General features: G+C 53.0%; 153 protein-coding genes and 1 tRNA gene. 89 read left to right on the top strand and 65 right to left on the bottom strand.

The features are described from left to right. The 3 genes from JF44_RS0107525 to phbB all read left to right on the top strand — a co-directional run. Positions 1 to 284, top strand: a 284-nt coding sequence (locus JF44_RS0107525) for an Lrp/AsnC family transcriptional regulator (protein WP_033068350.1), incomplete at its 5' end; no start/stop codon positions are given. A 212-nt stretch (positions 285 to 496) separates the two neighbouring features. Then, positions 497 to 1,669: an acetyl-CoA C-acetyltransferase gene (locus tag JF44_RS0107520; RefSeq protein ID WP_033068349.1), complete on the top strand. Its 1,173-nt coding sequence runs from the start codon at positions 497 to 499 to the stop codon at positions 1,667 to 1,669. Positions 1,670 to 1,920: 251 nt separating this feature from the next. Next, positions 1,921 to 2,643: an acetoacetyl-CoA reductase gene (gene phbB / locus JF44_RS0107515; RefSeq protein WP_033068348.1), complete on the top strand. Its 723-nt coding sequence runs from the start codon at positions 1,921 to 1,923 to the stop codon at positions 2,641 to 2,643. 82 nt (positions 2,644 to 2,725) lie between these two features. Here phbB and JF44_RS0107510 read toward each other — a convergent pair whose 3' ends face one another. After that, positions 2,726 to 3,319: a cysteine hydrolase family protein gene (locus JF44_RS0107510; protein WP_033068347.1), complete on the bottom strand. Its 594-nt coding sequence runs from the start codon at positions 3,317 to 3,319 to the stop codon at positions 2,726 to 2,728. Positions 3,320 to 3,433: 114 nt separating this feature from the next. Here JF44_RS0107510 and JF44_RS0107505 point away from each other — a divergent pair, with 114 nt between their 5' ends. Continuing rightward, complete coding sequence (locus JF44_RS0107505; RefSeq protein WP_033068346.1) at positions 3,434 to 4,318, top strand: LysR family transcriptional regulator; 885 nt, start codon at positions 3,434 to 3,436, stop codon at positions 4,316 to 4,318. Here the strand turns inward: JF44_RS0107505 and JF44_RS0107500 are convergent. From JF44_RS0107500 to JF44_RS0107485, 4 genes are all read right to left on the bottom strand, one after another. Then, positions 4,305 to 4,934: a nucleoside/nucleotide kinase family protein gene (locus JF44_RS0107500; RefSeq protein WP_033068345.1), complete on the bottom strand. Its 630-nt coding sequence runs from the start codon at positions 4,932 to 4,934 to the stop codon at positions 4,305 to 4,307. The genes JF44_RS0107505 and JF44_RS0107500 overlap by 14 nt on opposite strands. A gap of 46 nt (positions 4,935 to 4,980) precedes the next feature. Beyond that, entirely contained in the window at positions 4,981 to 5,769 is a 789-nt protein-coding gene (locus tag JF44_RS0107495) for an ATP-binding cassette domain-containing protein (RefSeq protein WP_033068344.1), read from the bottom strand. After that, positions 5,766 to 6,848, bottom strand: coding sequence for an ABC transporter permease (locus JF44_RS0107490; protein WP_033068343.1), 1,083 nt, complete (start codon positions 6,846 to 6,848; stop codon positions 5,766 to 5,768). Before JF44_RS0107490 ends, JF44_RS0107495 begins: the two co-directional genes overlap by 4 nt. A gap of 173 nt (positions 6,849 to 7,021) precedes the next feature. Further along, complete coding sequence (locus JF44_RS0107485) at positions 7,022 to 8,050, bottom strand: sugar ABC transporter substrate-binding protein (protein WP_033068342.1); 1,029 nt, start codon at positions 8,048 to 8,050, stop codon at positions 7,022 to 7,024. A 226-nt stretch (positions 8,051 to 8,276) separates the two neighbouring features. Between JF44_RS0107485 and JF44_RS0107480 the strand changes: the two genes are divergently transcribed. Continuing rightward, positions 8,277 to 9,524, top strand: coding sequence for an ROK family transcriptional regulator (locus JF44_RS0107480; RefSeq protein WP_156111626.1), 1,248 nt, complete (start codon positions 8,277 to 8,279; stop codon positions 9,522 to 9,524). A 15-nt stretch (positions 9,525 to 9,539) separates the two neighbouring features. Here the strand turns inward: JF44_RS0107480 and gloB are convergent, their stop codons facing one another. After that, positions 9,540 to 10,310, bottom strand: coding sequence for a hydroxyacylglutathione hydrolase (gloB, locus tag JF44_RS0107475; protein WP_033068340.1), 771 nt, complete (start codon positions 10,308 to 10,310; stop codon positions 9,540 to 9,542). Positions 10,311 to 10,446: 136 nt separating this feature from the next. On the opposite strand from gloB, the gene JF44_RS0107470 reads away from it, so the two are divergent. Together JF44_RS0107470 and JF44_RS0107465 are read left to right on the top strand one after the other, a co-directional pair. Further along, positions 10,447 to 11,286 (top strand): methyltransferase domain-containing protein, encoded by an 840-nt coding sequence (locus tag JF44_RS0107470; protein WP_033068339.1) that lies wholly within the window; start codon positions 10,447 to 10,449, stop codon positions 11,284 to 11,286. Positions 11,287 to 11,351: 65 nt separating this feature from the next. Then, positions 11,352 to 12,191, top strand: a complete 840-nt coding sequence (locus JF44_RS0107465; protein WP_081944365.1) for a substrate-binding periplasmic protein — start codon at positions 11,352 to 11,354, stop codon at positions 12,189 to 12,191. Between the two features lie 69 nt (positions 12,192 to 12,260). Here the strand turns inward: JF44_RS0107465 and JF44_RS0107460 are convergent, their stop codons facing one another. Genes JF44_RS0107460 through petA form a run of 3 tightly spaced genes read right to left on the bottom strand, consistent with a single transcriptional unit; the run spans position 12,261 to position 14,861 of the window. Next, entirely contained in the window at positions 12,261 to 13,037 is a 777-nt protein-coding gene (locus tag JF44_RS0107460; RefSeq protein WP_033068337.1) for a cytochrome c1, read from the bottom strand. After that, positions 13,030 to 14,298, bottom strand: coding sequence for a cytochrome b (locus tag JF44_RS0107455; protein WP_033068336.1), 1,269 nt, complete (start codon positions 14,296 to 14,298; stop codon positions 13,030 to 13,032). The genes JF44_RS0107460 and JF44_RS0107455 overlap by 8 nt, the downstream gene beginning before the upstream one ends. 11 nt (positions 14,299 to 14,309) lie before the next feature. Continuing rightward, complete coding sequence (gene petA, locus JF44_RS0107450; protein WP_033068335.1) at positions 14,310 to 14,861, bottom strand: ubiquinol-cytochrome c reductase iron-sulfur subunit; 552 nt, start codon at positions 14,859 to 14,861, stop codon at positions 14,310 to 14,312. Positions 14,862 to 15,436: 575 nt separating this feature from the next. Here petA and JF44_RS0107445 point away from each other — a divergent pair. Continuing rightward, positions 15,437 to 15,937 (top strand): tRNA (cytidine(34)-2'-O)-methyltransferase, encoded by a 501-nt coding sequence (locus tag JF44_RS0107445; RefSeq protein ID WP_033068334.1) that lies wholly within the window; start codon positions 15,437 to 15,439, stop codon positions 15,935 to 15,937. Between the two features lie 54 nt (positions 15,938 to 15,991). Next, positions 15,992 to 16,870, top strand: coding sequence for an oxygen-dependent coproporphyrinogen oxidase (gene hemF, locus JF44_RS0107440; RefSeq protein WP_033068379.1), 879 nt, complete (start codon positions 15,992 to 15,994; stop codon positions 16,868 to 16,870). A gap of 63 nt (positions 16,871 to 16,933) precedes the next feature. Here hemF and speB read toward each other — a convergent pair whose 3' ends face one another. Next, the gene (gene speB / locus JF44_RS0107435) at positions 16,934 to 17,884 is read right to left on the bottom strand and encodes an agmatinase (RefSeq protein ID WP_033068333.1); all 951 of its coding nucleotides are present in this window, start codon (positions 17,882 to 17,884) and stop codon (positions 16,934 to 16,936) included. Between the two features lie 103 nt (positions 17,885 to 17,987). After that, positions 17,988 to 18,872: a choline sulfate utilization transcriptional regulator gene (locus JF44_RS0107430; protein ID WP_156111625.1), complete on the bottom strand. Its 885-nt coding sequence runs from the start codon at positions 18,870 to 18,872 to the stop codon at positions 17,988 to 17,990. A 243-nt stretch (positions 18,873 to 19,115) separates the two neighbouring features. Here JF44_RS0107430 and betC point away from each other — a divergent pair, with 243 nt between their 5' ends. After that, positions 19,116 to 20,630 (top strand): choline-sulfatase, encoded by a 1,515-nt coding sequence (gene betC, locus JF44_RS0107425; RefSeq protein ID WP_033068331.1) that lies wholly within the window; start codon positions 19,116 to 19,118, stop codon positions 20,628 to 20,630. Between the two features lie 187 nt (positions 20,631 to 20,817). Here betC and JF44_RS0107420 read toward each other — a convergent pair whose 3' ends face one another. Further along, positions 20,818 to 21,777 carry a hypothetical protein gene (locus JF44_RS0107420; RefSeq protein ID WP_156111624.1) on the bottom strand — a complete coding sequence of 320 codons (960 nt, stop codon included), beginning with the start codon at positions 21,775 to 21,777 and terminating at the stop codon, positions 20,818 to 20,820. Positions 21,778 to 21,970: 193 nt separating this feature from the next. Continuing rightward, the gene (locus tag JF44_RS0107415; RefSeq protein ID WP_033068329.1) at positions 21,971 to 22,867 is read right to left on the bottom strand and encodes a branched-chain amino acid aminotransferase; all 897 of its coding nucleotides are present in this window, start codon (positions 22,865 to 22,867) and stop codon (positions 21,971 to 21,973) included. A 113-nt stretch (positions 22,868 to 22,980) separates the two neighbouring features. On the opposite strand from JF44_RS0107415, the gene JF44_RS0107410 reads away from it, so the two are divergent. The 3 genes from JF44_RS0107410 to JF44_RS0107400 all read left to right on the top strand — a co-directional run bounded on the left by JF44_RS0107410 (position 22,981) and on the right by JF44_RS0107400 (position 25,757). Beyond that, positions 22,981 to 23,496: a MarR family winged helix-turn-helix transcriptional regulator gene (locus JF44_RS0107410; protein WP_033068328.1), complete on the top strand. Its 516-nt coding sequence runs from the start codon at positions 22,981 to 22,983 to the stop codon at positions 23,494 to 23,496. A 146-nt stretch (positions 23,497 to 23,642) separates the two neighbouring features. Then, positions 23,643 to 24,371 carry a response regulator gene (locus JF44_RS0107405; RefSeq protein ID WP_033068327.1) on the top strand — a complete coding sequence of 243 codons (729 nt, stop codon included), beginning with the start codon at positions 23,643 to 23,645 and terminating at the stop codon, positions 24,369 to 24,371. A 51-nt stretch (positions 24,372 to 24,422) separates the two neighbouring features. Next, positions 24,423 to 25,757: an ATP-binding protein gene (locus JF44_RS0107400; protein ID WP_033068326.1), complete on the top strand. Its 1,335-nt coding sequence runs from the start codon at positions 24,423 to 24,425 to the stop codon at positions 25,755 to 25,757. Between the two features lie 79 nt (positions 25,758 to 25,836). On the opposite strand, the gene JF44_RS0107395 is transcribed toward JF44_RS0107400, so the two are convergent. Continuing rightward, a complete protein-coding gene (locus JF44_RS0107395; RefSeq protein ID WP_052065568.1) occupies positions 25,837 to 26,532 on the bottom strand; it encodes a nitroreductase family protein in 696 nt (231 codons plus the stop codon). A 434-nt stretch (positions 26,533 to 26,966) separates the two neighbouring features. On the opposite strand from JF44_RS0107395, the gene JF44_RS0107390 reads away from it, so the two are divergent. Then, the gene (locus JF44_RS0107390; protein ID WP_033068325.1) at positions 26,967 to 27,743 is read left to right on the top strand and encodes a ferredoxin--NADP reductase; all 777 of its coding nucleotides are present in this window, start codon (positions 26,967 to 26,969) and stop codon (positions 27,741 to 27,743) included. A 75-nt stretch (positions 27,744 to 27,818) separates the two neighbouring features. Here the strand turns inward: JF44_RS0107390 and JF44_RS0107385 are convergent, their stop codons facing one another. The 6 genes from JF44_RS0107385 to JF44_RS0107360 all read right to left on the bottom strand — a co-directional run bounded on the left by JF44_RS0107385 (position 27,819) and on the right by JF44_RS0107360 (position 32,053). Then, positions 27,819 to 28,166 carry a tRNA-binding protein gene (locus tag JF44_RS0107385; RefSeq protein WP_033068324.1) on the bottom strand — a complete coding sequence of 116 codons (348 nt, stop codon included), beginning with the start codon at positions 28,164 to 28,166 and terminating at the stop codon, positions 27,819 to 27,821. A 193-nt stretch (positions 28,167 to 28,359) separates the two neighbouring features. Continuing rightward, complete coding sequence (locus JF44_RS0107380; RefSeq protein ID WP_033068323.1) at positions 28,360 to 28,812, bottom strand: phasin family protein; 453 nt, start codon at positions 28,810 to 28,812, stop codon at positions 28,360 to 28,362. Between the two features lie 209 nt (positions 28,813 to 29,021). After that, positions 29,022 to 29,738, bottom strand: coding sequence for a TetR family transcriptional regulator (locus JF44_RS0107375; protein WP_033068322.1), 717 nt, complete (start codon positions 29,736 to 29,738; stop codon positions 29,022 to 29,024). Between the two features lie 37 nt (positions 29,739 to 29,775). Further along, entirely contained in the window at positions 29,776 to 30,591 is an 816-nt protein-coding gene (gene proC / locus JF44_RS0107370) for a pyrroline-5-carboxylate reductase (RefSeq protein ID WP_033068321.1), read from the bottom strand. Positions 30,592 to 31,039: 448 nt separating this feature from the next. Continuing rightward, positions 31,040 to 31,546: a type III secretion system chaperone family protein gene (locus JF44_RS0107365; RefSeq protein ID WP_052065566.1), complete on the bottom strand. Its 507-nt coding sequence runs from the start codon at positions 31,544 to 31,546 to the stop codon at positions 31,040 to 31,042. A 168-nt stretch (positions 31,547 to 31,714) separates the two neighbouring features. Further along, complete coding sequence (locus JF44_RS0107360; protein ID WP_033068320.1) at positions 31,715 to 32,053, bottom strand: accessory factor UbiK family protein; 339 nt, start codon at positions 32,051 to 32,053, stop codon at positions 31,715 to 31,717. 203 nt (positions 32,054 to 32,256) lie between these two features. Between JF44_RS0107360 and rfaD the strand changes: the two genes are divergently transcribed. From rfaD to JF44_RS0107310, 10 genes are all read left to right on the top strand, one after another. Then, positions 32,257 to 33,243: an ADP-glyceromanno-heptose 6-epimerase gene (gene rfaD / locus JF44_RS0107355; protein ID WP_033068319.1), complete on the top strand. Its 987-nt coding sequence runs from the start codon at positions 32,257 to 32,259 to the stop codon at positions 33,241 to 33,243. Between the two features lie 147 nt (positions 33,244 to 33,390). After that, positions 33,391 to 34,224, top strand: a complete 834-nt coding sequence (lgt, locus tag JF44_RS0107350) for a prolipoprotein diacylglyceryl transferase (protein ID WP_033068318.1) — start codon at positions 33,391 to 33,393, stop codon at positions 34,222 to 34,224. Beyond that, entirely contained in the window at positions 34,221 to 35,354 is a 1,134-nt protein-coding gene (locus JF44_RS0107345) for a class I SAM-dependent methyltransferase (RefSeq protein WP_052065564.1), read from the top strand. The genes lgt and JF44_RS0107345 overlap by 4 nt, the downstream gene beginning before the upstream one ends. A gap of 65 nt (positions 35,355 to 35,419) precedes the next feature. After that, positions 35,420 to 36,268, top strand: a complete 849-nt coding sequence (gene pgeF / locus JF44_RS0107340; RefSeq protein WP_081944364.1) for a peptidoglycan editing factor PgeF — start codon at positions 35,420 to 35,422, stop codon at positions 36,266 to 36,268. A 97-nt stretch (positions 36,269 to 36,365) separates the two neighbouring features. Continuing rightward, a complete protein-coding gene (locus JF44_RS0107335; protein WP_033068317.1) occupies positions 36,366 to 37,379 on the top strand; it encodes a hypothetical protein in 1,014 nt (337 codons plus the stop codon). 317 nt (positions 37,380 to 37,696) lie between these two features. Further along, positions 37,697 to 38,629, top strand: coding sequence for a ribose-phosphate pyrophosphokinase (locus JF44_RS0107330; RefSeq protein ID WP_033068316.1), 933 nt, complete (start codon positions 37,697 to 37,699; stop codon positions 38,627 to 38,629). A gap of 122 nt (positions 38,630 to 38,751) precedes the next feature. Continuing rightward, positions 38,752 to 39,384 carry a 50S ribosomal protein L25/general stress protein Ctc gene (locus tag JF44_RS0107325; protein WP_033068315.1) on the top strand — a complete coding sequence of 211 codons (633 nt, stop codon included), beginning with the start codon at positions 38,752 to 38,754 and terminating at the stop codon, positions 39,382 to 39,384. 15 nt (positions 39,385 to 39,399) lie between these two features. Continuing rightward, entirely contained in the window at positions 39,400 to 40,185 is a 786-nt protein-coding gene (pth, locus tag JF44_RS0107320; protein WP_033068314.1) for an aminoacyl-tRNA hydrolase, read from the top strand. Between the two features lie 64 nt (positions 40,186 to 40,249). Then, the gene (ychF, locus tag JF44_RS0107315) at positions 40,250 to 41,353 is read left to right on the top strand and encodes a redox-regulated ATPase YchF (RefSeq protein ID WP_033068313.1); all 1,104 of its coding nucleotides are present in this window, start codon (positions 40,250 to 40,252) and stop codon (positions 41,351 to 41,353) included. A gap of 143 nt (positions 41,354 to 41,496) precedes the next feature. Beyond that, positions 41,497 to 42,228 carry a glutamine amidotransferase-related protein gene (locus JF44_RS0107310; RefSeq protein WP_033068312.1) on the top strand — a complete coding sequence of 244 codons (732 nt, stop codon included), beginning with the start codon at positions 41,497 to 41,499 and terminating at the stop codon, positions 42,226 to 42,228. Positions 42,229 to 42,291: 63 nt separating this feature from the next. Here the strand turns inward: JF44_RS0107310 and JF44_RS0107305 are convergent, their stop codons facing one another. The 5 genes from JF44_RS0107305 to JF44_RS0107285 all read right to left on the bottom strand — a co-directional run bounded on the left by JF44_RS0107305 (position 42,292) and on the right by JF44_RS0107285 (position 46,968). Next, the gene (locus tag JF44_RS0107305) at positions 42,292 to 43,299 is read right to left on the bottom strand and encodes a Vgb family protein (protein WP_156111623.1); all 1,008 of its coding nucleotides are present in this window, start codon (positions 43,297 to 43,299) and stop codon (positions 42,292 to 42,294) included. Positions 43,300 to 43,389: 90 nt separating this feature from the next. Beyond that, positions 43,390 to 43,932 (bottom strand): DUF2478 domain-containing protein, encoded by a 543-nt coding sequence (locus JF44_RS0107300; RefSeq protein ID WP_052065562.1) that lies wholly within the window; start codon positions 43,930 to 43,932, stop codon positions 43,390 to 43,392. Between the two features lie 3 nt (positions 43,933 to 43,935). After that, complete coding sequence (locus JF44_RS0107295; RefSeq protein WP_033068311.1) at positions 43,936 to 44,976, bottom strand: zinc-dependent alcohol dehydrogenase family protein; 1,041 nt, start codon at positions 44,974 to 44,976, stop codon at positions 43,936 to 43,938. Positions 44,977 to 45,010: 34 nt separating this feature from the next. Continuing rightward, positions 45,011 to 45,988, bottom strand: coding sequence for a rhomboid family intramembrane serine protease (locus JF44_RS0107290; protein WP_033068310.1), 978 nt, complete (start codon positions 45,986 to 45,988; stop codon positions 45,011 to 45,013). A gap of 56 nt (positions 45,989 to 46,044) precedes the next feature. Next, complete coding sequence (locus tag JF44_RS0107285; RefSeq protein ID WP_033068309.1) at positions 46,045 to 46,968, bottom strand: LysR substrate-binding domain-containing protein; 924 nt, start codon at positions 46,966 to 46,968, stop codon at positions 46,045 to 46,047. A gap of 167 nt (positions 46,969 to 47,135) precedes the next feature. On the opposite strand from JF44_RS0107285, the gene JF44_RS0107280 reads away from it, so the two are divergent. Together JF44_RS0107280 and ahpD are read left to right on the top strand one after the other, a co-directional pair. Continuing rightward, positions 47,136 to 47,663: a peroxiredoxin gene (locus JF44_RS0107280; protein WP_033068308.1), complete on the top strand. Its 528-nt coding sequence runs from the start codon at positions 47,136 to 47,138 to the stop codon at positions 47,661 to 47,663. Positions 47,664 to 47,867: 204 nt separating this feature from the next. Further along, positions 47,868 to 48,404, top strand: coding sequence for an alkylhydroperoxidase, AhpD family (ahpD, locus tag JF44_RS0107275; RefSeq protein WP_033068307.1), 537 nt, complete (start codon positions 47,868 to 47,870; stop codon positions 48,402 to 48,404). A gap of 70 nt (positions 48,405 to 48,474) precedes the next feature. Here the strand turns inward: ahpD and JF44_RS0107270 are convergent, their stop codons facing one another. The 3 genes from JF44_RS0107270 to JF44_RS0107260 form a co-directional block, all read right to left on the bottom strand. Further along, positions 48,475 to 49,281, bottom strand: a complete 807-nt coding sequence (locus JF44_RS0107270) for an alpha/beta fold hydrolase (protein ID WP_033068306.1) — start codon at positions 49,279 to 49,281, stop codon at positions 48,475 to 48,477. Positions 49,282 to 49,434: 153 nt separating this feature from the next. Continuing rightward, positions 49,435 to 50,637 (bottom strand): aspartate transaminase, encoded by a 1,203-nt coding sequence (locus JF44_RS0107265; protein WP_033068305.1) that lies wholly within the window; start codon positions 50,635 to 50,637, stop codon positions 49,435 to 49,437. Between the two features lie 438 nt (positions 50,638 to 51,075). After that, complete coding sequence (locus JF44_RS0107260) at positions 51,076 to 51,795, bottom strand: SDR family NAD(P)-dependent oxidoreductase (RefSeq protein ID WP_033068304.1); 720 nt, start codon at positions 51,793 to 51,795, stop codon at positions 51,076 to 51,078. A 108-nt stretch (positions 51,796 to 51,903) separates the two neighbouring features. On the opposite strand from JF44_RS0107260, the gene JF44_RS0107255 reads away from it, so the two are divergent. Together JF44_RS0107255 and uvrB are read left to right on the top strand one after the other, a co-directional pair. After that, positions 51,904 to 52,806 carry a LysR family transcriptional regulator gene (locus tag JF44_RS0107255; RefSeq protein ID WP_033068303.1) on the top strand — a complete coding sequence of 301 codons (903 nt, stop codon included), beginning with the start codon at positions 51,904 to 51,906 and terminating at the stop codon, positions 52,804 to 52,806. A 100-nt stretch (positions 52,807 to 52,906) separates the two neighbouring features. Further along, positions 52,907 to 55,054: an excinuclease ABC subunit UvrB gene (gene uvrB / locus JF44_RS0107250; protein ID WP_033068302.1), complete on the top strand. Its 2,148-nt coding sequence runs from the start codon at positions 52,907 to 52,909 to the stop codon at positions 55,052 to 55,054. 89 nt (positions 55,055 to 55,143) lie between these two features. On the opposite strand, the gene msrP is transcribed toward uvrB, so the two are convergent. Further along, positions 55,144 to 56,112 (bottom strand): protein-methionine-sulfoxide reductase catalytic subunit MsrP, encoded by a 969-nt coding sequence (msrP, locus tag JF44_RS0107245; RefSeq protein ID WP_033068301.1) that lies wholly within the window; start codon positions 56,110 to 56,112, stop codon positions 55,144 to 55,146. A gap of 242 nt (positions 56,113 to 56,354) precedes the next feature. On the opposite strand from msrP, the gene JF44_RS0107235 reads away from it, so the two are divergent. Then, complete coding sequence (locus JF44_RS0107235) at positions 56,355 to 57,629, top strand: amidase (protein WP_033068299.1); 1,275 nt, start codon at positions 56,355 to 56,357, stop codon at positions 57,627 to 57,629. Positions 57,630 to 57,705: 76 nt separating this feature from the next. On the opposite strand, the gene JF44_RS0107230 is transcribed toward JF44_RS0107235, so the two are convergent. The 5 genes from JF44_RS0107230 to trxB all read right to left on the bottom strand — a co-directional run bounded on the left by JF44_RS0107230 (position 57,706) and on the right by trxB (position 66,054). Next, the gene (locus JF44_RS0107230; RefSeq protein ID WP_202901489.1) at positions 57,706 to 58,176 is read right to left on the bottom strand and encodes a Dps family protein; all 471 of its coding nucleotides are present in this window, start codon (positions 58,174 to 58,176) and stop codon (positions 57,706 to 57,708) included. 155 nt (positions 58,177 to 58,331) lie between these two features. Beyond that, entirely contained in the window at positions 58,332 to 60,395 is a 2,064-nt protein-coding gene (locus tag JF44_RS0107225) for an elongation factor G (protein ID WP_052065577.1), read from the bottom strand. An 852-nt stretch (positions 60,396 to 61,247) separates the two neighbouring features. Next, a complete protein-coding gene (locus JF44_RS0107220) occupies positions 61,248 to 62,615 on the bottom strand; it encodes an adenylate/guanylate cyclase domain-containing protein (RefSeq protein WP_052065561.1) in 1,368 nt (455 codons plus the stop codon). Positions 62,616 to 63,854: 1,239 nt separating this feature from the next. Next, positions 63,855 to 64,781, bottom strand: a complete 927-nt coding sequence (locus JF44_RS0107215) for a LysR family transcriptional regulator (protein ID WP_033068298.1) — start codon at positions 64,779 to 64,781, stop codon at positions 63,855 to 63,857. 322 nt (positions 64,782 to 65,103) lie between these two features. Beyond that, on the bottom strand, positions 65,104 to 66,054 hold the full coding sequence (trxB, locus tag JF44_RS0107210) for a thioredoxin-disulfide reductase (RefSeq protein ID WP_033068297.1): 951 nt from the start codon (positions 66,052 to 66,054) through the stop codon (positions 65,104 to 65,106). A 344-nt stretch (positions 66,055 to 66,398) separates the two neighbouring features. Between trxB and JF44_RS0107205 the strand changes: the two genes are divergently transcribed. The 3 genes from JF44_RS0107205 (at position 66,399) to JF44_RS0107195 (ending at position 69,078) form a co-directional block, all read left to right on the top strand. Continuing rightward, positions 66,399 to 66,884, top strand: coding sequence for an Lrp/AsnC family transcriptional regulator (locus JF44_RS0107205; RefSeq protein WP_033068296.1), 486 nt, complete (start codon positions 66,399 to 66,401; stop codon positions 66,882 to 66,884). Positions 66,885 to 67,300: 416 nt separating this feature from the next. Beyond that, a complete protein-coding gene (locus JF44_RS0107200) occupies positions 67,301 to 67,597 on the top strand; it encodes a hypothetical protein (RefSeq protein ID WP_033068295.1) in 297 nt (98 codons plus the stop codon). Positions 67,598 to 67,614: 17 nt separating this feature from the next. After that, complete coding sequence (locus JF44_RS0107195; protein ID WP_052065560.1) at positions 67,615 to 69,078, top strand: methyl-accepting chemotaxis protein; 1,464 nt, start codon at positions 67,615 to 67,617, stop codon at positions 69,076 to 69,078. Positions 69,079 to 69,206: 128 nt separating this feature from the next. On the opposite strand, the gene greA is transcribed toward JF44_RS0107195, so the two are convergent. The 3 genes from greA to carA all read right to left on the bottom strand — a co-directional run bounded on the left by greA (position 69,207) and on the right by carA (position 74,288). After that, positions 69,207 to 69,680 (bottom strand): transcription elongation factor GreA, encoded by a 474-nt coding sequence (gene greA, locus JF44_RS0107190; protein WP_033068294.1) that lies wholly within the window; start codon positions 69,678 to 69,680, stop codon positions 69,207 to 69,209. A 102-nt stretch (positions 69,681 to 69,782) separates the two neighbouring features. After that, a complete protein-coding gene (gene carB / locus JF44_RS0107185) occupies positions 69,783 to 73,025 on the bottom strand; it encodes a carbamoyl-phosphate synthase large subunit (RefSeq protein WP_033068368.1) in 3,243 nt (1,080 codons plus the stop codon). A gap of 96 nt (positions 73,026 to 73,121) precedes the next feature. Beyond that, entirely contained in the window at positions 73,122 to 74,288 is a 1,167-nt protein-coding gene (gene carA / locus JF44_RS0107180) for a glutamine-hydrolyzing carbamoyl-phosphate synthase small subunit (protein ID WP_033068293.1), read from the bottom strand. 368 nt (positions 74,289 to 74,656) lie between these two features. On the opposite strand from carA, the gene JF44_RS0107175 reads away from it, so the two are divergent. The 5 genes from JF44_RS0107175 (at position 74,657) to JF44_RS0107155 (ending at position 82,043) form a co-directional block, all read left to right on the top strand. Next, a complete protein-coding gene (locus JF44_RS0107175; RefSeq protein WP_033068292.1) occupies positions 74,657 to 75,112 on the top strand; it encodes a GatB/YqeY domain-containing protein in 456 nt (151 codons plus the stop codon). Between the two features lie 159 nt (positions 75,113 to 75,271). Beyond that, complete coding sequence (dnaG, locus tag JF44_RS0107170; RefSeq protein ID WP_033068291.1) at positions 75,272 to 77,161, top strand: DNA primase; 1,890 nt, start codon at positions 75,272 to 75,274, stop codon at positions 77,159 to 77,161. Between the two features lie 116 nt (positions 77,162 to 77,277). Beyond that, the gene (gene rpoD, locus JF44_RS0107165) at positions 77,278 to 79,350 is read left to right on the top strand and encodes an RNA polymerase sigma factor RpoD (RefSeq protein WP_033068290.1); all 2,073 of its coding nucleotides are present in this window, start codon (positions 77,278 to 77,280) and stop codon (positions 79,348 to 79,350) included. A gap of 106 nt (positions 79,351 to 79,456) precedes the next feature. Further along, positions 79,457 to 79,530, top strand: a tRNA-Ile gene (locus JF44_RS0107160). 323 nt (positions 79,531 to 79,853) lie between these two features. Further along, positions 79,854 to 82,043 carry a FepA family TonB-dependent siderophore receptor gene (locus JF44_RS0107155; protein WP_033068367.1) on the top strand — a complete coding sequence of 730 codons (2,190 nt, stop codon included), beginning with the start codon at positions 79,854 to 79,856 and terminating at the stop codon, positions 82,041 to 82,043. Between the two features lie 111 nt (positions 82,044 to 82,154). Here JF44_RS0107155 and JF44_RS0107150 read toward each other — a convergent pair whose 3' ends face one another. After that, positions 82,155 to 83,174, bottom strand: a complete 1,020-nt coding sequence (locus tag JF44_RS0107150) for an MBL fold metallo-hydrolase (protein WP_033068289.1) — start codon at positions 83,172 to 83,174, stop codon at positions 82,155 to 82,157. Positions 83,175 to 83,282: 108 nt separating this feature from the next. Here JF44_RS0107150 and JF44_RS0107145 point away from each other — a divergent pair, with 108 nt between their 5' ends. After that, positions 83,283 to 84,173 carry a LysR family transcriptional regulator gene (locus tag JF44_RS0107145; protein ID WP_033068288.1) on the top strand — a complete coding sequence of 297 codons (891 nt, stop codon included), beginning with the start codon at positions 83,283 to 83,285 and terminating at the stop codon, positions 84,171 to 84,173. A 6-nt stretch (positions 84,174 to 84,179) separates the two neighbouring features. On the opposite strand, the gene JF44_RS0107140 is transcribed toward JF44_RS0107145, so the two are convergent. Continuing rightward, on the bottom strand, positions 84,180 to 85,598 hold the full coding sequence (locus tag JF44_RS0107140) for a glycosyl transferase family protein (RefSeq protein ID WP_052065558.1): 1,419 nt from the start codon (positions 85,596 to 85,598) through the stop codon (positions 84,180 to 84,182). A 225-nt stretch (positions 85,599 to 85,823) separates the two neighbouring features. On the opposite strand from JF44_RS0107140, the gene JF44_RS0107135 reads away from it, so the two are divergent. From JF44_RS0107135 to JF44_RS0107120, 4 genes are all read left to right on the top strand, one after another. Then, positions 85,824 to 86,756, top strand: a complete 933-nt coding sequence (locus JF44_RS0107135; protein WP_033068287.1) for a siderophore ABC transporter substrate-binding protein — start codon at positions 85,824 to 85,826, stop codon at positions 86,754 to 86,756. A gap of 66 nt (positions 86,757 to 86,822) precedes the next feature. Further along, a complete protein-coding gene (locus tag JF44_RS0107130; RefSeq protein WP_238318391.1) occupies positions 86,823 to 87,755 on the top strand; it encodes an ABC transporter permease in 933 nt (310 codons plus the stop codon). 55 nt (positions 87,756 to 87,810) lie between these two features. Beyond that, positions 87,811 to 88,737, top strand: coding sequence for an iron chelate uptake ABC transporter family permease subunit (locus JF44_RS0107125; RefSeq protein ID WP_202901488.1), 927 nt, complete (start codon positions 87,811 to 87,813; stop codon positions 88,735 to 88,737). Beyond that, entirely contained in the window at positions 88,734 to 89,495 is a 762-nt protein-coding gene (locus JF44_RS0107120; RefSeq protein ID WP_033068286.1) for an iron ABC transporter ATP-binding protein, read from the top strand. Before JF44_RS0107125 ends, JF44_RS0107120 begins: the two co-directional genes overlap by 4 nt. A gap of 245 nt (positions 89,496 to 89,740) precedes the next feature. Here JF44_RS0107120 and JF44_RS0107115 read toward each other — a convergent pair whose 3' ends face one another. Then, on the bottom strand, positions 89,741 to 91,090 hold the full coding sequence (locus tag JF44_RS0107115) for a four-carbon acid sugar kinase family protein (RefSeq protein ID WP_033068285.1): 1,350 nt from the start codon (positions 91,088 to 91,090) through the stop codon (positions 89,741 to 89,743). 2 nt (positions 91,091 to 91,092) lie between these two features. Next, positions 91,093 to 92,340 carry a ribulose-bisphosphate carboxylase large subunit family protein gene (locus JF44_RS0107110; RefSeq protein WP_033068284.1) on the bottom strand — a complete coding sequence of 416 codons (1,248 nt, stop codon included), beginning with the start codon at positions 92,338 to 92,340 and terminating at the stop codon, positions 91,093 to 91,095. Between the two features lie 131 nt (positions 92,341 to 92,471). Here JF44_RS0107110 and JF44_RS0107105 point away from each other — a divergent pair, with 131 nt between their 5' ends. The 8 genes from JF44_RS0107105 to JF44_RS0107070 all read left to right on the top strand — a co-directional run bounded on the left by JF44_RS0107105 (position 92,472) and on the right by JF44_RS0107070 (position 101,452). Continuing rightward, entirely contained in the window at positions 92,472 to 93,296 is an 825-nt protein-coding gene (locus JF44_RS0107105; RefSeq protein WP_033068283.1) for a phosphogluconate dehydrogenase C-terminal domain-containing protein, read from the top strand. 78 nt (positions 93,297 to 93,374) lie between these two features. Further along, positions 93,375 to 94,319, top strand: coding sequence for a D-ribose ABC transporter substrate-binding protein (locus tag JF44_RS0107100; protein ID WP_033068282.1), 945 nt, complete (start codon positions 93,375 to 93,377; stop codon positions 94,317 to 94,319). Positions 94,320 to 94,368: 49 nt separating this feature from the next. Beyond that, positions 94,369 to 95,109: a DUF2291 family protein gene (locus JF44_RS0107095; protein ID WP_052065557.1), complete on the top strand. Its 741-nt coding sequence runs from the start codon at positions 94,369 to 94,371 to the stop codon at positions 95,107 to 95,109. After that, positions 95,102 to 96,676 carry a sugar ABC transporter ATP-binding protein gene (locus JF44_RS0107090; RefSeq protein ID WP_033068281.1) on the top strand — a complete coding sequence of 525 codons (1,575 nt, stop codon included), beginning with the start codon at positions 95,102 to 95,104 and terminating at the stop codon, positions 96,674 to 96,676. The genes JF44_RS0107095 and JF44_RS0107090 overlap by 8 nt, the downstream gene beginning before the upstream one ends. After that, entirely contained in the window at positions 96,673 to 97,749 is a 1,077-nt protein-coding gene (locus JF44_RS0107085; protein ID WP_033068280.1) for an ABC transporter permease, read from the top strand. The genes JF44_RS0107090 and JF44_RS0107085 overlap by 4 nt, the downstream gene beginning before the upstream one ends. Positions 97,750 to 97,755: 6 nt before the next feature. After that, positions 97,756 to 98,781: a Gfo/Idh/MocA family protein gene (locus tag JF44_RS0107080; protein ID WP_033068279.1), complete on the top strand. Its 1,026-nt coding sequence runs from the start codon at positions 97,756 to 97,758 to the stop codon at positions 98,779 to 98,781. Positions 98,782 to 98,817: 36 nt separating this feature from the next. Beyond that, on the top strand, positions 98,818 to 100,659 hold the full coding sequence (apnL, locus tag JF44_RS0107075; protein ID WP_033068278.1) for a D-apionate lactonase: 1,842 nt from the start codon (positions 98,818 to 98,820) through the stop codon (positions 100,657 to 100,659). A gap of 64 nt (positions 100,660 to 100,723) precedes the next feature. Next, entirely contained in the window at positions 100,724 to 101,452 is a 729-nt protein-coding gene (locus JF44_RS0107070) for a transcriptional regulator NanR (protein ID WP_052065555.1), read from the top strand. A gap of 345 nt (positions 101,453 to 101,797) precedes the next feature. Here the strand turns inward: JF44_RS0107070 and larB are convergent, their stop codons facing one another. From larB to aldA, 13 genes are all read right to left on the bottom strand, one after another. Beyond that, positions 101,798 to 102,454 carry a nickel pincer cofactor biosynthesis protein LarB gene (gene larB / locus JF44_RS0107065; protein ID WP_033068277.1) on the bottom strand — a complete coding sequence of 219 codons (657 nt, stop codon included), beginning with the start codon at positions 102,452 to 102,454 and terminating at the stop codon, positions 101,798 to 101,800. Continuing rightward, positions 102,451 to 103,236 carry an ATP-dependent sacrificial sulfur transferase LarE gene (gene larE, locus JF44_RS0107060; protein ID WP_033068276.1) on the bottom strand — a complete coding sequence of 262 codons (786 nt, stop codon included), beginning with the start codon at positions 103,234 to 103,236 and terminating at the stop codon, positions 102,451 to 102,453. Before larE ends, larB begins: the two co-directional genes overlap by 4 nt. Positions 103,237 to 103,238: 2 nt before the next feature. Further along, positions 103,239 to 104,462 carry a nickel pincer cofactor biosynthesis protein LarC gene (gene larC / locus JF44_RS0107055; protein WP_081944363.1) on the bottom strand — a complete coding sequence of 408 codons (1,224 nt, stop codon included), beginning with the start codon at positions 104,460 to 104,462 and terminating at the stop codon, positions 103,239 to 103,241. After that, on the bottom strand, positions 104,459 to 105,757 hold the full coding sequence (locus tag JF44_RS0107050; protein ID WP_033068275.1) for a nickel-dependent lactate racemase family protein: 1,299 nt from the start codon (positions 105,755 to 105,757) through the stop codon (positions 104,459 to 104,461). Before JF44_RS0107050 ends, larC begins: the two co-directional genes overlap by 4 nt. 10 nt (positions 105,758 to 105,767) lie before the next feature. Then, the gene (locus tag JF44_RS0107045) at positions 105,768 to 107,006 is read right to left on the bottom strand and encodes a glycerate kinase type-2 family protein (RefSeq protein WP_033068274.1); all 1,239 of its coding nucleotides are present in this window, start codon (positions 107,004 to 107,006) and stop codon (positions 105,768 to 105,770) included. A 16-nt stretch (positions 107,007 to 107,022) separates the two neighbouring features. Beyond that, on the bottom strand, positions 107,023 to 107,865 hold the full coding sequence (locus tag JF44_RS0107040) for a fumarylacetoacetate hydrolase family protein (protein ID WP_033068273.1): 843 nt from the start codon (positions 107,863 to 107,865) through the stop codon (positions 107,023 to 107,025). A gap of 35 nt (positions 107,866 to 107,900) precedes the next feature. Further along, positions 107,901 to 108,653: an SDR family oxidoreductase gene (locus JF44_RS0107035; protein ID WP_033068272.1), complete on the bottom strand. Its 753-nt coding sequence runs from the start codon at positions 108,651 to 108,653 to the stop codon at positions 107,901 to 107,903. A gap of 92 nt (positions 108,654 to 108,745) precedes the next feature. Then, a complete protein-coding gene (locus JF44_RS0107030) occupies positions 108,746 to 109,849 on the bottom strand; it encodes a mandelate racemase/muconate lactonizing enzyme family protein (protein ID WP_033068271.1) in 1,104 nt (367 codons plus the stop codon). A gap of 56 nt (positions 109,850 to 109,905) precedes the next feature. Continuing rightward, the gene (locus JF44_RS0107025; RefSeq protein ID WP_033068270.1) at positions 109,906 to 110,916 is read right to left on the bottom strand and encodes an ABC transporter permease; all 1,011 of its coding nucleotides are present in this window, start codon (positions 110,914 to 110,916) and stop codon (positions 109,906 to 109,908) included. Positions 110,917 to 110,920: 4 nt separating this feature from the next. Continuing rightward, positions 110,921 to 111,922: an ABC transporter permease gene (locus tag JF44_RS0107020; protein ID WP_033068269.1), complete on the bottom strand. Its 1,002-nt coding sequence runs from the start codon at positions 111,920 to 111,922 to the stop codon at positions 110,921 to 110,923. Continuing rightward, positions 111,915 to 113,471 carry a sugar ABC transporter ATP-binding protein gene (locus tag JF44_RS0107015; RefSeq protein WP_033068268.1) on the bottom strand — a complete coding sequence of 519 codons (1,557 nt, stop codon included), beginning with the start codon at positions 113,469 to 113,471 and terminating at the stop codon, positions 111,915 to 111,917. The genes JF44_RS0107020 and JF44_RS0107015 overlap by 8 nt, the downstream gene beginning before the upstream one ends. 114 nt (positions 113,472 to 113,585) lie before the next feature. After that, positions 113,586 to 114,572, bottom strand: a complete 987-nt coding sequence (locus tag JF44_RS0107010) for an ABC transporter substrate-binding protein (RefSeq protein ID WP_052065553.1) — start codon at positions 114,570 to 114,572, stop codon at positions 113,586 to 113,588. A gap of 57 nt (positions 114,573 to 114,629) precedes the next feature. Next, the gene (gene aldA, locus JF44_RS0107005; RefSeq protein WP_033068267.1) at positions 114,630 to 116,099 is read right to left on the bottom strand and encodes an aldehyde dehydrogenase; all 1,470 of its coding nucleotides are present in this window, start codon (positions 116,097 to 116,099) and stop codon (positions 114,630 to 114,632) included. A gap of 168 nt (positions 116,100 to 116,267) precedes the next feature. Here aldA and JF44_RS0107000 point away from each other — a divergent pair, with 168 nt between their 5' ends. Continuing rightward, positions 116,268 to 117,011, top strand: a complete 744-nt coding sequence (locus JF44_RS0107000) for an FCD domain-containing protein (protein ID WP_033068266.1) — start codon at positions 116,268 to 116,270, stop codon at positions 117,009 to 117,011. Positions 117,012 to 117,098: 87 nt separating this feature from the next. Next, positions 117,099 to 118,721: a GMC family oxidoreductase gene (locus JF44_RS0106995; RefSeq protein WP_033068265.1), complete on the top strand. Its 1,623-nt coding sequence runs from the start codon at positions 117,099 to 117,101 to the stop codon at positions 118,719 to 118,721. 50 nt (positions 118,722 to 118,771) lie between these two features. Here the strand turns inward: JF44_RS0106995 and JF44_RS0106990 are convergent, their stop codons facing one another. Further along, positions 118,772 to 119,545: an FCD domain-containing protein gene (locus tag JF44_RS0106990; RefSeq protein WP_081944362.1), complete on the bottom strand. Its 774-nt coding sequence runs from the start codon at positions 119,543 to 119,545 to the stop codon at positions 118,772 to 118,774. A 357-nt stretch (positions 119,546 to 119,902) separates the two neighbouring features. Between JF44_RS0106990 and JF44_RS0106985 the strand changes: the two genes are divergently transcribed. From JF44_RS0106985 to JF44_RS0106975, 3 genes are all read left to right on the top strand, one after another. Next, on the top strand, positions 119,903 to 120,892 hold the full coding sequence (locus tag JF44_RS0106985) for a sialic acid TRAP transporter substrate-binding protein SiaP (RefSeq protein ID WP_033068264.1): 990 nt from the start codon (positions 119,903 to 119,905) through the stop codon (positions 120,890 to 120,892). Between the two features lie 77 nt (positions 120,893 to 120,969). Next, positions 120,970 to 121,557: a TRAP transporter small permease gene (locus JF44_RS0106980; protein ID WP_238318390.1), complete on the top strand. Its 588-nt coding sequence runs from the start codon at positions 120,970 to 120,972 to the stop codon at positions 121,555 to 121,557. Position 121,558: 1 nt separating this feature from the next. Next, entirely contained in the window at positions 121,559 to 122,836 is a 1,278-nt protein-coding gene (locus JF44_RS0106975; RefSeq protein WP_033068263.1) for a TRAP transporter large permease, read from the top strand. 226 nt (positions 122,837 to 123,062) lie between these two features. Here the strand turns inward: JF44_RS0106975 and JF44_RS0106970 are convergent, their stop codons facing one another. Genes JF44_RS0106970 through JF44_RS0106955 form a run of 4 tightly spaced genes read right to left on the bottom strand, consistent with a single transcriptional unit; the run spans position 123,063 to position 126,990 of the window. Beyond that, a complete protein-coding gene (locus JF44_RS0106970; RefSeq protein WP_033068262.1) occupies positions 123,063 to 123,767 on the bottom strand; it encodes a GntR family transcriptional regulator in 705 nt (234 codons plus the stop codon). A 10-nt stretch (positions 123,768 to 123,777) separates the two neighbouring features. Next, positions 123,778 to 124,821 (bottom strand): Gfo/Idh/MocA family protein, encoded by a 1,044-nt coding sequence (locus tag JF44_RS0106965; protein WP_033068261.1) that lies wholly within the window; start codon positions 124,819 to 124,821, stop codon positions 123,778 to 123,780. Positions 124,822 to 124,836: 15 nt separating this feature from the next. Then, positions 124,837 to 125,958 (bottom strand): isocitrate/isopropylmalate dehydrogenase family protein, encoded by a 1,122-nt coding sequence (locus JF44_RS0106960; RefSeq protein WP_033068260.1) that lies wholly within the window; start codon positions 125,956 to 125,958, stop codon positions 124,837 to 124,839. 24 nt (positions 125,959 to 125,982) lie between these two features. Next, positions 125,983 to 126,990, bottom strand: coding sequence for an SMP-30/gluconolactonase/LRE family protein (locus JF44_RS0106955; RefSeq protein WP_033068259.1), 1,008 nt, complete (start codon positions 126,988 to 126,990; stop codon positions 125,983 to 125,985). 171 nt (positions 126,991 to 127,161) lie between these two features. Between JF44_RS0106955 and JF44_RS0106950 the strand changes: the two genes are divergently transcribed. The 18 genes from JF44_RS0106950 (at position 127,162) to JF44_RS0106865 (ending at position 145,920) form a co-directional block, all read left to right on the top strand. Continuing rightward, a complete protein-coding gene (locus tag JF44_RS0106950; protein WP_033068258.1) occupies positions 127,162 to 128,166 on the top strand; it encodes a Bug family tripartite tricarboxylate transporter substrate binding protein in 1,005 nt (334 codons plus the stop codon). A gap of 139 nt (positions 128,167 to 128,305) precedes the next feature. Beyond that, positions 128,306 to 129,052, top strand: a complete 747-nt coding sequence (locus tag JF44_RS0106945) for a tripartite tricarboxylate transporter TctB family protein (protein WP_033068257.1) — start codon at positions 128,306 to 128,308, stop codon at positions 129,050 to 129,052. Between the two features lie 7 nt (positions 129,053 to 129,059). Next, the gene (locus JF44_RS0106940; protein ID WP_033068357.1) at positions 129,060 to 130,613 is read left to right on the top strand and encodes a tripartite tricarboxylate transporter permease; all 1,554 of its coding nucleotides are present in this window, start codon (positions 129,060 to 129,062) and stop codon (positions 130,611 to 130,613) included. Next, on the top strand, positions 130,610 to 131,887 hold the full coding sequence (gene otnK / locus JF44_RS0106935) for a 3-oxo-tetronate kinase (protein ID WP_033068256.1): 1,278 nt from the start codon (positions 130,610 to 130,612) through the stop codon (positions 131,885 to 131,887). Before JF44_RS0106940 ends, otnK begins: the two co-directional genes overlap by 4 nt. Continuing rightward, entirely contained in the window at positions 131,884 to 132,522 is a 639-nt protein-coding gene (otnC, locus tag JF44_RS0106930; RefSeq protein WP_033068356.1) for a 3-oxo-tetronate 4-phosphate decarboxylase, read from the top strand. Before otnK ends, otnC begins: the two co-directional genes overlap by 4 nt. After that, positions 132,522 to 132,821: a putative quinol monooxygenase gene (locus tag JF44_RS0106925; protein WP_033068255.1), complete on the top strand. Its 300-nt coding sequence runs from the start codon at positions 132,522 to 132,524 to the stop codon at positions 132,819 to 132,821. Before otnC ends, JF44_RS0106925 begins: the two co-directional genes overlap by 1 nt. 28 nt (positions 132,822 to 132,849) lie before the next feature. Next, positions 132,850 to 135,192 (top strand): methyl-accepting chemotaxis protein, encoded by a 2,343-nt coding sequence (locus tag JF44_RS0106920; protein ID WP_033068254.1) that lies wholly within the window; start codon positions 132,850 to 132,852, stop codon positions 135,190 to 135,192. 530 nt (positions 135,193 to 135,722) lie between these two features. After that, positions 135,723 to 136,538: a flagellin gene (locus JF44_RS0106915; protein ID WP_033068253.1), complete on the top strand. Its 816-nt coding sequence runs from the start codon at positions 135,723 to 135,725 to the stop codon at positions 136,536 to 136,538. Positions 136,539 to 136,617: 79 nt separating this feature from the next. Continuing rightward, entirely contained in the window at positions 136,618 to 138,306 is a 1,689-nt protein-coding gene (gene fliD, locus JF44_RS0106910) for a flagellar filament capping protein FliD (RefSeq protein ID WP_052065548.1), read from the top strand. After that, positions 138,299 to 138,763, top strand: coding sequence for a flagellar protein FliS (locus tag JF44_RS0106905; RefSeq protein WP_033068251.1), 465 nt, complete (start codon positions 138,299 to 138,301; stop codon positions 138,761 to 138,763). The genes fliD and JF44_RS0106905 overlap by 8 nt, the downstream gene beginning before the upstream one ends. A gap of 31 nt (positions 138,764 to 138,794) precedes the next feature. Then, the gene (locus JF44_RS0106900; RefSeq protein WP_162181392.1) at positions 138,795 to 139,382 is read left to right on the top strand and encodes a sigma-70 family RNA polymerase sigma factor; all 588 of its coding nucleotides are present in this window, start codon (positions 138,795 to 138,797) and stop codon (positions 139,380 to 139,382) included. A gap of 63 nt (positions 139,383 to 139,445) precedes the next feature. Further along, positions 139,446 to 140,129 (top strand): hypothetical protein, encoded by a 684-nt coding sequence (locus JF44_RS0106895; RefSeq protein WP_033068250.1) that lies wholly within the window; start codon positions 139,446 to 139,448, stop codon positions 140,127 to 140,129. After that, positions 140,126 to 140,620, top strand: a complete 495-nt coding sequence (locus JF44_RS0106890; RefSeq protein ID WP_033068249.1) for a hypothetical protein — start codon at positions 140,126 to 140,128, stop codon at positions 140,618 to 140,620. Before JF44_RS0106895 ends, JF44_RS0106890 begins: the two co-directional genes overlap by 4 nt. Before the next feature lie 135 nt (positions 140,621 to 140,755). Next, positions 140,756 to 141,457 (top strand): flagellar hook assembly protein FlgD, encoded by a 702-nt coding sequence (locus JF44_RS0106885; RefSeq protein ID WP_033068248.1) that lies wholly within the window; start codon positions 140,756 to 140,758, stop codon positions 141,455 to 141,457. A gap of 17 nt (positions 141,458 to 141,474) precedes the next feature. Beyond that, positions 141,475 to 142,770, top strand: coding sequence for a flagellar hook protein FlgE (gene flgE / locus JF44_RS0106880; protein ID WP_033068247.1), 1,296 nt, complete (start codon positions 141,475 to 141,477; stop codon positions 142,768 to 142,770). Positions 142,771 to 142,782: 12 nt separating this feature from the next. Then, the gene (locus tag JF44_RS0106875) at positions 142,783 to 143,205 is read left to right on the top strand and encodes a hypothetical protein (protein ID WP_033068246.1); all 423 of its coding nucleotides are present in this window, start codon (positions 142,783 to 142,785) and stop codon (positions 143,203 to 143,205) included. A 70-nt stretch (positions 143,206 to 143,275) separates the two neighbouring features. Further along, positions 143,276 to 144,997 carry a flagellar hook-associated protein FlgK gene (gene flgK, locus JF44_RS0106870; RefSeq protein WP_033068245.1) on the top strand — a complete coding sequence of 574 codons (1,722 nt, stop codon included), beginning with the start codon at positions 143,276 to 143,278 and terminating at the stop codon, positions 144,995 to 144,997. A gap of 11 nt (positions 144,998 to 145,008) precedes the next feature. Then, a complete protein-coding gene (locus tag JF44_RS0106865) occupies positions 145,009 to 145,920 on the top strand; it encodes a flagellin (RefSeq protein ID WP_081944360.1) in 912 nt (303 codons plus the stop codon). A 241-nt stretch (positions 145,921 to 146,161) separates the two neighbouring features. Here JF44_RS0106865 and JF44_RS0106860 read toward each other — a convergent pair whose 3' ends face one another. After that, the gene (locus JF44_RS0106860; protein ID WP_033068243.1) at positions 146,162 to 146,995 is read right to left on the bottom strand and encodes an amidohydrolase family protein; all 834 of its coding nucleotides are present in this window, start codon (positions 146,993 to 146,995) and stop codon (positions 146,162 to 146,164) included. A gap of 229 nt (positions 146,996 to 147,224) precedes the next feature. On the opposite strand from JF44_RS0106860, the gene JF44_RS0106855 reads away from it, so the two are divergent. The 12 genes from JF44_RS0106855 (at position 147,225) to JF44_RS0106800 (ending at position 157,591) form a co-directional block, all read left to right on the top strand. Beyond that, entirely contained in the window at positions 147,225 to 148,553 is a 1,329-nt protein-coding gene (locus JF44_RS0106855) for an ABC transporter substrate-binding protein (RefSeq protein ID WP_033068242.1), read from the top strand. A gap of 110 nt (positions 148,554 to 148,663) precedes the next feature. Further along, the gene (locus JF44_RS0106850) at positions 148,664 to 149,560 is read left to right on the top strand and encodes a carbohydrate ABC transporter permease (RefSeq protein ID WP_156111620.1); all 897 of its coding nucleotides are present in this window, start codon (positions 148,664 to 148,666) and stop codon (positions 149,558 to 149,560) included. 3 nt (positions 149,561 to 149,563) lie between these two features. Next, positions 149,564 to 150,430, top strand: a complete 867-nt coding sequence (locus tag JF44_RS0106845; protein WP_033068241.1) for a carbohydrate ABC transporter permease — start codon at positions 149,564 to 149,566, stop codon at positions 150,428 to 150,430. 4 nt (positions 150,431 to 150,434) lie between these two features. Beyond that, positions 150,435 to 151,520, top strand: a complete 1,086-nt coding sequence (locus JF44_RS0106840) for an ABC transporter ATP-binding protein (protein WP_033068240.1) — start codon at positions 150,435 to 150,437, stop codon at positions 151,518 to 151,520. Between the two features lie 9 nt (positions 151,521 to 151,529). Next, positions 151,530 to 152,648 carry a mandelate racemase/muconate lactonizing enzyme family protein gene (locus tag JF44_RS0106835; protein WP_033068239.1) on the top strand — a complete coding sequence of 373 codons (1,119 nt, stop codon included), beginning with the start codon at positions 151,530 to 151,532 and terminating at the stop codon, positions 152,646 to 152,648. Further along, entirely contained in the window at positions 152,645 to 152,974 is a 330-nt protein-coding gene (locus JF44_RS0106830) for an L-rhamnose mutarotase (protein ID WP_033068238.1), read from the top strand. Before JF44_RS0106835 ends, JF44_RS0106830 begins: the two co-directional genes overlap by 4 nt. Then, on the top strand, positions 152,967 to 154,022 hold the full coding sequence (locus tag JF44_RS0106825) for a Gfo/Idh/MocA family protein (protein WP_033068237.1): 1,056 nt from the start codon (positions 152,967 to 152,969) through the stop codon (positions 154,020 to 154,022). The genes JF44_RS0106830 and JF44_RS0106825 overlap by 8 nt, the downstream gene beginning before the upstream one ends. Beyond that, positions 154,015 to 154,461, top strand: a complete 447-nt coding sequence (locus tag JF44_RS0106820; protein ID WP_033068236.1) for a MaoC family dehydratase — start codon at positions 154,015 to 154,017, stop codon at positions 154,459 to 154,461. Before JF44_RS0106825 ends, JF44_RS0106820 begins: the two co-directional genes overlap by 8 nt. Continuing rightward, positions 154,458 to 154,775 carry a UxaA family hydrolase gene (locus tag JF44_RS0106815; protein ID WP_033068235.1) on the top strand — a complete coding sequence of 106 codons (318 nt, stop codon included), beginning with the start codon at positions 154,458 to 154,460 and terminating at the stop codon, positions 154,773 to 154,775. Before JF44_RS0106820 ends, JF44_RS0106815 begins: the two co-directional genes overlap by 4 nt. Further along, positions 154,772 to 155,974, top strand: a complete 1,203-nt coding sequence (locus tag JF44_RS0106810) for a UxaA family hydrolase (RefSeq protein ID WP_033068234.1) — start codon at positions 154,772 to 154,774, stop codon at positions 155,972 to 155,974. Before JF44_RS0106815 ends, JF44_RS0106810 begins: the two co-directional genes overlap by 4 nt. Before the next feature lie 9 nt (positions 155,975 to 155,983). Next, positions 155,984 to 156,721: an SDR family oxidoreductase gene (locus tag JF44_RS0106805; RefSeq protein ID WP_033068233.1), complete on the top strand. Its 738-nt coding sequence runs from the start codon at positions 155,984 to 155,986 to the stop codon at positions 156,719 to 156,721. A 30-nt stretch (positions 156,722 to 156,751) separates the two neighbouring features. Continuing rightward, on the top strand, positions 156,752 to 157,591 hold the full coding sequence (locus JF44_RS0106800) for a fumarylacetoacetate hydrolase family protein (protein WP_033068232.1): 840 nt from the start codon (positions 156,752 to 156,754) through the stop codon (positions 157,589 to 157,591). 123 nt (positions 157,592 to 157,714) lie between these two features. On the opposite strand, the gene JF44_RS0106795 is transcribed toward JF44_RS0106800, so the two are convergent. Continuing rightward, on the bottom strand, positions 157,715 to 158,848 hold the full coding sequence (locus JF44_RS0106795) for a CaiB/BaiF CoA transferase family protein (RefSeq protein ID WP_033068231.1): 1,134 nt from the start codon (positions 158,846 to 158,848) through the stop codon (positions 157,715 to 157,717). Continuing rightward, positions 158,841 to 159,983, bottom strand: coding sequence for an extracellular solute-binding protein (locus JF44_RS0106790; protein WP_033068230.1), 1,143 nt, complete (start codon positions 159,981 to 159,983; stop codon positions 158,841 to 158,843). The genes JF44_RS0106795 and JF44_RS0106790 overlap by 8 nt, the downstream gene beginning before the upstream one ends. A gap of 157 nt (positions 159,984 to 160,140) precedes the next feature. Between JF44_RS0106790 and JF44_RS0106785 the strand changes: the two genes are divergently transcribed. The 4 genes from JF44_RS0106785 (at position 160,141) to JF44_RS0106770 (ending at position 166,998) form a co-directional block, all read left to right on the top strand. Further along, entirely contained in the window at positions 160,141 to 160,944 is an 804-nt protein-coding gene (locus tag JF44_RS0106785) for an IclR family transcriptional regulator (protein WP_202901487.1), read from the top strand. Positions 160,945 to 161,368: 424 nt separating this feature from the next. Beyond that, positions 161,369 to 162,148: an ImuA family protein gene (locus JF44_RS0106780; protein WP_033068353.1), complete on the top strand. Its 780-nt coding sequence runs from the start codon at positions 161,369 to 161,371 to the stop codon at positions 162,146 to 162,148. A 34-nt stretch (positions 162,149 to 162,182) separates the two neighbouring features. Further along, a complete protein-coding gene (locus JF44_RS0106775; protein WP_033068228.1) occupies positions 162,183 to 163,688 on the top strand; it encodes a Y-family DNA polymerase in 1,506 nt (501 codons plus the stop codon). A 4-nt stretch (positions 163,689 to 163,692) separates the two neighbouring features. Next, positions 163,693 to 166,998, top strand: a complete 3,306-nt coding sequence (locus JF44_RS0106770) for an error-prone DNA polymerase (protein ID WP_033068352.1) — start codon at positions 163,693 to 163,695, stop codon at positions 166,996 to 166,998. Between the two features lie 74 nt (positions 166,999 to 167,072). On the opposite strand, the gene JF44_RS0106765 is transcribed toward JF44_RS0106770, so the two are convergent. The 3 genes from JF44_RS0106765 to JF44_RS20455 form a co-directional block, all read right to left on the bottom strand. Further along, positions 167,073 to 167,405: an Hpt domain-containing protein gene (locus JF44_RS0106765; protein WP_033068227.1), complete on the bottom strand. Its 333-nt coding sequence runs from the start codon at positions 167,403 to 167,405 to the stop codon at positions 167,073 to 167,075. Further along, a complete protein-coding gene (locus JF44_RS19890; RefSeq protein WP_162181391.1) occupies positions 167,402 to 168,481 on the bottom strand; it encodes a response regulator in 1,080 nt (359 codons plus the stop codon). The genes JF44_RS0106765 and JF44_RS19890 overlap by 4 nt, the downstream gene beginning before the upstream one ends. A gap of 27 nt (positions 168,482 to 168,508) precedes the next feature. Then, positions 168,509 to 168,957 (bottom strand): hypothetical protein (locus JF44_RS20455; protein WP_033068226.1); only part of this gene is annotated, 449 nt, incomplete at its 5' end.

Below are 168,957 nucleotides of genomic sequence, written 5' to 3'. Positions count from 1 at the left end.
CATACATCGGACGGCCACTAGTTGCCGTCATCAATCTCGAATTTCACCGTCACGGCAACCAGTATCGTCAGGACTTTATTCGCAAGGTCCACAAACTTGCTGTGGTTCAGCAATGCTATATCGTCACCGGCGAAGTCAGCGGGGTACTGGTTCTGCACATGCGCGATATGGCGGAATATACCGAACTTTGTGAGACGCTATTTGATGTAGATGACAACATCGTCTGGTATCGCACTTATATTGTGACAGAAGTTCTAAAAGATGAACCAGGGCTTGCGATCTAGGGTTTTAAGGCACACACTCATGGTGTGACCTGTTAAATGACATGGATGTTGTTCCCGTTTCAGTTAGCAAAGTGAGACTGACCGAAAGTGGTAAGGATCAGTGCTTGGAAATTTGCTGCAGTGCGATAAAATCAGCATTGGATCAGAGCAAGGCCCGAAACAGACTTTGCCCGATCCGGGGAAAACGTAATCAGGATTAATCGGAGGATCTCATGACCGACGTCGTAATTGTAGGTGCCGCACGGACACCAATCGGCGCATTCAGTGGTACGCTGGCGAACACGCCGGCCCACGATCTGGGTGCTGTTGCCATCAAGGCCGCTCTGGAACGCGCAGGTGTCGAAGGCGACGCTGTTGACGAAGTGATCCTCGGTCAGGTTCTGACAGGTGGTCAGGGCCAGAACCCGGCACGTCAGGCCGCCATGGGGGCAGGAATTTCTGATCGCGCAACCGCATTTTTGATCAATCAGGTCTGTGGTTCGGGGCTGCGCACCGTTGCCCTTGCCGCCCAACAGATCATGACCGGTGATGCCAATATCGTTGTTGCTGGTGGTCAGGAAAACATGTCGCTTTCCGGGCATACAGCGCATCTGCGCGCGGGGCACAAGATGGGCGATGTCAAATTCATCGATACCATGATCAAGGATGGCCTGTGGTGCGCTTTTAACGGCTATCACATGGGCAACACCGCTGAAAACATTGCCAACAAATGGGGCATTTCACGCGAAGAACAGGATGCCTTCGCAGCAAGTTCCCAGAACAAGGCCGAAGCGGCCCAGAAATCAGGTCGCTTTGACGATGAAATCGCTGCTGTCACCATTGCGAACCGCAAGGGCGACATCGTCTTTGATACCGATGAATATCCGCGTCACGGCGCATCGGTTGAAGGCATGGGCAAGCTGCGCCCGGCGTTCGATAAGGAAGGCACAGTTACCGCAGGCAATGCATCGGGCATCAATGACGGTGCAGCAGCCCTTGTTGTCATGTCCGCTGATGAAGCTGCCAAACGCGGCCTGACCCCGCTTGCGACGATCAAAAGCTGGGCAACGGCCGGTGTTGATCCGGCGATCATGGGCTCTGGCCCGATCCCGGCATCGAAAAAGGCGCTTGAAAAGGCCGGCTGGTCGGCATCTGATCTTGACCTGATCGAAGCCAACGAAGCCTTTGCTGCCCAGGCAATTGCGGTAAACCGCGATATGGGCTGGGATACTGACAAGGTCAATGTGAATGGTGGTGCGATTGCGCTTGGCCATCCGATTGGCGCATCAGGTGCCCGTGTCTTTACCACGCTGCTCTATGAAATGCAGAAACGCGATGCCAAAAAAGGTCTGGCGACGCTCTGCATCGGTGGTGGCATGGGGGTTGCGCTGTGCGTCGAACGCTAATCAGCAACTTTCGTCTGAATTTCTAGGCTTGCGGGGCGTCCTCCTGATGGGGGATGCCCTGTTTGCATTGTGGCAGAGCATATTGCGCTGCGACGAAAGACTAAACCACTGAACTGACATAGATCATGGAGGTGAAATAAAATTACCTATATGATGGGATTTATGGATTAAAGTTACGTTAGTCGTAGAAGGGCAAACTACGAAAATCGTCACGAAGATATGCTTGATGAACGAAGTTTAGGGAGGCGACCATGACAAAAACAGCACTGGTAACCGGTGGCACACGCGGTATCGGCAAGGCAATCAGCCTGTCGCTCAAGGACGCGGGATACACCGTTGTTGCAAACTATGCTGGCAATGATGAGGCGGCCAAAGCCTTCACCGATGAAACAGGTATCGCAGCTTATAAATGGAGTGTCGCCGACCCGGACGCCTGTGCTGCCGGTCTTGCCAAGGTCGAGTCCGAAGTTGGCCCGATTGATATCCTGATCAACAATGCGGGGATTACCCGCGACGGCTTCATGCACAAGATGGAGACCGATCAGTGGAATGCGGTGATCGACACCAATCTGAGCTCGCTCTTTTACATGACCAAACCGGTTCTTGAAGGCATGCGTGCGCGTGGCTTTGGCCGGGTTGTGAACATTTCCTCGATCAACGGGCAGGCCGGTCAGTTCGGCCAGACCAACTATTCCGCCGCCAAGGCCGGTGTGCATGGCTTTACCAAGGCCCTTGCCCAGGAAGTCGCGCGCAAGGGCGTCACGGTGAACACCATTGCACCTGGCTACATCAACACCGACATGGTGGCCGCTGTTCCGGAAAAGGTGCTTGAAGGCATCGTTGCGAAAATCCCGGTCGGCCGATTGGGCGAAGCCGATGAAATCGCCCAAGCGATCCTCTATCTGTGCGGCCCCAATTCCGGCTTCATCACCGGTTCCTGCCTGTCAATCAATGGCGGTCAGCATATGTTCTGATTGCGTTCAGCACGCAGAACCCGGACCAAAACGCCCCGCCAGACATGCGGGGCGTTTTTTATTTGGCGGGGAATTGGGCGGGTTATGCGGCAAGAACGTCTTTGGTCGTTACGATCTTGGCAAAGGTATCGCCCAGCATGGTCAGTTCATGTTGATGAAGATCGGCTGCCGGAACGGTTTTACCGCTAATGGCATCGGGCAGGTCGCGTGTTGCGGTGGCGTCTGAAACGACAGTCACCCCGTATCCTTTTTCGTTGGCGACCCGGGCAGTGGTTGAAACACAGACATGGGTCATAAAGCCGGTCAGCACGACATGTTTGAAATCACCGTCCTCAAGCCGTTTTTCAAGTTCAGTTCCGCCAAATGAACTGGGGACCGATTTGGTCAGAACGGCTTCGCTGCCTTGCGGTGCAACTTCGGGCATAATGGCGGCATAGGGGCCGGTTGGATCAAACAGACCCGTGGCATGATGCTGCACATGAATGACCGTGCCGTCATTTTCCCGCCAATGGGCCAAAAGATCCTGAATATTGGCAAGGGCGGGCGCCAGGCCGGACAATTTCAATTTACCGTCGCGATATTCTTCCTGGGCATCAATGATGATAAGCGGTGCATTTTTTGGGGTTCCCGTCGTAAGCGACGCGGCGGCAAGGTCAAAAATGGTTTTCGCAGTCATATCGGGCTTCCTTGGTTTGTCTGAAGTGATGTCCCATTATCAATCTGCGAATTTGCATTTTCCATCGGCAGTAATTCGACTATCCTCTGCGTAAATGCAGAGAAAGGATCGTTGATGTCGCTGGATTGGGAAGGGTTGCGGACGTTGGTCCATGTTTGCCAATCCGGGAACATGAGTGCAGCTGCCCGCGAACTTGGCGTTAATCAGACCACAGTGGCACGGCGGATTGCCCGGTTGGAAGACAGGGTCGGATATGCGGTGTTACGCCGCGATGGCCCGGGGATTGTCGCAACGCCGCGCGCCCAAACCCTGTTGCAGACAGCCCTTCAGATGCAAAGCAACGTTTTGGATTTCTTGGCGCAAGAGCCGGTCGCAGATCCGAATGCCTTATCGGTTGGTGGCGTTGTTCGGTTGACCGGGGTGGGGGCGATTTTGCAAAATTGCGTCGCGCCGCATATGGCGTCGTTACATCATCGCTATCCCGAAATTGCGCTTGAGCTGATTGGCGCCAACCGCAATCTTAACTTGCCCCAACGTGAAGCCGATATTGCCATTCGCCTTGCGCGGCCCGATGGCGGCGCCTTTCATATTCGCCGGATCGGCAATCTTGAATCTGGTATTTATTGTAATCTTGATGGCATGTCTGCTGATGCCGTTGATCCGGCAACGCTGCCCTGGATTGATCTTGATGATTCCCTTGCGGACAAACCCGAACAGCAATGGCTTGCCCGGCATTTTCCACATCGAACAACAATCGGTTATGCCAATCAGGCATCGATCATGGTTGCCATGATGGCCGGCCATGCCTGTTGTGCCGTGTTGCCGTTATGTGTGGGCGAAAGGGCTGAATTCCTGCGCCGCCTTGATGGTTATCGTCCTGATGGGCGCGAAGTCTGGTTGCTGATCCATCAGGACAAGCGTCATCTGCCCCATGTGCGTGCCGTCGTCGACTGGTTGGCAACCACCCTTGTGGATGGGGATTTCATCACCCGTTTTTAAATGTGATATCGCTTTGGCGGCTTTTGTGAATGACGGTCGCGGCATTGGGCAGGTCATTGGCTGCTGCCTTTTGGGTGGCGGTGGCATCATCGAAACCAAAGCTGCGCCAACGGTTGATCAGGCGCACCCGCAGAACGTCTTCTGGCACGGCAAGAAAGACCGACAGATCAAACAGATCACGAAGCTGATCCCACGGGGCCTGATCCAGAAGAAGGTAATTGCCTTCGACCAAGATGATCTTGTGACGGGGCGCAATCATTCGCGCCGAGCCGCGCGAAATTTCCAGTTCCCGGTCAAACAGCGGGACATAGATATCTTCCCCGCCGTCTTCGCGAAGCGCCATCAGCGTGCGTTTCAACCCGCCGACATCAAAGGTGTTTGGCGCACCCTTGAGCGGCAAAAGATCGCGTTCCTTAAGGATGCCATCGTCAAAGTGAAAACCGTCCATTGGCACAACAGCAGCACCGGCTTTATCACCCCCCAGATGATGATAAAGCCGGTCGGACAAGGTTGACTTGCCCGATGCTGGTGCCCCGACGATCGCTACAAGAATGCGTTGATCGTCAGTTTGTCTGGCACGAATGCGGCTCGCCAGTGCGTCAATGTCAGGTGTCATAAATATAGGGTGTCCGTCTGGCGTGGATCAGCGGTTCGGCGTTCCATTACGCCACTGCGTCCTGTCCGGGAGGTTGCTTTGCACCGGTCATGAAGGCAACCGCATCCGACATGCTGTAATCATCGGGTTTGATCGTGCAAAGCCGTTTGCCCAACCGATGCACATGAATACGGTCCGCCACCTCGAACACATGGGGCATGTTATGTGAAATCAGCACAATCGGCATGCCGCGCGCCTTCACATCGGCTATCAGATCCAGTACGCGACGGCTTTCCTTAACCCCAAGGGCTGCTGTTGGCTCGTCCATAATCACCACGCGTGATCCAAAGGCCGCCGCCCTTGCAACGGCAACGCCTTGGCGCTGTCCACCTGACAGTGTTTCAACCGCCTGATTGATGTTCTGAATGGTCATCAGGCCAAGTTCGGTCAGTTTTTCCCGCGCCTGTCGTTGCATTTCCTTGTGATCAAGGGCACCGAAGTATTTGCCCAAGAAACCTTTCTTGCGCAACTCGCGGCCCATGAACATGTTGTCAGCAATCGAAAGTGCCGGCGATAGCGCCAGGTTTTGATAAACGGTTTCAATACCGGCTTCGCGGGCTTCCATCGGTGATGTGAAGCCAATCGGTTCACCGTCAAGCTCGATGCTGCCTTCATCAATGGAGACCGCCCCCGATAGTGCCTTGATCAGGGATGATTTTCCTGCACCGTTGTCACCGATCACCGCCAAAACCTCGCCGGGATAAAGGTCAAAATCAGCATGATCAAGAGCCGTCACCCGGCCGTAGCGTTTGACGATCCCACGCGCTTTGAGAACAGGTTGTTGTGTGTTGCTCATGACGACACCTTTCTGATCCACTGGTCAATGGCGACGGCGATAATGGTCAGCCAGCCAATCGCAAAGACCTGCCACAGGACATCCACACCCGCCAGGCGAAGACCGGAGTTAAACACGCCAACGATCAATGCCCCGATCAATGGACCGATGATCGAACCACGCCCCCCAAACAGCGAAATGCCTCCAATCACAACAGCCGTAATCGACTGCAAATTGGCTTCCTGGAAACTTTGCGGCGAGACAGATCCAACCCGCCCGATGGATGCCCATGCACCAATGGCACAGACAAGTCCGGCAAGACCATAGACCGTGATGAGAGTGCGGTTGGTCCGAATGCCGGACAGCTCGGCGGCTTCCTTGTCATCGCCGATTGCATAAACATGCCGCCCCCAACCGGTGTGATTAAGGATGTACCAAAGCGCTCCGAAAATCACTAACATCAGGATCGAACCATAGGTGATCCTTGCTCCGCCAATGGCAATGCTCTCGCCGAAAAACTTCAAAAGCGGTGCGACTTCATCAAGCGTCTGGCTGCGGATTGATTGTGCGCCCGAAAGCCAAAGGTTGAGCGCAAAGAAAATGTTCCACGTGCCCAGTGTCACGATAAAAGGTGGCAGCTTGATCCGGGTAACCAAAAACCCGTTTAGAGCCCCGGCACAGATCCCGCCGATAAACCCGACAAATATGGCAAGCGGGGCGGGAATGCCGATGGTTACGGCAAGCTGGCCCATTATGACCGACATCAGAACCATGATTGCGCCCACCGAAAGGTCGATGCCTGCGGTCAGGATCACAAGGCTTTGCGCTGCTGCTAGAATACCGATGATCGACACCTGTTGCATGATCAGCGACAGGTTAAAGGGTGAAAAGAATTTACTGCCGGCAACAAAGCCAAAAATGATGATGGACACTATCAGCACAATCACCGGAACCATGGTCGGGTTTCCGTGCAAGAAGTGCTGCACATTGTCAAAAAGACTACGGTGTTTGTGTTCGAACGTGGCGACGTTGCTGTCGCTGGACTCAAGCGTTTGCTCGAATTCCTGTTTCTGGCGCGACGATTTTTGTGTCTCGCTCATGGTTTCCTCCGGGCCTGGTCGAAAACAGGATCAGGTATTGCTGACCCGTTTACCGCCATCTGCCCGGCTCTGATGGCAGGTTCAGATGACATACCAAGTATAAAGCAAAGTGGGACAAGGAGGGCAGGGAATAAAACTGCCCTCCTTCGAAGCAGGTCGGGATCAGTTAAGCATTAGCCCCAGCAGCGATCCATGCCCTCGGCAACATCGATGGAAGGCACACCATCTACCGGTTGGTCGGTCACAAGGTTTACACCGGTGTTGTAGAAATTAAGGCCTTCGGTGTTCTGCGGCTTTTCACCACTATCGGCCCATGCTTTGATCGCCTCAATGCCTTTGGCCGCCATCAGCAACGGATATTGCTGCGAAGTCGCACCAATGACGCCGTCCTTGACGTTGGCGACACCCGGGCAACCACCGTCAACCGATACGATCAGAACGCCTTCTTCCATGCCAAAGGATTTAAGGGCTTCATAGGCACCTGCCGCGGCAGGTTCGTTGATCGTATAGACGACATTGATGTCTGGATCGCGCTGCATCAGGTTTTCCATCGCGGTACGGCCGCCTTCTTCGTTTCCGCTGGTTACGTCATGGCCAACGATCCGGGGGTCATCCTCGTCCCCGATCTTGTTGGGGTCCTTGATATCGATGCCAAATCCTTTCATGAAGCCCTGATCTCGCAGCACGTCAACAGACGGTGCACTCGGCGACAGATCCAGCAAGGCAATTTTGGCGTTCGCGGCCTCGTCACCAAGCTTGGCAGCGGCCCACTGGCCAATCAATTCACCGGCCTTGAAGTTGTCCGTGGCAAAGGTTGCGTCTGCCGCATCAATCGGCTCAAGCGGGGTATCAAGGGCAATGACGATCAAGCCTGCGTCACGAGCCTTTTTGACGACGGGCACGATGGCCTTGGTGTCGGACGGGGTCAGAAGGATGCCCTTGGCACCCGATGCGATGCACGATTCGATGGCCTGAACCTGTGTTTCATGATCGCCGTCAATTTTACCTGCAAAGGTCGAAAGATCGATGCCAAGTTCTTCGGCCTTGGCAGATGCCCCTTCCTTCATTTTCACAAAGAACGGGTTGATGTCGGTTTTGGTGATCAGACATGCACCAATTTCATCGGCTTTCGCCGTATTCGGTGCGACAGAAAGGCTTAGAGCAAGCGCACCAAGGGTGGCGCCAAGAAGTGACTTTTTCATGTGTTTCCTCCCAGGATTTAACCTGAATAGTCGGCATTGGTAGCCGACGATGTTTGTTTTCCAACAGGCGGTGGCGCGCATTTTTTTGTTGGGCCTTTAACCTGTCTGGGTCACAGGACACACCAAATACGGGATACTGTCAATTAATAAATCCGATTGATTTATTAATTATTCCTGTCACAGTTAATGGTAATCGGGCAATAAAGATCCCGAATGGGAGGACGAAATGATGGACACCATATCGACTGGCCCGGAGCCAACCGGGGTGGAAGATCAGGGCAACCGCCCGTTACATCCGGGCGGCGGGGCAAATCAGTTGCGCGTGCGTGCCTATAACGAACGTCTTGTACTGTCGCTGGTGCGCCGGAATGCCGGACTTTCAAAGGCTGATATCGCAAGACTTTCCGGGCTGTCTGCGCAAACAGTGTCGGTGATTATGCGCGCCCTTGAAAAAGACGGGCTCTTGATGCGCGGAGATCCAGTGCGCGGCAAGGTCGGTAAACCAAAAGTGCCAATGGCGCTTAATCCTGATGGGGTTTACTCCTTTGGTCTGAAGATCGGGCGACGCACTGCCGAACTGATCCTGCTTGATTTTGTCGGGACGGTCCGGGCTTCGGTCAAAGAGGCCTATAAATATCCCACCCCCGATCATATTTGTCGGTTCGTGACAGACTCAGTCAAACAGATCACTGCCGGGCTGAACCGTGATCAACGTGATCGAATTGCCGGGATCGGGATCGCGGCCCCGTTTGAACTTTGGAACTGGGTCGATGAAGTCGGTGCCCCGGTTGAAGACATGAATGCCTGGCGCGAAGTTGATTTGATTGAAACCATCGGCGCCATTGTACCGTTTCCGGTGTTTCAGCAAAACGACGCGACGGCGGCCTGTGGGGCGGAGCTCGTCTTTGGTTTGGGGCCGACCTACACTGATTTTGCCTATTTCTTTGTCGGGTCTTTTATCGGCGGTGGCGTTGTTCTTAATCAGGCGCTGTACGCCGGACGCACGGGAAATGCCGGGGCATTTGGTTCCATGCCGGTATCATCGCGCAGCGGGCATCCCAGTCAGTTGATTGATCAGGCATCGATTTTTGTTCTGGAAGAAATGCTGACCCGTGAAGGACACGATCCAGCCAATCTGTGGCGCGATCCCGACTATTGGGGCGAGCTGGGCGATATGCTTGATATTTGGGTCAATCACACGGCGCGCAGTTTGGCGTTTGCGATTACCTCGGTGTGTTCGGTCATCGATTTTGAAGCAGTCATCGTTGATGGTGGTTTCCCGGCCGATGTATGTGCGCGAATTGTTGAGGCAACCCGGGCGGCGACAAACGAACTCGACCTGCAGGGCATTGATCGCCCGCATATAGAACAGGGCCGGGTCGGCAGTGCCGCACGCGCAATTGGTGCGGCAAGTCTACCACTGTTTTCGCGCTATCTGCTTGATCAGAACGTATTGTTCAAACAGATGGCCTGATCCGCCGATTGTTTCCTAGAAACTGTCCTTGCGCTTGCGAATCTCGGTGAAGACCTCAACCGGGCTTTTGCCACTCATGCCAAGGGCCGCAGCGACCGACGGCTCATCGGCGCGCATGAACGGATTGGTTGCCAGTTCGACATCAATGCGCGATGGGATGGTTGGAATGTTACGTGCGCGAAGCCCGTCAATGTCCTGACAGCGCGCGGTCAAAATCGGGTTGTCCGGTTCGATCGTCTTGGCAAATTTCGCATTGGCCTGGGTATATTCATGGCCGCAATAAACCTGCGTGCTGGGCGGCAGGTTGCGAAATTTCTGCAAGGAATGCCACATCTGTTCCGGTGTGCCCTCAAACAACCGGCCACAACCCAGCGCAAACAAGCTGTCCCCGGAAAACAATGCAGTGATCGCCGGAAAATAAAACGCGATATGTCCGCTGGTATGGCCCGGCACATCAAACACCCGGCCTTCCAGTTCCCCGATCAGGACCTGATCACCCTCCCCACAGGTTTCATCCATGTCAGGAATGCGCGCGGTTTCGGCGCCAGGGCCCAGAAGCTTTGCACCATATTCCTTAATCAGCTCTGCATTGCCGCCAATATGGTCATGGTGGTGATGGGTGTTGATCAGCAGATCAAGCGACCAGTCGCGTTCTTCCAGCTCGGCGATTACAGGTGCCGCTTCACCCGGATCGATGATAGCGGTCATCTCGCTGCGGTGGCAGCGCACAAGATAGGTGTAATTGTCTGAAAGACACGGAATGACGATCACTTCGCCCGCAGCCATGGCGTACCTCAAAATGCAATGAATTGTTGCCGAGCAGACTATCAGCATCCCCTGTCTTGAAACAATCATGCAAAACAGGGCAGGCAACCTGCGCAAAAATATTCCCGTCCCGCAATCGGAATGTTAGGCTGGTGCCATGCGTCAGGATGTCGTTGATCTTCACCGTTTTTATGCCAGCAGCCTCGGGCAAGCCGCCCGCCGACTGATCCGCAGGCGTTTGCGCGTCATGTGGTCGGATGTACGGGGCATGCGTGTGCTGGGCTTTGGCTATGCCACGCCTTATCTGCGCCCGTTTATTGGCGAGGCAGAGCGCGTCATGGCATTCATGCCCGCGCGCCAGGGCTGCGTGCATTGGCCCGCGGGCGAAACCAACCATGTCGCCCTGACCGAAGAAACCATGCTGCCGCTGCCCGATAGTTCGGTGGACCGCATTCTTCTGGTGCATCTGGTGGAACATTCCGATTCCATGCGGCGACTGATGCGCGAATGCTGGCGGGTGCTAACCCCCAATGGCCGGATTGTCGTGGTAACGCCAAACCGAAGCTCGCTTTGGTCCTGGTCGGAAAAAACGCCATTTGGCTTTGGCCATCCCTATAGCGTGTCACAGTTGCAAAACCTGATGCGCGAAAACATGTTCCTGCCTGTTCAGCACAGCCGCGCACTTTTCATGCCGCCCACCCGCAGGCGGCTGCTTTTGCGCTGGTCGCAGGTGTTCGAAAACATCGGATCGCGCCTGTTCAAGGCCTTTGCCGGTGTCTCGATTGTCGAGGCCGGCAAGCAGCTTTATGCCAGTTCCGGCACCCCGTCGCGCAAAAGACGCCTTGTCCATATTCCGGTAACGGTCCCCCCCTTGCGCCCGGCAGAGGGCAACCGCCCCCATTCAAGCAAACATGCCTGCACGGCCCATCAGCAGGCCCGGCAATCCGGGGATCTGGAGTCCCCATCATGTGATAGGTCGTCTGAACGGCCCGACTGAGCTGACATCAATTGTTACGCCAAGCCATTTGACAGACCCCCTGCGATTGCCTGCATAATAAGGCCATGAACCTCAAATCCACGTTGCGCAATACTGTCAGGTTTATGGGCTGCATGCTGGTCGGGCATGTCATCGGCGGGGCGTTTGACGTGGCCGCACAATCTTTGCAGGGCAGCAACACACCCGTCACCATCACGCTTTATGCCGAAGACAGCAACGCACCCTATGCGTTTCTCGATGGTGATACGCCTGACGGTATCTATGTCCGCATCCTGCAAGAAGCGTTTGACAGGATGCCCGGCTATCGTCTGGATCTGGTCAATGTGCCGTTCCGGCGCGGGATGGACCTGCTTGAAGATGGCAAGGTGATGGGATTTTTCCCGCCCTATAAGCGCAAGGATCGTGAATGGGTTGAACGTTATTCCATCCCAATCTTGCGCGAAACGGTGGTGGTGATGTGCAGCAAGGATTATGCACAAAGCAACCTGCTGAATGTCTTCCCCGATGATTTCAAAGGGGCGCGCTTTACCAATAATGCGGGCTACCTTCTGGCCGGGGATGAATTTTTTGCCATGGTTGATGCGGGGGACATTTCCCTTGAAGAAGCCAACACCACAGCCAGCAATCTGCGTCTGCTGATGGCGGGCAGGGTGGATTGCTATGTCAATGAACGCATGGCGATACTCGCAGGCATGCGTGAACTGGCTGTTGATAAAGACACCGCACGCCTGTTTAACGAGGTCGCGATCATCGGCCATGAATTCGGTTACGTCGCCTTTGGCCCCGACCCGGATGGCAATTGGCCCTATCGCGATCAATTTGCCGATGCGCTTGATGATGTATTGCGCGACATGCGCAACAGCGGCGAGATCGACCGTCTGGTCGTTTCCTATTTCTCCTACTGAAAACCGTGCATAAAAAACAGGCCACCCGAAGGCGGCCTGTTTTCCAAATCGTGGTCTGAGCGTGAAGTCCTAGTGTTCGACGTCGCGCCAGATTTTGCGTTTCACCGCATAAAGCATGGCGGTTAGAACGATCAGGAACAGGATCACTTTCATGCCCAGTGCCTTGCGTTCTTCAAGTTCCGGCTGTGCCGTCCAGTTCAGGAATGCGGTGATGTCACGCGCATGCTGCTCGACGGTTGCCGGCGTGCCATCGGTGTATTCGACCGCTTCATCATAAAGCGGCGGTGCCATGGCAATCTGATGACCCGGGAAATAGTGGTTGTAGTATTTCCCGTCCGCAAGGTCGAAACCTTCCGGTGCTTCGTCCTCATAGCCGGTCAACAGGCCGAAGACATAATCCGGGCCATTCACGCGGGCCTTGTTCATCAAGGACAGATCCGGCGGAATCGCGCCACCGTTCGAAGCAGCCGCAGCTTTTTCGTTCGGGAACGGGGACGGGAAGTAATCAGCCGCAATACCCGGACGGTCGAACATGTCACCATCGTCATTCGGGCCATCTTCGATGTCATACTCGGCCGCGATCGCCTTGATCTGGTCTTCGTTAAACCCAATGCCTTCAAGGTTACGGAAGGCAATGAAGCGCAGGCTGTGACAGCCGGCACAAACGTTTTTGAAGACCTGGAAGCCACGCTGCAGCTGGGCACGATCATAGGTGCCAAACAGGCCCTGCCAGCTCCATTCTTGTGCCGGCGGCACCGGGGAGTCCCCGGCTGCCTTGGCAGTTCCACCAGTGAATGCGGTTACCGCGAAGGCGGTCGCAATTGCGGTCAGTGCGAACTTACGCATTTGCACCCTCCTTCAAAACAGATTCGCTGATGCTTGCAGGAAGCGGTTTGGTTCGTTCCATTTTTCCAACCAAAGGCATGACCACAAGGAAGTGCGCGAAATAATACAGCGTTGAAAGCTGCCCCATCACGATGACTTTCAGACCCGGAATACCCAGGAAGTAGTCATCAGGTGCCTTCGCCCCGCAATAGCCGAGGATGAAGGTATCGATGACAAACAGCCAGAAGAACCATTTGTACACCGGACGGAATTTCGAGCTGCGCACCTTGGAGGTATCAAGCCACGGAATGACGAACAGGATCACGATCGATGCAAACATCGCCAGGACACCAAGCAGCTTTGCCGGAATTCCAAACAGAGAGAAATCGATCGAACGCAGGATCGCATAGAACGGCAGGAAGTACCATTCCGGCACGATGTGCGGCGGTGTGACCAGCGGGTTCGCCGGGATGTAGTTGTCCGGGTGCCCCAGATAATCCGGTGCAAAGAACACAAACGCCGAGAAGAAGATCAGGAACACGCCCAGACCGTACAAATCCTTGATGGTGTAATAAGGATGGAACGGAATGCTGTCTTGCGGCGATTTGATTTCCACACCGGTCGGGTTGTTCGAACGTACACTATGCAGCGCCCAGACATGCAGGACAACAAGGCCCAGAATGACGAACGGCATCAGATAGTGCAGCGAGAAGAACCGGTTCAGCGTCGGATTATCAACCGAGAAACCACCCCAAAGCCAGGTCACCAGAGGATCACCAATGATCGGGAAGGCGGAAAACAGGTTGGTAATAACCGTCGCCCCCCAGAATGACATCTGGCCCCACGGCAGGACATAGCCCATGAATGCGGTGGCCATCATCGCAAGCAAGATCAGGATACCGATCCACCACAGCATTTCGCGCGGTGCCTTGTATGACCCGTAATACAGGCCACGGAACATATGAAGGAAGACAACGATGAAGAACATCGAAGCGCCGTTCATATGGATATAGCGGATCAACCAGCCATAGTTCACATCACGCATGATGCGTTCAACGGATTCGAACGCCATGCTGGTGTGCGGGGTGTAGTTCATCACCAGGAAAATCCCGGAGAGGATCATCGTCACCAGAACAAACCCGGCCAGGGAACCGAAGTTCCACATATAGGACAGGTTTTTCGGGGTCGGATATTCATATGCAGAGTGGTGCAACATGGAGATGACCGGAAGACGGTCATCGACCCATTTTACCACTTTATTATTCCACTGAGGTGCGCTCATCTACCTGCTCCTTACCCGATCCGGACCGAAGTGTCGGTGAGGAACTCATATTCCGGCACGACAAGGTTCAACGGCGCGGGGCCGCGGCGGATACGGCCCGACGTATCATAGTGCGAGCCATGGCATGGACAGTACCAGCCATCAAAATCACCACGGGTTTCGCCTGTGGCCGTGCCCGTCGGGATGCAGCCCAGATGGGTGCAGACGCCGACAACAATCAGCCATTCTTTTTTCGTGACACGCGCGTCATCCGATTGCGGATCGACGAGTTCGTTCAATGCGACCTCGTTGGCCTCATTGATTTCGCGTTCGGTACGATGGCGGATGAAGACAGGTTTGCCTCGCCACATAACTTTAACTGCCTGTCCAACCGGGATGTTGGACAGATTAACCTCAACCGAGGCAAGTGCGAGAACGTCCTTGGACGGGTTCATGCTGTCCACGAACGGCAACAACGCACAACCAACGCCAACTGCGCCGACTGCTGTGGTCGCCATGGTCAGGAAATCCCTGCGGTTCTCGTCCGGCTGGTGTTCGCCGGAAGAATGCACCGTTTGCGACATAATTAATCCCTCTTTCTGCCCCCAAAACAGGCATGCGGAATGCCCAAACCAAAGCTTAGGCCAACCATGTTTAATTTCCCTTGAAGAAAATCAAACAATCTTGCTGCCAAAAGCCTTTAGGCCTGTTTGACGCTCCGTATACTAACAAAAATTCGGTTTGTTAAGGAGAACTTGGAGTTGCAATTTGTTTGCATTCAATAAGATTAACCGGTTTCGCACTGCACAATTCGGTAAAACCTAGTGTATTTGCCGGTATTCGGCCCTTTATCAACCAACGGGTTGCGGCTTTCGCTTTTGATATTCCAAAAAAGTCTAATAGGGGTATTAACGGGTAATTATCTGTCTGTGCCGATATGATTCGACATTGCATTCCCAACGATTCTAGGGGCAGTTGATAATCAGGGTGCCGTCGTGGTTGTCGCCCAAGGGTGCGAAATTAGGATTGAGGACGTAGGACATGCTCGGCATATTCAAGGACGAGGGACGCGAGTTCGCGCCCTTGGGCGGCAATCCCTTTGGAAAAATACGATCCCGCCGCAGCGACATCCTGATTATCAACAGCCCCTAAAGAACTCATGCGAATTTGTTTGTTTGAACCCGATATCCCGCAAAACACCGGCACCATCCTGCGCATGGCCGCCTGCTTTGGCCTGCCTGTCGATATCATCGAGCCGTGCGGATTTCTGCTGACCTCAGCAGCACTGAAACGCGCCGGTATGGATTATCTGGGCAAAGCCGATTATATACGCCATGCCGATTGGCGGGCCTTTGTCGAGGCGCGTGAAAACGCAACGCTTCCAGGCAGGCTTGTGCTGCTGACAACAAAGGGGGCCGAACCGTATTGTGATTTCGAATTCCGCGCAGATGACATTCTGATGCTGGGATCGGAAAGCAAGGGTGTCCCCGATCAGGTGCATGACTATGTCGATGCGCGTGTGGTCATCCCCATGCAGCCGGAAATGCGTTCGCTTAACGTGGCAATGGCAACGGCAATGACACTGGGCGAAGCGCTCAGACAGACGAACGGCTTTCCTTCAGGCCCGGAAACGAAGCTTGAAACCAAGCCAACCGAGTAAATGAACCAGATGAGTGACGCAATGACGGACGCAAAGACTGCTGCCAAAAAGGCAATGAAAACGGGCCCGGACCATAAGGTCGACGATGCCGTGATTGCCCGGCGCAAACAAACCGCCCGGGACTGGTTCCGTCAATTGCGTGATGACATCTGTGCCAGTTACGAGGCCCTCGAAGACAGTTACGAAGGCCCGCTGGCCGATCGCCCTGCCGGGCGGTTTGAACGCACCACATGGGAACGCGGCACCGATGAAGGGGGCGGCGAAATGTCGGTCATGAAGGGCCGGGTGTTCGAAAAGGTCGGGGTGAATATTTCCACCGTACACGGCGAATTTTCCGAAAAATTCCGCAAGGAAATCCCCGGTGCCGATGAAAACCCCAACTTCTGGGCTGCGGGAATTTCACTGGTCGCCCATCCATGCTCGCCCCATGTTCCGGCCGTCCACATGAACACCCGCCATATCGTCACCACCAAGGCATGGTTTGGCGGTGGGGCAGATCTGACCCCGGTTTTCCCCAAGGATCAAGACACCGCTGATTTCCATGGGGCTCTCAAGGCCACCTGTGATGCCCATAATGATGACTATTACGACCGGTTCAAAAAATGGTGCGATGAATATTTCTGGCTACCGCACCGGGGTGAGCCGCGCGGTGTTGGCGGGATTTTCTATGATTATCTTGATGCAGACTGGGATGCGGACTTTGCCTTTACCCAGGATGTCGGCCGCGCCTTTCGCGATATTTATCCCGAACTGGTCAAGCGCCACTACAACAAGGATTGGTCTGATGACGACCGCCGCGCCCAACTGATCAAGCGCGGCCGCTATGTCGAGTTCAACCTGCTCCATGATCGCGGTACGCGCTTTGGCCTCATGACCGGCGGCAATACCGAAGCCATCCTGATGTCACTTCCACCCGAAGCCAACTGGCCGTAACGCCTTACACCGTCATCCCCGCGAAGGCGGGGATCTCGCCCAGCGGGCTCTTCGGGCTAACCTCTACTTCCGCGCCACAAAAATTCGCCCGATGGTGTTAAGCAATATCTGGGCGGCCAGAATGGCGGTCGATCCGGTCTGGTCATAGTCGGGTGCGACCTCCACCAGATCAATGCCAACAATATCGCCGCGCTTGGCAAGGCCTGCGATGATTTCCAGCACGTCATAATACAGAAATCCGCCGTGGCTTGGCGTGCCCGTACCCGGCGCAATCGACGGATCAAACCCGTCAATATCAATCGTCAGGTAATATCGCTTTCCGGCCGGAATACGGTCAAGCACGCCCTCGACACCAAGAGCACGCACTTGTCGCACGGATAAAATGTCGGAACCTTGTTCACGGGCATAGTCATAGCCCTCCTTGGCGGTCGAGGACACATTGCGAATGCCAAGTTGGGTCATGCCCGTGACCCACGGCTTTTCAATGGCCCTGCGCATCGGGTTGCCATGGCCATTGCGCACCCCGTGGCGTTCATCAACGAAATCCAGATGGGCATCAATTTGCACCACATGTACCGGTTCTTCGTCGGAAAACGCATTGATGCAGGGAATGTTGATCGAATGATCACCGCCCAGCACCACGGGCAGGGCGCCGGCTGCCAAAATCTTGCGCACGCCAAATTCGATATTGGCGTGGCTGTTGATCGTGTCGGTATGAATGATATCGGCATCCCCAATATCGACCATCCGGACCCCTTCAAGATAGGTCACATCATCTTCATGGTCATAGGCCCCGGCATGGCCAAAGGCAAACAACGTCGATGCCTCACGAATGCCACGCGGCCCAAACCGCGCACCCGCCCGCCACTGGGTGCCGAAATCAAACGGTGCGCCCATGACGGCGACATCAGCATCAATCGCATCCCAGTTTTCGACATAGGGGCTTTTTGAAAAGGTTGATATGCCAACAAACGGCAAGTTCAGCCGACCACTGTTATAGCCATGTTCAGACATCAGAATTCCCCCATGCGATTGAAATCGTGTGTAATGGTCAGTGTAAAAGACCTTTGCGCCTTGATGCAGCAAAAGAATTATGGTGCCGTTGGCCCCAAGGTGCTCAGGTCTCGTTGATCAACCAGTTCAAAAGCGTCGTGGTTGTCGTGCTGACTGCCGGGCTGGGAACAACCCAGTATCCCCGATCCCTGCGCGAGACTTCCGGTCCAATTGCCACGAGCGATCCTTGTTCAAGGTGATGGTCGACCAACCCCCGCCAGCCTAACGCAACCCCCTGTTCGGCAAGGGCCGCCTGAATGACAAAGCCATATGTATTCAGGCCAAGGTCGCCTTGGGCCGGTTTGCGGTCAATCCCGTGATCGGCAAGCCAGTTTTCCCATGTCAGCCAGCGTGATTTTCCGTCCACTTCAAGATGCAGTAACGGCGCGCGTGCAAAGTCTTCCGGGTTGTCAAATGGCCCGAACCGTTCCAGAAAACCCGGCGTGCAGACCGGCACGACGCGCTCTGGGATCAGAAGCTTTGCAGTCTCGGGGAAATCGTCGGCCGCCCCGAACAGCATGGCCGCATCGGTTTCGCGTGCCATCGCATCATCAAGGCTTTGCGATGCGATGATATGGACTTCCGCCTCGGGATGAAGCCGCCTGAAGCCCGTAACACGGGGCATCAGCCAGAATGCGGCAAACCCGAAATCGGTAAAAATCCGAACGGCATGATCCTGTGTGGTGCGTCGGGTATCGCGCACGGCTTTGTCGATACCCTCGACACTGGCCTGAACCGCTTCAAACAAAATCTCACCGGCGTCACTTAATCGACTGCCACTTTGCGAGCGATGTAACAGCGATACCCCCAACTGATCTTCGACCCGCTTGATCTGATAGGTCACGGCAGGTTGGCTCAGGCCAAGTTCATTGGCCGCCCGCGTCAAACTGCCAAGCCGTCCGACCGCTTCAAAAATTCTCAGCCAACCAATGTCCAGCGGTCTTTGCATCATAAAAATTCTTTATGGAGTTGATTAAAAAACACCGGGTTTCTTTGGAGTTTGATTTATGAATTTAATGTATGCCACGCGTTCAACGTCAAGCGGAATAACAATACGTCCCTAATAAAAACACCAAAAAGGGGCGGGCCGCACTTGAGTTGATCCGCGCAAAAAGACCACGGGATGTTCCTTTGCTGATGCTGCAACGGCGGTGACGGGTGGGGTGCATCCTTTGAAGGAGTGCATGACCAAATGACGTCCCCCAATATCCTCATCCTGATGGCAGATCAGCTTAATGGTACGCTGTTTCCGGATGGTCCCGCCGATTTCTTGCATACGCCGCATTTGCGCAAGCTCGCCGAACGTTCTGCGCGTTTCCGCAATTGCTATACAGGCTCACCACTTTGCGCGCCGGGACGGGCGTCTTTTATGGCGGGGCAACTGCCCAACCGCACGCGGGTTTATGACAACGCGGCCGAGTTTAGTTCTGACATCCCGACCTATGCGCATCATCTGCGTCGTGCGGGGTATTACACTTGTCTGTCGGGCAAGATGCATTTTGTCGGGCCTGACCAGTTGCACGGGTTTGAAGAACGCCTGACCACCGATATTTATCCCGCTGATTTCGGCTGGACCCCGGATTATCGCAAACCGGGCGAACGCATTGACTGGTGGTATCACAATCTGGGGTCTGTCACCGGGGCCGGGGTGGCCGAGATTTCCAATCAGATGGAATATGACGACGAGGTTGCCTATAACGCGACCCACAAGCTTTATGACCTGTCACGCGGCCATGATGACCGTCCGTGGTGTTTGACGGTCAGCTTTACCCATCCGCACGATCCATATGTGGCGCGCAAGAAATTCTGGGATCTGTATGAAGACTGCCCTGAACTTGCCCCCAGGGTCGCACCGTTTGAGTTTGATGATCAGGACCCGCATTCAAAACGCCTGATGGAAGCAAGCGACCATACGGCCTTTGACATCACCGATGAAAATGTCCGTCGTTCGCGTCAGGCCTATTTTGCCAATATTTCCTATATTGATGAAAAGGTCGGTCAGATTCTTGAGGTGCTTGAAACCACCCGGCAGCTTGATAACACCATCATTATCTTTGTTTCCGACCATGGCGATATGCTGGGTGAACGCGGCCTGTGGTTTAAAATGAGCTTCTTCGAAGGTTCGGCCCGCGTGCCCTTGATGATGGCCGGGCCGGGGATTGCGCCGGGCCTTTATACCGATCCGGTTTCAAGCCTTGATGTCACCCCGACCGTGGCCGATCTCGCTGGCATTTCCATGGACGAGGTGCAGCCATGGACCGATGGCGTGTCGCTCTGTTCGATGCTGGATGGCAAGCCACGTTCTGAGCCGGTCCTGATGGAATATGCCGCCGAGGGATCCTATGCCCCGCTGGTTTGCATTCGCGAAGGCAAGTGGAAATACACCTATTGCACGCTTGATCCCGAACAGCTTTTTGATCTGGACGCGGACCCGGATGAACTGACCAATCTGGCAACCGATCCGGCCTGTGCCGATCAGCTTGAAGCCTTTCGCACGCAGCGTGCTGCGCGCTGGGACTTGGACGCGTTTGATGCTGCCATTCGTGAAAGTCAGGCGCGGCGCTGGATTGTCTATGAATCACTGCGCAACGGGTCGTACTTCCCATGGGATTACCAGCCGCTGCAAAAGGCGTCTGAGCGCTATATGCGCAATCACATGGATCTCAACGAGGTTGAAGAAAAACAGCGCTTCCCGCGAGGGGAGTAAGAAGCCGCGTCGGTCAGCCATGTGGGACGGCTGGCCGGCGCAGCTTCAACTCATCCGACGACATGAACGGCCTGCGAAAGGCGCGTTTCAATCCTCATACTATTTAGATAAGGCCCTGCAAAGGCGTGTGGGTTTTCCCGAAACCGCGTCTGTGCTTGTGGCTGTTGCTGCGCCAGTGACGCGGCGATTATTGGGTCGCGTTTACGCCTTCCCCGTCGATTGACGCCGCAAGCGGATTAAGAGCCGTCCAGTCCTTGACCTGTTCATTGATGACGCCGCTATTGACCAGGCATTGGTAAATAAAGCCGTTGGTATGCAGCTTTTCTATGCCGGTATTTAGCGCGGCGATGACCTTTTGCACATCAGGGATATCGCGCGAAATCATGAAATGCTGGCTGGCTGGCAGGATCACCTTGACGCCTGGCATTGGGAAAAGCCGGATGTCGCGATAGTTACGCACCATATCGGGCCCGTTGGCCGAAAACTCAAGCAAGGTGAAGTCTGCCCGGCCTGCATTGATCAAGGCATAGATTTGTTCGATGGTTGCTGCACTGGTCAGGCTTCTTGGGGCAAGTTTTTCAAGCACTTCCCAATCCAGCCGCCAGTTTCGGATGGATACTGCACGCATCTGATGGACATTGGTAATGGGGGTATCGCTGCTGCGCGCGAATGTGTCACGACTGACATAGATGCCTTTCTCGACTTTTCCTCTGCGCAGGAACGGTGCGGATTTCAGTACCGAAGGATTTGCGTCGATATTGAAGTCCCAGTCCGATTTGATGTCGGCAAGGCCATTGCTGACCAGCATGCGACTGCGTTCGGAGTTGGGCGACCGCACGACCTGCACATTGGCGGCAAGCCCCCCGACCGTCAGGGATTTCTGCAGGATGGAATACAGTGCAAGTGAAATGTTGCTGCCTTGGTTGGCAAGGCAGGATCGGCAATCCGGATTGCTGTCATTCTGGCAGGACAAAACCGCGTCCAGTTCGCTTTCGCGTACAGGGAAGCGAATGTCGATCGGGTCTGCTGCATTTGCGGCCCCCGCGCCCAAAGCAACAAGCACAAACAACAGGGTCATTGTCAGAACAGTATGGGGGCTGGTTCTGCTGATGGTAACGGTAACGTAGGAACCCATCCTATGGTTCATGTGGCGTTCCGGTTTGGGTTGTTTTTTGTGCTGCTACCATGATGTGAGGATGCATGCGCCAGATTTCATCCTTGGCGGGTGAAAAAAGTGCCCCAAGACAAAATCAAAGAAAAACACCCCGGCCTGATCTGGCCGGGGTGTTTTTAATGAAATTGAATAATCGCACGGATTATTCAAAAAAATTGTCAAATAGCTACTCTGCCGCGACAGCCGCTTTTTCGCCGCGCACCAGCGCCATGTAATCTTCCATCATGGCCTTGCAGACCTCGCCAGGCGCGAAGGTATATGGACCAATTTCAGCCACCGGGGTAACTTCCGCAGCTGTGCCGGTCAGGAAGCATTCTTCGAAATCGGCCATTTCTTCGGGCATGATCGCACGTTCGATCACGTCATAGCCGCGCGCCTTGGCAAGGCCAATCACCGTGCGGCGCGTGATGCCATCGAGGAAACAGTCCGGGGTCGGTGTGTGGATCTGACCATCCTTGATAAAGAACACGTTCGCACCGGTCGCCTCGGCAACCTGGCCGCGGTAATCAAGCATCAGCGCATCGGCGTAACCTTTGCGTTCGGCTTCGTGCTTGGACAGGGTGCAGATCATGTAAAGACCGGATGCCTTGGCATTGGTCGGGGCCGTGTTCGGTGCCGGGCGGGCCCATTTCGACAGATCAAGACGAATGCCCTTGAGGCGTTCTTCCGGTGCGAAATAGCTTGGCCATTCCCAGCAGGCAATTGCGACATTGATGCGCGTGGTCTGGGCGGAAACACCCATCATTTCACTGCCGCGCCAGGCAATGCGGCGAACATAGCCTTCGTTGATGTTGTTGGCTGCAAGCGTTTCGATGACGGCATCGTCAAGTTCGGCAGCACTATAGGGAATTTCCATATCAAGGATCTCGCCGGACTTGATCAGGCGTTCACCATGTTCGGCCAGCTTGAAAACCTTGCCGTTATAGGAACGTTCGCCTTCAAACACCGCGCTACCATAATGGACAGCATGGCTCAGCACATGCAAAGTGCTTTCACGCCATGGTTTAAGTTCACCATTATACCAGATATAACCATCGCGGTTATCAAAGGTTGGAGTCGTCATTTGCCAAATTCCATTTCAAGAACGTTCCGGGACGTAACTTTATGTCCTTATTTGTCTGGTCGGGGTAACATTCATAGATTAATGTGTCAACAAAACTGACATAACGGATAAGCATGGCAGATATCTCTACACGCAAGGTCAATCCGCTTTTCCTGCGGGAAGAAGAGCTTAGACAAGGCATTGAATTGCTGTTCTATGCCTACCGCGATTTCACCGAGGTCGCGGACCAGATGCTTGCGCAATATAATTTCGGTCGCGCCCACCATCGGGTCATTTATTTCGTAAGCCGAAACCCCGGCATTACGGTCAGTGACCTGTTGTCGATTCTCAAGATCACCAAACAGTCCCTGTCACGTGTTCTGGGCCAATTGGTGCGCGAAGGCTTTATCGAGCAGAAAACCGGTGTGCAGGACCGGCGTCAGCGGTTGCTGACCCTGACCGAAAAGGGCGAGGCGCTTGAACGGGAACTGACCGAAAAGCAACGTGCGCTGATTGCGGCGGCCTACCGCGAGGCCGGGGCGGAATCGGTCGAAGGTTTCCGCAAGGTCATGATGGGCATGATGGAAGAAAAAGACCGCAAACGGTTCGAAGACGACGGTCCGGGCGGGCAACGCCGGCGTGCGGGCTAGGACGTGGCGATTGGTGGGGGCGGGCTTGGAACGCAACCGCTTGCGATGCCATAATTTTGCCGCCCGTGTCCTTACGCTTTTGAAAGATTTTGGGCCCAGATTATTGGCTTGGGTCCAAATTGAGTTCGGTGGTTTAGGAAATTTCAATGGCCGGTGCTGATCAGCCACATGTGCTTGTGGTCGATGATGACGACCGATTGCGTGATCTGCTGACCCGCTATCTCGGTGAGAACGGTTTTAGCGTGTCTGCGGCGTGTAATGCGCTTGAAGCCCGTTCAAGTCTTGCCGGATTGCAGTTTGATTTGATCGTGCTTGATGTTTTGATGCCCGGTGAAAAGGGCGTCGATCTTGCGCGTGACCTGCGCGAAAACGGATCAAGGGTCCCGATCCTGCTGCTCACAGCACTTACGGAAACCGAAGACCGCATCGCCGGACTCGAAGCAGGCGTTGATGATTATCTGGCAAAGCCGTTTGAACCCCGCGAACTGGTGCTTCGGATTGAAGCCATCCTGCGCCGGTATGGGGAGCTGCCCGATGTGGAAGAGACCCCGTCATCTGATGATACCGACAGCAATGTAACCTTTGGGCAGTACAGCTTTGATACCGCAAGAATGATCTTGCAGCGCGGAGATGAGCATATCTATTTGACTACCGCCGAACAGGCCCTGTTATCTGCGTTGGTGAAGCGCACGGGACAGACAACGTCGCGCGAAGATCTTCAGGCGATGATGGGGGGCAATGCCGTTGATGGCACCACGTCACGCAGCATTGATGTGCAGGTCACCCGTCTGCGCCGAAAATTTGAAGATGATCCCAAGCAACCAAGATACTTGCAGACAGTGCGTGGTCGGGGCTATGTCCTGTATACGGACTGAACGTGACGACCATCAGTAACCGGCGATGACAACGGACAGGGATTAAGCAACGTGGGTAGCGAACAAAACGGATGGTTCAAGAAACTGATGCCGACGGGGCTTTTGGGCCGGTCGCTTCTGATTCTGATGACGCCGATGCTGCTGTTGCAGATCGTCACTGTCCTGATCTTCTTTGAACGTCACTGGGATACGGTGGCCCGGCAACTCAGCCGCGGACTGGCAGGGGATGTGGCCTTTGTCATCGATTATCTTGAGCAATATCCCAACGAAACAGATTATAGCTGGCTGCAGAATTCGGCACGGACCCGACTGCAGCTTGATATCGTTTATGAACCGGATGCCATTCTTGAGCGTCAGATCACCGAACCCCCGTTTGGTCTGGTGTCCGAAGAACTGTTTGTCGCGCTTGATGAACGCCTGGAGCGCCCGTTCTTCTTTGATCTGGGGCTTGATGATCGTCAGCTTGAAATTCGCGTGCAGCTCAAACAGGGCGTGATTTCCATGATCGCGCCGCGCAAGCGTCTTTATAATTCGACGACATACATCTTCTTTATGTGGATCGCCGGGTCGGCCCTGATTCTGTATGGCGTTGCCGTGATCTTTATGCGCAATCAGGTGCGCCCGATCAGGCGTCTTGCCAAGGCAGCCGATCAGTTCGGACGCGGAGTGGATGTTGAAAGCTTTAAGCCCGAAGGGGCTGCTGAGGTGCGCATGGCGGCCACATCGTTCCTGTCGATGCGTGATCGCATCGGGCGGCATCTTTCGCAACGTACTGCATTGCTGGCCGGGGTATCGCACGATTTGCGAACACCTTTGACGCGCATGAAGCTTGAATTGGCGATGCAGCAATCATCGCCGGGCGTCGATGCCTTAAAGCAGGATGTGATTGATATGGAACGCATGGTGGATGCCTATCTGGCATTCGCACGCGGTGAAGAAGGCGAAAAAGCCGTTCCGACCGACATCGGCAAGCTGCTGACCGATCAGGTCGGCGAAGCCTTGCGCGACGGCCAGCAGATTGATCTTCATATTGAAGACAGTCTTGAAATGGAACTGCGCGCCCAATCGTTGCGGCGCTGCATTTCAAACATCATGTCCAACGCCGGGCGCTATGCCAATAATCTGTCGGTGCGTGCAGGGCGTCGGGAACAGGATTACGAGATCGTCTTTGATGATGATGGGCCGGGCATTCCTGCCGACAAACGCGAAGAAGTCTTCAAGCCGTTTTTCCGCCTTGAAGAGTCACGCAATCAGGCGACCGGCGGTGTCGGGCTTGGCATGACGATTGCGCGTGACTCAGCGCGCGGTCATGGTGGGGATGTCTTGCTTGAAGATGCGCCGGGCGGTGGGCTTCGTGTGCGTCTGGTTTTGCCGATCGGGCATTAAGCCAAGCCAACCTGATCCGAAAAATGAAAAGGCCCCGCAATTTGCAGGGCCTTTTTCGATAGAGCAAAGTGATCTTGGCTTAGAAAAACGTCGCGATTTCTGACAGGTCCTTTTTCTCGGTCGCGTGGGCCGGGATGGTGGCATCCGGGGCCGGGTAGCCGGTCACCAGCAGGATATAGGGCTTGTTATGATCCGGGCGGCCACACAGGTCGGTCAGGAAGCTCATGGGGTTTGGTGTATGGGTCAGGGTTGCCAGACCGGCACGGTGCAGGGCGGCTATCAGAAAGCCCGTCGCGATCGAGACGGATTCGGGCACGTAATAGTTCTTGCGCAGCTTGCCGTCGGCCGATGTGCTTTTGCGTTCGCCAAAAATACAGATTAGCCAAGGTGCTGTTTCGAGAAACGGTTTGCTGTCATCAGTACCAAGCGGTTTTAAGGCTTCGAGCCATTCTTCACCGGCCCGGCCTTCGTAAAAGGCGCGTTCTTCTTCTTCTGCTGCCTGACGGATTTTGGTTTTCATCGCCGGGTCGCTGATTGCAGAAAAATGCCATGGTTGATGGTTTGCGCCGTTCGGGGCCGTGCCAGCCGCGCGAATGCAGGTTTCGATGATGTCGCGTGGCACCGGACGGTCAGAGAAATCACGGACGGTATGACGTGTTTTGATGTCATCGTAAAAGGCCTGTGCGCGGGCGCGCATTTCCGCCACGGGATGTTCCTGATAGTGGGGCAGAGGAATGGGCTGGAAATCGGTGGTCAGTTGTTTGGGCGAGGACATGGCGTTTCCTGATGTCTGGTTTTTTGTCGTTGTCCGGCGATCTTAAGAGGCAGGCAGATGTCCAGCAAGGAAGAAAGCCCGATAAAAGCACGCCACATCAAACGCTTTGCTGGAGTGCAACCTGCTGCATATCAGCGCATTGAGATGTGTCATTGTTTGAATGTGGTCTGGGCTGTATCAAGGGTGTGGCCCGGTTCGATCAGCTGTGAGTATTGCGTTTGGCGATTTTGGCATATGCTTTATTTCACACAAAAATTACATAAAATTATGTAATTAACACAAATTGACAATAAATTTTGATTGTTTCCTTGCGATATACGTCAGGTTGATGTTAAATCGCGACAACTTGGCATGGAATGCGTGCCGGGATATATACTCCGTGTTTCCCGCCACGGTTCCACACACAGACAGACGAAACGGATTGATGTAGCGTTATGGCCAGCAATTTAAATGAAGAAACCGTCACCTATGTTCATCATTGGACTGACACCCTCTTCACGTTCAAAACCACCCGTGATCCGGGCTTCCGATTCATCAATGGTCAGTTTGCGATGATCGGCCTCGAAGTTGAAGGCAAGCCGCTTTTGCGCGCCTATTCGATGGTCAGTGCAAACTATGACGAAGAACTTGAATTCTTCTCGATCAAGGTGCCGAACGGTCCGCTGACATCACGTTTGCAGCACATCGAAGTTGGTGACAAGATTTTGGTCGGGCGCAAGCCGACAGGTACGCTGATCCATGACAACCTGCTGCCGGGCAAGAACCTGTGGCTGCTGTCGACCGGTACCGGCCTTGCCCCGTTCATGAGCGTGATTCGCGATTACGAGACCTATGAGCGTTATGACAAGGTCATTCTTGTTCATGGCTGCCGCGAAGTGCGTGAGTTGGCCTATCAGGAATTCATTCACAGCGAATTGCCCAACAACGAATTCTTTGGCGAGGATGTGCAGAACAAGCTTCTGTATTATCCGACCGTGACCCGTGAGGAATTCAAAAATCAGGGCCGCATCACGGAGCTGATGAAGTCGGGCAAGCTGTATTCCGATCTTGGTTTGCCTGAACCCAGTCTTGAGAATGACCGGTTCATGCTGTGCGGCAACCCGGAGATGATTGCCGATACCCGCCAGTTCCTGATCGACTGGGGTGGCAAGGAAGGCAATATGAACGAGCCGGGTCACTTCGTGATCGAAAAGGCGTTCGTCGAGAAATAATCACCGACGTAAAGACATCCGAAAGGGGCGCAGTTCACCGACTGCGCCCCTTTTTTGTTTCGGGCAGCAGGCTGATCAGAACAGGCGCGACCCGTTGGGGACGTCCTGATCGGGTTTGATCAGAACGATGCCCTTGTCGTCATCTGCATCGGGAAAACCAAGGCACAGGAATTCGGACATAAACGGGCCGACCTGTTTTTTGGGGAAATTCACGACACCGGCGACCTGACGACCGATCAGTTTTTCAGGTGTGTAATGCTTGGTGATCTGGGCCGAGGTTTTCCGGGTGCCGATATCCGGTCCGAAATCGACCCAGAGTTTGAGCGCAGGGCGCCGGGCTTCGGGGAATTCCCGGGCATCAATCACGGTGCCGACGCGGATATCGACCTTTAGAAAATCATCAAAACTGATTTCGTCACTCATGAAGCTGTCTCCTTGTTATGAGCGCAGCTTAGTAAGATCACATCCCCCTGATAAGCCCAAAGCAACCTGGGTATGTGAATTTCGGAGTTTGAGCAAAATCAGGGACAGGCCACAGGGAAATACGCAAAAGAAAATGGCAGGACCAAAAGGCCCTGCCATCAAGTAGATCACGGGAATTTAACAGCCAAAGCTGTTACTTCGCGGCTGCGCTCTTTTCGATCACAGCTTTGAATTCGTCGAGCGATTCGGTAAAGCGAGTCTGCAGAAGCGAAAGTGCTTCTTCCTGGGACTTGCTTACCAGACCTGACAGTTCCTTGGCGTTTGCAAGAGCTTCTTCATAAGCAGCTTTTGCAGCTTCGGTCTGTTTTGCAGCCGAAGCCATCGGGTCGTCAGCAGAAGTAGCAGTGAAATCTTTGCCCTGGGTCTGAACTTTATCCAGCAGCGTTTTGAAGATTTCACTCTGGCGCTGAGCGACAGCCTGGAAACCGTCGAAGGCAACCTTGTTGGCTTTGGTGAGGGCTTCCACGTTTTTACGCTGGAAGGCCATCATTTCGTTCACGTCAACACCCGGAATTTTGAAGTCCGCAGTGTACTTGGTGAAGTCGAGATCAAAGAACGGGTTGGTTGTCTTTTTTGCGGCGGTCATGGTTTGCACTCCATTGATTGCAACAGATATGGAATGAGGCGCTATTGTGCGCCGCACAAATTCAACTGCAATATGCCGGAATGAATGCCTGTCGTCAAGTATTATTTTGCACTGCACAAAAACTTCTGGGTTAATGTTTTGTGTCGAAAACATAACCTTGGGTGTGCAAGGCAATTTTGTCGGTTAGATCAGTGTAATAGGTCCTGAGCCTAGCGATCAGCCGCACCCGTGGCCCCATGTTCGGCTGTGTTATCCATGGGGGTATCGTGATCGTGTTTTGGCGATTTTTTCATCGAAAAATCGCGGCACCGATCCGTTATTTTCCCGCAAATGCGCGATGCCCGGCCAAATCCCTTTTCAACCTGACGGTCCCAATTGGCGGCCTGTGACAATTCGCGGTCCAGATAGGCCATGGTTGGGGCAAAGTCGCTGCTGTCGTCATCCAGCCAATGACGGAAGGTTTTGGCATAGATCGCTGTCATCCCGGCAACCCGCATGCTGCCATGCAGGCCCGAGGTGCGAAAACCGGCCGCCTCAAGCATCCAGCGCATCGCCCCGAAATAGCTTTTGATCGCGCGCAGGGAATCGGTTGGTCCCATATCCCCCCGTGCGGCAATGATCGAACGAAGCGCAGGGCGATATTCCAAAAGCATGTCGAACCGGGCCATGATCACGGCAATCAGGCGATCATGGCCGGGTTCGTTGAAGTCTTCGGTATCAAGATCATCCAGAACTGCGCGGTCGACCCGTTTGACGAACTGGCGCAGAAGGTCTGCCTTGCCATTGCAATGATCATAGCAATCGGCAACCGAGACACCGGCAGCCTGGGCGATATCGATCATGGTGACGTCAGGCCAATTCCGTTCTGCGGCCAGTTTCAGGGCAGCATCAATCAGAAGATTGGAAATATCCTTTTTGGTTGGCATGACGTCCTCCTTGAGATGTTGGTACGTTTGTTCCGGCCTAGCCTGCCAGTTCCCTGGAGCGATTTCGTGCGGCTTCGACCGCGCGGGTCATGAGTTCGGGCAGACCATTTTTCTGATCCATCAGAACATCAAGGGCGGCTGCGGTTGTGCCGCCCGGACTTGTGACATTTTCACGCAGGGTGGCGGCGGTTTCTTCGCTGGCATCAAGCAGGAAGCCTGCACCAACAACGGTCTGGCGTGCAAGGATCATTGCCTGATCGGCAGGAAGACCGGCGGCTTCACCCGCCTGGGCCATGGCCTCGACCAGATGGAAGATATAGGCAGGACCGCTGCCAGACAGGCCGGTGACAGCATCCATCAGGCTTTCGTCTTCGACCCAGGACACCATGCCGACGGTCTTAAGCAGGGTTTCGCACATTTCGCGCTGGGCGATGCTGACATTTTCGGTCGGGCACATCACGGTCATGCCGCGTGAGACGGCGGCTGGTGTATTTGGCATGGACCGCACAATGCGCGCCGTGTCGCCAAGGTGGCTTGTGAAGAAGTCGATGGTTTTGCCCGCAGCAACTGACAGGAACACGGTTTCGGCGCGCACCATCGGTTTATAGGCGTCAATCAGGTCGGGCAGGACCTGTGGCTTGACGGCAAACAGGACAACCTGCGGAATGAAGTCTTCGCGTATGTGATCAATATCGGGAACGCCATTGATACCGTATTTCGCTTCAAGCTTTTCAGCGGTTTCGGCTTGTTCGACGATAAAGACGTTCGATGCTTCAAGCCCACGGGCCAGCCACCCTTCGAGCATGGCACTGCCCATCTTGCCACAGCCAACCAGCAAAAGACGCGTATTCATAAAATCTGCTCCGCTTTAACCATCGGGTTTTGTTGATCATGGGGTGATCAACATTCTTGATGCAATGCCGTAGCGATCTTCTCAAGGTGGGTCAAGTCAGCTCAGAGGGCAAGGGGGCGCTGCGTGCCCCGCGCCATGCCGGCCGATTTCGGTGCGTAAGGAAGCTTTGCCTGAGAAGGGCGGGGTTTGCCGGATTTTGTTTTGTTCACGCATCGACCACGCCCCGATTTGAGGCGTTTGTTTGGTTTTACCCTGCTGCAGGGAATGGCGAAAAAAAGTGTCCAGATACATCAAGGCCAAACACATCAAGGCCAGATACGACAAGGCCAGATACGACGAGGGACGGCAATCAAGCCGTCCTATGTCCTGAGCCTAAGAAGGTATTTGTGGCTTTTGCGCCCCAGCGTGACATTTGGCGTGAAGCCGGGCCTGTCTTTATGTTTGTTTTCTATGCTTGTCCGGCGGGTTCAAGCATAGAATGCATCAGGGCTTCGTCCGGGGATTTCCCCTGCCCAAGGACAAAGTTAAAGGCCGGGAAGAAGCGTTCACATTCCGAAAGCGCGATTTCGATCAGTTCTTCGAACTGTTCGACCATGGGCGGGACATCGCCACCAAACAAAAGCGTATGGCGAAACAGCGGCATGTTTTCTTCAAGCCACAGGCCAAAGTGCCCGATCCAGAGTTGCTCGTTGCATTTGGCAACCAGCTCGTAGATGCGCGGGCGGATGGGTTCGGGAACGAACAGGTCAAAGCAGCAGGCGATGTGCAGTGCTTCTGCATCGTCACGCCAGGTGAAATAGACCAGATACGTGCACCAGTGGGCCGGAATTTCTACCACCACCTCGTCAGAGCTGCGGCGTTCCAGATGCCATTGGTTGGTGCGGGCGATATCTTCAACAAGCAGCAACGGATTTTCGTCGCCGATGTCGCCGATATCTTCCAATTGGTCGTTCATTTATACCTAGCCTGTTCAAGCATATGCGAAAGGGCGCGCACTATATGCCGGTGCACGCATTGTTTCAACCGTTCGGGGGCGCAGGGCAGCAATGAATTTCACATTGCCAGCCCAATGCCGGTCCAATGCCCTTGGTCTATTTTTATTATGTGGGGATTAATCCACCGATCAGGTGTCTTTTTTTGCCGCCGTTTTCTCAGCCGTTTTCGGGGCTGCTTTGGCCGTGCTGCGTTTTGCAGCCGGTTTTTTCGGTGCTTCGGCGGCGGCAACGCGTTTTTCAAGATCGGCGATCTTGGCTTCGAGCGCGTCAATGCGTTCAGCGGCACTGATCGCAACATCATGGACGACGTCGTATTCTTCGCGGGTCACCAGATCCATATTCATCAGAATTTTTTCAAATTGCTGGCGGATCATGGCATCCACCTCGCCTTTGACGCCGGTCATGGTGCCCAATGCGGAATTGGTGACACGGGTCAGGTCGTCGAGAATGCGGTTGTTGATCTGCATATAATGGTCTCCGGCTTTCTGGAATCTATTGTTGGCCATAATATGGGCGTTTATCGTTATAGAGCAAGCGGTGCGTCACATGGCGGGATGACGATATCGTTATTTTGGTTTGCTTTTCTTGCCCCGGATCAGGGGCGGCCCTATAAAGTCATCAGAACAGAAGATCAGGGGCCCAGGACAATCGGGGCCCGTCAGGAGAATGCATGCTTATCGTCACCGGTGGTGCCGGATTTATCGGTTCCAATATTGTCGCCGCCCTTGAAGAGCGCGGCGAAACCGACATTGTTGTCGTCGATCGCCTGCGCGATGGCATCAAGTGGAAAAACATTGCCAAGCGGAACCTGCGCGACATTGTTCATCCCGATGAGCTGCCTGCATTCCTTGAGCAGCATTCCGGTGATGTCGAGGCGATTTTCCACATGGGCGCAATTTCTGCGACCACGGAAACCGATGCCGACAAGATTGTTGCCAATAACCTGAAACTGACCACATGGCTTTGGGAATGGTGTTCGCGCCATTCGGCACGTTTGATTTATGCATCCTCGGCGGCGACATACGGGGATGGCAAACAGGGCTTTGATGACAGTTTCAATGAAGCTGACATGGCAAAGCTTGCGCCGCTAAATGCTTATGGCTGGTCTAAGCATGCCACAGATCGCCGGTTCCGCCGTATTCTTGATCAGAACGGGTTCCGTCCGAAACAATATGCGGGATTGAAGTTCTTTAACGTCTATGGCCCGAATGAATATCACAAGGGCGGCATGCGTTCGGTGGTCTCCCAGCTTTTTGACAAGCTTTCAGCCGGGGAAACCGCAACGCTGTTTAAATCGCATCACCCTGATTACGAAGATGGCGGCCAGTTACGTGATTTTGTCTGGGTTGGCGATGTGGTCGATATCATCATGTGGCTCTATGACAACCCGGACGTCAGCGACCTGTTTAACATTGGCACGGGCAAGGCGCGCAGCTTCAAGGACCTTGCGCTTGCCGTGTTCGAGGCGATGGGCAAGACGCCCGATATCAAGTTTGTGCCGACCCCGGAAGCCATCCGCGACAAATATCAGTATTTCACCGAAGCGAACATGAGCAAGCTGCGCGCAGCAGGTTATGGGGCAGAGATGACGTCGCTTGAAGAAGGGGTGCGGCGCTATGTTCAGGATTACCTCGCGACCGAGGATGCGTTTCGCTAAGGGCATTGCATGTGGGCAGGTTGCCATGATGCTGCCGCGATCCTTTGCGAATTGGTCCTCTGCGAATTTGGCCTGTGCCGACTGAACCTTTCAGAACTGTATTTGGTCCAACCATTTAAACCGTCCAGGTGAACCGGAGTTTCCCCGATGCTGAGCATTGCCTTCCCGGCGATAGACCCGATTGCGATTTCCATCGGCCCGATTGCCATCCGCTGGTATGCGCTGGCCTATATCGCAGGCTTGCTACTGGGGTGGAAATACGTCGTCTATTACTGCACCAAAACGCCCAACATCATGAGCAAACGTGATGTCGATGATTTGCTGTTTTGGGCAACATTGGGGGTGATCCTTGGCGGGCGGCTTGGCTATATCCTGTTTTACAATCTGGATTACTACCTCGATAACCCGGTCAATATCCTTAAGGTCTGGCAGGGGGGCATGGCGTTCCATGGCGGGTTCATGGGGGTTATTCTGGCAATTATCCTGTTTGCCAGAAAACGCGGAATTTCAGCCATGGCAGTCCTGGATGCGGTGGCGGTGGCCGCCCCGATCGGCTTGTTCTTTGGCCGGATTGCCAATTTCATCAATGGCGAACTTTACGGGCGCGCGACCGATGTGGCATGGGGTGTTGTCTTCCCCAACGGCGGACCGGTGCCGCGCCATCCAAGCCAGCTTTATGAAGCGGTTCTTGAAGGGCTGATCCTGTTTGTTGTGCTGTTTGTTCTGTCGCGCAAGGCGTTCGTGCGCCATCACCCGGGGATCCTTGGTGGTATCTTTGTCGGCGGATATGGCATTTCGCGGATCATTGTTGAATTCTTCCGCGAGCCCGATCAACAGCTTGGCTTCCTTGTCGGCGGTGCGACGATGGGGCAGCTTTTGTCCATTCCGATGGTGCTGGTCGGGGTTGGCTGCATTGTCTATGCGGTTAAATCCAAACCGATTGAAACCCGTGTTCACCCCAAAGAAACCGAGGCCGCGTGACTACGACGCCTGAAACCGATAGCCCCTTGCTTGCCCATATCAAGCGCCGGATCGCCGTTTCCGGGCCGATCAGTATTGCCGATTTCATGACCGAGGCGCTGGCCCATCCCGAACACGGCTATTACCGCAAGCAGGACCCGTTTGGTCGGGCCGGTGATTTCATCACGGCCCCGGAAGTCAGCCAGATGTTTGGCGAACTGATCGGACTTTGGGCCGCCGTCACCTGGCAGCAAATGGGCAGTCCGCCCAAAATCGATCTGATCGAATTGGGTCCGGGGCGCGGCACCTTGATGTCTGATGCCTTGCGCGCGGTGCGCAATGTGCCGGGCATTGGCGATGCCCTGACGGTGCGCTTTGTTGAAACCAGCCCGGTTTTGCGCACCCATCAGCAAACGTCGATCATGGCCTATGGCATTCCGGCCACCTGGCACGAAGCCTTTGACGACATTCCGACGCGCAGCGGTGTTCCGGCAATTGTTATTGGTAACGAGTTCTTTGACGCCCTGCCGATCCGCCAGTTCGAACGCGGTGAGAAAGGCTGGGCAGAGCGACTTGTTGGTGTTGATGCCAACAGCGGCGAACTTGGGTTTGTCCGTGGGCGCGAAACACCGGTGACCGATGCGCTGATCCCGGCAACCTTGCGCGCGACAGCGAAAAAAGGTGACATCTTTGAAAGCTGTGCGCCGGCGATTGCCATTGCCGATCAGATTGCACGACGTTTGAATGAAACCGGCGGCGGCGCCCTGTTTATTGATTACGGCCATCCGGGCAGTGCCTTTGGCGATACGTTACAAGCGCTTAAAGGCCATCAATATCATCCTGTATTGTCAGAACCGGGGGATGCCGATTTGACCGCCCATGTCGATTTCGCCGCCCTGTCGCGGACGATGATCGAGGCCGGGGCACGCACCGGGGCGGTGCTGACGCAAGGTACTTTCCTGCGAATGTTGGGGATTGAACAACGTGCAGAGCTTTTGAAAACCAGTGCGGATGACGATCAGAAAACCGCGATTGATCAGGCGCTGTCGCGGTTGATTGATGCCGATCAGATGGGAACGCTTTTTAAAGTTCTGATCGGCTATGGTCGCGATACCACACCGCCGCCTTGCGTCAGTGGTGTGGCAGGTTAGGGTGGTTTTGCCCCTGAAATGATCGCACCTGAAATCAAAGCGCCCTTGGGTTGGAGCACAGCAGCATGACACAGCCGACTACCCAAACGACCCCGGATGCCCCCGTTACCAGCGGGATCGAGCGCCGTAAAAACGGTCTGACATGGTTTGAAGCTGAAAGCCTGTCAGACGCGCAAGGCGTGCGTCACGGTTTCTTGAGCCGCAAGGGCGGGGTCAGTGATGGTATCCATGGCGGGCTGAACGTCGGTTTCGGGTCTGATGATGACGCGGACCGGGTTGCGGAAAACCGCGCACGCGCCGCATCAGCTTTTGACACCAGTGCCGATCGCCTGACCACGGTTTATCAGGTGCACGGGATTGATGTTGCGGTGCTTGATAAACCGCTATCGCGTGATGAGGCCCCCAAAGCCGATGCCATGGTGACGGACAGGCCAAACGTCATGTTGGGAATTCTGACGGCGGATTGCACGCCGGTTCTGTTTCATGATCCGGTGGCAGGCGTCATCGGGGCCTGCCATTCCGGATGGCGAGGATCATACGCCGGGATTTCAGCAAGCACCGTCGATGCGATGGTGCAACTTGGGGCCAGACGCGAAAATATTTGCGGGGCTGTTGGGCCGTGCATCGCACGGGCGTCTTATGAAGTGGATGGCACGTTTCGCGACACGATCCTGAAGGGTCCGGAAGGGGCAGAGGACCTGTTTGATCCATCCGCCCGTGACGGGCATTTTATGTTTGATCTGCCGGAATATGTCCGACGCCGGACCATTGCGACCGGAATTGCATCGGTCGAGTTGGTGGCGCGTGATACGCTGGCCGAGGAAGATTTGTTTTATAGTTACCGTCGCACCACGCTTCGCAAGGAGCCGGATTACGGACGGCAACTTTCCGCGATCATGCTGACAGAGGCGTAAGGGGGAAACGCCATGCCGCATTTGATTATGCTTTTTTTCTTTATGATCATCGCAACCATGGTGGGTTGCGTTTTGATGTGACGATGTAAGTACCCTGATGACGTCTTTCCTGCGTTCGATTGTTTTCTTGATTTTGCTGGTCGCCCCCCTTGCTGCCTGCGGCGACTTGCCGCGCCCGTTTGAGGGGGCCGGTCGTGCGGGTGATCCGTCCTTGTTGGAGTTGCGCGATACCGGCACGGTGCGTGTAGAGGGGACGGAAGATTTGCCCGACGGGGCGTCGACCCATTTGGCGCGGGCGATGGCACGTGCGCTTCGGCTGCGTGACATTGCGGCCTATAGCGATAGCGACATCGGCGGGAATTACATCCTCAGACCCAATGTGGAGGCCAATCTGTCCGATGGTGGTGCGGCACTTGATATAACCTGGGTTCTGATGCGCCCCGACGGGCTTGCGATTGATACCGCACGTTCGCAGGGTGAACTTGCCGCCGATCACTGGTTTGCCGATGCCCCCAACGGGCCAGAGGAAGACAATCTCGCCATTCCGCAAGAACTGGTCGAAAAGGTGCGCAAGCTTGACGGCACCGCCGACGATCCGCTGGCGCAGACCTATGAAGGGTTGGTAGCAGAACCGGCCGACGAAATTGCCTTTATTATTACCGGGGACCGGTCGGCATTGCGTGCGGCACCGGTGATGAAAATCGCGCTGATTGATTTTGCCGGGGCACCGGGCGATGGCAATACCGCGCTTTCGCGATCTGCTGGTGCGCTGCTGCGATCAAAGGGTATTGCCGTTGATAATCGTGATATCGACGAAAACAGTGTGATCCTGTCGGCGACAATTGATGTCAGCCCGGTGACAGAGGAAACCACCACGCCGCTTGATCGCGTTGCCGTTGAGTGGATCATCATGGAAGTTGACGGCACGGAGCTTGGGCGGATGAACCAGAACAATGTCGTGCCGCGTGGTCAGCTTGATGAACGATGGGGGGCGGTCGCATCCCTTGCAGCCCAGGCAGCAGTGGAAACCCTTGAAGGGGTTCTTGGGCAAATTGCCACAAGCAAGAAGCTGCAATTGCGTGCCGACAAAAAAACGGCTGCGGCGCGCTAGAATTTCTTCTAATGCCCGCTCGACGGGCCGGATCGGCGGATCATGCATGACTGCCTTGTCGTTATTCGCCATTGGCCCCATTTACAGACTGTTAACGGCTGGTTATAAAGCCGCCGCGATCTGCCGTTATGCAGAGTCGCCGAAATTTGGTCTTTGAGTGTCGTGAACATGTCGTCGAACCGGTGGGAATTTCCCAATTTCCGGGCCGTTTGGGGGCAAGGGCAAGCGGGGGCTGATTGCGGCTGGTCTGCGATAGGTGGAGTCGCGAAAATTATTTAGTTTTCGCTTTCCCGGCACCCATTAACCGAGGCCCCGCTATGAAGATCCTCGCTGGTAACAGTAACCGCCCGTTGGCTGAGGCAATTGCTGACCATCTTAATCTGCCGCTTACCCGTGCAGACGTTAAGCGTTTCTCTGATGAGGAAATCTGGTGCGAAATTCAGGAAAACGTCCGCGGTGAGGACGTTTTTGTCATTCAGAGCACCTCTTATCCCGCCAACGACAACCTGATGGAACTTCTGGTGATGCTTGATGCGTTGCGCCGTGGTTCAGCACGCCGCATCACCGCAGTGATGCCGTACTTCGGGTATGCCCGTCAGGATCGTAAATCCGGTCCCCGTACCCCGATCTCGGCCAAGCTGGTCGCCAACCTGATTACGGTTGCCGGTGCGGACCGCGTTCTGACCATGGACCTTCACGCCGGTCAGATTCAGGGCTTCTTCGACATTCCGCTTGATAACCTGTTTGCATCGCCGGTCCTGACCAGCGACATCCGCAACAAGTTTGAAGGCCAGAAACTGGTGATCGTCAGCCCGGATGTTGGCGGCGTGGCCCGTGCGCGTTCGGTTGCAAAACGTCTGGACGCCGAACTGGCGATCATTGACAAACGCCGACCGCAAGCCGGTGTGTCCGAAGTCATGAACGTGATTGGTGACGTCAAGGATGCGGCCTGCATTCTGGTTGATGACATCGTTGATTCAGCAGGCACGCTTTGCAATGCGGCCGGTGCGTTGAAAGAACGTGGTGCATCGTCGGTTGCGGCCTATGTTTCGCATGGTGTTCTGTCGGGTCCGGCGGTTGAACGTATTGCCGGTTCGCCAATGACCGAGGTCGTTACCAGTGACTCGATCAAGGCATCCGATGCCGTGCGTGACTGCAAGAAAATCAGACAGCTTCCGATTGCGCCGCTGATGGCAGAAGCCATTCGTCGTATCTCGGAAGAAAAATCTGTTTCCGTTCTTTTCGATTGAGGGTATAAGGCCCTCGCCGTGGTGGCACCCCTGGAGGCCACCACGCTTGTTTTCGTAGGCTTTCAGCGGTGATTTACACCAACCTGCGGAAGCAACTTTTTTTAGTTCAAGGAGATTTTCCGATGGCAAATTCTGTTATCACTGCGGAAATCCGTGAACGGGCCGGAAAGGGGGCCGCCCGTGCCGTGCGTCGTGCCGGTATGGTCCCTGGTGTCATCTATGGTGCAAAACAAGAACCTGTTTTGTTCCAGATTGACCCGCGTCCGCTTTGGAAACTTCTGCATGCGCCTGGCTTCTATTCCCACGTTCTGACCGTTGAAGTCGGAAAAGAGAAATACGAAGTTCTGCCGCGCGACGTACAGTTCGACAAGGTTTCTGACGAAATCCTGCATGTTGATCTTCTGCGCTTCTCCAAAGGCCAGACCATCAACGTTGAAGTTCCGGTTCGCTTCGAAAACGAAGAGAAATCCCCGGGCCTCAAAAAAGGTGGCGTGCTTAACGTTGTTCGTCACGACGTTGAAGTTATCTGTGCTCCGTCCGCTATTCCGGAAGAGCTGGTCTTCGACCTTAGCGGTGTCGAAGTTGGTGACTCGATCCACATCTCGGCAATTAAACTGCCGAAAGGTGTTGAGCTTACCATTACCGATCGTGACTTCACTGTTGCGACCGTTGCTGCTCCGTCCGCTCTGAAATCGGAAGAAAATGCCGAAGACGGAGAAGAGGGCGCCGAAGAAGCAGAATCGACCGAAGAATAAGATCGAGGTCTTACGATGTTTTTGGTGGTTGGATTGGGAAACCCGGGATCGGGATATGCCGCCAATCGCCACAACATTGGCTTCATGGCGGCGGACGAACTCGTCCGCCGCTATTCTTTTGGTCCCTGGCGCAAAAAGTTTCAGGGCCAGATTTCCGAAGGTGAATTGAACGGTGAAAAAGTTCTGGTTTTGAAACCGGAAACCTTCATGAACCTGTCGGGGCAAAGTGTTGGCGAAGTGCTGCGCTTTTACAAGATTCCAATCGAAGACGTTATTGTCCTGCATGATGAGCTGGACCTGCCACCGGGCAAGCTGCGCGTTAAACGCGGCGGCGGCCATGGGGGCCATAACGGTTTGCGATCCATTGATGCCCATTGTGGCAAGGAATATCGCCGCGTTCGTTTGGGGATTGGTCATCCCGGGGATAAATCCCGCGTGCATGGCCATGTTCTTGGAGATTTTTCCAAGGCCGAACAGAATGGCTGGCTGATGACGCTTCTGGACGCGGTCGCCGCAGAATTTGCGCGCCTGACCAAGGGCGATGACGGCGGGTTTATGAGCAAGGTTTCCGCCATCGTAACCCCGCCCAAGCCCAAAGCGCCGAAAAAAGACAAACCGGCGGCCAATAAGGCCAAAGGCGAGAAGAAGACCAATGCCCCGGATGAACCGGAAACGGACGCGGGCATGGATGATCTTTCGGGGGCGGCCAAAGTGCGCCTTGAGCGCGCAGACACCCCGGTCAGTAATGCTGCCTCTGCCATGGCAGAGGCCCTTGCCAAGGCATTTGGCAAAAAGAAATAGGTTGGTTTGTGACGGCACAAATCGATCCACATAAACAGAAATTCAAGTTACGGAGCCCGGAAAGATGGGATTCAAATGCGGTATCGTCGGTATGCCGAACGTTGGTAAATCGACCCTTTTTAACGCCCTGACCCAGACGGCCGCTGCCGAGGCAGCGAACTTCCCGTTCTGTACGATTGAACCCAATACCGGTCGTGTCGGTGTTCCTGACGAGCGTCTGGACAAGATTGCCGCAATCGGCAAATCGGCAACCATCATTCCGACCCAACTGGAATTTGTCGATATTGCCGGTCTGGTCCGTGGGGCGTCCAAGGGCGAAGGTCTTGGCAACCAGTTCTTGGCCAACATTCGTGAAACCGATGCCATCGTGCATGTTCTGCGCTGCTTTGAAGATGGTGACATCACCCACGTCGATGGATCGGTTGATCCGGTCCGTGATGCGGAAACGATCGAGACTGAGTTGATGCTGGCCGATATGGAAAGCCTGGAAAAGCGTATTCCGGCTTTGCAGAAAAAGGCGCGTTCAAATGACAAGGACGCCAAGCTGACCATGGATCTGATCGAACGTTCGCTGGAAGCGCTGCGTGAAGGCAAACCGGCCCGTGTGGTTGAAGTTGACGGCGAAGACGAAGAAAAAGCGTTTCGTATGCTGCAGCTTCTGACCAGCAAGCCGATCCTTTATGTCTGCAATGTGGATGAAGACAACGCAGCAGAGGGCAACGAACTCTCGGCCAAGGTTGCAGAAATGGCCGAAGCACAGGGGGCGCGTTCGGTGGTGATTTCGGCGGCCATCGAAGCCGAGGTTGCCTTGCTTGAAAGTGCTGATGACAAGGCCGAATTCCTTGAGGGGCTTGGCCTGTCGGAAACCGGTTTGGCGCGCATCATTCGCGAAGGTTACAAGCTTTTGAACCTTTTGACGTTCTTTACGGTGGGGCCGAAAGAAGCACGCGCATGGACCGTTCATCAGGGTGCAAGTGCGCCGAATGCAGCAGGCGTCATTCACACCGACTTTGAGCGCGGCTTCATTAAGGCCGAAACCATCGCCTATGATGATTTCATCGAATTTAACGGTGAATCCGGGGCGCGCGATGCCGGTAAGCTGCGTCAGGAAGGCAAGACCTATATCGTCAAGGATGGCGATATCTTCCACTTTAAATTCAACGTTTAAGACATCGCTTAAGCGTCATGATTTCAAGGCCGTCGCACCTGTGCGGCGGCCTTTTTACATTTGCAGGGTCGATGATGATCAGCCGGGGCTTGTAAAATTCTCTGCAAAAGGTCAGTCTTCGCTCATGCAATTATGAGGACCAAATGAACGAACTGAGCCCCGCCAACCGCATTTTGATGGTTTTCAATTCGGCCACCGGACATCCGGGACGGGTGGGAGCTGTACTGCGCCGGTATGGGTATGAGTTCGATATTCGCCGCCCCGGAGAGGGCGACGTCCTGCCCGATGATCTTGGTGGCTATCACCTTGTTGTCGTGTTTGGTGGTCCGATGAGTGCCAATGATGATCATCTTGGCAATGTCGATGCGATCATGAACTGGTTGCCCAATGTGGTTGCCAGCGATGCGATGTATCTGGGCATTTGCCTTGGGGCGCAGATGATGGCGCGCCATCTTGGTGCAAGCGTGACACCGCATACCGATGGCATGACCGAGATCGGCTATTACCCGGTTCAGGCGACCGAGGCGGGGCGGGAATTGTTCCCCGATGAAATGATGGTTTACCATTGGCATAGCGAAGGGTTCGGTTTGCCCGAGGGTGCCGAACTTATGGCGACCGGGCCGACATTTCCCCATCAGGCCTATCATATTGATCAGCGTATCTGGGGCATTCAGTTCCACCCGGAAGTTGACGATGAAAGCCATGAACGCTGGCTGTCAAATGCCGGTGACAAGACCGACCGCCCCAACGGCCAGTGCCCCGACACCCAGCGGGCAGGCCGGGCGAAATATGATGCGCAATTCGGGGCATGGTTTGAACGGTTTGCCGCCAAGGTTCTTGTCGGGGAGCGCGTCTGTTCAGATATCGGCGACTGATTGTTTGCGTAGCCCAGCCCAGCCTAAACGGGAGTTGCATTAAGCCCCGTCCGAGGATCGTTGCTATTGCCCGACATGTGCCTGACCAATGGTGCCGGCATCACTTCCAAACCAGACGGATTTGGTTTCAAGATTGAAATCCATGTGCCGAACAGTTACGCCGCCCGAACCGATGGGGGTGTTTGAAATGTATTTTTCCTGTTCCGGGTCAAAACCAACAAACATTGCCGGGCGTCCGCCTTCGACCGCCCAGACGCGGTTTTCATGATCAACGGCCATGCCATAGGGACGTGAGTTTTTACCACCGGGCATCGGCCATTCATCAATTTGACCGTTTGCCGGATTGATGCGCCCCAGCACACCACGGGCATATCCGGTATAAAACACATGCCCCTGATCTGTGACGCCAATCCGCCGTGGGCGTGCCCCGTCGGGCAGCAGATGTTCGCGCAATTCGAAAGTTTCAGGATCAATCGATGCCAGCTTGTTGGTGCCAAGCAAGGCGACCCACAATGTGCCATCCGGGGCCTGTTTGATGCCATAGGGGCGGGCGCGCGAGGTTGGCACCGCGATCAGGCGGACATCACGTGTTTCGGGATCAAGCCGCCCTACAAAGTTACCGTTCTGCACGGTAAACCAGATAAAGCGGTTCTGTGCGTCGAAGATCAGGGTGTGGGGATCACGTGCGGCGGCGTCGGGCATGTTGATGCGTTCGATCTGGTCGGTATCGGGATCATAACGCCCGATATAACCATCCAGATTACCGGCATACCAGACAATGCCATCCGCCCCGACAATCAGGTTGTGGGGGCCAGGTTCATCATCAAGGTCGCGTTTGAAAAATGCGCCGGTTTGCGGATCAAGCCGCCCGATATAGTCGCCAACCTGTCCGACAAACCAGATTTCATCGGCAGATACAGCATCGGGATCACGCGGCAGGCCACCATAATCGACAGTCCATTCGCGAATTTCAATCTGGCCAAACGGATCTGCGGCCTGTGCGGCAGGTACATTCACCACAAAAATCAGGGCAAGGAAAATCAGACCGGCAACAAGAAATCGCATCCACATGATGATATCCCCGCAATCAGGGTTGTAGATATCGTCGCCATGCAAGTATGCCCAAACGGGTGCATTACCCCAAGGGTTGGATGATCACAATCATGTGCTTGCCCCTGTGGGATCAAGTGCGAGATCGTGTGTAGTCTTTGGGGCCAAGTCGGCCAGCCATGCAAGGAGGGCCTTTTCGTTGAGCGGGAGGCTATCGGCGATGCCGCCATGAAAATCATCCCAGGCGGGCAGATATTCATCACGCACGCCGACCAGTACCGGTATTTCAAGTTCCATTGCACGCGAAATGACATCGCGCAGCCCGCGCCCGTCTGCTTCGCTGCGGCCAAAGCGCGCAACGATCAGCAGATCGGCCCCGGTTTCAACATCCTGCGAAAGCTGTTCCGACAGGGTGGACAGCGCATCGCCATCAAGCTTGCAGCCCTTGGCCATCGCGCCGCGGTTTTTGGTGATCGGCATTTCATCGCCGGATCGCAGATTGCGGACATAGACAAGTGTTCCGCAATCGGCATCCCTGCGGCGTTTTTGCACATAACCCGCGACCGACTTGCCATTTGCCAGCATCCCCTCGGCAATGGCGGTCAGAAGATCGTCAATCGGGTCTTTTGGGTGAAAGGCAATAGCAGCCAGCATGGATCAGAACCGATCAATCACGGTGACGCCGGTGCCAATGAAACTGTCCATATTCATCAATGCGGTTGCGCCTTCGGCCAGGGTGACGCGGTCGCCGATCAGTTTTTGCGGGGCGAGCTTCCCGCTTGTGATCATGTCGATCATGGCGTCATAGCGAAATGCCTGCATGCCGTGGCTGCCCAGAATTTCAAGTTCATGGGCAACCACCCGGTCCATGGGAACTTTGGCGTGGGCGTGATCGCCGGTCATCAGGCCGATTTGAATGTGTTTGCCGCGTTTGCGAAGCGATGCGACGGAGTTAAAGCAGGTCTGGCTGCTTCCCAGTGCATCGACAGAAACATTCACCCCGCCGCGCGTGATGTCCTTGATCGCGGTTGGGATGTCATCCACATCCCTGGCATTGAGAACCGCATTTGCCCCCAGCTCGCGGGCGAAATCAAGTTTGCTGTCGTCAATATCAATGGCAATGACATATGCACCTGCGGCTGCGGCAATCATGATGGCAGACAGCCCGACACCGCCCGCCCCGTGAACGGCGACCGTCTGGCCGGCAGTGACCTTTCCCTGATCAATCACGCCGCGGAAACTTGTGGCAAAGCGGCAGCCGAGGCTGGCGGCGGTGGCGAAATCCATCTCTTCGGGCAGGCGGACAAGATTGGTGTCAGCGTAATCAATCGCGACATATTCGGCAAAGCTGCCCCAATGGGTGAAGCCCGGCTGGAATTGCTGATCGCAGACCTGATGATTGCCGCTGTGGCATTCCGGGCAGTGCCCGCAGCCCGACACGAAGGGCACGGTGACGCGGTCGCCTTCTTTCCAGCGTTTGATATCCTTGCCGACGGCGACAATCGTCCCGGCAAATTCATGGCCCGGAACATGCGGGAGTTGCACATCGGAATCATGGCCCATCCAGCCATGCCAGTCACTGCGACACAGCCCGGTGGCCGCGACCTTGATCACAACACCGCCGTTTTCAGGGGTGGGGTCATCGACTTTCTGAACTTCGATCGGACCCTGATATTCGGTGAAGTAGGCTGCGCGCATTCCATGTCTCCCGGGTGTTCTTTTGGGGCGTCACTTAAGTATCGTCTTTGTCGCGGTCCGGATGCAAGCGGACAACTTTGGGCACGCCGACTGACGGTTTGGTTTTTTTTCCGGGCTTTGGTTCTGGTTTGACCTGATAGCGCCCCCAGGGCGAAGGATCACGTTCTTCGTCTTCCTTACCCCACGGGCCGCGCTGATCACGGCGCATGTTGGCGCGTTTTGCCGCGCGTTCGGCCTCGTAGGCTGCGGCCCAGGGCGGGATGTTTGAACTGCCTGCGGGGCCGCGTGTTTTGCGACCCGGGCGATAGATGCCAAAGGCCGGGGCCGCCGATCCATCATGCCAAAGCGGCACGTTGCGGTGCTTGAACAGGGGAATAAGCGCAAGCCCGGCGATAAAGCCGGCAATATGGGCCACCCAGGCAATGTTGCCCCCGGCCCCGCTGCCGAAATTGATCACCTGACTGACAAACCAGAAACCCAGCACCACGACGGCGGGTACATAAAAGATAAACACCCAGAAGAACCAGACCAGCACGCGCGCCTTGGGATACAGCAGGAAGTACGCCCCCAGCACACCGGCAAGCGCACCGGATGCGCCGATCATGGGGATTTCTGACTGGGTATCAAGCAGGCCGTGCCCAAGGGCGGCAGCAACACCACAGGCAAGATAGAAGACCAGAAAACGGAAATGGCCCATGGAGTCTTCGACGTTATTGCCGAAAATCCACAGGTACAGCATGTTGCCGCCAAGATGCATCCAGCCGCCATGCATGAACATGGACGAAAAAATCGACAGGAATGCAAATCCGGCCGGGAAGGGGGAAAAGTCCGGTGGTAGCTCTGCATGACCAAACAGGACGGCAGGGATCGCCCCGTATTGCAGGTTCATCAACACCATTGCGCGGGGATCAAGTGTTACCGTCGCCAAAAAGACCACGACATTGATCGCAATGATGGCATAGGTGACCCAGGGCGTTATGGTCGTCGGGTTGTTGTCCTTGATCGGCAGCATTGCTTATGCCCGTCCCGTGTGTCTGCAATAACATACGTCGACCGTGCAGGGGCCGATCAGGCGACGACCGCTTCCTTGCGCGGGGCAAGACGATCACGCAGATAGCTTGCCAACTGACGGTATTCGCGTTTGCGCGCCGAACTGCGCCGCCAGACCATGCCGATGCGACGGACCGGGACCGGGTTTTCAAACGGAATAATCTTCAGCATGTCAGGCCGACGTGCTTCGACTTCTAGTGACATTTCAGGCAACAGTGTGGCACCGATGCCTGCGCCCACCATCTGAACAAGGGTGGACAGGCTGTTGGCCTGAAAATCGGCCGATTTGCTCCAGCCCGCCTTTTGGCAGACTTCCAGCGCCTGATCGCGCAGGCAGTGACCGTCTTCAAGCAGCAGCAGCTTTTCATTCTTGATGTCGCTGATGTCCAAATGGTGCTTGTGGGTCAGGGGATTGTCCGGGGTGCAGGCGAAAACAAACCGGTCTTCGAACAGTTCGAATTCTTCGAGCCAGTTTTCATCAATCGGAAGTGCAATCAGGGCCAGGTCAAGTTTCCCGGCCATCAGAAGTTCGATCAGAACAGATGTCTGGTCTTCGCGCAGCAGCGGCTGAAGTTTGGGGAACCCTGTGCGCAGGGACGCCATCACATCAGGCAAAAGATACGGGCCAATCGTTGGAATGACACCAATGTGAATCGGACCGGAAAGCGGATCAGAGGCGGCCTGTGCCATTGTCGTCAGTTCATTGACTTCCTGAAGGATACTTCGCGCCCGCGAAACGACCTCTTCGCCAAGGGCTGTCATCAGCACCTGACGCTTGTTGCGTTCAACCAGCTGCGCACCAAGAAGGTTTTCAAGTTCGCTAATCGCGGCTGAGAGGCTGGGTTGTGTGATGAAACAACTCTCAGCCGCACGGCCAAAATGGCCACATTCAGCAAGGGCAACCAGGTATTTGAGCTGCTTGATGCTTGGTTGGGCGACCATAAGTTTTTCCTATCAAGAACTGAGATTTTATCTATTGGTCTTAGTTAGTCGATTTAACTACAAATCGCCAGCAGCGAGTGAATTTTTTGCACTTGCACACAAGTTGATGCGGCCTGTCGGGGGCTGCTAATCGGGATTTTTAACTGGATTACGGAGTAACCGAACTTATGCTTACCGTTGGTGATACGCTTCCTGAATTTAATCTGACTGGTGTTTCGGGTAAATCCCCGGACAGCTTCGCACCGGTGACCGACAAATCCTATGAAGGCAAATGGAAGATCCTGTTCTTCTGGCCGAAAGATTTTACCTTTGTTTGCCCGACGGAAATCGTTGGCTACGGCGAACTGAACGGTGATTTCGAAGACCGTGATGCGGTTCTTCTGGGCTGCTCGACCGACACCGACTTCGTGCATGCTGCATGGCGTACCCACCACGAAGATCTGGGCGACAGCCCGTTCGTATGGCTGGCTGACGAGAAAAAAGAACTCTCGGCTGCCCTTGGTGTTCTGGCAAAAGACGCCGGTGTTGCCCTGCGCGCGACCTTCATCGTTGATCCGGACAACATCATCCGTCACGTACAGGTCAACGACCTTAACGTTGGTCGTAATCCGCATGAGGCGCTTCGTATTCTTGATGCGCTGCAGACCGACGAACTTTGCCCGTGCAACTGGACCCAGGGTGACGAAACCCTCTAATCGGGTTCGTTTTCCTGCCAGTGGTCTGGCAAGACGATTTTGGGATCGGGCGTGCGCCCGGTCCCGTTTTCAGTCCATCGAAATTTGCGATCCACAATCCTGTTGCTCCTCAATCCGACCAAAACGGCGGCAAGCGGGATATTCGGGCTGATTTGTTTTTCGATATTTGCCGAGAAGGCATCACGGAATTAAGGGGATTAATCAATGACGTCGATCGTCGATATCAAAGACGCAATGCCAGCCTATGCCAAGGACCTTAAGCTGAACCTGTCGAGCATGGCCAACAATCCGGGCATGACCGACCAGCAGGTTTACGGTACTGCGCTTGCTTGTGCATTCGCATCGCGCAACGCCAAACTGATCAAGGCAGTTGCCGCAGAAGCCAAAGCCAAGCTGAGCGAAGAAGCGATTGAAGCGGCCAAAGGGGCTGCTGCGATCATGGGCATGAACAACATCTATTATCGTTTCGTGCATCTGGTGTCGGATGAAGAATACGGCTCCATGCCAGCGCGTCTGCGCATGAACATCATCGGCAAGCCGGGCATTGATAAAGCTGATTTTGAACTGTTTTCAATCGCGGTATCGGCGATCAACGGTTGCGGCATGTGCATCGATTCCCACGACAAGGTTTTGAAAAACGCCGGTGTTAAAAAAGAAAGCATCCAGAACGCGATCCGCATCGCATCTGTGATCCATGCTGTCGCGGTGGTCATTGACGCCGAAGACGCATTGGCTGAGTAAGCCAGACAGATTGCCCACCAAAGAAGCCCCGGCGCTTTATGCAGCCGGGGCTTCTTTGTTTTAGCGGGCATTAGCTGGCGACCAATTGGCTTAAAACGAGGTGTTGAAGCGCTGCTGCGATCACCTGATCAGGTTGATCAAAATGTGGTATATGGCCGCAATCCTTGATCAGCATTTTGGTTGCCGGTCCACCGGTATTGGCACAGATGGTATGGACCTGTTCGTCGCTGCCGAACTGATCATCATCGCCCTGGATGACCAGAAGCGGGCAGGTGATGCTGGCAAGTTCATCGACCATGTTCCAGTCGCGAAATGCCGGTTGGCGCCATGTATCGACCCAGGCGTGGAACACAGCATCGGTCTGGGCAAAGTGATGACGTTCAAGCTTGGTTTTCCAGTCGGTCTCGGCATAGGTTTTGGCAGCCTGGGTAATGCCGGCAATCGTGACGTCCTCGACGAAAACATGGGCTGCTTCGGAGATGACAGCGCTAACATTGTCGGGGAAGCGTGCGGCATATTTGAGCGCGATGGTGGCCCCGTCGCTATGGCCAAACAGGATTGGTTTTGTCAGGCCAAGCGCATTCATCAGACCATTTAGATAAACATCGCTTTCGGTGTTGTGAAAATCAATCGCGCGTGGAATGTCGCCAGCAGCATGGGGATCGGATTTTCCATGACCGCGCCGTTCATAGACAATCACCGGATGGCGGGTGGCCGTGGCAAGCTTGGCGGGGAAGTCACGCCACATGCGAATGGTGCCCAATGCTTCGTGCAGAAGGATGATGGCGGGGGCATCTTCGCGCACATCGGCAGGGTTAATCCGTTGGCAAGACAGGCTGATGTCATGCACGGTGGCATAGAAATTTTCGATCTTCATTGAACAGACAATCTTTGTTGGGGCGTTGATCGGAATATTTATCGGTAATTTCGTGCGCAATTATTGAATTGAATAATGGACAAAAAAACAGGGCCCGGCAAGTGCCGGACCCCGCATGATCATTTTTGATCCCGACGGGCGGGACAGCAGACCTTATTTCAGGGCTGCGCAGGCACGTTTGATACGGGCGCAAGCTTCGGTCAGTGCCGCATCGGAGGTCGCATAGGAAATGCGGAAATACGGTGCCAGGCCGAATGCCGAACCCTGAACCGCGGCAACGCCTTCTGCTTCGAGCAGATAGGTGACGAAGTCGGTGTCGGTTTCGATTTTCTTGCCATCCGGGGTGGTTTTGCCAATCGCGCCCGCACAGGACGGATAGACATAAAACGCGCCTTCCGGGGTTTTGCACGACAGGCCTTCGCATTCATTCAGGGCAGCAACAACAAGGTCACGGCGCTTTTTGAAAACTTCGGCACGTTCGGCAAGGAAATCCTGCGGGCCGCTAAGGGCTTCGATTGATGCCGCCTGGCTGATCGAGGAGGTATGGGTGCTGGACTGCGACTGCACCTTATTGATCGCCTTGATCAGGTCTTTCGGACCTGCGGCATAGCCCAGACGCCAACCGGTCATGGCATAGGATTTTGACACACCGTTACAGGTCAGCGTGCGGTCTTTGAGCTTCGGTTCTACCTGGGCGATGGTGGTGAACTCGAAACCGTCATAGACAAGGTGTTCGTACATGTCATCAGACATGACATAGACGTTTTCGTATTTCAGAAGCACATCAGCAATCGCCCGCAGTTCTTCGCGCGAATAGGCCGAGCCCGTCGGGTTGGACGGAGAGTTCAGAACAACCCATTTGGTTTTCGGCGTGATGGCGGCTTCAAGTTCGCTTGCGGTGATTTTGAAGTCGTTTGCTTCCTGGCATTCAACAATGACCGGGGTGCCTTCGGCCATCAGGGCCATATCCGGATAGGATACCCAGTAAGGTGCCGGGATGACAACTTCGTCGCCCGGGTTCAGCGTTGCGAAGAACGCATTGAACAGGGTCTGTTTACCACCACAACCGACGGTGATTTCGTCAATGGTGTATTCCAGATCATTCTCGCGTTTGAACTTCTCGACAATCGCCTTGCGCAGCTCGGGAGTGCCAGCGACCGGAGTGTATTTGGTCTTGCCAGCATCAAGGGCGGCTTTGGCAGCTTCTTTGATGTTGTCGGGGGTATCAAAATCCGGCTCACCTGCGCCAAGGCCGATCACATCAACGCCAGCAGCCTTGAGTTCGGCAGCCTTGGTGGTGACAGCAATGGTGGGAGAAGGTTTGATACGGCTCAAACGGTCGGCAATAAACGCCATTGGTCTGTTTCCCTGGAATTTAATGAGAAGTGAAAAGAATCATGTTCTTTCGGTTCGGACCCTACGCCTGCCTTAATTTCAATTCAAGGCTGTTTAGGGTCAAGACCTGCTAATTTGATTGGAATGGCAGAGGATATATTTGTGAAATGCAAAAAAAAGCTCGCCGGGCGGGCAGGTATCCCGGCCAAGGGCTTTGACGCAGGAGTTTGCAAATATATCCTCTGTCCTTTGGATTAACCGGATTAACAGGTCCTGACACTAGGCCCTTGTGCGGGTTCTTTGGGATGGTTTTATACAATTTTACGGCCAATCAGATGTCCGAGCGGAAAGAACTAATGACCAAACGTGGCAGGAAGCGGATTGTTCCGTGAACACGGAAACGCAAAAGCGCGCTTCGATATTCTGCGAAGCGCGCCCGAATTCATCGCCAAAGACGTGTTACCACGGCACGACACCGCCTGACGACAAGAACAATCCTGTGTGGGACTCAGGACCCGCGAGAACACATTTGACCGAAATTGCAGCACCTTCTTCGACGCTTCCGGGGGCTTGATCACCGCCAAGCCCGGTTTTGATGTGCCCGGGATTAACGGCATTGATGCGGAAACCCTCGCTGCGGAGTTCTTTGGCCAACGATACCGTAAACATATTCAGTGCTGTTTTAGAGGAGTTATAGGCAAGCAGATTGACTGCGCTGTATGGCCATGATTCTTCGCCTTGAAGACCAAGTGACCCCAACGCGGTTGAGACATTCACAATGGCTTTGTGATCCCCGGCACGCAAGAGCGGCAGCATCGCCTGCGTCAGCGAGACAACACCAAAATAGTTGGTTTCAAAGTGCATACGAAGCGCATCAAGTGTGACGGTGGCAGGGCCTTCGTAATCGGTGCAGATTGCGGCATTGTTAATCAGCCCGTCCAGTTTTCCCGTTTGGGCTTGAAGTTCGGCAAAGGCAGCGTGATGTGAGTTCGGTTTTCTCAGATCAATTTCGATTAACCTGACGTCGCCGTACTGACTGAGAAGCTGCAGTGTTTCTTGTCCTTTTTCCGCATCACGTGCACTGAAATAAACCGTGTGTCCGCGTGATGCCAACTGTTTGGTGATTTCCTGACCGATGCCCTTGTTCCCGCCAGTCACGAGGATGGTTTTCTTGGTCATAGCTGTTGTTCCCGTTCAATGTGAGTGTTGGTCTATCTCCTGAATACCGATTTTAAATTGTGTGAAATATAGATATAATTCGCATGAATTATGCGATGAGAGGCATGAATGGAGTTTCCTCCGATCAACGAGTTGCAGGCTTTTGACAGGGTCGCCAGATTGCTGAGTTTCAAGCGGGCATCTGACGAGCTTAATCTTGCGCCTTCAACGCTGAGCCATTTGGTCAGATCTTTGGAGGGGCGCCTTAAAACGCGTTTGTTCAACCGGACAACGCGCAGTGTCGCATTGACCGAGGCCGGGCAAAAATTTCATGTAGATATTGGCCGGATACTTGAAAATCTTGATCAACTGATCACGCAGATTGAACGCGATGAAACAAGCCCAAGCGGTACAGTTCGTCTAAGCGTGAACGAGACATCCGCCCCCATCGTTCTACAGCGGCTTGATGCAGATTTTTATGCGCGGTTTCCCGATATTTCAGTTGAGCTCAATGTGGATAACCGACTTGTTGATATTGTAGCGGAAGGCTTTGATGCAGGTGTTCGGCTGCGCGATGATATCCCCAAGGACATGATTGCTGTACCGATGATCAAAGACTTCCGTTTTGTGATGGTCGCAGCACCCGCATATGTTGAAAAATACGGGATGCCGGAAATCCCCGAAGATTTGGCAAAGCACAACTGCATCGGGTTTCGTTTTCAAAGCAACCGCCGCTATGTTTGGGAATTCGTGAAGGGTAACAAGGAAACGTCAATCGATGTTTCCGGATCGCTGACGACCAATGCGCCCAGAATTCTGGTGGATGCGGCCCTTGACGGGATCGGGATTGCAAATGTCGCAGAGCCGTTGGTCAAGGACGCGATTTCGCAAAACAGACTGGTCCGTGTACTTGACGGATGGGAGCGAGACTGGCCGGGATTGTATCTTTACTATCCAATGAACCGGCATATGCCACCAGCGTTGCGCGCATGCATCAACGCATTAAGGGAACCAAGTGGAAAAACGTCCTGACGTCTGCTGACATATCCTGACAGGAACTGTCAGGGGTGGGGCTTGCGATTGGGTGTATCTGACCTATAACTACTAACGGAATGATACAAAGGTTTGTTTGATGAATGCGCTGCCGGAATTTTTGACCAAACGTCGCCCGCCCGTTGACGGTTCGCGGGAATTCAAGCTGGTGACCGAGTATGAGCCAGCAGGCGATCAGCCGGCAGCCATTGCGGAGCTGATGGCGGGCATCAATGATGAAGAACGCGATCAGGTTCTGCTTGGTGTGACCGGGTCGGGCAAGACCTTTACCATGGCCAATATCATCGCCAAAACGCAGCGCCCGGCATTGGTTCTGGCCCCGAACAAGACATTGGCCGCCCAGCTTTATGCCGAAATGAAGCATTTCTTCCCGGATAATGCGGTCGAATATTTCGTATCCTATTACGACTATTACCAGCCCGAAGCCTATATCCCGCGCTCTGACACCTATATCGAGAAAGACAGTTCGATCAACGAACAGATCGACCGGATGCGCCATGCGGCAACCCGCGCAATCCTTGAGCGTAACGACTGTATCATCGTGGCATCGGTGTCGTGCATCTACGGTATCGGCGCGGTGGAAACATACCTTGAAATGACGCAGCGCATTTCGGTGGGGGATGAGGTTGACCGCAACGACATCATGAAGCGGTTGGTTGAATTGCAATACACCCGCAATGATGCGGCCTTTTCGCGCGGTACGTTCCGGGTGCGTGGTGACGTTCTGGAAATTTTCCCGGCCCACAGTGAAGATCGCGCCTGGCGGGTTTCGATGTTTGGCGATGAGATCGAGGAATTGGCGGAGTTTGACCCGCTGACCGGGCACAAATTCGCCAAGATGGATTCGGTCACCGTTTATGCCAATTCGCACCATGTTACACCGCGCCCGACCCTTGTGCAGGCGATGACCGGCATCAAGCAGGAACTGAAAGACCGTTTGGCGCAGTTTCAGGCCGAGGGCAAGTTGCTTGCGGCTGAACGGATCGAACAGCGCACGACCTTTGATCTGGAAATGATGGAAACGGTCGGGCACTGCAAGGGGATTGAAAACTATTCCCGCTGGCTTTCGGGCCGTAATCCGGGGGAGCCGCCGCCGACCCTGTTTGAATATCTGCCGGAAAACGCATTGCTGTTTGTCGATGAAAGTCACGTTGCTGTGCCGCAAATCGGCGGCATGTTCCGAGGGGACTATAATCGCAAATTTACCCTGGCCGAGCACGGCTTCCGCCTGCCAAGCTGTGTGGATAACCGGCCGCTGAAGTTCGAAGAATGGGAAGCCATGCGCCCGCAAAGCGTGTTTGTTTCGGCCACACCAGGCAATTGGGAGATGGAGCGCACAGGGGGCGTATTTACCGAACAGGTGATCCGCCCCACCGGGCTGATTGATCCGGTTTGTATCGTGCGCCCGGTTGAAACCCAGGTCGATGATTTGCTGGGCGAGGCCAAGGAATGTGCAGCCAAGGGGCAACGTGTTCTGGTCACGACGCTTACCAAGCGCATGGCGGAAGATTTGACCGAATACCTGCATGAGCATGGTATTCGCGTGCGTTATTTGCATTCAGATATTGATACGCTTGAGCGGATCGAGATCATTCGGGATCTGCGGCTTGGTGTGTTTGATGTTCTGGTGGGGATCAACCTTTTGCGTGAAGGGTTGGATATCCCGGAATGTGCGTTGGTAGCGATCCTGGATGCGGACAAAGAAGGGTTCCTGCGGTCCAAGACGTCGCTTGTTCAGACGATTGGCCGTGCGGCGCGTAACGTCGAAGGCCGGGTATTACTGTATGCCGACAAGATGACCGACAGCCTGCAATATGCGATCGACGAGACCAACCGTCGCCGTGAAAAGCAGATGGCCTATAACGAGGCGCATGGCATCACACCGGAAACCGTGCGGTCGCGGATCAATGATGTTCTTGAAAGTGTTGCCGAACAGGATTACGTCACGGTTGATACCGGGGTTTCGGGCGACATGATGGTGGGCCATAACCTGCGGGCCCATATCGAAGATCTTGAAAAACGTATGCGTGAAGCGGCCGGAAACCTTGAGTTCGAGGAAGCGGCACGTTTGCGTGACGAGATCAAGCGTCTGGAAGATCAGGAGCTTGGTTTGGCCGAAGCAGGCCCAATGGCGCGCACGATTGGCACCATTGGTGGGACTGCCGGACCGGGATCAAAATCGGCCAATAAATCGAAATACAAAGGGCGTCGCCGCAAGGGACCGTAATGTCGTTTGTGAACATGGGTCCATAGACCGAAATACATAAAAGGCCGGGATAAAATCCGGCCTTTTTGCTGTTTGATGTGGTGAGGGGATCACATGAACAGACGTTCGTTTTCCATGCCCTTGTAGATATCGGCGACATAGTCGCCATAGCCGTTATAAATCCGGGTCGGGACGGTTTCACCGTTATTGAGCAGGCGTTCCTGTGCCTGGCTCCAGCGCGGATGCGGGACTTTGGGGTTTACGTTGGCCCAGAATCCATATTCGTCACTGTTGAGTTCTTCCCAGAAGCTGACCGGGCGTTTGTCGGTGAAGGTGAAGCGGACGATGGATTTGATGTTTTTAAAGCCATACTTCCATGGCGTGACCAGACGCAGCGGTGCACCATTTTGTTTGGGCAGTTCTTCGCCGTAAATACCGGTTGCGATCATGGACAGTTCATTGGTGGCTTCGGCCATGGACAGGCCTTCGACATAGGGCCACGGATACCAGAACTGACGCAGACCCGGCATGGTGTCCTTTTGGCTGGCGGTTTCCATTTCAAGATATTTTGCGCCTGAAAGCGGCTTGGCAAAATCAACCAGTGCCTTAAGCGGGAAACCGGACCAGGGCACGGTCATTGCCCATGCCTCAACACAGCGGAAGCGATAGACACGCTCTTCGAGCGGCATTTTGCGGACAAGTTCTTCGAAATCGATTTCGATGGGTTTTTCGACAAGCCCGTCAATCTTGACGGTCCAGGGGCGGATTTTCATCGCCTGTGCGGCTTGTGAGATAGATTTGTGCGATCCGAATTCATAGAAGTTGTTATAGGTCAGTGCCTTGGCTTTTTCCGTCATTTGACGTTCGACGGTGTAGGCCGGATTGCGGTCCACCGGATACAGATCGGCTGTTGCGCCGGAGCCTTGGGCAAGCGCGCTGCCAAGTGGAAGACTTGCTGCTGTTGCGCCAATCGAGCCTGCTGCGATCCCTTTCAGGAACTGTCGGCGATTTTGGTAAACAGATTGCGGCGTGGCGTCTCTTTCAGGGATTTCCCACCCCTTCTTGCGGCGTATCAGCATGGTGTCCTCCAGTTGCGTTATTCCAATGTCCCTGCAAAAGCCGATTTGGGCAAGTCACGCATCGGTGATCAGTTGGTGAAAAGCCATCCGTTTCACCGTGTTGCCGTAATCCCTGTACGGGTGAAATTCCTGATCCGATCCTTGATCCAATCATGGCGCGGGCCTATGACTGAAGAAACAGTTATGGGCGGCGCCAAAATCATATGCCGTTTCAAATCAAAAATAACAGCATGAGGCAGCCAATGGGCGCGATAATCGACAAGGCACAAGCGGCAATCGACAAGGTCAATGAACTTGGCGATCTCAAGGGCAAAATCTTTGTCGAGTTTGATGAGGAGCGCATTCTAAAGGCTGCTGCCATGGCCGAAGAGCGTGTGAAGGCCAATCCGGGTTTGCCGCTTGCGGGGATGCTGGTGTCGATCAAGGATCTGTTTGATGAAGAAGGGCAAAAAACAACAGCGGCATCGAAACTTCTGATGGACTGCGCGCCTGCGGATGCCGATTGCGATGTCGTGGGGTTGGTCAAGGCGGCCGGTGCCATTCCGTTCGGGCGCACGAGCATGAGCGAGTTTGCCTATTCCGGTGTTGGCCTGAACCCTCATTACGGTACGCCGGGCAATGTGTTTGATCCCGAAGGAATTCCGGGCGGCTCATCATCCGGTGCGGGGGTGAGTTGCGGGTTGGGTCTGGTGGATTTTGCACTGGGGACGGATACGGGGGGGTCCATTCGCATCCCGTCCGCGATCAACGGGCTTTATGGCTTTAAGCCAAGTCGTCTGAGCGTGCCGCGTGATGGCATATTGCCGCTGGCAACCGGGTTCGATACGCCGGGTCCGCTCGCACCTGATTTACAAACTGCAATCACCGTGTTTGAGGTGATGTCGGGCCAGACGGTTGCCCGTGACAGTGGCAATCAAAAACCGCTTCGGATCGGTGTGCCGGTCAATGCGTTTGTCAATGATTTGTCAGACCGGGTGCGGGCTGATTTCGATATGGTGTGTGATACCTTGCGCACAGCAGGACATGAGGTGGTTGAAGTCGATCTTGGTTTTGTCGCGGAAAATGCCTTTTTGATCCGAAACCTTGTTTCAGCCGAAGCGCATGCGATCTATTCGGGGGATTTCGATAAGCTTGAAACCTGTGGCGATCCGTATGTTCTGTCGCGTTTGAAATTTGCCGAAAGCCTGTCAAAGGATGATCTGATTGATGCCTATGCCAAGCGCACCGATGTGATTTCGCAGTTTGGCGCGGCAATGGCAGCGGTGGACGTCATGATCGCGCCGACCCTGCCGATGATGGCGCCAAAAATTGCCGAAGTCGAAGCGGATATTGAGACGCTGAACCCGCTGATGCTGCGCAATACCGGCATGCTTAATCTGCTGGATGCCTGCGCAATATCGATGCCGGTTCATGTCGAAGGCGAAGCTGTGCCCGCAGCACTGATGATTGCAGCCCCGCATGGGCAGGATCAGGTGGTTTTGGGGGCAGCGCGTCAGATTGATCCGCTGTTTGGATAGGCCTGTTTGAGGTGATCTATAAAAAACGGCCCGGAAATATCTGGGCCGTTTTTTGTTTTCAACTGTTTGGCCGAGATCAGCCTTCCAGCAGGGAACGCAGCATCCATGCGGTTTTTTCGTGAACCTGAATACGGGCGGTCAGAAGGTCTGCGGTGGCATCATCGTCGGAGCTATCACAAATCGGATAAAGCGAACGCGCGGTTTTGATCAGGGTTTCGTGGCCTTCGACCAGCTGGCCGATCATGTCCTTGGCGGCCGGAACACCTTTTTCTTCCTCGATCGAGGTCAGTTCGGCATAGGCCGAGAAGCTGGCCGGGGCATAGGCACCGAGCGAACGAATACGTTCAGCAATCTCGTCAACGGCAGTGGCCAGTTCGGTATACTGTTCTTCGAACATGGTGTGCAGGGTCTGGAACATCGGACCCGTCACGTTCCAGTGGAAGTTATGGGTTTTCAGATACAGCGCATAGGAATCAGCCAGAACGCGGCCAAGGCCGTCGGCGATTTGCGTGCGGTTGGATTCATTAATACCGATATCGATCTGCATGTTTATCTCCTTTCGCGGGGTGGGGACCCCCAGTTGCTCTCTCTTTGGACAGAGTATCTCTCATGGCGGAAAGATAGGCCAATCAATGATTCAATGATTTGTAATAGATCAATTCTATTACAAAAAATGTGGTTATTGCGGGGCTGAAAAACAGCTTATTTCCCGGATGCGCGATGTTGGTTAACAACTGCGTCGGCATGTTTCCCCGCAAGTTCCTGCATGTGGGAATAATGGCGGGTGAAAAAGCCGGTGCCCTGCGACAAAGAGCGCAGCTCGGTCACGATATCAACGGTTTCCGATGTGGGAATTTGCACCTCGATCTCGTCCCAGCCTTGCCAGCCGTCCTTGGCATTGAAGCCAAGGATTTGCCCCCGGCGCGCACTGACCAAACGTTGTGCCTTTGACGTAAAGTCCGATGGAACGGAGACCTTGCAAATGTCGATGGGTTCCAACAGGGTCGGACCTGCGTTTTTAAGCGCCTCGCCAATTGCAATACGTCCGGCCATTTGGAAGGCCTGATCAGAACTGTCCACTGTATGGAATGATCCATCCACCAGTTTGACAGCAATATCCATTACCGGAAAGCCAAGCGGCCCGGACCGCAGGCCATCACGCACACCCTTTTCAACGGCAGGGATATATTGCCGGGGAATGGCCCCGCCGACAATATGTTCGCTGAATTCAAATCCGTCACCACGTCCAAGCGGGCGAATTTCAATTTCGGCATCGCCAAATTGCCCATGCCCGCCGGTCTGCTTTTTGTAACGTCCCCGTGCGGTGGCCGGTTTGCGGACGGTTTCCTGATAGCCGGTCAAAACCGGCACGCTTGTGATTTCAAGATGATAATGGGTCGCCAAATGGGCCAAAGCCGATTGGAGATGAATGTCGCCCTGACCAGACAGCAGCAGTTGACCGGTGCCGGGATGGTGACCAAAGCCAAGAGAACGGTCCTGTTCACAGATATGACGGAGTGCTTCGGTCAGTTTGACGTCATCGCCGGGTTTTGTGACCTCTAGCCCGATTTCATACAGCGGGGGCAGGGGATCGGGCCAGAGACTGTCGTGCAGCCCATCCGGACTAACAAGGCTGCCCGTGCGTAAATGTTCCATCCGGGGCAGGCCAACAATCGACCCGGTTGTGCCGTGATCAAGCTTTTCATGCTTTTCGCTAAACACCGTGCAAAGCCCCGATACCTTGTCCGCGCCCAGTGTATCACCATTGGAAAGGCTGCCAGACAAAATGCGGGCAAAGCAAAACCGCCCGGCATGGGAAAGATGAACGGTTTTGAAAACCTGTACGATGTTTTGATCCGGGGTGGGATCAATGCCCAGTCGGTGAGCACAAACGTCTGACGACGGGGCTTCGTGGCGCAGGGCCTTAAGCAAACGGATAATGCCATGGTCATGTTCAGCCGATCCGAAAAAGACCGGCACAATCAGATCCCGGGCCAGATCCCGTTCAAGGTTGGCATAGATGGTTTCGGCGGCCGGTTCCTGATCTTCAAGGATCTGTTCAAGCAGGGCGTCATCAAAGTCGGCCAGTGTTTCAAGCAACCCTTCGCGTGCCTCGGCCTCACGGTTTTTGGCGCTGGATGGCAAGGCGGTGAGTTGGGATGGCTGTCCTTCGAGATAGGCATAGGCGCGTTCGGACACGATATCGACAAAGCCCGTGATGTGCTCTTCTGTGTCTTTGGAAGCCCGAATGGGAATTTCCCGCATCACAAGCGGGCGTTCGGAAATGGCCTGCAACGCATCAAGACAGATGCGTAAACGCACACTGGCATGGTCGGTCTTGTTAATGAAAATCAGGTGGGGAACGCGGTTGCGATCAAGAAACTTAAGGATCGGTGCCACAGTCATCACCCGGCTTGGGTCCGGGTCGACAACGACGATTGCAACGTCACAGACCATTGCTGCTTCGCGGGCATCCTGGGCAAAATCGACAGATCCCGGACAATCAATGAAATGCCATTCTTCGCCGAGATAGGTTGTTCGCGCACAGGTGAGTTCGGTGCTCATGTTCCGCGATCGGGATTCTGCACTGGCATCCCCAACCGTATTATGATCACGCACAGATCCCTTGCGGTGAAGGCCACCTGTTGCCAGAAGCAGGCTTTCAAGCAGGGATGTTTTGCCGCTGGAATACGGGCCAATCAGGGCGGCAACCCGAGGTGAGTGTGACGTTGTGGGTGTTGATGTCGCGCGCGCACTTGTGGGCATTGGCATCTCCTTGACGAGCAAGACCGATCCCCCAGCCATCGGTCGGCACAAACAAAACCCCCGGACGTACGGGATATCCCCCAAGATATCGGCGGGGTCGTCGTCATATGGTGTGCGTCAGCCTGTGTTCAGATTGTTTTCCGACAGGGTGCTAGATCAGACCTGCCCGATTGCCGATGCACCCTTGATTAGATCATGATCGGGGTTAATGAAATCAAGGGATTGGATGCGATCTGCCTTTATTGAAACACAATTCGCCCCGAAATGGCCCTATGTGACCTGTTTTCCCGCCTTGATTCAAAGGCACATTCACACCTGTCAGTCGAGGACGTGGTCAACAATCTTTGTCCCCCCTCACGATGTTGATCCGAGTGTTTTCAGGTTGTTCCCCCACCTGAAATGCCCCGGCTGACGTGGTCTCCCCAAGACCATGAATGACCCCGAATATCTGGGGCGGGTTTATCCCGCCCCTTTTTTTTGCCCGGTTTTCGGCGCAGTACAGCGCCGCATTATATGCCCTATGCCTTAATGCATGTTGCCTTTATTGCCGCAATCTGCCCGAAAATGGTCATCAAACACCGATTTTTGAGCCGTATTTCAAGGGCATATTCCTAACTGTCGGATGCGAAAACATCGATGCCGTGCACTCCCTCACGACGCATCGAGGCCCGAAAGAACGCTTCCTCCCCAAGCGTTTGAACCCCACGGGCAAGGCAGCGCATCTGGCTGGTCTCCCCAAGACCATCTGTCCCCCAAAGCCCGGGCGAGCTTCTTGCTCCCCGGGCTTTTATTTTTTCGCATGCTTTCTATCAGCACTACGTTTGCCGATTGGCCCACGCTTTGTGAGAGTTCCTACTGCGCCGCAGACCCGGTTCTCGGCAGGGTGGTTTTCGTTGGGGTGATGCTGAAAATACGGGTTGGTTGTTCGCGGCCACGGACGGTGACGTCCTTGCGCGAGGTCCATTGGGGGATATCGTCATGATTGCCGCAGGCTGCGACGGTGTCCTCGGTCGCAAGGATGTAGGTGCCAAATTCCTTGTTCAGCGTTTCCAGACGCGAGGCGATATTGACGTTATCGCCATGCACCGTAAAGGTCAGGCGGCTTTCAGAGCCAATTGCGCCAATGACAATTTCACCTGTATTAAGCCCGCACCGGGTTTTGAGCTTGTCGCCAAAACTGTAAATCCTCCTTTGCGAGATTTCCTGAATGGTAAGGGCTGTCCGCACAGCATTGAGCGCGTGATCCGGGTCCGGCGTAACCGCATTGAAGGTGATCAGCATGGCATCACCCTCGAACTGGGTGATAACCCCGCCATAGCGGGAAATCACGGCACTGGTTTCAGTGAAATACTCGTTGAGCATCGTTGCGAGTTCTTTTGGTGCCAGTTTTTCGGAAATGGAGGAAAAACCTTCGATGTCGGTAAACATCACGGTGGCTTTGACGGCTTCCCCTTCGCCCGGTTTGATCTGTTGATCGGCATGGGTGATGCGGTCGGCGATTTCAGGCGAAACAAAGCGTGACAGATCGCGCGCGGCAATTTCATCGGTAACAGCCCGGATAAAGGAGCGCTTGGCGCGCATCACCCCGATGGCAAGGACGGCGGTAACCAGCACAATGGCGATGATTTTATCGATTTCGGCCCCGATCAAAAGGGCGTTTGAGGTCATATAGGTCACATAATCACGGGTGATCATGTCTGTGCCGCCCTCGTTCCAGATGACATAGCCGGTCAGGACGATCCAACCCGCGGCGGCGGTGCCCCCGGCGATCAGAATATAACGTGGATCAAAGCGCAGGCTGCGCAGGGAGATGAAGATAAAGACGTAAAGGACCGTCGGCGCCTTGAGATAGAAACTTGCGGGCTGCATGTACTGGATGTGGAAGCTCCAGATCAGGACCATCAACAGACCAATATCGGCAATGACTGACAGGGTCAGGAACCAACTGCTGAGCGCGTTGCGATAGGCCAGAGCAAGACGTTTGAGCGTGAACAGATAATACAACCCCAGCGCCCAGGGCACAGGATGGAAACCATCTGACATCGATGTGCTTGGCGAGATGGCATAAAGCGTTGCAAAGATTGTCACCAGAAGAAGCTGAACCCAGCCGATCAGCTTTTCGCTTTCATATTGCTGCTTTTCGATGGCGCTTTGGACGCGTTCTGGCAAATGATTGTCGGCGTCTTTGCCAAACAGGAAGGCACTAAGCGTGCTTTTCATGGTGCCGTGGTTCCATTCATGCTGATGGCTTTGAAGGTATGGTCCTGTGCCCAGACAGTATCGTCATCACCATAGTGTAATCTTCCCGGCCTGTTGCCAAGTCGAGATGCGGTGACGCGTGATCACGGCTGCGTGCAATTTGCGTGCTTTTGGCCTGGTAGGCGGGCATATGAAAAAAGCAAAAAAAAGCCGGGCAACGAATGCCCGGCAAGTTTATCAGGGAGGCTTCACGTCTGGGAGACGTAGGACCCTTCTCAGGGCCCTGGGTAAGCCGGACTAGGCGTCCGGCTAAGACCGAAAAATTCGGTCAGGGAGAAAACTCGTTACCGCGGTGCGGTGTGTACCGCTGCGGTTCGAGAAGGAAGATAGCGTTTTTGACGATAATGACCACTGCCAAATTGCTTTTTCAGCCATGCATTTTCTGCATAAATATAGAAAAGCCTTATGTATCTATCTAAATTATTGAAAATAAATAATAAATTTACATAAAGGGGATCTAATATCCGATGAAGGTTGCATATTGATGTCAAACCTATTGTGCGGGAGCAAAAAAAATGCCGGTAGCAGGGGGGTGCTACCGGCAAGATCAACAGGGAGGCTTTACGTCTGGGAGACGTAGGGAGTCTAGGGGAGACTCCCGTGCCGAATTTCGTTTCGGCGGACGGATCATACGATCTTCAGGGACAGTTGATGCGATCTCGCTTTTTGCGGCCGCTCACAACTTATGATGCAAATATAAGTAGGGCTTTGGTGGATTAAAAATTGAAAATTGGCAAATCAACCATGCGCTATACGCATGACAACAAAATGTCAGTAATTTGAAGATGTTGCGGCGCAATGATTGAATTAGAACAGGTGAGATGCCTGTTTAAGCGAGGCGTAACGACGCCGTCATGGCGTGTTCAGGAGAGTGGCGCGGCACAAGAAGATTGATTCGGGCGCCTTTATTATGCAGCTACCAGATACACCAACAGCCCGGAAAAAAAACCGGGCTGTTGGTGTATCTAGGCTCAGGACCTATTAATTTGATTGGAATGGCAGACGTTATATTTGTGAAGTCCAAGGAAAGACCTGCCGGGCGGGCTGGTATCCCGGCCAAGGGATCTGACGCCAGAGTTTGCAAACATAACGTCTGTCCTTCGGATTCACCGGGTTTGCACGGGCTACTTTGTCGCAAAAACCCGGTGAACCATTCAAACCAAATTAATAGGTCCTGAGCCTAGCAAGCCTGTGAAGCTTCTATTTGTCTGCTGCGGCGCTGGCGGCTGCGGCGGCCTTTGCCCTGACTTTTGAGATTTCCTCGATCAGGAAGTCGCGGAAAACAGCGATTCGTTTGGAATGACGCAATTCTTCAGGATAAACGAAATAGGCGTCAAAGCTTGGCCCTTCGAGTTCTGGCAGAATACGCACAAGGTTGCTGTTGGACGGCAGCAGGTAATCTGGCAAAGCCGAGATTCCCAAGCCGGACTCGGTCGCACGGAATATGCCGTAAATATTGTTCAGCTTCAGAATCGGACGCATGTCCGGCTTGAACTGCTGGGCGGTGGCCATCATCCAGTTGACATTTGACACAGGCGGGCGGGCGTCCGCGCCATAGATGATCAAACGGTGATCTTTGAGTTCTTCGGGTGTTTTGGGCATGCCGTACTGTTTGATGTATTCGGGCGATGCAAACACATGATAGCGCAGCGTCATCAGCTGTCGCTGCACAAGATCGGCCTGACGAGGTGGCTGCATACGGATGGCAACATCGGCCTCACGCATGGCAAGATCGAGTTCCTCGTCGTTCAGCACCAGAGACAGTTCAATTTCCGGATAGCGTTCCAGGAACTCGTTGATGCGCGGGGTCAACCAGGTGGAGCCAAAGGCAACCGTAGTTGTAACCTTGAGCGGACCACTTGGGCGTTCCTTTGATTCGCGAATGCGGGCCTCGGCCATGGAAAGCTTGGCAAAGACATCGTGCGCGGTGCGATATAGGAGTTCACCCTGTTCTGTCAGGATCAGGCCACGCGCATGCCGGTGGAAGAGCGGGACCTTCACGCTTTCTTCCAGCGCGCTGATCTGCCGGCTTACGGCTGATTGGCTCAGATTGAGGTTTTCCCCTGCGTGTGTGAAGCTCCCGGCTTCGGCAACAGCGTGAAAGACACGCAGCTTGTCCCAGTCCATAGACCTGCTCCTAGATGTCACCAGCGCACGGTCGATGCGCCAGACCCCTGATAAGTGTTCTCTTCTTTTATGGTCAATTTGGTTTCAACACTATTAAGTGCGTCACAGCTATTGACCAAGTACATGATTATTCAATCAATATGAGGCCTATAGTATTTTCTGCAAGAAGACATTTCTCAGAAAGGAAGATCGCGCGCCGTGATTTTTCGCCCAATCCCGGTCAAGCGCGGGTGTTCGGGCAGTTTGCTATCATTAAAAAAAGGGGATGCAAAACGCATCCCCTTTGATGTTTGGTGTGTTTGGGCCGGTCGGCGCCAAAGGATCAGCCTTCGTGTTCGGCAATGAACTTTTCGGCTTCAAGGGCGGCCATGCAGCCCATGCCTGCCGCCGTAACAGCCTGACGATAGATTTTGTCGGTAACATCACCGGCGGCAAATACGCCTTCAACATTGGTGACGGTGCTGCCCGGTTTGACGAGGATATAGTTCTCGTCATCCATGTTGACCTGACCCTTGAACACGGCGGTTGCCGGGTCATGACCAATGGCCACAAAGAAGCCGTCTGCCGGGATGTCGGTGACTTCGTCTGTTTTGACATTGCGCACACGCACGGCTTCAACGCCGTCCATTGGGCCGTCACCGCCCAGAATGTCATCCACGACACTGTCCCAGACCACGTCGATTTTTTCGTGCTTGAGCAGGCGATCCTGAAGCATCTTTTCCGCGCGAAGTTCGTCGCGGCGGTGGATCAGGGTGACTTTGGAGCAGATCCCGGCAAGATACAGGGCTTCTTCAACGGCGGTATTGCCGCCGCCAACAACCGTGACCGGTTTGTTGCGATAGAAGAAACCATCACAGGTCGCACAGGCCGAAACGCCGCGACCATTGAATTTTTCTTCGCCCGGAAGGCCAAGCCAGCGGGCCTGTGCGCCGGTCGAGATGATCACGGTTTCGGCGATATAGGTGTCGCCGGAGTCGCCCTTGCAGACGAACGGGCGCTTGGAGAAATCGACTTCGGTAATCAGGTCATGAACCATCTTGGTGCCGACATGCTCAGCCTGTCCCTTCATCTGATCCATCAGCCACGGACCCTGAATGACATCGGCGAAGCCAGGATAGTTTTCGACATCGGTCGTGATGGTAAGCTGACCACCCGGCTGCAGCCCCATGACCATCATGGGTTCAAGGTTGGCACGCGCAGCATAGATCGCAGCAGTATACCCGGCAGGGCCGGAGCCAATGATGAGGACTTTGGTCTGATGTTCTTGGGCCATGGTTCTTGTTCGTGTCCGAGATGAGTAAAAACTGACGTCGAACATATGAGCAGACCGGACAAGACGCAACCGCCTGACGCAAAGTTTGGCGGGCATTTGACGGGTTTTTTACCCGATTGGATTTTACGGTCCCGGGTGGTGGTTTTGCTGTTGCCACATCAGGTGCGATCCAATGGCACAATGATAGATTGAAATAAGGGTGGTAAGCCGATTTATCCTGTGTGCAGTTACGGCTTCCAAGCGCAAGATTGCATTAATCGTCTGAATATATTATTGCCAGCAACTTACCTCGCTGTAATATTGTTTCAATCGGGGTAACTTTCGCGCACAGAATCGAGGAATAAATGCAACGGGTCAAACTCGACAAGATCGACCGCAGAATTTTGCGCGATCTGCAGGAAGATGGCCGCATGACCAATGTGGAACTTGCTCGCCGTGCAGGTATTTCAGCACCCCCTTGTTTGCGCCGTGTGCGCGCTCTCGAAGAAACCGGTTTCATTCAGGGGTACCACGCAGACGTCGATGCGCAGGCGCTTGGCTATCATGTAACCGTGTTTGCCATGGTTGGGCTGGCAAGTCAGGCCGAACATGATTTACGTGCGTTTGAAGCCCGTGCAACCGAATGGCCCGAAGTTCGCGAATGCCACATGGTTGCAGGTGAAATGGACTTTCTTCTTAAGATCGTTTCACACAGCTGGGATGAATATCAGAAGTTCCTGACCACCGAGCTGACCGTTGCCGAGAACGTCAATCACGTCAAATCCGCGCTTTCGATTCGCACTGCGAAAAACATGCCCGGTGTTCCAATCGATATTGACGTCGAAGACTGATACCTGCGATCCGTGGTGCCTGCCCAAAACCGACACTGGTTTGAGTGTCGGTTTTTTGTGTATGTGATCTGAACGTTCATCGTTTGGAACGTTGTGATATATCCGCGCAAATCCAAGATGTATTCAAACATATCGTTGCGAAACCTGATCTGTTGCAGGTGCGTTGGCGTAATGCTCGATAGGAAATTACGTCATTCCGCAGGTATGTATTTATAACGCGAGCATGCATTGCCAAATTAAACGTAAGGATGAAAAATCCTTGTATCCGGCATCGCGGAACTATAAATAATATGAACCTATACGTTCGGATTGGTTCTTATATAAAAGGCTAATAATTGGAAACGCTCAAGTTCGCCCCGCAACCTCGTGCATATCAGGCTACTGAAGACGGTGGATGGCAGGGATTAATCGCGACGATGTTTTTTGCCGTTTTTGGCGTCTTGCTTTTGGTCGTGCTGTCCTATCGCCCGGTTTCGGAAATGGGCAGTGCAGGGATGGTGTTCCCGTTTTCCATGACCGAGGACGACATCCTGCAGCAGGTCGGTGCCGCTGGCGGGCGTGTGGTGCGGTTTGGCGGTTTTGGGCATTTGGCTGTTGTGGTGAATGATGATGGCAGCATGCCAGAGGCCGATGCGATGGGCGCACTTTTTGCGCTGTCGCCGCTGATTACATCAGCCTGTTTTGATGCCGACGACGTTAATAACGCCTTTTGAAGTCTGGGTGAAAGCATATGGAAAAGTTATTCGAAATTCGCGCCAACGCGCTTAAGGCTCTGTTCGTCATCCTGACGGTCCATATTCCTTTGAGCGGGGTCGCAGGTTACGTTGCCGGTAACGATGCAGTCTCGCCACTGATTGCCAGCGCTGTTTTTGCCGCCCTTGCCTATGTGGTTTATCGCATGGCTGGCCCGCAGGCCCAGGTTTCGCGTTTTATCGTGGCTTCGGCGATGATCCTGCAGGTCGGGGTTCTTGTTTATGCCTTCCGCGGGCATGCATGGCAAATTGACATCCATATGTACTTTTTTGCTGCCCTTGCCGTTATTGGTGCGCTGGTTTGCTGGAGAACGATTGTTGTCGTTGCCGGGGTCATTGCCCTGCACCATCTGACATTGAATTTTGTTGTTCCTTACTGGGTGTTCCCCGAAGGTGGCGCATTTTTCCGGGTCGTCCTGCATGCGGTGATTGTCATTGTCGAGGCAGGGGTGCTGATCTGGTCATGTAAAAGCCTGTATACGACATTGGCAAATGCCGAGACTGTGCGCAACGAGGCGGAGCAGACTGCAAAGTCGGCGCAAGATTTGCTGGCGCAGAATGAAGAGCTTCGCAAGCAGCGCAAAATTGAACGTGACAACTTCAAACGTGAGCTGGCTGATCAGATTACCAGTCGGATCGGAAAATCTGCGGGGGCGGTTGATGCTGAATCTGTTCAGTTGCAGCAGCGTGCCAAGGATTTGAATGATCGCGCACTCAAAGGCCGGGAAGCCTCGGTCGGTGCGGTTCATGCGTCTGAGGAAACCTCGCAGAATGTTCAATCTGCGGCCTCGGCTGTTGAAGAAATCAACGCTTCTGCCGACGAGATTTCACGCCAGATTGTTCGGGCACGTGAGATCACCGACAATGCTGTTTCGCGTTCCTCGACCGCGAGTGAGCGGATCGAATGGTTGTCCAACGCTGCTGAGAAAATCGGGGAAGTCGTTAACCTGATTACCGATATTGCCTCGCAGACCAACTTGCTGGCATTGAATGCAACCATCGAGGCAGCACGTGCCGGTGAAGCGGGCAAAGGCTTTGCCGTGGTTGCCAATGAGGTCAAGAACCTTGCCAATCAGACGGCACGTGCAACCGATGAAATCGCCCAGCAGATTTCCGAAATCCAGTCGGCAACCGGAGATTCTGTTTCGGCCGTGAACGGGGTTTCGGAAACGATTGGTGATCTTGTGGAAGTTACGACGACGATTTCTGCCACCATGGATCAACAGCAGGGCGCAACCCGCGAGATCGCACAAAGCTTGAATGTCACGGTTGATGCGACCCGTGATCTTTCTGACCTGATCCATCAGCTTTCGGAAATTGCAGACCGGACCGGAGAAACAGCGACCGAGCTTCTGGGCAGTGCGGATCACCTTGATACAGAGGCATCCGATCTTAATCGCAACGTCGAAGCGGTTCTGGAACAACTGGCCAAGGCTGATTAAGAAAAACACCGATCCAACTTTTGCGAAGCCGGGTATTTCCCGGCTTCTTTTTTTATGTGTTGGGCCTGTCTGAAACAAAAAAACGGCCCGGAATATCCGGGCCGTTTGAACTTGGAGCCGTTTTCCGGTTAGGAAAAATCGACCTTCAAAATCTCGTAGCTTTTGGTGCCGCCCGGAACGGTGACTTCGACAGAATCACCAACCGATTTGCCAATCAGTGCGCGACCGATCGGCGATGTGGTCGAGATACGGCCAGAGTTAATGTCCGCCTCGATCGGGCCGACAACCTGATAGGTGGTTTCTTCGTCGGTGTCTTCGTCAACGAGATCAACCTTGGCACCGAATTTCACGACGCTACCGGCCAGTGACGGCACGTCGATGACTTCGGATCGGCTCAGAACGTCTTCGAGTTCGGCAATACGACCTTCGCAGAAGCTTTGGCGTTCGCGTGCGGCATGGTATTCGGCATTTTCCGAAAGATCGCCATGCTCACGGGCATCCGCGATGGCCTTGATGATTTCAAGACGTTCGACGGACTTGCGATGCTTCAGTTCTTCTTCGAGACGCTGATGCCCCTGGGGGGTCATTGGTACTTTTTCCATCGCGCTCACAGCCTATTCTTATTAGCGGTCGATACTACAAAATCAACCGCCCGGCGTCCCGCCGGGCGGTCTGAATTCTTCCGTCAGGTTCGGGTAAGAACCTTAGTACTTGTCCCCAAGATATTCCTGAACGGGCCGGACTGCAAGTGCGCCGCGTTTCAGGTTGTCGATTGCGCGCAAAGTGGCGCGCGCACCGGCGACCGTGGTGTAGTACGGGATATCATCGGTAAGAGCGGTTCGGCGGATCGAGAAACTGTCGACCACGGCCTGTTTGCTCTCGGTGGTGTTGAACACCAGCTTGATATCGCCGTTCTTCATCATGTCCACGATGTGGGGACGTCCTTCCTGTACCTTATTGACCGGGGTGACGTCTAGCCCTTCTTTTTCAAGAGCTTCGGCCGTGCCATGGGTCGCAACCACGCCAAAGCCGAGCGCGATGGCGTCGCGTGCAAGTTGAACTGCGGCGGGCTTGTCGTAGTTTTTGACGGAAATGAAGACCTTGCCTTCAAGCGGCAGCGTGTGGCCTGCGGCCATCTGTGCCTTGGCGAAGGCACGACCGAAATCGGTATCAAGCCCCATGACTTCGCCGGTCGAACGCATTTCCGGACCCAGCAGGGTGTCGACACCCGGGAAGCGGTTGAACGGAAGGACCGCTTCCTTGACTGCGATATGCTTGAACGGACCGTGATCAATGTCAAAGTCGCCAAGTTTCTCGCCGGCCATGATCCGCGCGCCGATTTTGGCAATCGGGTTTCCGGTTGCCTTGGCAACGAACGGAACGGTACGCGAGGCCCGCGGGTTGACTTCGATCAGATAGATCGTGTCACCCTTGATCGCGAACTGAACATTCATCAGGCCAACAACATTGAGCGCCTTGGCAAGCTGAACGGTTTGTTCCTTAAGCCGCGTGATCATGGCTTCATCAAGCGAGTAGGGCGGCAGCGAACAGGCCGAGTCACCTGAGTGGATACCGGCTTCCTCGATGTGCTGCATGATACCCGCGACAAAGACATTTTCACCGTCCGATACCGCATCGGCATCAATTTCAATCGCATCAAGCAGGAAGCTGTCGATCAGAACCGGGCTTTTGCCTGATACCTGGACGGCTTCGTGCATGTAGCGCAGAAGATCTTCGGTGGTGTGGACGATTTCCATCGCGCGACCGCCAAGAACATAGCTTGGGCGAATGACAATCGGATAACCGATGCCCTCGGCAATTGCCACGGCTTCGTCCACCGAACGGGCAATGCCGTTGGCAGGCTGTTTAAGGCCAAGCTTGTGGATCAGTTCCTGGAACCGGTCGCGGTCTTCGGCAAGGTCGATGCTGTCGGGGCTGGTGCCAAGGATCGGAATGCCGGCATTTTCAAGGGCTGCGGACAGTTTCAGCGGGGTTTGACCACCATATTGAACAATCACACCCAACAGTTCGCCGTTGCTTTGTTCAAGCTGGCAAAGCTCGATCACATCTTCGGCGGTCAGCGGTTCGAAATACAGACGATCAGACGTGTCATAGTCGGTTGAAACCGTTTCCGGGTTACAGTTGACCATGATCGCCTCGATCCCGGCTTCGCGCAGCGCATAGGCCGCGTGCACACAGCAGTAATCGAATTCGATGCCCTGTCCGATACGGTTCGGGCCACCGCCAAGGATGATGACTTTCTTGCGGTCGGTGACTTCGGCCTCGTTTTCGGGCTCAAAGAAACCATCGCCTTCATACATGGAATACATGTACGAGGTGCGTGACGGGAATTCGGCAGCGCAGGTATCGATGCGTTTGTAGACCGGGCGCAGACCAAGGGCCTGACGATCAGCACGGACGTCGTCTTCTTCGCGACCGGCCAGTTCAGCAAGACGTGCATCGGAGAAACCAAGTTTCTTGAGGCGCAGCAGTTCATGCTTGTCTTTGGGGATGCCACCGGCGCGGACTTTTTCTTCTTCGGCGACCAGCATTTCGATCTGCTTGAGATACCATGGGTCAAACTTGGTCGCCCCCTGGATTTCTTCAAGCGTCAGACCATGACGGAAGGCCTGGGCGGCGTAAAGGACGCGGAACGGGATCGGCTGGGTCAGCTTGGCGCGGATCGCGGCCTTGTCTGGTGCGCCTTCGATTTTGACTTCATTAAGCCCGGTCAGGCCGGTTTCCATCGAACGCAGACCCTTTTGAAGGCTTTCGGCAAAGCAGCCGCCAATCGACATGGCTTCGCCAACCGATTTCATCGCGGTGCCAAGGGTTGCCTGCGCACCCGGGAACTTTTCAAAGGTGAAGCGCGGGATCTTGGTGACGACGTAATCAATGGTCGGTTCAAACGATGCCGGGGTGACGCCCGTGATGTCGTTATCAAGCTCATCAAGGGTGTAGCCAACTGCAAGTTTGGCGGCGATCTTGGCGATCGGGAAGCCGGTTGCCTTGGACGCCAGTGCAGATGAACGTGACACACGCGGGTTCATTTCAATCACGATCAGACGCCCGTCGTCCGGGTTGACCGCGAACTGAACGTTCGAGCCGCCTGTATCGACACCGATCTCGCGGAGCACGGCAAGCGATGCGTCACGCATGATCTGGTATTCTTTGTCGGTCAGGGTCAGGGCCGGGGCAACGGTGATTGAATCCCCTGTGTGGATGCCCATCGGATCGACGTTTTCAATCGAGCAGATGATGATGCAGTTATCCGCATTGTCGCGGACAACTTCCATTTCATATTCTTTCCAGCCGAGAATGGATTCTTCGATCAGCACTTCGTGGGTCGGCGAGATCGCCAGGCCATTGCGCACGATCTGTTCAAACTCTTCGCGGTTATAGGCAATGCCGCCGCCTTCGCCGCCAAGGGTGAAGCTTGGGCGGATGATCGCCGGAAGGCCGGTGACTTCAAGTGCCTTGACCGCGTCTTCGAAGGTCCGAACCATCGCCGAACGCGCACTTTCCAGACCGATCTTGTCCATGGCTTCGCGGAAAAGCTGACGGTCTTCGGCCTTTTCAATGACGTGCTTTTTCGCACCGATCATCTCGACGCCATATTTTTCAAGCGTGCCGTCATCATGCAGGGCAAGGGCGGTGTTGAGTGCGGTCTGACCGCCCATGGTCGGCAGGATCGCGTCCGGGCGTTCCTTTTCGATGATCTTGGCAACCATGGCCGGTTTGATCGGCTCGATATAGGTGGCGTCGGCCAAGTTGGGGTCGGTCATGATGGTCGCCGGGTTCGAATTGACCAGAATGACGCGGTAGCCTTCTTCTTTCAGCGCCTTACAGGCCTGAGCACCGGAATAGTCAAACTCGCAGGCCTGACCAATAACAATCGGGCCAGCACCGATGATGAGAATTGATTTGATATCTGTACGTTTCGGCATGTCGTTTTCCGCTTTTCGCAAGGGCATGTGCTGTGGCTGCACCGCCTCGTTTAAGTCCGTTAATCGCGTAATCTTGGGCGTGTCCTGATTATCGGGTCAGGCTTTGGCGTCCTCGATCAGACCAACGAAACGTTTGAACAGGTAGTGGCTGTCATGGGGGCCCGGTGATGCTTCGGGGTGATACTGAACCGCAAAGACCGGCTTGTCTTTCAGGCGCAGGCCCGCAAGCGAGCCATCAAACAGCGAGAAATGCGTGGCTTCGACGTTTTCAGGCAGGCTGTCCTTGTCAACGACAAAGCCATGGTTTTGGGATGTGATTTCGACGACGCCCGTGGTGGTGTCCTTGACCGGGTGGTTGGCACCGCGATGGCCGACATCCATTTTCTGGGTCTTCGCGCCAAGCGCCAGCGCCATCATCTGATGACCCAGGCAAATCCCGAATACCGGCTTGCCGCTGTCGATCAGCTTTTTGATGGTTGGAACCGCATATTCGCCGGTCGCAGCCGGATCACCCGGACCATTTGACAGGAAAACACCATCCGGGTTCATCGCAAGAATGTCTTCAGCCGGGGTGGTGGCCGGTACGACCGACACCTTGCAATCGAGGCTGGCGAAGTTGCGCAGGATGTTGCGCTTTACGCCGTAATCGATGGCAACAACATGGTGTTTGGCATTGCCAAGCTTGCCGTAGCCGCCTTCGCGTGACCAAAGGGCTTCATCCCAGTCATAACCGGTGGTGCAGCTATTGTCCTTGGCAAGGTCCATGCCTTCAAGGCCGGGCCAGTCATTGGCTTTGGCGATCAGGGCGGGGATGTCAAAGCTGCCATCTTCGCTGTGGCAGATAACACCGTTCGGCGCCCCTTCGGTACGGATGCGTTTGGTCAGGCGGCGGGTATCAACCCCGGCAATGCCGATCCGGCCATGTTCGATCAGCCAGTCGTTGAAATGTTTTTGTGCGCGGTAGTTTGATGGATCGGTAATGTCCTGGCGCAGGATGCAGCCAAGGGCAACAGGTGCGGCATTTTCGATGTCTTCATCGTTGGTGCCGACATTACCGATATGGGGGAAGGTAAAGGTGATCATCTGACCGGCATAAGACGGGTCGGTCATGATTTCCTGATAGCCCGTGATGGAGGTGTTGAAGCAGACTTCACCGACGACCTCTCCTCGGGCCCCGACGCCGCGTCCCCAAAATACTGAACCATCTGCAAGAACCAGAACGGCAGAAGCACCAGGAGGCGGGGTGTGCGTGGGCGCTGACATTGGCAAATGTCCTTTCGATCTTTCCACGGTGAAACACGGAGTCTTTTTATATATAACATCTTGGCGCATGCCGACAAAAACGGCTGCTTTTAACCTGCATACCGGACATGCAGACGCGCAAAGCGGTTTTCAGCATTTGGAACTGACCATTTGAAATATGCCAGTGGTGTCTGCTGAAAGCGGGGCAAAGCGTGATCCCGGCAGGCAAATTGGCGGATGTCTACGGGAGTCGCGCAGGCATGTCAAGAACGCATCTAAACTTTTATTTATTGATTAAAATCAACAACTTAGGCGTTAATGTTTTCTTTGCGTAAAATGCCGATTTGCGGTATGTTCGCTCCTTTCTTCCACAGAATCAGAGATGAGCCATGCTGCGATCGCAGCTTAATGACGCTTTGAAAAAGGCCGTCCTTGCAAAGGATGCCTGCTCCGTAACCACCGTGCGCCTTATTTTGGCAGCATTGAAAGAACGCGATATTGCCGCCCGGAGCGATGGCAACACCGACGGCATTTCCGACGCGGAAATCATCACCCTGCTTCAGGCGATGGTCAAACAACGCCGCGAAAGTATCGAGATGTACACCAAGGGCAATCGCCCGGAACTGGCCGAACAGGAAGCCAAAGAGATCGAAGTGATCGAAAAGTTCCTGCCTGCCCAGTTGTCCGATGCGGAAATCGAAGAGGCCGTGCGCGAAGCCGTTTCCGATATCGGTGCGACCTGCCTTAAGGACATGGGCCGGACCATGGCTGCCCTTCGCGAGAAGTACAGTGGCACAATGGATTTCGGTAAAGCCGGTGGTGTCGCCAAAAAACTTTTGGGTTAATCTCAATTAGCCATTTTATTGAAAGCCGGGCGATGTAAAATCGTCCGGCTTTCGTCGTCCCGAGGTCAATCAAAAATCATCAAAATCGGCCTGATCGGGGCAGGGATCACTTAACAGGGTTGCAGCATGAAGCTGCGACGATACGGGAACGGGGCACACATGAGCTTTCCCCAGTCGTTTCTGGACGACCTGCGGGCACGGGTGGGACTGGCGGATATCGTCGGGACATCGGTGAAGCTGATCAAGCGCGGCCGGGAATATTCCGGGCTGTGCCCGTTTCATTCTGAAAAGTCCCCATCCTTTACGGTCAACGAGCAAAAGGGTTTCTATCACTGCTTTGGCTGCGGGGCGCATGGTGATGTCATCAGTTTTGTGATGAATACCCGTGGCTTGACCTTTGTCGAAGCAGTTGAGGTGCTGGCCAATCAGGTTGGCATGGATGTGCCCAAGCCATCGCGCGAAGCACAGGAACGCGAACAGAAGGCCAAAACCCTTTATGAGGTGATGGAAGCCGCAACCGCGTTTTTTGAAAAAACCTTGCGCATGCCCGAAGGCAAGGAAGGACTTGCCTATTTTCATCAACGTGGACTTGATGACAAAACCATTGCCGAGTTCCGGCTGGGCTTTGCGCCAGACAATCGCGGCGCGCTGAAAGCAGCACTAAAGCGCGAAGGAATCGACGAGAAACTGATGGTCGAGGCCGGGCTTCTGATCGAACCCGAAGAGAATGGCCGGCAAAGCTATGACCGGTTCCGAGGGCGGGTGATGTTCCCGATCCTTGACCGCCGGGGGCGTGTGGTGGCCTTTGGCGGGCGTGTCATGGGCGATGGCAAACCGAAATACCTCAATAGCCCGGATACCCCGCTGTTTCACAAGGGGCGGTTGCTTTATGGCCTGCCCCAAGCTCGCGAAGCATCCCGTCAGGATGCGCCGATCATTGTCACCGAAGGCTACATGGATGTGATTGCCTTGCATCGCGCCGGGTTTCGCGGGGCAGTGGCTCCGCTTGGCACGGCGGTGACCGAAGAACAGATTGGCGAACTTTGGAAAATGACCAACGAGCCGGTCCTGTGCCTTGATGGGGATGCGGCGGGCAAACGTGCCGCAGTACGCGCAGCAGAACGCGCATTGCCCATCCTGCGCCCGGGCAAATCATTGGTGTTTTCCATCCTGCCCGAAGGCGAAGACCCCGATAGCCTGATGGCCGCCCCGGACGGCTTTAACAGTTTTCGCAAAATCATCGAACAAGCGGTGCCGCTGGCCGAGCTTGTCTGGCGTATGGAAGTTGGTGCGCACAAGATCGATACACCGGAACGCCGGGCGGCACTTGAAGCAACGATTAACCAGCGCATTTCCGTGATTGCCGATGAAGCGGTGCGCTCACAGTACAATTCGATGTTCCGCGACCGGATATGGAAACTGTTCAAGGGGGATCGGGGCAGTAAACCGGCAAATCGGACCGGAAACCGGGGCGGATATCAAAATAAAAAATCCGGTTGGGGTGGCAAACGCGGAAAAAATGACCATTTCTGGGGTCCGGCCGGAAAAGCGGTGCCGGGCATGTCGCGACCACCCATGCAAAAGAAGCGTGACCTGCAGGACTCCATTCTTTTGCTGACGCTGATCAATCATCCTGCACTGCATGATGACATCGGTGAACAGCTTGGAATCTATAGTTGTGCAGACTCCGCGCTTGACAATCTTCGTCGTGCCGTCTTAAAGCTGCTTGATGACGATCCTGGACTTGATTGTGAAACGATCAAGGCCCATTTGGAGCGCGACGGGCTGTCAGAGACAGTTTTGCGGGTGGTTAGTGCGGATGTGATTGCGCACGCTGCTTTCGCCAAGCCCGAAACGCCGCTCGAACGGGCCCTGACGGGTTGGAAGCAGGTTTTTTCCATGGCTGTAAGCTCCCTGGAGGACGAAGAGGCAAAATACGCCGTCCGACAGTTGGCAGCAGATACCAGCGAGGAAGAATGGGAAAGGTTTTCTCACAGACGAGAGGATCTGGCCCAACGCCGGGAAAAAGTGTTTAAGCTCGACGACTGATCTTTGATTGCATGTGCGGTCAGGATCGGCGATCGGGCTATTTGTGATTTGCGCTGAGAAACACAGTGCGTGGGACAACAACGGTACGAATGTACCCAGCGGGAAACGGGGAATAGATGTCGTCTAAGACTTCGAACGCTGAAGAGAAAAAGAACTCTTCTGAAAACGCAGACGGACCTCTTCTCGATACATATAAAGCGGCCATCAAAAAGCTCATTGCCAAGGGCAAGGAGAAAGGCCACATCTCAGTCGATGAATTGAATGCGGCCCTGCCGTCAGAGCATTTTTCGTCAGAGCAGATCGAAGACGTGATGAGCAATCTCAATGAGATGGGCATCAATGTCATCGACGCTGACGAAGCCGATGACAATGACGACAGCGACGAGGCAGAAGCCGATCCGCGTGGCAATATCTCCGAGGATGATGTCGGTCGTACTGATGATCCGGTGCGCATGTATCTGCGTGAGATGGGCAGTGTTGAACTGCTGTCGCGTGAAGGCGAAATCGCAATTGCCAAGCGTATTGAAGCTGGCCGCGACATGATGATTGGCGGGATTTGCGAATCCCCGCTGACCATTCGCGCCATCGTCAACTGGCATGATCAGCTTCAGGCTGGCGAACTTTTGCTGCGTGATGTTATCGACCTTGAAACCACCTATGGCGGTGGTCCGGAGGCGGAAATTGCCGCAGCCGAAGGCGAAGACGAAGAAGCCGATACCGAGGTCGACGCCGAAGCAGATGTCGAAAGTTTCGAGTCTGCCAATGACGACGATGACGAAGAGGCCGAAACCGAAACTCCGCACGGGCTTACCGACGACGCCGAGGAAGAAGAGGACGAGGACGACGAGTCCGAGAAATCCGAAGGCGAAGAAGATGCGCGCGAAGGGGATGACGACGACGATGACGAGAACGAACAGGTCAATGTTTCGCTTTCCAAAATGGAAGAGGAGCTGACCGAACAGGTTCTTGAAAAGTTCGAGTTGATCGCCAAAACCTATGAGAAGCTGCATAAGGCGCAGGAACAGCGTCTTGTTGCGCTCAACAAGGGTGAAGCCGTTCCGGCCGCGACGGAAAAACGCTATAACAAGCTCAAGAACGAGATGGTTGGCCTTATGGAAGATGTTCATCTGAACAACTTCCGTATTGAAGAGCTTCTTGATCATCTGACGGGGTTGAACAACCGCCTTCTGGGGCTTGAGGGCAAGCTTCTGCGCTTTGCCGATCGTTGCAAGATCAAACGTCAGGACTTCGTGAAACAGTATCAGGGCCATGAACTTGACCCGAACTGGATGGAACGTGTTGGCGCGCTTTCGGGCAAGGGTTGGAAGGCCTTTGTTGAACGTTATCCCGATGAAATTGCCAACCTGCGTGAAGGCGTTGGCGGGGTCTCGGCCGAGGTCGGGCTTCCGATTGGTGAATTCCGCCGCGTTTACGGCGTTGTGAACAAGGGCGAACGCGAAGCAGGCCGTGCGAAAAAGGAAATGATCGAGGCCAACCTGCGTCTTGTGATCTCGATTGCCAAGAAATACACCAACCGTGGTCTTCAGTTCCTTGACCTTATTCAGGAAGGCAACATCGGCCTGATGAAGGCGGTGGACAAATTCGAATACCGCCGTGGGTACAAATTCTCGACCTATGCGACCTGGTGGATCCGTCAGGCGATTACGCGCTCTATTGCCGATCAGGCCCGTACCATCCGTATTCCGGTCCACATGATAGAGACCATCAACAAGCTGGTACGGACCTCGCGCCAGATGCTGCATGAAATCGGTCGTGAACCGACGCCTGAAGAGCTGGCTGAAAAACTGCAGATGCCGCTTGAGAAGGTCCGCAAGGTTCTGAAAATCGCCAAGGAGCCGATCTCTCTTGAAACCCCGATCGGGGACGAGGAAGACAGCCATCTGGGCGATTTCATCGAAGACAAGAACGCCGTTCAGCCGCTCGATGCTGCGATTCAGGCCAACCTGCGTGAAACCACCACGCGTGTTCTGGCATCGCTCACCCCGCGTGAAGAACGTGTTCTGCGTATGCGTTTCGGGATTGGCATGAATACTGACCATACCCTCGAAGAGGTTGGTCAGCAGTTCTCTGTGACCCGTGAACGTATCCGTCAGATCGAAGCAAAAGCGCTGCGCAAGCTCAAGCATCCGTCGCGCTCGCGCAAATTGCGTTCGTTCCTCGATTATTAAGAAATCACATGCGGTTCGGGCTTGACCTTGGCCTGAAAATCGCTAGTTTTCGGGACCGCACCAGACATCTGGTGCGGTCTTTTCTTTACCCGGACTTTTGTCTTGGGGGCCCGTAGCTCAATTGGTTAGAGCCGACCGCTCATAACGGTCTGGTTGGGGGTTCAAGTCCCTCCGGGCCTACCGTGGAGCAGTGTTTACAAAGTGTAATCACTGCTCCATCGCTTTCCATATTCCCGCTCAAAATCAGTCAGAAATACAGGCCAGTCTGAATTGTCATAATTCGGGGTGTTACTAGGTGCTGTAATCGTGAAGGGCATTGTCAACACGAATGGAACTGACTGGTTTGGTCGTGGGTTTTGCTCTGTATATAATTTAGAATAATTCTAAATAACAATTATTGCACTTGGGGAGTGGCGATAATAAGAATACCTCGCATTTGCAAAGTGGGGTGTCTAACTGTGAAAAAAATTCAAAAAGAACCTGGCGGATATCGGATCAAATTAATGCAAACGAGCCTGATCGCGTTGATGAGCGCGTGGTCGTTTGAGGTGTTGGCACAAGATGGTCTGGCGGCGGAGGATGAGACTGTTCTGGATACGGTCTATGTGATTGCGACGAAGGACCAGCTTAAGCAGTCACTTGGTGTTTCGACGATTACAGCAGATGATTTGGCGAAAACACCGGTAGTGAATGATATCTCCGAGATCATTCGCAAGATGCCCGGTGTCAATTTTACCGGGGCCTCGACAAGTGGTGAGCGCGGGAACCAGCGTCAGATTGATATTCGCGGGATGGGGCCCGAGAATACCTTGATTCTGATTGATGGAAAACCGGTGATGTCGCGAAATGCAGTCCGGCTTGGTCGATCAGGAGAACGTGATACGCGTGGCGATACCAGCTGGGTGCCTCCAGAAGCGATCGAGCGTATTGAAGTGATCCGGGGGCCAGCTGCTGCGCGATATGGTTCCGGGGCATCGGGGGGTGTCGTTAACATCATTACTAAAAAGCCGGACGAATTTTCAGGCTCCATCACCACATTTGCCAATATTCCGGAAAACCCGGAGGAGGGTAAAACATTTCGAACCAATTTCGTGGTTGGTGGACCTGTTCATGAGAAAGTCTCTTTGCAGCTGATCGGCGGATATAGCCACAGGGATGCTGATGATCAGGCCATCAATGAATCTGATTCGGTGTCGGATTTTCCGGCTGCGGGCCGAGAAGGTGTCATCAATAAAGACATCAGTGCCAAACTGACCCTGATGCCCAGCATGGACCATGAATTCGACGTCGAAGCGGGATACAGTCGCCAGGGCAACATTTATACGCGCGATAGCCAGCGTGCGCCAAACGGTGGCTCACAAGACCGGTTGACGGAACTTGCCGGAACGGAAACCAATTCGATGGAGAGGCGCACGTTATCTCTGACGCATGAAGGTTTTTACGATTTTGGTGATTCACTTAGTTACATCCAATGGGAAAATACCCAGAACCGGCGTTTGAACGAAGGCCTGTCGGGTGGGGCTGAAGGGGTCATTGGCAGTGATCTGGAATTCAGCAAAATTACGGTTGATAATCTGACAGCCAAAAGCGAATGGGATCTGCCATTCCATATGGGCTTTGACCAAAATGTGACGCTGGGGGCAGAGTTCCGCGGAGAGTGGATGCATAACCCGGTGTCAATCGGTCAGGAAATAACCGGTGCGTCGAGTATTCCCGGTATTCCGAGTGATCCAGATGATCGTGATCCGGATGCAGAGGCCTGGATGCAAGGTCTTTATATTGAAGACAACATCATGCTGTCTGAAGACTGGATGCTGACGCCGGGGCTTCGCGCCGATTATCAGGAAAGCTTCGGGATTCATTACAGTCCAAGCTTGAATACCAGCTATCAGATGACGGAAGAAGTATCTTTCAAGTTCGGTATTGCGCGCGCTTTCAAGGCACCAAACCTGTATCAGGGCACGCCGGGATATTTGTTCTATTCACGTGGCAATGGTTGTGCTGCGGGTTACACATTGTCAGGCGGTTGCTATGTTGTTGGAAATGAGGACCTTGAACCGGAAACCAGCCTGAACAAGGAGTTTGGTGTTTCCTTTGCTGATCGCGAAGGTTTGGCGGCAAGTGCAACCTATTTCCACAATACCTACAAGAACCGTATTTCATCCGGGCAGGAGCTGCTGGGGTATGCGAATGCCGCCGAAACCGTCGGGATTTTCCAGTGGGAAAATGTCCCCGAAGCGGTCGTGGCAGGGTTTGAGGGTAATTTGACCTATCCGGTATCTGAAAATTTGTCCTGGACCACCAACTTTACCTATATGACGGAATCCAAGAACAAGTCTGATGGTCAGCCCCTAAGTCTAATTCCGAAATATACCGTAAATAGCTGGCTTGACTGGCAGGCAACGGATGATCTGAATGTGGTGTTTGCAGCCACACGTTATGGCAAAACCAATGCGGCGACCATTAACGGTGCAACCGGTGCGGAATTGACCAACAGTGAGCCGCGCAAACCATATCACCTGTTCAATATTGGCCTGAAATATGCGCTAAATAACAGCTTCAGCCTGTCGACCGGGATCAATAACATTCTGAATACGGAAATATTACGCCGCGCAAGCGGAGCCCAAGCTGGTGCAAACACCTTCAATGAAGGTTCACGCTCTTACTATCTTTCTGTGACGGCAACGTTCTGATCCGCGACCGGTTGATCTTTCAAAAGCTAACCTGCACATAAAAAGAGGCCCCGAACAGCAGTATGTCCGGGGCCTTTTCTTTGTTTGATATTCGTGTTTCATAGGGCAGGGTTATTGGTCTCTTTCAGCCAGTCTTTCCGCCTGGGCCAAGGTGCAGTAATGCAGCAATTGGAACGCACCAAGAGCATCTTCGCCGTCAACAAAGGGATGTGTGGACCCAGGAGTGCGGCTTTGAAGATTTTGCATCTTTTCAACGGAACCATCACGGCGCGGATGGTTTGACAGAAACACATCAACATTGTGATGCTGGGCTGCTTTTTCGAAGTCTTCTGCTGATTGGGCATATTCCCGGATGCGATCTTCTTTGGGGCCGAAGTTCAGTCCCGTACCACCCCAAAGCCCGACATGATGGCGCGTTTGGCCGTCTTGGACCGGGAAAATCAATGATATTGTTCCAGGCGTATGACCGGGCGTAACAAATAACTTCACATTGGTATCACCCAGACTTACGGTTCCCCGATCATTGACCGTGACATCGCGTTTCGGCGGTTTACCCCAGCGCGGATTTTGGATCATCTGTTCCGGATCTTCGAGCATGTTCCAGTCCTGATCGCTCATTACGACCTTGGGGTGGAACTTGTTAACCAGATATTCCTGACCACCATAGTGATCACCGTGGCCGTGGGTGATAACAAGGTATTTGATATCTTCCGGATTGAGGCCAAGTTTGATCAGGCCGTCTTCGATATAGCGTTCCGCCTGATCATTATTGTTCAGAGCATCAACGAGAATGATGCCGTCACTGGTCTGAATGGCCCAGCTTGAAACAGACCGGTTGCCGACAAAGTACAGATTGTCAAACACACGGGTCGGTTCGACATAGGCGCCTTGCCGTCTTTTTTCGCGTTCCTCGGCAGAAAGTTCGCGTTTTTTGGTGTTTCCGGGTGGGCGGGATCCGGCGATGCGAAAGCGCGATGATAGATCACAAAGGTTATGCAGGCCGGGATAGTTTTCACCTGCCTTCAGGCCCTTGTCAGCCAGTTCTTGTGATGTCAGTGGTTTCGCATTTGCAGCAGTTGATGCAAGGGCGAGCATCAAGCACATCACTGAGGCCGTTCCAATGGTCTTCATGAAGTTACCGTGTTGTTTGTGAGATTAATCTTTATTCGCAATTGAATCTATGATCAAAAATACCGAACGAAAAGCGGGAATAACTGTTCATATTGATCGAAAAATTTGATGAAAAATACCATTCCACGTACCGACATTGAACAATGGGCGGTTTTGCGCGCCGCGGTACGATCGGGGAGTTTTGCCAAGGCGGCACTTGAGATTAACCGCAGCCAATCATCCGTGAGCTATGCAATTGCCGAATTGCAAAAGAAGCTGAATGTAGACCTTATCAAGACAGTCGGGCGTCGTGCTGTTTTGACCAAAATGGGAGAGCGTCTTTTGATGGCGGCCATTCCCTTGATTGACGGTCTGAACCATCTTGAAGAGCGCGCATCTTTGCTGGCAAGCGGGCAGAGGCCTTCGTTACGGGTCCTATGCGATTGCCTGTTCCCGCGCGACGTTCTTTTTTCTGCGATTACAGAACTGCAAAATCAGCATCCCCAGACAGAGGTTTCGGTTCAGGAGTTTGTCCGGAAACCGATTTCTTATTTCAAGCCGGAAAGTTGGGATGTCGCGATTGGATATTGGGATGATAGCGGTTTGAACGCGACGCCTTTGGTCGATATTGCACTTCAACCGATTGTAAGAGCAGGTCATCCAATCGCACAGGTCACCGGATCAGAACTTGAAGAGCAATTAGCAACGATCCCACGCGTGGTCATAGACGTTGAAGATAAGGTCAATCATGACTTTTTGCTCCCCGGGCAGTGGCGGGTCAATTCGCTTGATGCTGCGATTGCTGCTATTCGCTCGGGTAAATGTTACGGGTACGTTCCATGCCATAGTGTAAAAGACGACTTGCAGGCCGGGCGACTGGTGGAGATTCCTGTCTCATCAGACCTGCGTCGCATCCCTTTGGTTCTTGCACTTGGTCGTCAGTTTGACGCGATGTCACTTGCATATGCTTTTGCCGATCTGGTGCGAGATGAAGTCGCATCCGCATTTGGCGAACTATGAAAGTGCCTATTTGGACATTGCCCGATTGCGATCTCGCCATAAGAGCTGGGCATGGGACAGCGCAGTTTCAAATGACATGTCTGAATGCTGTGGCAAGCTGATCAGGGCCGCTGCAGCTGTATATGTGATGATATTTTCCGCCATTTCATCTGTTGCGGACCCGGTCCAGACAGCTTGCCAATGTTCGCGCTGCGTAAAGATATGTCTTGGTGGCGCATCGGCGATCATGCGATTTCCCGGTGCGATGGTGTCAAGCGATTGTCCGTTACAGATGCGGTAAAGCGGCGTTGTCTTTTGAGGCGAGATTTGCGCAAAATCTCTCACAGAGCCGACAATTGTCGCGTTTTGGTATTTCAACAGATGTGCAACGTCCCGGTAAAGATCACGCTTTGAGAGCTGCGCGGCCCCCAAGATAACCGATTTTGCATTCAGGGGGTTTACCAGATGGCTGACATAATGAACCGGTAACCGGGTTTCGACCAGATGGTAAAGATCCAGCAATGCTTGCATTTGCGGTGAAATCGCACCCAGCGGCGCATATGCGATGTTTGAGGTGTTGAGAACCTGGCTGGCGTTTTCAAGCGTTGTGCATACCGGAATGGCGCAGTCGTTCATTGCCAGTTCTAGCTTTCCGCTATGTGGACCGTTGCCAAAATAGCCATGCAACAGAATTTTGTGACCTGCTTCTGCCAAAAGCCGTGCGGAGTGGATAAACCATGGTGCATGTCGCCAGTTGGCCGAGATATATGCTGGCCAATCAAGATCCGGCTGAATGCCAGAGGATGCGTTCGATATGATGTTTTCGCGCACGGCCTCAATAAATCCAGCCAGTTCTGGCGCCGTGATGCCGCGATGCTGAATGGTCATCAACAGCGCGCCGATCTGAATTTCATGGGCATGGCCATTCAGGATAATATGAAAACAGTCTTTGGCTTCGCGTTGCGTGAGTGGGCGGCTTTTTCCCGGACCAGGGCAGGTGACAGCAATGTATTTTGCCAGACGCTTGGCAGGGGATGCGCGGTGATCAATCTCTGAGATTTTTCTCGAGAGCGTTTCGGGCGTCGGCGATACATCAAGTTTTGGTTCGCGGCTTGAAGCCAGTGGAGGCATCGGCAAAACCGTAGGGTGTTGCCATTCATTTTCCTCTGCCGCGGATGGGGTCTGATTGCGATCTGCTGTTGGGAAAAGCAACTCTGAAGCTTCGTGCGCCAAGGCTCTGACGCGCAGGCGAAGCGATTCTGCAAGTGGCGTAGGGCGCATGCCTTGACCGGTGCGAATAAACAGCTCGTCATCATAAATCTTGCGCAATTCCGATAGGACTCGGCTCATAGCCGAAGTCTGGATGCCAACGTCTTCTGCGGCTTGTGTGACGCTGCCAACTCGTAAAAGAGCATCAAATGCAATCAACAAACGGGTCTTTTGCATCAGAGTGCTGTTTTTTTCGCTTTTTTGATGCTGATTTGCATTCTCAGCTGTTGCGGTGTGGCTGTTTTTCGGTAGTTTAGGCTGCAATTTTCAATGGTCACAATTTGGAATTATTAAAAAATTGTTCGGTTGAACAATCAAGGCAGAGGCAGGTAACTGAATAAGAAACTTGTTTCAGCAGATGCCAAGTTGATGATGCGGGTCTGGCAGATAAGGTGATTTGACATGAATCTTCGGTCTATTGTAAGCACTTTTTGCGGATTACTCCTAGTCGCATTTTCTGCGGCGGGTGCGCCCGCCTATGCCGATGGGGCGGTGGTCACGGTTGCTCATGCCCAAGGTGAGACTGACGTTCCATTGAAACCGCGAACTGTGCTGACCTTTGATTTGTCTGCACTTGATACGCTGAATGTTCTTGAAGAGCCTGTGGACGGAATACCGGAAATCGCGCTGCCTGAAATATTGGCGCAATTTGGGGGGGTGCCAAAAATTGGGTCTATGTTCGAACCTGATTTCGAGGCGATTAACGCCATGGAACCTGACCTGATCATCATTTCGGGCCGTGCAGCGCCAAAATTTGCCGAACTTTCCGCAATGGCACCAACAATCGATTTGACTGTGCGCCAGGATCATTTTCTTGAAGATGTCTTTCGCAATATCCGGGTTCTGGGCACCATCTTTGATAAATCGGAAAAAGCGACCGCCGAAATTGAAGATTTGAAAGAATCCATGGCCTCTTTGCAGGCTTTGTCCGCAAAGGCGGGTAACGGATTGCTGATCATGACCAACGGCGCACGTATGAGCACATATGGCCCGAACTCAAGGTTCGGAATCCTGTTTAAAGAATTTGGCGTCGTTCCCGCGGACGAGAATATTAAAGCCGGGAATCATGGGCAGCCGGTATCGTTTGAATATATTCTGGAAACCGATCCGGACTGGTTGTTCGTCATTGATCGCGATTCTGCCATCGGCCAATCAGGCGCTGCTGCAGAGGCTTTACTGGATAATGACCTGATCCATCAAACGAGTGCGTGGAAAAAAGACCAGATTGTCTATCTGGACTCTGCATCCTGGTATCTTGTCAATGCGGGGATCGAGTCACTTCACCGCAATATCAAACAGTTGGCTCAGCGTTTTGTTGCTGTTTCCGGCAGTTAACAAAGGTCGCTGATTTTGGCTGGTGCGGTTTCCCGGAAGAAAATCTACGTCATTGCGTGTGTGGCGGTGGTAGCTTTGGCTGTCGCCAGCTTGTTTGTTGGTGTTGCCAAGATCTCGCTGATCGATTTCCTTGATGGCACGGTTAGTCAAACCGATTGGCTGGTTCTTCAAACATCGCGAATTCCAAGAACTCTGGCGCTTGTCTTTGCCGGGACAAGTATGGCTGTCGCTGGTGCAATCATGCAGATGCTGGCACGCAACAAGTTTGTTGAACCGGCGACAACCGGCACTGTCGAAGCTGCAGCGCTGGGGATGCTGGTGGTATTATTGTTTGCGCCTGATTTGCCGGTTGTCGGAAAGATGCTGGTGGCGGGCGTATTTGCCATTGCGGGCACTGGGCTGTTTTTGTGGTTGCTGACCAAAATACCATTGCGTTCCGTGGTCATCGTTCCATTGGTCGGAATGATGTTGGGCGGAGTGATCAGTTCCTTTGCGGCGTTCATCGCCTATCGGTTTGATATGATGCAGGCCATGAATGTCTGGACCAGTGGCGATTTTTCGACAGTCTTGAGGGGAAGGTACGAAGTGCTCTGGCTGGCCTTTGGGCTGGCGATCATCGCCTATCGCGGGGCAGATAAATTGACGATGGCCGGTTTGGGACAGGAATTCTCGGTCAGTCTTGGATTGGATTATCGCAAGGTCATGACATTCGGATTGGTGATTATCTCGCTTGTCACGGCATCTGTGGTCGTATCGGCCGGCATGATTCCGTTTGTCGGTCTGATCGTGCCCAATCTGGTCAGCATTGCATTTGGCGATAATCTGAAAAAGACGCTGCCCTGGATCGCCTTGTTTGGCGCGGCAATTGTTTTGGTGTGCGATATTGTTGGACGGCTGATCATCGCGCCATTTGAAGTGCCGGTTGGTGCCGTTCTTGGTGTGATCGGAAGCCTGTTCTTCCTGTATCTGGTTTTGGGCAGAAACGCGTATGCCAGATAATGTGATGTCGCGAACCGAAACCATCAGGCGTCGACTTGGCCCGAACAGAGTATTGATGATCTTGCTTTGTTTGGCGTTGTTGTCTGCAATTGGCTTTATGACGATTGGGGCGCGTGGCAATTGGGGGTTCATTTTCGAATTTCGGGGAACCAAGCTTCTGGCACTTTTGCTTGTTGCTTATGCCGTTTCGGTTTCAACCGTCTTGTTTCAAACAGTTACCAACAACCGAATTCTGACGCCTTCGATTATGGGAATTGATGCGCTTTATGTGCTTTTGCAAACCGTTTTGATTTTTGTTTTTGGCGCGCAGGCGATATCGGCGCTGGATCCGCAAATCAAATTCCTGATCGAGGCTGGCTGCCTGACTGTTTTTGCGTTGATCCTTTATCGCTTTTTGTTCTTTGGTGTTTTTCGGGATGTGCACCTTCTTTTACTGAGCGGTTTGTTCTTTGGGCTTTTGTTCCGCAGTGTTTCAGGGCTGTTGCAGCGGATTATCGATCCCAATGATTTTGTCGTTTTGCAAGATAGCCTGTTTGCAAGCTTCAATAGTGTCGACAAGTCTCTTTTGGGGGTGTCGGTTGCTGTGATTGTTTTGGTAAGCGCCATCGGGGCCAAGATATTCAGCCGCTTTGACGTCATGTTGTTGGGGCGCGATAGCGCGATTTCACTTGGCGTCAATCACACTCGCACTGCGGTTACTATCCTGGCGCTTGCATCTGTTCTGGTGGCTGTGTCGACTGCCTTGGTTGGGCCTGTAACCTTCTTTGGGTTGCTGGTTGCAAATCTGGCTTACATCGTGCTGCCAGGGGCCAAGCACAAACATATTCTGCCGGGGGCGATTTTGATCGCCTTTATTTGCTTGTCGTCCGGGCAATTGGTGCTTGAGAAGCTGTTTGATTTCAACACAGCATTGGCAATCTTGATCGAGTTTGCAGGCGGATTGTTCTTTATCGGGCTTATTTTGCGCAGAGGTGTTCGGTGATTAATGTACGCAATGCGACCAAGTCGTATGATGGAACCCTGGTGGTTGATGATGTGACACTTGGTTTAAAGCGGAACGGGCTGACATCAATCATTGGCCCAAATGGTGCGGGAAAATCCACATTGCTGTCCATGATTGCCAGACTGGTAAACATGGATGATGGCGAAATTACAGTAGATGGGTTGGACATCGCGACCGCCGATAGCCTTGAGTTGGCAAAACGCTTGGCCGTGCTGCGTCAGGATAACCATATAACTGCGCGACTTACCGTGCGCGATCTGGTTGCCTTTGGCAGGTATCCCCACAGCAAAGGCCGCACGAATGAGAATGATCTGGAGCATGTCAATCGTGCTCTGGCGTATCTTGGTTTGACTGATCTGTCGGGCCGTTTTCTTGACCAGCTATCGGGTGGGCAGCGGCAGCGTGCTTTTGTCGCGATGACGTTGTGTCAGGATACAGACTACATGCTGTTTGACGAACCGTTGAACAACCTTGATATCCATCATGCAGTTTCAATGATGAAACTGTTCCGGCAGGCCGCACGTGATTTTGGCAAGACGGTTGTTGTCGTTATTCACGATATCAATTTTGCATCATGTTATTCAGATCATATTATTGCGATGAAGGATGGCAAGGTGGCCGAGCAGGGATCGCCGGATCAGATCATTGATGCCGGTATTCTTGCCGACATTTATAATACGCCGTTTCAGGTCCAAAATATTAACGGGCAAATGATCGCAACCTATTACGGCGTATAGATCCGGGACCGGTATCGGCATCCTCTCTAATTCTCGGATTTTTTCGCATCACTGTGCCCGCGCCAAGCGGGCAAAACGATTGCCGATGTGATGCGTCGGGTTGGTTCGCCGCATCGGAAGACAGATTTGCAAAGGCAGTAATCATCATATTGTAATATGATTTTTTGATCTGGCCATCTTCAATCATCGGACTTTTATCGTTGATGGGGGTGATGAGGGTTGCCAGCTCGAACTCTGCCCGCGCTCTAGGTAGTGAGTTTGCCATCCCGCAAAGAAATGAAATAGTCGTCCTTACCGATTTGACCGCCCTTGAGGGCGATTTCCAGTTGGTTTCCATCCTGGCGAAAAGCATTGCACAAAGGCGATCCTGGTGTTTGCGGTATCGGATGACGCAACGTTAAGGCGTAGATGTTCATCTCGCTTAGTGCCAGGCTAGACGTATCACCACCTGCAATAATGGCACGTTCCAACTGATGTTCGCTGATCAATCTGTCAAGCAGGGCCCCAAGATGGCGCCCGGCGACGTCGGCAGAAGCGGTTTGAGTATTGGTTACTGTTTCAGGACCGCGGGCTGTATAAATGATCGGGCTTTTGCCATTCTTTAGGTGTTTCGAGGCAGAAGTTGAGGCTTGTTCAAGGGCAAGCTCGGTTCCTTGCCCGGAAACCAAGGCATGATAGTCAATCGGGATGCCGGCAAAATTCTCTGACAGGGCCATTTCGATCTGATTTGCCGTTGTCGAAGAGCAACTCCCCGACACAACAGCAATGCGATCCAGTTTTTTGGGGCGGGAAATTTGTGGTGCCGGTCCAATGAGGCCAGCCTGCTGCCATGCTCGCAGCAAAGCATACTCAACGCCTGATGATCCAACTGCGAACGGGCCCAGTGATTTACGAAAAACATGCAAAAACGTGCCAGCGGTCGCCTGACTTTGATCATCGTAAACATCAAGAAGAAGACATTGTTTTTCCAGGAGTGTGTTTTTTGCCCCTTGTTGGTCGGACGCCTCACCAAGCAGAGTCTTCATTTGATCTGCAGTTACGCAGGTTGATGGCAACGAGCTCTGTCGGCCCAGATGGACCAGCAGGTCAGATTCCGTCATCGGTGTTGCGGGGTGCTGGCTCATGACCGGGTGACGGTCAATGCGATAGGTCTGGTCGCGGTATGCGGCAAACAGATGTCCAAAGAAGGTGTATCGGCGAAGCTGGGGGGCGCCGACAATCAACGGAACTTGCTTTTGGTCAAACACGGTTCTGCCGATTTCTATGGCACGTCCGATTGATCCCTGATGGGGGGCACTGTCGAAAGTGGAGCATGTTTTGTAATGACAGTGTTTTGCGTTCAGACGCTGCAACCAGTGGAAAATATCAGGAAGATTGTCATCCATCCATTCGGGAGGCTGGCTTCGGCTGATCCCCGCCAGACCAACGGCGCTGCAGTTTTTAAACTGTTCAATGTGATGTGCGTCGGGGATGCGGGTAAACAAAACGGTTTCAATGCCGTTTGCAGACAGTGCCTCCATGACGTCGGTGGAGCCGGTAAAGTCATCCCCGTAAAAGGAGAGAAACAGATCCTGAGCGAAAGAAGTGTTGGACATGATCAATTTTTCCGGAAAGTCGAAAGCGCAAGGCGGAGTTCTTCATGGTCTTTGGCAAATTCATCAACAGGGATGCCTTGAACTGCAGCTGCAGCGGCCTGCTGAATGCTTGCGACGCCACCTGCAACACCGCCGGGATGGCCGATGATCCCGCCACCTGCGCAATAGATGAAATCAGTGTGACCAAGTGCGGCGATGGTCTGTTCCATTTGCACTGCAGTCTGGCCAGATGAGAAAACCGGCATTGCGTGATACGTTTGATTGGGGGGCACATTTTCACCAAGCGCGCGGGCAGATTCCATGACCGTCTCGTCACTTTCAGTGAATTTGTTGGCGATCCCGTTGACATGCAGATGATCAGCGCCAGCCAACCGCCAGAATTTTTGCCAGGCGCGAAACGAAATACCGATGTCCGGAGATCTTGAGAAAAGACCCCAACCGTTGCGATGACAATGCAGGGGAAGCGCGGCGTGCGCGCGAATGGCACTTAGCCCGGCCAATCCGATCGAAAACAGGCTGACCATGATACATGTACCGCCCAGTTCGTGTACCAGATCGGCATTGCGTTTCATCTCGTCGACCTCGCCTGTGATGTTAAAGGCATACATCGGCTTCTTGCCGGTACGGTCGGCATAGTCATTGATGACCCGCATGACCTTCCGGGCGCGTTCGGGGAACGGGCAGTGTGCGCCATTTCCCTGCAATTCATCATCCTTGATGAAATCGATTCCACCTTCGATCAATTGAAGGACAAGTTGTGCTGTTTCATCTGGTGACAGGCCGACACTGGGTTTGATGATGGTGCCGATCATCGGGCGGTTGGAAACACCGGCAAGATCAAGAGTGCCCTTACGCCCGAATGCAGGGCCGGGATAGGCTTGCGAAAATGCATCCGGGAATTCGACGTCAATCAAACGCAATGCCGATACATCTGCCAGTTCGAACAGATTGCCTGCGACTGTCGCAAGCACATTGGTAAGCGATGTGCCCATATTGTCCAAAGGCCAGGACAGCGTGATAACCCCGCGTGAATAATGCGATCCTTGCGTTCGGGTGGGCAGGGATGGTGAGGCTGATTGCGACCGTTCCTCGATGAGTTCAACCCGGGCACCGGATCGTTGGCGCAATGCGTCTGTTTCCCCGGCAAGTTTCAAAAAAGTTCCCGATGATTGTTCGCCAGCAATGACTTTGGCAGCGTGCTCAAGGCTTTTGGGGCTTTCAACCTCGTACTGGGCGCGCAGTCTTTCCATTGGTGTAGTCCTCCTGACGGTCAATCTTCTTTGAATTGAGATCATAATTATCATCTCATCATACCAGTTGACAATATGATGAATGTCGGTAATTCTCGTTTCAACAAACAAAAACACCAACAGGAGGAAGCATGAAGATCGCGTTGATCGGCGCCGGTGGCAAAATGGGGGTTCGGCTTTCGGCCAATCTCAAGGGCTCGCGCTTTGATGTTGCACATGTCGAAATCACCGAAGCCGGGCAGGCCCGCCTCAAGGATGCGGTTGGTGTCAGCTGTGTTGCGCTAGATGATGCTTTGGCCGGTGCACGTGCCGTTATTCTTGCTGTTCCAGATACAGCGATTAAGGCCGTTTCACATGGCCTGATCGACAAGGTTGCACCTGGCACCATGATCATTGCACTTGATGCGGCTGCACCCTTTGCGGGCCATTTCCCAAAGCGCGATGATGTGACCTATTTCGTTACACATCCTTGTCATCCGCCAATTTTCAATGAAGAAACAGACATGGCCGCCAAGCGCGACTATTTCGGTGGTGTTGCGGCAAGACAGGCTATTGTCAGCGCCTTGATGCAGGGGCCCGAAGAGGACTTTGCGCTTGGCGAAGAGATTGCAAAGGTAATTTTCCAGCCGATTCTCAGGTCTCATCGCGTGTCAGTTGATGAAATGGCCCTGCTGGAGCCGGGGTTGTCCGAAACGGTTTGTGCTACCTTGCTGGTTGTCATGAAAGAGGCGCTTGACGAGGTCGTGCGCCGGGGCGTCAATGAGCAGGCAGCACGTGACTTCCTTTTGGGGCATCTTAATATTCTTGGTGCTGTTGTTATGGGCGAAATACAGGGTGAATTCTCTGATGCGTGTAACAAGGCGATCAATAACGGAAAGCCACGCTTGATGCGTGATGACTGGATCGGGGTATTCGAACCGGACGAAATCAAAGAAAGTATCCGTCGGATCACCTGATAAGGCGCGACAACAGAACTTCGAAACAGAAGCATGTCGCATGGTGACTATAAACTTTATGTATCTAGGGAGGTACAAATGGCGTTTACGCGTAGAGCACTTTTTGCGGGCGTGGCAATGGTGATGGGTTTGGCTACTGCCATGCCGATGTCAGCATCCGCAGCAGACTTGATTGCGATTATTACCCCGTCTCACGACAACCCCTTCTTTAAAGCAGAAGCTGAAGGTGCAAAACAGCGGGCCGAGGAACTGGGTTATGATACCCTTGTTCTGGTGCATGATGATGATCCAAACAAGCAAAACCAGCTTTACGATACGGCAATAGCCCGCGGTGCAAAGGCGATCATTCTTGATAACGCCGGTGCAGAAGCAACGGTCGCACCGGTGCGTCGTGCGAAAGAAGCCGGTATCCCGTCTTTCCTTATTGATCGCGAGATCAAGGAATCGGGGATTGCTGTGTCGCAGATTGTCTCGAACAACTATCAGGGTGCTCAGCTTGGTGCGGAGGAATTCGTTCGCCAGATGGGTGAAGAAGGCAAATACGCCGAACTTCTTGGACGTGAAGCCGACACCAATGCCGGTATTCGTTCTTCGGGCTATCACGATATCATTGACCAATATCCTGACATGGAAATGGTGGCCCAGCAGTCTGCCAACTGGAGCCAGACCGAAGCCTATGAAAAGATGGAAACCATCCTTCAGGCCAACCCGGATATCAAAGGTGTCATTTCAGGAAATGACACCATGGCGATGGGCGCGATTGCAGCGCTTCAGGCCGCCGGCCGCAATGATGTGATTGTTGTCGGTTTCGACGGCAGCAATGACGTTCGTGATTCCATTCTTGAAGGTGGTATCAAGGCGACGGTTCTGCAGCCTGCTTACCGTCAGGCACAGATCGCGGTCGAGCAAGCCGACCAGTATCTGAAAACCGGCTCAACCGGCCATGATGAAAAGCAGTTGATGGATTGTGTCCTGATCACTGCTGACAACGCCAAGCAGTTGGAAACCTTCGCACTTAAGTAAGTGAGCAACCACGACAGTATATGTCGTCGGTCGCGATCTTTTGTGCCGGATGGGCGGGGCGCAGCTTGGGCTGCGTTCCCCGCTCACCGCAGAGATTGAGTTGTGCAATCTTCTGAAGGAGGCCAGCTTGAAGCGCGTTGGGCCAATGATAAAATTGCTTCTGCTTTTGCCTTTGGTGTTCTCGGTTGAGGCATGTCAACTGGTAAAAAACGATGCAGAAAATGATAATAAGGCAACTGTTTCAGGTTCGTCTTATGGAGATATGCCTGCCCTGGTAGAGGGGATTTGGGAAGATCGGGTTGTCCCGCACCTTAAGAGTTCGGGTGCTGATTTCGCTGACATTTTGGCAGCTCTTGGGGATGACCTTGATGCAGCCGGTGCCTCTTTTGGATATCGTCCATCCAGCGAGGGCAGCCCGTGGAACTTCGCCACCCGGATTGAGGGTGAAATCGTCGCGGCAAAAACAGACACGCGGGCAGCGACCGCAGATGTTGATATCGATGGGGATGGGCGTGCAGACGCCGTCATACAGCTTGGCCCGGTCATCCGTGGTACGACGTTGCGTGATGTTTTGCCATTCTTCGATTTTACGTCCTTTACCGATCAGATTGAGTTTGCGCAATTGTCGCGTGCTCTAAATACCAAGGCCTTTGACACTGTTTTGAAAGATCTGTCGCGTGAGGGCCTGGTCGGTAAATCTGTTGCTGCTACCGGCGCATTTACAATGCGAAAACCCGACGACACCGTTCTGATTACCCCGGTTGAAATCGAGGTGACCGGAAATGAATGATCTTTCATGTAACGAAGAACATCAAATCGGACTGACGGTGCGGGGGGCAACGAAAGTTTATCCGGGAACGTTGGCCCTGAATGAAGTCGACTTTGATGTCAGGCTTGGGGCTGTGAATGTCCTTGTCGGTGAAAACGGTGCCGGGAAATCGACCCTTATGAAGGTCATCGCCGGGGTTGAACAATTAACGTCCGGCGAGATTGCGGTGGATGGCAAACGGGTTCAGTTTGCCGATACACGTGCTGCCGCGGCGCATGGCATCGGCATCGTTTTTCAGGAACTTAATCTGTTCCCGAACATGACGGTGGCCGACAACATCTTCATTGCGCGGGAAAAAACACGCGGAGGTGTCGACATAGACAGCCGCAACCAGCAGTCAGAAGCCGCAAGCTTGATGAAACGGCTGGAACACGACATTTCCCCCGATGCACTTGTGGGCGAATTAAGTATTGGCGAACAGCAGATTGTCGAAATTGCCAAGGCCCTCGCACAGGATGCACGCATTCTGATTATGGATGAGCCAACATCGGCCCTGAGCGCTGCTGAAGTGGAAATTCTTTTCCGTGTGATCAAGGATCTTAAAAAGTCTGGTGTGGGAATCATTTACATTTCCCATCGGCTCGAAGAGCTTATCCGGATTGGGGATTACATCACGGTTTTGCGTGACGGCTGCATTACCGGGTCGCGTTCGATGGCGGGGGTGGAGGTCAGCTGGATTGTGCGCAACATGATCGGTGCTGCGTCCAAGGATTTCTCAAAATCACTGACCCATCAACTTGGTGCAGAAGTATTCCGGGCCGAAGACATATGCCTGCCAAGCAAGAATGGCGGGTTTGTTGTTGATCGCGTTTCTGTTTCCCTGAAGGCTGGCGAGATTGTTGGCATTTATGGATTGATGGGGGCAGGGCGGTCTGAATTTTTCGAATGCATCATGGCCCAGCATCCGATGTGCACCGGAAAGTTCTATGTTGATGGAAAGCCCCTTGATGAAACCAGCGTGGCGGGGCGAATAGAGCGCGGAATTGCCTTGATCCCGGAGGACCGAAAAGGTGCGGGACTGGTTCAAATCTTGCCGATCCGTGAAAACATGTCGCTGTCCAGCCTGATGAAATTTACCAAACGCGGGTACCTGAGCATCAAGAAAGAGCGTAAGGCCGTCGCAGATATGGTGCGTGACCTGTTTATCAAGGTTGCAAGTGTCGAAAATCCGGTCAGCTCATTGTCAGGTGGCAACCAGCAAAAGGTCGTCATCGGCAAAGCCCTGATGACCAACCCCAAATTGCTACTGATGGATGAACCAAGTCGCGGCATTGATATCGGGGCAAAGGGCGAAGTCTTTCAAGAAATGCGCAAGCTTGCCGCGGATGGTCTGGGGATATTGTTTGTGACCTCTGACCTTGAAGAGGTGATGTCTCTTTCTGACAGAATTCTGGTGATGTCAAAGGGGCGGGTGATCAAGGAATTTACCCAGCAAGAAGCGACCGAAGAACAGATCATTGCCGCATCTGCAGTCGGTCACACAACAACAAGCCAGAAAACGGCTGAGAATAGGGAGTTGCAGATATGACATCTATCGCATCGGCCGGAACGGCGTCAGGAAACAGCAATCAGACTTGGCTTTTGCTTCTGTTGAAGCTGCGCACATTTATTGCACTTATTCTTGTGTTTGCGTTTTTTGCGTTTGCAGCCCCGAATTTCCTAAGTGCGGCCAATTTTGTCATCATGTCAAAACATGTGGCCTTGAACGCGTTCCTTGCGATTGGCATGACCTTTGTCATCATTACCGGGGGCATTGACCTTTCGGTTGGTTCAATTGTAGGGCTCTGCGGCATGGTTGCAGGGTGGCTGATCCTGAACGGTGTTGATCTCGGAATCGGGTACACGCTCTATTTCAATATCTTTGAAATCTTTGCGATCACGCTTTTTGTTGGCGTGCTTTTCGGGGCGATAAACGGTGCCTTGATCACCAAGCTTAATGTTGCGCCATTCATCGCGACCCTTGGAACGCTATATGTCGCAAGGGGGCTTGCCTTGTTGTCCTCTGACGGGGCGACATTCCCGAATTTGGTCGGTAACCCGGAATTTGGGTCCAACGGGCTGAGTGTCCTGGGGTCGGGGGCATTTATGGGCATCCCGGTATCAATCTGGATTTTGATCGCGGTTGGATGCGGTGCTGCCTATATCGCAGGTCGAACTCCGCTTGGTCGTCACATCTATGCGGTTGGGGGGAATGAACACGCAGCCGCACTGTCGGGCGTGAAGGTCAACCGTGTCAAAATGTTCGTCTATATGTTTTCCGGGTTCTGTGCGGCAATTGTCGGGTTGGTGATTTCATCCCAGCTTGTCGCATCCCATCCGGCAACCGGCGAGACATTCGAATTAAACGCAATTGCTGCGGCGGTTCTTGGCGGAACATCAATGTCCGGGGGACGGGGGCGTATTGCCGGAACCATCATCGGTGCCTTTGTGATCGGTATTCTTTCTGACGGTTTGGTCATGATGGGGGTTAGTTCGTTCTGGCAAACCGTGATCAAGGGGCTGGTAATTATTGCCGCCGTGGTCGTCGATCAGGCACAGCAACGTCTGCAGGCGAAAGTCGCCTTGCAGCAGCAGGCCGCATTGAGCAAACAGGAAGGATAAATCTGTATGTTAAAAGGTGCTTTAATTGGATGCGGGTTCTTTGCACAAAATCATTTGTGCGCCTGGCGTGACATTGATGGTGTTAACATTACCGCACTGTGTGATCGCGATGAACAGCGTCTGAGCGAAACCGCAAAACGGTTTGGTATCGAAAACACCTATACCGACGCGCAAGAGATGTTTGCCAACGAAGAGTTGGATTTTGTCGATATCGCGACGACAGTAGAAACACATTTGCCATTGGTTGAGATGGCGGCACAAGCTGGTGTTCATATCATTTGCCAGAAGCCTTTTGCCGCGTCGATGGATGATGCGGGCAAAATGGTTTCAATGGCCGATAAATCCGGTGTCACCTTGATGGTGCATGAAAACTTCCGCTGGCAGTCAGCAATTCGTGCCGTCAAAACGCATATCGACGAGGGCGCCATCGGAGACGTTTTTTGGGGACGTGTCAGTTTCCGGTCTGCCTATGATGTTTATTCCGGGCAGCCATATCTTGCGACGGATGAAAAATTCATCATTCAGGACCTTGGGATCCATATTCTGGATATTGCCCGGTTCCTGTTCGGGGATGTTGGTTCAATCTCTGCCAGGACAAAACGCGTCAATCCCAATATTCGCGCCGAAGATGTTGCAACCATGATGCTGGATCATGACAACGGCATCACGAGTATTGTTGATTGCAGCTATGCCACAAGCCTGCCGGTCGAAAGTTTTCCCGAAACCCTGCTTGAAGTTGATGGCAGCAAAGGGACATTGCGCCTGAATTCTGGCTATCAGCTTATGTGTCACAACCATGATGGCACACGGCACATCGACGTCGCGCCGCCACTTTTGCACTGGGCGGAAAGGCCATGGCACAACATTCAGGAAAGCGTTTTCAATATCGAGCAACACTTTGTTGATTGTCTGCGCGATAACCGGCAGCCAGAAACCTCAGGGCATGACAACCTGAAAACACTGGCGCTTGTTTATGGTGCCTATCAATCGGCGGATAATGGCCTGCAGGTGGTCAAGGTCGGAAATAGATGATCATCTTTTACCAGGTTACCCAAAGGTTATGAATTGATGAGCAATGTCAGCAAAGCAAGTCCTGTCAGGACCCTCAAAGCAGGGCCGCTGCAAGTGCGCTTTGAACATGGCAACCTGCGATATGTCCGATATCACGGGACAGAGATATTACGGGCGATTTCCTATGTTGTACGAGATCGGGACTGGGGAACACTTTCGCCTGTTTTGTCCGATATCGTTATTGACGAAACCCTCGGAAATTTTTCCATTTCCTATGTTGCGACGTGTGACAACAATGGTGTTGCACTTGCGTTGAAAGCGGTAATCAGCGGGACTGAGGACGGGGTGCTTCGTTTCACCGTGGATGCAACGCCCGATGGTGGTTTTGAAACCAATCGGTGCGGCTTTAATGTGCTTCATCCGATTGAGGGCGTTGCCGGGCAGCCTGTCAGGGTTGAGCATTGCGACGGGGATATCGAAGACACCATTTTTCCCGATCTGATCGAGCCATGGCAGCCCTTCAAATCCATCCGCGGATTAACGCATTATCCCGAGGCGGGGCTGACGGCAACCTGCCGGTTTTTGGGTGATGAATTTGAAATGGAGGATCAGCGGAACTGGTCTGATGCCTCTTTTAAAACCTATGTTCGACCGATTGAACTTCCTTGGCCGTATCTTTTGGACGGTGGGAAAACAAACACGCAATCCATAGAGCTTTCAATCGAAGGCAGCACGGCCCAATCAGCAGCAGGACTACCCCCAAGGAAAGGCAAGGCAGAGGATACGGCGATCCATGTGATCCCGGAAATCGGTTCTGGGCATGTTTTCCCGAAAACGGGCTTGGTGATCACGCCCGAAGAGGCAAATCAACCTCTTGCGTGTCTGGATGTTTTGAGAAAGGTCACTCCGCAGGTCCTGCTGTGTCATTACGATCAGACTGTCGGGCATGTGGGGCCGGATTTATCGGCGTTTGCGGCTCTTCAACAGCAATTCGATGCGCAATATGAACTTGAATATGTTGTCGTCTGTGATGGCAATCTTGATCAGGAATTCAGGGTGCTAAAAGACGATCTGGCGCATGCTGGTTTCAAGCCCGATAGTTTGCTGGTGTGCCCATCGGTCGATCGGCAATCAACGCCGCCAGGAAGTGAATGGCCAGATTGCCCACCTCTTGCCGATATCTATCACGCAGCCCGAAAGGCCTTTCCCGGCATTTCGTTGGGCGGGGGAATGTTTAGCTACTTTACGGAACTTAACCGAAAGCGGCCGCCAGTAGAGATGCTTGATTTCGTCACCCATGCGACCAATCCGATTGTCCATGCAGCAGATGACGAGAGTGTCATGGAAACGCTGGAAACCTTGCCGCACATTTTCCGGTCCGCTCGCGCCATTCTTGGTTCGGGTAAAGAGTATCGCTTGGGCCCGACCACCATCGCCATGCGCCAGAACCCTTATGGCTCACGCACATTTTCCAATCCAAACGGAGAGCGGATCTGCATGACCCATGACGACCCCCGTCACCGGGAACAGTTCGGGGCGGCTTGGGCAATCGGCTATGGAGCGCGGGTTTCTGCAACTGATATTAGCCGTTGGGTGCCAGCCGGGGTGATTGGTGCGCGCGGTATTGTTGATGCTGAAAATTCAAATCTCTTGCCAATCGGCGAGGTCATAAAGGCGTTTTCAAAAATGGCAGGGAAACCGGTTTTGCCTTGCCGTGTCGATGATCCAAAACAGGTTGCGGCTGTTGCCGAAAAGGATGGGGCCCTTGTCAGGCTTCTGATGGTCAATCTCACCAAGCAATCAGTCAATGTGGAGATCGGCGGTTTGGCAGGGTGCCAAGCGCTTGACGCTTATGGAATGCTGCAACTCGAATTACCTTGCTCCGAGGTTCTCAATTGACTGGAGATACGCTAGAAGTTTGCACAACAAGATTAACTTCAGAATGGCACGGAACCACATTCGTATGAATAGTTGGGCAGATACAGGCGACGATAAGAAAATCGTCCGACGCAAACTTTCAGATCAGGTGCTTGAACGCCTGCGCGAGATGATTGTGCGCGGCGAATTGGGGCCAGGTGATCTGATGCCGTCAGAGCGCACCTTGATGGAGCGTTTCGGCGTCGGCCGACCGGCTGTTCGCGAGGCGATGCAATCCATGCATACTTTGGGTCTCATCAGTATCTCCCACGGTGAACGGGCCCGTGTAAGCGAGCTTTCCGCAGACCTGATGTTCAGGCAGATGGATATGGTTGCGCGCATGTTGTTGTCAGCATCGCCTGACAATCTTGAACATCTCAAGGAAGCACGTCGCCTGTTTGAGGTGGGGATGGTCCGGATTGCGGCGCAGAATGCGACGGCAGATGACGTCGAAGACCTAAAAGGTTTGATTGAAGCACAGCGCGAAAAACTTGGTGATGCGGCGGCCTTTATCAAGGGCGATATGGCCTTTCACATCAAGGTATCGAGCATTTCGGGCAATCCGATTTTTCAAGCCGTCAGTGAAGCAATGCTGAACTGGGTTTTCAATTACCACACCGACTTGCTAATCTGGTCAGGTCAGGAAGATGTAACCCTCCGAGAGCACAGCGAAATTGTGAAATGCATTGAAAACCATGACTCCGAACAGGCCGCCCGGGAAATGCAATCACACTTGAATCGCTCCAATGACCTTTATCGTCATCGGGAAGGCTGAATAGCATCACATTAGTTCGCAAGGCTTGTGTCTCGGTGTGACCGGATTTGAATGTCGGACAACGATCGTTCAAGGTGCAGCAGCATGTTTGAAAAAATGTCAGCTTTTCTGTCAATTCCGCAGTTTTTTGTCAGCTTATGTGTCAATCCACGTCAACTTATCTGGCAATCGGAAGTGCTAAGAAATTGATTTAGAAGAAAGCTTAATGTCACCTTTTGTGGCACCTGACAGCTAAACCAACTGATTGTTGATGGGCCGATTGTGAAGGTAGGCTGAGTACGAACCTTTCAAACCCTCATAGCTAAAATTTTTGTTTCGGCTAAAAGTGTTAAGGTTGGTGGGTCTTTATCGTGTTGCGGCATTCAGTATCTTGATGGCGGCGGCCGCCGCACCAAAACCGTTATCGATATTGACCGTCATAAGGCCCGGGGCGCAGCTGCCAAGTGCAGATTCTAGTGCTGTTCTGCCACCTTCTGTAACGCCATACCCCACCGATGTCGGGACGGCGATAACAGGGGCTTCGACCAGCCCGGCAAGAACGCTGAATAACGCGCCTTCCATGCCGGCGAGTGCAATAATGATCCGGAATTGCTTGATTTCGTCAATCCGGTCAAGCAACCGCCATAAGCCAGCCACCCCGACATCCTGGATCAATGTGCTGTCACAGCCGCAGAAAGCCAGGGTTCTTTGCGCTTCGGTCGCGACGGGAATATCAGATGTGCCTGCGGCAATTATGCCGATCCCGTGGCTGATTAACTTTGCCTTCTCACCCACCATGGCCGTTGCCGAAACCTGATCGTAATCGAGTTGGGCGCTAAGTCCCTGATCCAGTTCCCGGTAGTTTTGCGCTGCTAGTGCCGTGAGCAACAACGGGCGCTGCTGGGAGATTGCATCTTCTATGATGATGTTGATCTGTTCCGGGGATTTTCGGGCGCAATAGATCGCCTCGGGAAAGCCTGTCCGGTTCTGCCGGTCCCAGTCGGGCTGATGAATTTTCGTCATGGTTTGTCCTGAATAAACATGGCACCCCGTTGATACGGTCGCAGGCCGTTGAACGTGCGCCCTTGATCCCGGCAATGTGCTGCAAGCCAGTGTTCAATTTCGTCGGTCATTTGATTTTCTGGCAGTTCGATGATGACACCTGACGTGGTAATGCGGCATCTGAGATCCCCGCTCAACCCCAGTTCGTCATAGAGAAGTTGTTCCGTTCTGTCGACAAAGGCCAGATCGTTTGGGTCAATGGCGATTCCGGTTTCAATACGGCTGGCAAGGCAGGGCTGGGCTGGCAGTTCGGCCACGTCGTCAAGTCCAAGTTCGCGCGCAAGTGCACGAATATCGGATTTCTTCATGTCTGCTTGAACGAACGGGTGGATGACATCGCGTTCCGATGCTGCAAGCAATCCGGGGCGATATTCACCCAGATCGTCAAGGTTTGCGCCCGATGCGATGGGCGCCGTCGTCAGGCTGCGTATTCTGTCATAGAGGTTTGTCTTGCAGAAATAGCAACGATTGACCGGGTTGTCGCGATACCGTGGGTCATTGAATTCGCCAGTGCCGGTTACCGTCAGGTGCCAGTTTTGCTGTTGTGCTGCTTTGCGAACACGCGCAGTCGCCGCAGGTTGCACAGCAGGCGATACAGCATGAAGCATCTCGACATTGCCAGGTGCGACCGAATGGGCAAATGTCGCAAGTGTCATGCTGTCAACGCCACCACTGACCGCGATTGCCAGTCTGGGCAGGGAGAGAACAATTTCTGCAAGCGGGTGATGCACGTTGACGACCATGGTTAGCCCTTGAATTCGGCGCGGTATTTTTGTTGGCGACGGGTTTGAAGATTCTGCCCCACGATATCGTCATGCTCGGCCTTTGTCGAAATGACGCCGCCGGGCCGTGTCGCATGTTTGACCTGTATGCCGGTTTCATCAAGGTTTTCTGAGCGCGGCAGAATGCGGCGTTCACTAACATGATGACGCAGCCCGATCGTCGATGTTTGCGCGAAGCATTCATCCATGATCTGATCGGCGAGATTGGTTTTGGCAAGCAACCGAAAAGCAGTCGTCTGGCGATTTTTCTTACCCTGTCCGGCAAACAGGACCAAATCAATAACCCCATCGCTTTTGCGCAGCATTTCTGTTGCAGTCGCAATTTCTTCGCCGGTCATATCATCGATTTCAAATTCTATAACCGTGACATGGTCCTGATCGTGGCCGGGGTCGTTGTTTGTGGTGATCGACGAGAATTGCAACGCACGCAAAATATTAGGCAACTCGGGAATATTGCGTGTGCCTGCGCCAGTTCCGCTGGCACACAAATGTTCGGATTTTCCCGTGGACGCATCAGGTGCTGAGGGATCAATCAGGTATTTCAGGATAGCCGCGCCGGTTGGGGTCACACGTTCGCCTGAAACACCATCGTCGCGCCAGTTAAAACCTGTCAGAAGCTCGACCGTTGCCGGGGCAGGGGCCGGTAGCAACCCGTGTTGGGTTTTGATCAATCCACCCCCGCGTGGCAAATCAGAGACAGTCCAATGGCAATTCGGCAAGGCCGCGATAATGCTGCCGGCAATCACCACATCAAGGACAGAATCCCAATCGGCAATTTCGTGGAAATGCACATCCTTGATATCAACAGCATGGGTTTTGGCTTCGGCCTCTGCCAACAGGGTCAAGATGGCGCAGGCAACCTCGATCGTTTCCGGTGCGACTTGGGAAGACCGGATAAAGGAAAGAATATCGCCAAATGCCCCGGACCCAATGGGGTGCTTGTCGGGTATATCGTGATGTGATCGACGATCTTGCCCGGAGGACGGGTTGGGAACCAAATTAAAGGTTCGGGCATGCATCCCATTCTTGCGAATTTCGGTGATTTCAACAGTACCGACATCCGATGGCAATATACGTTTGATGTCCTGTTCTATACGGGGGTGCAGATGCGGAAGCATATCAAGCATCGCGGCAATAAACATATCACCGGCAATACCACCGACAGCATCAAGATGAATATGGTTCATTCATTGGGGCCCGACACCGGGATGACATAGGGGCCTTCGGGAATGATGGCCACGTCCATATCGCCGCTTTGTGCGATGCTTTGTGCAATTGCCTGATCAAGGTCATCAATTACCTCAACACAGGTGATGCGCTTTTCCTCTGGGTCCAGCCCGTTGGTATAAAGCTGTACCTTGCCGACACGCATCGGTTTAAGCTGCATTTCAGTTTGCCATTCGTCGATATCGGCAAGTGTTTTCGCCTTAAGCGTGGCAAGAAAACGTTCCGACCCAAGGTCGGCAAGGCGTGCCTGGGCATTGCGGAATTCTTCGGACCCAAACCCTTCGGAACATTCCGATGCAATGATCAGCGTGCCGCCGGGTTTGAGGATATCCATTGGGGTGACCATCCCTTTGACGGTCTGATAATAGGTTTTATCAAGCGGATAGCCGGCCGATGATGTCACGACTGTGCTGTATTTCCGCCCGACATCGACACGGGTTGCTTCGGAAATGTAGCTGACCGCAGCAAGGTGGCTGGCGATGATTTCACCAAATGTAACGTGAACAAGGTCGCGGTCTTCATCCAGAACGGTGTTAAGCGCATAAATCTCGCCCAGCTTGCGGACGATTTCGAGTTGCTCTTCGTGAAGAGGATTTCCCGCAAGGTTACACTGCACAGCAAGGGGATCTTCCATGAAGCGTGCAGAATGGAATGTCCGGATTGTTTCGTGACCGGCAACACCGGGGGCAACCACCTTGCGACCGCCGGACCAACCGGCCATGAAGTGGGGTTCCACCAACCCGGTGGCGATCCTGAGATCGGCATTCACCAAATACTTGTTCAGCTTAACCGGAACATCACGGGTCGGAGTTGATCCAAGATCAACCAAGTCATCTTCATTGCGGGCATAATGGTTTTCGACCCGCACGTTTTCCAAAACCCACGGGTCACCCAGCAATTCATCAAGTTCTTCGCCCAGATTGGGGCGGTGAAGGCCGGTGGCGACCAGTACCGTGATTTCGCTTTGTGGAATTCCTGCTGCCAGCATGGTTTCGATCATCGGGCGCAAGAAAAGTTTGTTTGGGACCGGCCGGGTAATATCGCAGATCAGGATGCACGCGCTTTTGCGGTTTTTGGCGAGTTCCGACAGCGGGGCGGCCTCCACCGGATTTTCAAGTGCGTTGCGAATGGCTGCGTGATTGTCTGGAAGTTTGGCGAGCTCTGCCTTGCGAATAACCGTTGTGCGGGCATTTTCAGGCAGGCTCAAGGAGATGAAGCCACGACCATAGGCGATTTCAGGTGGGGTATGGGTCATCAGAGGCGCCTTACTTTATCAGAATTGCACGAAAATCATTCACATTGGTCAAGGTCGGACCTGTATGTACCAAGCGATCAAGTTGATGGAAAAACGTCCACGCGTCATTATTCGCAAGATAGGAACCGGCATCAAGGTTTCGTTTGCGGGTTAAGGTTTTAAGTGTGCCATCAAACCAGGCACCTGCATTGTCTTCAATGCCATCAATACCGTCTGTATCGCAAGCAATTGCGGCAACGCGTGGTTCATCGCCGACTGTTTCAAAAAGGGACAATAGAAATTCTGCATTTCTACCACCCCGCCCATTCCCCTTTACTGTGACCGTGGTTTCGCCACCCGACAGCAATACACAAGGAGATGTGAAAGGCTGGTCATGCATCAGGATTGAGCGCACGATCCCGCCCAAAATACGCCCTGCTTCGCGTGCCTCGCCTTCGATGGCGTCGCCAAGAACATAGGGCGTTATTCCAAGGCTGCGCGCTTTGTTTGATGCGGCTTCAAGTGACATCATAGGTGTCGCCAACATATGCACGGTCGCCGGGGCAGAGGATGCTTTTGTCGGGTTTTGCAAGATTGCCTGCTTTAGGCGATCTGACACGGGAATATCCCAACGCTTTAGAATTGCAAGCGCATCTTCAGGGTTGCTGGATTCTGAAATGGTTGGGCCAGACCCAATGGCAGAAGGTGCATCCCCTGGCACATCGGAAATCAGATAAGTCACCAATTGGGCAGGAAATGCCATTTCAGCCAATCGCCCCCCCTTTATGGCGGAAAGCGATTTCCGAACTGTATTCATTTGATCAATCGGCGCGCCTGAGCGCAGCAGTGCCTGATTGATGTCCTGCTTTTCCTTCAGGGTAATGCCTGTTGCCGGCAAGCTTAGCAAGGCCGATGCCCCGCCTGATATCAGGCATATCACCAGATCATCCTTCGTTGCCGACGATACAAGATCGGCAATTCGCCTTGCGGCATCAACGCCGGCCTGATCGGGAACCGGGTGGGCGGCTTCGACCACTTCGATATGTCGGGTCGGCGTTCTATGCCCGTATCGGGTGACAACAAGACCTTGGCATTCATTTGGCCAGTCATCCTCGAAGGCAGCAGCCATTTTCGCCGCAGCCTTTCCGGCGCCGACAACAATTGTTTTTCCTTTTGGGGCAGGCGGGCGCAGCCTGCTGAACTTTCCATCTGGTACAGCCGCATCCAATGCGGAATCAAACAGGGCTTTCAGAATGTGGAAATCAGTCATGGCTGCGCCTTTTACCCTATCCCTGAACAACGGTTTGGCGTTGTTCACCCAGTCCGTCAATGCCAAGCGAAATAACATCGCCGGGTTTCAGGAAAATGTTCGGTGTCTGACCCAGGCCAACACCCGGAGGGGTTCCGGTCGAGATAATGTCACCAGGTTGCAGGCTCATGAATTGTGACAAGTAGGATACAAGATGGCGCACGCCATAAACCATGGTTTTGGTCGAGCCGTCCTGGAAACGGTGACCATTCACATCAAGCCACATTCCAAGGTTTTGCGGATCGGAAATCTCGTCACGGGTGACAAGCCACGGGCCCGTCGGACCAAAGGTGTCGGCCGATTTCCCCTTGGTCCATTGGCCTTCACGTTCTGCCTGAAAGGCGCGCTCGGAAACATCATTGATCAGGCAATAGCCGGCAACGTGATCCATGGCGTTTTCTTCGGAAACATATTTGGCGGTTTTGCCAATCACGACGCCCAATTCGACTTCCCAGTCGGTTTTTTCGGAATTGCGCGGAATTTCCACATTGTCATTCGGGCCGCAAATTGCCGAAGTGGCCTTCATAAAGATGATCGGCTCGGGCGGAACGGTTGCGCCGGTTTCTGCAGCGTGGTCAGAATAGTTCAAGCCAATGCAAATGAACTTTCCTGTACCCGAAACACAGGCACCCAACCGCGGGGAGCCGGTGACAACAGGCAGGCTATCGATATCAAGTGCCTGCAAATTTTTGATGATGTCTGGCTGTAATGCGGCACCATTGATGTCGCCGACATGTTCTGACAGATCACGAATATTGTTCTGTGCGTCAAGGATGCCGGGCTTTTCCTGCCCAATCGGGCCGTAGCGTAGAAGTTTCATTTTTGTCTCCAAGTGTGCATCAATTTGAATGAAAATCAGGTCGTCCAGCCGCCATCAATGTTATGCGTCTGGCCCGTGGTAAAGCCGGCCTCATCAGAGGCAAGGTAACAGGCAAGTGCTGCGACTTCTTCGGCTTTGCCAAGGCGTCCCATGGGTTGGCGTGCAACAAAGGCAGCGCGGGCTTCTTCGTAGTTTCCTTGGGCGCGCATGCGGTCCTGCAAGGATGGGCTGTCGATCGTGCCCGGACAGATGGCGTTGCAACGAATGCCCTTGGCAACAAAATCAGCGGCAACGGATTTCGTCATGCCGATAACAGCCGCCTTGGTTGCACCATAAATGAATCGGTTGGGGACCCCTGAAATTGATCCTGCCACCGATGCAACATTGACGATGGATCCTGCACCCTGATCAAGCATTCCGGGCAGAAAGTTTTTCATCATCTGAAACAGTGAACGCACATTCAATTCAAAGGAAAACTCATAGTCCTTGTTGCTGCACTCAAGGATGGTGCCACCGGCAACAAAGCCTGCGCAGTTAAACAGGACATCAACGCTGCCAAGTTGTTTGGAAAACCTTGCAATTGCTTCGTCCGAGGTGACATCAAGGATTTCTGTTACGATGGACAACCCGTTGTCCGAGGCTTCGTGTTTTAACGATGCAAGCGTGTCAGGGTTAATGTCAGTGGCATAAACTGTGCCGCCTTCATGGGCCATACGCAGTGCCGTTGCACGGCCAATGCCCGCACCCGCGGCGGTGACGACGCAGGTTTTTCCTTCTAATCTTTTCATGTGATGTCCTTTGTGCTGGTGCTCCGGGCAGCGCAAGGCAAGCCTGTGCATTGATCCGGTGAACAGGAGCAGTGATTGTGAGCGATGTTTTTTCAGGCGTCGTTTGCGTCTCTGAGTTTGGCCCAGTCAAAGCAAACGCCGGTTCCGGGAGTATCGGGTGCAACCGCCATATGATCTTCAACAACCAGCGGGCGCAGGGTGTATTGATCAATCGGGAAGCTGTGTACTTCGATCAATCCGGCATTTGGTTGTGCGCCGACCAAGCTGACATGAAGTTCCTGCATGCCATGTGAGCACACCGGAATTTTGTGTTTGCGGGCTTCTTTCGCAACACGCAGGAAACCCGTGATTCCGCCGCAGTTTGACGCATCAGGCTGGATAAACGACAGGTTGGATTGTTCGAAGGCATAGCCAAACTCATGCATGGTATGGAGGTTTTCCCCCATCGCCAGTGCAATGCCGGTTTCGCGGGCGATCCGGGCATATCCGGCATAATCATCGGGAATGATCGGTTCTTCAAACCAGAGAAGATCAAATTCGCGGAACTGATTTGCCGCAACAATTGCCTGATCGATATCATAGGCATAGTTGGCATCGACCATAAAGGCAACATCAGGACCAATCAGCTCGCGTATGGCCTTAACACGTTCAATGTCTTTACCAAGGTCGTTGTGCCCGACTTTGATTTTAACACCGTTGAACCCGCGTTTCAGATATCCCTCAATCGTCAGAAGAAGCTTTTCCAATGAGAAATTAAGATCAATCCCGCCACAATAAGCCCGTGATTTATTGGATACGCCCCCGGCCATTTTCCACAGCGGCGTTTGTGTGATCACACCACGTAGATCCCACAATGCGATATCAATCGCCGAGATGGCAAAGGACGCGATGCCGCCTCTGGCGACGTAATGCATGTGCCACTGCATCTCGTCAAACAGGTGGTCGATATCCGTTGCGTTGCGGCCGATCAGGAAGTCGGCAAGATCATGGTCAACCATTGCCTTGATGGCGTGTCCCCCACGTCCGCCGGTATAAGTGTAACCCGTTCCCGTAGCACCGTTATCAAGTTCGATGGTGACGGTCACCAATTCGAAATGTGTGTGATCACCATGTTTTGCATCGGTGAGAACCTCTGTCAGCGGAATGTTGAATAGCTGCGCTGTCACGGTGCGAATTGTCGTTGTTTTATTTGTCATTATAGATTTCTGCCAGGTTGCAGTGTGATCGGGTACAGCGAGAATCACCTTCGGTGTCAGTTTCTTCGCAACGAAAGGTCGGCTTTGGACGCCATGCGTGCCTGAAGCAGGATCACGACAAACAGAAATGCCCCGCGAATGACGGATTGCCAGTGCGCACTGAGGCTAATGATTCCAAGTCCGTTCTCGAAGTTCAGTACATTGAACAAAAGGCCTAGGAGAAGTGCGCCCGCAATTGTCGCAGGGACAGACCCCATGCCACCGGTCAAAAGCGTTCCACCAACGACCACGGATGCAATTGCCGACAATTCCCATCCCAACCCTTCCAGAGGCTGACCAGCACCGAAGCCCGAGGCAAGAAACACACCGGCAAGGCCCGCGCAGGCACCACTGAAAATATAGACGATGCATGTGGTGCGCTTAACGCTTAGCCCCATCAACTGGGATGCCTCTTGGCCACCACCGACGGCCAGTACTGTACGGCCAAGGGATGTATGTTCCAGGACAACCCAGGCGATGATTGCGATAACTGCAACGATAAGGATCGTCCATGGGATGATGTCGAACAGTTTGCCCATACCAAGTGCGGTAAAGTTGCTTTCCCACGAGATGGAGACGGTTTGCGCATCGGAAATGACCAGAGCGGCCCCCTTTGCGCCAAGCATCGAGGCCAGTGTTGCAATGAACGGCGGGATACGCATTGCGACAATCATAAATGCGTTGATTGCACCAATCACCATTCCAGCCAGAATTCCACCCGGTAGGGCATATTCAAGCCCGTGCTCGCTCAGGAATGCGGCAATAACACTGGAGAATGCAGCAACAGACCCAACGGAAAGATCAATGCCGCCGGTCATGATGACAAAGCACATGCCAAGCGCGATGAGAATGAACATCGAGTTGTAGTTCAAAAATGAAACGATGTTATAGGCGCTGCCAAAATTGTCATAGCGCAACAGGGCAAATACGATCAGTAGAATCAAGGCCGCCCAGACACCCAAAGCCTGTGTTGAACTGGAGTTGCCCAAAAGACGCCGCAGGTCAAATGTTGATGAGTCAAATTGCATCGGGCTATTCCTTTCGGCTTTGCTGAATATAAACAGCGGCGACGATAATCATGGATTTCGCAATCAGGGCGACCTCATCAGCCACGCCGTTTGCCAGCAATGTGTATTTCACCAGCTGGATGATCATGGCGCCCAGAACCGCGCCAAAGATCGGGGCTCTTCCCCCCGAAAGAACGGCGCCGCCAACAACCGCTGCGGCGATGGCATCAAGTTCCATCAAGTTGCCGATACGTGCAGCATCGGAAGCCGAATTGATGGCAACAACAATCAGACCGGCAATGCCAGACAGAGAACCACAAATCACATAAGCAGCGATTTTGACTTTACGGACTGGTGCACCGGCAAGATGGGCGGATTTCTCGTTGCCGCCGATCGCCAGCAGATAACGTCCAAACAGGGTTTTACCGACAATCCATGCGACCACGGCAGCGATACCAAGGGCAAGCCAACCCTGAAACGGGAAGCCCAGAAGCTTTCCGGTTCCCAAGAGGCTGAAGCTTGGCATGTTAAATGTTTGAAGTTGTCCGTTCGTCATCACCATCGCAATGCCGCGACCCGAAATGAAAAGGATCAAGGTTGCGATGATTGGCTGCACTTTGAGCACACAAACCAGCGTGCCGTTAAACAGGCCGCATAAGGCCGCGACCAGAACGGGAATCAGAACCGAAAGAACGAGCCCTGCAACCGGATATTCGACCCCAAGCGAAGATTGGAAAATGATCGGGGCAAGGGCGCCTGCAACGGCCATCACTGCCCCGACGGATAAATCAATGCCGCCAGTTGCAATTACAAGGCTCATGCCAACAGCCACAATCGCGATGGTGGCCACCTGCGAGATGTTGACAAAAAGCGTCTGCATTTGCAGGAAGTTCGGGGTGACGGCAATATTGAACGCCAGAATAATCAACAGGGCGACAAGGCCGCCATGCTTCCGGAAACTGAATTTCGGGATCATCAGTTCCCGTGCGGTCTGTTTGGTTTCTGCCGCAACATTTGTGTCAGACATGTGCATTCTCCTGACGGGGGACGGCCTGTTGTTCTGGCGTGTGGTGATGTGCAATTGCACGCACCAGCGTGTCTTCGGTAATGCCGGGGTTTTTGAGTTCGGAAACGCTAATGCCGTCCTGAAGCACAACAATTCGATCAGCACCTTCGACAAGTTCTTCGAACTCGGACGAGATCAGCAGCACAGCCAGGCCTTTGTCGACATACCTGCGAATGATGGACTGAATTTCCAGTTTGGCGCCAACATCGACGCCACGGGTTGGTTCATCCAAAATCAGCAAAGAAGGATTGGTGACAAGCCAGCGTGCCAAAAGGACCTTTTGTTGATTACCGCCTGACAGTTCCCGGATCGGTTGATCCATATGCGCTGTTTTGATGCCCAGTGCTGATATGAATGATGCGACGAGCTCTTTTTCGCGGGCGTGGTCAATATGACCAAAGCGACTGAGGTTGGGTAAAAGCGCCAGTGTCAGGTTTTCGCGGACGGACATGTCGGGAATGATCCCTTCGGACTTACGGTCTTCGCTCAGAAAACCGATCCCCGCGGCAATCGCCTGTTTCGGTGTTACAGGCTGGGGGACCCCCTTCGCCAGATGAATTTCGCCCTGTGTCAGTTCGTCTACACCAAAAATAGCGCGTGCAGCTTCGGTACGACCCGAGCCAAGAAGCCCGCCAAGACCAACAATCTCACCCCGATGAATTTTGAGGTCGAATTTGCGCAGCAGGCGTTTGGTCGCGACATTCTTGGTTTTAAGGATGACATCGCCCGTCTTGGCTTCGCCTTTGGCAAATTCGGTCATGCCGGCGGATTCAATGTCATCGGCATTTCGGCCAAGCATGTTTGCAATCAGGTCAAGTTTGCTGGTGTCCTCGATTGCGACGTTTTTGACGGTTTGCCCATCGCGCATGATGGTAACGCGGTCGCATATCTTGAACAGCTCATCAAGGAAATGGCTAACGTAAAGAACCGATACACCGGACTCTTTTAGGGACTTCACAACCGAAAACAATACGGCCACTTCATTGTCATCAAGCGAGGATGTAGGCTCGTCCATGATGACAAGTTTCGCATTGAGCGACACCGCCCTTGCGATGGCGACAAGTTGCTGAATGGCAGTTGAATACGTTCCAAGTGGTGCTTTCACATCAATATCAATGTTGAAGCGTGCCAGAATTTCTTGTGACCGGCGATGGGCTTCTTTCCAGTCGATAAGCCCGCCAATGCGCCGGGGTTCGTACCCAAGAACAATGTTCTCGGTGACACTGCGCAACGGTACGAGGGTAAGTTCCTGATAGATGGTGCTGATGCCGCTTGACTGGGCTTCACGCGGGTTGGAAATGGTCGATGCTTTGCCGTTGAAATCAACCGTGCCACTGTCGCGTCGATAAACACCCGTCAGAATTTTGATCAGGGTGGATTTTCCGGCGCCATTTTGCCCAATCAGGGCGTGAACTTCGCCTTGGCCTATTTCAAGTTCGGCACCGCGCAAGGCTGATACGCCCCCGAAGGCCTTGTTGATACCGTGCATCTTTAGAAGTGAGGAATGCATTACATTACCTTTTCCGAGAAAAAAGGTCGGGAAAGTCGGAGGTGCACATGTGACGTACACCTCCGACATGCTCAGATCATTGAAGGTTGTGTTCCTGAGGTCAGGGAGGGAAACCTAGTAGGCCTCATCAATGAACTGGGCTGCATTTTCCTTGGTGAAGATGCGATCTTTGACCTGAACCCATGGTTCAATTTTCTCGCCATCGGCATAACGCTGCATCACGTCACACGCGAGCGGACCAAAGAACGGGCTGGATTCGACGGTGACCCCCATTTTGCCATCAATGATGGCCTGAAGCGCATCGCGCGTTCCATCGATCGAGACGATCAGCACATCCTCGCCCGGTTTGCGCCCGGCAAGTTCAAGTGCCTGGATTGCACCGATCGCCATTTCATCGTTATGAGCATAGACGATGTTGACGTCCGGATGCGCCTGCAACAGCGTTTCCATAACCTGACGTCCAAGATCGCGCGCAAAATCACCGCTTTGCGAAGCGACAATGGTCATGTTGTCGTGTTTGGCCATGACATCGTCAAAGCCCTTTTTACGATCATTGGCAGGGGACGATCCGGTGGTGCCTTCAAGTTCAACAATTACGCCTTTGTCGCCCTTGAAGTTTTCCAGCGTCCATTCCGCTGCACGTCGGCCCTGTTCGATGAAGTCGGACCCCATGAAGGCAACGAAATGTTCGCCTGCTTTTGCAACGTTCTTGTCAACGCTGCGGTCCACAAGGAATGTCGGAATGCCTGCGGCTCGCGCACGCATTACTGCAGCGATCAGCGGTTTTTCTTCGCGTGGCGGCAGAAACAGAACATCAATGCCCTGGGCGATCATGCTGTCGACATCCGAGACCTGTTTGGCAGCAGAGCCCGCTGCATCGGTCGTAATGAGGTCCCAGTTGCAGGCTTCTGCAGTGTCCTTGAAGCTTTTGGTTTCAGCAATACGCCACGGGTTGTTGCTTTCCATCTGGGCGAAGCCGACCTTGTATTGGTCTTTCTTTTCAAGCGGAGGCAGGCTTTGGGCGGATGCGGTGCTTAACGCAGTCACTGAAAGGCTGGCCGCAAGAACAAGTGTTGATGTCAGTGTCTTCAAACGTTTCATTGTAGTCCTCCCTATGATGCGACCATTTCGTTTGCGGTCGCGTTTTGTTTGGTCCCGTCAGGACCAGTTGACGTACATGGCCTTTTTCCGGAGATACCCGTCGAAGCCGTACTTGCCGTCTTCGCCGCCAAGGCCGGAATGACCCCAGCCCGTGTGAAAGCCCTGTACAAGTTCACCGCAGGTGCGGTTTACGTAGATTTCCCCAAAATCCAGTTCGGTGCTCAACGCCATGATGTGTCGGAAGTTTTGGGTATAGACATAAGCGGAAAGCCCAAAGCGCGTGTCATTCGCCATTGCCAAGACCTGATCGAATGTGTCGAATTCCGAAACTGGAACGACGGGGCCAAATATTTCCTGTTCAATCAGTGGGGATTTTTGATCGGTAACGCGCAAGACACTTGGGGCATACCAGTGCCCCTTGGCGTATTTGCCGTCATTAAGCGGGCCGCCTTTGAGAAGAAATTCCGCACCGTTGGAAACGGCATCACCAACGATTTGTTCGATCTTGCTTATTTCATCGCCGCTGACTTTCGGGCCCATGTCGGGGTTTTCAAGTGGCTGCCCGATTGTCAGTTGTTTTGCTTTTGCGATGAACTTTTCGGTGAATTCGTCTGCGATGCTTTTTTGCAGATACATCCGTTCGTTACAGGTGCAGATCTGGCCGCAGTTGGTGAAGCGTGCTGTGATGGCGCTATCGACAGCGGCATCAATATCGGCATCAGCCATTACGATAAATGGTGCTTTACCGCCCAGTTCGAGACGCAGAACCTTGATCTGTTCCGCACCCGCAGCATAAATTTCCCGTCCGGCGCGGTTACTGCCGGTCATCGTGATCAAATCTGACGTCGGGCTGTTTACCAGTGCCTCACCGACTGTTCGCCCGGCACCGGTAACGACATTAAAGACGCCATTCGGAATGCCGACTTCTTGTGCGATCCTCGCCAGTTCCAAGCCGGAAACAGGGGTGAATTCATGCGCCTTTAACACAAAGCTGTTGCCGGCGATCAATGCGGGGCCGAGTTTACGCGCCGCAAGGGCTGCCGGATAATTCCATGCCGTAAGGCCAACCACGACACCATACGGAAGGCGTCTGATCCATAACTCTTCCTTGGGGGCATCTGATGGCAGGATATCCCCTTCGACCCGGCGCGCATTTTCGGCTGCATATCGGAGAAAGTTGCCGCATGCATCGACTTCGCCAAAGGCCTGGTTAAGAGGCTTTCCTTGTTCGGCAACGATGATTTTTGCCATGCGTTGACGGTTTTCATCAATCGCATCGGCAAACCGGGAAACAAGCCTTCCCCGTTCGATCGCGGGTAATCGTGCCCACGCGACTTGTGCGACCTTTGCTGCTTCCAGGGCGTCAAGCGCATCTTGTGCTGTGCCGTTTGGAATTGTGGCGAAAACCGTTTCGGTAGCCGGATTTTCCACTTCTATGACATCGGTGGCGTGACCGGTCGTCCAGGTGCCATTGATGAACATCGCATAGTGATCAACACCGCTAATGGTTCGAACAAACTGGCTCATTCTTCCTCCTGGATCGTTTTTTATTTGGTACGACCAAAATATGTGCAAGTTCGCAATTTCGTCAATAATTTTCTTGTTGATTGCGGAAAAATGGGTTTTTTAGATTACTAAAATCAATATTTGGTCGTATTAAAAATGCCGAAACAGATCGTAAAGAGGCGACGTCGCATGAATGGTTCACTGGAAAATGACACTCAGGGTGCCTTTGAAAACGAAGGTCTTAGAGCCGCTGACCTTCAGGGGGCTGCCCGTATTGCCAGCAAGATTGAGCATGAGATAGCGGAAGGCCGCATCGAAAATGGTGAAATGCTGCCATCCCAGCGTGAATTGATGCAGAAGCACAATGCAGGTCGTTTGGCGGTAAGCCGTGCATTAAAGTTGCTGGAGTATCGCGGGTTGATCGCTACGAAAGCCCGATGTCGGCCAACGGTACAGCGCCCGACCTATGGTACGGCGCTTTCTGCAGTCGAAGGCGTTGTGCATCGTTTGCTGGGGCAATCAGATGGCGTGCGTAATTTATATGAATGCCGCTTGTTTGTTGAAGTTGGCTTGGCAAGAAATGCCGCACGCAACGCGCGCAAGGAAGACATTGCAAAATTGCGTGCAGCGCTGGGGGCTAACAAGGCGGCAATTAACGATTCGGATGCATTCTACGCTACAGATATCGCGTTCCACGGATTGCTTTATGAAATCGCCAAAAACCCCATATTCCCGCCAATGCATAAGGCATACACATCCTGGTTGGCGCCCTATTGGGGGAAAATGTTCCGGTCAATCGACCGAAACAAGGTCAACTTTCTAAGCCATAAGGCAATTTTTCAGGCAATTGAAGACCGCGATGCGGACGCAGCAGAAGACGCTTTGCGACGGCATCTGGACGCTGCCTGGGAGTATGTCCGGGTAACATTTTGATGTGCTGGCATTCCCTCATCAGCGAGCAGAACAAAAAAACATGTTCCCCAAAATTACGGATTTCAATCGTTTCTAACGGAGGGCGCCATGAGCGACAGATTTGATTATATTGTAATCGGCGGTGGATCGGCTGGTTCTGTCGTGGCCGCGCGACTGGCCGCTGATAGTGGTGCCCGAATTCTGATCCTCGAAGCGGGTTATTCTCATCGCCATCCCTTGCTTGATATGCCGCCGGGCATTTTCAAGATGATCAAGGGCAGCAAATATATGCGTTACCACAAAACCTCAGCGCAGGAGCACCTTGGTGGTCGGTCACATGAAATTCCGCAGGGTAATGTACTGGGTGGGGGATCGTCGGTTAATGCGCAGGTTTACATCCGCGGGCGACCATCCGATTACGACGAGTGGCACAAAATCTTGCGTGGAAACAATCAATCCGCAGGGTGGGCATGGAAGGATGTGTTGCCGCATTTCAAGCGCATGGCTGGCAATAACCGATTGAACAATGAGCTGCATCAGCCAGATGGGCCGATGATGGTTTCGGATCCGGGACATATCAACGAAATGTCGCGTTGGTTCGTGCAAGCGGTTCAGGCTCTTGGGGAACCCTATAATCACGACTTTAACGGTTCATCCCAGCGCGGATGCGGATTTTATCAATTCATGAACCGTAACGGGCGTCGTTCCAGCGCGGCCTATGCCTATCTGGAGCCGCAAAAGAACAACCCCAATCTCGAAATACGATTGCAGGCTGAAGTTCAACGGATCGTCACCAAAAACGGTCGTGCGACTGGGGTGATGTATCGAGACAAGAGCGGTCGGCATCATGAAGTGCAAGCAACCCAAGAGGTGATTGTCGCTGCGGGAGCATTGATCACGCCAAAGATATTAATGTTGTCGGGGATCGGGCCTGCCGATCAACTTTCGCAACATGGCGTCGAGTGTATCGAAAATCTGACGGGCATCGGCGAAAACCTTATTGATCACCCGGAGGTGCCAATTATTACCACCGCCAATGGCCCGTATGGGTATTTCGGTCAGGGGGATGGTTGGCGCATGTTGCGCAACGGTTTGCAGTTCAAGTTATTTGGTTCGGGGCCTGTAACGTCAGCAGGCGTCGAGGCCGGTGCCTTTGTCAATCCGCTTGATCCGGACGGAGATCCAACAATACAGGCATTTTGCGTTCCCATTGTGTATCTGGACCGCGAATTGGCGAAAAGTGTAAAGGATACTCATGGGCTTACGGTTACCACGGTTGTGGTGAAGCCGGTTTCGCGCGGAACGGTTCGGCTTAGATCGGCAGATCCGGGCGAAATGCCTGTCGTATCGCCCAACCTGCTAAAAGACCCTCGGGATATGCAGGCAATGGTCGCCGGTCAGGGGTTCTTCATCGAAGCTTTCCAGAAGAGCCCGTTAAGGGAAAAGGTCGAGCGTTTTGTTGCACCTGACCCCAAGGATCTGAGTGATGAGGCCCTGATCGCGCATTGCAAACGGTTTGTGAAAACCAATTATCATCCGGCTGGAACCTGTCGCATGGGGGCTGATGGGGATGATATGGCTGTTCTGGATTCTCGAATGCGCCTTCGCGGCATCGAAAACATACGAGTTTGCGATATGTCTGCCGTGCCAGATATCAATGCGGGGAACACGAATTCTGTTGCAATGATGCTTGGCGATCGTTGCGCAGATTTCATTATGGGAAAGGCCTGAGAACACACCGACAGCAAAGTGTCAGCCCCAAGCCGACATAACTTTGCTGTCTAGTCTGATTCTTCGGGCTCGAACGTTACGCGCACATATTCCCATGCGGCGTGCAAGTGACGGGTAAGGGCCTCGTCGGCTGCTTCTGCGTCACGTTCGAAAATGGCTTCGGCGATCGCCTGATGGCTTTTGAAGTTCACAAGGTTACGTTCCGGCGAGCGCGGCATTTTACGCCAGTGCGGCGCAAGCCATGACAAATAAGCCTGATGAACAGCCGGGAAAATAGGGTTTCTGGGTACCTCATAGAGAACCCCGTGAAACGCAATGTCTGTTTCATAGAAAAGAGTTGAGTCATCAATAGACTTTTCATTGGCAAGAAGTGCGCTTTTAAGTCTGCGGATATCGGCAGTTTGCGCATTCAGGGCGGCTTCTCTAACCAGGGCGCGTTCTATGAAAACACGGGTATCATAAAGGTTCTTTACACCGTGATTTTCCGACAAGAGATGACCAACAATACTGTCGGCATTTCGAATGATGGTTTCGTATCCCGGCTTTCGCACAATCGGCCTGAAACGAGGACGGTTTTCGATCAGACCACGATTGGAAAGTGCTGTAATCGCCTCTCGTACAACCGTGCGGCTGGTGCCAAATTGGGTCATAAGGTCGCGTTCGGCCGGCAGCGGGCTTCGGTCTGGTAATGCCCCGGACACAATTTTCTTTTCGATATGGCGCACGATCTCGTCCGCAGCACGACCGGTGCGTGTTGTATCAGTGCTGGTCTGGTTGACCAATTGTGCAGCAGAAGTCTGCTTGTCGGGTGCGTGGCGTTTCATGCAAGCTTTATCTCATATGGCGGCGAATACTGCCAAATACTATCCGGATTTAAAGGCAGGGTAAGGCAGCCGGAACCTACACAAACAGGATAAGTTCTGGAAGGTTTTTTACGCTGGGTAGAAAAAACCGTTGACCTTTCTGTGTCGAAATTATTAACTCCCTAAAGTTTGGTCGTACCAAATTATGGTGCAAGACATGCTCTCTGGCAAGTCCGATGCTGAGAAACGTCGGTTATCTGCCGGAACTTAAAAGAAAAAGAGCCGAACAGGCCGATAATTTCCCAACCGGGTTCAGCTACCGAATCTTGTTTTGGTTGGATCAGGTGGGGTTTTTGATCAATCCTCAGGGAGGAAATAATGAATCTCAAATTGAACAAGATCCTAGGTGCTGCTTGTGGCGCATTGCTGTCTGCGGGCGTGGCGTCAGCCAGCGCGCAGGAAGTTTTGAACTTTGCACATGTTTACGAAGTCGGCACCCCATACCATGAAGCTGCCCTTCGCGCTGCCAAGGCCCTTGAAGAGCGCACCGATGGTCGCTACGAGATAAAGGTATTCCCGGCTTCGTCACTTGGCAAAGAAGTCGCGATTAACGAAGGACTTTCTCTTGGGACTGTCGATATCATTTATACGGGGGTAGGTTTTGCCTCTCGTAACTACGGCCCGATTGCAATTTCGGACTTCCCGTTTACGCTACGTGGTTACAAGCATTGGGAAGCATATCGTAACAGCGATTTGTTCGCTGAACTGTCCGAAGGTTACAAGAACGCGTCTGGCAACGAAATTGTGGCACTTACCTATTATGGCGCACGTCAGGTAACGTCGAACAAACCGATACTCAAGCCCGAAGACATGAAGGGCCTGAAGATCCGAGTTCCGAATGCGCCAGCTTATGTGTTGTTCCCGAAAGAAACGGGCGCAAACCCGACGCCACTTGCATTTTCCGAGGTGTATTTGGCGCTGCAGCAGGGGGTCGTCGATGCACAGGAAAACCCGCTGCCGACAATCAAGTTCAAGAAATTTTACGAAGTTCAGTCACATATCAATCTGACCGCCCATCTTGTGAATTCGCTGGTGACGGTTGCGTCTGGCTCTCGTCTGGACGCAATGAGCGAGGAAGATCGTGCCGCGCTCAAGGAAGTCCTTCAGGAGTCAGCTGAATGGGCGTCCGCTGAAATTGTTCACGCAGAGAACACATTGGTTGAATGGTTCCGCGAGCAGGGGGTTACGGTCAATGAAGTGGATCGCCAACCCTTTATGGATGCCGTGCAGCCCGCACTGTTGAGCAGTGATATGCCTTGGGAGCCTGACGTTTACAAACGCATGCAAGCAATTCCAGACGCCGATTGATCCAAATTATTGGCGGTGTTTCAGTTCCCGGTTTCGGCCGGGAACTGTTTCGTCATTTGGCGTATGGGAGAAACGAATTGGCGTATTCAAAAAATGTGCATGACGGGTCGACCGATCCGTCAAAAGAAAGTGCCGATATGGTAACGGGTGTCGAAAAGATTGATCTTGCTGACATTCGGCCTGTCGATTGGCCTGTTTTGGCGATTTTCTGGGGACTTTTCCTGATCGTCTTTTTGCAGTTTTTCACGCGGTACTTCCTCAATGATTCACTGGGATGGACCGAGGAAATTGCGCGATATCTTCTGATTTTGCTGTGCTTTGTTGGATCTGTGACCTGTGTGCGACGTGGGTCGCATATCTTTTTGCAGTTTTTCTATCGCTATCTTTCGGTATCAAATGTCAAAGTCCTGGCGATTGTCATTGAGTGCATTGTTGTGGCTTTCTGTGCCTATGCCGGTTGGCTGACGGTTGAGCTGGCACAACGTACGCATTCCCAAAAAATGGTTTCGATCGACCTGCCAAAAAGCATCATTTACTGGACGGTAGCAGTTTCATTCTTTGCGATGGCGTTAATGTCAGTACGAAACGTTTTGCGGTATTGGCGTCAGAGCGGCGAGGAAATCACGCATACCAAACTGGAAGCCGAAATCGAGGCGGAAATCTAAAATGGGTTTGATTTTGATGTTTGCTATGCTGGCTGTGATGCTCACAGTTGGCGTTCCGGTGGCGTTCGCTCTTGCGACGTCTTCATTGGTTTACATTCTGGTTGAAGGCGTTCCGAGTGTCGTTCTGGCACATAACATGATTAATGGTGTTGATAGCTTTCCGCTTTTGGCTATTCCATTCTTCATCCTAGCCGGTCACCTGATGAATACAGCCGGTATTACCAATAAGATATTTGCGTTTGCGCGTGCGCTTGTTGGCTGGATGCACGGTGGGCTCGGGCATGTCAATGTCGGGGCCAGTGTGTTGTTCGCGGGGATGTCAGGTGCTGCTGTTGCAGATGCAGGCGGGCTTGGCACAATTGAAATCAAGGCGATGCGTGATGCCGGGTATGACACCGATTTTTCGGTCGGGGTAACGGCAGCTTCATCTACGATTGGGCCAATTATTCCGCCCTCTTTGCCGCTTGTGATTTATGGTGTGATGGCATCGGTATCAATCGGTGAGCTGTTTACGGCCGGGATCATACCCGGACTGCTTATGGCGGTTTCTCTTATGGTGATGGTTGCCTGGTATGCGCGCCGTCGTAATTACCCGCGGGATGCCCGGTTTGAGTTTTATCGGCTTTGGGTTACGTTCCGTGCGGCGATTTTACCACTTTTTACACCGGCCATTATCATTGGCGGCATTATCACGGGGGCTTTCACGCCCACCGAATCTGCCGTTGCCGCGGTTGCATACGCACTGTTCCTTGGCGTGGTGGTATATCGGACACTGACGTGGCGTTCGTTGGCGCGTGTGTCTATGGACACGGTTCAGACGTCGGCCTCGATTTTAATGATCGTGGCGTCGGCAGCGATTTTTGCATGGATCCTGACAGCAGCGCAGGTCGCTGCCAATCTGAGCGAATATCTACTGGCATTTTCTGACAACAAGTATTTGATACTTGCGATCATTTCCGTGGTGGTCCTTCTTGTGGGGCTTTTCATGGAAACCATCGCGGCCATCACAATTCTTGTTCCCGTGCTTTTGCCGGTCGCCGTGGCCGTTGGTATTGATCCTGTTCATCTGGGCGTTGTCTTGATCATGAACCTTATGCTCGGGTTGCTAACGCCGCCTGTCGGGATGGTCTTGTATGTATTGTCGCAAGTGTCTGGCGTGAAGTTTGAGCGTTGCGTCTCTGCCACCATGCCGTTCCTGGTGCCACTGGTTATCGTTTTGATGCTGATAACGTTTATTCCAGGCTTCGCGATGTGGCTGCCCAATATGCTTTATCGCTGATGCGATTGGACGGGGCCGTTTCCTCACGGCAAACGGTCCCGTCGTTTTTTCCAAGAATGTTCCTGAAAATCAATCATGTGCATATTAAATGGTGCTTGCCGGGTTGCTCGACACGCCAATTTAAGCACCGACAGCTTGGAGCAATATAGTTCTCCAAGCGGAAAAGTAGATACACATCCGTAGGAAGAGGGTTTCGTTGCACAGGAGAGAACATTGTGGTTCTCACTTAGACATTTGAAAGGCCATGCTTCTCGAGGATTTCAACCAGCATCGTACCGCTTTTTAGACGATGTTGCCGGTGAAGGTCGCGGGCTGCATCCGGATCATTGCGCGCAATTGCCGCGACAACGGCGCGATGATCGTCGTTTGAGCCGCTTGGTTTGGGGCGTAGGCGAAGTGTCAGAAGGCGTACCCGGTGGGACTGATCCCAGAACGTGTTCACCATATTGGTCAGTCGCTTGTTCCCACAAAACTCCACCAGTAAAAGGTGAAAGCGTTCATCTGCGTTTGCCCATCCGGTCAGGTCATCCTTTTCAAGGGCCTGATCCATCTCGTCAACGGCGGCGGTCAGTTGACCAAGTTGCTGTTCTGACAAACCGCGCCGAGCGACAAGATCGGCTGCCTCGGATTCAAGTGCGGTGAGAATGTCATAAATCTCGATCATGTCGTCACGCGAAACAGGCAAAACACGCATCCCATGACGCGGGCGTACTTCGACCATTCCTTCATTCGACAGGCGTATGAGTGCTTCGCGTACCGGGGTTCTGCTCATATCAAGAAGGTCGGCCAACTCGCTTTCAAGCATGATGGTGCCGGACGGCATTTCATTTTCAAGAATGCGGCGTTTGATTTCGCGATACGCGCGGTCGGGCAGGGACAATTTGATTTTGGTGTCTGTGTTGCGTGCTGCCTGAACGGATTCCGATGACATGTTCTTACTTTCAAATAACTTGCGAGTAGTCGACGCGAATCGTACGGTTTTCGTCTGCTGCACGGTAGACCGCCTGTTCGACGATCAAATTGCGCAAATATTCCCGGCCAGTATTCATCAATGGACCGTTGTTCGTCAGAGAATCTATCACGTGGCGTTGCAGGCGATAAACACAGTCGCCACCAAAATCAATATCGTTCCATTGATAGTAGCGTTGTTCCGCTTGATTTTGACCATGCGGGCGCATTGTTATATTAGCATTTCCATCAAGTGCAAGCGTGCCTGCTGATCCTTCGATCATCATTTCCCCCATGGTCAAGCGCCGGTTTTCAGCAACATGATCTGACAGGCGGTTTCCATCCAGAACAGCCAGAAGTCCGCTTTCGAATTCCATGGCGACAAGCCCCGCATCTTCGCCCGAAATTGCCGGGTTCAAACGCCTGAGAACAGCATTCACCGAAACGATTTCGCCAAACAGATAGCGGAATGTATCGATCCAGTGCACACCGGTTTCATGGATCAGAAAACGGGGCATCTTTTGAAAATAGGGCTGGCGTGCAAGATAGGCATTTGGTCCCTGACCATCGCCCGGGCGCAGGCGGAACTGCGCCTGATAAAGGTCACCAAGCTGTCCGTCGCAAATTTCGTTGGCGAGTTTTGAATACCAGGGTTGAAAACGGAAGTTTTCATGGATGACAAGCGTGATGTTTGCCTTTTCCGCAACTTCCACGGCCTTGATCGCATCGTTGAGGTCTTCGCAGAAAGGTTTCTGGCAAATCACATTCACGCCGCGTTTGGCTGCCTCGGTAATATAAGCCAGATGGGTGGCAGGCGGTGTGATGACATCAACAATATCGGGCTTTGCCGTATCGAGCATTTCGACAAAATCATCAAAGACCTGTCCGATACCAAATGTAGTTGCAACATCCTGAGCGCCAGATAGCGTTCGGTTGCAAACGGCAACGACCTTTGCTTCTTCGATCCTGTTCCATGCGGCATACTGGAACCGACTGAAATAGCCGGTTCCAACCGCTGCAATGCGGATTTTAGTCATTCTGACCTCTGTTCCCTAGCCAACACCATGCTGTGCCGGATCAAGTTCCTTGAGCGCGGTCATGACCGCACGCGACACATCATCGGTACCTGCCTTGCCGCCAAGTTCGCCGGTAATCAGGTCGCCATTGGCGAATGCCGCGTCTACTGCGGCCCGAACCAAGGCGCCTGCCTGTTCGGCTTCGTTACACCCATGTTTGTCGCCAAGCCACTCAAGCATCATTGCACCAGAAAGGAACATGGCTGTCGGGTTGGCAAGTTTTTTACCCGCAATGTCCGGGGCCGATCCATGGCATGGCTGGAAGACCGCATGTTCGTCGCCAATGTCTGCTGAAGGGGCAAAGCCCATGCCGCCAATAAGGCCAGCACCCAAGTCGGAAAGAATATCGCCAAACATGTTTTCGGTGACGAGAACATCAAGATCCCAAGGCTTGCGCACCATATTGAGTGCCGCAGCATCAACATACATATGGTCGGTAGCGACATCCTTGTTCAGGGCTGCACGTTCATCAAATACCTTGCGGAAGAACGCAAATGATTTGAAAACATTGGCTTTGTCAACGCAGGTGACAACACCGGATTTACCTTGGTTTTTGCGTTTGCGCCCAAGATTGAGCGAAAAGTCAAACAGGCGTTCACTGACATCGCGGGTGATGAGCAATGTGTCGCGGGCTTCGGCATCGTTGGTCACGGTGCCTTTGCCATGAGATGCAAACAGTCCCTCGGTTGATTCACGAATGATGACGAAATCAAGCGCGTGTGCATCTGGGTTGTTCAGAACCGGTGAAAGCCCCGGAATAGATCGTACCGGACGAACACCGGCATACAGCCCGAATTCAAAACGCAAATCAATCTGCGGCGAAATTTCTGTTCCGTCAGGGTAGCGAATATCTGGCAACCCCATGGCTGCCAAAAGGATGGCATCCGATTTTGCGGCTTTGGCCATCGAATCCTTTGGAAGTGATTGACCGGTATCCCGGTAATTTCCGGCACCTGCAGGCAGCCAGTCGAAGGAGGCAGAGAAACCACCTACTTTGCCAATGGCTTCTTGCAAGATTTCGACGCATGGCTTTGTGATTTCTTCGCCAATGCCGTCGCCCGGGAAAACAGCGACGTTAAAGCTGTTTGAACTGGTCATGAAAACCTCGAATGTCTTTTTATGTTATTGGGGGGTGTCTCGAAAAAGTAGCGAGTGAAGTTTGGTCAGCGGAGCTTCCCAATGAGCCGGTTTCACACCGCTGACGGGACTTTGGAAACGTCCAATCCGGTCGCCAAGCAGGCAGCCAAGATATGCCGTCTTCATATCCGTGCTGCCAAAGGCGAGGCTGGAGATGTTTTTGAGTTTTTGACTGTGAGCACGATCCAGGTGTGGACGTCCCATCGTTGCCTGACCAAAAGCCTGTTCGACATTTGCAAGATGATCTTTGTCGACATCTTCAATCAGGATTTCCTGTTTGCCGTCTTCGGTGACACGGATAACCCGGTTGCTGACGATGCTGGTGATCCAGATGCCGCCATCGGTATCAAATGTCATCCCATCAGGAAACGTGCCTGCGCCGAACTCGCAAATGGTCTTTTTGTTTGAAAGGTTTCCTTTTGCATCAATGTCAAAAGACGTCAGTTTGCGCGCGAATGTCTCATTGACGAAAAGCCGTTTACCGTCGGGATGTACAAGGCATTCATTCGTGTAACCAAGATCATCCGCTACAATCCGCGCACCAGAATCATCAAGCAGAACGACAAACCCGTCTGCGACATCGCCACGATAGGCAGAGGCGCGAGGAACATGACGTGTACTTACCGTAATCCAGATGCGACCAAGCGTATCTATATGAATGTAGTTTGACGGTGGCAGTGCGGTTCCGTCGAGTTCGGTCAGGACATTTTCAAGCGCCCCATCCGGATGCAGTCGGAATATACCGCCGGTTTCCTGGCCCAGATGCGCAAGCAGAAATGTTCCATCATGCTCAACTGCGATGCCGTTCGGGCGCACTTCAAAGGACGTGTCGTTTGAAAGAATGTGATGGACCGATTCATCGGACTTTATGACCGAGACTCCGCCATTTCCGGTCCAGTCTGCCGCAAAAAGCAGACCGCTTTTGTGGGTTAAAACACATTCCGGGCGGTTCAGTTCCGAGCCGACGAAATCGATCTGGTCTAGTGAAATCATTGTTTCCTCTCTGAAAATTCAACGTTTGATGGCTTTCATCATAAACCATTGACGTTGTATTTATTAATGTATACGTTAACACATGCATTGAGCGAATCAAGAGAATTCGACACCTAATCGAAGGCTCAATGCGGGATGTTAAAATAACCAAGAACTCAGTGGAGGAATCACATGAAGACTTTCGCAACTCTTTGCGTTGCTGCGCTTATGGGCGGTGTCGTTTCGCAAGCACAGGCTGACGATTATCCGTCCCGTGATATTACCGATGTTGTTACCTGGTCTGCTGGCGGCGGTACCGATGTTTCAAACCGCGTCGTTGCGGCTGAAATGGCAAAATTCCTGCCGGTTCGTATCAATGTTGTAAACAAGCCCGGTGGTGTTGCAGGGTCAATCGGTATGAGCTATGCGCATTCGCAGCCTGCTGATGGCTATACCCTTGTTGGTGTTGCGGACTCGAACACGACTTCTGCTGTTATGGGCGGCTGGGATCAGACGTTTAAAGAATGGTATCCGTTCCTGATCGGTGGTTCTCCGGACCTGATTTCGGTTACAGCCGACTCCCCATACAAGACTCTGACTGACCTGATTGAGGCAGCTAAAGCAAATCCGGGTTCGGTAAAAGCATCAGCAGGTGGTTCCGGTTCGATCCATCACATCAATTTGCTTGCGCTGGAAAAAGGAACCGGTGCGAGCTTTAACTTTATTCCGTATCCGGGATCTGCCCCGGCACAGAATGCTGCAATGACGGGCGAAGTTACGGCAGTTGTAACGTCCCTTGCCGAGCAGCTTCAGCTCCTGCGTGCAGGTAAAATTCGTCCGTTGGCAATGCTTGTTGAAGATTCCGTATCGGTTGACGGTATTGGTGATATTCCGTCGGGATTTGGCGATTACCCGGGCCTTTCTGAATACCTCCCGATTCAGCAGACCCTGGGTATTGCCATTCGTTCCGATGCACCAGACGATGTCAAAGCCACCCTTTCAGAGGCGTTTGGCAAAGCCATGGAAACGGATGCCGTAAAGAAATGGGCAGAAGAAAACTTCTATGTGCTGTCTGGTAAAACCGGTGAAGAAGCGCAGAAAGAGTATCTCAAGCTTGAGTCTGTTTTCTCATGGGCACTGCATGACCTGGGCGCTGCGAAAATTGACCCGGCGACACTTGGCATTGCCAAACCCTGATCAGGGTAAAGAAGGTTCGGTGCAAAAGATAACATTGTACTGATCAAACGGAGAGGTGACCTTTCTGGGGGGTGTCACCTCTCCCATTTTCTGGCTTTGAATATTTGAATTTGGGTGCCTTGTGCGCCAGGGAACGAATATGACTGATCCGCAACTGACAAAAAAACGGCGGGCAGACTTTTTTACCAGTATTCTTCTCCTTGTACTGTCTGTTGCGATGTTGGCTGAAACGCTGACATTCCCAATGGCCGACAGTTACGGCGGAGTGTCGAACGTCTGGTATGTGTCGCCAGCATTATTTCCTTTGCTTGTTTCCGGCTTATTGATTGTGATGGCGCTGATGCTGATGGTGCGTGCAATCCGTGATGGCGGTATGGCAGAAGCCATCAAAGGATTGCCGAAAACAGGCCAGTTTCTGGCGAGCGAGAATCTTCACCGCTTGGTGGTCTTGATCGGGATCATCGCCGCGTTTGTTTATGGACTGGTGCCAAACATTGATTTCTGGATTGCGGCATTTGCGTTTTTAACCGTCCTGATCACGCCGTTTTACATTGATGATTCGCGCATCCTGCGTCCGCTGTTTGGTCCCTTCATCATCGTATCAATCATCGTTTTTGCCGTCGGTCGTGACCCGCAAACCAATGGTGCGATCCTTGATGGCTTTGTCCTGGCGGCAGCAATCATACAGAACCTGATCGTTGCGCTCATGTCGCGCAACAATGCGCTTTATTTCAAGAAATGGCGGATTTCGATGTTGTCCGCAGTGGTTACGCCGCTTGTTCTTGTTCCGTCGTTCAAGTTTGGACTTCTGGTGCCGCTTCCGGTCGAGGGTATCGTGATTGATGCAATGGCGAATGTTGCGCGTGTCATCGGACAGTTGGGGTGAGGGCAAAATGAATTTTCTAAGTGATTTTGGTGTCTTCGGACAAACGATCTTAAGTATGCTCAGTGATCCGCTAACAGTCGTGTTGCTGATGGGGTCTAGTTTTCTCGGGATTGTTTTCGGGGCCTTGCCGGGCTTAACAGCAACGCTTGGTGTTGCGCTGCTGACTACCCTGACATATTCGATGAACCTTGAAACTGCTCTGGTATCGCTGATTTCCATGTATGTCGGGGCGGTTTATGGTGGGTCGTATCCGTCCATTCTGATCAATATTCCCGGCACAGCAGCCGCAGCAGCAACGGCTATGGACGGTTATCCCATGGCCCGTCGTGGAGAAGGTGGCCGTGCGCTTGGATTGACAACCACTGCATCCTTCATCGGAACGATCGTCGGGATGCTGGCACTTGTTGCGTTTGCGCCCCTTATTTCTGATGCAGCCTTGCAGTTTACATCGTACGAATTCTTCCTTCTGGCATTCTTCGGGATCATTATCAGTGGCACACTGACCAGCAAGGATTTGGTCTATAAGGGCTGGATCGCTGGTTTGTTGGGGTTGGCATTGGCCTGTATCGGTCGTGACCGGCTGCAATTCTTCCCGCGCTTTACATTCGATCAGTCGCAGCTTGATGGTGGTATTGAAGTGGTTCCGGTTCTGATCGGTGCCTTTGCCCTGCCGCAGATCATCAAAACCTTGCGTGACCGGATGTCACTTGGAAAACCGCAAGATATCAAACGGATGTTGCCGGAATTTGGTGCCATCGTGCGGAATTTCAAAAATATTGTGCGTTCGGCGTTACTGGGGATCGGGATCGGTGCTGTTCCCGGTGTGGGCGAAGATATTGCTGGCTGGGTTTCCTATGGTACGGCCAAAAATTCCCATTCCAATCCCGAGAATTTCGGCAAGGGTGAACCAGCAGGCATCATCGCGTCGGAAACGGCAAATAACGCCTGTATCGGTGGCGCACTGATTCCGCTGGTTACGCTGGGCATTCCGGGCAGCCCGCCTGCTGTCATGCTGCTTGGTGCCTTGATGTTGCATGGCCTTACGCCCGGTCCGATGATTTCGATCACGAACCCCAACTTTCTGGTGCAGCTTACGGCGATCATGGTTTTGGCTTCTCTTGCCATGTGGATCAACGGCATGTTCCTGGCCAAGCATGTGGTCAAGGTTCTGCGTGTTCCGGCGTCTGTATTCCTGCCAATTGTTGCCGTGATGTCGGTTATCGGGTCCTACGCTTTGGGACTTAGCATCTTTAACCTGTATCTGATGGTGCCTGTGGGCATCGTTGCCTACCTTTTGGGGGAAATGGACTATCCGATCTCGCCACTTGTGATTGGTGTCATTCTTGGTCCGATGGCCGATGAGAACCTTCGACGTGCGTTGATGGTATCGGAAGGAAGTGTTGCCGGGTTCTTTGAACGTCCGGTGGCCGTCATTCTGATTATCGCGATTGTCCTGACCATTCTGTCCCAACTTCCGGCATGGCAGCGCGCCAAAGGGAAAATCTGGGCCAAACTGGCACGACGAAGAACTGATGCTGTCGAAGCAGGAGGCGGAAAATGACCTTGCTTGGATGTATTGCTGATGACCTTACCGGTGCAACCGACCTTGCGCTAAACCTTGTGCGCAACGGTATGAAAACAGTGCAGGTGTCGGGTGTTCCTGAAGGGGAGGTTGACCTTGATCGGGCTGACGCGGTCGTTGTTGCCTTGAAATCACGGACGATCCCGGCACGTGCGGCTGTTGAACAATCACTCAACGCGTTGGACTTTCTGCTTGCCGCAGGTGCAGAGCAGATTTTCTTCAAATATTGCTCCACCTTTGATTCAACCGATCAGGGAAATATCGGACCTGTACTTGAAGCGCTTCAGGAGAAACTCAGAAGCGATGTTGCCATCGCCTGTCCTGCCTTCCCCGAAGCCGGGCGTAGTTTGTTTCAGGGACATCTTTTTGTGAATGGGCGGCTGCTTTCTGAATCATCATTGCGCAATCATCCGCTGACCCCCATGCGCGATCCTGATCTTGTGCGCGTGTTGCAAAGTCAGTCTGCAGGAAGTGTTGGTATCGTCCCGTGGGAAACTGTCCGCAAAGGTCATGTTGCAATTTCCGAAGCCATTGATGCTGCACGTAACGAAGGCAGAAATCTTTTGATCGTTGATGCGATTGTCGATGATGATCTGCGTGCCATTGGTCAGGCCGTTGCCGGGCACAAATTGATTTCAGGGGGTTCAGGCATTGCAATCGGCCTGCCGGAAAATTTCAGAAGGGCAGGGAAACTAAACCCCTATGATCCGGTTGCCGGTTTTGACTACCCCGCTGGCAAGGGGGCGGTCCTTGCCGGGAGTTGTTCGGAAGCAACCCGCCAACAAATACAAACAGCCATTGATGCAGGATTTCCGGCATTCCAGCTTGATCCGTTCAAGCTTGCCAAGGGCAATGCAGAAGTTCAGCACGCATGTGACTGGCTATCTGAGACGATTAATCAAGCCCCGTTGCCGCCACTTGTTTATTCAACGGCGTCCCCGGATGAGGTGCGCGATTTCCAAATCGAATATGGCCGGGATCGTGCTGGTGAAATCGTTGAAGAGGCCCAAAAAGTTCTTGCCCGGCATTTGTTCGGGATTGGCGTGCGGCGCTTTATCGTGGCAGGTGGCGAAACATCAGGCGCTGTTGTTGATGCCTTGGGAGTACCGATGCTTGAAATCGGGCCGGAGATCGCGCCGGGCGTGCCATGGACCCGATCCATCGGTGGGGATGAAACGATTGCCCTGGCTCTTAAATCAGGAAACTTCGGGGACGCTGATTTCTTCTCCAAGGCATGGGGGATGTCGATATGACCAGCGAAAACAAGCTTCGCGAGCAAATTTGTCGGCTTTCGGCGTCTTTGTTTGAACGTGGCCTGACCTTCGGGGCATCGGGCAATATCAGTGTGCGCCTTGATGATGGTTGGCTGATGACGCCAACCGGATCATCCATGGGCAATCTGGATCCGGCGCGTCTGTCGCGTTTGGACCAGGATGGCAATCTGATTTCCGGCGACAAGCCGACCAAAGAGGCGTTTTTGCACCAATGCATGTATGACGGGCAGAAAACGGCACGTGCGGTAGTGCATTTGCATTCGTCTTACTCTGCGGCGGTCAGTTGCATGGATTGTGGTTGCACGCACAGTGTTTTGCCGCCCTTGACGCCGTATTTTGTGATGCGCATCGGCAGCCTGCCGCTTGTTCCGTATTACCCGCCCGGTGACATCAATCTTGCCAAAGCTGTCAAAGAATTGGCAGGGGATCATCACGCAGTACTGTTGGCCAATCATGGACCGGTTGTGGCGGGTGACAGCCTTGAAAATGCGATCTATGCGACCGAAGAACTCGAAGAAACGGCAAAGCTTTTCTTGCTGTTGCAGGGGCAAAAAACACGCCCGCTTAACGATGAACAGGTTGCGCACCTTAAACAAAAATTCGGAGGAAAGTGATGTTTGCAGTCATCGTTCGGTTTGAGATCTGGTCACATTCCGTTGCCAAGTTCAAAGACCTTGTTTTGAAGCAGGCGGCAAACAGCCTGAAGCTTGAAGATGCCTGCAGTCAGTTCGATGTGGTGCAGGACGCATCAGACCCGTCGGTTTTCTATTTGTATGAAATCTATGATGACCGAGCAGCATTCGATGTTCATCTTGCCTCCGCGCATTTCAAGCAATTCGATACTGAAGCCCAGCCAATGATTGCCCGCAAGGAAGTCTGGCTGGGGGCGAGGGTTGCTCAAACAGAAAATTAAAACGAACAGCATCGTTCGGGGGGTGGAAATGCGTGGTTTTGATTTGTCGCTTTCTTCAAAGTTCGCGGTCAGCAACCTGTTGCTTGTGCTGGTGATTGCGGCTGTTGGCGGAGTTGGTTATTGGGGGAATAGTTTTTCGGGTGACCGTTACGAGAATGCCAATGCATCTGCCGTGCTGGTGCTTGATGTCAAGGATGCGCAACTGGCACTGGGTGGGTATCGGCTTTCTGGTGAAGCTCAATTTGCCGAAAGGGCGTCTCAGGCTGCCAGTAGGGCATTGCAAAGTGCACAAAAGAACGCGGCTGGAAATGACATAGTTTCCAAACTTGATGATTACGTTGCCGCAATCGGTGACTTTCGCGGCAGGTTTGAGCAAAGCAGCCAGTTGGAGCAGAAGGTTGTCTCAGACCTTGAAACGTTGTTATCGGGTGTTTCACGTCAGACGACTGCCGCGCGCGCCAATTTTGAAGAGAAATCCCAACTGGCGCAAAAGGCAGAAGCCCAGCGCGCTGCTGCATTCAGAGCACTTTCGCGCGTCAATGAGATTGCGGAAGGTGTAAACCGTCTTACCACCACAAACCTGAAGTTCAGCTATACTTGGCAGGCTGACCTTGCTGAAAGTGTCCAGAATCAAAGTACCGTATTGCGGGGACTTTTGGGCGATCTTTCCAACCTGATGCAAGGTGAGGACCAGACAGGGAAAGATGTTCTGACTTTGCTTGATGGCTTTGATGACGCCTTTGAAAAGTTCTTCAAAAACAGCGATGCCATTGCTGCAGCGGATGCAGAGATTGCGTTGCGTGATATGGCAACTCACGTCGGCACACTTCGCGACAGACTTTCATCCGAATTTTCCGCAGCGACGAAAACAAGTGCGGATGCGGCGTCAGAGATGCGCGACAGTCAGTCTTTTATGCGTTCCGCAGAAGAAGTTCTGCGCGAGATGTTGAAATTGCGCTCAAACATTCAGTCCATGGTGACGGCGTCTGACCCCGATAGCTTGCAGACTGCGTTCAGTCAGGCGCAGCAAACACAAGAAGATATCGCGCCAGTCCTTGCCGGATTGGGCACCAGCCGCGCGACAATTGATCGCATTTCTGCAGGTGTTGCCAGCTTGTCTGAGAGTTTCGGTGAATTGCTTGCAGAAGAAACCAATGTCGATCTTATTGCCGCCCAAAGCGGGGAACTTTTGGCCGTATATCGCGATAGTGTTGTGAATTCTGCAAAAAATGCATCGAACTTTGCAGGCAACGGCATCCTTTCTGGACTGGTTTTTGGCTTTGTTCTCGCATCGTTACTGGCCTTCCTTTTGCACCGAAATGTTGTAAAGCCGCTGTTGGCGTTGGGGGGAGATCTCAAGCGGATTGTCGCGGGTGATTTTGATGCAGCGATAAAGGTTCAAAAACGCAAGGATGAATTGGGCTTGATTGGTCGGCATGTTGTCGCATTGCGTGATGCCTCCAAGGAAAAGCAGCGCCTGGAACAAGAAGCAAGCGATCGCGAGGCGCTTGCCGCGATTGAGAAAAAACGGCAGCGTGAAGAAATCGTTGCCCGCTTTGAGGCAACTGTGATTGCGGCCTTGAATGATGCACAGGAAACATTGGTGCGTGTAGATGGGGCCGTTGGTGAGATGCTTTTGGCATCTGACAAATCTTCGGATGTTTCGTTGCAATCGCGCGAGGCTACCGAACGGGCGACTCACAGTGTTCAGGCGGTTGCCTCCGCAACAGAAGAAATGTCAAACACCATCAAGGAGATTTCTGCACGGATTGAGGATTGTGTATCGGTTGCAAATGATGTCGGTAAGTCGGGGTCGGATGTTGGCAATGCAATTGATGCGCTGGTCAAGGCGAGTGACAGTATCGCCGGGGCGGTTGTTCTGATTGCCGATATTGCCGAACAGACAAATCTTTTGGCGCTTAATGCAACAATTGAGGCCGCTCGTGCCGGAGAAGCTGGCAAGGGATTTGTTGTCGTCGCCAATGAGGTTAAAAACCTTGCGCAGCAATCGGCCAAGGTGACCGAGGAAATCGAAAGCCGCATCCAGGTCATTCAGGACGAGACCAAACGAGCCGTGACAAGCAGCGCCTCTATCGGAAGCGCAATTTCACGTCTTGAGGAAATTACCGCAAATGTCAGTGCAGCGGTCCAGCAGCAAAATGCAGCTACCAGTGAAATTGCCAGAAGTTCCTCGTCGGCTGCGACTGAAACATCCACAGCATACGATAACAGTCACGCGGCCCAAGAAGTGGCTGATCAATCCAGACTGATCGGGACAAACCTGCAAGGTGAAGTCCGTGCACTGGAAGCAACCAATTCGAACCTTCGTGAAAAATCAGCCGAATTCGTCGACGCGCTAAAGCAATATTGAGGCATCCTTCAGAGTTTCCTGACTGGCCGAGCACGCCAGAGCGCACGTTTCTAACCTGACGTGCAAACTTGACCGGCGTACTGAGTGCGCCGGTATTTTTTAGAGAATTGTCAGTTTATGTGTCAATTTCGCGGTTGTTTGTCAGCTTATGTGCCAATCCGTGTCAACTTGTCTGGCAATCGGAACTGCCAAGTTGTTGATTTCGCTGTATGTCGAATGTCATCTTTTGTGGCACCTGACATTTCCAAAATTTCCGCCTTCCTCGCATGACACATATATCGCGTCTGAGCAGCTACCCGTGTGCATGCTTCGGGTTTGCTGGACTGGTCCAGTTGTCCTGCATAAAATGAATCCAAGATAAAATATCATTTAAAATCAATTTGTTCTGTGTGTTTTGGCTAGCTTTGCCAAAGAAAATCGAAAAAACACCGCCAGTTTTTCCGACCGCTCGCGTGTGCTCTTGTATCGGCCCTTTTCCTGGGCGTGTTGGCAGGTATGTCAACAGTGAGATCCATATAGGAGTATGAAAAATGGCGAGTATTAACACAAACATGTCGGCCACTCTTGCAGTGTCGAGCCTCAACAAAACCACTGACGAGATGACCTCGGTTCTGACCGCAATGTCGAGCGGTCGGTCGATTAACTCTGCGTCGGATGATGCTGCGGGGCTTGCCGTTTACACTGCGATGTCGGTTGACTATGCGGCGTGGGATCAGGCTGGTGACAACGCAGAAGTTGCCACTGCAATTCTTGAGACCGCCGATGGTGGTCTGGCTGAGATCGCCGATATTCTTGAGCGTATGTACGAGTTGGCTTCGCAGGCCTCTTCGGGTTCTGTGACCGACACGGAACGTGCATACCTTGACGACGAATACACCGAGCTGAGCTCCCAGATTGACTCGATCGTTGAGTCGACGACCTATTTCGACACCTCACTGCTGGATGGCACCTATAGCGAGAGCTTTACGGTTTCTGCGGACTCTGCTGCAGCGCCGATTGATGTAACGCTGGGCCAGGCCTATGACACCACCGGGCTGGCGATCGCCGCCGGGATTGATTCCTCGGCGAACGCCACCACAGCACTTGGTGAGATCGAAGCAGCCATCGAAGTCGTGTCCGGCGGTCGTGCATCCGTCGGTGCCATGATGTCTCGTTTTGATTACGCGGCAGGCAACATCGAAACGGCCAAAACGAACCTCGAAGCTGCGATGGGTGTCTACATGGATGCGGATGTTGCAGCGCTTAGTGCCGAACAAACCGAATTGGGTGTGAAAATGGACTCCGCCATTCAGGCGCTGTCCATCTCCAATGAGAATCTCGAGAAGCTCTCGCGCTTGCTGAGCTAACTCGTGACAGGGCCATCCGGTGTTGAGAGCCCCCGGATGGCCCTGATTTTGTTTCGGTTGAAGGCAGAAGGAGGGAAGTATGTCGACCATTAACTCAACATCGTCATCGAGCTATGCTTCTTCGTCTTATGTTTCTGGCCTGACGGACATTGATACAGCCGAGCTCGTTCAGGATGCCTATGATACCAAAATGGAGGTCGCTGACCTTGTCGAGGCTGAAATCGACGAGGTCGAGCTCGAGGTTGCGGCCTTTGAAGACTTGCAGACCCTGCTTGAGACGCTGGAGGACGCAGCAGAGGTTCTGACCTCGGAGGCTGAACTCGACAGTTCGCGTGACGATGTATGGGTTGGTAAGGCTGCCTACCTGTCATCTTCTGATGCAAATACGGATGCGTCGGATGTTGTCGGCGTGCTGGTGGATGATACTGCATCGGTTGGCAGTTACACCCTCGAAGTCAAGCAGTTGGCCGCAGCACACAAGCTTGGTGGCAATACCAATGCCGACACGACAACTGGGCAATCATTAAGTGGAACGATCAGCCTGGTTGCAGGTGATGACCATGAAGCTGTTGATGTCGAAATTACAGAAGACATGTCGATTGCTGATATTGCTGAAGCGATCAACGAAGCAGCCACGACCACAGGCGTAAGTGCAAGCGTCCTGAAGGTATCTGATGATGAATATATGTTGGTCCTTTCTGCGGTTGATACCGGGCAAGAGATTGCTTTTGATACCGATGGTGCAGACACATCGATTGCCCGGTCTTTGGGGTTCGTTGAAGCTGATGGTTCATATAGCAACGAACTTGTTACAGCGGATCAGGCAATCTTTTCGATTGATGGTGTCGAAGTTACCCGCAGCAGCAACACCGTTGACGATGTGATCGATGGGGTGACGCTGTATCTCTATGCCGAGGAAGAAGGTACAGAAATTACTCTTGAAGTCGAAGATGATGCGAATTCGGCCTATAGCGCGATCGAGGAATTCGTTGCTGCATATAACGAGTTGCGCAGTTTCATCATCACTCATCAGGCCTATGAAGTTGGTGAAGGTGCTGATGAGGACGCTGTCCTGTTTGGTGACAGTCTGCTGAGTTCTGTTTCATCAGCTGTTTACGATGGGCTATCCTTTACCAACGGCGGCGATACCTACGCGTCGTTGGCATCGCTCGGCATTACACTTGATGATAGCAATTACCTGGTCATTGATTCTGCAGTGCTTGAAGAAGCGCTGGTTACGGGCTTTGACGAGGTTGCCGCACTCTTTTCCTTTTCGGGAAATACAGATTCAGAAGATCTTCTGGTTTCCGAGGCGAACGGTTCTTACAGCGGGACCTTTACCATCGATATCGCGACGGACGCCGATGGCAATATCACATCAGCCAGCGTTGATGGTGATGACAGCCTGTTTACAGTCAGTGACAACAAATTGATCGGCACCGCGGGTGGTGAATACGAAGGGGTCACGCTGTTTTTTGGCGGCGACACATCGCAAAGCGTTGAGGTCACAGTCACGAATGGGCTTGCGTATGATCTTACCAATTCCCTGGACCGCTACACCAATAGTTCGGACGGGCTGATCGCCAACCGCCTTGAACGTCTTGAGGAACAGGTCGATGACCTGGAAGATGATGTCGAGGACATCACCGAAGATGCGACCAAATATGCCGCAGAACTAACCGAGCGCTATTCTGCAATTGAAGCCGAACTCTATCAGCTTCAGCTATTGCGCGAACAACTTGAAGCCTTGTGGGGTGACGATGACTAATTATGCTCCGACTGCCGCACAGAAGGCGTATCGCTGTGCGGGCGCGACTGCGCTTTATAACAACGCACTAAGAACAACCTCGCCGGTTGCAATGATGGTGATTGCCCTTACCAAGACGCGGCAGCATCTTCGTGAAGCTTGGCAGTTCAGAGAGCAAGGAGATTTTGAGAAGGAACATCAGGAAAAGGCTGTTGTCGTAAAAAGGCTCAAGGCTTTGCAAGCATGTGTCGCGCCAGATTCTGCGCCGGAGCTTTCAAGAGATCTCTTTGCCTTTTATGCCAGAATGATTAAATTGTTAGCGCGTAACCGCAGGGATTGTTCCATGGAGGAACGATACGAGGTCGTCGACCGCAACCTGCAAGAGCTTGCGCGCGAATGGGAAAAATTCTCGAAAGTCGATCCACGTAGGACTGTTCAAGCCCAAACAGGGCATCCGATGATCGGAACCGTATTGTGAGGGATGCTTGAATTTAGGTTTGCGCGAAGCTGTGACGACAAGTCCAGGTGCATCTGCTAATGCGTCGGCAAAAGCAGTCCTGACGGAGCTCGATGACAACGCCCTTGTTGCGCGTATGGTGCAAGGTGACAAGGCGGCGTATCGCGTCATCGTTGAACGGTATTACCGTGGGATTGTTGGTGTTTCTCGCCGAATGGGTCTTGTTGGCGGTGATGCCGAAGATGTCGCACAGGACGTTTTCGTGCGTGTCTGGCTGCACCGTGAAAAATGGCAGGCCGACGGAGGGGCAACTTTCAAGACCTGGCTTTATCGCGTGGCTGTGAATCGCGTCATTGATATCAAGCGCAAACCTCAGTCTGTGGGCGATCAGGAACTTGATGACGTTCCTGACGAGAGTATGTCAGCCGTCGACAAGTTGGCCCAGCATCAGGAATTCAAGCGATTGCGCAAAGCGATCAAAAAACTGTCTGATCAACAACAAATCGCCATTAACCTCTTTTATGATCGGGAACTGTCCAATCAGGAAGCTGCCTCCATTATGGGGATTTCGGTCAATGCTATGGAATCGCTGTTAAAGCGAGCCAGAAAGCGGTTGCGCGAAGAGTTGAAATCAACCTGAGAACATATTAGGTTCAAGTGTCGTTCGAACAGGTACGTTCGTCCTATTAAAAAGCGGTGAGCTGTGAAAATCGAGAATTTCGAAGAATTACTGGATCAGTATGGCTGGGATTTGACTTCCTGGCCCGATGCATTGCGCCGAGATGCGAATATTCTCATCGCGAATGATGCCCGTGCTGCGGAACTGCACCGGTCATTGCGTGCAGTTGAGGATATCCTTGCCGACGATCCCGTATCGATGGGCAAGCACAAGGCGATTGACGATATATTTGATGCCATTGAAGCTTCCGAGCAAGAGACAGCGCCGGATACGGTCGCAATCAAATTCGAAGCAGAAAGTCCTTTCCAGGCACTTGATGATCGTCCGAAATCGCGCCAGAATTTGGCCGCAACAAGCGCTGCACCGACAGGTGATGGTCCCGCACGCAAAACGTATCCGGCTAAGGTTTCTGTGTCACCGACGCGCTCCGATATTCCCAAGGACGGCGCAAGTCATACAACGCGCAAAGCTGGCACTCTTGACTGGTTGGGCGAACGTGTCTTTTCCCTGACTGGAATGGCGGTTTGTGTTCTGGCCGGGTTTGTTTTTGGCGTCACACTGACAGTTGAACAAGGATATCAAGAAACGGCCATGGCGCAAGAAGCTCAGTTAAGCGAGCTGCTTGAAACACATGTTTATTCACTCGATCAGTTATCGGCAGATGGTGATGCTGACGTGCGCTTAAATCAGGGAGAAGGTGGTCAATGACCTTTGCGTTCCGCCGGGTTTCTTCCATGCGTAAAGTGATGCTGGCATCGCTGGCCGTGAACCTGTTTCTGGTTGGTGCTCTAGCGGGCACTTTTGCGGCAGGGCTTCCTGTTTTCAATAATTTCATGCCGCCGTCAGAGTTCAACAATTCGCCCAGGTCACCAAGCCTTCGGTTGCTGCGGGCAATGCGCAACAAGTTGAGTGCTGAAGGAAAGGTCATTTTCGATCGCGAATTTGATCCTGTTATTTCGCAGATCCGCGAGCGCCAAAATCCGAGGATTCTTGAAGATTCTTTACAGAAGGTTCTGGAAGACCCGAATGTAACGGATGCGGAGATCCGTCAAGCATATGCCGAACTCAAAAACGGGGTTCTCAACGAGGTGAGCTTGGTGCTGGATCACATGGCGAATGTGACAATCAAACTTTCACAGGATGATCGGGAAAAAATGGCCATGATGCGTCCGCCCGGCAGGCCGCCAAAAGAAGAATAAAACCGTTATTTCAAAGGGATGCAGTCGCATCCCTTTTTTGTTGTCTAAAAAATCCAAAATTCCTGCGCCAGTTTCCGGCAGAGCGCCCGTGTAAAGAACAATAGCGCCTTTAACCGTTCTTGCCCGGAGTTGGTGATGAGTTATCTCGGTAGCCTGACATACGATAGCCTGACGTCGACAACGTCTTCATCAAGCAGCAGCACAACAGACACGTCTTCGACGACAAGTGATGACTCGACCTACGAGACATATATGACGTTGTTGCTGACGACGCTTGAGAACCAGGACCCGACAGACCCTGAAGACGTCTCGGAAATTACAACCCAACTGGCAACTTTTGAACAGCTTGAGCTCGCCGAGGAGAACAACTCTCTTCTGTCGAACCTTTCAGAGGCCCTGACCACTTTGCAGGGGGTTGTCGATGACAGTGCTGCCCAAAGCTATCTCGGGACAGATATCGTCGCTATGGGTGATACAGCGCCGCTCGAGGACGGTGAAGTCGAATGGTATTACGTGCTCGAAGATGATGCTTCGAATGTGACGCTCAGCGTCGCCGACGAGGACGGCAATGTTGTTTACGAAACAACGGAATCCGGATCGGAAGGTTCCAACAGTTTTGTCTGGGATGGCATTACTGAAAGCGGCGAAACCCAGAGTTCGGGGACTTATACCCTGTCGGTTACTGCTGCTGATTCCGATGGTAACGCCATCTCATCGGAAACTTTGATGACTGGTGTTGTGTCGGCAATCGACCTCACTGGTGAGGAAGCCGTGCTGTATGTGAACGGGGTCGATGTGTCGATCTCGAATGTACAGGGCACGCAGACCGTTTCCTGAAATGAAGGATTAAGAACATGAGTCTCAACAGTGCTCTGAATGCTGCTGTGCTGGGCCTATCAGCACAATCCACATCACTTAGTGTCATCTCGGGGAACATCGCCAACAGTGAAACCACCGGTTACAAGGACAGCACGACGGCGTTTTCGTCGCTTGTGACCAACCCGGGCTCGTCGACACAGGGAAATTCCAACGGCGTGACAACGACGACGTTGACGAATATCTCGACGCAAGGGCTGATTGAAGCAGATACGTCTGCTACCAGCCTTGCGATTTCAGGTGATGGTTATTTTGTTGTCACGGATGCCAGCGGGGATACCTTTTACACCCGCGCAGGTGATTTTTCGTCCGATTCCGAGGGTAACCTTGTCAACAGTTCGGGCTACTATCTGATGGGCTATGAGCTCGACGACGATGGAAACCCGGCATCGGGAACCGTACCGACGAGCACCGCGGCACTATCAACAATCAATATTGAGAACCTGACCGGCACCGCCGAGGCAACAACAGAAGCCTCTATTGTGGCAAACCTGCCGGCAGACGCAGACGTTGGTGATGATTTCTCTGTCGATGTCGAGGTGTTTGACAGCCTTGGGACCAGTCATACGGTGACCTACACCTATACAAAAACGGCGGCAAATGAATGGGAAGTGGATTATTCCGACCCGGTTTTGACCTCGGACGGAGCGACGGTGACGGGCACATCTTCTGGTGGTCCGTTGACGATTACCTTTAACTCGGACGGCGAACTTGAATCGATTGAGGATTCCGGCGGAACGGATGTAACCGACAATGCCACGCTGAGCGTTACCGGATGGACGACGGGCGCTTCTGATAGCACCATTGTTACCGACTTCGGGACGGCAGGTGGCAGTGATGGTCTGCAGCAATACGCCTCTGATGAAGAAGATGGGGATATGACCCTCTATTCTGTTGATCAGGACGGCTCGAACTACAGTGAGATTGCTGAGATCGACATTTCGAACGACGGCGTCGTATCGGTGACCTACGAGAATGGTGTCAGTGAACCTGTCTATCAGGTCGTCTTGGCCGACTTTACCAATGCAGACGGCCTCACCGCTTACAGCGATACCGTTTACCGCGAAAGCAATACGTCGGGCAGCTATGTCCTGAAGACTCCTGGTGACGGTGGTACGGGGACGATTGCTTCTTATTCGCTGGAAAGCTCCACGGTCGATAGCACCACTGAATTTTCGCGCATGATTGTCGCACAGCAGGCTTATTCCGCTGCAGCCCAGGTCATCTCAACGACCAGCGACATGTATGACACCCTCATTTCGTCTGTAAACTAAGGGGAGGTTTTCATGACCGTCCAAGCACCAGTGATGCCACGTGATAGCGACAAAATTACTGAAGTCATTAACCGTTTATCTGACTTGTTGGATGTCGAGTGGCGCGTTCTGGAGCAGGCAAAATACGACCTGCTGCATGACATTACTAAGGAAAAGAATGCGCTTGAAAATGAGCTGCACGGTGAAATTGCAGCTCAGCGGATGAAAAGCAGCGACAATCCGTTGGCCGGATTGATCCTGGATATTGAAAAGGTCAATGACCTGCGTGCGAAACTGAACCGAAACAATATTCGTCTTAAGGCAAAGCGTGAAGCATGCCTGAAGCGCATACGTGTCGGTTGGGCGGTAACCGCGTCGGACGAAACACCGTCCTATGGTCAGGATGGCAATGTCCGTGGCGGCCTCCACCAGAGAATTCTCAGCATCAAAATGTGATTAAAACGTCAGCTGCGCAGGGCGGCTAAGCGGGGGATGACCCCAGGTTGTAACCAAACAGGTCCGAAACATGTCGATCCGTGCTGCACAAACTGCTGCGTTAAGTGCCCTGCAGACAAGCCAGGCCGGGATCAGTGTGTCTTCGGAGAACATCGCCAATGCGTCCGTCGACGGTTACACCGCAAAATCGGCAAGCACTGCGAGTAGTGTTACTGCCGGGGCTACGACCGGGGTCACGATCACATCGGTTGGATCAGATGTAGACAGTTACCTGCTGAAATCGATCAGTCAGGCAGCGTCCGAGAGCGGATATGCATCGGTGTTTTCAACGCCGCTTGAAACAGTTGCGAGTGGGTTTGGGGATATTGGTGACGATGGTGCAATTTCGACCCTGATCACCGATCTTGAAACATCATTTGCGGCGTTGTCTGTCAGTCCCGATAGTCAATCGGCAAAGTCCACCGTTCTCCGCGATGCCGAAGCGGTAGCAGATGAGTTGAACAGCCTATCAGCAACCGTTCAGGACCAGCGGGCCAGTGCAGATCAGTCGATTGAAGATACTGTCAATCAGATCAACGAGTTGCTTTATAAAATTGATTCCTACAACAAGCAGCTCAGCGGAACAGCGGACTCGACGCTTTCCAGCAGTGAGTTGAATGATGCCCGCGCTCAGGCAATCAACGATCTGTCGGAGTTGGTGGATATTTCCTATTACACGGACTCATCGAACAACACGAACATCTATATTGGCGGTACGCTTGTTGTTGGCAGTCAGGTTCAGGAACTCTCCTATAACGCGGCCGGGGCGGTGAATGCAGATACCAATTTTGCCGATGTGACCGTGAATGGCCAATCGATCTCAGATGATATATCGGGCGGTGAGCTTGGCGGGTTGATTGAGCTGCGCGACGAGACTTTGTCCGATATTCAGGAAGAACTCGACAATTTGGCAACCACACTCATGGATGCTTTGAACGAAGTCTCAAACCTGGGAACTGCATATCCGCCGCCAAACGATCTGACGGGGACAACCCAAACCGATTTGACCGATGCTTTTTCCGGGACCGGAACGGTACGGCTCGTGGCAACCGATGATGAAGGTAATGCGATCGAGATTGTCGATATTGATCTGACGACAATTGCAACGGTTCAGGACTTTGTCGACGATATTAATGCCTCAGGCAATTTAAGTGCCTCTGTTAACACGGATGGAACGCTGTCAATCGCAACGACTGACGACGACTACGGGATTTCGATTGTCAATATGGACGCCGAAGTAGGGGGCGATGACGAAGGGTTCTCTGCCTATTTCGGTTTAAATGACATGTTTGACGGCACGGGTGCCGACAATATTTCACTGAACGCCGACTGGGATGCCGATAGCAGCAGGCTGCCGGTTGGAACCGGCTCGGATGATGCTGGGCTGGCGGTCGGGGATAGTGTGATTTCAACATCAAGTTCCGACATAACCGAGGCCCTTGCCGATGTCTTTGACGAGAACATCAGTTATTCGGATGCCGGACACCTTGGTTCGACCAGAACGACCTTTTCGGACTATGGGGCAGAGATCCTGTCAGATGTCGCTCAACAGGCATCGGCCGCGGATACTGAAGCGAGTGTCTCATTGGAAGCATATGCGGACTTGGTTGAAACATTTTCAAATAGTTACGGCGTAAATACCGATGAAGAAGCTTTGATGTTGAGTAATCTTGAAAGTGCCTATGAGGCTGCGGCAGCTGTTCTGGAAATCACCCAGTCGCTCATGGACACGCTGCTTGAAGCTGTAAGGTAAGGAAAATAGTCATGAGAGTTTCAACAGCGGCAATGCAAGAAAACATGTTGGCTCAGATCCGTTCGGTGCAGACCCAACTTGCGGATGCAACAGAGCAATCAAGTTCCGGCAAGATCGCCAGTTCAAATTCAGGTGTGTCGGAAAATTCGTATCTGATTGCAACCCTGAGTGCCGAGGTTTCGCAAGCCGCAGCGTATAGCGAGATTGCCGAGGAAATTCAGGGGCGTGTCGAGGTTTATTATTCGACCCTTAATGACATGGTCGATGTTCTGACCGATATGACGGCAGATATTTCTGCGGGTTTGAGTACCGGGACAGAGAATTCATATGGTATCGCAGAGTCTGCAACCGCTGCCTTGGAAACCTTCGCATCCTTGCTCAATACCGAGTACGAGGGCCGCTATATTTATGCCGGTTCGGTAACTGAAAAAGAACCGGTCGCTGTTGATGCTGTGACTTATCCAGCCAAAACAAGCCCGACAGTTGCTGACACCTCATACTATTCCGGGAACAGCGATATAGCCTCTGCAAAGGTCGCGGACGGAACGAAGATCGAATATGGCATCACTGCAGACAATGAAACGTTCGAGAATGCTTTGCGTGCTTTAAACCTCGCGGCATATGCCAATACCGATCCGGTTGACGAAGTCGCCTTGCAGGAGGCGGCCGAACTTCTGGAAGCAGCCGTCGCCGGGATATCAGAACTGCAAAACCAGGTGTCCTACACGCAAGACAAGCTTGAAAACATCATAGACATGCATACGGATTTCCAACTGACAGCGGAATCCACGGTCAGTACCCTGACAGACGTTGACCTTGCCGAAGCGGTGGTGACACTTGAAACCCTGTCGATGCAGCTTGAAGCATCCTACTCGGTAACGGCGCAGATGAGCGACCTGTCACTGTTTGACTATCTACGTTAGATATTCTTGGTGGTCATGGTTGATTGAAGGATCACCTGTATTGTTCTGCTGACATTCGCGCCAAGAAGTTGACAACGATTTCTCAGCCGCTGTGGTGAACCTCTTCTCCTCTCGTTTGAGACTGTGAACCATACCCTGATCTATGGCGTGCTGAGGCGGACGCCCTGATTGGTGAGGTCAAGCAGTCCGGTTGCGTCACACCATTTACGCATGCGGTTATGAGGCGGAAGCATCGCAAAGGTCACGGCAAATTCCATATCCGTTTGGCGTTCTCAGACGCAAAAGCTGCTTTTTCTGTTTCTGAAACATTTGCGATCAGGGCCCGTGTTGTGGCCATCCATTGATCAAGCGATGAATTTAACGTGCAGACCGGGCTGTCAGATCCCCAGACGACCCGTTTCCAGCCGAAGTTTTCGATAATGTGTTCGACATAGGGTCGAAGTGTGTCAAGCGTCCAGTCCGGTTTGGCATAGGCCGAAATGCCGGAAATCTTGGCGTTCACGTTTTGGCGTTTGGCAAGATCGGTTATGGATTTTGACCAATCGGCAAACCCATCCCCGGCAATGTCCGGCACCCCGCAATGATCAAGTACGAAGACAGTCTCCGGGCAGGCATCTATCAGAGCGGTGGCAATGTCGAGCTGCCTTTGCAGCACACAGATATCAAAGGGCAGGCCCTTTTTCCCGATTTTGCGGACATTTTCGCGAAACAGGTTCGTCTGTGAAACATCATCGGGCACAACGTGCAGAACGCGCCGGATGCCTTTGACGATCGAAAGATCAAGCGTATCGATAAAAGCGTCGAAACTCTCGTCTTCGGGGCGTGCTGATGAAATGGCGCCGCGCATCAGGCTATCGGGGCGCAACATCAGTTCGGAAACCCACGTGTTTTCCGTTGCAATATATTCCGGTGCGCAATCGACTTCCATATGCAGCACGCCGGTAATGCCGATGCGTCGGGCAGAAACTTCGTAATCTTCAAACGACCAGTCGCGATTGAGTGCCGGAACGTCCTTGAGCCAAGGGTACGAGATGCGTTTGCGCGCGACCAGATGGAGATGGGTGTCGATGAACATGGGGTTCCTCCTTTTACGTTATCGCACCTGATTGGGTGGCTGACAACAGCGGTGCAACTGGAATTGCAGACCGGTTTTCTCGTTTCAATTGATTTCTTTTGGAGTTCACCTTGACTCCTTGATCAAGTCAAGTTTAAATATAAAAGATAATTCCGGATATAAAAGCTTATCGAAATGGCACCGGAAATAGCAATCGGCCGAAAGTGGCCTTTCATTCAGGGAGGATAGAATGAAAACGTTGTTAAGCGGTGCATCCTGTGCCGTACTTGTCGCAGCCCTTGCTTCGACAGCAGTCCTTGCCTCGCCAGATGCTGCGCAGGCAGGTGAATTTGACGGTGTCACCATTGAAGCCAAGCTTATTGGTGGTCAGCAGTATGAGGCGCTGTATGCCCGTATTCCGGAATGGGAAGAGGCAACAGGGGCAAGTGTTGAAGTCATTTCGAAAAAGAATCACTTCGAACTTGATAAGGAATTCAAGTCTGACATTGCTGCAGGAACAACCGACTGGTGTGTCGGGTCTAACCATTCATCCTTTGCGTCACAGTATCCAACGCTTTACACGGATCTGACAGGGCTGATCGGCCAGGATGTTGTCGATGAGTTTGTTCAGGCCAATATCAAGGCTGCGACGTTTGATGGCAGACTTGTGATGTTGCCGCGCGCGCAGTTCGACGTTTCTGCATTGTATTATCAGAAAGATCTTTATGACGATCCCGAGAAAGCCAAGGCGTTTGAAGCCGAATATGGTTATGCGCTTGCCGTTCCGGAAACCTGGGAACAGGTAAAAGATCAGTCAGTGTTCTTTGCTGATCCGCCGAACTTCTATGGCACGCAATATGCGGGCAAGGATGAAGCCATCGTCGGTCGTTTTTACGAGATGGTCGTCGCTGAAGGCGGTGACCTGTTTAATGATGATTTCTCCCCGGCGTTCAATTCCGATGCCGGCAAACGCGCGCTTCAGTGGTTTGTAGACCTTTATCAGGCCGATGCTGTGCCGGCCGGGACGACCAACTATCTTTGGGATGATCTTGGCAACGGGTTTGCGTCTGGTACGATTGCACTTAACCTGGATTGGCCGGGCTGGGCCGGGTTCTTTAACGATCCGTCGTCATCAAAAGTTGCCGGTAATGTCGGTGTTGCACCGGCGCCGAAAGGGTCCGCAGGTGTTCGCACCGGTTGGTCCGGCTTCCACGGCTTTTCTGTGACAGAGGATTGCGAACACAAGGAAGCCGCAGCATCCCTGGTCGATTTCCTGACCAACGAAGACAGCCAGAAGCTTGAAAGTTCTGCCGGTCCACTGCCATCGCGCACCGCGGTTTGGGATCATGTCTCTGAGCAGGCGAAAGGCGATGCGTATCGCAGCGAGGTGCTTGCCGCCTTCAAGGAAACGGCAGCTACAGCCTTTGCCGTGCCGCCGACACCCTATTGGATTGAGGCGACCAACCTGATCTATCCGGAACTGCAGGCTGCAATTCTTGGTGACAAGACCGTTGATGAAGCTCTGAGCGACGCGTCAGAAGCGGTTGACGATCTGATGCAGGAAGAAGGCGTTTATTAAAACGCCTGATCATTGCACACGGGTGGCGCAAACAGGGATTTGCGCCACCCGATCCATCCAATCAGAACGCAATGCATGGGGTCCTCCATGCCGATCCACGGGACATTCTGATGAAGCGCTTGAAGCTGCCGCAATGGCTGGTTCTGTTGATGCCTGCCATTATCATCCTATCGGCCGTCGTGCTGATTCCACTGTTATTGTCACTGTATTCCAGTTTCACATCCTACAGACTGACCCGGCCTGACAGCCTGTTTAACTGGGTCGGATTGTTTAACTATGAAAAAGCTGTAACCGATGTGAAGTTCTGGGCCGCATTCGGACGGACGGTTCTGTTGCTTGCCGTGGCCCTTAATCTGGAAATGCTGTTTGGTCTTGGCCTGGCATTGATGATTTCAAAGGTGACACGCGGGCAACGGGCATTACGCACGATGATGATGTTCCCGATGATGTTTTCGCCAATCCTTGTCGGTTTCCAGTTCAAGTTCATCTTTAACGATAACGTCGGTCTGGTGAACAATGCGTTGCAGTCACTGGGCATTACCGATACCGCCATTCCGTGGCTGGTGGACGGGAACCTTGCAATGTTTTCAATTATCTTTGCAGAGGTTTGGACGTCCACATCCGTTTTCGGGATTCTTATCCTTGCCGGCCTGTATGCGATCCCGCGTGACCCGCTGGAGGCTGCAAAGGTTGATGGATGCACACCGTTCCAATCGTTTCGGTTCGTCACCCTGCCGTTCCTGATGCCGTTTATCTACATCGCGATGGCCATTCGTTCGCTGGATGTCGCACGTGCATATGACATCGTGCAGATCATGACCAACGGTGGCCCGGCGCGGCGCACGGAGCTTCTTTGGACGCTGATCGGACGCACCGGCTATGTCGATGCGCGCATGGGGTATGCCAATGCGATGGGCTATGTCTCCATCTTTCTGGCGATTTTCTTCACCATCTACTTTTTCAAGAAACTGACCGCAGCTCGCAAAGAGCTTGGGATGGGGGTGTAAGCCATGGCAAACAATACCAATCATCAAGCGCGCCGTGTCGCCCTTAAATGGATGCACTCCGTTGGTCTGTTTCTGGCCATGATGGTGCTGTGTGTTCCCGGTCTGTGGATCGTTCTGAACTCGTTCCGCCCGACTGTGGAAATTATGGCAAAGCCGCCGGTCTGGATTCCCAATGATCTTAATCTTGATCATTACCGGGCCATGTTTGGCGGGATTGGAGAGGGCAGCGTTCCTGTGCTGACCTATTTCACCAACTCGTTGATCATTTCGGTGACATCAACCGTGATTGCCATCCTGATCGGTATGGCCGGTGGGTATGCATTTGCCCGCTACAAGTTCAAGTTCAAGGGGGGTATTTTCGTTGGCCTGATGGTCACGCGTGCCGTGCCGGGGGTGGCGCTTTCGCTGCCATTGTTCATTCTGTTTGCCCGGATCGGTATCATTGATACCCATATTGGCATGATCCTGGCCTATGTCGCCATGAATGTGCCATTCACGGTATGGCTGATTGACGGATTCTTTCGCCAGGTTCCACCGGAACTGGCAGAAGCAGCCGAGATTGATGGCTGTACCCGTTGGCAGGCGTTCTGGCGCGTGGAGTTCCCGGTTGCCCGTTCAGGGGTTGCATCAGCAGGTATCTTTGCCTTTCTGACGTCGTGGAACGAATACGCGCTGGCATCCCAGTTGACCCGTTCGACGACCTCCAAAACCATGCCTGTCGGGCTTCTCGATTTCACGTCTGAATTCACCCTGAATTGGGGGGGCATGTGTGCGCTTGCGGTTTTGATGATTATTCCCGCGCTCATCCTCACATTCCTCGTGCAGAAACATCTCATTGCCGGACTGACGTTCGGTGGTGTGAAAGGATAATAAAATGGCTCAGGTCCACCTTCGCGATGTCGTCAAGAAATATGGCGTGCTTGAAGTTGTCCATTCCATCAATCTTGATATCGCCGATGGCGAATTCGTGGTGCTGGTCGGCCCGTCTGGCTGCGGCAAATCCACCACTCTTCGGATGATTGCTGGACTGGAGGCAATTTCGGGCGGAGACGTCCGGATTGGCGATACAGTTGTCAACGATTTGCCACCGCGAGAGCGCAATATTTCGATGGTTTTCCAGAACTATGCGCTTTATCCGCATATGTCCGTGCGTGAAAATCTTGGATTTTCTCTTAAGATTTCCAAACGTCCGCAGGAGGAAATCGACAAGGCAGTTGATGAAGCGGCCGAAATTTTGTCACTGACGCCGCTTTTGGATCGCAAACCTGGCGCACTGTCAGGTGGGCAGCGTCAACGTGTGGCGATGGGGCGTGCGATTGTGCGTCATCCGGAAGTCTTCCTTTTTGATGAACCGCTTTCAAACCTTGATGCCAAATTGCGCACCCAGATGCGCGTCGAGATCAAGAAACTGCATCAAAAACTGAAATCGACCATTGTGTATGTCACCCATGATCAGGTCGAAGCCATGACACTTGCCGACCGTATCGTGATCATGCGTGATGGGCATATCGAGCAGGTTGGTACGCCGCTGGACGTGTTCGAAAACCCGGTAAATACTTTTGTCGGGACTTTCATCGGTTCGCCGCCGATGAATTTGCTCGATGGTACCGTCAAGAACGGAAATATTCAGTTTGCCGATGGTTCAACCATCACGGCCCCACCGGGCTATGATCTGTCTGATGGACAAGCCGTTACCTTTGGCGTTCGTGCAGACAACATCATGCCGGTCGGTCATGCTCTTCCCCGTGGAGAGCACATTGCCGAGGTCGAGCTGGAGGTCAATCTGACAGAGCCGCTTGGCACGGAAACCCTTTTGTTTGCAACCCTTGCCGGAGCTGAAGTGCAGGCCAAGATGCTTAACCCGCGTCCTGTACAGGCCGGTGAACGTCTTACATTCCAAGTTATGCTGGATCGGTGTCATCTGTTCGATGCCGAAACCGGCGTGGCCCTTAAGGTGTAGGAGGTCACAATGGCACGGATTACATCCGCAAAGGCATACATGGTGGACCTTGAGCCCAAGGTCGTTCGCACTGATGCGATCCAGTCGTTCAAATCCCAAGAAACGATATTTGTCGTGATCCGCGATGCTGATGGCGCAGAAGGGCAGGGATACAGCTACACCATCGGCGACGGTGGTGCTGCAATCCTGTCGCTTTTGCAAGTTACATTGCTGCCACGCCTGATGGGGCAGGACGCAGACAGGATCGAAGCGATCTGGCGTGATTTACTGTTTTGTTCTCATGCAACAGCGGTCGGCCCGATTATGTCCTTGGCGCTGGCAGCAATCGATACAGCCCTTTGGGACATGCGCGGGCGCAAAACCGGTCTTCCGCTTCATGTTCTTGCCGGCGGGGCAAAGCAATCGGTCCGGATGTATACGACCGAAGGTGGTTGGTTGCATTTGTCGCCCGAAGCGCTGGTTGATGACGCGAAGGATGCCAAATCCAAGGGCTTTGCCGGGTCGAAAATCAAGATCGGAACGCCGACCATTGCCGGGGATACCAAACGTCTTGAAGCAGTTCGAAGCGCATTGGGTGATGATTACGAGATCATGACCGATGCCAACCAATCCATGACGGGGGCCGAAGCCGCCCGGCGGGTCCCGATGCTTGAACGGTTGAATATCGGTTGGTTTGAAGAACCATTGCCATCCGATGACATCGCAGGGCACACCCGTTTGCAGGCACGCTCGACCGTGCCGGTCGCTGTTGGTGAAAGCCTTTATAGCCCCGGACAGTTTGCCGATTACATCGCAGCAGACGCCTGTTCGGTTGTACAGGCCGATGTTGCCCGCGTTGGCGGAATTACACCATGGCTTAAGGTCGCGCATATGGCAGAGGCCCACAACATCGCAATCTGCCCGCATTTCCTGATGGAACTGCATGTAAGCCTTGTCTGTGCAGTGCCCAACGCGCCCTGGCTTGAATATATCCCGCAGCTTGAAGATCTTGCCGCGCCAATGGCACGGGACGGCGGCAATGCAATAGCCCCGACCGAGCCGGGTCTGGGCATTGACTGGGACCAGGACAAACTTGCAGCACTGAGTGTTGAAGGAAGCGCATTCGAAATTACGGAGGCCAATCAATGACACGCCACGGACAAGTGATCGGAATTGGTGCAGACGCCATTGCCGAATACAAACGCCTTCATGCAGATGTTTGGCCTGGCGTCCTTGCAAAGATTTCCGAATGCAATATCCGCAATTATTCGATCTTTCTCAAAGAGCCTGAGAACGTGCTGTTTGCCTATTTCGAATATGTCGGGACCGACTTTGAAGCCGACATGAAGAAAATGGCCGCGGACCCGGAAACGCAACGGTGGTGGACATTCTGCGAGCCGCTTCAGCGCCCGCTTGACAGCCGGCTGGAAGGCGAATGGTGGGCGGAAATGGAAGAGGTTTTCCATCATGACTGATTTGCGTCAGACCATTGAAATGCCAACAACGAAAACACCTGTGGTGGTTTTTGGGGCCGGGTCGATTGTGACCGATGCCCATCTTCCGGCATATCGTGATTTGAATGTGCCGGTTGCCGGGATTTTTGACCCCGATCTTGATAAAGCACAAAAGGTTGCCTCCGACTGGGGAACGTCAGCCTTTGATACGCTAGAACAAGCTGCCAGTCAGAAAGACGTTGTTTTTGATCTTGCGGTCCCGCCTGCAGCAATTGTCGAGCTGCTTGAAGCATTGCCCGAAGGTGCAATTGCCGTGATTCAGAAACCACTTGGTTCTGATCTGGATGAAGCAAGCCGGATTATCTCGGTCCTGCGTCGCAAGAACATCAAGGCCGCAGTTAATTTCCAACTTCGCTTTGCCCCGATGTCACTTGCACTCAAGGATGCAATTGGCAAGGGTTTATTGGGCGATGTCGTGGATTTTGACGCCTGGTTGGCGCTTGATACGCCGTGGCATCTTTGGGCGTTTCTTGCCGATTTGCCTCGGGTCGAAATTCTTTTGCATTCAATCCATTATCTGGATTTCGTCCGTGATTTGATGGGAAATCCGAACGGTGTTCATGCGCGGAGCATCGGGCATCCATCCTCGACGGTTTCCAATACACGCAGTTCAATCATGCTCGATTATGGCCAAAGCGTGCGCTGCAATCTTTCCGTCAATCACAACCATGGATTTGGCCGGAAATTTCAGGCCTGTGAATTCCGGATTTGTGGCACCAAAGGTGCTGCTTACATGAAGCTTGGTGTCAATCTTGACTACCCCAAAGGTGAGCCGGACGAACTGTGGCTTAATACCGATGGCCAGTGGCGTCAGATTGATCTGGTGGGGAACTGGTTCATCGAAGCATTCCATGGGCGTTTTGCCCAAGTGCAGCGTTTTGCTGCCGGACTTGATGACGCGCTTGACGGTTCTGCCGAAGACGCATGGCACACCATGGCACTGGTAGAGGCAGCTTATGAAAGCTCTGCCCGCCCCATGCATCCAATAAAGGAGGCGCCTGATGCTTGAGCAAATCAAATATTACGAAGATTACGAGATTGGCGAAGGGCGCGATACGGTCGGACGTACGATCACCGAAACGGACTTTGTCGTGCATGCCGGTCATTCCGGGGATTTCTTTCCCCATCATCTTGATCAAGAGTTCTGCAAGACCTTGCCATTCGGGCAGCGCATAGCCCATGGCACGATGGTCTTTACCATCGGTGTTGGTCTTACGGCGACCATCATCAATCCAGTGGCGTTTTCATACGGGTATGATCGTATGCGGTTCGTCAAACCGGTCTTTATCGGTGATACGATCAAGTCACGTGTTGAAATCATCGACAAGGACGTGATGGAAAAACGTCCGGGGTATGGACGTGTCAGCGAACGGTTGGTCGTGACAAACCAGAAGGATGAAACCGTTCTGGTCGCCGATCACATTTACATGGTGGAGATGAAGCCATGAACGGACCTTTTTTGCAGTTGAACCCAAAGGACAATGTTCTGGTCGCGCGACGCCTTGCCGAGGCAGGTGTTGATGTGGAACTGCCAGATGGTCTGACAATTACGCTTTCCCATCCCATTCCCTTGGCCCACAAAATCGCCAGCCGGGATATTGCAAGTGGGGAACGCATCCTGAAATACGGTATGCCAATTGGCATTGCGACCGAAGATATCCCCGCAGGGGCGCATGTACATGTACATAACATCAGGTCTGCCTATACCGCGACCTATGCGCTGCAGGATGCCAATGGCCAAAGCACGGAGGTGTCGAAATGACTGAAAAATTCCAGGGCTACTTGCGGGCAGATGGCCGCAAGGGCATCCGCAATACGATTGTTGTCGCTTATCTGGTGGAATGCGCCCATTTCGTCGCAACAAAAATTGCCGCTAAGTTTGATGAATCAGATGTTCAGGTGATCGGTTTTCCGGGATGTTTTCCGAATGAATATGCAGCCCAGATGATGGAGCGCTTGTGCACCCATCCCAATGTCGGGGCTGTCCTGTTTGTTTCCCTTGGTTGCGAAAGCTTTGACAAGGTCAGGGCATCAACGGCTGTTTCGGAGTCCGGGCGCCCGGTCGATACATTGATCATTCAACGATCGGGTGGCACGACCAAAACGGTCGAGGCCGGACGTGCATGGGTGCGAAAGACACTGGATGAGATTGCCAAGGTAGAACGTGCGCCGATGGGGGTAGAAGACCTTGTGATCGGGACGATCTGCGGTGGGTCAGACGGGACATCTGGCATTTCGGGCAATCCGGCAGCGGGTAAGGCCTTTGATCTTTTGATCGGTGAAGGTGCGGCCTGCATCTTTGAAGAAACCGGCGAAATGATCAGTTGTGAGGATATTATGGCCGAACGCGCCATAACCCCGGAACTGGGCGAAGAACTGCGCGCTGCCGTGCAAAAGGCCGAACGATATTACGATACGCTTGGCTTTGGGTCGTTTGCTGCGGGGAATGCTGCAGGCGGGCTTTCCACGATTGAGGAAAAGAGCCTCGGGGCCTACGTCAAATCTGGGGACAACAAAATTTCCGGACTGATCAAACCGGGGGATGTGCCACCTACGGGTGGATTGTATCTGATGGATGTTGTGCCCGATGGCGAAGTCCGGTTTGGTTTCCCCAACATTTCCGATAACGCTGAAATTGTTGAAATGATCGCAAGTGGGGCGCATGTGACGCTGTTTGTCACGGGGCGGGGATCGGTGGTTGGGTCCGCCATTTCGCCGGTGATTAAGATCTGCGCCAACCCGGACACATATCGCGCACTTACGGACGACATGGATGTAAATGCGGGTGATATCATCGAAGGCAAACGTTCCATTGCCGAAGTCGGGCAGGAAATCCGTGACCTTGTGGTGAATGTGGCGAAGGGCGCGGAAACCAAATCCGAAGCTCTGGGACACCGTGAATTTATACTGACATACAAGACATTCGAGCCAATCGGGCCGTCATGCCTACCGGCTGTGTGAGGAGGAATTATGAAGCGACTAGAAGGAAAAACCTGTCTCGTAACAGCAGCCGGACAGGGGATCGGGCGGGCATCGGCTGAACGCATGGCTGCGGAAGGCGGACGTGTGATTGCAACCGATATCAATGATGCCTCTTTGGCGGAGCTCAATGCGATTGACGGTATTGAGGCCAGAAAGCTTGATGTTACCAACAAGGCCGAAATTGAGGCGCTGGTTTCTGATATTGGCGGCGTTGATGTGTTGTTTAACTGTGCCGGGATTGTGCATAACGGAACCATTCTGGATGCCACTGAAGAAGAATGGGATTTCGCATTTGACCTGAATGTCAAATCGCAGTTTCGCATGATCCGTGCGGTTCTTCCGCACATGATTGAAAAGGGCAGTGGATCAATCATCAATATGTCATCTGTTGCCGGGCCGGTAACCGGACCAGTCAATCGTTTGGTTTATTCTGCGTCAAAGGCGGCGGTGGCGGGCATGACCCGTGCAATTGCCAATGATCATGTGAAGCAAGGTATTCGATGCAACGCAATTGCACCGGGGACAGTCGATAGTCCCAGCCTGCATGACCGTTTGCGCGCGACAGGTGATTATGAAGGTGCACTCAAAACATTTATCGGGCGCCAACCGATGGGCCGGATTGGAAAACCAGAAGAAATCGCAGCTCTTGTGACGTATCTTGCCGCAGATGAAAGTGGCTTTACGACCGGAGTTGTCCACGTTGTTGACGGCGGCTGGACTGCCTGATCAGAATTTGAAGAAAGGATTGGAAGAACAATGAAACTTGCACGGTACGGTGAACGTGGCGCTGAGAAGCCCGCACTTGTTGATAACAATGGCAACCTGCGCGATCTTTCTGCGCATGTCGGGGATATTGCTGGTGATGTTCTGACCCGCCTTGACGATTTGAAATCGATTGATCCCGATACGCTGCCGTTGGTTGATGGTAAACCGCGCCTGGGCGCGTGTGTTGGGCAGACCGGAAAGTTCATCTGTATTGGCCTGAACTATGCCGACCACGCGGCTGAATCCGGAATGGAAGTGCCGCCGGAACCGGTTATTTTTGCCAAATATACCTCGGCAATCTGTGGTCCGAATGATCCGATTATCATTCCGCGTGGCTCAGATAAAACCGATTGGGAAGTCGAGCTTGGTTTTGTTATTGGCAAGAAAGCCAAATATGTTTCCGAAGAGAATGCACTTGATCATGTCGCGGGCTTCTGCCTGGTCAATGATGTTTCAGAACGCGCCTATCAGATTGAACGTGCAGGCCAATGGTCCAAGGGAAAATCATCCGACAACTTCGGGCCGACCGGCCCGTGGCTTGTAACCCCCGATGAGGTTGGTGATTTTGATAATCTTGGCATGTGGCTGGATGTGAACGGAGAACGTGTTCAGGATGGTTCGACCGCAACCATGGTCTATCGCGTGCCACATCTGGTTTCGTATTTGTCGCAGTTCTTTACCCTGCATCCGGGCGATATCATTTCAACCGGCACGCCTCCGGGTGTTGGCCTTGGTTTCAATCCGCCGCGTTACCTTAAAGAAGGCGATGTGGTTGAACTTGGCATCGACAGGCTGGGAACGCAGCGCCAAGTCTGCGTCAAGGACGACTAAGCCCCTTGGCATAGTCAAAGCGTTTTCCGTTTGGATTTGAAACGCTTTGATCATACAGAAAAGCGCGGTTCAAATCAGAACCGCGCTTTTTATGTTTCTGGACGATGGTGGAGCTTTTTGCTGTTACCAACCGGTATCGAGCAAGTCATTGGCTTCGCCCAATTCCGGGGCTGCACGTGATGAGGACGGCCGTGTTCCATCAATGCGCAGGGGCAGTTTGGTGGTCTTCATTTCAAGTTCACCACGGCGAATATCCTGAACCATATCAAGTGTCTGCAAAATGCCGCTGTCGACCACGCCGTCCCAGTCCATCACAGGGGCGGCCCATATGTCATTTTCAACAAACTTTGCCATCCAGTTATCAGATGTGCGGGTCTTGAGCATTGCGGCCAAGCCTGCCTTTATCTCATCGCGTTTGGCAAATGCATCCTTTTGAGCAATGTCAGGTGCAAGACCGGTTATCTGTGCCAACAAATCGAGTTTGCCCATTGCAATCGCAATGTGACCATTGGACGTCTCGTAAACGCCGTATGGTGCGGCAAGATAAGCGTGCGCTGGGTTGTTCTTTGATCTTTTCGGGGTGCGTTTCCCGTCATTGAACCATGTGGTTAAAAGTTCAAATTGCAGGTCAGCAAGAACCTCGATCAATGATGTTTCAACATAACCGCCTATTTGTTGGGTTGCGCGTCGATACAACAGGGCCAGCACTCCATGGGCAAGTGCCGACCCGGCCAGGACATCGGCAATGGGAAGCCCCATTGCGACAGGGCCGTCATCTACGCTTCCAGACAACCACATAACGCCAGAGCGTGCTTGCGCCAAAAGATCCTGTCCCGGCAGGTCGACCCATGGCCCTTCGGCCCCATATCCCGTAACCGTGCCGTATACGACATTCGGGTTGACCTTCTTGACGTCTTCATAGCCAAAGCCAAGTCGATTCATGACGCCGGGTCGAAAGTTTTGCAAAATCACATCTGCCTCGGCAACCAATGTGCCAAGGCGCTGCTTGTCTGCATCAGATTTCAGATCCACGGCAATGGATCGTTTATTGCGGTTGATGGCGTGAAAGATCGTGCTTTCACCACCAATCTTTGTATCTGTCAGATAAAGATAACGTGACAGATCACCAAGCCCGGCGCGTTCGACCTTGACCACATCTGCCCCCAAATCAGCCAGTTTGAGTGCGCAGTATGGACCCGCCAGGAATTGGGAAAAATCAAGGACCTTAAGTCCTGACAGTGGCAATGTATCAGTCATGCGGGAAGCTTTCGTCAAAACGTTTCTGAAGGGCTGCAACCGCCGTGGTTGCAGAGGTTTTGCCCATGATGGCATCAAACACGATCTGTGAGCCTTCTTCCTGAAAGTCCATGTAACCGGCATGACGCGGACGCAACCAAGCTGCTTCGTGGGTAAGTCGCGTATTGTGATAGGCATTACCCACTGGAGCATTCACACCATCACTACCCCACGCAATTGCGTTGCCTGGCTGTCCGTTGTTTTCGGCGTAAAGACCACTTTGAACTTCAGCCGATGCAGCCCACAGGGCGAATTCAACGCACAAATCGGGATGCTGTGTGTTGGCAGAAACCGCAAGACCCGTCCCGCCCAGTGCCGATCCCAAAGGACCGGATTTACCAAAGACAGGCATGTCGTGGAAGGTGACGCGATGGGGGCGATAGCCATTGCGCGCATAAGGCGCATAAACATACACCAGCGGACACACCGCAAATTGATCCCCGTCAGATAACGCATCAAGTGCTGCGATGGGGTCCATTTTTGTGCAGGCGGGATCAACCAGCCCTGCAAGTGCTTTCACTTCCTTTAGAACTTTTTGGGCCGCAATCGGGTCCAGTCGGTTCGTACGGGTCACCGGAAAGGGAACCCCCGAATTGGCCAGCAAAGAAAAGAACGCCATCAAAACATGCGGGGGGCGCAGCGGCAAAACGACACGTCCATCGCGTGCCTGTTTCATCACATCGCCAAAAGTGGCCAATGGCGCGGACAAAAGGTCAGGGCGGATTGCCTGCACCTGACAGGCGGCATCAACCGGGACGGCCCACTGATGTCCTTTGTAAAAATAGCTTTGGAAGCTTTTGCCGACTGTTTCGGCAAGAAGTTGTTCAAGGCAACTTTCAGGCGCATGGGCATCAAGTGGCAGAAGACAGTTTTCCTGCACGATTGCGCCAACATGGGGGTGATCAATAATGATCAGATCATATTGGCTGGCAAGTTCGTCAACCGGCGTGCTTTCAAACCCTTGAAGGGATCGCTTGTCCCACGTGATATCAACATCCGGATGACGTTCGCGAAATGCGCTGGTTGCTGCAATCAGCGGGTCGTAGCCGCGCGGGTCTGACCAGGTCATGCCCCTGAGTTGTTTTTGTGCGGTCATCGTTATGTTTCCTCCTGACCTCACTCTAATAGTGATAATTTATAAATGAAAGATAATTTTATATGTGATATATCTGTACCAGACAATGGGTGTAGTTGTCAGGTTAAGGTGCCCTGCATATACTGCCCGTGTTGATGCAAACTGCTTGAAGAACCTTATGAGAGAGAAGACCAACAAGATGTCTGACGATCAGGAAGATCAGGAAAAATACCGTGCGCCTGCATTGTCAAAAGGGCTTGATATTCTTGAGCTTCTCGCCTCGGAAGCCGATGGTTTGTCGCAAATAGAGATTGCGAAACAATTGGGCCGGAACACGTCGGAAATTTTCCGCATGTTGATGGTGCTTTGCCAGCGTGGCTATGTGGAGCAGCGTGTTGAAGATGACCGCTACTATCTGACAACAAAGATGTTCGAGATCGCCCACAAGCATCCACCGATACGCCGTCTGACTTCTATCGCCGGGGACGCAATGCAGCGCCTTGCCAACGAGGTAAACCAGTCATTGCACCTTGCGATTATTCATTCGGGAAAGGTTCTGGTAATTGCGCAGGCTGATTGCCAGGACAACAACATCACGGCCGTGCGGCTGGGGGCACAGATCAACATTTATGAAACGGCATCGGGACGGGTGCTGGCGGCGTGGATGGATCAACAATCGCTTGCCAGCCTGCTTGAAGAGGCTGGTGATGTCTCGGATGAAAAGCGGCAACTGTTCCTTGCCGATCTGCCAAAAGTGCGCGCAGCCGGATATTGTGAGTCTCAATCGCTTACCATTGGCGGGGTGCTGAACCTGTCGGCCCCGATCTTTGATTTCTCCGGCAAGGTCGTGGCAGCGTTGACCGTGCCGTTTATTCAGCGTCTCTCGGGAACGTCCGTCGTATCGGCGGAATTGTGCCGTGAACGTTTGGTTGAAATGTCAGGTGATATTTCCCGTCGGCTTGGGGCTGGTGCAAGAAGCTGAGTGTCAGGGAAGACATAGGCTGGATGAAATTTACCGGTTTGCTGTTTGCAAAATCTTGACCGCGGCTGTGGTTAAAATATCCACAGCATATGATAATAGTCACGCGGCCCAAGAAGTGGCCGATCAATACAGAATGATCGGCACAAACCTGCAAGGTGAAGTCCGCGCACTGGAAGCAACCAATTCGAACCTTCGTGAAAAATCAGCCGGATTCGTTAATGCGTTGAAACGAGGGTGTTGAATTCAGGATGTTCGTGTTCTTTGTGTCTGGATGGTTCGATGTTTGTATGGCTGGGCAGATCGGGTTCGAAACGAACGAAATTTGATAAAAGCTTATGCATATGACGGAGCATTTGATTTGACTCTGAGATTTCCTCTCCCTAAATAAGAACAAACAGTGAACATGTTGCCTTGTTGAGGGATGATGCCGGCTCAACGACTTAATGATGCCCGTGCCGCTTTGGCGCAGGCTGAAAAGCAATGGAAGGGAAGTGTTGCGTGTTCTGTAGATACAGAAAGCAGGGTGATTGCACATGTGTTTGGGGACATACCGCTGTCGCGCAATATCAGCATTGGGGGCTTTGCCCCGATTGGATTGCATGAAGTAATTTGTGGCCATGATATGGGGGCTGCATCGGTTTTGGCATGGCAATTGGCCCAGATTGGTTCCGGAAAACCGGACGGAAAACCGGTACACAGATCAGTGTTCTGGATCAGACAGAGGCGTGCCATTGACCAGGGCGGGTTTTATCATTTGGCCTTGCCGGAAACCCCCGTCACCAGGCCAAGGCCCTTGATGTTGACGGTTGACCATCAGGTCACAGCACTTTGGGCAGGAGAGGAAATAGCCAAATCCGGGCAAATTGCATCGGTCATTCTGGAAACCACGGATTATGACCTGACGGCAGCACGGAGGATGCAACTGGCCTGTGAGGCGGGGGGGACGCGCATGATCGTTCTTCGCCGGGCGTTACCTCATGCCGGACGGCTGATGCCATCAAGTGCATTGACACGCTGGAAGATTGAACCGGCCCTTGGCACGCAACAGAACATGACAGGGAATATTCATTATCTCAGCCTGATCGGGGGACGCGGGGTTCGACCGGGAAGCTGGAAAGTAAAAGCCGATGCGACAACGCTTTCTTTATCTGTGGTTGACCCATTGGAAGACCGATTGTCACAGAATCAGTCTATCTACACCTGATCACTCTCGCAAATCTGCTGGCCGGACCACCGGAATGATGTCGCCCCCAGAGATTCCGCGTGTCATCACACGTGTTGACAATAGAGGTGTGTTTATTTGTGCGTTAAATGCAGCCGCTCAAAAGGCGGGGGTGCATGGTGGCATGCGTTTATCAGATGCCCGCAGTATCCTACCTGATCTAGACAATATACCCGAACAACCTGACCTTTATGATAGCCACCTTGCGCGCATGATCCGGGTAATGGATCGATATAGCCCTTGGGTTGCCCGAGATCGGGACTTGCATAATACGACCCTGAACGGGGATGCCGGATTATGGCTTGAAATCACCGGTGGCAGTCATCTTTTTGGCGGAGAGGGGCCGTTCATTACGCAAATCCTGCAGGATATGAAACGCCGGGGGTACGCGGCGCGTGTTGCTATTGCCGATACAGCAGGGGCTGCCTGGGGTGGCGCACGTTGTCATCCGGGAAAAGAAGCTGATCGCATTTTGTCATTGCCAACCGATCATGCGATTGCGGCAGAATTTCCTGTTTCATCCTTGCGTTTGTCGGGTGACATCATAGCCCTGTTATCGCGTTTGGGCCTGAAACAGCTTGGCGATATTACACCGCTGCCCCGCGCAAATATCACAACCCGTTTGGGCCCGGATGTTTTGCTTCGTCTTGATCAGTTTTATGGACGCCTGCCTGAGCACCTTAATTTTGAATTACCCGATCATCCGTGGTTGATCAAACAGGGTTTTGGCGAGCCGCTGGGCGATGCTGCCAATTTGGCTCATGCGATTGAAACCTTGATTGCGAGACTTTGTTCGGACCTTCGTAACGAGAGCCTGGGCCTGCGACGTTTGATCGTTCGCTGTACCCAAGTTGATGGACATACACATACCATCACCACGACGACCGGAACCCCCTGTCAGTCCGAAACCCATATCCTGCGTCTGCTGGCGGAAAAAATGCCTGGTGTGGATACCGGTTTTGGTATTGAGCAGATAATTGTCTATGCCCCATGGGTTGAACATGTTGCCTTCCGTCAAGTGCGTCTTGATCGTCAGCAGGACGACACCAGCGATGCACTTGCCCTGGCCCAATTGATCGATCGCATCAACCACCATCTTGGGCCAAACGATATCCTGTATCATTCGGCCCATCACGCCAGCCACCTGCCCGAAAGAGCTGTTATCCGTCAACCTCCCACCGGTTCGATCAAACCGGAAAGATTGCAGGATGTGCCCTTGCCAAAGCGGCCTGTCAGGCTGCTTGAACCGCCCGAGCCAGTTGATGTAGTTGAATACAATTCGACCGGTTCTCCAACACGGATCCGCTGGCGCAAGATGTTGATTGATGTGTTGTGGGCAGATGGTCCGGAACGGATATGCCCGGAATGGTGGGAATATCTGGATCGGGATAATTACGCGATTTCACAGATGACGCGCGATTATTTCCGTATCTGTGACCAGAAAGGTCGAGTGCTGTGGCTGTTTCGCAGTGGCCATGCCGGGCAGGATATCTGGTCTGTGCATGGATTGTTTGCGGGGTGATGTCATGACCAAGAAAATCACCACCAAACAAGAAATCCCGCCCTATGCGGAGCTTCATGTAAGCAGTAATTTTTCTTTCCTGCGTGGTGCATCCCATGCCGAAGAGCTGGTGCTGACGGCCGCAACCAAGGGGGTGTATGCCATTGCCATAACCGATTGCAATACATTGGCGGGGATCGTGCGCGGTCATACCGCACATCGCAATTATGCCGATCGTCTGAAGTACGTTGTCGGGTGTCGTCTTGATCCGATGGATGGGCCGTCAATGCTCTGTTATCCAACGGATCGCTTGGCTTATGGGCAGCTCTGTCAACTGTTGACCCTTGGTAAACGTCGGGCCCCCAAAGGGTCATGCGAGATTTATGTTTCCGACATCATCGCACATAGCGACGGGCTTCTGTTTGTTGCAGTTCCGCCACAGTTTCCCGATGAGGACTTTCGAAATGAATTGATGGACCTTCAAAGCCATTTTGATGGAAAAATCTGGTTGGCTGTTGGTCGGTTTATGGACGGGTTCGATCGCGAGCGCCTTGCATTTTCCGAGGTGATTGAGGCCGATCTTGGTATCCCGGTTGTCGTCACCAATGACGTGCATATGCACCTTAGGTCGCGCAAACCCCTGCAAGATGTGCTGACGTGTATTCGACACCGTTGCCCGATTGAGGATGCGGGATACCGGTTGTTTCCCAACGGGGAACGCCATATTAAATCGCCGGGCGAAATGGCGCGCCTGTTTCCCGATCACCCCCACTGGCTGTCCCGTACAGTCGAGATTGCCGATCAATGCAGATTTACCCTTGCAGAACTCAGGTACGAATACCCGGATGAAAACGACGGATCAGGCGAAGACACACAAGAGCGCCTTGTCCGCCTGACCTGGGAAGGGGCGGCAAGACGATATCCGGATGGCATTCCCGATAAGGTCAGGAAGCTGTTAAAGGCGGAGCTGAAACTGATCGATGAGCTTGGCTATGCTTCCTATTTTCTGACCGTTCATGACATTGTAGCCTTTGCCCGGTCCAAGGATATTTTGTGTCAGGGGCGAGGGTCGGCTGCTAATTCGTCGGTCTGTTTTTGTCTGTATGTCACATCGGTTGACCCCAACGAGGTCGAACTTTTATTTTCACGCTTCATCAGCAATGCGCGCGATGAACCGCCCGATATCGACGTTGATTTCGAACATGAGCGGCGCGAAGAAGTCATTCAATACATCTATGAACGCTATGGCCGGGATCGCGCCGGACTAACGGCGACCGTGATTTCATACCGTTCACGCAGTGCCATTCGAGATGTCGGCAAGGTCTTTGGCCTGTCGGAAGACACGATTGTCAAACTGACCAAAACCATATGGGGATCAAGTAGCAAGGGCGCACATGATCAAATGATGCGCCAATCAGGCATTCATCCCGATGAACCACGCCTGAAAGCTGTGCTGAACCTTGCCGGAGAGTTAACCGGTTTTCCCCGCCATCTGTCTCAGCATGTCGGTGGGTTTGTGATTACGCGTGGGCCGTTATGTGAGTTGTCGCCCATTGCCAATGCCGCGATGGCGGACCGCACCACCATCGAATGGGATAAGGATGATATTGATGCGCTGGGTATCCTTAAAGTTGATGTTCTGGCATTGGGAATGCTGACCTGTATTCGCAAATCGTTTGATGCGTTACGTGACCACAAGAATATCGACCATGATCTTGCTTCCTTGCCCAAGGAAGACAAGGCGACCTACCAGATGCTGGAAAAGGCTGACAGTATTGGCACTTTTCAGGTGGAATCGCGGGCACAAATGAGCATGCTGCCACGTCTTAAGCCGCAAAGCATTTATGACCTGACCATTCAGGTTGCCATTGTTCGCCCGGGGCCAATTCAGGGGGGAATGGTCCACCCGTTTTTACAACGGCGTATGAAGCGCGAAAAGGTCGATTACCCATCCAAAGAGCTTGAAGCCGTTCTTAAACGTACCTGTGGTGTGCCATTATTCCAGGAACAGGCCATGCAGATAGCTATCGTTGCGGCGGGATACTCCGGGGGGGAAGCAGATAATCTGCGACGAGCCATGGCGACGTTCAAGCGCACCGGAACGATTGGCGAGCACCGCGACAAATTCATCAACGGCATGTTGAAAAACGGCTATGACATGGATTTCGCCGAACGTTGTTTTAAACAGATCGAAGGCTTTGCCGATTACGGGTTTCCTGAAAGTCATGCGGCAAGCTTTGCCATTTTGGCCTATGCGTCTTCTTGGTTGAAATGCCATCATCCAGATGTGTTTTTATGTGCGCTTTTGAATTCACAGCCAATGGGATTTTATGCCCCGTCACAGCTTGTCGCGGATGCCAAAAATCATGGTGTGCGGGTGCTTGCAATCGATATCAATCACAGTTTCTGGGATAATCGGCTGGAACGTGAATTGGGACGTCATGGTGGTTATCATTCTGTGCGTCTGGGGTTTCGACAGATCCGCGGGTTTGGCGTGCTTGATGCTTTGGCGGTGATGAACAATAAGCCGTCGGGGGGGTATCAGGATGTCTATCTGATGGCGCGTCAGACGGGACTTTCTCCCGCAGCTCTTGAAAAGTTGGCCGAGGCGGATGCCTTCGGATCGCTTGGCTTGTCACGACGCGAGGCCCTTTGGACTGTGCGGCGTTTTGGCAAGGGACGTAAGGCACCTGCGGTTTTACCCTTGTTTGAGGCAGCACAGAACTTCAACCATAATATGGGAGTTTCCGCCGAATTCGGTGCAGAGGCCCCGGTCGATTTACCGATCATGGCACCGGGCGAGGAAATTATCGAAGATTACGCCAGCCTTCGGTTGTCGCTGAAAGGGCATCCGATGAGCATGTTGCGTGATGCCTTGACCGCTGCAGGCATATGTAAAGCGTCGGACTTGTCCAATTTGCGGGATGGAGATCCGGTATCTCATGCTGGTCTTGCAATTGTTCGACAACGTCCGGGAACTTCATCAGGGGTGGTTTTTATTACACTTGAAGATGAAACGGGCATCGCCAATCTGGTGGTTTGGAACAAGATGATGGAAAAATATCGCCGGGAGGTGATGACCGCCACGGTTCTTGGCGTATCCGGAAGGCTCCAGCGCGAAGATGGTGTCACCCACATCATTGCAGACAAGCTGGTTGATCTGACAGGGATGCTACAAGGTCTGACCGAAACTGCTGAAATAGCGCGCAGCAATAACACGCATCCGCGTAATCTTCGCTGGGCCAATGGGGCGGATAATTCAAGGCAACCACAGACTTCAAACGCACATGATGTACCAAACCTGAAAATCGATAGTCACGATTTTCATTGAGCCGTGGGTGTTTGGGGGATGGCGTTATTCGTGCCCTTGGGGTGTTCGTAAATCTTATGTAAGATTCTTTGTACCTATCGATAATTGAGCAATTTTTCGATTGATTCTGATGGGGCTAAATTTTTGCGATCTGACAATGGTTGTTCCTGAAAACAAATAAGTTCATCTTCGGCATTGCCAGCCAGCATGCCAAGCTCGGCAAAGCCGTATGTCTTGGCTGTTCCGGCAAGCTTGTGGACGCAATTGATTAATTGATCAATTGATGCCTCATCCTTCTGGGATTGATATTGTTCCCAATGGTCGGATATTTCGGTCAGTTTTTCAGGAATACTACTGGCATAGTCATCCTGCAGTTTTTTCAGTTTCGATTTCAGGTCCGCCTTTTGGGCATCATTTAACAGGTTCATAACGCCCTCATTAACTCGGAAATTGTTCCGGGAGCACATACAATGCTTTGAGCAAATTTGTTGGCAATAACGGATGCTGCTTGCCCTTCGGGACAGACAGAAGGCGTCTCAACAATAACCGCACCTTTTCGTAACGTTGTCAGAACGCTTGAACAGGCTTCAACCGAGGCACCAGACAAAACAATGGTGACCGGAGTTGTTCCACTTGCGACAAGTGTTTGATGGAGCCATGACAATTGTAGTTCCGGGCTGCGGACACCTTTGGATACACGGAATGAAAATCTGTTCTCCTGAAGACTCTCCAAGGCAAGTCCCGCTGATGGGAAGGCGCAGTAAATATGTCCGCGTTCAAGGTTTTGTCCGTCCTGTGCGACGAGGACTGGAACAGATGTTCTGTTATTAAGATAGCGTACAAACCCGTCCAGGCATGATTGCGGAACATTCGGCTGAATAATAATTGGCGGGCAGTCGCTATCAAGTTGTCCGAACAAGGTTGGGATACTGTCCTGGCTTCCGGCTCCCATGCTGATCAAGAGAACAGTATTGGCTGAATTATTGTCATTGAAACGGTCTTGAAAAGCCAGAAGCTCTGCTTCTGACGGTTTCGCCCAAATGCTATTGTCTTGTTCCGTAGAAAGATGATGGCGTCCCCAAAACAGAATCTTCTCCAGAATTGTATTGGAAATTCCATCTATATCGATGTCCATCAGCGAGGCTGACTTCCAGATCACATCAACCGCGCCGACCTCCATAAGACGTTCAGCAAGGGCACTTCGGCGTTCTGTCAGAGAACTCAGGATAATGATCGGCACATCATGTGTTTGAGCAATTTCGGTTGTGGCGGCAACACCATCCAGTCCTGGCATCGAGATATCCATGGTCACGATGTCAGGAGACAGTTCCTTGACCGCATTGATCGCGTCTTCGCCATCTTCTGCTTCGCCAATGATTTCGATATCAGGATGTGCGTCGCACACGGTTCTGACGGCCATGCGCATAAAGACTGAATCATCGCAAATCAAAAGCCGTATGGGGCGAGAAGCTGCCACATTCTTGCTGCTTGTCGTGTGTGCCACAGTGCTCATTTCTCCTGTCGGGCCTCATTAGATCAATGGATCTATTGGGTTGGATACCACATCAATGTCAACCGTAGCGGATGCTTCTGCATTTGTCGCCGTGGAGCTGTCATTCACGGATGCCGTTACTGTAAGATGAAGATCATCCGCTGTTTCAGGTGTTATCGTCAACCCGACAAGGTCGGCAAGCTCAAGACTGTAGGTGCCATCGGGGTTCAATGTACCTGCATTCAATGTGGCTCCATTATCAATGCCGTCAATGGTTACCGAAAGTTCTTCTGTCAAAGCCAAATCGCCGACTGTGATCGTCAAGGGAGTAGCACTATCTTCGAGTGCAATTGACGGAACATCGATATCAATCGTTGGCGTATCCGCAACATTGAGGACCTCAAGGTTGATCTCAGCAAGGCTGCTGTTGCTAGTGCCGGATATCGGATCACTGACAGTTGCCGTAACTTGCAGAAGACCGCTTCCGG

Source organism: Thalassospira australica, assembly GCF_000763295.1.
Lineage (GTDB): Bacteria > Pseudomonadota > Alphaproteobacteria > Rhodospirillales > Thalassospiraceae > Thalassospira > Thalassospira australica.
The sequence above is the reverse complement of the archived record's forward strand: the minus strand, read 5'-3'. Positions and strand labels throughout refer to the sequence as shown.

What these genes read in the sequence shown, in the direction of transcription:
- JF44_RS0107520 (WP_033068349.1), top strand. Translation starts at nt 497, where the DNA reads ATGACCGACGTCGTAATTGTAGGTGCCGCACGGACACCAATCGGCGCA.
- phbB (WP_033068348.1), top strand. Translation starts at nt 1,921, where the DNA reads ATGACAAAAACAGCACTGGTAACCGGTGGCACACGCGGTATCGGCAAG.
- JF44_RS0107510 (WP_033068347.1), bottom strand. Translation starts at nt 3,319, where the DNA reads ATGACTGCGAAAACCATTTTTGACCTTGCCGCCGCGTCGCTTACGACG.
- JF44_RS0107505 (WP_033068346.1), top strand. Translation starts at nt 3,434, where the DNA reads ATGTCGCTGGATTGGGAAGGGTTGCGGACGTTGGTCCATGTTTGCCAA.
- JF44_RS0107500 (WP_033068345.1), bottom strand. Translation starts at nt 4,934, where the DNA reads ATGACACCTGACATTGACGCACTGGCGAGCCGCATTCGTGCCAGACAA.
- JF44_RS0107495 (WP_033068344.1), bottom strand. Translation starts at nt 5,769, where the DNA reads ATGAGCAACACACAACAACCTGTTCTCAAAGCGCGTGGGATCGTCAAA.
- JF44_RS0107490 (WP_033068343.1), bottom strand. Translation starts at nt 6,848, where the DNA reads ATGAGCGAGACACAAAAATCGTCGCGCCAGAAACAGGAATTCGAGCAA.
- JF44_RS0107485 (WP_033068342.1), bottom strand. Translation starts at nt 8,050, where the DNA reads ATGAAAAAGTCACTTCTTGGCGCCACCCTTGGTGCGCTTGCTCTAAGC.
- JF44_RS0107480 (WP_156111626.1), top strand. Translation starts at nt 8,277, where the DNA reads ATGATGGACACCATATCGACTGGCCCGGAGCCAACCGGGGTGGAAGAT.
- gloB (WP_033068340.1), bottom strand. Translation starts at nt 10,310, where the DNA reads ATGGCTGCGGGCGAAGTGATCGTCATTCCGTGTCTTTCAGACAATTAC.
- JF44_RS0107470 (WP_033068339.1), top strand. Translation starts at nt 10,447, where the DNA reads ATGCGTCAGGATGTCGTTGATCTTCACCGTTTTTATGCCAGCAGCCTC.
- JF44_RS0107465 (WP_081944365.1), top strand. Translation starts at nt 11,352, where the DNA reads ATGAACCTCAAATCCACGTTGCGCAATACTGTCAGGTTTATGGGCTGC.
- JF44_RS0107460 (WP_033068337.1), bottom strand. Translation starts at nt 13,037, where the DNA reads ATGCGTAAGTTCGCACTGACCGCAATTGCGACCGCCTTCGCGGTAACC.
- JF44_RS0107455 (WP_033068336.1), bottom strand. Translation starts at nt 14,298, where the DNA reads ATGAGCGCACCTCAGTGGAATAATAAAGTGGTAAAATGGGTCGATGAC.
- petA (WP_033068335.1), bottom strand. Translation starts at nt 14,861, where the DNA reads ATGTCGCAAACGGTGCATTCTTCCGGCGAACACCAGCCGGACGAGAAC.
- JF44_RS0107445 (WP_033068334.1), top strand. Translation starts at nt 15,437, where the DNA reads ATGCGAATTTGTTTGTTTGAACCCGATATCCCGCAAAACACCGGCACC.
- hemF (WP_033068379.1), top strand. Translation starts at nt 15,992, where the DNA reads ATGAAAACGGGCCCGGACCATAAGGTCGACGATGCCGTGATTGCCCGG.
- speB (WP_033068333.1), bottom strand. Translation starts at nt 17,884, where the DNA reads ATGTCTGAACATGGCTATAACAGTGGTCGGCTGAACTTGCCGTTTGTT.
- JF44_RS0107430 (WP_156111625.1), bottom strand. Translation starts at nt 18,872, where the DNA reads ATGCAAAGACCGCTGGACATTGGTTGGCTGAGAATTTTTGAAGCGGTC.
- betC (WP_033068331.1), top strand. Translation starts at nt 19,116, where the DNA reads ATGACGTCCCCCAATATCCTCATCCTGATGGCAGATCAGCTTAATGGT.
- JF44_RS0107420 (WP_156111624.1), bottom strand. Translation starts at nt 21,777, where the DNA reads ATGAACCATAGGATGGGTTCCTACGTTACCGTTACCATCAGCAGAACC.
- JF44_RS0107415 (WP_033068329.1), bottom strand. Translation starts at nt 22,867, where the DNA reads ATGACGACTCCAACCTTTGATAACCGCGATGGTTATATCTGGTATAAT.
- JF44_RS0107410 (WP_033068328.1), top strand. Translation starts at nt 22,981, where the DNA reads ATGGCAGATATCTCTACACGCAAGGTCAATCCGCTTTTCCTGCGGGAA.
- JF44_RS0107405 (WP_033068327.1), top strand. Translation starts at nt 23,643, where the DNA reads ATGGCCGGTGCTGATCAGCCACATGTGCTTGTGGTCGATGATGACGAC.
- JF44_RS0107395 (WP_052065568.1), bottom strand. Translation starts at nt 26,532, where the DNA reads ATGTCCTCGCCCAAACAACTGACCACCGATTTCCAGCCCATTCCTCTG.
- JF44_RS0107390 (WP_033068325.1), top strand. Translation starts at nt 26,967, where the DNA reads ATGGCCAGCAATTTAAATGAAGAAACCGTCACCTATGTTCATCATTGG.
- JF44_RS0107385 (WP_033068324.1), bottom strand. Translation starts at nt 28,166, where the DNA reads ATGAGTGACGAAATCAGTTTTGATGATTTTCTAAAGGTCGATATCCGC.
- JF44_RS0107380 (WP_033068323.1), bottom strand. Translation starts at nt 28,812, where the DNA reads ATGACCGCCGCAAAAAAGACAACCAACCCGTTCTTTGATCTCGACTTC.
- JF44_RS0107375 (WP_033068322.1), bottom strand. Translation starts at nt 29,738, where the DNA reads ATGCCAACCAAAAAGGATATTTCCAATCTTCTGATTGATGCTGCCCTG.
- proC (WP_033068321.1), bottom strand. Translation starts at nt 30,591, where the DNA reads ATGAATACGCGTCTTTTGCTGGTTGGCTGTGGCAAGATGGGCAGTGCC.
- JF44_RS0107365 (WP_052065566.1), bottom strand. Translation starts at nt 31,546, where the DNA reads ATGAACGACCAATTGGAAGATATCGGCGACATCGGCGACGAAAATCCG.
- JF44_RS0107360 (WP_033068320.1), bottom strand. Translation starts at nt 32,053, where the DNA reads ATGCAGATCAACAACCGCATTCTCGACGACCTGACCCGTGTCACCAAT.
- rfaD (WP_033068319.1), top strand. Translation starts at nt 32,257, where the DNA reads ATGCTTATCGTCACCGGTGGTGCCGGATTTATCGGTTCCAATATTGTC.
- lgt (WP_033068318.1), top strand. Translation starts at nt 33,391, where the DNA reads ATGCTGAGCATTGCCTTCCCGGCGATAGACCCGATTGCGATTTCCATC.
- pgeF (WP_081944364.1), top strand. Translation starts at nt 35,420, where the DNA reads ATGACACAGCCGACTACCCAAACGACCCCGGATGCCCCCGTTACCAGC.
- JF44_RS0107335 (WP_033068317.1), top strand. Translation starts at nt 36,366, where the DNA reads ATGACGTCTTTCCTGCGTTCGATTGTTTTCTTGATTTTGCTGGTCGCC.
- JF44_RS0107330 (WP_033068316.1), top strand. Translation starts at nt 37,697, where the DNA reads ATGAAGATCCTCGCTGGTAACAGTAACCGCCCGTTGGCTGAGGCAATT.
- JF44_RS0107325 (WP_033068315.1), top strand. Translation starts at nt 38,752, where the DNA reads ATGGCAAATTCTGTTATCACTGCGGAAATCCGTGAACGGGCCGGAAAG.
- pth (WP_033068314.1), top strand. Translation starts at nt 39,400, where the DNA reads ATGTTTTTGGTGGTTGGATTGGGAAACCCGGGATCGGGATATGCCGCC.
- ychF (WP_033068313.1), top strand. Translation starts at nt 40,250, where the DNA reads ATGGGATTCAAATGCGGTATCGTCGGTATGCCGAACGTTGGTAAATCG.
- JF44_RS0107310 (WP_033068312.1), top strand. Translation starts at nt 41,497, where the DNA reads ATGAACGAACTGAGCCCCGCCAACCGCATTTTGATGGTTTTCAATTCG.
- JF44_RS0107305 (WP_156111623.1), bottom strand. Translation starts at nt 43,299, where the DNA reads ATGTGGATGCGATTTCTTGTTGCCGGTCTGATTTTCCTTGCCCTGATT.
- JF44_RS0107300 (WP_052065562.1), bottom strand. Translation starts at nt 43,932, where the DNA reads ATGCTGGCTGCTATTGCCTTTCACCCAAAAGACCCGATTGACGATCTT.
- JF44_RS0107295 (WP_033068311.1), bottom strand. Translation starts at nt 44,976, where the DNA reads ATGCGCGCAGCCTACTTCACCGAATATCAGGGTCCGATCGAAGTTCAG.
- JF44_RS0107290 (WP_033068310.1), bottom strand. Translation starts at nt 45,988, where the DNA reads ATGCTGCCGATCAAGGACAACAACCCGACGACCATAACGCCCTGGGTC.
- JF44_RS0107285 (WP_033068309.1), bottom strand. Translation starts at nt 46,968, where the DNA reads ATGGTCGCCCAACCAAGCATCAAGCAGCTCAAATACCTGGTTGCCCTT.
- JF44_RS0107280 (WP_033068308.1), top strand. Translation starts at nt 47,136, where the DNA reads ATGCTTACCGTTGGTGATACGCTTCCTGAATTTAATCTGACTGGTGTT.
- ahpD (WP_033068307.1), top strand. Translation starts at nt 47,868, where the DNA reads ATGACGTCGATCGTCGATATCAAAGACGCAATGCCAGCCTATGCCAAG.
- JF44_RS0107270 (WP_033068306.1), bottom strand. Translation starts at nt 49,281, where the DNA reads ATGAAGATCGAAAATTTCTATGCCACCGTGCATGACATCAGCCTGTCT.
- JF44_RS0107265 (WP_033068305.1), bottom strand. Translation starts at nt 50,637, where the DNA reads ATGGCGTTTATTGCCGACCGTTTGAGCCGTATCAAACCTTCTCCCACC.
- JF44_RS0107260 (WP_033068304.1), bottom strand. Translation starts at nt 51,795, where the DNA reads ATGACCAAGAAAACCATCCTCGTGACTGGCGGGAACAAGGGCATCGGT.
- JF44_RS0107255 (WP_033068303.1), top strand. Translation starts at nt 51,904, where the DNA reads ATGGAGTTTCCTCCGATCAACGAGTTGCAGGCTTTTGACAGGGTCGCC.
- uvrB (WP_033068302.1), top strand. Translation starts at nt 52,907, where the DNA reads ATGAATGCGCTGCCGGAATTTTTGACCAAACGTCGCCCGCCCGTTGAC.
- msrP (WP_033068301.1), bottom strand. Translation starts at nt 56,112, where the DNA reads ATGCTGATACGCCGCAAGAAGGGGTGGGAAATCCCTGAAAGAGACGCC.
- JF44_RS0107235 (WP_033068299.1), top strand. Translation starts at nt 56,355, where the DNA reads ATGGGCGCGATAATCGACAAGGCACAAGCGGCAATCGACAAGGTCAAT.
- JF44_RS0107230 (WP_202901489.1), bottom strand. Translation starts at nt 58,176, where the DNA reads ATGCAGATCGATATCGGTATTAATGAATCCAACCGCACGCAAATCGCC.
- JF44_RS0107225 (WP_052065577.1), bottom strand. Translation starts at nt 60,395, where the DNA reads ATGCCCACAAGTGCGCGCGCGACATCAACACCCACAACGTCACACTCA.
- JF44_RS0107220 (WP_052065561.1), bottom strand. Translation starts at nt 62,615, where the DNA reads ATGAAAAGCACGCTTAGTGCCTTCCTGTTTGGCAAAGACGCCGACAAT.
- JF44_RS0107215 (WP_033068298.1), bottom strand. Translation starts at nt 64,781, where the DNA reads ATGGACTGGGACAAGCTGCGTGTCTTTCACGCTGTTGCCGAAGCCGGG.
- trxB (WP_033068297.1), bottom strand. Translation starts at nt 66,054, where the DNA reads ATGGCCCAAGAACATCAGACCAAAGTCCTCATCATTGGCTCCGGCCCT.
- JF44_RS0107205 (WP_033068296.1), top strand. Translation starts at nt 66,399, where the DNA reads ATGCAACGGGTCAAACTCGACAAGATCGACCGCAGAATTTTGCGCGAT.
- JF44_RS0107200 (WP_033068295.1), top strand. Translation starts at nt 67,301, where the DNA reads ATGTTTTTTGCCGTTTTTGGCGTCTTGCTTTTGGTCGTGCTGTCCTAT.
- JF44_RS0107195 (WP_052065560.1), top strand. Translation starts at nt 67,615, where the DNA reads ATGGAAAAGTTATTCGAAATTCGCGCCAACGCGCTTAAGGCTCTGTTC.
- greA (WP_033068294.1), bottom strand. Translation starts at nt 69,680, where the DNA reads ATGGAAAAAGTACCAATGACCCCCCAGGGGCATCAGCGTCTCGAAGAA.
- carB (WP_033068368.1), bottom strand. Translation starts at nt 73,025, where the DNA reads ATGCCGAAACGTACAGATATCAAATCAATTCTCATCATCGGTGCTGGC.
- carA (WP_033068293.1), bottom strand. Translation starts at nt 74,288, where the DNA reads ATGTCAGCGCCCACGCACACCCCGCCTCCTGGTGCTTCTGCCGTTCTG.
- JF44_RS0107175 (WP_033068292.1), top strand. Translation starts at nt 74,657, where the DNA reads ATGCTGCGATCGCAGCTTAATGACGCTTTGAAAAAGGCCGTCCTTGCA.
- dnaG (WP_033068291.1), top strand. Translation starts at nt 75,272, where the DNA reads ATGAGCTTTCCCCAGTCGTTTCTGGACGACCTGCGGGCACGGGTGGGA.
- rpoD (WP_033068290.1), top strand. Translation starts at nt 77,278, where the DNA reads ATGTCGTCTAAGACTTCGAACGCTGAAGAGAAAAAGAACTCTTCTGAA.
- JF44_RS0107155 (WP_033068367.1), top strand. Translation starts at nt 79,854, where the DNA reads ATGCAAACGAGCCTGATCGCGTTGATGAGCGCGTGGTCGTTTGAGGTG.
- JF44_RS0107150 (WP_033068289.1), bottom strand. Translation starts at nt 83,174, where the DNA reads ATGAAGACCATTGGAACGGCCTCAGTGATGTGCTTGATGCTCGCCCTT.
- JF44_RS0107145 (WP_033068288.1), top strand. Translation starts at nt 83,283, where the DNA reads ATGAAAAATACCATTCCACGTACCGACATTGAACAATGGGCGGTTTTG.
- JF44_RS0107140 (WP_052065558.1), bottom strand. Translation starts at nt 85,598, where the DNA reads ATGCAAAAGACCCGTTTGTTGATTGCATTTGATGCTCTTTTACGAGTT.
- JF44_RS0107135 (WP_033068287.1), top strand. Translation starts at nt 85,824, where the DNA reads ATGAATCTTCGGTCTATTGTAAGCACTTTTTGCGGATTACTCCTAGTC.
- JF44_RS0107125 (WP_202901488.1), top strand. Translation starts at nt 87,811, where the DNA reads ATGATCTTGCTTTGTTTGGCGTTGTTGTCTGCAATTGGCTTTATGACG.
- JF44_RS0107115 (WP_033068285.1), bottom strand. Translation starts at nt 91,090, where the DNA reads ATGTCCAACACTTCTTTCGCTCAGGATCTGTTTCTCTCCTTTTACGGG.
- JF44_RS0107110 (WP_033068284.1), bottom strand. Translation starts at nt 92,340, where the DNA reads ATGGAAAGACTGCGCGCCCAGTACGAGGTTGAAAGCCCCAAAAGCCTT.
- JF44_RS0107105 (WP_033068283.1), top strand. Translation starts at nt 92,472, where the DNA reads ATGAAGATCGCGTTGATCGGCGCCGGTGGCAAAATGGGGGTTCGGCTT.
- JF44_RS0107100 (WP_033068282.1), top strand. Translation starts at nt 93,375, where the DNA reads ATGGCGTTTACGCGTAGAGCACTTTTTGCGGGCGTGGCAATGGTGATG.
- JF44_RS0107095 (WP_052065557.1), top strand. Translation starts at nt 94,369, where the DNA reads ATGGGCGGGGCGCAGCTTGGGCTGCGTTCCCCGCTCACCGCAGAGATT.
- JF44_RS0107090 (WP_033068281.1), top strand. Translation starts at nt 95,102, where the DNA reads ATGAATGATCTTTCATGTAACGAAGAACATCAAATCGGACTGACGGTG.
- JF44_RS0107085 (WP_033068280.1), top strand. Translation starts at nt 96,673, where the DNA reads ATGACATCTATCGCATCGGCCGGAACGGCGTCAGGAAACAGCAATCAG.
- JF44_RS0107080 (WP_033068279.1), top strand. Translation starts at nt 97,756, where the DNA reads ATGTTAAAAGGTGCTTTAATTGGATGCGGGTTCTTTGCACAAAATCAT.
- apnL (WP_033068278.1), top strand. Translation starts at nt 98,818, where the DNA reads ATGAGCAATGTCAGCAAAGCAAGTCCTGTCAGGACCCTCAAAGCAGGG.
- JF44_RS0107070 (WP_052065555.1), top strand. Translation starts at nt 100,724, where the DNA reads ATGAATAGTTGGGCAGATACAGGCGACGATAAGAAAATCGTCCGACGC.
- larB (WP_033068277.1), bottom strand. Translation starts at nt 102,454, where the DNA reads ATGACGAAAATTCATCAGCCCGACTGGGACCGGCAGAACCGGACAGGC.
- larE (WP_033068276.1), bottom strand. Translation starts at nt 103,236, where the DNA reads ATGGTCGTCAACGTGCATCACCCGCTTGCAGAAATTGTTCTCTCCCTG.
- larC (WP_081944363.1), bottom strand. Translation starts at nt 104,462, where the DNA reads ATGAACCATATTCATCTTGATGCTGTCGGTGGTATTGCCGGTGATATG.
- JF44_RS0107050 (WP_033068275.1), bottom strand. Translation starts at nt 105,757, where the DNA reads ATGACCCATACCCCACCTGAAATCGCCTATGGTCGTGGCTTCATCTCC.
- JF44_RS0107045 (WP_033068274.1), bottom strand. Translation starts at nt 107,006, where the DNA reads ATGACTGATTTCCACATTCTGAAAGCCCTGTTTGATTCCGCATTGGAT.
- JF44_RS0107040 (WP_033068273.1), bottom strand. Translation starts at nt 107,865, where the DNA reads ATGAAACTTCTACGCTACGGCCCGATTGGGCAGGAAAAGCCCGGCATC.
- JF44_RS0107035 (WP_033068272.1), bottom strand. Translation starts at nt 108,653, where the DNA reads ATGAAAAGATTAGAAGGAAAAACCTGCGTCGTCACCGCCGCGGGTGCG.
- JF44_RS0107030 (WP_033068271.1), bottom strand. Translation starts at nt 109,849, where the DNA reads ATGACAAATAAAACAACGACAATTCGCACCGTGACAGCGCAGCTATTC.
- JF44_RS0107025 (WP_033068270.1), bottom strand. Translation starts at nt 110,916, where the DNA reads ATGCAATTTGACTCATCAACATTTGACCTGCGGCGTCTTTTGGGCAAC.
- JF44_RS0107020 (WP_033068269.1), bottom strand. Translation starts at nt 111,922, where the DNA reads ATGTCTGACACAAATGTTGCGGCAGAAACCAAACAGACCGCACGGGAA.
- JF44_RS0107015 (WP_033068268.1), bottom strand. Translation starts at nt 113,471, where the DNA reads ATGCATTCCTCACTTCTAAAGATGCACGGTATCAACAAGGCCTTCGGG.
- JF44_RS0107010 (WP_052065553.1), bottom strand. Translation starts at nt 114,572, where the DNA reads ATGAAACGTTTGAAGACACTGACATCAACACTTGTTCTTGCGGCCAGC.
- aldA (WP_033068267.1), bottom strand. Translation starts at nt 116,099, where the DNA reads ATGAGCCAGTTTGTTCGAACCATTAGCGGTGTTGATCACTATGCGATG.
- JF44_RS0107000 (WP_033068266.1), top strand. Translation starts at nt 116,268, where the DNA reads ATGAATGGTTCACTGGAAAATGACACTCAGGGTGCCTTTGAAAACGAA.
- JF44_RS0106995 (WP_033068265.1), top strand. Translation starts at nt 117,099, where the DNA reads ATGAGCGACAGATTTGATTATATTGTAATCGGCGGTGGATCGGCTGGT.
- JF44_RS0106990 (WP_081944362.1), bottom strand. Translation starts at nt 119,545, where the DNA reads ATGAAACGCCACGCACCCGACAAGCAGACTTCTGCTGCACAATTGGTC.
- JF44_RS0106985 (WP_033068264.1), top strand. Translation starts at nt 119,903, where the DNA reads ATGAATCTCAAATTGAACAAGATCCTAGGTGCTGCTTGTGGCGCATTG.
- JF44_RS0106975 (WP_033068263.1), top strand. Translation starts at nt 121,559, where the DNA reads ATGGGTTTGATTTTGATGTTTGCTATGCTGGCTGTGATGCTCACAGTT.
- JF44_RS0106970 (WP_033068262.1), bottom strand. Translation starts at nt 123,767, where the DNA reads ATGTCATCGGAATCCGTTCAGGCAGCACGCAACACAGACACCAAAATC.
- JF44_RS0106965 (WP_033068261.1), bottom strand. Translation starts at nt 124,821, where the DNA reads ATGACTAAAATCCGCATTGCAGCGGTTGGAACCGGCTATTTCAGTCGG.
- JF44_RS0106960 (WP_033068260.1), bottom strand. Translation starts at nt 125,958, where the DNA reads ATGACCAGTTCAAACAGCTTTAACGTCGCTGTTTTCCCGGGCGACGGC.
- JF44_RS0106955 (WP_033068259.1), bottom strand. Translation starts at nt 126,990, where the DNA reads ATGATTTCACTAGACCAGATCGATTTCGTCGGCTCGGAACTGAACCGC.
- JF44_RS0106950 (WP_033068258.1), top strand. Translation starts at nt 127,162, where the DNA reads ATGAAGACTTTCGCAACTCTTTGCGTTGCTGCGCTTATGGGCGGTGTC.
- JF44_RS0106945 (WP_033068257.1), top strand. Translation starts at nt 128,306, where the DNA reads ATGACTGATCCGCAACTGACAAAAAAACGGCGGGCAGACTTTTTTACC.
- JF44_RS0106940 (WP_033068357.1), top strand. Translation starts at nt 129,060, where the DNA reads ATGAATTTTCTAAGTGATTTTGGTGTCTTCGGACAAACGATCTTAAGT.
- otnK (WP_033068256.1), top strand. Translation starts at nt 130,610, where the DNA reads ATGACCTTGCTTGGATGTATTGCTGATGACCTTACCGGTGCAACCGAC.
- otnC (WP_033068356.1), top strand. Translation starts at nt 131,884, where the DNA reads ATGACCAGCGAAAACAAGCTTCGCGAGCAAATTTGTCGGCTTTCGGCG.
- JF44_RS0106925 (WP_033068255.1), top strand. Translation starts at nt 132,522, where the DNA reads ATGTTTGCAGTCATCGTTCGGTTTGAGATCTGGTCACATTCCGTTGCC.
- JF44_RS0106920 (WP_033068254.1), top strand. Translation starts at nt 132,850, where the DNA reads ATGCGTGGTTTTGATTTGTCGCTTTCTTCAAAGTTCGCGGTCAGCAAC.
- JF44_RS0106915 (WP_033068253.1), top strand. Translation starts at nt 135,723, where the DNA reads ATGGCGAGTATTAACACAAACATGTCGGCCACTCTTGCAGTGTCGAGC.
- fliD (WP_052065548.1), top strand. Translation starts at nt 136,618, where the DNA reads ATGTCGACCATTAACTCAACATCGTCATCGAGCTATGCTTCTTCGTCT.
- JF44_RS0106905 (WP_033068251.1), top strand. Translation starts at nt 138,299, where the DNA reads ATGACTAATTATGCTCCGACTGCCGCACAGAAGGCGTATCGCTGTGCG.
- JF44_RS0106890 (WP_033068249.1), top strand. Translation starts at nt 140,126, where the DNA reads ATGACCTTTGCGTTCCGCCGGGTTTCTTCCATGCGTAAAGTGATGCTG.
- JF44_RS0106885 (WP_033068248.1), top strand. Translation starts at nt 140,756, where the DNA reads ATGAGTTATCTCGGTAGCCTGACATACGATAGCCTGACGTCGACAACG.
- flgE (WP_033068247.1), top strand. Translation starts at nt 141,475, where the DNA reads ATGAGTCTCAACAGTGCTCTGAATGCTGCTGTGCTGGGCCTATCAGCA.
- JF44_RS0106875 (WP_033068246.1), top strand. Translation starts at nt 142,783, where the DNA reads ATGACCGTCCAAGCACCAGTGATGCCACGTGATAGCGACAAAATTACT.
- flgK (WP_033068245.1), top strand. Translation starts at nt 143,276, where the DNA reads ATGTCGATCCGTGCTGCACAAACTGCTGCGTTAAGTGCCCTGCAGACA.
- JF44_RS0106865 (WP_081944360.1), top strand. Translation starts at nt 145,009, where the DNA reads ATGAGAGTTTCAACAGCGGCAATGCAAGAAAACATGTTGGCTCAGATC.
- JF44_RS0106860 (WP_033068243.1), bottom strand. Translation starts at nt 146,995, where the DNA reads ATGTTCATCGACACCCATCTCCATCTGGTCGCGCGCAAACGCATCTCG.
- JF44_RS0106855 (WP_033068242.1), top strand. Translation starts at nt 147,225, where the DNA reads ATGAAAACGTTGTTAAGCGGTGCATCCTGTGCCGTACTTGTCGCAGCC.
- JF44_RS0106850 (WP_156111620.1), top strand. Translation starts at nt 148,664, where the DNA reads ATGAAGCGCTTGAAGCTGCCGCAATGGCTGGTTCTGTTGATGCCTGCC.
- JF44_RS0106845 (WP_033068241.1), top strand. Translation starts at nt 149,564, where the DNA reads ATGGCAAACAATACCAATCATCAAGCGCGCCGTGTCGCCCTTAAATGG.
- JF44_RS0106840 (WP_033068240.1), top strand. Translation starts at nt 150,435, where the DNA reads ATGGCTCAGGTCCACCTTCGCGATGTCGTCAAGAAATATGGCGTGCTT.
- JF44_RS0106835 (WP_033068239.1), top strand. Translation starts at nt 151,530, where the DNA reads ATGGCACGGATTACATCCGCAAAGGCATACATGGTGGACCTTGAGCCC.
- JF44_RS0106830 (WP_033068238.1), top strand. Translation starts at nt 152,645, where the DNA reads ATGACACGCCACGGACAAGTGATCGGAATTGGTGCAGACGCCATTGCC.
- JF44_RS0106825 (WP_033068237.1), top strand. Translation starts at nt 152,967, where the DNA reads ATGACTGATTTGCGTCAGACCATTGAAATGCCAACAACGAAAACACCT.
- JF44_RS0106820 (WP_033068236.1), top strand. Translation starts at nt 154,015, where the DNA reads ATGCTTGAGCAAATCAAATATTACGAAGATTACGAGATTGGCGAAGGG.
- JF44_RS0106815 (WP_033068235.1), top strand. Translation starts at nt 154,458, where the DNA reads ATGAACGGACCTTTTTTGCAGTTGAACCCAAAGGACAATGTTCTGGTC.
- JF44_RS0106810 (WP_033068234.1), top strand. Translation starts at nt 154,772, where the DNA reads ATGACTGAAAAATTCCAGGGCTACTTGCGGGCAGATGGCCGCAAGGGC.
- JF44_RS0106805 (WP_033068233.1), top strand. Translation starts at nt 155,984, where the DNA reads ATGAAGCGACTAGAAGGAAAAACCTGTCTCGTAACAGCAGCCGGACAG.
- JF44_RS0106800 (WP_033068232.1), top strand. Translation starts at nt 156,752, where the DNA reads ATGAAACTTGCACGGTACGGTGAACGTGGCGCTGAGAAGCCCGCACTT.
- JF44_RS0106795 (WP_033068231.1), bottom strand. Translation starts at nt 158,848, where the DNA reads ATGACTGATACATTGCCACTGTCAGGACTTAAGGTCCTTGATTTTTCC.
- JF44_RS0106790 (WP_033068230.1), bottom strand. Translation starts at nt 159,983, where the DNA reads ATGACCGCACAAAAACAACTCAGGGGCATGACCTGGTCAGACCCGCGC.
- JF44_RS0106785 (WP_202901487.1), top strand. Translation starts at nt 160,141, where the DNA reads ATGAGAGAGAAGACCAACAAGATGTCTGACGATCAGGAAGATCAGGAA.
- JF44_RS0106780 (WP_033068353.1), top strand. Translation starts at nt 161,369, where the DNA reads ATGCCGGCTCAACGACTTAATGATGCCCGTGCCGCTTTGGCGCAGGCT.
- JF44_RS0106775 (WP_033068228.1), top strand. Translation starts at nt 162,183, where the DNA reads ATGATGTCGCCCCCAGAGATTCCGCGTGTCATCACACGTGTTGACAAT.
- JF44_RS0106770 (WP_033068352.1), top strand. Translation starts at nt 163,693, where the DNA reads ATGACCAAGAAAATCACCACCAAACAAGAAATCCCGCCCTATGCGGAG.
- JF44_RS0106765 (WP_033068227.1), bottom strand. Translation starts at nt 167,405, where the DNA reads ATGAACCTGTTAAATGATGCCCAAAAGGCGGACCTGAAATCGAAACTG.